Below are 230686 nucleotides of genomic sequence, written 5' to 3'. Positions count from 1 at the left end.
AGTTGCACCGGCCCATACCTCTGCTTTTTGCAAGATATAAGCTGCAGTTCCAGTCGGAGCAGGGGATCCATCACCAGTAGGGATTTTGTTATAAATGGTATCTGGTGTGAAAGGCGATGTGCTGGCGGATGCCAAGGCTGGAGGTTGCGTGATCGTCACACCCATTACATTAGGCATTGGTGAGCTGGGTGTTGGCACTTGTGCATCTGCCGCTTTAGCAGGGGCGCTTACAGCCACAGCCAGCGATGGAATATCCGTAGCTGCTTCGCTCTTGCCTTTAGGCTTTGCTGACTTCTGGCCAGTTAGCGGATCCGGCAAGAAATTGGGTGGTACCAGAATAAATTTAGGCGCTGTATCTTTATCGGCAACATAGAGATATTGATTTACGCCTACGGCTTCAACTGAGACGTCATTCTTCACTACGATCTTGCCTTCAAATACACCGGCATATAAACCATCTTTAACTGGAGTTTTATCTGGGTTAAAGCAATTGCCTTCACAAACATTGATATTAAATCCAGTACCCCGAATACCAACCGTGGCTACCACCGCATTGATCTTCAGGTTGTCTTTATTCTCGCGACCAATCGCCCCAGTTACTGCCCTCACCCCGCCTTTTACTAGGCTGAGCTCTGCTTTTTCGGAACCATCTGTCTTGCCATTAAAGCTATATTGATTGATCTTAAATTCGGATTGAGCACGCAATGCAATCACTGCACCATCGCTCATGCGCAACTGGGCATTACTCGCAATGCCCGTAATCACTGCATCACCTGCCTGCAGGCTAGCGCCTTTAGCAAGCGGGATCGTCTGGCCACCACGCGTTACCTTCACTTCACCAATCGCCAATAACACCTTGCCAGCCTCTGCTGGCGCCTGTGCTTGGACATAAGCAGCTGACATAGCTGCAATGGCTATGGCTAAAAAGAATTTAACTAGGGATAGCAAAGAATTGGGGAGCATCCTTACCCTTTTGCTGATAAATGAAGTATTCATTTAGTTCGAGTTCCAATCGTAGCGTAGTTTGATAGCGCCTGTCCACTGCTCGTAACCATATAAATTCAGATTCGACAAATTGTTGTAATACGTAATTTCCATACGAGCAGACAACTCTTTGGTTAATTTGTATTGCAATACCGCATTTCCAGAATACAAGTTATCTACGCGATTAGTTTGATAGAGCAGATCATTCGAATCGTATTTACTTTTGGCATAGCCTGCACCAATCGTGACGCCGAGCTTTTCTGCTGGCAAAAAGCTCAATTGCAAAGCAGCGCCAGCAATACGCCTGCCTAAGTCAGGGCGGTTGCTAGTATCAATTTGGTGGGCCATATTGGCAGATAGATCAAGGACTGGCTGCCACTTCCGGTCCGGAAAGGCAGTGCGATAACCGACAGTTCCCACATTTAAATTGGAGTTATAGGCATTAAATTGACTTGGGTATTGCAAAACAGTACTACCCCCAGCAATCATGACTGAGTCTGTAGCACTGAGTTGACGAATATATTCTCCGCCTCCACCATAGGTATTTGGCACTGGTACTTGATCTACCTGCGCAAAGCTACCAAAACCAGCAATCTTATAAGTATTAAGGCCATCCGTGACTTTGACGCCCGTGGTTGCATTTGTAACATTAAGATCATAGCCATTGACTTGAGAGTAACGCTGGGCACTGGTGTTGGCATTAGCAAAGACACTGACATCCCCAGTTATTGGTACAGCGATATTAGCCCCGACCATGTCGTAGCCAAAAGCAGACTTGAGTGGTTGTGATGTTGAACCTAAAGTAACCGGACCAATATAGGGAAGAACAATATTACTAACAGCCGTAGCCGCATTCACATTATTGTTATAGCCCATTCCTAATTCAACATAAACGCCATAAGTGGTTTTGAATGCACCTTCTTTTGACTTAATATCATCCAAATACACATTAATTGTGGAGATGACACCAGTAGGAGGTTGGCTTTTCTTCACCGCTAAAAACTCATCTTTAGCACGTTGATAATCGCCCTGCGCATAATACGCGCGCGCGAGCTCTAGCCGAACTAAATCATTATTCGGATCGTTCAAGAGCACGCGCTCTAATGCCAATACACCCTCAGTTGGATGACCTACTTCGACGGCAGCTACCCCATAGAAGTAATCGAACAAAGGGTCCCCCATGAGCTCGGGATGCTTACTTCCTAAAACATAGGCTTCGCCTGCCTTCTTTTGTTCAATCAAGACTTTCATTTCATCGGCAACGTCAGCATTACTGGTAGCGCTGATCACTACCAAGGTCAGAATAGAAGCATAAATCGATGGCTTGGTTAAGGGTTTAGCCAGAGCGTAAAGATACTGAACCCGCGGCATCTCCATGGTCTTGCGTACCGTCTCTTGCCACTGATTGCACTGTTGCTCAACAAAGCGCTGAGATTGTTGCCAAACTTGCTTCATGCCTTGTTCATGCATTTGCCAGTCGATAGCGTCATGCCAAAACTCTAGTAAGCCAATATAGGCCTCACGTAAGTACAAAATACTGTGCTCGGTATTGGTAATAATGCCCTGCATGATGGCCAAACAAAGAGCCTGTAGGGCTAAATCCATTGCCCGTGGATTCAATTCCAATTGCGGGTTGGCCAGGCTTGCTAATACTGCTTCCAGTTTTTGCTGCGGTAAATATCGGTACCTGAATCTGAAATAGCGCCTTTTCAGCTGGCGCCTCACGGAGCGTGATAAGGGTAATGCCAGTGTAGATCCCTTTAAAACGGCTTGCGTTAAGCTTTCGCCACCCTGCACCAATTGCTCAAGAATAAAAAACGCGCCTTGGTTTAAGCGGGAATCGATCTCTGCTGCAAAGACATGGGTAAGCTGCTGAGGCCTAACATGTTGAAGAGATGACAGCGGCTTTTTAAACATAACTCAATTCAAAAATGGATCTCTGAGTACTTGCTTGTAGCAATGAATAAAAGCAGGATGTTTTTGATCAAATTCTGCACAACGTGACGCTACTCGGAGAGTGCGACGATGTAACTCCTCTTTATCCATGTGATATGGACCTGTCATCTTTTCATAAAAAGCAGCTCTCATATCTAAGTACTTTGCTTCGAAACCACTGAGTCCATAAAAAATGATTTCTTCGTTACTGAGGCGGTATACCCCTTTGTATTGATGCGATTGCATTGCCTGGAATAACTCTGGAGGCATACCCATTTGAGAAAAGTACACAGGAACTGCTTTTTCAAAACGCTCAAGTAATTCTTTTGCCTGTGGGTTCGATTTAATATCGATCTCTTCTAAGATCTTAGCGTTCTCATCGCTTTTAGTAATCCGTCCACGATGAATTCCTACGGTATACGCAGGCGCGCCTCTCACAACGCCACTCGCTAATACCAATATGCAGGCACTAGCACACTGCCCAGTGACAAAAACATGAGCCTTATTCGCACGCAGAATCTCACCAATCTTCATGGCGGCAATGCCATCGCCTCCGGGAGAATCCAACAGCACAATGAGTCCGGCTGGAATAGGGTCTCCAGTTACATTAGCTATAGAGCTCTGTATGGACGCCAATACTTTTTTAGAAATCTGCCCTTTAATCGCCATCACCACTACATGGCCCTCTTGTATTGGCTGGGTTGGTGCTCGACTTTCTTGCACACCTTGTGCCGAGCCGTGCGCCAAATTGAGATTGAAGATCAGTGCAAACAATCCAGCCGCAGCAAACAAGGATCTCATTAAGTAGCCTCGGCACCAGCGATGGGAATACTTAAATGTTTAATAGCCTCCGCAGTACTCAGGTCTCTGAATTCAAATCCACCACCTTGACTTGCTGCGATCAACCCTGAACTAGTGAGCTCTTGAATACAGGCCTGCGCCTTGTGATGTGGCTCATTCATTTGCGTGAGAATAGATAGAAGCGAGGTCTCGGGCTCATTGGCAGCGCGCAGCATTAACTCTCTTGAAATGGGGCTGAGATTATCGAGCATCGCTCTAAAGTCAACTCGAATGCCTTCGGGTAAGGCATCAATCCTTGGCATCTGCAGGTTAAAGACTCTGGAGAATGGCGCGGAGTTTGGCTTGGGGCCCAAGAGTCTCACAGCAATTTGTGCAGAACCATGGTCTTGAAGATTGGCAGCCACTATCAGAATCTGACGAGAGGCTAAGCGGTCAATACCTGCTTCACCAATCACTGCTTTAAATGCTTCTAATGCCTTAAGTCCATAGACCAAAATCGCTAAGGGTCCTGATTTAGCAATTTCACAAACCAGTCCGGCAATGCGCTCACCTTGTGATGGGTATATCTTTTCTGAGCGTGAGATAAAATCACCAAATTGCAATTCTATTTGGGCGGCAAAACTCGCTAAAGCCCGATCTCTGCGATAAGAACCCGGGGTTCTGAGTCTTAAGATTTGGTAATTTTTTCCAGCAACGTAATTGCCTATCGCATCGGTTAATAGAGTAGCGGCGGCTGGAGGCCAAGACTCTACAGCCAGCCATTGGGCCAGCCCACCCTCTATCCCCTCAAAAGCATTGTTTAAGAATGGAAAACCGCCCCAACGCAAACTGGCATCCGGCAATAATGAAGAGCTTGGGCCCACAATGGCAATAGTCCCCACATCTTTGACAATGACCTCTTTATTGCCTTCCTTGGACTTAATTTCTAGCCAGGCACTACTCATAGGCGCAATCTGCTTCGTCAATACATCCGAGAGTGGCATCTTCAACGCTTTGGCGTGTCGAGCCAATATCGATGCCTTACGAAAGGACTCTGCCCCAAACAGCTCAGTCGCTTTTTCAGCGACTACTTCGGTATTCGAAGCAAGACCTATGCCTATGAGGGGGGTTGTGGAATCTTTAGTATTGCCATCGTGATTCTTTTGATAGTGGCTAGCCCAAGTTTGTAAATATTGGGCAAGATAGACGGCACGATCAGCATCGTCTAAGTGGGCTCGTGGGTGTCCAAACCACACCACAGAGCCACCGCCCGGCAAATAGCTTACTTGTCCATCTAATGCCTCTACTAAGCGCTCGATTATATTTCTGAGTGCCTTTAAGAAATGATCCCGCATAGAAATCGCACTAGGATTTAACTCATTTAAGTCAGCAATTGAAACGGCCACTGAAGAAACTAAGCGCCAAGAATAGGCTTCAGCTGCTTTAGCACCTACTTTTGCAATACCCTTTGCGATCTTCGTCTTGGATTCGGTATCAATACTATCCGCCGCACTGGATTTCATAATCTGCGCAGCAGCAATCACCGCCTTAGCGCGACTATTGACGCTCAGCTTCTTGAAAAGGACAAAGAGGTGTTGCTTTACAGTGCCAGCCTCAATCTTTAAGTCATCCGCGATCTCTTTATTACTCTTGCCCTCAATCAATAGATCAAGCAATTGTCTTTGCCGAACAGACAATGACAATTCCTGGGTAGAGTCGCGTTTAATCGTGTGCATGATAGAAATAAAAGGAGTCGTTATCCGCTGAACTGGCTTAACGCTCTCTCATGCCTTGTTTGAACGCAACATAGATTGGACGCAATAAGTAACGCAATACCGATTGGCGATCAGTCATGATGTCTGCTTGTACAGTCATGCCTGGATCAATGCGCTTATCCTTATCGTCACCTACATAGGCCTGCGGCACACTCACAATAACCTTAAAGTAAGGCTGTTGTTTCTCATCGAGGGTGCTAAATGAAGACACCATCGAGACCTTGCCTTCAATCGTGCCGTAGCGCATGAAATCAAAAGTACCTACTTTCAGGCGGGCTGGCTGACCAATTTTGATAAAGCCAATATCCGTGGGTGAAGCACGTACTTCAGCGTGCATCTTGCCATCTAAGGGAATGACGTTCATGAGGGTTGCGCCGGGAGGAATCACACCGCCCACGGTACGAAATTTAAGATCTTGGACAACCCCATCGACCGGAGAAATAATATCTACTCGAGTAAGACGATCTTGCAATTTAGTCAACTGCTCTTCGGTTTGCGCTAACTCATTCGCAGATGTATTGAGCTCATCCATATTGGTACGACGATAGCGGAGCATTTCTGCTTGAGCACCACTTAAGTTGCGCTGTGCATCCAAAGCCTGTACCCGGGTATTGAGTTTTTCCTTGGCTAAGTCTCCCCGAATCGCACTTACTTCCGAGAAGATTTTGATCTCATTTTGTAATTGGGTGATCTGATCTTTCTGTGTCTTGAGAGTAAATTCTTGCTCGGCAACTAACTGCTTGTACTCTTCTGGCACCTTAGAAAAGTCTGCTGGTCTATCGCCTAATAAAGCACGGAGGCGCTCTACTCGGGCATACAGACCCCAGTACTTTGCAGCCAAGGTTTGGTATTCAGCACCTGCTTCAGTGGAGTTCAGGCGCATCAGGACTTGACCTTCTTGGACAGATTGCCCATCGACCACATCGATCGTAGCAATCCGACCGCCATCGACGTGCTGAATCACTTTCACTGCCTGAATTGGCATGATCTGACCAGGTGCTGTAGCAACAACGTCTAGGGTCGCAAACATCGCCCACAGGAAAAAGATGCCAAGCGCATAGCAAACCAACTTCACCGTGGTTTTCATATAAGCCGGTGGCGCAGCTTCTTCAAGCAGAATGGCTTTGGCAACGTAGTTGTCAGTACGATCCCCCAAAATGAGCCTAGGCTGATCCTGAGGTTGATCCTTTGGCTGATCATCAGATGGCAAGGTAGGAAGTGTGCTCATAGAAAGTACTCTTATCGATTAAGTGTGAGATGGTTACGCTGCTGTAGGTTGTTTTAATAAAACATCGGGAGGACCTGCGGCGCGCAGATAACCCTTGTCCATGACTAATAAGGTATCAGCCAAACGAATATGACTAGGACGATGACTAATAAAGAGTACGGTAGCTTTGCCTTTGAGAGCTCTTAAGGCTTCCATAAATTTCTGGTCGCCAGAATCATCCAGTCCTGCGCCGGGCTCATCAAATAACATGATTGGGGCACGAGTGAGGTAGGCGCGAGCCAGAGACAGTTTTTGCCTTAAGCTAGAAGGCAATTCATTGGTGTTATCGCCAACGCGGTATTCAATTCCTTTGGGTAGAGCCATGATTTGCTCTAAAGCCCCTGCCATATCCAAAGCTTGATAAACCTCATCGTCACTTGCATCAGGTCTGGCTAAGCGTAAGTTCTGTGCAATCGTCGCACGGAATAGCTGCGTATCTTGAGGTGCGTAACCAATAGAACGCCGTAATTCCATCGGATCTAACTGACGCAAATCTACATTATCTACAAGAATTGAACCTGCTTGTGGCTGATACATCCCGAGAATCAATTTGAGCAAGGTCGATTTACCACCGCCATTTGGACCGCTGATTGCAATCAACTCTCCTGGCGCAACACGGAACTCCACACCAATTAAGGCCGGGTCGACATTCATGGAGTAACGGAAAGAGACTCGGGCAAATTCAATAGCGCCCTCAAGGCCACGAGATACTAATGAAGTTCCTGTCTCTAAACGTTCTCCTTCAATCTTCATTAAGCTATCAATTTGACGCGTTGCACTTCTCACCCGCTCAATCCGCGTCATATTCGTAAAGATCGTTTGAATCGGGCTTAGGACACGCCACATCAAGAGCATGGATGCAATTAGTGCTCCCGCAGAAACCGTTTGCATAATGACTGCTGGAACTGTGGCAGTGACAATCATTAAGGCTGAAATCATCATCACAAAATAAGAGATAGATACTAATAATGAAGAAACTTGTTCAGCCTTATACGAAGCCATCGTCGCATTCGCAGAAATGTCTCTAAAGCGCTCTAACCAAAGTTGCTGGGCACCGCATTCACGAATAATGCGCATCTTAGCCACCATCTCGACAATGAACTCATTGCGCTTGGTGACCGTTCTACTAACCGCTGCCACACGATCATGGGTAACACCCGAGAAGATCCAATACAACAGTGCATAGACAACGACCATGATGGCAAAAATTACTAATGAAATTGGGTTCATGATCGATAAGGCAACCAAGAGCACCAAGGTTGCTGGCGATTCCAGAATAGTCGAGGCTAATGGGCCAGTGAATAGATCTCGAATGGCCTCAAAACTTTGCAAGCGAGAAGTTTGCGAACCCACTGACGCACGCTCGGTATAAACCGGAGACATTTTAAGTACTTGCTGCAAAATCGTTGCGCCAAACAAATACTCAATACGTCCGGACATATAAGCCAAAATGCGTGCACGGTGACGCATAAAGTAATAACCCGCACCCAAGGCAATGGAGGCCCCAATAGCGAGATAGACTAAGGTATCTTTAGCGCCAGAAGGAATGACGGTGCTATACACAACCGACAGAAATAAAGGTCCTGACATCATCACCAAACCCGACACTAAGGCAGACAAAGTGGCTTGTCCAATCAAAGGACTAAAGCGCAGCAATACACGTGCAACCCAAGAACGGGTATCGTTCACATTCGTTTCTGCTAATTCGTAGAAATAGGCGCGCCCAGAGATATTCAAATTGGTCTCAAAGCGGGCTTCCCCTGTTGCAGAATCACCAATGCGCATTTGTTTACCTAAGCGCCCCATGGCAATAAAAGCGGCACCTTCATTAGGCACAAAGAGGCAAGGCAGTGAACGAGGCTCCAGCATCCCGAGCGTGCATTGCACTTCATTTGTTCTATAACCCATTTGCGACATGGCATTATGAAAGCTCGTCAAATCTAAGCTATCGGTGTAATACGGTAAAGACTCCGCTACTTCACGTGCAGTACCACGTGCATTCATGAGTTTGAGCAAGAGGGATAAACAACCCGATAAATCGGTTTGGACTTTAAAGTTATTGGCAACCGTTTCTTGAGTATGATTCCAGCGGTTGGTATCAATCACGCCACCCTTAAATGGGGAATCAAAATATTCTCCATTGGGGATTGCACGATAGTTTGCAGCTGCAGAGCCGGTAAGACTGGGTTCCGATGATTTAGCAGGAGAGGCCGAACTGACCTCACGAATCGAACTTACCTTATTGGGATCTACTTCATGTAAGCGCCCATCTTGCAAGAAGAGTGTGCGATTGGCTAGGCGCAAAAAAGAAGGGCGTTGCGATACCAGCACTACCGTCACTTTGCCGCGAATCGCTTCCATGAACTTCAGGAAGGTGGCATCGCCATCCGAGTCCATGACTGAAGTGGCATCATCGAACAAAATAATATTAGGCTGGTTCGATAAAGCCCGCACGATCGCGATTCGCTGACGATAGCCTGGAGGCATAGCATCTGCTGCACTATCCCCTACCGGGGAATCCCAACCTCGTGGCATCTTCGCTACAAAGTCGCCCAAACCCAGCATCTTGGCAGTCATTAAAGCGCGATCGACACGACTGGGTTCAAACACGCTCACGTTATCTAATAAGGAGCCCTCAAACATCAAGGCCTTTTGCGGTAAGTAAGCTACTTGCTCGCTTAATTGTTCCAGGGGAATCTCAGTAATATCAATACCATCAATCTTTATTTGGCCTACGGTCGGATGTAAGACACCCGCCATCAATTGCAGCAAGGTACTACGGCCTGAACCAGAGTCACCTTTGATTGCCAAAAATTCACCTGGCTCAACAGTTAATGACAAGTCATCAAATAAGTCTGTTTTACTTCCCGGAAAGCGGTAGTGCACATTCTCAAAAACCAATTGGGCTGATTGCATAGGACGCTCAGCCAATTGAATAGCACCCTCTTCCACTGCTGGCTTAGCAGGCAAGCCAGCCTGAAGTAATGTCAAAGCCAAGTTATCACGCAAAATTTCATCTTGTTGATACTTGGCCCACATCCCACCTAAGCGCTGCAATGGGGCAAGTGCACGCATACCCAGCAAAATACAGGCCGCCAGTTCACCATTAGTTAGGTGATGACCAATAACTAGCCATGCACCTAAGGCTACGATGAGCATATTCATTAGTGGGGAGAAAATGTTACCAATACCTGCAGACATATCTAAGGCATAAGTCACGCGAGACATCAGGCGTGCACAACCCTCTTGTAAGCGCTCATAACGGCGCAACATCAATGACTCCATGGTCATTGACTTGAGGGTGTGTACGTTGCTCAACGTTTCATTTAAGAAATTGGCTCGACGTAAGTCACCTTGCTTTTGTTCCTTGATCAGGATTGGGTCATCGTGACCATTCTTCCAAGTAATAAAAATGAAAATCGCATAGCCTGCTATTAAAAGCAATCCAACCCATGGGCTCAGAATGAAGACGATTAATACATAGAGTAAGGTGAAGGGCAGATCCATCAGCTGCTGAAATGTTTGACCTGAGTAGTGATATCTCAAAGTGGAGACTGACTTGTAGTCATCCATCACAGTACCAGTACCCTTGCGCTCAAAGTCATGTAAGGGCTCTGCCAAAGCGCGCTCAGTAACAGCTAACATTGCTTTATGTTCAAAGCGTGCTGAAATCCATGCAGTAGCGAATGAACGCACTGCACGTAAGACCGATTCCATTGCGACTGCAATACCAACTGCTCCTGCAATCAAAGCTAATGTGTCTAATGACTGTTGCGGCAAGATGCGGTCATAAAGCTGCAACATTAATAAGGGGAATGCCAATGCCAGTATGTTAATGACAATACTCGAGGCAATGATGGTAGATTTTTCTCCAGAAAAAGGAGAAAGCTCCCCAACTGCACGCTGTTCTTGGGTTGGATTACGAAACTGCACCACACGCTCACGTAACTTATCCAAGTCTGCTCTGAATGCCTGCCACTCAGCCGAGCTTCTTTCTTGAAGCTTGCGCTTTCGTTCCAGAAAAATCGGATACCAATAGGACGGCTTGAGTTTTTTTGTCCACTCGATTGCGATTTGTTGAACATCATTCCAAGATTGAATCGGGCGACCTTGTAAATGGGTGCCCGAACCCCTAATCTTCATCCAAACAAGATCAAAGTCATATCGCAACTGTTTGTACAGTGCAATGCCGACGGTTTGTAGCATCACTACAAGCCAGCCCAGCGCCGCGAGCAAGCGCCCCCACCCTGCTCGTAGCAGTTCGCCGAGGCGTTTGATAAATTGATTAAATGAGTTCATACCTTAGTTCACCTTGAAGGGACAATTCCTATGGTTTTTGTTCTGTGTTGATGACATTAAATGGCTGCTCTGGAGACTGCAAAGGCTTCTGATTCAGCGAGGTACCACCGGTGTTTTCATACATTGGCTGTCCAGCGTTATTTACCCCGACAGCCGGCTTTTTAGCAAAATCAGAGTCGGCCGCTTTGGCAGCATTAGTCCAGCGCTCATCCGCTGCAGGTAACTTACCACCGCCTATACAGGGATCGTTATCCAATTTTGTGCCGCCGCCGATCGCCTTAAATAAACCTACCGATGCCGCTAATTGATCATTACGCGCACCAATAGCAGAGTCTTCTGCCGATAAAACCGTCCGCTGAATTTCATATAACTGCACATAGTCCATGCCGCCTCGCTCCACCACTTTGGCGCTCATCGTAGCCAATAGTTGAGCACGATTGCGCGACTCATTTAAGGACTCGTATTGTTTGGCTGTTAAATTCACGCCAGCTAAGCCATCCTCAACGTCACGCAGCGATGCCAGCACTGCATTAGCATAGGCCTCAAGTAATTCCACATTTTTTGCACTTGCCACCTGAATCTCTGCGCGACGACGGCCACCATCAAAAACGTTTTGTACTAAATTTGCAGAGATGTTGTAGAACAAACTTTGTGGCATGGTGAGTGTTGACAGCAAAAAGCTGCCGTACCCACCAGCACCGGTAAGTACAAAGGAAGGTAATAAATTGGCTCGTGCAGAATAGAGATCTGCCTTAGATGCCTCAAGGGCTGCTTCAGCCCGACGAATATCTGGTCTACGACATAGCAAGTCAGAGGGTAATCCAGGCTCAATCAGGGGGACCTTAATATCCTTCAGTGACTTTGCCTTAATCTTTAAGGTCGATGGCGTTCTACCTACTAACGCTGCAAGGCGATTAAAGGCACGCTCACGCTGTAAACGCAAGTTGGTCACTAAGGCATCGGTATTGGTTTGAAGAATTAATTGCTGTGATAAATCAATGATGGTTGCATCGCCCCGTTCTACTCTGCGGGACAAGCCCTTACCCACAGTACGAATGGCGTCCAAGTTACGCTCACCTACGCCAATGCGCTCATCCAAAGACACCACTTGAAAATACACAGTGGCGGTATCACCCACTAAAGTTAACGCTACTGCTTGACGACTATATTCACTAGCCAGCGCTTGAGAAAATGCAGCTTGGGTATTGAAGGCCAACTTACCCCAAAGATCGACCTCATAGTTGGCAAGCAAACCCGCTTGCCAAACCGGCTGGCTATTCCACTGCGAGGTGTTGGCTGCGTAGCCAGGCCCTAGTCCTGGTGCTTGATTCTTGTAAGCGCCTGTTGCATCAATAGTCGGCGACTCTCTTGATTTCACCACATCTGCTTGGGCACGGGTTTGTGCAACCCTAGCAATTGCAACTCGTAAGTCGTAATTATTGGTTAGGGCTGTATCAACCAGACTATTTAGCTCTTCGCTTTCAAAGTCTTGCCACCACAATTCTTTCGGACGCGGTAATTGCGCTTCAACTGTGGGAGTCTTGTAAGTGCTTGGCAGCCAACGCACATACTCAGGCCCATTTGGTGCATCACCTTCATTCACAATGGGAGTGGAACATCCCGAAACAAGCAAAGAAAGACAGACTAAATAAATAGGCAGACTTTTCTTTTTAAAGGAATTATTGTGGCTGATAAAAATATTATTCAAAGTAACAACTTAAGTTATATATATTAGTTACTTATTAAAGCAAACTATAACTTTTCTCCTATAGTAGAAATAAATCTATCTATATAGTATTTTTATACTATTTGATTTGCTGATTCAAATTTAAATAGAGTATTTAACTTTTGATGATAATAGTTTCATTCACACCAAGGTTCTCGCTATGACACAAGACACTATTAGCAAAGCTTTAATGCAACAACTTCTGAAGATTGGAACGTCACTCAGTAGTGAAAAGGACATTGATCAGCTGTTAGAAAATATCCTACAGGCTGCCATAGAAATCACCCACGCTGATGGTGGCACCCTCTATAGGCTGACTGAAGACGAGCATTTGAAATTCGAGATCATGCACACCAAAAGCAAGGGTGTGCATATTGGCGGCAAAAGCGGTAAGCCCATCATGATTCCACCAATGTCACTATATCAAGACAATGGGGAACAGGAACTGAGTAGGGTTGTCTGCTTTGCAGTACACAAAGACCAAACTGTCAATATTCCAGATGCCTATAACGCTGAAGGCTTTGATTTCAGTGGTACTCATAAATTTGATGCCGCCAACAATTATCGCTCGGTCTCTTTCTTAACAGTACCGATGAAAAATCATCAGTCTGAAATTATTGGTGTCCTCCAATTACTCAATGCCTCTGATCCAGTCACAGGTGAGATCATCCCCTTCTCTAAGGATAGTCAAGAAATTGTTGAAGCTTTGAGCTCACAAGCAGCTGTCGCGCTAACTAATCGGATGTTGATTTTGCATCTCGAGGAATTGTTTGAGTCCTTCATTGGCCTAATTAACCATGCGATTGATGATAAGTCGCCCTATACCGGTGGCCATTGCAATCGAGTGCCCGATTTGACCATGATGCTGGCTGATGCCGTCAATCGTTGCAATGCTGGTCCTCTCAAAGAATTCACCCTGAACGATGGTGATCGTCAAGAACTGAAAATCGCTGGACTACTGCATGATTGCGGCAAGATTACGACTCCGGTTCACGTCGTGGATAAATCCACCAAACTCGAGAAGATCTTTGATCGTATCAATGTAGTTGAAATTCGGACTGAAGTAGTACTGCGAGATATCCAACTCGCGCTGGCAAAGAATTCGATCACGCAAGCAGAGGCTGACGAACAACGTCAACAATTGCTTGATGACTACAATTTCTTAAGCCACTGCAATATTGGTGGTGAGTTCATGAAAGATCCTGACGTACAAAGAGTTCATGACATTGCTGCACACTATATTTGGCAGGATGCCTCAGGACAAGAGCATCCTTTCCTCAGTGAAGAAGAAATTACTAACCTCACAATTCGTGCGGGTACTTTGAATAATGAAGACCGCCAAATTATTAATCACCATATTGATTTGACTATCAGCATGCTGGAAAAATTACCGTGGCCTAAGCATTTACGTAATGTCACTGAATATGCCGGCGGCCATCATGAAAAAATGGATGGTAAGGGCTACCCTAAAGGGCTTACCCGCGAGCAAATGTCTGTACCTGCACGCTGCATGGGCATTGCCGATATCTTTGAAGCCTTAACTGCGAAAGATCGTCCCTATAAAAAGGCGAAGACCTTAAGCGAGTCTTTAGAGATTCTGGGCAAGATGAAGTTAGGTCAACACGTAGACCCAGATCTATTTGATATCTTTATCTGGGAAAAGGTCTACGAAGAGTACGCTGTGAAGTTCTTAGATGAGAGTCAGATTGATGTGGTGGATGTCAACAAGATTCCAGGTTACAACCCACCGCCAGCTGACTATCGACAAACCCGCGCCTAGACTAATGAGCCATCCGTTGTCTGTTTTCTTCTATTGATTGCGCAATGGTCTTGAGAGTCTGCTTTCGAATCGCTTGATTTTGTGCTACCTCAGAAAATGTGCCTGCCACTTCTGAGATGCGCTCAATCACCTGAGTTGCCCATCTGGCTTTTAATCCATTACGGGTAGCCAGCTCCAATAGGTGGCGCTTACCCGGAAACCGCCCCTCTCCCAAAATATCCATCTGATGCTCGCCACGAGGACCCTTGTTATAAGTAAGGTCATAACAGGGGGCTAACTCCCAATGCATTTGCTCGTTCATCCTAAAAGAAAAGTTTTTAGCATGATCATCCCGATTATTAAAGATCACATTAAAAACGCAGCGCTCAAAGGCTTTCTCAACCTCACGCTCGCTGCGCGTGATAAAAGCAGTTGCACGTAAAAAAGTTTCATAACCTACACTGGGTACTCTGAAATCAATATTTAATAGTCCAGCCAATGTATGAATTGGTACACGCTGACCATTTGCTCGATCAAATCTCTCTATTCCAAAACTCGCTAATGAAGGGCCTAAATCAAAGTAGTGCGTCTTTGGCATATCCAACTGGCATGCTCTAGCCATAGCGGCATAAACATCCTCAATTGCACAAACTTCTTTGTGCTCATTTTGCGCTTGAAATTTAATCAGCCATGGAGTGCCCAGGCTAGTATCTAAGGTACTAACTTGGCCCGAGGCAATATCGTATTGAACCAGTGCTTTTGGTCTTGCACCATGAGGCGACCCACCAATCATGATCAACTCTTTTAAGCCCTCGCTATCTTGAGTATGGATTTCTTGATGCACTTCATTTGCGAGCATCAATAAACTCATCTCTACTGGTTGTGCAGGATCCCCAACTGGTGGACGAAAACTGAAGGCGCCCATTGTGCGGTCGCCCATCATCCCCAGACGATCTAGAGGAGAAATTTGCTCTCGATTCATGCCGGTTTGAGCAACTAAACGATCCATTAAAAGCATTCCCCAGCCATCTGGAAGTACATCGGCAATCAAACCAGGAAGGCGATGTTGGTAATTGGGAAAATCGCCATAAGCTTCTGGTCGCAGCTTTAGACTCCGGGGTGAAAATTCAATCCCACGCCTTAAAGCTTCCAGAGAGTATTCAAATAAAAGCTGTGTGCCATTATCTGCAAGCGTACCCAGTACCCAAGATTGTCCCCAAGCTCCACAAATCACTTCTATTTTTTTCACTGTGAGTTCACTTTGTTTGGCGTGGAACTGGACTTCCGTGGGGCACGCATGCGTTGCGCTTTTTGCATACGCTCCATCATGGCAATGGATACAGGCTTAGATTCAAACAAAGTTTGCATCTCTGCTACCAGATCCAATGCAAGCAATACCCGTATAAAGTTTTCCAGGGTTGATTGCCCCTTGGTCTCAATGAACTTAATAGTGCTGCTACTAATACCAGCACGCACCGCCAGCTCTTCCTGGGAGATATCTTTTAATAAACGCTGATAGCGTAGGCGACGCCCCAATTCAAGGCGAACTTCCTGCTCTGTAGCAAAGCCAAAATCGAGCATGAGCCCCTCCAATGGGAAAGCATAAATCCATATTGTAAACGCTGAGGGGCTATTTGTCTATTTAATAGTTGATATTTAATACATTAAGTAGAAAATATCTTATTAATAAATCAAATTTAATCTATTACTAATACAGACGGGTATTACTGACTCGCTTAATCTCGGCAACCGCTAATTGAGCGATATCTCTTAACTTCTCATGCTTCTCTTTGGCCAAATCCAGTAGCGACTCAACTTGAGCATAGGAAGTGGCCACAAAACGATCGCCATTCGCTTCGCTCTTTCTCAGTACCCCAAACTCTAGTCTGCTGCGCTCATCAGCACTCAGCTTACTTATCAAGTCTTTGGTAGCCCAGATACTGCCGTGTCTTGCAAAGTCACTCAAGCGTGAAGCCTGATTAATCGTATTACCTAATACAGCAAATTCAATATGGTTAGCAGACTGGAAGCTACCTAACCACTCCTGCCCCTCATGCAAGCCGATATTCAGTTGCAATTCGGTAAACCAATTTTTCTTCAATTGCCATTCGGCACTGATCTTGCGTATCGCCTGACGTAACTCATCTGCACAGGCAACCGCATTAAAGAGATAGTTGCTTTCTGCCTGCGGAAAGAAGTAGTACACCACCCCATCACCCACATGCTTGCCATGTGTACCAGTATATTTGCGCAGAATTGGGCCCATGGTTGCCCACATCTGATTGATTAAAGCAAAATATTCATCTGGTGGGAGTTCTGAACAAATTCGTACCGAGTTTTGCAAGTCTGCTACTAGCACGGCTAAAGGGGTCATCACTGGCAAACGCTTACTCAGCAAGGATTGAATCACTTGATCACGACGCGTTAAGAAGTTAATTAAATCATCGCCACGCTCTTCCCCTGGGGCATGCACAACCAAGATGCCTTCGCGGAAATACACTGCATACACCCGATAAGAAACAATGTGTCCGCGCTGATCTCTTTGGAAGAATTCCACTTCATTGACCGCCTGCTCTTGGCCTTCTTCTGCAAATGTAATTTCATCGAGCAGTGCTAACAAGTCTGGGTCGCTCTGCTTAACCAACTTCGCTAAGGCATCATAAGTAATCCGTGAACTGGCTAACTGTAGTAACAAGCTTACCAAGGATTTTTGGTCGTCTATATTCAGACGGACTTCAGGTCTTGTAAGTAGGTTTAATAAATTTCGATCTGCGCTCTTCGTAGGTGGCGCTACAAAGCCAAAGACTTCCTTGCGTGCTGGCTCATTAAGCCAAGTCAACTCAAAGTTGTAATTGAGCATATACGCTGGCTGCGTCAAAGTATCTAAAGATAAAGAGAGGCTCCCCAGCGCATCCTGAATGCGACTATTTGTCGCACTACTTGTCGTACTACTCATGCTGGCTGATCTTCCAATCGGGCGCATCGCAGGACGAGCGCTGACTGCCTCTTTAGCAGTTTCAAGTTGCAATTCTTGCACTTCAAGCAAAGCATCGGTCTGAGCTAATCGCTCTGCTACTTGGGCCATGGATAAACCTTGACCCTTCAAAATTTGTACGGCCTGAACTCTTTCTAAAGCATCATCCGGGAAGAAACCCAAAACACGAGCGCCGCCCTCGTCTGCACTTGCAGACAAAGACTGCACCACCGGCTTGGGCAATATTCCAAGCTGGATGTAGTTGTTAAGGGTGGCGCGCGATATACCGGTTTGGTCTATCAGCGCCTTACTAGAAATCATTTATCTATCTGTCCAATAAAAAAGTAGTGGCCGGGAGGACATTTATACAGTTATTAGAGTGATTTAGACAGCATTTATCTGTATAAAAGTAGATTAATACTAGACAGTTAGTTGTCTAAATCCAACGATTTGTCTGTTTTATAACTTAGATATGTCTAATTAGACGACTACAGGAGGATATTTTTAAATTCCTGAGGGCTTAAGGGTTTGCTGTACAAATAGCCTTGTGCAAGTGTACAACCCATTTCTTGTAATAAGCGGGCTTGCTCTTGGGTCTCTACCCCTTCAGCAATCGACTCGAGACCAAGTCCTTTGGCCATTGAAATCATGGCAGCCACCAAAGAGGCATCCATGCTATTCGGCGCTAAAGATTTGACAAAGTGGGAGTCAATTTTTAAGTAGTCGAAATTGAAGTTTTTCAAGGATGCCAAAGAGGAGTAGCCCGTACCAAAATCGTCAACGCTAAATTTGCAGCCTGCTTCTTGTAACATCGCAATTTTTCTTAAGACCCGCTGAGTCTGAATGAGCATCATTCGCTCGGTAATCTCCAACACAATTCTCTGGGGAGAGACACCACTTTCCGTAATCCACTGAATCCATTCACTGCTGTTATGGTTGCTCGAATTAAACTGCGCAGCTGAAACGTTGATTGCAATTGACAAATTTTTGTTGTCACCCATGGTCTTCAAAAATACCAAGACTTCTTGCAATACCCAATCGCCAATTTCAACAATCAATCCGGATTCTTCGGCAATATCAATAAAGGATGCGGGTGCTACAACCTCACCCGTATCCCGGTGCCATCTCAATAAAGCCTCAGCATGATCGATCACACCGGTATTTAAATTGATAATGGGCTGATATTCCAAGCGAAATTGTTTCTTCGCCATGGCATCACGTAATTCAGAAATAATGCCCGCACGATAATTTGCCTTAAGCTGCAATGCAGTAGTGAAATATTGAAAACCATTTCTCCCATTGGCTTTGGCTGCATACATAGCCTGATCAGCACTCAGTAATAAAGCCTTACCATCGTTACCATCGTTGGGGTAAATTGACACCCCAAAGCTCGCGGTTGCATACACCATCTGGTCTTGAATGGGAATTGGTTCTATTAAATGTTTTAGGATCTGGCGAATGATGGGGTCTGCTTGCTCAGGCTTGTCTAACTGACCTAAGAGGATCACAAACTCATCACCACCAATTCGAGCGACAGTATCGGTATCTCTAACCTCAGATCTAAGACGTTGTGCCACAATTTTTAAAAGTTCGTCTCCAAAATCATGGCCACGACTATCGTTAATATCCTTAAAGTTATCAAGATCTATATAAATTACAGCTAGGCTACTTTGGGATCGGGCAGCCTGTTTAATTGACTGCTCAAGCCGGTCCAACATGAGGCGTCTATTTGGTAGGCCTGTCAAAGGATCAAAATTGGCTTGTTGGTTAATCAGTTCGCGCGCTTTGCGTTGGTCCGTCACCTCAGAAATCAGAGCGACCCGCTGCAGAGGGCTGCCCTCATGATCAAAGGTGGAGTAGATAGAGATAAAGCGCAGGGCCTCTTCGCCATCCTTCATTCTGATCCATGCCTGCCCTTCCCACCGTCCAACAGCCTCTAGGGAAGTAAAAATATCAGAGTAAGAACGGGCACCATGACGCTTGACGAGTAAATCTGAAAAGCCATGGCCTACTAAATCAGTGTCCTGAAAACCTGAAAATGCTTTGAAAGTATCGTTCGCCATGAGGATGCGATTGTCGGCATCGCTAATGACTACGGCATCGCCCATTGCGCGATACACTGCCGAAGTGACCTCAAGCAAATCATCTGAACGTCGTTGCTCTGTGACATCAACACCGTATATCACCATCCGATCAGAGGTTGAGAAACAGCCCCAGGAAATCAAGCGTACTGAACCATCCTTGCATGAGGTTCTGGTCTCCAAAGGAATAAATGGCACTCCCTGTTCTTGGGTCTCTTTTACCCTTTTGCTCCACTCCGCTTCGACTTCTGCGCGATAACCCACATCGGGATAGCCTAAGGACCACCAAGCGCTTGGTTGGGTAAAGTCACCTGTGACATATCCTAAAATTTTGGTGAACTGGGGATTGAGATAATCTATGACCTCAGTCTTCAGGTTGTAGGTGACCATCAAAATAGGCGTATTGCCGACAATCTCCCGAAAGCGCTCCTCAGACTGCAGAATCACTTTGGTGGCTTCCCATAAGCTTTGATTCTTGCGATGAAAACTTTCTACGACGATGCCACACAGCAATCCAGCCAATCCCATAAATCCTAAATAGACCCAAATTAACATGGGGCCAGGATGCGATATCAACTGGCGATCAAAGAATGCATCGCCATAATAGGCACCAAACATGGCCTGCACAATCAGCATCAAGAAATACAGCATCGATCCACGAGGACCAAAGCAATAGGCAAAGTAAGTCATGATGAGGATGGCGATATACCCACGACCGGTCAGGTCAACAAACTCCTTAAACCACCCCAAAAATACTGCTTGACCAATCAGAAATGCCAGGCCAAAAGACAAGATAAAAGAAATGTATTTGCGTCGGCCCCAAGATTGATCCCAGGACTGACACAAAATCAACATAATTGGCGTCACAAAAGCGAGCCCAAAAAAGTCGCCAGTAAACCACTTTGCATAAACCATCAATAGGTTCTCTGATGTCAGTAAGCCAGCCCAGATGAGGAATTGGATATTGAGTGTGGTAGCCAAGACGGCGCCTACTACGCTGGCTCCAAGCAAGCGACCATAGTCGCTAAGTGATTGCAGATGAAGATTAAATTTGCTTTGAAGAGTAAGACGAGCGAGCAAAAAGTATGTCGCGAAGCAACCTAAAAGACTGCCAAATGCGAGTTGCATACCCATGAATAAATCATGGCCACCTCCCATCTCGCCTAATGTCGCACCCACAAATAAAAACGGCCAGTATTGCACTCCAAGAACAAGCAACATTCCCAAAGCAATGCCTGCAGGAATCCAAATAACGCTCTCACCGACAACGCCAGAAAAATATTTCAGAATGAAAACGGAAATCAATGCATGCGCTATAGCCGCCGCTATAGCAAAGGCGACACCCTTCTTCGTAAATTGGGAAGAAGAAAAAGGAAGGAAGGAAAGCGTCAAAGCATTAACTAAAGTTATATTGAATTAGAAAGGCTGGTGTGAATGTCTCACCCCGAACTATAGCTAACTTTTACTAGTTTCTCTCTTGAAAAGAGGGGCTGAGGAGCTGTAGTGGCGTGTAATTCGGATAATTAGTAGATATATACTAACAAAATACGGTTTATTTATCGCTTACACAACGAAAGCCGATATAAACCACCCCAATCTCAGCGAGCTTCGATTCCACATCAGACTCTTGCTGTCTATCTGGACCGTACCACCAAGAAGCGCCCCGAGTGATGTAGCCACCATTTTTTTCAGTAGCCGTCCACTCCCAAACATTGCCACCCATGTCATACAGTCCATTCACACCCGGCTTTGTGCTACCCGCGATGACATGGCCAGTTCCGCGGTTGAGTGCACCTGCTGGGGCGAGTCCTTTGTAATCACCACAGCCACTTAAACAATGGGAAGGGCTTGGATTGCTACCACCTGGAAATGGATAGCGCTGTCCTTTTATATATCCCGCAGGTGGATTGGCTCTTTGCTCCAAGAATGCAGCACTGATCCATTCTCCTTCGGTGGGTAAGCGTTTGCCGTAATAACGACAAATGGATTCAGCCTCTTTTTGGTTCAGGTGCACCGCCGGTTCAGCATCATTTGCTGGGACGCCATACGGTGTTTTCCAAGTCCAGCCTGCCTTCTTTACAAAGCCGGCTTGATAAGAAAGACCGCCCCCATTTTTCTCGGCCTGACTAGTGAAGCCTGTTGCATTAGCGAAACCTTTGACATCAGCAATCGTCATCTCAGTTTGGTCCCAAGCCAAATTCCCTATTTGCACAGTAGCGATCGAAGAGCTTGGCGCAGCTTGACTCGCAGAAGGCTTCAGCATGAAATACAAGGCCACAGCGCTGAGCAATAGGCCAAACAGAATCGCAGTGATGTCAAACTTTTTCATGGTGACTACTGTAATAGAAAAGGCTCCAATCAAGAGCCTTTTAATAATAAATAGTGGGGCGAACGACGGGGCTCGAACCCGCGACAACCAGAATCACAATCTGGGACTCTACCAACTGAGCTACGTCCGCCGTTGATGAGATGACATTATAGCTTTTAGCTCAAAAACCTGTCAAAAATAGCGTTGCTAGCTTTTACCTTAGGCACTTTCTAACTCAAAAGCCGCCCAGTCACCTAAGGTGAGACTGGCATCTAAGAAAAAATCCGCAATCGCTGCTGTGCTCTGTACCTTGCCTAGGGCATGGTGATCAGAGAGCCGCTGGCGCCAATATCTTGATCCGGCCCTACCGTGGGCTAGGCCTAGGATATGTCTAGTGAAGGCACCAATGTAAAACGGTTTTTGTTTGGCTTGGCATTCATCAAACCACGCTTGCACTTGTTTTACTAAGCCAATTTGAATGCGGTGCCATTCGGTCTCGCTAAAGAGATAGCCTGCGGCTTCACCATTGCTATTCACCAGATCATCCCAACCCAGCAACATCGCAGGAAAATGGTACGCCGCCCTACCCACCATAAAACCATCGAAGTCATCCCAGTTGCCTGCGATCTGTTCATTGGTTTCTAGGCCTCCATTGAGCAAGACTTTAAGATGAGGGAATTGTTTTTGGGCATCTAACCTCAGCTTGGCAGCCACCTCATACCGCAATGGGGGTTTGCTGCGATTCTCTTTGGGGGATAAGCCTTTGAGTACTGCATTGCGTGCATGAATCGTGACCTGGCTGGCACCGGCATCTGCCACCGCCAATATGAAATCCAGTGCAAATTGATAATCTTTTTCTGAGCTAGACGCATCCATTGAATCCAATCCCAGTCTATGTTTAACCGAGATCGGAATATCTACCGCACTTCTCATCGCTTTAACGCAATCTGCCACCAAATGGGGTTCGGCCATCAAGCAGGCACCAAAAGCACCCCGTTGTACTCTTTCTGATGGACAGCCGCAATTGAGGTCAATCTCATCGTAGCCCCACTGCTGCGCTAACTCTGCTGACTGAGCTAAGTCTTGAGGCTCTGAACCGCCTAATTGCAGTACTACTGGATGTTGGTCTTGCGAATAATCTAAATGGCGTGGAAGGTCACCATGCATCAAGGCACCGGTTGTGACCATCTCGGTATAAAGGACCGCCTCTTTTGTCAAGGTGCGATGAAAAGAGCGGCAATGGCGATCCGTCCACTCCATCATGGGTGCAACAGCCAATCTTTTATTCTCTTTATTTTTCACGGACACTTTGAGTCATTCGTTTGATAGCAATGATTTTAGTGTCTTTCGGCTAAAAGCAAGATAAAGCTGTGGCAGATGCCATCCAATTCATAAAAGTCAGTTACTAAATAAGCGCAGCCAGAATCATATATTGAGCGCAACTATCAATGCACAAATACCCCAAAACAAGGGATATTCACACCCACGATTTGTCCACAACCAAGTCTTATTGACTTTGTAATCAACAAGGGCAGCAACAAACATGAAAGCGGCAGTAAAGCCTGCTGCATAGGGCGCAAAAATACCAACGACTAAGGAAATACCAATAACGATTTCAAAAGCAGTTGTAAAGTAAACGAATAACTTAGCTTGTGGGAAACCAGCAGATTCAAAAAAACCTACTGAAGCAGCGGGATTACGTATTTTTGCAGCCGCATTCGGCAACATGAATAAGCCACAAATTATTCTCAGTACTACATAGCCATTGCTCAGATCAAAGTCAAACATCATCAGCCTTATGAAACCTTAGTCACTGGTCGGCATATCCCAAATAAACCAATCACTTCTCCATCCTTGTTGCGGATTGGGGTTTTTTGAGTCTCTACAAAAACTCTTCTTCCATCAGGATACTGAATCCATTCCTGATTTCGAGTTTCTTGTTTCAGTGCCAACATTTTTAAATCATTGTTATGGTAAATCTCGGCACTTTCTTTAGGGAAGATATCTAAATCGGATTTGCCAATCATTTGACTGACTGGTTTTCCAATCAACTCCGCCCATGCCAAGTTACCTCCCTGATATAGCCCATTTAAATCTTTATAAAAAATCACTTCAGGCATCAGATCGATAACATCACTCAATTGAATATTCATCTTATCTCCATGATCTAAGAGTACGTCTCAGCTTTGTTGATTATTAATTACCCTAGTAAGCATATCAGACCCCCTACCCCCCGATCAGTTCCGTTGACCCCTCTGGCTGCTCTGGAGCTAGAAGCAATCACTCACCCCAGCTAGGCTAGGGTTCGCAAGTGCTTTACGACCCATTAGTGGTGTTAGCAGACAAGAAAAAACCCGCTCGAAGGCGGGTCCGCGTTTAAAAGTAAAAAACTTTTAAGGCTTTGGATTCATGCGATAAAGCAATACTAAGTCATTGCGATGATATGGTTCAGCTAAATCATCGGCAACATCAGCCAAGAATGCTGCAAAATCTTGAGTGTCTTCTAGGGATGCAGCATGAGCAGCATTTTCCCAAATACCAAAACCTTCAATCGTATTTTGCGCTTGGTTGCCAACAATAATGACGTCATGAAGATCAGCATTATGAGCCAAAACTTCTGAAGCAAATTGATGATAACGATCACATACCTTTTGATAACTTCCAGGATTCGTTTTTAACCAACTATGTCCAACATGTGCCATATAAATTCTTTCATCGTAAAAGCTATTACCTAATTGCAATTAGCTGTGTTGATACTACCTAAAATTGATATCAATTAAATGACAAAACTGACTCAATCAGCAACCTAGGGCAAACTTGATTGGCATGTCCTTTCGGGGCTGTGACATATCTTACCCTAAGGCTTCCACTCAAACCGCGGGGAGAATGGCTACAAAGCAAAACCCATTGAATACAGTGGATTTTTGCTCAATCTACAAATAAAGCATCATGAAGATTAAGTTAGTATAAATATACTAGTTATTAGGCGATTCCTAGCGCTTGTTTACTCAAGAACGAGCGCGCTTCATTCGTCAATGGATCGATGAAATGGATTTCCTTTGCTAGCAACTGCAATCGTTTTGAGAAGTCCAGATCATATTCTTGATAAGGCGTGAGAACAGGGTAGATCTGATCATTCTGAATCGGAATATGGAGGGCATTGAGGTGGCAGCGCAGTTGATGCTTTTTGCCGCTCCCAGGAGTTAAGCGATATTTAGCCCAAGGTTGATGTATTTCTAGCAACTCTATAAAGGTATCCGTATTCGGTTCGCCCTGCACTTCCTCCATCTGTAAAAAGTGCTCAGACTCTTCAATCCTACTTTGATAGGTCATGGGCAGTCTCTGCATAAGCGCCTCTGAATAGGGTGCAATTGCTTCGTATACCTTTTTAACAGCCCGATCTCTAAATAAATTTTGATACAGCGCTCTTTCATCTGGCTTGACAGAAAAGAGAACTAAGCCAGCGGTATCTCGATCGATGCGATGAATCGGACTAAGCGTTTGTATACCGGTTTTTTTCTTGAGGCGATTCAATAAGGTTTGATGTAAATACAGGCCGCTGGGTGTTACTGGTAAAAAGTGGGGTTTATCTGCTACTACCAGATGCTCATCCTGAAATAAGATCACTTCCTCAAAAGGGATCTCCGGCTCTCTAGCTAGGCGCCTGAAATACATTAAGTGAATATTGGGTCGATAGGCCTCTAAGGCCTGGACTGAGTGACCTTCCTCTGTCAACACTAAGCCTGCATCAAATCGCTCTACCCACTCATTTTTTTCAATATGGGGGAATGCCTTAATAAAGAAATCCAGCAGATTGGGATACGTCGCATCTGCAGGTAAATAGACACGCGAAGAAGAGACTCCCTCGGAATTGACTTTCATTGCTCACTTCTATTGATGGTTGTTTTAACGCTTTATTCCTTTGTTTCTTTATCCCTTTAACTTCGCCTGCAACTCGCGAGCCAACTCCAAAGTCCCTTCGTATCCAGAGCGCATATGTGCTGGCAGGTCTGGATCACCAACCATGGTGCCTAAGGTTTCAACAATGCTGTAAATCAACCCTTTGGCAGCACCAGCAGCGATGGTGCTGTTCTCTACAGCCTCATCAATATGATTGACGGCGTCTAAGAAATAATCATGTCCAGGTAAACCGTCTGAATCCAATGGTTCTTGAGTCATTTACATCCCTTCATCTAATTACTGAGAATATTAATCTATTCTGAGATCGTTACTATTGATGAGTAGCTTACCATCATGAGCAATACCTTTAATCAGTTTCTTTTCTGCAGCAGATAAAAGCATCAGCTGGTGATGAGAGAAGTGCTCTAAAGCATCACCAAATACCGCATCTGGATCGATATCTTCAAGCGCCTCGTAACTAAAGTGACACTCGACATTCTTCCCATCGACTGTAGCTAGATAAGCTACGCCACCATCTATAGCCAGACTCGCTGGCCCTATGAACATAATATTCATAACATTTGATCCGCTTTGTAGAAAAACTTGCGTGCATACGCTAAGATTTCTTTATCGCTTGGATGATCAACAGTTTCTACACCAACAATCTTCTCGGCTACCTTCGGATCATGATGATGAGCATGCTTAATCAGCTCTAATTTGGCGGATCCTGGACCAATCACCAGAATCTCTTTTGACAGCACTACAGCTTGCATAACGGAATGTAGATATTTTGAATCCAATTCTAATTTACCGCTTCCAACTGCCCCACCCTTGTGGTGTAAATGGGCATGGCTTGACTTAGTCTTAATTACTTCAGCCTCACTTGCCTCCTCACTCAAAAACAGGACGTGGGCTTCTTGATGGTCGATCCAGATGACTGCATGATTTAATGACATTGCTATCCTAGCGTGATGATGGTGAATCTTTCACCATACTCTTAAATAGTGATAGAAGCATGAAGCCACTTGATTTAAGTCAAATTAAAGCGCTCTATCAAACTTTAAAAGTGGTGATTGGCAAATAAAGAAATTGAGCATCAAATATAGAGAAACATAACCGCCCGAAGGCGGTTATGTTATTGAACTTCTGATGCCATTGAACTACTTTAGGCAATCTTGCGTTTAGTCTGCGTAGATACCAGCAGCTTTAATAATGGGTGACCACAAATCAATCTGTGCTTTGAGGTGTTTCTTCAGGCCTTCAGGGGTGGCATTCGCTTGTGATGGAATCTCAACACCTAATTCAGCCATGTGTTGCTTGTAGATTGGATCTTGAATAGCGCCTTGCAATGCTTTGGCTAACTTGTCCATCTCTCCTTTTGGTGTGCCCTTCGGTGCATACACACCATGCCATACCTTGACTTCAAAGTTCTTCAAGCCCTGCTCGTTCAAAGTAGGAATCTTGTCAAATGCTTTAATGCGTTGCATGGTGGTTGTGCCATAAGGCTTAACCGCATTGGTAGCTAACTGCCCAGAAAGATTCGTTGTCTGATCACACATCAACTGCACTTGACCGCCAATCAAATCCGTCAAAGCAGGCGCCGTTCCTTTGTAAGGCACGGTGGTTAAATCCAGCTGAATTCGGCTCATAAAGAGTAGGCCGCATAAGTGACTAGCAGAACCGATACCCGCATTTGCATAAGCAATCTTCCCAGCATTTGCCTTCATATAGGGCAGCAATTCTGGATAGTTTTTAGGAGGCAGGTCTTTATTACCAACCAGAATCATCGGCACGTCAGCCACTTGGCCAACGTATTCATAATCAGTCATCGGGTCAAAGCCCAAGTTCTTATACAAGGCAGGAGCAGTAGACATGCCAATATGGTGGATCAGCAAGGTATAGCCATCGTTCTTAGAATTAATCACGCGTTTTGCTGCAATCGTGCCACCGGCACCAGGACTGTTATCTACAATCACTTGGCCTTTGAGTTGCTTGCCCATCGCGAGTGCGAGTTCACGGGCTACTTTATCGGTTGGGCCACCAGCGGAAAATGGAACCACTAAGGTGATTGGACGATCACCAGGAAAATCAGCGGCATGTGCAGCAGAAATACTGACACTAAATACACACAGTGAGATAGCAGCAAAACTGGAAATACGGGAAATTAAAAGAGGCGTTTTCACGGGATTTCTAACCTTTCGCGGTTTTACGTTCAAACTAGTAGTTTATAACTAAACACCCCCGAAATAACGCTCTTTAATCCCTAAGGCGACGCTTACCAGCCCAATCATGATCGGAACCTCAACCAAAGGCCCTATCACTGCTGCAAAAGCAGCCCCCGAATTAATACCAAAGACTGCAATCGCGACGGCAATGGCTAACTCAAAGTTGTTACTGGAGGCCGTGAACGATAAGGTGCAGCAGCGTTTGTAATCAATACCCATCTTGGCTGTGAGCGCAAAGGTCAAGATAAACATCACGCCAAAGTAAATCAACAAGGGAATGGAGATCGTTAAAACATCGCCTGGGAGCTCAAGGATTAACTTCCCTTTGAGGCTAAACATCACAACGATGGTAAATAACAATGCTATTAAAGTGATTTTGCCAATCTTTGGCACAAAGTGTTCGTGATACCACTCTTTAGAAACAAACTTAAGCATCACAAATCGGGTTAGCAAGCCTGCGATGCAAGGTATACCGAGATAGATAAAGACGGTCTTTGCAATCTCACCAATTGTGATACTGACGTTTGTTCCAGAAAGCCCAAATAGTGGCGGCAATACTGTCAAGAATATATAGGCATAGAGGCTAAAGAATAAGACCTGAAAAATGGCATTAAATGCCACTAAGCCTGCGGCATATTCTGTTGAGCCCTTAGCAATATCGTTCCATACAATCACCATGGCAATACACGGCGCAATCCCAATTAATATGAGCCCCGCCATATATTCTGGTTGATTAGGTACAAAAGTAATTGCGAGAAAGAACATAAAGATGGGCGCAATAATCCAATTCATCAGAAAAGCAATGGCAAAGATCTTCTTGTCTCTAAATACCTGTGGTAAATCTTCATACCTCACCTTCGCAAATGGGGGATACATCATCAAGATCAAGCCAATAGCAATCGGGTAGTTAGTGCTACCTACCTGAAAGGAGTTGATGAGACCCTCTACCCCTGGAAAGAAATAGCCCAAGCTAATACCTAGCGCCATAGCTGCGAAGATCCAGACTGTGAGATAACGGTCTAGAAAGGAAAGTTTTTTGGTAAGTGAACTCATACTGTGGTGTGGATTTCCCGCAAACTGATTGAATTTAGTTTATCTAAAGGTAAAGAAGCTAAGATATCAATGCGCTCTTTTAAGCCGTTCAAGACGCTGACAAAAGCCGTTTTCTTTTCTAGATCGGTACCTTGCACTTGTGACGGATCAGGAAACCCCCAATGGGCTGTTACTGGCTGGCCTGGCCAAAATGGGCATTGCTCCCCGGCCGCGTTATCACAAACCGTAATAATGAAATCCATCTTCGGGGCATCTGGCTCAGCAAATACATCCCAACTTTTAGATCTGAGTAAGTGCGTATCAACACCCAATTCTTTTGCAATTTCCATTGTATAGGGATTGATGCTTGTGCCAGGCGTTGAGCCTGCAGAGAAGCCCTTCAGCTTACCGCTTGGATGGGTTGATGCTAGGGCTTCACCAATAATCGAGCGCGCCGAATTATGGGTGCACAAAAATAGAATGTTGTAGGTTTTCATATGGCTTTCACTTTCTTTATTACTTTAACGGGCATGCAAGTATTGCCACCACAACAGTTGTCCAATAAAAACTCACTTAAATCTTGAACGAGCTTGGCATTGGGGCGATAGATCAGATTACGACTTTGTCTTTCCACCAAGAGCAAATCAGCCAGCACCAACTCTTTGAGGTGAAAACTGAGCGTGGCATTGGGAATGCCTAATTTCTCAATAATTTGGCTGGGCGTAAGGCCCTCATTTCCCCGCTGAACAATTAAACGGAAAATATTCAGTCGGGATTCTTGACCCAGCGCCAAGAAGGCCTGTATTGCATGAGTGTTTTTCATATTTCCAATTATATAGAAATATATATGACTAATTGATGACAATAAAAAAGCCACCCGCAGGTGGCTTTTAAGGCTGCTTTCATTGTTTACTCGCGTGATGCCTTCTTACGATCGTGCTCCTTGAGGTAGCGCTTACGAACACGCACACTCTTTGGTGTTACTTCAACCAATTCATCATCGCTAATAAATTCTACGGCGTATTCCAAGGTCAAATCAATTGGGGTTACCAAGCGCACTGCTTCATCAGTACCAGAAGAGCGCACGTTCGTTAATTGCTTACCCTTAATTGGGTTAACAACTAAATCGTTATCCCGACTATGAATACCAATCACCATACCTTCATAAACAGGGTCACCATGTTTTACGAACATGCGACCACGGTCTTGCAATTTCCAAATCGCGTAAGCAACCGCTTCGCCATCATCTTGACTGATCAATACACCGTTATGGCGCTCACCCAAAATACCATCTTTAGCAGGTGCATAAGAATCAAAGGTATGACTCATTAACCCGTTACCGCGGGTCATGGTCATAAAGTCCCCTTGGAAGCCGATCAAGCCACGCGCAGGAATACGGTATTCAAGACGGGTACGACCTTTGCCGTCACTCACCATGTCTTGCAACTCACCCTTACGCTTACCCAAGTCTTCCATCACGGCGCCTTGGGTAGCATCTTCCACGTCAACGGTTAAATTCTCATACGGCTCCATCTTCACACCATCTTCTTCATGGAACACTACGCGCGGACGAGAAACTGCCATCTCATAACCTTCGCGACGCATGGTTTCAACCAAGATCGTCAAATGCAACTCACCACGACCAGATACTTCAAACACCGTATCGTCATCGGTTTCTTTTACGCGCAAGGCCATATTGGACTTCAATTCGCGGTCTAAGCGCTCACGAATTTGACGGCTAGTTACAAACTTACCTTCACGCCCTGCAAACGGACTGGTGTTTACCATAAAGTTCATGGTCAAGGTTGGCTCATCAATTTTGAGCATTGGCAACGCATCCGGTTTATCAACCGCACAAACGGTTGTACCAATCGCCAACTCTTCAATACCATTAATCAAGGCAATATCACCCGCAATCGCTTCTTCAACGATTTCACGCTCGAGACCCTTGAACTTCAATACCTGATTTACACGGCCTTTGAATGGCACACCATCTGGACCATTTAAACAAATCACTTCCATGCCCGATTTAACGCGGCCACGGTTGATACGACCAATACCAATCTTGCCGACATAACTGTTGTAGTCAATGGAGGAAATTTGGAACTGTAAAGGACCATCTGGATCATCATCACGGACAGGAACATGTTCTAAAACAGCGTCAAACAAAGGACGCATGTCACCCTCACGAATATCTTCACTCATACCTGCATAGCCGTTTAAGCCTGATGCATAAATGATTGGGAAGTCGAGCTGCTCTTCGGTAGCGCCAAGTTTGTCAAACAACTCAAAGGTAGCGTTAATCACGTAATCACAACGTGCACCTGGACGATCCACTTTGTTGATTACTACGATCGGCTTCAGACCCAGTGCCAAGGCTTTCTTGGTAACGAAACGGGTTTGGGGCATTGGGCCTTCAACTGCATCAACCAAGAGCAAAACACCATCAACCATCGAGAGAACGCGCTCTACTTCACCACCGAAGTCCGCATGTCCTGGGGTATCCACAATGTTGATGTGAGTACCGTCGTATTCCACTGCACAGTTCTTAGACAAAATAGTAATGCCACGCTCTTTTTCCAAATCGTTTGAGTCCATGACGCGTTCGGTCATTTTTTCATTGGAACGGAAGGTGCCTGATTGGCGCAAGAGTTGGTCAACCAAAGTAGTTTTACCGTGGTCAACGTGGGCGATGATGGCGATATTACGAAGTGCGCGTTTAGTCATGTGAAGCTTCTAAAGTGAATAGTAGGATGGGATTGAGGTTAATAAATAAATAAGTCAAATTCATTAATGGGCCTGAGAAATCAAACGCTTGGGATGCAATACCCCCGAGCGCCAATCAGCAGTACCAATAAAATTATGGGGCGCAGCCGTAGCGCGATAAATACGCACCAATGCTTCGATCGAGGGTAGATTGAGTGGAACCCGTTGCCCCATCTCTAAGCGCTTAGCTTGTTGTTCATCCACGGTTAAATGCGGCAAGGTTTGTAACAAGGCATCTACTGGCAATATATAGCTAGCGCTATTTTGTGTGCCACTCTGAATAGACTCAATCGTAAATGACTGTTCTAAAGTGAGGTGCCCTACTTCGGTACGACGTAAGCCCACTAAATGGGCGCCACAAGCCAATGCATTACCAAGGTCTTCTGCCAGCACCCGAATATAGGTGCCTTTGCTGCAACTCACTTCTAAAGTCGCTTCAGGCCACTGAATATTAGTCCAGCGAATGTGATGAATCGTAATATCCCGCGGCGTACGCTCTAATTCAATACCAGCGCGTGCATATTCGTATAAAGGCTTGCCATCCCGCTTGAGCGCTGAATACATCGGCGGCACTTGTGCAATCAGCCCAGTAAATTGAGAGAGCAATGCATCTAATGCGTTTCGGATGTCAGCTTCATTGCCAAAGCTAGGCAAAGGCAACTCTTCGATAACCTGACCCTCAGCATCGCCAGTATCCGTGCGTGATCCAAATTTCACACGCGCGATATAAGTCTTATCGGCCTCTAGCAAGTCTTGTGAATACTTCGTCGCTTCGCCCAAGCAAATCGGCAAAAGACCAGTAGCCATAGGATCTAAAGTACCGGTGTGACCTGCTTTTTCGGCATTAAGGGCGCGCTTAACTGCAGTTACTGCACCCTGAGAACTCATTCCCATAGGCTTATCCAGTAACACTACACCGTCGATCCGAATAGCCATGAGTTAACTATTCTCGTCTTTATGATCGCTCTCTACAGCTTGATCGATCAATCGAGACATCTCTATGCCATGCTCAACAGAGCTGTCATAGTGAAAATGCAAAGTAGGGACAGTATGAATATGTAAGCGCTTAAACAACAAGGAGTGAAGATACCCTGCTTTTTCCTGCAAGGCTTTTAAGGCATGCTCTGGCTCAGCGCCTAAAACCGTAAAAAATACTTTGGCATGCGCCAAGTCTGGCGTTAACTCAATACTTTGAAGCGTAATCAAGCCTAAGCTAGGACTACGCAACTCACGCGGAATCAGCTCGGCCAAGTCTCGCTGAATTTGATCGGCGAGACGCTGGTTACGATGAGGACTGGTTTTATGCATCTTGTGCAGTCTTAGAGTGAGCGAGCAACTTCCGTTACTTCGAACACCTCAAGCTGATCACCTTCTTGAATGTCGTTGTAGCCTTTTAATGACAAGCCACACTCCACACCAGCACGCACTTCTTTAGCATCATCTTTAAAGCGCTTGAGTGAATCCAACTCACCAGACCAGATAACCACATTGTCACGCAAGAGACGAACACTGGAAACACGCTTGACAATACCATCAACTACCAAGCAACCCGCAATGGCGCCCACTTTAGATACCAAGAAGACTTGACGGATTTCAACCATACCGGTGATTTCTTCTTTCTTATCCGGAGTCAACATGCCACTGAGAGCTAATTTCACTTCGTCTACTGCGTCATAAATAATGTTGTGATAACGAATATCGACACCATTGTTCTCGGCTAACTTGCGTGCAGCAGCATCAGCACGGGAGTTAAAGCCGATGATCACTGCTTTAGAAGCGACGGCCAAGTTCACGTCGGTCTCAGTAATACCGCCCACCGCTGCGTGAACAATTTGTACTTTGACTTCTGGAGTAGAGAGCTTCATTAAGGACTGCGCCAAGGCTTCTTGCGATCCTTGTACATCTGCCTTGATGATCAAAGGCAATAACTTTGCCTCTATTGCGCCCTCTTCCATATTTTCCATCATGGTCTCGAGCTTGAATGCCTGCTGCTTAGCCAACTTCACATCGCGGAACTTGCCTTGACGGAAGAGTGCGATCTCACGTGCTTTACGCTCATCCGGAACTACTTGGACTGATTCACCTGCAGCAGGAACTTCTGATAGACCTTGAATCTCTACTGGAATAGATGGGCCAGCCTCATTACAGGGCTTGCCATTCTCATCTATCATCGCGCGCACACGTCCAAATGTAGAGCCTGCCAAGAGCATATCGCCGCGCTTGAGAGTTCCAGACTGAACCAAAACGGTTGCTACTGGACCCTTACCTTTATCGAGACGCGCTTCAATGACCAAGCCTTGTGCCGGAGCATCTCTTGGAGCTTTGAGTTCCAAAATTTCAGCTTGCAAGAGCACATTCTCTAACAACGCATCAATACCTTCACCCGTTTTGGCAGATACTGAAATAAATGGCACATCGCCACCGTATTCTTCTGGTACTACCTGCTCTGCCACTAACTCGGTCTTCACACGATCCGAATTCGCTTCCGGCTTATCAATCTTGTTAATTGCAACTACCATCGGCACGCCACCAGCAACAGCATGGTGAATCGCTTCTTTGGTTTGTGGCATCACGCCATCATCTGCAGCAACAACCAAGATCACGATATCCGTTGCTTTAGCACCGCGCGCTCGCATTGCCGTAAAAGCTTCGTGACCTGGGGTATCTAAGAAAGTTATCATGCCGCGTGGTGTTTCTACGTGGTACGCACCAATGTGCTGGGTAATACCACCCGCTTCACCGGTTGCTACCTTCGCTGCACGTATCTTGTCGAGCAAAGAAGTTTTACCGTGGTCAACGTGACCCATCACCGTTACTACTGGTGGACGTGGTAATAACTCGGCATCATGTCCAGCGGTACCGATATCGAAATCTGGATCATCCAATTTAGCCGCATGGGCTTTATGACCCATTTCTTCAACGATGATCATCGCCGTATCTTGATCGAGCACTTGATTGATGGTAACCATCTGACCCATACCCATCAATAACTTAATCACTTCCGCACTCTTCACTGCCATTGCATGCGCTAACTCAGCAACAGTGATTGTTTCAGGAACTTGCACATCATGAATCACTGGTTCCGTTGGAACTTGGAAATTGGTATCAACGTTGGCTTCAGCAATTTGGCGTTGCTTTTTACGACCGCCGCCTGAGCGCCAGCCACCAACACCACCGGATGAATCACCACGAGTCTTCAGACCACCTGGTTTCTTGGCACCTTCTTCTTGCCAAGTAGAGGAGGTTTCAGAAGACTTAATCGTTTTACCGCCGACTTTTGCTACAGCCTTCTTCTTATCGTCGGCACCTTCTGCTTTAGCAGGTTTGTGCAAAGTACCTTTTTTCGCTTCTTCTGCAGCAATTTCACTTGGCGCCTTAAGAATGCGAGCAGGGGCACTCATCATGTCGCGAATTGCCAAAGCTTCAGCTTCAGCAGCAGCACGACGAACCCGAATTTCTGCTAATTCTTTTTCTTTACCAGCGGCTAGTTCTTTTGCAGCTTTATCACTTTGCACCTTCTTTTCAACAGCGGCTGCAGCAGTAGCTTTGTCTACCGATTGAACTTCATCAGTAGGTTGTACTAACTCTTTTTGGCGAGCCTCTTGAGCTGCCTGCATTTCTGCTTCTTGACGAGCTAATAATTCGGCTTGACGAACTGCTTCAGCTGCGCGCTTCTCTAACTCTTCATCAGAAAGAATGGATTTAGTTAACGCTGCAGGGGCAGCCACATTTACTGGGGCCTCTTCAACTACAGGAGCTTTATCCCCCGCTTTTACTAGTACACGCTTTTTACGAACCTCAACTTGAACGGTACGCGTACGACCAGCAGAATCTGCCTGACGAATCTCCGAATTCTCGCGCTTGATTAAAGTAATTTTTTTACGAGCGCCAGTATCGGCATTGCCGTGTGCTTTTTGCAAATGCTCGAGCAGCACAGTTTTATCCTTCTCCGTAATACTCTCGTCTTCAGAACTTTTATCGATCCCAGCTGCCTTCAATTGCTCCAAGAGGTCAGCCGCGGTTCTTTTCAGTTCCTTAGCAAGTACTTTTACTGTTGTTGTTGCCATGCACTACTTCCTCTCATGAAGTAAACCAATGTTCGCGCGCTTTCATGATGAGCGTTTTCGCAGTTTCTTCGTCAATTTGTGTCGCCTCAACCAGCTCATCAACAGCTAGTTCAGCAAGGTCGTCACGGGTGTGAACTTGATTATCAGCAAGCTTAGCAATCAATTCCGTTGTCATTCCCTCTAAGGAACGCAAGTCTTGAGACACTTCACCAACACGCTCTTCTTTTGCTAACTCCATCGTCAGCAATGAATCACGCGCACGGGTGCGGAGCTCATTCACGGTATCTTCATCAAATGAATCGATTTCTAACATTTCTGAAAGTGGCACGTAAGCTACTTCCTCTAATGTATTGAAACCTTCTTCAATCAAAATATCTGCCACTTCTAGGTCAACGTCTAATTTGTCCATAAACAACTGACGTACAGAAGAAGCTTCTTTTTCGATCTTCTCAGCAGACTCTTCAGGGGTCATGATGTTGATCTGCCAACCAGTCAAATCGCTCGCTAAACGGACGTTTTGTCCGCTACGACCAATGGCGATTGCTAAATTTTCGTCATCAACCACTACGTCCATCGCATGACGCTCTTCGTCAACTACGATTGAGGAGACTTGTGCTGGGGCCAAAGCGCCAATCACAAACTGCGCTGGGTCTTCAGACCACAACACGATATCTACAGCTTCGCCAGCTACTTCGTTACGAACTGCGGTCACGCGTGTACCACGCACACCGACACAGGTACCGATTGGATCGATACGCTTGTCATAAGTGACGACTGCAATCTTGGCACGCACACCAGGGTCACGAGCTGCGCCTTTAATCTCTAACAGGCCCTGCTCCATCTCTGGAACTTCGTTCTCGAACAACTTGATTAAGAAATCAGGACAAGTTCGGGAGAGTTCGATTTGTGGGCCACGGGCTTCACGATCTACTTTAAGGATGTAAGCACGGACACGGTCACCAGAACGTAAATTCTCTTTTGGAATCATTTGATCACGACGGAGCAATGCTTCGACGCGACCAGATTCAATAATCAAACCATTTTTGTCAGCACGTTTAACGGTACCCGTCATGACTTTTTCGCCACGATCTAGGTAGTCGTTCAAAATTTGCTCACGCTCAGCATCACGAATGCGCTGCAAGATCACTTGCTTGGCCGCTTGTGCGCCGATACGTCCGAATGCTAAGGATTCGATTTGTTCTTCAATATAGTCGCCCACTTCCATATCAGCAAGCTGCTCTTGGGCTTCAAATTGCAGAATCTCTTTATCTGGCTCTTGCAGGCCGGCTTCATTTGGAACCACCAACCAGCGACGGAAGGTTTCATATTCACCAGATTCACGGTCAATCGCAACGCGAATATCCACATCCTCTGATGCATAGCGTTTCTTAGTGGCCGATGCCAGCGCCATTTCTAGCGCCTCGAACACAATAGCTTGATCAACGTTCTTTTCACGCGCTAAGGCGTCTGCCAACATGAGAACTTCTCGACTCATGACTTTCTTCCTTTGAAATCAATAACAGGGACCAACCGGGTTTTATCAACCTCGGCTAAAGAAAACTCCAATTGAGAGGGCTGACCATCAGCACCCTCGAATACCAAACCAAATTTCGCATCAGGTGAGTTCAACTCACCAGTCAGCAAACCTTGCAACACACCACGAAAATTCTTACGACTGCCTACGGCAACACGCAACTTCAAATCTACTTCCATTCCAGCAAAGCGCTCATAATCCTGCGCACTCTTCACAGGGCGATCTAAGCCTGGTGAAGAAATCTCTAAGCGCTCGTAAGGAATGTTCTCAACTGGCAAGGCATAACTCAGTTGATGACTCACCTTTTCGCAATCGAGGACAGAAATCAAACGCTCATAATCCGGGTTTTCAATCGTGACGCGCAGCAACCCTCCGGCTTCACGTTCGACATCGACCAACGTGTAACCTAAGTTTTCCAGCTCTGCAGAAATGACCTGCTGATCCTTCACGACTCCCCTTCATACCAAAATTGGCAAAAAAAAATGGGCTTCAAAGCCCATATTCTCGAAATTCAGAACAGGCCGACTTACGTTGATCGCAACATCAGTCGGTAAACACTAAAAACAGTAACAGTTTGCTGTCAGTGCAAAATTATAGCTGATTTCTAGGGAAAACTGTTAGAAATCAGATGCTTTCGCCCGGATTACGGGGCTTTCTGGGGCCCTTATTAAAGGGTTTTCGTCCTTTTGGTGCGCCCCGTTTAGGGCCATTTCCGGGACTTTGAGGGTCTCCAGTCACAAAAGCAGACTGGCCATGATGCACTTTTTTAGCTTTATTGCGGCCTTGGCCATTTCCTCCCTGCCCGCCTTGACCTCCAGCTTGACCGGGTCTACCACCCTGAGTACGGCCACGGAAAGGGCCGCGCCCTTCAGCTGCACCGCCACCACCAGGTTTTCCACCACGGCCTTGATGGGTGAGGCCGTTATGGCCACTTGCCAGTGTCAATGCGTCACGTGAGCCCCAATAAGATACCGAAGTTTGCATCGGATCTGGCTGGAAATCAGCGCTTGCAGGGTTGCGATCGCGATGATTGGGATGAGCGTTAGGGTTGCGACCCTTGTCTTGCGGTTGTGGCATTTTTAAGCCTGCAGACTTCATCAAGTTATAGATTCCGCCAGCCTCAATCTCCTCCCATTTACCCCGTCTCAAGCGTGGAGGTAATAAGAAAATGCCATAACGAGTTCGGATTAAGCGAGATACCGTATGACCAACCGCTTCAAACATACGACGTACTTCGCGATTACGCCCCTCACTTAATGCAACGTGGTACCAACGGTTGGCACCCTCACCACCACCCATCGCGAGGCGTAAGAATTTAGCTTGGCCATCATCGAGCGTAATACCGCTCTTCAACTGAGTAGTATTTTCTTGGCTCAACTCACCCAAAATGCGGACAGCGTATTCACGCTCAACACCATAGCGCGGATGCATTAAGCGATTCGCTAATTCACCTGAGGTAGTAAATAACAACAAGCCTTCAGTATTAAAGTCCAAACGACCGACTGCAATCCAGCGACCTTGTCTTGGTTTTGGCAAACGATCAAATACAGTTGGACGACCTTCTGGATCAGACTGACTAACGATTTCGCCAGCAGGCTTGTGATACATGATGACGCGTGGCGGCTTCGTCTGAATCTTACGATGAACTGGCTTGCCATTGATACGCACTTGATCTGTTGGTCCAATGCGTTGACCAATATGCGCCGGCAGGCCATTGACTGATACGCGTCCCTGAATAATCAAGTCTTCCATATCGCGGCGTGAACCCATACCAACATCTGCTAATACTTTATGAAGCTTAACGGTATCTTCATCATCCGCCTCATCATCCAAACCATCGAGGTCAGACCAAACTTCATCACGCATGCTGAGTGGCAGATCGTCTACGTTTGCAAATTGCAAACTACTCATTTCTTCTTCGGTTGGTGCATCAAAATCTTCATCCTCGCTGGAGCGTTGGGCGCGTTGCGCACGATGCTCTGCACCAGTCTGGTGGGAGACTTCCTGTTCATTGAAGCCATCTGGATTCTTGACTTCCTCAATTTCAGGCGCATCTAATGCGGCATCAAATTCACCTGAAACGACTGAAGCAAACAAAGCTTCACTCTCAGCTGGATTGGGCGCTAGCTTAGCGGATTGATTGTTTCCACCTTCGCGAGGGGCATTGCTATCTCCGCCTTCTCTGCGAGGCCGATCCTTGTTGAAAGGACGCTTCTTATTAAATGGATGCTTTCCGGTGCCTTGGCGACGGGGACGACGTTCGCCCTGCTCTCCCCCGTCGCGAACTTCTGCTTTAGCACCATCTCCAATGGATGCTGCTGCGTCAGTGCTTGGTGGGTTTGCCGATGGATTAACTACCGGGGATGAATCGTTTTCGTTGGAGCTTGTCATTAATGATTATTGTGTTTCGTCTGATTTTCTTCAGACTCGGGGGTAACTTCATCAGGAGTTTCGTTATCAGACTCTTCAGTCATCACAATTTCAACTATCTCTTCTGTCTCTTCTGTCTCTTCTATTTCTACTACTTCTTCGATCTCAACCAGTATGGATTCGTCACTATCAATCACAACCGTTTCAACCCTTGCCTCTGCATCAAATTCCATTACCGCTTGACCTAATTGCTCTGCCGCAGCCATTGGTGCAGCATCTTCTAAGATTGGCAAGCTTTGTAGGTTTGTCAAACTCAAGTCATCTAAAAATTGCTTAGTGGTTGCATACAAGCCTGGGCGTCCAATAGTCTCTTTATGCCCAATGACTTCTACCCAGCCACGGTCTTCTAATTGCTTCATGACATTACTGCTGACAGCAACACCGCGGATTTCTTCGATCTCACCCCGAGTCACTGGCTGACGGTAGGCAATGATTGCCAGGGTCTCTAACACTGCACGGGAATACTTTGGCGGCTTTTCAGGAGTTAAACGATCAAGATACTCACGCATCGCTAAACGGCTTTGGAAACGCCAACCAGTAGCAATGTGCACGAGCTCCATTCCCTTGTCATCCCACATACGCTGCAGCTCTATCAGAGTTTCGTCGATGTCCGCAGTGGTGATGTCCTCAATAAATAAACGAGACAGATCAGCAACGGAGAGTGGTTCCTGTGCGCACAGGAGGGCTGTTTCAATAACGCGCTTGTTGTGATCGTCCATAAAAGTCGGGCTATCAGGAAGGTTCCTGATGAGGCTTTAAAAAATGTATTTCAGTAATGGGTTTGGGGTGTTTTTTAGCTACTACGAACAATCCATCTCATCAACACTAGTTAGGGGGTATGTTCGTACCGCAACGAAGTCCTTTTCGTTCACCGTGAAGCCATTATAAGGTAGGCTCAATACAATAGCCACATGCACAATATTTCATCAAAACCTGCTTTTCACTTCAATGAAGAGCCAAACTCACCTGAGCGCCGTCGTTTATTGGGGTTTGGCATCGCTATGGGAGCCCTTTTGGGCACTACTGGCCTGAGCTCATGTAGTCTGATGAGCAATAAAAAACCGGTTGTTGGTCTTGTACTCGGGGCTGGGGCGGCGCGGGGATTTGCCCATGTGGGTGTCATCAAAGCATTGGAAGCTCAAGGAATTCGACCTGATATTGTCGTTGGCAGCAGTGCTGGCAGCGTCATTGCCGCCTTACTGGCCTCGGGCGCTACTGGTAACGACTTAAATCGCCTTGCCCTCACCTTAGATGAAGCCACTATTGCTGATTGGGGCCTCCCCTTCGCAGGACGATTTGGCGGTTTAATTAAAGGCGATGCTTTGCAAAATATGGTTAATCGTGAAGTACAAAATAAAACGATTGAGCAAATGCGCATTCCCTTAGGTATTGTTGCTACCGAACTCCAGTCCGGAAAAGGTGTGTTGTTCAGGACTGGTAATACTGGCTTAGCAGTACGTGCGTCTTGTAGTGTGCCCGGTGTTTTTCAGCCAGCGGTCATTAGCGGTAAAGAATATGTCGATGGTGGTCTCGTTGCGCCGGTGCCCGTAAGCTACGCAAGACAAATGGGGGCGACCTTAGTCATTGCAGTCAACATCTCTTCCGAGCCAGTCCAGCAGGACGCCAGTGGCACCTTCGGTATATTGCAACAAACCATCTCGATTATGCAAAGAAGCATCAATCAGTACGAGTTAAAAAGTGCTGATATCGTGATTCAACCGCATCTGCTGCAAATGAGTGGCAGTGATTTCAAATCCAGAAATGCCGCAATCCTGGCCGGTGAAGTAGCAACTCAAGAACAAATGGCTTTGATCAAGGAAAAGTTGAGGGGCTAACTAGCTCAAGGGCTTGCGCCCAATAGCCTTAAAGGTTGCGAGACTTGCGCTTCAGATTCTTCACTTCATTGAGAAGCTCTTGACGCTCAGCATCATTGAGGTTGTCACTGCCATCTAAACGACGAGCGCCGTCAAAACGTTTATCCCAATACAAACTTCCGAGATCATCTACGCGAACAGTAGTTCCCTTCGAGGGTGAGTGGATGAATTTATTGTCACCCACATAGATACCTACGTGCGAAAAAGTTAAACGCATGGTATTGAAAAATACCAGATCACCTGGTTGCAACTCTTCGCGGTTAATCGGTTTACCAACACGACTCATCTGTGTTGCCTTGCGTGGCAATAAAAACCCCAGTTTGTCCTTGAATACATATCCAACAAAGCTACTGCCGTCTAAACCAGATTGAGGTAACTCAGCATCCCAGCGATAACGTACGCCGATGACTTCCATCGCTCGGTTAATCATCTCTTCTGACTTTCCAGAAACAGAATCCACCAAACGATCAGAAACGCGAGCAATGTAAGCTCGGCCAGCTTGGAACATGCTCTCTTTAGGAACTGCGTCGGTGGTGGCGTCATTCGGCGCATCGACTGCATAAGTCGAGAATGAAACGAGCAAGCCCAAGGCAATACCCAGGACTTTGGGAAGTAGCGTTTTTTTCAGTGACATCGAATTAGTTTAACAAAAAACCCTTGGTTAACCAAAACTTCACCATAGTCTTAACTCTCTGTTTATAAACATGATTTTGCATCAAACTGGGGCTAATGCACCAAATTAATCCATTTAAAAGGGGTACCCCCCTGATTAAGTCAGTTCAGCTGCGGCAAAAAGCGCCTTGGTATAAGTCTGGCGCGGATGCCGAATGAGGGTTTCGGTATCCCCAAACTCCACCACTTTGCCGTCCTTTAACACCATCACTTCGTGGGACATCGCCCGAATCACCGCTAAATCATGACTAATAATGAGGTAAGCGAGGTTGTATTTCTTTTGCAGCTCAGACAATAAGGCGAGCACTTGTTTTTGAATCGAGACATCCAAGGCTGAAGTGGGCTCATCTAAAACCAAGATTTGGGGGCGCAAGATCAGTGCTCTGGCAATGGCAATCCGCTGGCGTTGTCCACCAGAAAACTCATGGGGATAGCGCGTCAAGGCAGAACGGTCTAAACCGACCTCTTTAAGCATATCGACCACTCGCGTCTCTCGTTCTGCAGCTGAGAGTTTTGGGAAATGGATATCCAACCCCTCAGACACAATTTGCATCACATTCATCCGCGGTGATAAAGAGCCGAATGGATCTTGGAAAATGACTTGTAAGCTCGAGCGCATGGCGCGACGCTCTACTGGCTTTAATTTTTGCCAATCACTGCCGAGTACATCGACATCCCCAGTCACTTCTGCAGAGGAATCGCCCAGCAAACCTAAGACTGCCATACCGAGTGTGGTCTTGCCTGAGCCTGACTCACCAATCACACCAATCGTCTGACCTTGTTTTAATGCAAAATTCACTTTCTTCAAGACTTTATGAGATGGTGCTTTTTTAAACCAAGAGCCAGACTCAGAACTTGGATAAGCAACAGAGAGGTCTATGGTGTTCAACAGGACTGGGGCTAAAGGCATTACCGGGGCTAGTTCACGTACTGGCTCGCTATTAACTAATGCTTTGGTATAGGGATCCGTTGGGTGAGTAAAGACCTGTTTGGTTGAACCTGACTCCATAAGATTGCCTTGATTTAACACTGCTACTCGTTGTGCAAAGTGTTTTACCAAATTGAGATCGTGGGTAATCAAGAGAATCCCCATACCACCTTGATCTTTAGATTCTTCTTGAAGTTCTTTTAGTAAATCCAAAATCTGCAAACGCAAGCTCACATCTAAAGCAGTGGTTGGCTCATCGGCAATTAAGAGTCGCGGCTTACAAGCCAGTGCCATGGCAATCATGGCACGCTGTCGCTGACCGCCAGAGAGTTGGTGGGGATAAGAATGGAAACGGCGCTCAGGTTCTGGGATGCCAGTCTTTTTGAGTAAATCTATCGCCGCATCCGTACAGTCTGACTTAGAAATCAGTGGCTGGTAAATCTGCACCGCCTCAATAATTTGGTTACCGACAGTAAACAGTGGATTGAGTGCTGTCATTGGCTCCTGAAACACCATGGCGATTTCTCGACCACGAATTGCACGAATATCTTGAATCGGCAAGGCGAGTAAATCTACAGCGGCCTCCCCGTCTTTTTGATTCCAGAGAATTTTTCCAGATACTTTGGCACCCTCTGGTTCTAATCGCAAGGGCGCTAGTGCAGTTAGGGTCTTACCAGAACCAGATTCACCTACGAGAGCCACCCGCTCACCAATGCCGACCTCTAAGTCCAGATTCTTTACGGCAAATTTCTCACGTCGGCCAGAGCCAAAGGAGATCGATAGGTTCTCGTACCGTAGCAAACTCATGAGCGCCCTCCGCTCATCACACCAGACTTACGCGAATCGAAGGCATCACGCAAGGCTTCACCCATGAAGGTTAACAAGAGCAAGGTGGCTACTAAAACGACAAAGGTTGATAGTGAAATCCACCAAGCATCTAAATTGCTCTTGCCCTGCGAAAGCAATTCTCCCAAGCTTGGGGTTCCTGGTGGCACGCCAAGCCCCAGGAAATCTAAACTGGTTAAAGAAAGAATGGCGGCACTCATCCGAAATGGCAAGAAGGTAATGACCGGAGTCAAACTATTGGGCAAGATGTGGCGCCACATAATTTGGACATTCGTCAACCCTAATGCGCGCGCCGCTCGCACATATTCTAGGGCGCGATTGCGGAAAAATTCTGCGCGTACATAATCCGATAGACCCATCCAACCAAAGGCGGCCAGAAGAATAATCAACAGGGAAACACTGGGGTTAAAAATCGAGGCAAAGATAATCAAGAGATAGAGCTCTGGCATTGCAGACCATATCTCAATTAGGCGCTGTGAGATGAGATCAAACTTACCGCCAAAAAATCCCATCAAGGATCCCGTGAGAATGCCCACGCTAACCCCTACGATCGTCAGAGCGAGGCCAAATAAAATGGATAGGCGAAATCCATAAATCAAGCGGGCTAGTACATCGCGTCCCCGATCATCAGTACCCAACCAGTTTTCCCAAGATGGTGGTGCTGGGTTCGGAACCTGAGAGAAGTAATTGAGCGTTTCAAAGCTGTAGTGAATTGGTGGGTAGATTGCCCAATTGCCATTAGTCGTAATATTTTGACGAATATCTGGATCCAAGAAATCTGTTGGGGTTGAAAAGTCTCCACCAAATACCGTCTCTGGCTGATTCTTTGCAATCGGAAAATAGAAATGCCCTTCATAGCGCACGACCAAGGGCTTGTCATTGGCGATGAGCTCTGCACACATCGATAAGCCAAAGAGGATAGAGAATATCCACAGACTAGCGTAACCAGTACGGCTGTTTTTAAAGCGTAGCCATCGATTCATGAACCGCCTCCAGCGCCAAACTGAATGCGAGGATCAACATAAACGTAGCAAAGATCAGAAATCAACTTGGTAAATAAACCAATCAAGGTGAATAAATACAAGGTACCAAATACCACTGGGTAATCCCGACGCATCACCGACTCATAGGAGAGTAAGCCGAGACCATCCAAAGAGAACAAGGTCTCGATCAAGAGTGAGCCAGTAAAGAACGCACCGATAAAGGCTGCCGGAAAGCCCGTCACCAGAGGAAGCAGCGCGTTACGAAAGACATGCTTCCACAACACTTGTTGCTCTGTCAGGCCCTTGGCTCTAGCAGTGAGAACGTATTGCTTCCGTATCTCTTCTAAAAACGAATTCTTAGTCAGCATCGTCACAACAGCAAAGCTACCTAAAACAGAAGCAGTGATCGGCAGAACCAAATGCCATAAATAATCCATCACCTTACCAATTAGGCTCAGTTCACTCCAGTTATCTGAAGTCAGCCCTCGCAAGGGAAATATCTGCAAGAAACTGCCGCCACCGAAAAGTACTAGTAGCAGCACGCCCAGCACAAATCCAGGAATCGCATAGCCCACCAAAATCATACTGCTGGTAACGGCGTCAAAGCGTGAGCCATCCCGCACTGCCTTGGCAATGCCTAGGGGAATGGAAACTAGATACGTTATGAAGAAGGTCCATAAGCCAATACTGATAGAAACCGGTAGTTTTGAAACTACCAAGCCCCAAACACTTTCATGTTGGTAATAACTCTGACCTAAATCAAATCGGGCAAAGCGCCCTAACATCATGAAATACCGTTCTACTGGTGGCTTATCAAATCCATACAGGGCCTTCACCTCTTCTAAACGTTGTGCGTCAACACCTTGACGTCCGCGATAGGTCGCACCCGCACCGGAAGACTCTGAGCCACCCGTTGCAGCACTTCCTTTGCCTTTCAATTCGAGGACCATTTGTTCTACCGGTCCGCCAGGAACAAACTGCACCACGGCAAAGGTCAAGGTCAATACACCCAATAATGTGGGGATCATCAAGAGCAATCGTTTCAAGATATAGATGCGCATTTGACCTTGCATTATTTAGACTCTTCTTTCCACCAATTTTGCATGATCCACGGCTCTGCTGAGTAGTACAAGGGGGGCTCTGGATAGCGCATCTCTTTACGGTAGGCCACGCGATGGGTTGGGTTATACCACTGCGGAATCACAAAATAACTATTCCATAAGACGCGATCTAATGCTCTCGTAGCTGCGCGCAGCTCATCCCGATTTTGCGCTTTCGTAATCTCCCCTACTAAGGCATCTACTACGGGTGACTGGACGCCAATCACGTTATCTGACCCTTTTTCTTTGGCAGCCTGACTACCAAAACGATCCCACAGCTCATTACCAGGATTTTGGGAATCCGGAAAACGAATCGTTGTCATATCAAAATCGTATTCATCCATGCGCTTTTGATGAAGGGCAAAATCACTCGTGCGGATATCGACCTGAACTCCAAGTTTCTCTAGGTTGCGCATGTAAGCTGAAATCACCCTCAAAAAGAATCCGCCATCCTCGACGATTTCAAAACGAAATGGCTCACCCTTTTCATTGCGCAAAGCCCCGTCACGATATTGCCAACCCGCATGCATGAGGAGTTCACGGGCTTTCTTTAAATTCTGCCGCAAGCTAGCAGGCGGCTTCGTAGATGGTGCGGGAGGCATTGGTTCAAATACGGCATCGGGTACCCATTGAGGATATTTTGCTTTTAATGGCCTCAATAGTTTTAACTCTGCTTCAGTCGGTTTTCTGGGGCCGTCAAAGTTTGCACTCAAATCGCTATTGGTAAAATAGCTATTGATACGGCTGTACTGATCGTAAAAAATTTGGCGGTTAAGCCATTCAAAATCTAAGGCGTAACCTAAGGCTTGACGTACCCGAACATCTTTAAAGATAGGTCGACGCAAATTCATGGCAAAGCCTTGCATACCTGCACCATTGTGATTGAGAAATGCTTTCTTTAAGAGCGTGCCATTGTCAAACTTCGACCCAACATAGCCCTTGGCCCAGATCTTGGCGCGGTATTCTACGAGGGCATCAAACTCCCCTGCCTTAAAGGCCTCTAACCTAACTGCATCATCGCTATAGAGTTTGTAAAGTACGCGATCAAAGTTATAAAAACCTACTCGGACATTCAGGGGCTTACTGAGTTGGTCCGCCCAATATTGTGGGTTTCTCCGATACACAATCGATTTGCCGGCTTTAAACGATTCAATTAAATAAGGGCCACTACCAACGGGCATTTCAAATGCAATCTTTTCAAAAGGAACAATTGAACCATCCGCCTTCTTACCCCAGTTGCGAGAAAAAATGGGAAGTGTTCCTGCCAAAATGGGAAGTTCCGCATTGTTATTCTTAAAATTAAATCGTACCGAGCGCTCAGAAAGTACAACCGCCTCTGTAATATCTGCAAAAGTAGTTTTATAACGCGGGTGCGCTTTGCCACTCATTAACACATCAAAGCTGTGCTTGACGTCTGCGGCTAATACTGGAGTGCCGTCGGAAAACTTGGCTTCTGGGCGAATCCGAAAGGTGACTGACTGATGATCTGGCGCTACTGCAATGTCTTCAGCAAGTAAACCATAAATACTCGACACCTCATCTGCACTTCCCTCGGCTAAAGATTCGAACATCAATTCAATCCCCGGGGCAGTGACACCGCGCAAAGTGAAGGGGTTGAACTTATCAAAACTAGTTCTTTGACCCGGATTTGGCAAAGTAAGGGTGCCACCCCGAGGCGCATTGGGGTTGACGTAATCAAAATGGGCAAATCCATCGGCATATTTCGGCTTGCCATACTGAGAAATTCCCTGTGCCGCCTGAGCCGAGTTGGCCGCCATCCCTACTAGCAAGGCTAGAAGTATGAATTGGGCTGTTCGGCGAATGGGGTTTAGGGTAGGCATATATGCAACAATTGTAGATAGCTAATCATATTTGAAGCAAAGGACACAACATGGGCTTTCTCTCCGGCAAAAAATTCCTCATTACCGGCCTCCTCTCAAACCGCTCGATTGCCTATGGCATCGCCAAGGCCTGCCGCCGTGAGGGTGCTGAACTGGCCTTTACCTACGTGGGTGATCGTTTTAAGGAGCGTGCCGTTGATTTCGCAAAAGAATTCAATACGGAGCTCATTTTTGACTGCGATGTGAGTAGCGATGAGCAAATTGAGGCCTTATTTACAGATCTGGCAAAAACTTGGCCCCAGTTCGATGGTTTTGTCCACGCTATCGGGTTTGCCCCACGTGAAGCGATCGCGGGAGATTTCTTGGACGGTTTAAGTCGTGAAGCCTACCGTATTGCGCATGATATTTCTGCCTACAGTTTTCCTGCAATGGGTAAAGCAGCATTACCCATGTTACGCCCGAATGCCGCATTGTTAACACTCACCTACCTGGGTTCGATGCGGACTGTTCCGCACTACAACACCATGGGTCTTGCAAAAGCTTCATTGGAGGCTTCAGTACGCTATCTGGCCAATTCACTGGGTCCAAAAGGGATCCGTGTAAATGCGATCTCGGCTGGCCCAATTAAAACTTTAGCAGCCTCTGGCATTAAAGACTTTGGCAAAATCCTTGGGGCTGTAGAATCCGCAGCACCGATGCGCCGTAATGTGACGATTGATGATGTGGGTAATGCTGCCTCGTTTTTACTCTCTGATCTAGCGAATGGCATCACCGCTGAAATCATTTACGTTGATAACGGCTTTAGCCAAGTTGCCGGCGGAATGGGCGAGTAAGTTGAACGAAGGGCAAAGTCAATCAAACCCTATTCCCCTAAAAGAAGCATTAAAGTTCTGGGCAAAATTAGGACTCATTAGTTTTGGTGGTCCTGCTGGTCAAATCGCTGTTCTGCATCAAGAGCTGGTCGAAAAGCGTCGCTGGATTTCTGAGCGGCGTTTTTTACATGCCTTAAATTACTGCATGCTCTTGCCGGGACCAGAAGCCCAGCAACTCGTCACCTATATAGGCTGGTTAATGCACCGCAGTTGGGGCGGTATTCTTGCCGGCACTCTGTTTGTGTTGCCTTCGCTATTGATCTTAATTGCCTTATCTTGGGTATATCTCACTTTTGGTCAAGTCCCCTGGATTGCTGCAATCTTCTTCGGCATTAAGCCAGCAGTAGTCGCTATTGTTTTACATGCGGCTGTCCGCATTGGTAAACGCACCATTCACAACCCAGCACTCAAGTGGATTGCATTGGGTTCTTTCTTAGCCATCTTCATACTCAATTTAGCCTTCCCCATCATTGTGCTGATTGCTGCAGCACTTGGTTTTTGGGGAGGCAAGCGCTATCCAGAATATTTTCAGCAAAGTACTGGACACGGTAAGGATAAAGAAAGGCATTACGGCAATGCCATCATTGATGACGACACACCTACTCCAGCGCATGCGCAATTCAGTATGCAAAAAACGATGCTGCACAGCGCTGTCGCACTATTTTGCTGGCTACTGCCTATTGGAATTCTCATTGCCCTCTTCGGCTGGCAGACGCTCTACCCTCAAATAGCCTGGTTCTTTACCAAGGCTGCTCTACTTACTTTCGGCGGTGCGTACGCGGTACTGCCCTATGTCTATCAAGGGGCAGTGGAACACTTTCATTGGCTCAGTGCCAACCAAATGATTGATGGTTTAGCTCTTGGAGAAACCACACCTGGACCACTCATCATGGTGGTCGCTTTTGTTGGCTACCTTGCAGGACACATTCAACATCTGATTGGTAGTAGCAATCCATTTTGGTTTGGCGTGCTTGGCGCTTGTGTAGCAACGTGGTTTACTTTTCTACCCTCGTTCTTTTTTATCTTGGTCGGCGGGCCACTGATTGAGTCCACTCATGGCAAGCTGGGTTTTACCGCACCCCTCACAGCCATTACTGCAGCAGTAGTTGGTGTCATTGCCAACCTAGGTCTCTTTTTTGCGTATCACGTCTTTTTGCCCAGAGGCCTTGGGGGGTCCATTTCTTGGATCTCGATCCTGATTTGTATCTTGGCAGGATTAGCTCTATTCAAGTTCCAAAAAGGCGTTATGACGGTATTAGGAGGGTGCGCCCTAGCGGGGCTTCTCACTTACTTGGCCACAGTTTTAATAGGCTGAGCTTTTTCCTAAGATTGGCATAATGGGTCCTATGCGCATCGAACCACAAACTATTACCCACTTACAAGAATGGCTTGGTAAAACCGAGTCTTTCCAAGATAGCGTTACTGCTGCTCCAGTACGCGCCCTGTCGGCAACGCTAGATCGAGCCGATCCAGCACCAGTAACGGGTACTTTTTTACCCGAGCTCTGGCATTGGCTTTATTTTCTTCCCTATGCCCGTGAATCCGAGATTGGTCCAGATGGTCACCCTCAGCGTGGCGGTTTTCTGCCTCCTGTGCCGCTACCAAGACGCATGTGGGCAGGTAGTCGCGTGCAGTGGCTCGCGCCACTCTCGATTGGGGATGAAGTGGAGCGTGTTTCTAAAATTGAATCTGTTACCCATAAAGCAGGACGCACGGGTGATTTAATTTTTGTCGTAGTCAAGCATGAGATTTCCAATCAACATGGCCTCGCTATTGTTGAAGAGCATGACATTGTCTATCGTGATGCCCCAGGACCAGATGACAAACCCGTTACCCCCACGCCTGCGCCCACTGATGCGAAGTGGAGTAAAACGATTACACCAGATGAGGTCTTGCTATTTCGCTATTCAGCTCTTACGTTTAATGGCCATCGCATTCATTACGACCGCAAATACGTTACTGAAGTCGAAGGCTATCCCGGCTTAATTGTTCATGGGCCTTTGATCGCTACCCTCTTGGTGGATTTAGTGCGTCAAAGCATTCCGGGGTGCAAGCTCAAAAACTTTGAGTTCCGCGCCATACGCCCCACCTTTGATATCAACATTTTTAAAGTATCTGCTAAACCAGATTTAGATACAGACCCCAGTGGCAAAACGATTTCCATTTGGGCACAAGACCATGAAGGCTGGCTGACCATGCAAGCCACTGCAGTACTCGCTTAAAAAGAGAATTGAACTATGACGACTGAACACTTATCTCGTGAACTGGCTAGCTTTGCCGCCAAACTACAAATGAGCGATATCCCCAGTGATGTCATCAATCGCGCCGAAGATTTATTGGTCGATTGGTTTGGCTCAGCAGTGGCCGGCAAAGGCTCTCGTCCCGTTGAAACGATTACCCAATTTGCGCAGAATATGGGTGGCTTCGATAGCGCTCATCCTGGTTCCTCTGAAATCCTCATCTCGCGCAATAGCTCAAGTCCTTTTTTAGCAGCAATGGCTAATGCAGCTGCTTCTCATGTGGCAGAACAAGATGATGTTCACAATGGCTCCGTCTTTCATCCGGCTACGGTGGTCTTCCCACCGGCGCTCGCTTGTGCTCAAGCCATTGGTGCCTCTGGTGAAGATTTTCTGGTTGCGTCAGTGGCGGGTTATGAAGTAGGTATCCGCGTTGGAGAATTTTTAGGTCGTTCCCATTACAAGGTGTTTCATACGACTGGTACGGCAGGAACGCTTGCAGCTGCAGCGGCTGTTGGACGACTTCTTAAACTCAATCCCGAACAAATGCTGCATGCTTTTGGTTCGGCTGGAACCCAATCTGCTGGCCTTTGGGAATTCCTTCGCGATGCTGCAGACTCTAAGCAACTCCATACTGCTCACGCAGCAGCCACCGGTCTCATGTCAGCCTATATTGCGCAAGCCGGCTTTACTGGCGCCGAACATATTTTAGAAGGCAAGCAAGGCTTAGCTGCAGGGATGACTAGCGATGCAGATCCCAGTAAATTAGTTGATCGCTTAGGAAGTCGCTGGGCTTTAGCCGAGACCAGCTTTAAATACCATGCCTCATGCCGCCATACTCACCCTGCTGCAGATGCACTATTGCAAGTGATGCTGGCAAACACACTGAAGCCGAGTGACATCGCTAAAGTGGAAACGCTGGTTCATCAAGGTGCGATTGATGTTTTGGGTCCCGTGACAGATCCCGCAACCGTTCATCAATCGAAGTTCTCCATGGGTACCGTACTTGCCCTTGTTGCCCACTATCAATTTGCTGGCCTACAAGAATTCGATCAGCATTTTCATGATGAGGCGATTTGTTTATTCCGCGATCGTGTCACGATGACTTTGGATCCTGAAGTCGATGCTGCGTATCCACAACGCTGGATCGGTAAAGTGAAAGTGCATTTAAATCATGGGCAAATTCTGGAAGGTCGCGTGGATGAACCCAAAGGTGATCCTGGAAACACTTTAAGTCGTGCTGAGATTACGGATAAAGCACTGCGCTTAGCTGCTTTTAGTGGGGGCGCAAGTCCAGCCGAAATGACCAAGGCCATTGATTTCTTGTGGAATATCCGTAAACAGGCCAAGATAGGTCCTCTACTTCCCAGCAATGAGTTCAATAGCCATTTATGAATCCATTAGAGATACCCTTAGGTTTTTGCAGTAACTTTTTGTTTGTTCCAGGCACACGTCCTGAGCGTTTTATCAAAGCCCTCGATAGTGGTGCCGCAGGGGTAATCATCGATCTCGAGGATGCCGTTCCAGAGGAAGATAAAAAATCTGCTCGCGATGCAATTAGAACTGCTTGGCCCACTTTTAATGCTGAGCAAAAGAAACGTTTGGTGATTCGTACTAATGCACCTGGCACGCCGTTTTACTCAGCTGATTTAATCCTCGCACAAGAACTCGATGTGGGTTGCCTCCTGATTCCGAAGAGCGAATCCCAAGATCAAATCAATGGTGCCGCTTTAATTCTGCCGAACACCGCCATCATTCCGATGATTGAAACCGCCATTGGTCTCGATCGTCTGCGCGAAATTGCCAACTCGAATCAAGTCATTCGACTGGCTTTAGGTAACCTAGATTTGCAAGCCGATCTTGGTATGGTTTGCGATCTACAAGAAACCCAGTTACATACTGCGCGTTATCAAATCGTCTTAGCCTCGCGTGTGGCGCAGATTGCCCCTCCTATTGATGGGGTTACGCCCTCCACTGATGATGCTCAACGTATTAGCGATGATGCGGAGCGCGCAAAACGTTTAGGCTTTGGAGGCAAGTTATGCATTCATCCTAAGCAAGTGCTGATTGTGCAAAATGCTTTTATGCCCACGGAAGAAGAAGTGGCATGGGCTCAGCGGGTAATTGAGGCAGATCAAGCATCAAAAGGGGCTGCCATTAAGCTAGATGGCCGCATGATTGACCGCCCCGTCGTACTACTTGCCCAAAGAACCATTGCACTTGCTGGTAAACACTAGGTCACTCCACACCAAAAAAGTGATAGAAGTGGCAAAATTAGTTCATAAAAGAACCAGATGGAGATCAACATGAAGATTCAGAAACTACTATTCTCAGGAATCGTGGCAGCGCTCACTGCTGGCGCGTTTTTTAGTGCTAACGCCTTTGCGCAAGCTGACTGGCCGACTAAAAACATCACATTGATCGTTCCTTTTGCTGCTGGTGGACCAACTGATACTGTTGCTCGCTTGATTGCGGTACCAATGGGGCAGGCTTTGGGTCAAACAGTGGTGGTTGAAAACGTGAATGGCGCAGGGGGCACCATCGCCAGCACTAAAGTAGCTCGTGCAGCGCCTGATGGTTACACTATTTATTTGCATCACATGGGTATGGCTACTGCGAATGCACTGTATGACAAGCTCCCTTATGACCCTATGACAAGCTTTGATTACATCGGTCAAGTTGCTGATGTCCCCATGGTGCTCTTAGGTAAAAAAGATTTACCAGCAAACAACTTTAAAGAATTAGAGGCCTATATCAAGGCCAATGGTTCTAAAGTCACTATGGCGAATGCGGGTCCAGGAGCAGTGTCACAACTTTGCGGATTATTGTTTCAGAGCCGCATGGGTGTGAAGCTAACCAATGTTCCTTACAAAGGTACTGGCCCTGCCCTTACCGACCTATTGGGTGGTCAAGTAGATCTGCTTTGCGATCAAACTACACAAACCATTCCTTACATCAAAGATGGTCGCGTTAAGGCTTATGGCACAACCACTTTGAAGCGTTTGCCCGCTATTCCGAATGTGCCAACCCTAAACGAACAAGGTCTCAAAGGCTTTGAAGTCAAAGTGTGGCATGGCATGTATACACCAAAAGGTGTTCCAAAACCTATCTTGGATAAGTTGAATGCTGCCTTGAAAAAAGCTCTTAATACACCGGATGTTAAAAAACGCTTGGAAGATGCCAACATTGATATTGTTTCACCAGAGAAGATGACCCCTGCTGGTCTTAAGTCACACCTCGAAGCAGAAATCAACGTTTGGGGTCCCGTCATTCGCAAGGCAAATATTCCGGACTAAGATTAGTCGCCATAAAGAAAAAGCCAGCAATTGCTGGCTTTTCTCATGGGACTCGCTAAATTACTTGCAAGGGTAGACCTGCGTAAAGAAACGTATAAGTGTTTTGGATGCGCGCTCTCGGTTATATTGCGGATTTACTTGATTCCATCTCAAAAAATCCTCCAAAACCATGACTCGGGAACCAGCCTGCTGTGGGAAACAAACCGCTTGCTTTGCGTTATTTGGGCGATTGACTAGGTATGCCTGATAGACGCCCTCACCAAACCCAAAGCAAAAGTTTTGCGCGTCTATGTCATTGGTGTTTTTGCATAACTCCACCATGGCAGCCGTAGAAGCATCATTCGCCGGAATTACCGTTTGGGCTGCTACATACTGAGTGCCAAACAATAGAGTCAGCAAGGCTAAAAATAGCAATCTGGTTTTTAACTTATTCATAATTTCAGTCCTTCAATAACGATCAACGTCTAAATCCGCCCATATGGCCACCACCAAAGCCGCCACGATTACCGCCTCCGCCAAATGGATCATTGCGGGCATCAGAGCGCGCCTGATCTCTCATAGCGTTTTCTTGGGCAGCTTCACGATAAGCATTGGGATTGGATCTATCCTGTTGATAATCATTACGCCCCTCTTGGTTTAAGCGATCTGCTTGCGCACGCTCTTGTGATGAAGCGTTTTTGTCAAAAGCATTGTTGGCACGCTGCGCATCTGATCTCGCTGCTTGCTTATCTTGTGGCGTGGCATTATTTTTCCAATCATTGAGTAAGCGCTGTTGATTCTGAATACTGCTTGGCCCAATCAAACCTCGAGTCGATCGACCGGATGGGCTGACATTGTTATTCACATTAATTGTGCCAGTTGACCAGGCTGGCGTCGCCCAAAATGCATCCCCTACTGCTAGTCCAACACCGAAAGCCATCGCACCCCATGCAGGGTTGTAGACAGGATATGGGGGATAGTCAGGATAAGGCCATGCCCCATAAACCATCGTGGGGTTATAAGTTGGTACATACACAATTTGAGTATTGGCTGGCAAGATCAAAATATTTCCACTGGCATCAGTGGTCACAGTCATTTGCTGGTTAGTTTTCAGGGCGCCAGACTGCATAGCACGCTTTCTCAAAGACTGTACTGCCTGCATTGTTTGGGTAGGCTGTAGTTTGTAAGCATTGCCCAAATTCTGCACCCACTGCAACTGATTACCCATCATATTAAAAGCCTGTGGAAATGACATTAGTGACTTTATGCTGTCATTCCATGACTGGGTCTTTAAAGCGCTTTGTAATGCATCACCTTGCAGGCTTGAGTTACTAGTACGCCAGTTATAAGCCTCGGCGACCTCTAATGGATATGTGGAAGCCAACAGCATCAGAGAAAGCAATGAATCTGGGTATAAAGCAATCGGAGAAACTAATGACTCTAGCTGCGCATTCGATAAAGTCTGTGGCGTACTTGAATAAGCTGGATTCTGTGAATAGGGATCCGCATTACTAGAGCAACCTCCAAAGCTAATAAGGCCTAATGAGATAACAATAGCTGACAGTGGGCGTAATAAGGATTGTTGGGGGATCATTCTCATACAAACTCCAAAGTATTGAACTAATGATGCTTACGTTGATCTTACAAACAATTTATCCTGGTCTAAATAAATACCCAGAACGCGCCTTCGCTTTGCGTCTTTTATTCAGCGTGCCAAAGAAAGCAAACAACATCCATATGGCTAAGAATGGGTCGAGTAGATAATCCCAAAGATTGGCAGACTCATGCCAATGGGCAGCCCAGGCGATGATTGCAATCGCAATGATCCAAACACCCGTGGCCCAGTTAGCCAAGCCACACACTAAAGCAAAGAGCAGGACCGCGATCAAGAATGCGATAGAGCCGTAACCCCAAGCATAGGGATCTACCATGCCAAGACCCAGAGCAAAGGGATAAAAGCCTAAAGCAATCATGGCAATGGCAAGCTTAAATATGCTTGGCGTCGTCTTACTTGAGGGGAGTAAAGAACTCCAGAGCAAGAGCGTCAAGACAATACTCAGATCACCGGTCACGCCACGCACATAGGCAGCAAGCGGTAGCTCCATACCTAAACCCAGGGGCCAAAAAAAGAGATTTCCTAGTAATAGGATGAGGCATATTTTTGCGATAACAGGAAATTCTTGTTGAGAGAACTTTTGCAAGATCAATACCAGTACTACTGCAGAAGTAATTGAGAGCTCTATTAAGGCAATGGTTTGCATCAGGCTATTCATTGCTGTACCTCCTTTGTAACGGGGTCTGTTTCAACTGTTTGCAGTTGATTATTTGCCCGCTTTAACCACGCCCCCGAGAAGTAACGATGGCGAATCTTTTTGCGATCCCATGTGTAGACTAAATGAGCATCACTGCCATCCGCACTCATAAGGTAGGGATAAGAAAACTCTTTACGATTCGAATCTGGCAAAGCTTCATCATCTTCCAAGACCTCTACGACTTGCCATTGATTTGATTTGGTGTCGCTCATTAATAAAGTCAAACGATAACGCCCTGTTTCAATATTGTTCAGCACCAAAATACGCACACCATTATTTAACTGTAAGCCAGCAACCGCAGAATTCGGGTTAGCGATCGGTAAGTCTGGCGCTAGCTGCCAAGACTGTCCTGCATTTTGCGTTTGACTCACTGGCACTTGCTTTGCCTGACCAGAACTTCTGGTTTGTCGAAAGAATGCAATTCCTTCCTGCGGAGTATTGACAAACACCAGGGGTTGAATAGCGCTTCGACCTGAACTCATCCGTCGCTTATCAATCACTTGACCAGCATCGATTCTTAAGAACTCACCAAAGCGTCCTATCCACTCGTGATAGGCAGGCAGACCTAGACGTCCATCACTCAATTGCACTGCGGGGGATTTAACTAAAGTGCTGAGATTAATCAAAGGTGAGGTGATGAGTCGCTGTGGCTTATTCCAAGTTAAGCCCTCGTCATCCGACATGATGCTGGAGATCGAGCTACCAGCCCATCCGCCAATTGAAACGGTGACAAAGAATAATTGCAGACGACCATCTGCCATTCTGCTAGGGACGGGATTACCGAGTTTGGCGATATAGCGCGATAAACCCGTTTCAGCACTCACGCGATCAATTACTACCGTAGGTGCGCTCCAACTAGAAGCCTGAGGATCAAAGACGGCACTGTAAATAGAGACGTCTGCAGCCCCTTCCCGACTGCCAGCAAACCAGAAGGCGCGAACTGCGCCATCCTTTAAGGCAATCAAGGATGCGGCATGGACTGAGGCAGCGCCGGTATCTGGCAACCAAGTCGCTATGGGGTTAGGGATACTGGGTTTACTCGGAACGTTGGCAATCTTAGACTTGCTTAAGGGCTGCGGTTCCATTTCTTCTGCAACTGGTGCAGGATCGCTGATTGCAATAGGTGCAAAAGGTGCCCAAGCGGGACGACTATCGAGATGCAAAAAGCCAATCACTGCAGCGAGTAATAAAAAACAGAGGGCAATGACACGGCTCATCTACAAACATCCTTCACATTCAACATTTCTGGGTTAGATACGGGAGTGGCAATCAGATACTCATGCACGAACAAATATCTTCCGATTTGACCTCTGAGCATTTCTTGTATTTCTTCATCTGAGTGTCGGGCCCTCATTTCTAGTCTCTGCCCCACTATTTGACAAGAGTCACACAAGGCAGGAGTTGAGCCCAGCGGCGTGTGCACTGCCACTAAAGAATAGGTACTAGTGAGACCTGAAACATTACCAGCGTCTTTAGCTAAATAGCCATGAAGTTTTGCCCCTGGTAACAACAAGCGATACTCTTCGTCCTTTGCCCGATAGTCACAGGGTATCCATACATCCTTACCCTGCATCTGAGCAATAGTTGCCTCTGAATAGCGCCCTAGTTGACCCTCTAGCGGAGCAAGACTACTCGTTAATGCGCAATAGCTCAGAAAGCATGCTGCTAGGGCCAAAGTCTTGGTGTGATTTCGCCGGATTAAGCCCACTAAGACAATCGCCAAGCTAGCTGCCATCCCAATCCAATGCCAGTAAGAATAGGCCCATGAAGCTTTCTCACCCATAAAGCCAGAGAGTTGTAAGTTCGCGGCAATCCAGAGTAATACGGCAAGCACGAAGAACTGTAAAAGCAAAGCGACCCGAAAACCCCATAAAGGCAAGCGGTCCCAATGCAAGGCAATCAATGCCGCAAACGCTGGCATCACTGGCAATAAATATCGGCCAGAGCGTTGACTAGGAAAACTAAACACCATGAAGAATGCCGCAACCAGTAATAAGAGCAGGGATTCTTCTATATTAAGGAAGCGACGCTCACGCCAGCACTGAATTAAAGTGGACAGCAAGACAAAAGTGAATAAGCCAGCATTAGCTAATGTCGTGATGAGCAGCAGCCCAATACTATCGCCACCCCGAATTGCATCCAATAAGTAATTTGAATTTCGTGCCGTAAATTTTCCTGCGTTTTCGCCCAGAACAAATTCCCTCCATACCGCTTCTGGGTAAGGATCTAAGGCAAACCATAAGGCAAATACTCCAATCGCGAGAACGGCAACTAGCAATACCTTATAGAGATCATGCACTAGTGCTTTGGGAATACTCCACTCCCGCCAACGCCAGTAATACAGACCTAGTGCAAATGAGGCAGGGACAATATACGCAAAAGATTTAGCAAATAAAGCCAGACCAAAACAAATCCCGGCAAATACGGGAAACAAGAATTTAGACTCAAAGGCACACTTGCCCCAATAGAGGATCGCAAGGAATGGGAGGCTAAGCCAGAAAACTTCTGGCGGGTCTGTTAAAAATGGCCGGCCATAACGGTAAGTTGCGAAGAAAGAAAGCCACACTAGTCCTGCCAAAAGACCAGTTTGTGCTTTTCCGCTAAATCGGCGCACTGCTAAAAATAAGAAAAATGCTGTGAGGCCGGTATACAAAATGCTGGGCCAACGTAAATTGATCAGAGACCATTCGCTTGCCCAATGCGTACTAGCAAGACCCTGCCAAAAAATGAGGGGTGGCTTGGTGTTTTTAATCCCGTCCATTTCAGACTGAAGTGGCAGCCAATTTCCTGCTTCAGCCGTCATGCGAACAATATGCATATAGGGATACTCATCCCCATTTTTTGGTGCAAAGCGACTATCTAAGCCATAGAGATAGGTAAATACACCTAAAAGTAGGATTAAGAGTGCTGAACGGTAAGAAAATGAGCTTCGCATAGCTCTATTTTATAGGGCTTGCAAGATAGTCGAAGAAAACTGTACTCATACCCATTTGAGAATGAGCTTATGAAAAATGAATCTGAGGCAAATCTCCGCTTTAGGGAACTTCTTGATTAAGATACTCATAAGATAAACACGTAAAGATTACCCAGATTCAATCTGAATGGAGATAGACCACATGCGAGCAAAGTTTCTAAAACCCGCAATCTTAGTATCGATTTACCTTGGCTTAGGTCATGGAGGTAGCATCGCTCTTGCGCAAAATGCCGATGCTAGCAATTTATATAAACGGGGCTTAGCAGCCACTTGTGCTAACTGTCACGGCACGGATGGTAAAGGAGTACTTGACGGCGGAATGCCTTTGATCAATAACCTCACTAGCGAGCAAATGCTGACCCAACTAAAAGCATATAAATCAGGTGCCCGCGAAGGCACTATCATGCCGCAATTAGCCAAAGGCTATTCTGACGAGCAACTTGAAACCATCGCCAATCAACTTGGCAAGAAATAATAAGGAAGCCCATCATGGATCGTCGACATTTTATTGGTCAAAGCGCAGCAGCGCTTGGTTTACTCGCTGGCTTTTCTGGACAGGCGCGTGCTAATTTACAAAAAGCAGAAATCCTCGTGATTGGTGGTGGGTATGGCGGTGCTACAGCCGCTAAATATCTCCGCCTATTCTCAAACAACACTGCAAAGGTAACGCTCATTGAACCAAATGCTTCTTTTGTATCTTGCCCACTCTCTAATTTAGTAGTGGGTGGATCTCGCACGCTTGCTGAGCTCACAACTCCTTATGACAACCTCAGCAAACGTCATGGCATCAAAATGATCCAGGATAGCGTTACCAGCATCGATGCAGACAAAAAAACGGTCAAGCTAGCATCCGGAAAAACACTGCGCTATGACAAGGCCATTGTTTCTCCTGGCGTTACCTTGATGATGAATAGCATTGAAGGGTTAGCGCAAGCAAATCAAGCTGGTGTTACTTTGCAAGCCTGGAAGGCGGGAGCCGAGACGGTTGCCCTTCATAAGCAATTAGCCGCCATGCGCGATGGCGGTACGTTTGCCATTAGTATCCCCGAAGCGCCTTACCGCTGCCCTCCCGGTCCTTATGAGCGCGCTTGCCAAGTGGCTAATTACTTGAAACAGAACAAACCGAAATCTAAGGTATTAATTTTGGATGCCAACCAAGACGTCACTTCAAAAGGAGCTTTGTTCAAAAAAGTATGGGCTGAGCAATATCCCGGCATCATTGAGTATTTGCCAAAATATAATGTCACTGCGGTTGACGCCAAAACCAAGACGATTAAATTTGAGGTACAAGACGACATCAAAGCAGATGTATTGAATCTGTTGCCTGCGATGAGTGCCGGTGAAATTGCCTTCAAAACAGGACTAGCCAATTCCAATGGTCGCTGGGTCAATGTAAATTACTTGAACTTTGAATCCACTGCGCAAAAAGATATTCATGTATTGGGTGATTCAATCCAGGTTGCTCCCGCGATGCCAAAGTCCGGTCACATGGCTAATCAACACGCTAAAGTAGCAGCGGCAGCAATCGTTGCTGAACTGAGTGCTTGGGAAGTCAACCCCGCTCCAGTACTAACAAATACTTGCTATAGCTTTGTCAATGATCGTGAAGTGGTTCACGTTGCCAGCGTGCACCAATACAACGCTGCCGAAAAGACCTTCAAGACCGTTCCGGGCTCTGGTGGGGTCTCTCCGGCACCCTCCACTCTAGAAGGCGTTTATGCCTGGGGCTGGGCCCACAATATCTGGGCCGATAGTTTGGGTTGACATAGATCAACCCTTGCGAAAAAAAGGGGTCCACGGGCCTCTTTTTTTGTTTATCTAAGTCCAAATGAGAAATATACTGAGCGAAATAGATTATAAAAATGGAGATTTCATGAATATGACCCCGAATTCACCAAAAGACGCGTCTAAGATAGAGGCCATTGTTGAAAAGTGGACAGTTCCCATTGGCAACCTCTTTGTTTCCCTCTTCCATCGCATTGCTTTATTTGGAATTGGTGCTGCAACAGTATGGTCTGCTGTAGTTGCTTTCATGGGAATGGTTAATAAAGGCTCAGCTTCGATTGAGGATTTGCTTTTACTCTTCATCTATTTAGAAATTGGTGCCATGGTTGGTATTTATTTCAAGACCAATCACATGCCTGTTCGCTTTCTGATTTATGTAGCTATTACCGCAGTTACCCGCCTCATCATTGATTTAGTCAATACTAAACATGAAGCAGATATGGCTATTCTATTAATGGGCTTAACTATCTTAATTTTGGCGCTCGCTAATGCAGTAGTGCGCTATGCCTCTCATAAATTTCCTAGTAGGTCTGGCGATAACGAATAGATACCCCTTAGCGCATCATCGATGTTCTATGAATGCAATACAACGTAAGACCTAGAAAGCCCCATGATCCAAATTAGAAAATCCCAAGATAGAGGTTATGCCGACCACGGTTGGCTAAAAAGCTTTCACTCCTTTTCCTTTGCTGGTTACCAAGACCCTCAGTTTATGGGCTGGGGGAACTTAAGAGTAATTAATGAAGATCAAGTAGCCGCTGGAAGGGGTTTTGGCGAGCATGGTCATCGAAACATGGAAATCATTAGCTATGTTCTCTCTGGTGAATTGGCGCATCAGGATAGCATGGGCAATGTCAAAGGGATACCACCAGGTGATGTGCAACGGATGAGCGCAGGAACGGGTGTTACCCATAGTGAATTTAATCACGCCAAAGACCAAACAACCCACTTGTTACAAATTTGGATTGAGCCAAACGTCCTTGAAATTCCACCCAGCTATGAACAGAAAACTATTCCCTTGATCGAGAAGCAAGGCAAGTTACGTTTAATAGCGTCTCCAGATGGTGCAGATGGTTCTGTAAAAATATCTGCTGATGCTAGAGTTTATGCTGGCCTCTTTGATCATTCTCAAACAGCGCAAGTACAGATCGACCCCAAGCGGAAAGCCTATGTTCATCTCATTCGTGGATCGCTTGATGTTAATGGGCAAAGTCTTAATAGCGGTGATGCCTTACTCATAGAGAATGAATCTCAGCTCAACTTCAGTCGTGCTACTGATGCTGAAGTGCTGTTTTTTGACTTGAGTCATTCCTAATTACCTATTGTTAATTGACGATAATTGCATTTCAAGATAGCCATTCAGTAGGATTAAAACAAGCTCATGAAATTTAAGGATTACTATGAAACGCTCGGTGTAGCCCGCTCTGCTACTGAGTCAGAAATTAAGGCGGCCTACCGCAAGTTGGCCCGCAAGTATCATCCAGACGTCAACAAAGAAGCTGGTGCCGAAGACCAATTCAAACAACTCGGTGAAGCCTATGCGGTCTTAAAAGACACGGAGAAACGCGCAGCTTACGATCGCTTTGGTGCCAACTGGAAAAATGGTCAAGACTTCACACCTCCCCCAAATTGGAATGAAGGTTTTGAATATTCTGATAGTAGCTTTGGTGGTGGCAACCCTGGATATGGTGGCGGCTTCGAAGGAGATCAGAGCGAATTCTTTGAATCCCTTTTTGGTCGAGGCAGACAGCGTCAAGGGGGGCGTGGTGGGCAGCAAGGTCAAGGGATGAACTTTAAAGGTCAAGATCATCATGCCAAAATTTTGATTGATCTTGCGGATGCCTATAACGGTGCTAAACGTACCATCGCTTTACATATGCCAACACTTGACGAGGGCGGTCACGTTAGCACACAAGAACGTAAATTAGATGTCAGTATTCCGAAAGGAATAAAAGCGGGACAAAATCTTCGTCTCTCAGGCCAAGGTAGTCCTGGCGTAGGTAAAGGACCTGCAGGTGATCTCTATTTAGAAATTGATTTTCATCCAAACCCGATTTATCGCGTTGATGGCAAGGATGTCTTCATTGATATTCCATTGGCACCGTGGGAGGCTGCTTTAGGTACTACTGTGAATGTCCCCACTCCAGCAGGATCGACATTAGAACTGAAGATTCCTGCGGGTACAGTTGCAGGCCGTAAGATGCGCCTCAAGGGTAAAGGTATTCCGAGTGCAGAGCCTGGTGACTTATATGTAGTACCAACCATTGCATTACCCCCCGCAGCAACTGACTCAGAAAAAGAGGCCTATCAACATTTTGAGAAGGCTTTTGATTTCAACCCTAGATCTCACTTGAAGGGATGATGATATGACCCAAACGAATATCACTTGGATTGAAGGTAGCGTTGTAGAAAATGAAGTACACATGACTATTGTGGAGCTCTCACATGCCTCACGCACGCCACAAGAACTAATCATGTCTTGGGTGACCGAGGGTGTACTCAGCCCTACTGGCGCATCACCTGAAGATTGGCGCTTTGGTGGTGACTCTCTCAGAAGAGCCAAAACTGCTGCTCATCTCACGCACGACCTAGAACTCAACGTTTCTGGCGTCGCCTTAGCACTGGATCTCTTAGAGGAAATTACGCAGCTACGTGCCCTTTTAAAGCGCCAGAATTTAGCCTAAGTGAGCTTGAGCTATGACTCGGAGCGGCTTAAGAGCTGCTCCCAGCGTTGTAAGCTGTGATCTAACTGCCCAGTAATCTCAGTTAAACGTGCCTGCATACTAGCAGCCAACTCAGGTTCATTTTTATAGAGCTCTGGGTTACTCATGGCAATCCCAATCTTCGCCTGTTCCGTCTCTAGTTCCTCGATTTGCAAAGGCAAAGTCTCTAGCTCTTGACGCTCTTTACCATTGAGCTTTTGCACGCTACTCTTGCTTGCAGGCTTAGTCTCAACCTTGGCTTCCATCTTGGGTACTACCTTAGCTTCCACCTTGAGCTCGGATTTATTTAGAGTCTTCGTAGCCGAGTTGCTCGCACGAATTTTGTCAGAGCGCGCTTTTTGAATCTTCCAATCCTCATAGCCGCCTTCATACTCACGCCAGAATCCATCACCCTCATGGGCAATGATGCTAGTAACCACGTTATCCAAGAAATAACGATCATGACTGACCAAGAAGACAGTCCCTTTATAGTCTTGCAGTAATTGCTCAAGTAAATCTAGGGTATCAATATCCAAATCATTCGTTGGCTCATCCAATACCAATACATTGGCAGGTCTCGCAAATAAGCGCGCTAGTAGCAAACGGTTACGCTCACCACCAGACAAGGTACTTACCGGAGAATTAGTGCGCTCTGGGGCGAATAAGAAATCACTTAAATAGCTCTTGACGTGCTTTTTATTACCGTTAATTTCAATCCACTCACTACCAGGACTAATGTAATCTTCAAGAGAAGCATTGAGATCTAAGCCTTCACGCATTTGATCAAAATACGCAACCTCAATACGGGTACCCATCGTTGCCGTTCCGGAGTCAGGAGCAATGGTGCCAAGAATCAGTTTGAGTAAGGTTGTTTTACCAGCTCCATTCGGTCCAAGCAGGCCGACCTTATCGCCACGCAAAATCGTTGCGGTGAAATCAGCAACAATGGGTCTATCGTAAGATTTACTGACATTCTGTAGATCGGCAACAATCTTGCCGCTGCGATCTCCTGCAGAAACCGCTAACTTGACTTGACCCATCGCATCCCTGCGCTCAGCTCGACTATTACGCAATGTTTCTAGGCGTGCAATACGCGCCACGCTGCGAGTACGGCGCGCTTCAACCCCTTTACGAATCCATACCTCTTCTTGAGCCAATAATTTATCAGCCCTCGCGTTGGCTAATGATTCGGAGTTCAGTTCTTGCTCTTTTAACACTTCGTATTGTGTGAAGTTACCGGGATAACTGCGCAGGATTCCACGATCTAACTCGACGATTTGCGTACATACATTATCCAAAAAGGCGCGATCATGCGTCACCAGAATGACTGATCCTTGATATTCCTTAAGGAGCTCCTCTAACCAAGCGATGGAATCTAAGTCCAAGTGGTTGGTTGGCTCGTCTAGCAATAAAACATCCGGCATCTCCACTAAAGCACGGGCAAGTGCTACGCGCTTCTTGGTTCCGCCAGAGAGAGTGCTGATTTTGAGATCTGCTTCTAAATGCAGGCGGTCTAATGTCTCGTAAACCCGCTGCTCCCAGTTCCAACCACTGAGGGCCTCTAACTGCGATTGCACTTCATCCAAACGATGGTGTGAGGCATCATCCCACTCACCCACACTAAGAGCCTCGTATTCTTCACGCAAAGCCTTAGCCTGTGCTACACCCTTAGAGACCGCTTCAAAAATAGTTTCCTCAGCATCAAAAATAGGTTCTTGAGGAACATAGGCAATGCGCAAGCCCTGTTGATACTGCAGAAGTCCGTCATCCATTTTTTCGATGCCGGCCAATATCTTCAATAAAGAAGATTTGCCGGTGCCATTGCGGCCAATTAAGCCAACACGCTCACCCGATTCCAGTGAAAAAGCCGTGTTTGCGAGGAGGTCAACGTGGCCGAAAGCCAGTTTTGCATCAGTAAGTACGATTAAAGCCATGGCGACATTATCACCACTTCCGAAAAAGACGAGCTATTTTAGGTCTCAGCCAAAAAAATAAGACCCCTAAGGGGCCCTATCTCAAGCACTAAGAACTGAATTCTTAGAACTTATAAGTCACACCCACTGCTGGCATCCATGGGTTCAGGGTTAACGTACCTAAATTGGTACCACCGGCAACCGTCTTAACCTCAGTACTCATAGTTGCGTATTTCAAATCAAGGTTCATACCCCAGTTTTTATCAAACATGTAGTCCATACCAATTTGTCCAACTACACCAAGACTAGATTGATTAACCGTTACAGAATTTCCAAGTGCAGGGAAGTTTTGACGATTGCCGAAAATAGTGTAGTTCACACCGAGACCTACGTAAGGTTTAAACGCACCTAAATCTGTAAAGTGGTACTGCGCTAATAAGGATGGTGGTAACGCAGTAATTTTACCGACGTTAGTATTGCCAGATCCAGCGGTAATATTTACTTGTTGTGGATAGGTTAATACCAACTCTGCAGCGATATTTTTAGTAAAGAAATAAGAAACATCAAATTCAGGAATCCATTGATTCTGTGCCTTGATGTTTAGAGACTGGACTGATCCATTTCCGCCAGATTGCCCATTCTGAAATAACAAATCTACCGCACGCACACGAACCATCCATGGATTCTCTGCTGCGGCTTGGGCCTGTGCGGCGATTGGTGCTAGGGATGCTACTGCAGCCATTGCTGCAACGAGAGTTTTAATACGCATGATGATTTCCTCTTGATGATCAATTTGATGAGTTCATTTTCGAATTGATGAGGAGCGGGCAATTTGATACAAATCAAATTGAATGCGCTTGTAATTTGTATTTTTGCTTAAAAGCAACAGTGTTTAGTTGCTTACTTGATGTAGATCAAAAGGACTCAGATTAACCCTCATTCCGATCCTGCAATCTACCTACAAAACCTTAGAATACGTTCCTTTAGCCTGCGACTCTCTCAGATGTCTATCGAAGGTCATTGCTACCCGTCTAGCCAGCAGTCTGCCCTTGATTGGTACTTGCATATTGACCCCCTGCCATTCCAACAAGCCGGCATCCTCGAGATCTTTGAGTTCCTCTAGCTCCACTTTGAAATAGCTAGAAAAATCAATGTGATGCGCATTTGCAAATAATTCGGTATTGAGGGCAAATTGGCACATCAACTCACCAATTAATTCACGGCGCAATAAATCATCGGGATTTAATTGCAAACCTCTGAGCACTGGTAAATGCCCCTGATCTAGAGCTTCGTAATACTCATCTAGGGTACGAATATTTTGCGAGTAACAATCATCTACCTTGCCGATGGAGGAGATTCCAAAAGCCAAGAGATCGCATTCTGCTTGAGTTGAGTAGCCTTGGAAATTGCGATGTAGCTTTCCTTCTTTTTGTGCAATGGCCAACTCATCATCCGGTTTTGCAAAATGATCCATACCAATGAAGACATAATCCGCCTCACCTAAACGAGTAATAGTATTGGAGAGAATATCTAACTTATCAGCTCCAACCGGGAGATCTGCTTCTAAGATGCGTCGCTGCGGCTTAAAGATATGAGGTAAGTGAGCATAGTTGTACACAGAAAGACGATCAGGATTCATGGTTAAAACGGCATCAACCGTTTCTTTGAAAGTCTCAGGAGTTTGCTTCGGTAAACCATAAATCAAATCGACGCTTCTCGACTTAAAGCCATATTTTCTTGACCAGTCCATCACAGCCTGAGTCTCTTCAATTGTCTGCACTCGATGAACTGCCTCTTGTACGGCAAGATTGAAGTCTTGAACACCAAGACTAATCCGGTTAAAGCCCAATTCTGCCAAGAGCGCAATATCTTTCTCGGTCACGCGCCGCGGATCAATCTCGATAGAGTATTCACCTCCAGGCAATAACTCAAAATGTTCTCGTGTGAAATGCATCAACTCAATCATTTCTTCATGAGACAGAAAGGTTGGAGTTCCACCACCCCAGTGCAACTGAGTGATTGGAATCTTTTTCTGCGCCCCCATAGCTGAGGTGACCATTGCCATTTCTTTCGCTAGGTACTTGATGTACTTTGCACTGCGGCCGTGGTCTTTTGTAATGATCTTGTTACATCCGCAGTAATAACAAATATTAGGGCAAAACGGTAGATGAAAATAGAGGGATAGGGGCTCGTTTGCTTTGGCAACCCGTTTTAATGCACCGAGGTAGTCAGCTTCTGAAAACGCTGCATCAAAACGGTCAGCGCTTGGATAAGAGGTATATCTGGGTCCATTGATATCGAACTTTTTCAATAATTCAGGATGAAATAAAACTTCTTTTTCGTCTGTTGGACTAGGAGTTACCACAGAGTTCATAAAGGGTTCGTCAATTGTTATCAAGGCTGTGAAGAGAGGTAATCTAATGCAAGTGCTTCGGCTACTTTAATCCCATCAACGCCAGCCGACAAAATTCCACCAGCATAGCCAGCACCTTCACCAGCAGGATAAAGGCCTTTAATGTTCAAACTCTGAAAGTTAGCCCCTCTCGTAATGCGCAAAGGTGAGGAGGTTCTGGTTTCTACTCCGGTTAAAACAGCATCCTTCATTGAAAACCCTTCGATTTGCTTTTCAAAGGCAGGTAAGGCCTCACGTATGGCTTCTATTGCATAAGCGGGCAAACACTCCGCCAAATCCGTTAAGTGCACCCCTGGCTTGTACGAAGGTTGCACACTGCCGAACTCGGTTGAAGGCTTTCCTTCTAAAAAATCACCTACTAACTGCCCAGGGGCTTCATAAGTGCCGCCACCAAGCTCAAAGGCTTTGGATTCAATCGCGCGCTGAAATTCGATACCCGCTAGCGGACCGCCTGGATAATCCTCTGGAGTAATGCCCACGACAATACCTGCATTTGCATTACGTTCATTACGAGAATACTGACTCATGCCATTAGTGACAAGGCGCTTGGGTTCTGATGCAGCAGCTACCACCGTACCACCAGGGCACATGCAAAAACTATAAACAGAGCGCCCATTCTTGGCGTGGTGAACCAATTTGTAATCCGCGGCTCCAATCAGTTCATTTCCTGCGTGCGGACCAAGACGCGCTTTATCAATGAGTGACTGAGGATGTTCAATACGAAATCCTACCGAGAAAGGCTTAGCCTCCATGAATACGCCAGCAGCATGCAAATCCTCAAAGGTATCCCGCGCACTATGGCCCAGAGCAAGAATGACATGGCTTGCAGGTAAGTCATCGTGGCCTTCAATCTTGACACCAGCAATTTGCTCCTCCTGAATATCAAAGCCAATGACTTTTTGATTAAAGCGAATTTCACCACCGAGATCAATAATCTCTTGCCGCATCTTCTCCACCACGCCAACTAAACGGAAGGTTCCAATATGAGGCTTAGCAACATAAACAATTTCCTCGGGGGCACCCGCTTTTACAAATTCATGAATGACTTTGCGACCGTAAAACTTAGGATCTTTAATTTGGCTATATAACTTACCATCTGAAAATGTCCCTGCCCCACCCTCACCAAATTGCACATTCGATTCCGGATTCAGAATATTTTTACGCCATAAGCCCCACGTATCTTGGGTACGTTCGCGAACTTTTTTACCACGCTCAAGGACGATGGGTTTAAAGCCCATTTGCGCCAAAACGAGCGCTGCAAATATTCCACAAGGACCAAACCCGATCACCACAGGGCGCAATGCCTTACCAGCCTCAATCGACTCAGGTGCTTTGGCTACAAAATGGTAGCTCGTATCTGGCGATAGTCTGATATGGATATCGCCGTCAAATTGCTTTAGCAGACTCTCTTCATTTTTAGCAGACAGATCTACTGTGTAGATAAATGACAATACTACGTTTTTTCTGGCATCGTAACTGCGCTTGAAGATCTCAAACTGGATTAAGTCTTGAGGAGGTATCTTCAGACGCTTCAAAATCGCTGCTTCCAAAGCTTCTGGAGCATGGTCGATAGGTAAACGCAGTTCGGTGATACGGATCATGGGACTCTACGATACACAGTAATTTGAAGCCTCCTCATCTCTTCTGGGGAGCTTCTAAGCTTAAATAATACTGCTTAGGGCTGGCTAGTCATCATCCGAGGGCTATAAAGGCGATAATGCGGCATGGCTCTACGCGCAACTATCCACAAAGCCGACCTTCACGTCGCAGACTCTGACCGCCACTACTACGGCAGCCACTCCCTCACTATTGCTAAGCACCCTTCGGAAACAGAAGAGCGGATGATGATCCGAATCATTGCTTTTGCCCTACAAGCCAACGAAGATTTGGTCTTCACTAAAGGCTTGAGTGATACTGATGAACCGGATCTTTGGATCAAGGACCTCACTGATGCGATCAAGTTATGGATTGAAATCGGCCAACCCGACGAGCGTCGTATTCTTAAAGCCTGCGGTAGATCAGATCAGGTGATTGTGTATTGCTATGGTGGCCATACAAGCAAAATTTGGTGGGATGGGATTGCCAATAAACTAACGCGTGCGCGTAACCTGCAGGTGATTGCAATTCCAGCAGATCAAGCAGCAGAACTCAATAAACTAGTTGAACGCAGTATGGTGCTCCATGTCAACGTCCAAGATGGTGAAGCTTACGTCTCCTCTGAACAAGGGCAAGTGACGATTACACCTGAAGTATGGCGTAGCAATCAAGCGTAATTCCTTGGTAAAAAATGAAAGTCTTTGTTTTTGATACTAATGTCTTGCTAGATCTATTTGTGTTTAACGATTTCAGAGCAATTCATTTAAAAGCAGCACTACTTAGCCGCCAAATTGATGCCCTAGCAAGCCCAAAAACACTCGAGGAATTTACTGACGTGATTTCCCGCCCCCTGTTTTCTTTAGAGACGGACGCTCAAGAAACAATTCTTGCAGAGTGGCGCTTACTTGCCAGAGTATTAGAAGATCAAAACCTCTTATCTGCCCCCTGGCAATGTCACGATGCTGATGATCAAGTCTTCCTGGATCTAGCCTTTACCGCAAAGCCCTGCACCCTCATTAGTAAAGACAATGCCCTATTAAAGCTTGCCAATAAGGCGGCCAAAGAAGGAATACGGATTACCGTTGACTACACAGTCTAAGAATTACGCAAGGTATTGCCCGCAGTAAATCTGTAAGGAATCGGGGATATATCTAGAATGGAGTTCGGGATGGGATTTACCATCACAAGACCATACTGAGAAAGTGCATCGTTGACATGACTAAAAATAAAATGGCGGATCCTGATGATGGCCTATTTAAACCAGGCAGCAAACTGAAACACATCAAGACGGGTGGTTTTTATAAAGTGCTGTTGCTAGCCAATATTGAAGCTACGCTCGAACCTGCCTATGTTTACGAATCCATGCAGTCAAATGACTTTTGGATTAGACCAAAAGCGGAAATGGAAGATGGGCGCTTTGAACTCATTGCACCCTGAAGGAGATGGCAATATGACCGATGACCGAATTACTAATCTCGAAATCAAGTTGAGCTTTACCGAGGACCTGATCGAAACACTCAATGAGACCGTCTATAAGCAACAGCAACAAATTGAGTTTCTGTACCGGGAGCTAAAGGACATTAAAGAGCAAGCCAGTAGTGCAGGCACTGGTAGTGGGAGCCTCAAAGATGATATTCCGCCCCATTACTAAACCACTGCTAAGATTGTGCTGTAAGTGCCGTTTTCTACAACCTCAATAGAAAGACAACTATGGGTAACTTAACGCTATTTCTGGTCCAGTGGGGCTTAACTTCTTTATCTCTTTGGGTAGCTAGCTATATTTTTAGTGGCTTACGCTTTGCAGATGGTAGCTCACTGATTATTGCTGCTCTCGTCCTAGGCTTTGCTAACGCCATTGTTAAGCCGCTGTTGGTGCTCTTTACGCTACCACTCACGGTCCTCACCATGGGTCTATTTTTGCTAGTAGTCAATGCCTTAGTGCTAATGCTGGTATCTGCAGTAGTGAGCGGATTTACAATCTCTAGCTTCTGGACTGCACTTTTTGCCAGTATCTTTATTTCTTTATTCAGCCTCTTTATCAGCGGCTTGGTTTTCTAATACAACTTCTGGATTAATTCGATCCAGGATAAATACTCGTCCAAGAGTGCAGTGCTGCAGTACAGGACTGCCTCTTGGATGCGGGTGATTTTGCATTTTCAGCAGCAATACTGATGCCACCAGTTAAAAAGCCTAGTCCAATAGAGACTGCGCTGTTCACAACGCCCTCTTTACTTACTCCGACTTGAGGGTTTTGTAGAGTCCCTACCAACTGCACTAAGCCGCCTAAATCAATGCCTGTTGTAATGCCTGATTTTTCTTGGGGATCGATCTTGATATTAATCACTTCCGTATTGAGATTCACATTGCCCGATAGGGCAACATCCAATCGATCGGTTTCTACACCAACGGAGTTCTTTAAGGGAATCATGCCATTAGTAAGCGGTAAATAAGCAACTGCACATTCCAGAATTGTATTGTTAGTCTTTTTGCGCATGGGATTGACGGCATCTAAAACCGTGATTACAAAATCTCCGCCTTTATTGAGCAATTTAGAATCGAGAGTGGCATTGTTAATAGAGATCTGCAGCGCCCCGTTTGAAGAGGCGGCCATCTGATGCAAACTTTTACCTCTACCTGATAGGTTAAATGCAAGCTGTGTATTGCCGCCACTCACTTTTGCATTGGAGTTTGTGCTGGCAATTATTTGCTCTAGCGTAAATCCCTTAGCCATGCCCTTCATACTAAGAAGTGGGCTGGCGCTATTGAATTGAGAAATCACACCCTGAGCTTGAGCCTGACCTTTGCCAAGATCAAAGCTCATGCTATTCAGCTCAAGGATATCGCCTTTAAACAGCAGGCTCGCCTGCAGATTTTTAAATGGGGCTTGATCTGGAACGTTTAACTCGGCAATATTAATCGTTACTTTGCCGCTAGCCTCAGGGATCAAGTCAAATGGTAGTGGCTGGTCGCTAAAGAAATACTTCGCTTCGGACTTTTTGGGGGTAACTGGCTTCTTCGCATTGGTAGAGGCGGAGGCAGCGGCAGCCGCCGCCAATGGAATTAAATCAAATGATTTAGAACTCATTTTAAGATCAAATTGCGGTAACTGCTTTGGGTTTTTATCAATCTGCCCAGTGATGTCCAACGCTTTTCCGTTTAAGGAGAGATTGAAGTCGAGTTTCATATTGACCGGAGATTGATCCCAGTCGATGAGGGCCTGACGTAATGCGCTGGTCTTACCCCTCAAGCCCAATTTATAGTTTTCATATTGAAGATCCAATAAGACAGTTGTTTTGCTGCCGCCACCTTCTAATGAAAATTGAGGCACTGTAATCAATTGCACAGCATTACCCACGCCTTGATAGCTAATCCGTGCATCAGACATATGAATGGAGGTAATCGCCACAAAATTACTTTCACCGGATGAAGTGTCTGTAGTTGCAGTGTTTGGAGTTTTTGCAGTAGCAGCAGTTGAAGTAAGTGCATTTGTACTACCGCTATTTTTTGCATTGACTGAATCTGCTGGGCCACTCGGAACAATGCTTGGTGGACTTAAATCCCAGTTATCTTGCCCCGCTTTATTGGACTGCAAATGAAGTACTAGACCATTGGCACTAATGCTGCTAATTTCAACACGCTTTGCAAAGAGCGGTAATAACTTTATATCGAGCTCAACTTGTTTTAAGCTAAGCATCTGGGAATCGCTTGCCCATTGCGCATTACTTAAACTCACTTGCTCAGCCTTTAAACCAATCGAGGGGAAGAAAGTGAGGCTTACGGGACCGGAAATCGTCAAATCCCGTCCCGTAGCATCTTTTACCGTAGAGCTCAAAAATTTTGTTAGTGCCCCCGTATTGATCGATGACACGGCATACCAAGAAATCAAGCCCCCTATACCCAATATAGAGATAAGAACCATGAAGAAGATTTTCAGGGGTTTGCTCATGATGTATTCATTCTATATCGGAGCAAAGTATGCGGTGGGGTCTAGACTAAAATAGGCGGTATGAGTACAGATAGCCTACCGAAATGCCCTGCTTGTCAGGAAGACATGACCTACCCTGATGCAGATAACTTTGTCTGTGCGCAATGTGGTCATGAATGGCCAATGGCTTTAGCAGCCGAGGAAATAGAAGTGGGCCTCATCGTGAAAGATGCCAACGGCAATCTATTGGCTGATGGTGACACAGTAACCCTGATTAAGGATCTGAAAGTGAAGGGCTCTTCCACTACATTAAAAGTGGGCAGCAAGATTAAAGGGATTCGCTTGGTCGCAGGCGACCATGAGGTGGACTGCAAAACAGAAGCAGGCAATATGTTACTGAAAGCCTGCTTCCTGAAGAAAGCCTAAAGATACCGACTTAATTGCTCGCCTTTTTCAATACGGCATAAATCTGGTCCTTTAATAGCAATTTTTCCTTTTTTAAGGTTTCAATTTCCTCCGGAGTACCGGGTTCAGTAAAAGCCTCCATTCTTTGAATTTTCTGGTCCAAATGATTGTGTTTATCGAATAAATGAGAAAAGTGACGATCTGAAGTTTTCAGCTTAGTAATTAATTCACGATATTCAGGGAACATAGATTCTCTTCAAGTTAGGGTTGTATAAAACTGCTTTTTTAGTTTATCAATGCCCCCGCTTTAGGACAATGGATTTAGTAATTATTTATATTTAAGCCCTGCCCTGATAATTAGCAGGAGAAACCCCATACAAGCTTGGTTATTTACTTACAGAAACTGAAGTAATATCAATGGTGTATTAAACACAATAAAACCGAAAAGAAGGGTAATGAACCATGGCTACAAAGAAGTCTCCAGCAAAAAAGAAAGTAGCTACTAAGGTGGTAAAAAAAGCCCCTGCAAAGAAAGCTGCTAAGAAAGTTACCCCTAAGAAAGTGGTAGTTAAAAAAACAGCCAAAAAGGTAGTGAAAAAAACGGCTCCCAAGAAGGCGCCGGCAAAGAAAAAAGTGCCAAAAAAAGTGGTAGCTAAAAAGCTGGCTCCCAAAAAACCTGCTGCAAAGAAAGCCGCTAAGAAAGTAGCATCTAAAAAGGCTTCCTCTAAGTCCCCTAAGGTGGATCAATATGGTCTAGAACAAGATGACGAATTTCATGGTCTGTACTTTGCTAAATCAACCAACAAAGGTTTAGTTGAAGTCAAGCCGTGCACCTTCTCATTAATGTATTGGTGGAAAGGCTTGCTTGGCTACCCCGACATGATCGAGATCTCCAAAGGCAGTAATACTGCAATGCTACAGTTTGAATCGACTTTTGGTGGCGGTGACTCTGGCGAAACTGAGCTAACCGAGAAAGATGTTCTGGATATTGATCACATCATTGAAGTAGACGAGGAAGAAATGTTGATCTCTCTCTACTCCTATGTACCAATCCCTGTTCCAGATAAATTAATTGGTGCCTTGGGCTTAGCCATACTCAATATCAACCCAGAAACCCGTTATGGCAGCTTAGAACTTTGCTCCACTGAAAACGAAGAAGGCAAAACTGAGCATTTCTTACGTTATCGTGCAGCCACCTACTTACGCGGCATTAAGCTAGGTAAAGTTGAAGCGATTGAAAGCATGGTTACCAATGGTTCTGAGTTTTTTGGTCTTGCTTTAGATGCAATGTGCGTCAATAAGTCGATTAAGAAATGGTTGCTTAGCTAATAGCAGTCTTATCTACACGAATAGATATAAGTCAAAGGAAAACGGTCATTGACCGTTTTCCGACTTTCCAAAATCCTGACAGTTTGCTTACCTGATTTATTGCACTCTGCAAGAGCAGCAGCCTGCGCTTCATCTTCTTTTGCATTCTTAGGCGCATGTACCCCGATAGTTCCATCTGATTGCAGATAAACCCCAAAATCACTTTGGGGGGTACTACAGGCTATTAAAGTCAATGCTAGCAGTTGAAAACTACAGCGGCTCAGTTTCATAAATAGATAATTTAGCTTCATTGAGAAATCTTAGCCTGCATTACTGTGCAGAGCTACCACCTGGTCGATAACGATCCATCACCGTATCCAGCGAGTCATTGCTTATATCTGGATTGCTTTTTTGTAGGCAGCTTAACAAATATTGCTTATTAGCTTGTTTTTGATTTGGGTTTGGTAGCGAACCCTGTGGAGCAGGATTGACATTATTAAAACAGGTTCTAAATTGGTCTGGAGTGACCCCTAAGTCTCGACTAATCTGATCAACTGGTCTTCTGCCGTCGTCTCTCATTGGCATAATCTGAGTGGGAGAATTCATTCTAGGTGGCGGCAGAGGCATACCCTGAAATCCAGGCCTTGGACCCATCGGTGGAGGCCCCATCTGCGCATAGGATTGGCCTGTTATTAGCCATATGAATATAGAAAAAAGGGATAAGCGAAAACACATACATCACATCTTACCCGAGTCGCTCTCAACACTACCAAGCATCAACTACATCAAAACCGAAACCTTTACAGTAAAAAAATATTCAGCCCCCTTGCGTACCTAAAGTATGTAGCATTAGCGCTAAGCATAATCGCCACAAATCGTATTTAAGACTTTCTAGCGATAGCTTCAAACTGCTGCCGTTCTGCAATAAAAGCATTCACCACAATGGGATCAAAAGAAGTACCGCTATTGCTAATAATCTCTGTACAGGCCTCTTCAATAGTCCATGCTTTCTTATATGGGCGCTCGCTAACTAGAGCATCAAATACATCTGCGATCGCCATAATCCGACCTTCAAGCGGAATATTCTCACCTGCTAAATTTCTAGGGTATCCAGTTCCATCCCATTTTTCATGATGGGCCCCCGCTACTTTTATAGCCACCGATATTAAGTCGGTTTCTGCATTATCAGACTGAGCGGTAGACAAAATACTTTCTCCAATTAACGGGTGTCCTTGTATGATCTCCCGTTCCTCGTCTGTCAAGCGCCCTGCTTTTTTTAGTATCTGGTCCGGTATACCCACCTTACCTAAATCATGCAAAGGTGCTACCTTCACCAATCGCTTGATATGGTCTTCAGTAAGAAAATCCAAATGATGCCCCGAAGACCTAATGCGATCAGCCAGTAGCTTCACATATTTCTGAGTACGAATAATATGGGTACCTGTTTCATTATCTCTAGCTTTCGCTAAAGAATTCAGGGCGGACAGCATTTGGTTTTCTTTAGCAGTAATTTGTTCCCTTGCCTGCTCTAAATCCTGAAGATACTTTGTCATTGGTTTGATAACAAGCCATTTAACGATAGGGATCGTTATTAGCATCAGCAGTGCCATATCTAGAAAAACAGTTAAAAGATTTGGTAATTCCCCAAAAGATGGCAGCACAAACATAATTAAGGCTTCACCAATACCAATAGTGGCAATTAAAACAACATTAAGTCTTCTAATTGGATTGTATTTTTTGATATGAACCTTAGACCTTTAGCTTGGCGGAGAGGGAGGGATTCGAACCCTCGGTACCTTTGATAGTACGCCTGATTTCGAGTCAGGTACATTCGACCACTCTGCCACCTCTCCGAACCGAAAAATCATTATAGCCAGCGATAGCAAAAGCCTTATACCCGTTATTGACTAAGGCATTGACAGACTAAAAGAGATAAGTTACCTTAATATAGATATACTGATATGTATATCTATGAAAGGATTTACTCATGAATATCCAAATTTCAAAATGGGGAAATAGCCTAGCGCTACGCATTCCTGCTGCATTCATCAAAGAAATCAAGCTTAAAGATGGGGATAAGGTTGAGGCAACCCTATCGAAGGATGGATCATTAATTATTAGGCCACAAAAATTGGACCGTAAGGCAATTGCAGCGGAACTCAGAGCATTCAGGGCCACATTGAAGATGGGCAAATCCGTTATGGATGAAGTTCGTTCAGAGGCGCGCTACTAATGATTTATGTTGATACTAGTATTTTTGTGGCTTTGTGCACAAACGAACCAAAGAGCGATGCAGCTGACAAATGGCATGAAAACAGTTCCGCAAGAATGATTTCTTCAACCTGGACATTTACCGAATTTTCCAGCGCACTGAGCCTTAAAGTCAGAACGAATCAAATAACGGAGAAGCAAAGTCGCGAAGCCTGGAAAAAATTTGACGACCTCTGTCAAAACGATATTGAACTGATGCCCATTGAAAGTAAAACATATTATTCCGCTGGAATTTTGGTTGTAGATAGCAAGTCAAACCTCAGGGCTGGTGACGCACTTCATTTAGCTTCCGCGAAGCAACTAAAAGCTAAATCTTTGGCAACGCTAGATAAAGTTTTAGGAAAAAATGCTGATAGAGTAAAAATGAGAGCTGTTTTAATTTAATTCGGCTTAAGCACTTCTAGGCCGCCTAAATAGGCTTGCAATGCTTTTGGAATAGCAATACTGCCATCAACTTGTTGCTTGTTCTCGATTAATGCAACTAATGCCCTGCCTACTGCTAAGCCAGAACCATTCAAGGTATGCAGCAACTCTGGTTTGCCTTGCCCCACTTTAAATCTGGCTTGCATCCGTCTTGCTTGGAAGTCACCCATACTGGAGCAAGAGCTTATCTCGCGATACGCACTTTGTGATGGTATCCAAACTTCTAAGTCATAAGTCTTAGTGCTGCCGAATCCCATATCACCAGTACACAGCAATACTTTTCTGTAGGGTAGCTCGAGCAATTCCAAAATCCTTTCTGCATGGCCTGTTAATTCTTCAAGGGCTTGCATAGAGTCTTCTGGTTTAGTGATTTGTACTAACTCGACTTTGTCAAACTGATGCTGCCGAATCATGCCTCGTACATCACGGCCATAGCTACCTGCTTCAGAACGGAAGCATGGGGTATGCGCTACGAATTTCAATGGCAGAGTATCTGCATTGACAATCTCATCACGAACTAAATTGGTTACCGGAACTTCTGCAGTTGGTATGAGATAGAAATTTTCTATTTTGGATTCACCATCGCCGTCCTCGCCACCCATTTGACGGGGCACCTTAAAAAGGTCTGCTTCAAATTTGGGCAATTGGCCAGTACCACGCATGGATGCTGCGTTCACCATATAGGGCGTATAGACTTCTTGGTAACCGTGCTGTGTGGTGTGGGTATCGAGCATGAACTGCGCTAAGGCGCGATGTAATCTTGCTATCGATCCTTTAAGCACTACAAAACGTGAGCCACTAATCTTGGCGGCTGTCTCAAAATCTAGACCTAATGGACCACCAAGGTCAACGTGATCGTTGATCTCAAAATCAAAAATGGGCGCTTCACCCCAGCGCTTAACTTCTTGATTCTCGGTCTCATCTTTACCAGTTGGTACAGACTCATCAGGAAGATTGGGGATTCCCATTAAGAAATCCGATATCTCCGCTTGCAGAATCGTCAATCTTGCTGAGCCAGATTCCATATCCACATTAATCTGACTTGCCTCAGCCATTTCGGTAGAAGCATCTTCGCCCTTTCCCTTTTTCATACCAATGGCTTTTGCCAATTGATTGCGCTTGGCTTGTAATTCTTCGGTACGGGTTTGTAAAGATTTGCGCTCGGACTCCAGGGCGTTAAATTTCTCAACATCGAGTTCAAATTTACGAGTAGCTAAGCGCGCTTGAACTGAAGCGATATCTTTACGGAGTAATTGCGGATCAATCATATCTTGCTCTGGGTTGCTCTAGTTTTAGATTTAGACTCTAGTTTAAGCGTAAGACTTCAGCGCCGGCAGGTGGCGTAAAAGTAAAGCGATTTAGCGGGAGGTTGACGTTTAATTGAATCCTATCTAGCGTTACAAGAACCACGCTGCCTAGCCCATCAATTAACTCCAAAGCTTTAGGTAAACCGTTAACCATACCAATAGAAATCTTGGTATAGGGCAGGTCATTACTATTCTGAGTATTGGGGTTCTTCTTCGGGGATAAGGCGACCCACTTCATCCCTAAGCGCTCTTCACCTTCAACTAAATCGAAACTTTGATCCAAGGAAGCCTCGCCAAATAATATTGCTGCTGGGGATGCAGATAAAGCCTGACCCGCTGGACGAAAAGTGGCTTGATTCAAATCCTTATCCCACAAAATGAGTTGCTTGCCATCCGTAATCAGTTTTTGTTCATAAGGTTTTTGGGTATCCCAGATAAAGCGTCCAGGACGCTGGAACACAAAGCGACCTTGAGTCTGGCGCACAACCTTGAGACCTTTTTCTGAGGATTCATTGGCTCTCGGTGCGCGCAACTGTTGTTGTACAAAATCACCCTCAGCAGTCTTGGAGTTACGCACAAATTGGCGCAATTGCTCTACACCGCTTTCAGCATCAGCAGCAAAGGCACTGATAGAAAAAGTTGTGGAAGTCAAAATTGCAAATGGGATTAGCAATGAAATTACCAATGCGGATAAAAATCTTTGCAAAATACAGCCTTACTCTGAGGAGCGATGCAGAATCTCGCGATTACCACCGTTACCCATTTTGGATACCAGCCCCGCTTTTTCCATATCTTCGAGCAAGCGGGCAGCGCGGTTATAGCCAATCCGCAAATGACGTTGCACCAACGAGATCGAAGGACGCTTGTTTTCAAGAACAATCGCAACCGCTTGGTCATACAGTGGGTCTGCTTCACCACCACTCTCGCCGGTTAATGCATCGCCATTGGATTCATCCACACCTTCGAGGACGCCATCAATGTAATTGGCCTCACCCTTTTCTTTGAGCCATTCAACAACACGATGGACTTCATCATCAGATACAAAGGCGCCATGAACGCGCACTGGCAAACCGGTGCCTGGTGCCATGTAAAGCATGTCGCCCATACCGAGTAGTGCTTCCGCGCCTTGCTGATCCAAAATTGTCCGGCTGTCGATCTTGCTGCTCACTTGGAATGAGATACGGGTTGGCACATTCGCCTTAATTAAACCCGTAATCACGTCGACGCTGGGACGTTGGGTTGCCAACACCAAGTGAATACCAGCGGCACGGGCTTTTTGTGCAATTCGCGCAATGAGTTCTTCGATCTTCTTACCAGACACCATCATCAAGTCAGCCAACTCATCGATCACGATCACGATGACAGGCGCCTTATAGATTGGCTCAGGGTCTTCGGGAGTCAAGCTAAATGGATTGGTGAGCTTCTCACCCTTTTCTTCTGCTTCCAGAATCTTCTTATTAAAGCCAGCCAAGTTCCGCACACCAAACTTACTCATGAGCTTGTAGCGGCGCTCCATCTCATTCACTGCCCAGTTCAGCGCGTTATATGCTTGTTTCATATCTGTCACAACTGGGCAAAGCAAATGGGGGATCTTGTCGTACATCGCCATCTCCAGCATCTTCGGATCAATCATGATGAGTCTTACCTCATCAGGTTTAGCCTTAAAGAGCAGAGAGAGAATCATGGCATTAATACCGACTGACTTACCAGCACCAGTAGTACCTGCTACCAAGCAGTGTGGCATCTTTGCTAAGTCAGCAACCATCGGACTACCGGCAATATCTTTACCTAAAGCCAGCGTTAATAATGAATGGTTATCGTTGTAGACTTGGGAAGTCAAAATCTCAGACAGATAGACAGATTGGCGCGTTGGGTTTGGCAATTCCAAAGCCATACAGGTCTTACCCGGAATGGTTTCTACTACACGCATGCTGACTACGCCTAGAGCACGCGCTAGGTCACGAGAAAGATTCACAATCTGACTGCCCTTTACGCCTACTGCGGGATCAATCTCGTAACGGGTAACAACTGGGCCAGGGTAAGCCGCGATTACCGTTACCTGAACATTAAATTCTGCGAGCTTACGTTCAATTAAACGGGATGTGAATTCCAATACATCGGCAGAAATTGTTTCTTTTACTTCTGGTACAGGATCCAGCAATGCCAATGGTGGCAATTCTGAATCGGGGATATCCACAAACAAGGGTTGTTGTTTCTCGCGCTCGACACGGGCACTCTTTGGAATCTCTGCTGGCGCCCGCACAATTTGGACGGGAGCAGCAACTTCCACGCGTCCGCGGAACTCTTCCACAAATTCTTCACGCTCTTCAGCAGCAGCCTCGCCTAGCCGCCGATCTGCCTCACTATCGCGACGTTCACGAATGCGATGAAAGGTCACTTCTAAAAAACGCCCTACTTTTTCAGCGACATCTAACCAAGAAAAATGGAGAAACAAAGACAAACCAGCACAGAGGCCAAATAGAAGAATGAGCGTTGCACCAGTAAAACCCAAGGACATTTGTAAGGGATCGCCAATCAACTCGCCCAAAATGCCACCAGGAGGCCTAGGAAGCTCCCAGGACATGGAATGCATCCGAATGGACTCAAGACCCATACTGCAGATTAAAGTCAGCCCAAAGCCCAACCAGCGCACCAATAAAGAATCTGGCTTAGCGTCAGGGTCTGGGGGAAGCGGAATACTCCAAAGTTCACGCCAACCATTAAGCACACGCCGCCCAAAGAGAACCACCCACCAAAAGGCGGAAATTCCGAAGATATAGAGCATTAAATCGGCTAAATAAGCCCCAAAACGACCGCCTAGGTTCCTGGGGGCCTCAAAACTAGCATGGGACCAAGCGGGATCGGCTTTGGAATAGCTAAGCAAAATAGCAAATAAACCGAGGCATAAACCCAAGGAGATAAACCAGCGGGCCTCCATTAGCAGGCGGGGCATCCGGCCCTGACTACCGTTTTCAGGGGGCCTGGTCATTGGGGACTTCGGATATACAGTTCGCGCCATGTTCTGCTGATTGTAAACAAGCAAATCTATAATTTGGATATGAATACAAATACCCCAAAACACTCCAAAGTTCTTATCCTCGGTTCTGGCCCTGCTGGCTATACAGCTGCAGTCTATGCTGCTAGAGCCAATTTAAAGCCTACCCTCATTACCGGATTGGCTCAAGGGGGTCAGTTAATGACCACCACAGACGTCGAAAACTGGCCTGCTGATGCCGATGGAGTCCAAGGACCCGAGCTCATGGAGCGCTTTTTAAAGCATGCGGAGCGCTTCAATACCGAGATCATTTTTGACCATATTCATACTGCAGCCCTTACTGAGAAACCGATTCGTCTCGTTGGCGACTCTGGAACTTATACCTGCGATGCGCTGATTATTTCTACTGGGGCTTCTGCTCAATACATTGGCTTACCGAGTGAAGAAGCTTTTATGGGTCGCGGTGTTTCTGGTTGCGCCACTTGCGATGGTTTCTTCTACCGTAATCAAGATGTCTGCGTAGTTGGTGGTGGTAACACTGCAGTGGAAGAAGCGCTCTACCTCACCGGTATTGCAAAAAAGGTAACCGTCATACACCGGCGCGATAAATTCCGTGCTGAACCAATCTTGAATGATCGTCTCATGGCTAAAGTTGCCGAAGGTAAAGTAGAACTCAAACTCAACGCCACACTTGACGAAGTCCTTGGCGATGAAAAAGGTGTAACTGGTGCGCGCATTAAGAAACAAGATGGCAGCACAGAAGACATTGCTGTCACAGGCGTATTCATTGCGATTGGACACAAACCCAACACTGAACTCTTTGTTGGCCAGCTCGATATGCACAATGGTTACATTAAGACCCACTCAGGCCTCGAGGGTAATGCCACTGCTACTAACATCCCTGGTGTGTTTGCCTCTGGGGATGTGCAAGACCACATCTACCGCCAAGCGATTACTAGCGCTGGTACAGGCTGTATGGCTGCTTTAGATGCACAGCGTTATTTAGAAACTTTGGATTAAGCTTTCAAAGATTTGCTAATAAAAACGCCTAGCATTGCTAGGCGTTTTTATTTAATGCGCTCTTCGCTCTTATGTGCTCAGAGCTAGTAAGGCCACTTCTGGAGCGCGGTCAAGTATTTTTAGCAACGCTTTTGCTGCGCCCGTGGGACTACGCTTCCCTTGCTCCCAATTTCGAATAGTTTCCAAGGAAACTTCAATATGATTGGAGAATTCCTGTTGAGATAAACCAATGCGCTCACGCACACGCTTTGCATACTTTGCAGCATCGTGCATAGCATCAGCATCATCTTCTTTTTGGTGCAACTTAATCAGACGCTCAGTAGTTGCATCAAGCAACTTCTTGTTAACAAAACCCTTCGGAAAGCTTTTAGGATTATTTAGATCAACACTTACGCGAACTATTTTTTTCATAACGTTTGACCTCCCTACTATTAGCCCTTCTTGCCGAAATAATTCTGATAGCCCTATGCCTTGATGTAAAAACAACTACAAAGACCTTTTCATCTATAACGCCTAACGCACGAAAACGCTCTTCACCGTAATCCCTGCGCTGATCACGCTCTATAAGTAGCGCGGGATCTGTAAAAATTGTTATCACATATGCAAAATCAAAATTTCGAGAAATCTGGCATGAGTTACTTTTAGCCCAATCCCATTCAAAATCCATTAATCTAATGGTAGTTCAATGAACTACCCCTGTCAAGTGCCCCTTAATGCTAAAACGCCCAGCATTGCTAGGCGTTTTAGTTTGTTACTTTCATTACTTTTTCTTAACGACTGATTACCGGCAGCAACGGCACGATTAGTAAAGCTACGATGTTGATGATCTTGATGAGTGGGTTTACTGCAGGACCGGCAGTATCTTTGTAGGGATCGCCCACCGTATCGCCAGTCACTGCTGCTTTATGCGCATCAGAACCTTTACCGCCGAAGTTACCCTCTTCGATATATTTCTTGGCATTGTCCCAAGCACCGCCACCAGTACACATGGAGATCGCTACAAATAAGCCCGTCACAATCGTGCCCATTAGCAAACCGCCCAATGCGGCTGGTCCCAATACAAGACCAACTACGATCGGCGCCACCACTGGCAATAGCGAAGGCACAATCATCTCTTTAATTGCAGCAGAAGTGAGCATATCTACTGCCTTGCCGTATTCAGGCTTCGCAGTGCCCTCCATGATTCCAGGGATATCGCGGAACTGACGACGGACCTCTTCTACTACAGCACCAGCACAACGACCAACCGCTTCCATTGCCATCGCACCAAACAAGTAAGGAATCATGCCACCAATAAAGAGGCCAATGATCACCATATGGTTGGACAAGTCGAAGGAGACTTGTTGGCCAATACCCTCTAAGGCATGGGTGTAGTCAGCAAAAAGTACGAGTGAGGCTAAACCAGCAGACCCAATGGCGTAACCCTTGGTAACTGCTTTGGTAGTGTTACCAACAGCGTCCAATGGATCAGTGATATCGCGAACTGCTTGTGGCAAACCTGCCATCTCTGCAATACCACCCGCATTATCAGTAATAGGACCGTAAGCATCTAGAGCAACCACAATACCGGCCATGGACAACATGGCGGTTGCTGCAATCGCAATCCCGTACAAACCGGCTAACCAATAGGCTGCATAAATTGCCGCACAGACAAAGAGCACAGGGTATGCAGTGGACTTCATGGAGATACCTAAGCCAGCAATAATATTAGTGCCATGACCTTTAGTAGAGGCTTCAGCAATATGTTGTACTGGCTTGAACTGGGTACCGGTGTAGTACTCAGTGATCCACACTAAGCCTGCAGTCAGCAAAAGGCCAACTATTGTCGAGCCAAACAAGCGCCACTGACTACCTGGAATACCGAGCGCATCATCGGGCATGATGAAGTTGGTTACAAAGTAGAAGGCAATTAAAGATAAGCCACCAGCAATGATCAAGCCCTTATACAAAGCAGGCATGACATTTTTCATCCCCGGTGTTGCTTTAACAAATGAGCAACCAACAATGGATGCAATGATAGAGACACCGCCCAAGACCAATGGGTAAACAATCGCAGCTACTGGTGCACTTGAAATAATTAATGATCCCAGCACCATGGTGGCGATGAGCGTTACTGCATAAGTTTCAAATAAGTCAGCCGCCATACCTGCGCAATCACCGACGTTATCACCAACGTTATCGGCAATCACTGCCGGATTGCGTGGATCATCTTCCGGAATTCCGGCCTCTACTTTGCCGACTAAGTCTGCACCCACGTCAGCACCCTTAGTAAAGATACCGCCTCCAAGCCGCGCAAAGATAGAAATTAATGAAGAGCCGAAAGCCAAACCAATTAAGGGATGCAATACAGCAGAGAGATCTTGTCCTGAGCCAATCGAGACAAGGAACATAAAGAACAGACCAACACCCAAGAGACCAAGACCAACGACCAACATGCCAGTAATCGCGCCACCCTTAAATGCAACATTTAAGGCTTCATTCATCCCCTTGGTAGCTGCTTCTGCTGTCCGAACGTTGGCGCGGACCGATACATTCATACCGATGAAGCCGCATGCCCCAGACAGAACCGCACCAACTACAAAACCAATAGCAGTCGCGAAGTCTAAGAAGAGTGCCATCAGGATGGTCAGAACGACCCCGACCACAGCGATGGTTTTGTATTGACGCGATAAATAGGCGGCAGCGCCGAGTTGAATTGCCTCAGCAATCTCTTGCATCTTGGCATTGCCAGTACCTTGCTTCAAAATCCAGCTGCGCATCACAAAACCGTAAACTACGGCTAGGACACCGCATGCCAAGGCAAAATACAAGCCTAAAGTGACATTACTCATGCTTGAACTCCCTAAAGTTGATCTCTATTGTTTCTATATCTGGCGCTTAGGTAGACCTGGTTTCTGAAAGCCTTAAACTAGGGTCTTTAAGCTGTAACAGTATGTAACAGAATCACCCCTGCTTCCCTTCACTAGAATCAGGGTATTTACTAATCACTATTCGGAGTATTTATGAGTCTCGACAACGTCAAGCCAGGAAAAAAGATCCCTGAGAGCTTCAACGTCATTATTGAAATCCCAATGAATGCTGATCCTATCAAGTATGAAGTGGATAAAGAAAGTGGCGCAATTTTCGTCGACCGTTTCATGGGTACTGCAATGCACTATCCCTGCAACTATGGCTATATTAATAAAACCATCGCTGGTGATGGTGACCCGGTTGATGTTCTTGTAATCACTCCATTTCCACTCATCCCGGGCGTTGTAGTGAGCTGTCGCGCTATTGGTCTACTCAAAATGGAAGATGAGGCTGGACAAGACGCTAAATTATTAGCAGTTCCAGAAGACAAAATTTTGCCGATCTACACCCATTGGCAAAAACCAGAAGACATCAATCCATTACGTTTAAACCAAATCCAACACTTTTTTGAACACTACAAAGATCTCGAGCCAGGCAAGTGGGTAAAAGTGAGTGGTTGGGGTGGTGTTGCGGATGCACATCAAGAAATTTTGGAAGGCATTGAGCGCTACAACAAAGCAGCTAAATAATTCATTATTGAAATATGGAACAGAAAAGGCTTTGTGAATCAAAGTGAGTGCGCAAAAAATTGCCCTAGCCCAAATAAACCCCTTACTGGGTGATCTGGCTGGTAACGCGCAACTGATTCATAAAGCCGCTCTAGAGGCCTTTAAACAAGGTGCCAAACTACTTGTTACCCCTGAGCTTTCGCTCACTGGATATCCTCCTGAAGATCTCTTGCTGCGCCCTGCTTTTATTGAAGCAACCCAACTGCAGCTTGATCTCTTGATGAAAGAGCTAGCTCAATACTCGGGTCTTACTGTGGTGGTGGGGCACCCCAAAAAGACTCCTGATGGTCTGCAAAACTTTGCCTCTGTTTTGCAAAACGGCAAAGTGCTCGCAGGTTATGCCAAACAAGAATTACCCAATCATGAAGTATTTGATGAAGTACGCTACTTCGTCCCCGGCAACCAAGCCTGTGTTTTTGAATGCGAAGGGATTCGCTACGGCGTAATCCTCTGCGAAGATGCATGGCATATTGGTCCAGCAAAACAAGCACGGGCTGCTGGCGCCCAAGTAATACTGGTACCCAATGCTTCTCCCTATCATCTGAAAAAAGAAGCGCTGCGTATAGAGGTACTGCGTGAACATATCGCGCTAACCAATATGCCCCTGGTCTATGTCAATGCCGTTGGCGGTCAAGATGAATTGGTATTTGATGGTGGATCCTTTGCTCTCAATGCTAATGGCGAAGTCGTCATGGCCATGCCTCAATTTGTCACTGACTTAGGTTTCGTGGAAATAAACTCCTCAGGCCAATTAGAAACAGGAACTATCACCCCGCCCCAAAGCGTTGAGGCCCAAGCCTATCAAGCACTGGTTCTGGGCGTGCGCGACTACGTGAACAAGAATGGTTTCCCAGGTGTGATTATTGGACTTTCAGGCGGCGTGGATTCAGCCTTGGTTCTGGCACTTGCGGTAGATGCCTTGGGTGCCGATAAAGTCCGAACCGTCATGATGGCCTCGCGCTACACAGCGGACATCTCTTGGATTGATGCCCGTGAAATGGCTCAAAATTTAGGCGTTCAATACGATGAAATTCCAATCAGCGGTCCGGTAGATGCTTTAGAAGAATCTTTGGCAGAGCAATTTCAGGGCCTAAAAGCCGATGCTACTGAGGAGAATATTCAGGCTCGGGTCCGCGGCACCCTACTCATGGCTTTATCAAACAAAACGGGTCGCCTAGTTTTAACCACTGGCAATAAGAGTGAGATGGCCGTGGGCTACTGCACGCTCTATGGTGATATGGCTGGCGGATTTGCAGTGATTAAAGATATCGCCAAGACCTTGGTTTATCGCTTATGCGCTTATCGCAATAGCATTAGCCCTGTTATTCCAGAACGAATTCTTACCCGCGCCCCATCAGCGGAGTTACGCCCCGATCAAACCGACCAAGATAGCCTGCCTTCCTATGAAGTATTGGATGGAATTGTCGAGCGCTATATGGAACAGAACCAATCCATCGCAGAAATCATTACCGCTGGTTTTGATCCTGAGAGCGTGGAAAAGGTCACTCGCCTCATCAAACTCAATGAATACAAGCGCCGCCAAGCCCCTCCTGGGGTACGGGTAACTACTCGCGCCTTTGGTCGTGATTGGCGCTACCCAATTACTTCGCAATTTAGAGCCTAAAATAGCCGTTTTAGACCCAATTTATAGACAGGATCCAGTTCTAGGTATGATTACTGGGTTAGGGAGATCAAATGAAATTAATTACATCAATCATTAAGCCGTTCAAGCTCGACGAAGTCCGTGAAGCATTAGCTGAAGTGGGTGTCACTGGCTTAACCGTTACTGAAGTAAAAGGGTTTGGTCGCCAAAAAGGACATACCGAACTGTATCGTGGCGCAGAGTATGTGGTGGACTTTTTGCCTAAAGTAAAAGTCGAAGCGGTGGTGCCAGGTGACCGCGTTGAAGCTGCTATTGAAGCAATTACTAAAGCAGCGCATACAGGAAAAATTGGTGACGGCAAGATTTTTGTTACTGCAGTAGAGCAAGTCATACGTATTCGTACTGGCGAAACCGACGAATCCGCTGTTTGATATAACTCTGGTGGGCTAAGAGGCTCTTAAGCCAATAAGCTTGCTGATCTTACTGAGTATCGGTTGCAGGCGCAGGCTGACCAAGCTCAGCCGCTTCTAAAATAATGGTCCTGCCACTGGTATTGCTCGGGCGCACCTTAGCTCCCTGATAGTACAAGTCCACCTGATTCAAGCCTGCAGTTAAGACCTTAAATGGCGGCTTTCCGTAAATACTGGCACCCATTCCGGGCTCTAGAGTTTTATTTTGGGTTTTACCAGTCGCATCGACTACGCAAACTGTTTGAGAAGTCTTCGCCTGAACATAAACCATATCACCTGTCTTTTTAGGGGCTTCGGACTTATAACTCACAACTGATGCATCGGCACTGGGGCATTCAGAAGGGCTTATCTGAGGGGTGCTTGCAGCCGTTGACGGCGTCGCCACTGCAAATGCTGCAGCCCCCGCTACTGGTGCGCCAGGCTTATTGTCTTGCGCTACATCTGGAGTAATCGGCGTATTTGGTGACACCGGTTCGGCAACCACTTCTTCTACCAACACGACTTCTTTTTTAACGGGCTCTGGGAAAAATAAAGGGCGCAAATTAATCAAGGCGAATACACCTGCTGCTGCAATACTCAGCAACAAAAATAGTTTCTTTCTTGAACTATCTGAAGTCTTCTCTTTGTTAAACCCCTTTTCAACTACAAACTCTTGGGGGTTGAGTATCTTTGCTTGCTGAGGCTGCGAATCTGGCTTGATTATCTCGGCCACTTTTTCTACCACTGGTTCAGCTTGTATTTCTGCGGCATCTTTCTGGGTGGGGAAAAGCCCACCAAAATCAAATGCTTCTTCTTCTGGTAATTTTAATAAGCCAGCAACTTTTTTCGCAGCGGTAACTCGAATTTGAGCACTATAAAAAGAGGCACTCCCGCCATTTTCGATCTGCTCTATTTGACGCACTGAAAGACAAGCCATGCCCGCCAATTCTTTTACACTTAAACCAAGACTTTCTCTAGCCTTAGTAAAAGCTTCTTTACGAATCTCCGGTAATTTGTCGCTAGTTGGCATTGCGATTCTCTTGTCTCATCACTTGTTGCGTATCTTAGCAACTTTATATGTCTGAAATGTAAATGCTTTATTAATTTGTAGTATCTAAATACCACCAAATACATTAATCCAACAGCTTGCTACTTAGCGGGCGCTTCTCCGACTCCGACTCCAAAAATTTCTTCACCAAAGTTTTAAATGAGTCCGTGCATTTAATCGATTTCTCTAAAAATACAGCGGCAGTTAAATAATCCTCAACGAGGTAGCCGAATTCGCCAACTTTAGTCATTGAATTCAAAGGTAAAGTAATCGAGGTCTGACTGTAACTCAGTTAGTTGTTCTAAGCTATCTGCTTTAGAGCGAATATTCATGCCTTAAGCCAATAAATGGATTCACTTTTCTGTTGCACCGCAGCATATTGAGAACTTACTCAGGGCATGGTGAGAATCTAAGACCCTTTTTACGTATCACGGCACAATAGAGCCTTTCGAAATAAACCTTTTCTGGAGTAATAAGCATGAAACGCCTAAATGAACGCTCGCGCATGGTCACAGAAGGAGTCGCTCGCGCCCCCAATCGTTCGATGTATTACGCAATGGGTTATCAAGAAAAGGATTTTTCTAAACCAATGGTGGGGGTTGCCAACGGCCACTCCACAATAACCCCTTGCAATAGCGGCTTACAAAAATTAGCCGATGCTGCCGTGGTTGCTCTTGAAGAAGCTGGTGCAAAAGCACAGTTATTCGGAACACCTACTGTTTCTGATGGTATTGGTATGGGTACCGAAGGGATGAAGTATTCCCTCGTATCACGCGAAGTCATTGCTGACAGCATTGAAGTTTGTGTCAACGGCCTTTGGCAAGACGGCGTCTTAGTCATTGGAGGCTGCGATAAAAATATGCCCGGTGGCATGATGGCTTTAGCTCGCACGAATGTTCCCGGCATTTATGTCTATGGCGGCACAATCAAACCAGGTCACTACAAGGGTAAAGAACTGAATATTGTTTCGGCATTTGAAGCAGTTGGTGAATTTACTTCCGGCAGATTAAGTGCAGAGGATTTAAAAGGGGTTGAAGAAAACGCCTGCCCAGGTAGCGGTTCTTGCGGTGGTATGTATACCGCTAACACCATGAGCTCATCCTTCGAGGCACTAGGCATGAGCCTGCCCTATTCTTCTACGATGGCTAATGAAGATGAGGAGAAAGTAGTAAGCGCTGCTGAATCTGCTCGTGTACTAGTAGAAGCTATTAAAAATAATTTGCGTCCCCGTGACATCATTACCAAAAAATCCATCGAGAATGCAGTCAGTGTGATCATGGCAGTTGGTGGCTCTACCAATGCGGTATTACACTTCCTAGCCATTACCAGCGCAGCAGAAATCGATTGGACCATCGATGATTTTGAGCGTATTCGTAAGCAGGTTCCTGTGATCGTGGATATGAAACCATCCGGTACGTATTTAGCAACCGATTTACATCTAGCCGGTGGTATTCCGCAAGTCATGAAAATCTTGCTAGATGGCGGATTACTCCATGGTGATTGCATGACAATTACTGGCAAGACTATTGCTGAAGTATTAAAAGATATTCCTGCTGTGCCACGCGCCGATCAAAAGGTCATTCGCACTTTAGACAATCCTTTGTACAAGCAGGGTCACTTAGCCATCCTAAAAGGCAATATTTCTCCAGAAGGTTGCGTAGCCAAGATTACCGGCCTAAAGAACCCTTCTATGACTGGTCCTGCTCGTGTCTTCGATTCTGAAGATGATGCAATGGCAGCAATCATGGCCCAAAAAATCAAAGATGGTGACGTTGTTGTGATTCGCTACGAGGGCCCCAAAGGCGGCCCTGGTATGCGTGAGATGCTTGCCCCTACTTCAGCTCTCGTTGGCCAAGGCCTAGGAGAAACTGTAGGCCTCATCACCGATGGTCGCTTCTCTGGTGGTACTTGGGGCATGGTAGTGGGTCACGTTGCCCCTGAAGCCTATGTTGGTGGTGTCATTGCGCTCATCCATGAAGGTGACTCAGTCACCATCGATGCTCACCAACTTCTGATTCAGCTCAATGTCGATGAAGCGGAGATCGCTAAGCGCCGTGCAGCTTGGGTGCAACCAAAGCCCCGCTATACCCGTGGCTTGCTTGCTAAGTACGCTAGCCTTGCCAGTAGCGCAAGTAAAGGTGCGGTAACCGATCTCAATTTGGACCTATAAAGTCAGAGGCCTCAATAGCAAAAGCCCCTAAGTAAAACTAGGGGCTTTTTTTCTTCCTACTCTGTTTCTACTGCGTTTACACTGCCTGCATTAATGCTTCATTACACCTGGACTACCCATTGCATTGACTGGCATTTTCACTTCAACTTCACCAGCCTTCGCAAACTTCAACTTTACGGGCACTGTCTCACCACTTGCTAATGGCGCTTTGATATTCATAAACATGAGGTGCATGCCACCAGGCTTTAATTCAACCATTCCCCCTGCCGGCACTGGAATATCCTTCACTTGACGCATCTTCATCACATTACCTTCCATTGACATTTCATGCAGCTGCACTTCACCAGCAATAGGAGAGCTAGCGGAGACCAATAGATCAGTAGCACCTTTATTGTCGATTTTCATAAAACCACCGGCAACCTGCTGGCCAGGAACGGTCGCACGAGTATAAGCATCCTCAATCTTGATAGCGCCCACTTTTGCCACTTGTGCTTGAGCTGTAAGGCTCAAACCCAGCACTGCAGACATCAACATTGATCCCAATATATTGTGTTTCATACTTCCCCCTTTAATTAATCTTATAGCCCAAGATGGCTCTCAAGCTCTTTTTCAAAGTAATCGTTAGCGCCATGATCTTGAATCCTAGGAACCTTTCACCATCCAAGCTTGCAGCTCTTGGAAATTTGTCAGCCCTGTTTTTCGAGTTGCTTTACCGTTTTTATCGATCAAAATCGTAGTAGGTGTTTCTCCATGCCATTTGCGGTCAATCTCATAGCGCAAGCGCTCATCAAATGGTGCTACAACATAATAGTTATTGGCATTTTGCAGATTTGCCTTAGTAAGCATTGTTTGCATGCTCTCAGTAGAGACATCATCTACCTGAATAAACACCAGCTTTGCATTGGGATGACTTTTTAGAAAACTGCCCCATTGGGGAAATTCTTTAATACAAGATGGGCAAGTGACTCCCCAAAAGTGAACAGCCAAAGGCGCACCATTTGCAGCCTTAACTAAGTTAGACCAATCCCCATTTTGATAAGGCTTCAATGTGGGCTTTTCGGCAAAAGCCAAATTAAGCATTCCAATTACCAGCATGAATGCAAGTACGATTTTTTTCATTGCCGCTGTCCAATCTGAATTAACTGATATCCATCTTGGCGCGTTAGCCAGGATAAAAATACAGTATTGCCTTGATTGACGAGTAAAGGATGGTCACTATAAGAGCTGGTTTGAGAGGCCCACTGTGGATCTGACCAGGTTTTTCCATCGTCCTCTGAATGCTTGATATAAACCATGGAGCGGGATCCATCAAATTCTTTCCAGGTCATCCAAACTTGCTGACCTAAGGCCAAGAGATAGGGTCTTGAAACATTAGCACTTTCTGCACCAATTCTGGAGGGCTTGGAATAACTTAAACCTTGATTGCTAGAGTTGGCATAGAAGACTCCAGAGCGCTTACTGCCTTGGGTGTACCAAGCCACATGAAATTTACCCGTACCAGATACTGCGATGGATGGGCCATGATGCGGACAAGCGTCTGTCTTCCAATTATCGTCAGCCACTCTTCGTATAGCTTGAGCCCCTTTAGTACTAATGACTTGACTTGCTTGATCTCTAATACCTCCAGAAAATATCGCACGGTATGCAATCACTGGCTGGGCTTGGGGATCTAAACTTCCGCCAATGCGACAACATTCACAACTATTCTCATTGGCAAACTGCTCAGCTTGAAAAGTCTTCCCACCATCATTCGAAAATGCATATGCAATCGATCCGCCTAAACGCTTTGTCCCACCCTGCTTTGAAGCGGCCACTAAACGCTTATCAATCCAAGAGATAAAAATAGAGTCGTCAGGTCTGATTAAAATGGATGGAAAGCGTTGACTGGAGGCATCTTGAACTAAGGATACGGGAGCAGTAAAAGTATTCCCGCCATCCATTGACCTAGCGGTATTAATTTGCGCATTCCAATGAGAGTCCTTAAAAAAGGCATAAGCCAAAAAGACCTTTCCTTGTTTATCAGAAACAATTTGTGGGCGTGCATCACTACCTACATCTAAGGATTGTCCATGTTCTGCAATTTTTACTGGAATTGAGAACGTTTTTCCTAGATCGGAAGATTGCGCTACAGACACAACTCCATTTGCTGTCCAGGCCAATAATAATTGGCCATCAGCTCCAAAAAATGGGCTTGCAGCATTGGCACAATCGAGTCCAGAACCATGGCAAACACTACTCGTTTTTGCCGGAGTAATATTCATCGTCTGAGAGGCATGATCCATCTGCGCTTGAGTGCGTCCGGCGGCGCCGAGCACACTCAGAAAGAGTGCAGTAAGTAATAGTGGGCGACTAAAAGAGGTGAAGAGTTTAGACATCATTAGAAGATGATACGTGCACCAACGTTAATTGACTGAGGCTGACCAATGGTATAGCTTGAACTGCTACTTCCTGTTCCAAAAGTGATGTACTGCCGGTTGAATAAATTCACTGCAGAAGCAAAAACAGTGGCATTTTTAGTCGCCTCGTAATTGGCACGTAAGCCAACAACGGCATAAGACGCGACTGGCAAAGTATTGTTGTTATCTAACCATGAACTTCCGACATATCGAACGGTCGCAGTCAAGCTTGCTTGTGGCACTGGGTAATAGCTTAAGCCGCCGCCCAGAATGTTTTGGGGCACCCCAGCAACCTGTTTACCAACAGGATCAGTAGTAGCGGTCCAGGTTAACTTGGTACTAGTAAATGCATAATTTGCATCGGTGGCCCAATGCGAATTAATATCATGATGGAACTGAAACTCTATTCCCTGGCTTAATAAGCTTTGGTTATTCGTGTAGTAACTCGAGTTAGAAGTGCACCCAGATGGAGTTCCAACTGTAGCGCAAAGACTATTAGCCAATGCCTGCTGGCTTGGCCCAATCTTATAACTCACAATCGCATTTTGAACATAGTTATTAAAGGCAGTGAGTTGAGCAAATCCGCCCTTCCAGCGATAATCCGTTCCCACCTCATAGCCTGTCATGGTTTCGGGTGTGAGATTGGGATTGGCAAATGAGTAGCCTGTGCCTGATCCATAACTTCTGAGGGTGTTATTCATACCCGGCGCATGAAAGGCTTGATAAGCAGCAGATCGTAAATCCCAATCTTGACTCATTTTATAGAGTAAGCCTAAAGTTGGGCTAAACAAGGTCTTACTTTGGTTTGGGACGTTTTGATAGCTCGGCGTACCACTGCTGCCGGCATTATAGGAAGTTGGGGTTTGGCTGATCCACTGATCAACGCGGGCTGATAAAGTGGTCTCAAGCGGGATCGAATTTCCTTTGGACTTTACCTCAGCCAGCAAACCATAAAAGGACTGTTGACCCTGACCATAGTTCACTGCGGTAACGCCTCCGCCGGTATTCAGATTATTAGTTTGATTTGAGCCTGAAATATTGCGTGCATCAACAGCCATAATATATTGATCAATTAAGCCAGTGACTTCCTTAGTGTATTGAGCAGAGGCGCCAACTGTACTATAGGGATCATGATAGTTCGCATTAATATAGGGGTAGTTTTTTGGATTCGCTGTAGCGGAAGTGGTTGATCCATTTTGCTTGTTAAAGCCAGTCTTCTCGTAAAAGAAATTGACGTCTACTTTGGCTTTGTCATCGAGTCGCGTAGTAACTCCACCCGCTACATCTGTCTCTTGCATGATATTGCTTGCAAAGGCATACCCAGAGGATAAATCGGACATTGTGTGATAGCCAACTCGGAAGAATCCATTTGTGTCTGGGCTCGTTTTGAAGTAGCCCTGGAGCCTCATATTAGAATTATGTGAGCTAGAGTTACCTTGACCATTTTTAATATTCGCAGGAGACCCAGGGGAGATCGTAGCAATATTTTGATACCCATCGGTAGCAAAATAATCAGCTGAAAATCTCAAATGTAAAGCTTCAGAAGCTAGCAAATCTTTTGAGGCTGCTACATTGCTGGTGCCATAGGATCCAGTAGTCACTGATGCCTCCTGCTGACTATTGCTTGGCGTCTTAGTCTTAATATTGATGACACCACCCATGCCGTAGTTACCCCACAGACTAGAGACGCCACCACGAATAAATTCGACAGAATCAATGGACGACATTGGTACGAGATTCCACTGCACTGTGCCATAAAAAGCATCATTTGCCGGCAGGCCATCAATTAATACGAGCGTTCTCGCATTACCAAGGCCACGTACGTTAATGCTTTGGCCGGTGGGATCTTTTTGATAATATGGCGTGTCATTCAAAATGACGCCGGGAACATTTTTTAAAACTTGATCAATCGTTTGCTCAGGTGAAACCTCTAATACCTCTTTAGTCAAAATAGTAGTGTTGAGAGGCACCTCATCTAAGGGTGTACCTGAACGAGTTGCGCTAACGGTCACACTTTTTAACTTCTGATCATAATCAGGTGGTGGTGCAATTTGGGCCTGCGCACTTGCCCCTATTAGGATAACTCCAAATAGCAGGCTGATACACGCGCTGATTTTGTTCTGCTGCAACAACATGGACTTCTCCACACAATATGACGGTAACTTTTCATTTGTTACCAGCTACATAGCTAGGCTATGCCCTAAGAATTCTTAGGCTTGTGAAGGAGGCGCTGCTGAGGGAGGCGTCACCCAAACCGTAAGGGGTTTAGGTGATTGATAAAAGAGTTTTGGCAGCAACGCAAAAGTGTTTGGCGCTGCAAAGGTGAGATTGGTATTAAACACTGGAGTAATGCTGTTTTGCGCTACGCAATATGGGCAAGGCTGCGCCTGATCAGCGAGCTCTTGATCATCTACTTGAACATGAATTTGGATCTTGGCATCACTTGTGGAGCAAATCTCCATTGCAAAACCTTCACCATGCTTAGCCAGCGATACCGCTTGAGAAACTGCTGGAGCCAGCGCACTCATAGCGATTGCTAAAGCAGCAAGCCAGTGAACGAGTTTACGGTGACGGAAATTCATGGATATGATTTTATCGGACTTTCTGCTTCGCTATGCAAAAAGGGGCTTGCGCCCCTTTTTAACTAGATCAGACTGGCTTTTAACCAGCTAAGCTTTATGCAGCAGCTGCCTTTTTCTTACCAATCAACTTACCAATTAATGGCCAGAACAGGAGCAACAAAGCAATTGTGGTGATACCAGCCACTAGATAGTTGGAGAAGAACACGTCTAGGCTACCTTGTGAAATCAGCATCGACTGGCGGAAAGAGTCCTCTGCGCGGTCACCCAACACCAAAGCCAAGACCATCGGCGCCATGGGGTAGTCCAGCTTCTTAAAGATATAACCCAATACACCAAAGCCGAGCATGAGCCAGACGTCAAATGTCGCGTTGTGCACGGTATAGGCACCCACTGCACAAATCACGATAATGACTGGCGCAATGATCGAGAACGGAATTCTCAAGATAGAGGCAAACAATGGCACGCAAGTTAACACGACAAACAAGCCCGCCAAGTTACCTAAATACATACTAGCGATCAAGCCCCAAACGAAGTCTGGCTTCTCAACGAAAAGCAATGGACCTGGTTGTAAACCCCAGATCAATAAACCACCGAGCAATACTGCCGCTGTGGGTGACCCAGGAATTCCGAGGGAAAGCATTGGCAATAAGGCAGCTGTACCGGCAGCATGGGCAGCGGTTTCTGGAGCAATAATGCCCTCCATCTCGCCCTTACCGAAGTTTTCACCATTCTTAGAGACGCGCTTGGCGACGCCATAGGCCATGAATGAAGCCGGTGTTGCACCACCAGGAGTGATGCCCATCCAGCAACCAATCAAGCAGCTACGCAATGAAGTAGCCCAATACCTGGGTAGTCTCGCCCAAGTCTCTAAAACTACCTGACGGCGAATCTTTGCAGCTGCTCCGTGGAATGCCAGACCCTCTTCCATTGAGAGCAGAATCTCACCAATACCAAACAAACCAATCACCGCGATCAAGAAATCAAAACCGCGCATCAACTCATGGTTACCAAAAGTTAAACGCAGTTGACCTGTCACCGTATCCATACCGACCGTAGCCAGAGCAAAGCCTAGCATCATGGCTGAAATCGTTTTGAATGGCGACCCCTTATTCATCCCCACGAAACTACAGAAGGTGAGTAAGTACACTGAGAAGAACTCAGGTGGACCAAATTGCAATGCAAATTTAGCAACCAGAGGAGCCAAGAAGGTAATCATCACGATGGCGAAGAAGGCGCCTACGAATGAAGACGTGAAAGCCGTCGTTAAAGCTTCTCCGGCTTTACCATTGCGAGCCATCGGGTAACCATCAAAGGTTGTAGCAACCGACCAGGGCTCACCTGGAATATTAAAGAGAATCGATGTAATCGCTCCGCCAAATAATGCACCCCAGTAAATACAGGAGAGCATGATGATGGCTGAAGTGGGAGGCATTGTGAAAGTCAATGGCAACAGAATCGCAATTCCGTTTGCACCACCAAGACCAGGCAATACGCCAATGATCACACCAAGTGTTACACCAACCAACATCAACAATAAGTTAAAGGGTGTCATTGCAACGGCAAAACCGCTGAATAGGGCGCTAATTTCTTCCAACTGGTACTCCTTTTTTTTAATCTTTTTTAATTGTGTTTTTTAGTTCACGCCAATAAATTCGAGCGGGTTAATCCATGAGCCATGTGGCAACGGAACCTGAAACCAAAATTCAAACATGAGATACAGAGCAACGCTTACCCCAATCGCCACCGCAATTGCTTTCCATGCGGGGTATTTGCCCAGCCAAATCATGAAGATGGCGATATAAAAAACGGAAGAAACGTAAATACCAATAAATTGCACGCCGAGAACAAAAACAATAGCTGGCAATAAGACGGCCATTACTTGTTTGAAAGATTCTCTATTGACAAAAGATTCTGTTTTCTTTTTCTTATCAACGATTGCGGCTTGATATAGGGTTACTGCACTCGAGAGCATGATGATCAAGCTAATGTAGAAAGGAAAATACCCTGCTTCTGGGCCATCACTGCCCCAGCTAGCCCCTAACTTAATACTCCCAATCATTACCGTGAGGCCTACCCCAAGGAACATGATTGAAGTAATGATATCCATTGCTCTTATGCTAATTACTGAGTCTTCGTTTGAATTATTTGTATGTTCAGACATGTGTTTTGTTCATTAATAAAGTTAATTAATTCACCTACTAAAAAATAGGACCCCCTATTGGAGGCCCCATCTCGTTTCTGGCTAATTACTTAGCCAAGAATCCTGCTTCCGCCATCAACTGCTTATGCAGTGCTTCATTCAAAGTCAACCAGTTTCTAAACTCCTTACCAGTCATAAATGTCTGATTGAATGCGCCATCAGCCATAAACTTTTTCCACTCTGGAGTAGCGCGAACTTTTTTGAACAATTCAACATAGAAATCAACTTGTTCTTGTGTCACACCTGGGGCCATGAAAATACCGCGCAACATCACGTAGTCAGTTGAAACACCAGCTTCTTTACAAGTCGGAACGTCATACCAAGATTGGGTATCAGTAATTTTTTCTTTGTAAGGCATACGGGTGTCATCAAATACGCACAATGCGCGTAATTTGTTAGCACGCCACTGAGCCACCGCTTCAATCGGATTATTCACCGACGAATCAACGTGATTACCTACGAGCTGAACAGCAACATCACCACCCCCTTTAAATGGGATATAGGTGAACTTCGCGCCAGTGGCTTTTTCTAAGGCCACTGTAATGATTTGGTCCTCTTGCTTAGAGCCTGTACCACCCATCTTGAACTTGCCTGGTCCCGCTGCTTTTGCAGCATCGATATATTCCTTGGCAGTCTTGTAAGGCTTTTCTGCGTTATCCCACAAAACAAATTGGTCTAGCGCCAACATGGCTACTGGAGTGATGTCTTGCCAATTGAATGGAACACCTGTAGCTAAGGGAGTAGTGAACAAATTAGACAGCGTAATGATGATCTTATTTGGATCGCCCTTCGCATCTTTCATTGCCAAGAAGCCTTCAGCACCAGCACCGGCACCTTTATTTACTGGAATGATGGCCTGCTTCATTAAATTGTTTTTAGTGACGATTCCTTGGATCATGCGTGCCATTTGGTCCGCGCCGCCACCAGGGCCAGCAGGAATAATGAACTCAACCGGTTTAGATGGCTCCCAAGCAGCAAATGCAGGTGAAACGCCAGCAACACCGAGAGCTAATGCGGTAGAAATCAATGCTCCTTTTAACTTCATCTTCATAATCAAAGGTCTCCAAATAGGGTTTGCCAATTTAACTTTGGCTTATTGAATGTGTGTGATTTTTAAACAAGATGGACTACTAGAACTTGACTGCCATCAATAATTTCAAAATCGATTCACTAGTGTCTCTACAACCTAGTAGAAACCCCGATAAATCAAGCCAAAGACAGTAGTTAGTGTACTTACATCTGAAGATAAAAACTCTATTTAATGCACAAAAAACGCGCACCGTAAAAATAGCTATTTATCTTCGGAAAAGCAACAAATATAGCTTGACTTTCTAGGTGTTTACCCTAGCTTGTGGTGCCGCTTGCCGGAATCGAACTGGCGACCTTTTCATTACGAATGAACTGCTCTACCAACTGAGCTAAAGCGGCAACTCAAAAAATCATTCTAGCGGAAACGATCCAGAAGCTTCTTGCTCACCTTATCCAATTGGGTTGAGTCTTTAATTAAGAACTGCAGGCCATTGGAATCAGCAATTAATAAAGTATTGCCAGCGATCCTTCGGATATCTTCTTCACCTTTGAGACGAATGCGCGTTGGACCGCGATCTGTCTCGATATCCCAAATACTGGGGGTAGCAAATGTAGATACCTTAGTTATTTTTTCAATCACTGGCATAAATTCCCGCGCAGCCAGTTCTTCTTCAATCAAAACCAGCTCAGCCTCAGCAATTTTTACTACGTCTGGATACCAGTAAAGTTCTTTGCCCGATTGATCCATGATGCCTATGCCCACAGCAGGGGCGGTAATTGGAAATGCCCGCACAGGATGCACGCCGCTATGACGTTTGCCTGTTGCATCGATGAAGACTAGACGGCCTAGGGCGTCGCGCGCTAGTTGCTGGGTTTGACTCATACCCCTCCCCCAACTTCTTTGGCAATGACTTCTAGTTTTTCTTCCTGCTTTTCTGCTTGCTGCTCTTCGAGGCTCTCACCAATAGCACCGCCCTCAACTAATTCTGCAGCGTGACGCAACTGGGTCTGATACAGCGTGTAATAAGCACCTTGAGCCTCCATGAGTTGCTCATGTGAACCAATCTCCACAATCTCACCTTTATCCAAAACCACGAGCCGATCGGCCTTTCGAAGGGTTGATAACCGGTGTGCAATCGCAATCGTAGTGCGTCCTTTGACCAAGTTATCCAATGCGCGCTGAATTTCTTTTTCAGTAGTGGTATCCACTGAAGAGGTGGCTTCATCCAAAATTAAGATGCTGGGATTAATTAGGAGTGCGCGAGCTATAGAGATGCGCTGACGCTCACCGCCAGATAAGGATTGACCACGCTCACCCACTATGGAGTCATACCCCAGCGGCAGGCGGAGAATAAATTCATGGGCATGGGCTGCGCGCGCTGCCTCAATGATTTCTTCACGGGTGGCATCAGGCTTGCCGTAAGCAATATTCTCTGCAATCGTGCCAAAGAATAAAAATGGTTCTTGCAACACTAAGCCAATACACTTACGGTAATCCGCAATGCCGATACTGCGAATATCGCGCCCATCCAAAGAAATAGCACCAGAGCTCACATCATAGAAACGGCAAATCAGGTTCACCAAGGTACTCTTACCAGAGCCGCTATGTCCTACCAAGCCAATCATTTCGCCTGGGGCGATATCCAAATCAATCCCTTTAGTTACTGCCCGATTTCCATAGCGGAAACCCACACCACGCAAAGAGATGCGGCCCTTTACCTGAGCTAATGGGGCTGGATTAATTGGCTCTGGAACGCTGGATACGTGATCCAAGATATCAAAAATACGCTTGGCACCAGCAGCTGCTTTTTGCGTATGAGACACGATACGACTCATTGAATCTAAACGAATATAGAAGCGACCAATGTAGGCAAGGAAGGCAATCAATACACCAACAGTGACCTTTTGATGGGCGACCTGCCAGATACCAAAACCCCAAACAACTAATAAACCTGTTTCAGTTAGCAAGGTAACGGTAGGAGAAAATAATCCCCATACCCGATTTACGCGATCATTGATTTGTAAATTATGCTTATTCGAATCGACAAAACGTTTGAGCTCACGATCTTCTTGGGCAAACGCTTTCACCACGCGAATACCAGGAATAGTGTCTGCCAAGATATTCGTAACCTCAGACCAGATACGATCAATCTTCTCAAAGCCAAAACGCAAGCGATCACGCACAACATGAATCATCCACACGATAAATGGCAACGGTGCCAGGGTGACTATAGCCAGCAAGGGATCGATGGATACCAAAATTGCTGCGGTCATGGTGATCATCAATACATCAGTCACAAAATCTAGGGCATACAGCGACAGAAAGACGCAGATACGATCCGTCTCTGCACCAATGCGAGCAATTAAGTCTCCGGTTCTCTTGCCACCAAAATATTCCAGAGAAAGTTTGAGTAGATGCTCAAACGTCGTGTTGCGTAAATCAGCGCCAATACGCTCACTCACCAAAGCCAGTAGGTAGGTTTTCCACCAACCTAAAGCCCATGCAACGATGGCTGCACCAAATAGCGCCAGCAGATACATGCTCGCTAAATGAAAATCAATTGGGTTGCCTTTCTCGTATGGGATCAAGACATGGTCCATCAATGGCATAGTGAGATAGGGCGGAATGAGTGTTGCGCCAGTGGACAACAGAGTCAATACAAAACCTAAAGCCAGTTGCTTTTTGTAAGGCTTGGCAAAACGCCACAGCTTAAATAAAGTCCAAGTAGAAGGCGGGGCATCCTCCTCGGGATCGCAAGTAGGGCAAACATCAGAGTTAGCTGGTTTTGGACTTAAGCAGACTGGACATACTTGTTTGTCGTACTCACTAAGCTCTCCTTGGCTTTGCTCTTGGCCGCCGGTGAGTTGCTTAAAACTCAACTGCAAACGGAGAACTTGAGGATTGACCGCCAAAGTGAAATGCCAAGTTCTGAGCAAAGACTCTGAGGTCTCCAGCTTTAAGCGCCCTACTCCAGCATGATCACTATGTGCTAGACGCTCACCTTGGCTGAGTGTCCAAGACTGAAATTGCTGCCCATCCGTCCAAAAAAGACCCTCTTCGGTAAGCAAAAGCAAACTTTTTCTAAAACGCAGGTCATCGCCCAAATCTAGCTCAACCCAGGCTAGCAGAGCATCTAAGCTGCGAACGGGGGAATGTTTAGCCTCCAAAATAGCCAGCCAATCACTTGGCACGGTGGGGGCGAAAGGTAGGATTTCAGGCTTCATTAATCTTAAAAGTATAGTGGAGCTAGATTTTTAAGATTTATAGCTCCTGTCAACTTTCGGGGTCTGAGAGCCGTTAAATTGTTTAACTAAGCCTTTTTATGTATTTTTGCTAATTTTGTGAGTTTTAAATAACAACTAGAAACAGAGAGACTGTCTGACGCCTCATCGCCAAACCCTGGCACTGATCCTCGCAATACCGCACACATGCCCCAATTACTAGATAAATCCATCGAGATTCTGAGCGTTAAGCATCTCCGTGGTCCCAATATGTGGACTTATCATCCCGTTATTGAGGTTTGGCTTGATATCGGCGATTTAGAGGACTATCCCTCAAACTTGATTCCTGGTTTTTATGAGCGCCTCGTCAAAGCCCTACCCAGCCTCATTGAGCACCGTTGTAGTTATGGAGAAACCGGCGGTTTCTTAAAACGTGTGGAAGAAGGTACCTGGCCAGCCCACATTCTGGAACACCTCACCCTTGAACTGCAAAACCTAGCTGGTATCCCTGGTGGTTTTGGCAAGGCCAGAGATGGCGATCGTCGGAGTGTCTACAAAGTGATGGTAAGCGCCATCAATGAAGAGGTAACTCTGACTGCACTTAAATATGCACGTGATCTCTATTTAGCTTTAGCGCAAGACAACAAAGATTGCGTTGTTGAAGTTCAAAACATGATTGAAAGTCTGCGCGATCTTGGTGATGATCTTCTGCTTGGGCCAAGCACTGCATGTATCGTCAATGCCGCTGAAGAGCGTGGCATCCCCTCGATTCGTTTATCCGAAGGTAACCTCGTTCAACTAGGTTATGGTGCCAAACAACGCCGCATCTGGACTGCGGAGACTGATCAGACTAGCGCGATTGCTGAAACTATTTCGAGAGATAAAGACCTAACCAAGAGTTTGTTACGTAGTGCTGGCGTTCCTACCCCTGAAGGGAGGACAGTTACTAGTCCAAATGACGCCTGGGAAGCAGCTCAAGATATTGGCTTGCCAGTCGTTGTCAAACCGATTGATGGCAACCATGGGCGCGGCGTCTTTATCAATCTCTATACCCAAGCAGAAATTGAAGCTGCCTATGCAGTGGCAATTAACGAAGGTAGTGAAGTCTTAGTTGAGCGCCATATTATTGGTGATGAGCATCGCTTACTCGTGGTTGGTAACAAAGTCGTTGCCGCTGCGAAAGGTGAAACGGTTTGGGTTACTGGTGATAGCAAGCATACTGTTTATGAATTGATTCAGATTCAAATTAATTCAGACCCGCGGCGTGGCACTGCCGAAGAACATCCCCTTAATCCTGTGCGCATTGATTCAGCAGTAGAGCTTGAGCTTGCGCGCCAAAAACTGACTGGTGAAAGCATTCCGCTACTGGATCAAAAAGTACTAATTCAAAGCAACGGTAATGTTGCTTTCGATGTTACCGATCTAGTGCATCCCGATGTAGCAAGCCAAGTAGCCTTAGCCGCCCGGGTGGTTGGTCTCGAAATTGCTGGCGTAGATTTAGTGGCACAAGATATTAGTCGGCCACTTGCAGAACAAAATGCTGCGATTGTCGAAGTGAATGCCGGCCCGGGACTTTTAATGCACTTAAAACCTGCTAGCGGCAAGCCACAACCTGTAGGCAAAGAGATTGCCAATCACCTCTTTCCACCTGGGACAGACTTCCGCATTCCGGTAGTAGGTATTTGTGGAGAAAGTGGCAAAACGCCAGTCGCAGAAATGATTGCGCACTTCTTACGCCTGACTAATGTCTATGTGGGTCTGTCATGCAGCAAAGGTTTGTACTTTGGCAATCGCACAATCCCTAATACCAATACATCAAATTGGGAAAATGCCCGCCGCACTTTATTAAACCGTGCAGTCGAAGCAGTGGTTATTGAAAATAATCACCTCTCGATGCTGATTGAAGGCCTGGCTTATGATCGCTGCCAGGTCGGCGTGGTACTCAATGTAGATCCCAAGGCAAACTTCCCTCAATATGCCATCTATGACGAAGATCAAGTCTTTAGTATTGTGCGCACCCAAATTGATGTCGTACTCCCAAATGGTATTGGTGTTTTGAATGCAGACGATCCAATGTGTGTTCAGATGGCAGAGCTTTGTGATGGGCAAGTGATCTTCTTCAGTGAAGATCCTCATTCTGAGGTTGTCTCAACCCATTTACAAAATGGTGGGCGTGTAGTGTTAGTTGGTAAACAGCAAATTACCCTTAAGTCAGGCAAGCTAGATCAGAAATCAATTCCAGTCCCACGTCACTCAGAGTCTGACACTACTAGTCCGTGGAAAACGATGAACCTTGGTGCTGCAATTGCTGCCGCCTGGGCTTTAGGAATTCCGTTTAATGTGATTGAGGCTGGCGCAGAAACATTTGTCCCAGATCTGACCACGGCAACGGGGGCTTAATTGGAAATCACCCGTATTCGTATGTTGCGTGGCCCGAATTTATGGAGTCGCCATACTGCCCTAGAATCTATCGTCTCCTGCGATGAGTCAGAGCGCTCAATCGATTTAATTCCTCAATTTGAAACCAAGATTCGTGAACGCTTTCCGCAGTTGGGGAGTATGCGTCGTGGCGGGCATAATGAAGTTCTTTCCCTAGCACATGCTTTAGAGCACGCTGCTCTTGGCCTGCAAGCACAAGCAGGATGCCCAGTAACTTTTAGCCGCACCGTGCAAACGATTGATGCAGGCGTGTATCAAGTAGTGGTGGAATACACCGAGGAAGTGGTAGGCCGAATGGCATATGACTTCGGCTTTGCCCTCATTCAAGCCACACTAAATGACGTGCCATTTGATCTTGCTGCCGCCCTCTCAGAATTAGAGGCGCTTTATGAAGATGTGCGTCTTGGACCAAGCACTAGCTCGATTGTGGATGCTGCCTTACAACGTAATATCCCTTACCGCCGCATGACTGAAGGCAGTATGGTGCAATTTGGCTGGGGTAGTAAACAAAAACGCATTCAAGCTGCAGAAACTAGTAATACCAGCGCGATTGCCGAAGCGATTGCACAAGATAAAGAGCTCACCAAAAACTTATTAGCTGCTGTAGGCGTTTCGGTGCCGATCGGTGAAGTGGTCACCACAGCAGATGATGCCTGGCGTGCCGCCCAAAAAATGGGTGGCTCTATTGTTCTCAAGCCAAAAGATGGTAATCAAGGTAAAGGTGTGGTCGCTAATATCCAGACAGAAGAAGAGGTGCGCGCTGGCTTTGAAGTTTCTCAAGGCTTTGGACATGAAACTATTGTCGAGCGCTATCTACCGGGTGCGGACTATCGTTTACTAGTAGTAGGCAACCGCCTATCAGCTGCTGCACGTCGTGAGCCTGCTCAAATTGTTGGCGATGGTACGCATACTATTGCAGAACTCGTAGAAATAGAAAATAAAAATCCTCTGCGGGGTGACGGTCACGCTACCGCCTTAACTAAAATTCGTTTTGATGATATCGCTTTGGCTCATTTAGCGGGCTCTGGCCTCACACCCCAATATGTTCCTAAAATTGGTGAACGGATTTTGCTACGCAATAACGCCAATCTCAGTACAGGTGGAACTGCTACCGACGTCACGGATGATGTGCATCCCGATGTTGCCGCCAGTGCCGTTGCTGCTGCACAAATGATTGGACTGGACATTGCCGGTGTCGACATCTTATGTGAAGCCATCTATAAACCTCTTGAGCAACAAGGTGGTGGAATTGTTGAAGTCAATGCTGCGCCTGGCTTACGCATGCATCTCAAACCCTCTTATGGCAAGAGTCGTCCTGTTGGTGAAGATATCGTCAATATGATGTTCCCCCTCGGTGAAGATGGCCGTATTCCAGTAGTTGCCGTCACCGGCACTAATGGCAAAACGACAACGGTACGCTTGATTGCCCATTTATTAGATGAGACTGGTCTGCGAGTTGGCATGACCACCACTGATGGTGTTTATATCAACCATCGCTTAATTGATTCTGGTGATTGCAGTGGTCCTAAGAGCGCTCGTAACGTATTAATGCATCCCGATGTGGATGCTGCCGTTTTAGAAACTGCTCGAGGGGGTATGTTACGTGAAGGTCTTGGCTTTGATCGTTGCGAAGTTGCTGTCGTTACTAATATTGGTGAAGGGGATCACCTCGGCTTGAACTACATTACTAGCGTTGAAGATTTGGCAATTCTCAAGAGGGTGATCGTACAAAACGTAGCGCCTACTGGTGCTGCCGTTCTCAATGCGACCGATCCGATTGTAGTGAAAATGGGTGACAAATGCTCTGGTCGGGTAATTTTCTTTTCCCAGAGTCAACATCATCCAGTGATTGCCGCGCATCGTGCCAAAAATAAAAAAGTGATCTACTTTGATGGTGCTTATATTGTTGCCTCTAAAGGTTCACGTGTGATGTATCGCTTCCCTGTTAGTGAAATTCCACTGACACAAAATGGTGTACTTGGTTTCCAAATCGAAAATGCGATGGCTGCTATTGGTGCCGCGTGGGCGCTGGGTCTTGATGCGGAAAAGATTGCTCGCGGACTTCACAGCTTTGAAAGCACTGCCAATGCAACCCCAGGCCGCTTCAATCAGTTCCAGCACAATGGTGCCACCGTCATTGCTGACTATGGCCACAATCCCGATGCTATGCGTGCACTAGCAAGCGCTATCGAGGCCATGAAACCCAATAAGAGTCACGTGGTGATTAGTGGTGCAGGTGATCGTCGGGATGAAGATATTCGTGATCTGACTCGCATCTTAGGTAACTCTTTTGACAATATCATCTTGTACCAGGATGCTTGCCAACGGGGTCGCGAAGATGGTGAAGTATTAAAGTTATTGCAAGAAGGTCTGGTAGGCGCGACTAAGGTAAAACAAGTGAAAGAAATCCACGGTGAATTTTTGGCAATTGATACCGCCCTTAACGATATCGCTGCCGGTGACATCTGCCTCATCCTGATCGACCAAGTAGAAGAGTCGCTAGCCTATCTCAAGGAAAACGTTAGGCCTTAAGAATGGTACTGCTGTAGGCGATCGATTTCGTCTTTAGAGCCCAGCATGACTGAAACACGCTCATGCAGATCTGTTGGCTGCAAATCCATAATCACTTTTGTGCCGTTGATGGATGCGCCACCTGCCTGCTCTACCAAAAAGCTCATTGGATTAGCCTCATACATCAAACGTAATTTACCGGGTTTATGAGGTTCCCGTTGATCCCAAGGGTACATAAAGACGCCCCCGCGGGATAGCACGCGATGTACATCCGCAACCATCGAAGCAATCCAACGCATATTGAAGTCTTTATCGCGAGTTCCACTTGTACCCGCTAAACACTCCTCTACATAGCGGCGAACTGGCTCAGCCCAGTGACGCATATTGGACATATTGATCGCAAATTCTTTAGTGGAATGCGCAATGGTGACTGCATCATGAATTAATACAAATTCACCAGTAGCTTGATTTAAGGTAAACATCACCACACCATCGCCTAAAGTTAAAGCCATCGTAGTTTGAGGACCATAAACCACGTAACCTGCAGCAACCTGATGACGACCTGATAACAAGAAATCTGCAGTTTGCAAAGGTGCTTGAGGTGCTTGCTTTTTCAAGATAGAAAAAATGGTTCCAATCGAAACATTCACATCAATATTCGATGAGCCATCGAGTGGATCAAATAAAAGCAGGTAGTCGCCAGTACCCTGTACTGGGAGCGGTAATTCCATTTCCTCAGAAGCTAGGCCAGCAAGCGCTTTGCAGTCCTTCACACCAGCAATCAATTGATCGTTGGCAATGATGTCTAATTTTTGTTGCACTTCACCCTGGACATTGCCGCTGCCAGCAGAACCCAATAAACCAATTAATGCACCCTGGGCTACTTCATCGCTCAAAGCAGTACAAGTGTTCACGACTGCTAGCAATAGGTCTTGTAGACCCGAAGGGATAGCAGCGCCCTTCGGCTTTGCGTTTGCTAAATATTGCATGAAATTGGTATTCGCGCTTGAGGACAAAGGTATTTCTCCGATTATTGATGCCAACAACTTATTCTAAGTCTCTATTTTGCCCTGTTCCCTGTAGCAGCCTTAAAAAGGATCTCTTTTCTGCAGAAAATGACTTATTTTCCCAGTTCATGCCTATAAAATGATCTTTTTTGATGCTTATTATGATGCTATAATGCATCATTATTGATGAGGATAAGATATGAGAACCACTGTCACTATTGACGATGAGCTATATCAGAGGGGCTTAGATCTGGCTGATCCAGGAATGGATAAAACGGATCTTTTTCGTGAGGCAATGACTGTTTTTATTCGAGTTCAGGTAGCTAAGCGACTGGCCTCTTTGGGAGGTAAGTCACCCCAAATGAAAAGTATTCCACGGCGCAAACCAAAGAGTGGTCTGTAAGAATGGCCATGGTATTAGTGGATACATCTGTTTGGGTTGCTCACTTTAGAAAATCCAATAGCGCTTTTGAAACCCTCTTAGCGAATGACCAAATCCTTTGCCATCCACTCGTCTTGCTGGAATTGGCCTGTGGATCACCGCCCTCTCCAAGAACTAAAACATTGGGTTATCTCAGAAAATTGCAGCGAGCAACCGTTGCCACTCAAGATGAAACTCTAGAGTTCATTGAAAAACACCGACTCTATGAATCTGGCTGTGGGGCAATTGATGTATCCCTTCTGGCCTCCACCCTGCTGTCGGAAAATGCCCTGCTCTGGACATTAGATAAAGCTCTAGAAAATCTTGCGACTCAATTGGGTATTTCTTACGGCAATCAATTTCATTGAACGCCCAGATTTCGGAAATCTTCATTTCCCAGCGCCTTACTTACTACCTCACGTACATCTGAAGATAGGGTTGAGCAAGCAGCTACTCGCTCTAGGGCGTCCTTCATCTTATCTTGATACGGCTGGGCAAATAAACGCCAACGATCTAAGGCCCTAGCCAAACGTGCAGCTATTTGTGGGTTAACAGGATCTAAAGCAAGTACGCTGTCAGCCCAAAACTCATAACCACTGCCATCTGCTTGATGAAAACTCGCTGGATTATTTAAGCAGAAAGAATGAATCACACTGCGTACGCGATTCGGGTTATTCAGTTTAAATGCAGGATGCTCGCGTAAGCGCATCACCTCACTCAAGGTAGACCCAAGACCATCGACTGGTGGCCGGCTGGATTGCAATCCAAACCACTTATCAATGACCAGGGCATCTTTTGCAAAGTGGTTATAGAAATCAATCAGACATTGCTTCGCTTCTTTGGCACCATGAATTACCAATGCAGCGAGTGCTGCGTAGCGATCGGTCATATTGTCAGCAGTCTGAAATTGATTTGCCGCCAACGGAGCCCAGACAGTAGCGTTAGCGTCAAGCAACATACTAAGCGCTAAATTTTTTAGACCCCGCTTGCCTGCGCTGATGGCATCAGACTTAAATGGACCTGGAGTTTGCATTTGTTGATACAAGGCTGCCCATTCTAGTTGTAATTGCTTGGCCACCTCACGGCGGAAGGCACGACGTGCTGTAAAGATTTGTTGTGGGTCTACGCTAGCGCACTGCTCATACAGATAGGATTCCGCAGGAAGCGTTAGTGCAAGCTCTTTAAATGCAGGGTCCAAATCGGGATCCATTAAGAGCTCACGGTAAGCCTGAATGAGCTGCTCATCGGGTAAACGATTGTTCAAAATCATTTGCATCGCTAGTTTTTGACCAGCCTCCCAGCGATTAAACGGATCATCATCGCTTGAGAACAGGGTTAATAAGTCTGCTTCACTTTGTTCAAAATCTAAATTAATTGGGGCTGAGAAATTCCGATTGATCGAAAGTACCGGACGTTCATTGATTTCCTCAAAGGACCATGTTTGGCTAGCTTGCGTGAGCTCTAGTAATTGCTCTACTTGATCGTTGCTTTTGGTAATCAAGCGCATCTTCAGTGGAATATGGAAAGGCTTTTTTTCGGGCTGACTAGGGCTGGGTAAGCAAGTTTGGCTTAGGGTGATTAGATATTGTTTTTTGGCGGCATCGTAATGCTCTTGTACTTTTACTCGAGGAGTGCCTGCTTGGCTATACCAATGCTTAAACTGCGTGAGGTCTTTGCCATTGGCATCAGCCATCGCCATTAAGAAATCATCACAAGTTACGGCCTGTCCATCATGGCGCTTGAAATAGAGATCCATGCCCTTACGGAAACCGTCCTTGCCGAGCAAAGTCTGATACATCCGCACTACTTCAGAGCCCTTCTCATATACCGTTACGGTATAGAAGTTATTGATTTCTTGATACTCATCTGGACGAATCGGGTGGGCCATCGGACCCGCATCTTCCGGAAATTGCAGTTGACGCAGCAATCTCACATCTTCAATACGTTTTACCGCCCTCCCCGATTCACTACCCATTTGATCAGCAGAAAACTCTTGATCTCTAAATACAGTTAAACCTTCTTTGAGGGATAACTGAAACCAATCCTGGCAAGTTACCCGATTACCTGTCCAGTTATGAAAATACTCATGGGCAACGACGCTCTCAATATTGGCAAAGTCTGCATCCGTAGCAGTCTCCGCTTGCGCGAGTACGAACTTGGTATTGAAAATATTCAATCCCTTGTTCTCCATGGCACCCATATTGAAATCACCCACGGCCACAATCATGAAACGCTCCAAGTCCAACTCTAAGCCGAAACGCTTTTCATCCCAATGAATCGAGGCAATCAGTGAATCCATCGCATGGCGAGTCTTTTGCAGATCATGCGGCTCAACCCAAATCTGCAATAGCTTCCGAGCGCCACTACTGGTGGTAATTGTTTCTTCGATGCACTCCAACTTACCTGCTACCAAGGCAAATAAATAGGATGGCTTCGGAAACGGATCTTCCCAAGTAGCGCTGTGCCAACCGTTAGGCAGCTTTTCAGTATTTAATAAATTGCCATTCGATAACAGCACTGGGCACTCTGCCTCAAGCGCCCTTAGCGTGACGCGATAGCGTGCCATCACATCAGGGCGGTCTAGGAAGTAAGTAATCTTTCTAAAGCCTTCAGCCTCACACTGGGTAAAGAAATTGCCATTCGAAACATACAAACCCATCAGAGAAGTATTTTTCTCCGGCACACAAATACAAATGATCTCCAGGATAAATTGATCTTTGCCTGCATTTGGCAAAGAATGAATCGTCAGCAAATCTGGTGTTAATTCAAAATGGCGATGCGCTTCACCATTAATGCGCAAGCTCACAAACTCAAGCTCATGACCCACTAAGACGAGGGGCGCGCCGGCCTCAAAACTCTTACCAGGCAAGACTTCAATCCGACTCTTCACAATGGTGCGAGCAGGATTTAAAGCGATATCTAGCTCAACCTGATCAAAGGTATAAACAGGGGGGCGGTATTCGAGCCTACGAAAGCTCTGCGGCAGATCAGTTTTCATCTGGATAGTTTAAGTCGTGGTGTGCACTATTGCCAAAACAACTTAAGCCCAAAGCAGCGTAGCGATACCGATGGCGATAAACGTCACTGCAGCAACTGCGTGTACCCACTTAATCGGCATGCGCTTAGTAAATTTCTGGCCAATCCAAACTGCGGGTGCATTAGCCAACATCATCCCCAATGTGGTGCCTACTGTGACGGAAAAGACATCTTCGTAGCGAGCACCTAAGGCTATCGTGGCGATTTGGGTCTTATCACCCATCTCAGCTAAGAAAAACAGACCCACGGTCAGGAGAAAGACTTGCAAGGCACGATCCGCTACTTTTGAGCCAGCGGCATCATCAATATGATCAGGCACTAAAAGCCATAGACCGATCCCTAAAAAACTCAGGCCTAAAATCCAGCGCATCACATCGGGAGAGACTAAGGTGGTCAACCAATGCCCCACTAGGGCAGCACAGGCATGATTTGCAATGGTCGCTATCAAGATGCCCGTAATGATGGCCACAGCCTGTTTTGGGTAACGCGCAGCCAACATCATGGAAAGTAATTGGGTTTTGTCGCCCATTTCAGCTAAAGCGACGACGCCAGTGGAAAGAAGGAGTGCTGAAAAGTCCATAAATTCAGTAAGTTAGGTATTTTCTATCAAGATTGTTAATTAATACAATTTGGCTATTAAGCCCCAGAGACCTACACTAGCATCCATATCAGCAGCGATGCTTTATCAAGGCTATAGAGGACAGAAATGACAATGAATGAAGGTAGTTTAGAGGCTCCAACCAGACACCCCCTGGATTGGAAGAATCCTCAGTTCTATGACAAGGCTAATCTTGAAGCTGAAATGGAGCGTGTATTTGATCTTTGCCACGGCTGTCGTAGGTGCGTCAGTCTTTGCGGTTCATTTCCAGCCCTATTTGATTTAGTCGATGCCACTCCAGATTTAGAAATGGAGCAAGTTGATAAGGCGGATTATCAGCAAGTGGTGGATCAGTGCTATCTCTGTGATGTTTGCTACATGACTAAATGTCCTTATGTTCCACCACACCCTTGGAATATTGACTTCCCCCATTTAATGTTGCGTGCCAAAGCAGTCAACTTTAAAGATGACAAAACCACTTTCCGTGACAAGTTACTTTCTTCTACGGATAAATTAGGTTCTTTTGCTGGTATTCCCATCGTGACTCAAGCCGTGAATGCGGTTAACAAAACGGGTTTAGTGCGCCTCATGATGGAGGGTGCGCTTGGTGTGGATAAAGATGCTTGGATTCCAGAATACGCCCCAAAGACATTTCCACAGCTTGCGAAAAAATCCGATGCGTGGCCAGTAGTGGATGGCAAGAAGACTCCAGGCAAAGTAGCCATCTATGCCACTTGTTATATTAATTACAACGAACCCGGTATTGGTCAAGACCTCATAAAGATTCTGAAACACAATCAGATTCCTTATGAACTAGTAGATAAGGAAGCCTGTTGCGGCATGCCTAAGCTGGAACTAGGGGATTTAGAGTCTGTGGCCGAGAATAAAGATAAGAATATTCCTAAGCTAGCAAAGCTAGCCCGTGAAGGTTATGCCATTTTGACTCCCATCCCCTCTTGCACTTTGATGTTTAAGCAAGAACTGCCTTTGATGTTCCCAGATTGTGCTGATACCCAATTAGTAAAAGAGGCTATGTGGGACCCGTTTGAATATTTTGTTGCCAGAAATTCCGATGGCTTACTCAAAAAAGAATTTGCCAATGAATTGGGGCACGTAAGTTATCACATGGCTTGTCATTCACGCGTACAAAACGTGGGGCAAAAAACTGCAGAAACCCTTCGCCTCGTACCCGGCACTGAAGTGAATGTAGTGGAGCGTTGCTCTGGTCACTCCGGCACTTGGGGTGTCAAGAAAGAATTCCATGACATGGCAATGAAGATTGGTAAGCCAGTATTTAAGCGCATGGCAGAAGAAGAGCCTAACTACATTAGCTCGGATTGTCAGCTAGCAGGTCACCATATTGAGCAAGGCATGGAGGAGTTGGGTTTACCTAAATCCGAATTAGCTCACCCACTGACTCTGCTTGCCAAAGCATACGGCCTCTAATTAACTCAATCAGTAGAAAAACATTAAGGAATTATTGAAGCATGGGAACAATTACACGCGATAGCCTTTTAAGCCTTGAGGCATATCACAAAGAGCGTCCTGCTTTTCGGGAAAAAGCAATTCAGGAGCGTCGTTTACGCACGGTTCATCTTGGCGATCATCTCACGATGATTTTTGAGAATGAATTTTTGATGCGCTATCAAATACAAGAAATGTTACGGGTAGAGAAGACGTATGAAGAAGAAGGTATTCAGGATGAATTGAATGCCTACAACCCCTTAGTACCAGATGGCTCCAATTTCAAAGCTACGATGATGTTGGAGTACCCCAATGAAGCCGATCGCAAAGTAGCGCTCGCTAAATTGGTTGGCGTCGAACACCAGATTTTCATTGAAGTGGAAGGTCAAGCCAGAGTGTATGCCGTCGCTGACGAAGACTTAGAGCGCTCGACTGCTGAAAAGACTTCTGCAGTGCATTTTATGCGCTTCGATCTCACTGAGGATATGAAAAGGGCTTTAAAGGCAGGCGCCCAGATGATGGTGGGTTGTGATCACAAGGGATACCCCATGCATGTCCAAACCCTTGCACCTGAAACGCTTGCCTCATTGGTCTCTGACTTAAGTTAAATACCTAAGCTACTAATAGCTCTTCGGCTGAAACAAAATCCAGCCGTTGAGCTTGTGCTACTGGCTTTGAAGTCAACACTCCCTTATGAACACTTAGACCATTGCGTAAGTGATGGTCTATGGATAAAGCCTGCATGACACCACGATTTGCTAAAGCCTCCACAAATGGGTATGTGGCATTCGTGAGAGCAAAAGTGGAAGTTCTGGCCACTGCTCCAGGCATATTGGCGACGCAGTAATGTAAGACTCCGTCTACAAAAAACGTCGGGTCGGCATGGGTGGTGGGTTTGGAGGTTTCAAAGCAACCTCCTTGATCAATCGCAACGTCTACTACCACCGAGCCCTGCTTCATTTTCTTTACCATGGCATGCGTAACTAACTTCGGCGCCGCACCCCCAGGTAGAAGCACTGCGCCTATCACCACATCCGCTTCACACACTTCTTGCTCTATCAATAAATTATCGGAATAGAAAGTGCGGACCCGATTGCCGTAAAACAGATCAATCTGTCGTAAGCGCTCAATATCCCGATCAAAGATACAAACATCAGCCCCCATCCCAACCGCGATTTGTAAAGCGTTACGGCCTACCACTCCGCCACCCAGAATCACAATCTTGGCGGGTGATACCCCAGGCACACCAGCCATTAACACGCCCAAGCCACCATGGGTTTTTTCTAAATGGGAGGCCGCCGCCTGAATCGACATGCGACCAGCAACTTCACTCATCGGCGCCAGCAAAGGTAATGCCCCACTCATGGCAGTCACTGTTTCATAAGCGATGCAAGTTGCGCCAGAATCAATTAAGGCTTTAGTTTGCTTTGGATCTGGTGCGAGATGCAAATAAGTAAATAGAATTTGATCTTCACGCAACATGGCACATTCTTGCGCTTGAGGCTCTTTGACTTTGACAATCATCTCCGCCTTTTGAAATACTTCTGCAGCGCTATTAATTAAGGTAGCACCAGCAATTCGATAGGACTCATCCGTTAAACCAATCTGCTCACCGGCTCCACGTTGAACCAATACGGAATGCCCTTGTCTACAAAGGCCACTCACATTACCCGGGGTTAAGCCAACCCGAAACTCATTATTTTTGATTTCTTGCGGTACGCCAATAATCATTTCTATCTCCTGTTATTTAAATTCACGCTTCGTTTTAGTCTTGTGATGCAAGCCAACGAGGTAGAACATCGCTAGATACACCCCTAATAAACACGGACCTAAGATCAATGCCATCCGCGCATCCTCATGAAAGCCCATCAGCACAACAACTAAGAAAATGAATGCCAAAGCAAACCATGAGGAATACGGATACCAAGGAGTGCGATAAGCTAAGGCTGCTACTTGGGCTTTTGTTAAGGAACTGCGGAATTTGAGTTGGGTAATCAAGATGGCAATCCAGACTATTAAACCAACAAAAGTCACTGCCGCCATAATGTATTGAAAGGCTTTATCTGGAACAAAGTAGTTCAACACCACGCCCGTCATACAAACTGCAACCGTTGTCATCACAGCACGATGGGGAACTCCATACTTTGATAGTTTTGCAAACGGTGCCGGTGCATAGCCATTGTTGGATAGTGAGTACAAAATCCGACCGCCACTGAAGATACCCGCATTGCATGATGAAAGTGCGGCAGTAATCACGACGAAATTAATTAAACCTGCTGCCTCACGTAAACCAATACGCTCAAACATCACCACAAAGGGACTACCCTGCTGACCAACCTCATTCCAAGGGAAGATGGCCAGGATGACCAAGATCGCGCCCATATAGAAAATCAAGATGCGCCAGGCTAAGGAATCAATTGCCATCGGAATTGTTTTGCGTGGATTCTCAGCTTCTCCAGCAGAAAGTCCAATCATCTCTATACCCACATAAGCAAATAAAACCATTTGCAGTGAGAGCAGCATGCCGCTGATGCCATTTGGAAAGAAGCCACCGTGTTGCCATAGATTACTTAAGCCAATAGGCTGCCAATCATTGGTAAAGCCAAACAAAATCACCGCGCCACCAAGTGCGATCATAGCGACAATCGCTACCACCTTAATCAAGGCAAACCAGAACTCAAACTCGCCAAAGACTTTGACGGCGATGAGATTAATAAGACCCATCATCACAATCGAAGAAAGTGCCCAAATCCACTGAGGGGTTTCTGGGAACCAAATTCCCATATAAATACCGACAGCCGTCACTTCCGCAATTCCAACAACGATCCAGTAGGTCCAATAACCCCAGCCCACCATATACCCTGCTAGTGGACCTACATAGGTATTGGCATAAGCGGCAAACGATCCTGCCACAGGCTCATGAACTGCCATTTCTCCCAGAGTTCGCAGCACAATGAATGCCACAATGCCTGCCAATAAGTAACCTAAGAGAATCGATGGTCCCGCAATGTTGATTGCGCTTGCTGAACCTAGAAATAATCCAACACCAATCGTTGAACCTAGGGCCATCAAACGAATATGCCTTACTTTGAGATGCCGCTTTAAGCCGGTTTGTTCAGTCTGCAAAAGAGACCTCCTTTCGATTTGTCATTGGCTGATTTACCAACGAAGCAAAGTCTAGGGAGTGTGTGGCAGATGCACTAGAGCAAAAAAATGTCTAAAGTAACTAAATGACTAAAAAGTAAATGGGCAATGAATAAAACACCTTCAAAATCAAGGTCAATGACTCAGAAGAAATATTGCTGACTGCATGAGAATCAGTAATTTCCTACAGGGAATGCCCTTAAGGATTTAGGGCGATGAGATTCAAAATCTCTGCGGCCGCAGCAAGGCCACAGGCCGCAGTCACCATTACGGTAGATCCGTAACCAGAACAAGCGAGGCCCCCACTTGCTGCGCCAGCTCGAGGCTCATGCGAGTAGATGGCGCGTATCCCAATTTTTTTCTTGAGGTTTCTAGAGAAGCCATGATCTTGGCGCAAGCCTTGTCGCACCTTAGCAAGCAAGGCATCTTGCTCTGTACGTGACAGATCATCACAGCGCACCGAAGTGGGATCAGACTTGCCGCCCGCAGCGCCACACATGACTAAGGCACGATTATTGTTGATGGCCCAAACCGATAATGCAATTTTGGTTTGCACAGAATCTGTTGCGTCTAATACCAATGCATTTTCTGGAATAAGCCTATCTAAATTCTCTGGTTCCAAAAATTGATCATAGGGGGTTAACGTAATCTCTGGATTAATTTGCAAAACTCTCTGAGTCATCGCATCCACTTTGGCTTTGCCATATTGACCCTCTAAAGCATGCAACTGACGATTGGTATTGCTTTCGGCAATGTGGTCAAAATCTACTAGGACAAGATGTCCGATACCAGTCCGTGCTAAGGCCTCGGCAGCCCAAGATCCAACACCACCTAGTCCAGCTACCACCACCGTGGCATTGCGGAAGCGCTCACGAAGCTCTGGGCCATAAAGCTTTGCCACACCACCAAACCGACGGTCTTCCGTGCTGTCTTCCGCGCTGTCTTCTACCTTGTCTTCTGCCATAGCTTCTCTTTATACTGAATAAATGGATCCCATTGCTCAACTTCGCAAAAACTATACCTTCGGCCAGCTTTCTGAAACCGACGTTCCCGGTAACCCACTCCCGCTCTTTCAGCTTTGGTTTGACCAAGCGGTGAGAGCAGAGTGTCCTGAACCCAATTCCATGACTTTGGCTACTGCCGATAAGGCCGGTAATCCATCAGCTCGTATTGTCTTACTAAAAGGCGCTGATCAAAACGGTTTTACCTTTTTTACCAACTACGAAAGTCAAAAAGGTCGAGACTTAGCAGTTCGACCCGAAGCTGCCCTCCTGTTTCATTGGCATGAACTAGAGCGTCAAGTGCGCATCCAGGGTGTTGTCGAGCGTGTTAGCGCTACCGAAAGCGATGAATACTTCCACTCTCGCCCTCCGGCTTCACGCATTGGCGCATGGGCCTCCCCACAAAGTAGCGCCATCCCCAATCGCGAATTCCTTGAAGAAGCTGAAAAGCACTTTAAGGCGGAATTTGGTGATGCACCTCCACGTCCAGAACATTGGGGTGGATATCGCTTGCGCCCCACTGAAATCGAGTTCTGGCAAGGTCGCCCCTCTAGATTGCATGATCGCATTCACTACAAACTAAATGGCACTGATTGGCAAGTAAATCGCCTTGCTCCTTAGGAGTACTGCGGCGCTATCAGTGCTTTAAATTTCGCTCTGAATTTTGCGAGCTTAGGCGCAACGACTGCCATGCAATAACCTTGATTTGGGTGTTGCTGAAAATAATTCTGGTGATAGTCTTCTGCCGGAAAAATAGTTGGCGCAGTAACAATCTGCGTCACTACGGGACTAGAGTAAATTTGAGATTGCTCAAGCTCCGCCACTACCTCATGTGCAATATTGGCTTGCTCTTCACTATGTGTAAAGATTACTGAGCGATATTGAGTGCCGTGATCGTTACCTTGATAGTTCAGTGTGGTTGGATCATGAATCACAAAGAAGATCTCGAGTAAATCTCTAAATGAGACTATTTGCGGATCGAACAGCACATCCACTATTTCAGCATGCCCTGTCGCCCCAGTACAAACCGCCTCATAGGAGGGCTTAGGTTGGGCACCGCCAGCATAGCCAGAAACGACCGATTTCACACCACTAATTTGTTGATAAACGGCCTCAAGACACCAAAAACAACCACCGCCAAGGGTGGCACGCTCTAGCTGGGGCTGGTTTTTATCATCACTTTCATTCATGGCTTTATCCTAATACCTTATTCCAATGTCTGCTCACCATTAAAACACCATGAATCGCTTCACTATCCAACTTGATGAAATCCAGGCCGCCTTCGCTGCCGAACCCAGTCCGACTCTTGAAGTGAGATTGGAGCGTATCAGTCGAATTGAACAGATGATTGCGGCCAATGAAGATAAACTCTGCAAGGTTCTGATGGCTGACTTTGGTATTCGCCATCCTATTGAAACCCGTCTTGCCGAATTCCAACTGGTCTATCAGGCTTGCAAATATACCCGCAAGCATCTGAAAGAGTGGATGAAGCCTGTACAAATGGAAACGCCTTTTTTCTTAGGATCCTCTGAAGCCTGGATGCAGAATCAATCCCTGGGCGTGATCGGCATCATGAGCCCGTGGAATTATCCAATTCAATTAGCCCTTGTTCCAGCAATTAGTGCATTTGCTGCTGGTAATCGCGTTTGGTTAAAACCCTCTGAGCGCAGTTCGCGAACTTCAGGGTTTCTAGCCGGCCTAATTCAAGAGTATTTCCATCCGAGTGAATTTTGTGTCACTACCGGTGGTCCTGATGTAGCGGAACAGTTTGCTGCCCTGGCATTTAATCACCTCTTCTTTACGGGATCAGAAGCGATTGGCAAAAAAGTGATGCGCGCTGCTGCCGAGAACCTGACCCCAGTTACTTTAGAGCTTGGTGGCAAAACCCCAGCCATCATCGACCGCTCAGCCAAACTCTCAGATGTTGCTGCTTCAATCATCTACGGCAAATTAATCAATAGTGGGCAAACTTGTATCGCACCGGATTACATCCTGGTTGAACCCAGGAATCAAGCTGAATTGATTCACGAACTACAGGCCGCTGCTCAGGCTCAATTTAGCAACCCTGAAGAGCTCACTGGCCCAATTGACGATCAGCAGCTGCAATACTGGCAACATTTAGTCAGCGATGCGGTTGAACGTGGCGCAAAAGTAATTTCCTTGTTAAACAAGCCCTCAAATGGCACGAGAAGCTTTGACCCGGTATTACTAATAGATGTTCCTCTTCAAGCTCGCGTAATGCATGAAGAAATTTTTGGGCCCATTCTGCCGATTCTGTCCATAGCGGATACCGCTGCTGCAATTCATTACATCAATAGCAAACCCAATCCCCTCGCGCTGTATTGGTTTGGTAAAGATAAAAAAGCGATGCAGCAAGTTTTAACCGAAACCCGTTCTGGCGGCGTCACGATCAATGACACCTTATTGCATGCAGGAATTGAGTCATTGCCATTTGGCGGTGTTGGCGCTAGCGGTATGGGTAGCTATCGTGGCAAAGCGGGCTTTGATACCTTTAGCCACCAAAAACCGATCCTAGAAGTACGCGGTCTCTTAGGCAGTAATTTTCTTAAGGGGACTAAACCAGCTCGCCCACCCTATGGGAAAACAGCAGAGCGCTTAATCAAGCGTCTCAGATAAAGACTAAGCGTAGTGCAAACCCAATAAATAAGAACCCTGTCATCATCCAAAGGCTTGCCGCCCAGCGAGGGTGACGCTGAAAAAAACGTGAAACGAATTGCCCGATGCAAATCAAGCTGGCCAAGTAAGTCATGCTCATGCATTGCAGAACGATCGCCAAATACAAAAATGTATGGATGGGATGTTCAAAATCAGGCTGAATAAATTGTGAGAAGAATGCAATAAAGAAAAAGATAGCTTTAGGATTCGTCAGCGATAGCGCTAGAGCTGCATACAGAGGATGCAACGCCATTAGACGAATTTGCAATGGCTTGTCTTGTGGAATTGTGTCTTGCAAAGTCCAGCGCTGCATGCCGCTTCGTACCAAACCAAAGCCCATCCAAGCTAAATACAAGGCGCCGATTGTGCTGAGGATGCCAAAGAGTATGAAAGAGGATGCCAGTAAGGATGCGGCTCCTAAAGCCACAGCAATCATCAATACGGAATCGCCAATAAAAATTCCAAGCGCACCCCAGGCTCCTGAACGCCAACCCTTCTGAGTAGTCACTGTTAAAACATAAAGCGAGTTGGGACCTGGCAATAAGATTGTCAAGATGGTCCCTAGCAAGTAAGTAGGGAAATCAACAATGCCAGCGTTTGCCGGGTTGAATAGGTCTAAAGTAAAAAATGCCATCTCGACATCATAATTAATTCGGGAAAACCCTTGTCATCATGCATTCAAGCTGTCATAATGGGAGGCTTTTTAAAGCAATTTGATTCATCGCCCCCCAGCTATATTTCAGCGTACCGTTTAGAAGTCATAAACACCGAAGTTCATAAAACGCGCTGCCGCCTGTCTGATGGTCGATGCCTTTGACCATCGCACCCCATAAAAAACAATGGGTGCAACATACGGAGACATCCCTTTGAGGGGATGTGTAATAGCATGACTTTTTCTAAAGAAACCAATCTCGAGTCGAAAGACTCAAAGCACGCTGGAACTGAGTTCCAGTCTTTCGCCCTAGCGGCCTCACTTCTTAAAAACGTTGCTGAACTCGGTTATACCGAAGCTACTGCCGTGCAGGCTGAGGTTATTCCTGCAGCCTTAGCTGGTGGTGACTTATTAGTCAGCAGCCAAACCGGTAGCGGTAAAACTGCAGCCTTTTTATTGCCTTTAATTAATCAACTGATCGAAGCTAACCCGCATAGCTCACCTGTACCCGGTCGCGCACAACCTAAAGTGTTAGTGCTCTGCCCTACTCGTGAATTAGCTCAACAGGTTACCGCCGATGCCGTGAACTTGGTTCGTGGCATGAAAGGTATCCGTATTGCAACTGTGATGGGTGGCATGCCTTACGGCAAGCAAATCCAAGCTCTGAAAGGTGCATTGTTGGTTGTTGCCACACCAGGTCGCTTACTCGACTTATGTGACAGTAAAGCAATTCGCTTGGATGATGTAAAACAACTCGTTATCGACGAAGCCGATCGCATGCTCGACATGGGATTTGCTGATGATCTCGAGGCAATTGATAAACGTTGCTCAAGTCGCAATCAAACTTTAATGTTCTCTGCAACCTTTGCACCAAAGATTATGTCTTTAGCAAATGCGTTGACTACCGATGCTAAACGTATTGAACTTGCTCATGCAGGCGATAAACATGCCAACATCGAACAGAAGTTGCATTGGGCTGACAGCACATCACACAAGCACAAGTTACTTGAGCACATTTTGGCTGATGCCAATTTGGATCAAGCAGTGGTGTTTGCAAGCACTCAGGTTGAAAGCGAAAAAATTGCTGACACCTTGCGTGCCAATGGCTACGAAGCTACTGCACTCCATGGTGCAATGCCTCAAGCTGTGCGCATGCGTCGCCTAGAGTCTCTCCGCAAAGGTCACACCAAGATTTTGGTTGCGACTGACGTAGCAGCTCGCGGTATCGATGTGCCGCGCATTAGTCACGTTATTAACTTTGGCTTGCCAATGAAACCGGAAGACTATACGCATCGTATCGGTCGTACTGGTCGCGCTGGTCGCAATGGTGTCGCAATCACTTTGGTTGAACATCGTGATCGCGCCAAGATCCGCAATATCGAGCGTTTTACACAGCAAGATATCGTTGCCTCAGTCATCGCCGGCCTTGAGCCACAAGCCAAGCCTAGCTTTGGTGGTGGTGGTGGCGGTCGCTCTGGTAGCGGTGGTGGCAATCGTTCTGGTGGTGGTGGCAATCGCTCAGGTGGTGGCGGTGGTCGTTATGGCTCAGGCGCACGTTCTGAATCGCGTTTTGGCGGTGGCGGTACTGGTGGTGAAAGCCGCACAGGCAATCATTTCGAAGCGCGTTCAACGGATTCACGCTCAGCTGATTCACGTCCTGCACGCTCAGCTGATTCACGTCCTGTGCGTTCTGCTGACTCACGCCCAGCTCGTCCCGCGGGTGGTCCACGCTTTGCTAAACCAAAGACTGGCGGCCAACGTAAAAACTTTAGCGGTAGCTAAAAATGACCCACCGCAATCGTCTCCGTTCTGCATGGAATCGAGTCGGTTCCGGTGCAATTCATCGGGCGCCACGAAAGTGGCAGCCTTGGCTAAGCGATACGGGTTCTTTAACCCAAAAGATTGAGAACATAATTGGACAAAAGCTGGAAGTTCAGGTTTTGCGAGACTGCCCTCAATCGCTGAATAGCGATGAAAGTCGCTATTTTCATTTCAAGATTCGACGTTGCAGAGTACGTGAGGTACTCTTATGCGTTAACGATATTCCCTTGGTAATGGCTCACAGCGTCATTCCAACCCTGAGCTCTAGTGGCAGTAATCACAGTATCCTGCGCCTTGGTACAAAGCCTTTAGGAGCAGTGCTCTTTGCTAAAACCCGCAAGTACTCTAAGCCCAAGTCACCCCGGGATATTGCACGACTAGATAAAAGTAGCGTCTTATGGAAAAAGTGCTCTAAGCATTTTTCTGGATTGAGCTCACCGTTATGGGCACGCCGCACCCTCTATCGCTTAAAAGGTCATCCCATTCTAGTAAATGAAATTTTCTTGCCAGTCCTACTCAATTATTCAGTTAGTTGAGAGTTAAATAGTCAGCCAAGCTAAAGTTGCTTTGACTAAGGCTTCATCACCTGGCTCGGTTGTAAATACCTCACCAAAACCAATCATCTCAGCGGCATCTGCAATATTGTGATGCGGGCATAAGGCGCTTGCGCTTTGTAAATTCTGTGGAAATTGATCTTTTACTACTTGGCCTAGATAGCGCACAGCCTCAGAGGAGGTGAGAAGCCAAAGCGATTTTGAAAAATCCATTTCACGAATTGCTTGCCAAGCAGAATTATCAATATCCAGAGGGACACGAGTGTAGGTTGAAATCGCCTCTACTCTTGCCCCCGCTTTTTTTAAGGTATCCGCTAACCAATCGCGTCCACCTTCACCCTTGAAGATCACCACTTTTTTACTTGCCCAGTTCCAGCCCAAGGTTTGTAGCTCTTGCCATAAACCCTCTGAATCCCAACTCTCGTTGTTTCCTGGAATAAAGATGGGTGTGGGCTGAGCTTCTTGACCAATACCATGATTTTGGAGGGCAAACTTGCTACTCCCACCCATCACCCCAATGGGAATAATCTGCTTAGAAAAATCTTGCCAATCACGCTCTAGCAAACGCATAACGCATTCAATGGCATTCGGACTGACAAAAATAGCCAAGTCAGCATCTGCTAATGATGTGGCAATGTGGTCGGCGAGTTGTTCGTCTGCAGCAGGAACAATAGTAAGCAGAGGCAGAGACACAATCTCTGGGAAACTGCGCTTAGACAAACCGCTGTTCTCAATGACATGACTTAATACTTCAATCAGCTGACGAGCCTGTCCACTGGGTCTGGTAACGATAATGGTTTTGGCACTCATCGCGATTGAGAATGCTTTACTTACTTCGGAGTATTTGGAATCAAATCTGCCGCACCTTGTGCCAGCAAATCTGTGGCAACGGCTAACCCTAGAGACTCTGCATCCTCAATCGATTGCACTTTGGCATTGCCAAGGGCAAGGCAGAAGGTTTTGCCATCCGCGCTAGCAACAAACGAGCGTATTTGCATTTGGCCTGCCTGATCCTGATTCCATGTGGCATAGGCTGCTAAGGGCACTTCACAAGAGCCTCCCAATTGGCGCGAGATCATGCGTTCTGCCGATACCGCAAGCAAGGTTGGTAAATCCGTTAACGGCGCAAGCCACTGCTTAATATGGGGATGATTGCTTAAGGTCTCTATTCCTAAAGCACCTTGCCCTGCTGCTGGTGTGTAGGGGTCATAGGGAAGGTATGCGCGGATGCGGCTTTCTAAACCCAAACGCTTGAGTCCTGCGGCAGCCAAAATAATCGCTTGATACTCGCCACGATCCAATTTGCTCATGCGTGTATCTAAATTGCCGCGCAATGGCTCAATTTCTAGATGAGGGAACTTTGCTCGTAGTACAGCTTCACGTCGCAAGCTGGAGGTGCCCACGATGGCACCTTTTGGTAAGTCTTCAAGACTGGCGTAATCGTTCGAGACAAAAGCATCACGGGCATCTTCTCTGGCCATCACACAAGCAAGATCAAACCCTTCTGGCATCACCATGGGGACATCTTTTAAGGAATGAACGGCTAAATCAGCACGTCCGTCCTCTAGAGCGGCTTCTAATTCTTTTACAAAAAGGCCTTTACCCCCGACTTTGGACAGGGCCATATCCAAAATCTGGTCCCCGCGGGTGGTCATCCCCAAAATCTGGACAGCGCACTCTGGATAGAGCTTTTGGAGGCAATCCCGGACGTGCTCAGCCTGCCACATGGCCAAACGACTTTCACGGGAGGCAATGACTAGGCGCTTGGGGGCTGACGGAGGGGTAGGTATGGCTGCAGAATTCTGGGTTTGGGACATAACATTTAAAATAATCAAAGACCTACCCCAATATACTGTGTTTATGAGCTCATCCAAAAATTCCTTAGCCAACAAAGCCCAAGCTTGGTCGGCCCGTTTTACAGAACCCGTTGACGAACTCGTTCAACGCTATACCGCCTCTATCGGCTTTGATCAACGCTTTGCTATGGTTGATATCGCTGGTTCCCTAGCACACGCTGAAATGCTAGCTAGTCAAAAGATCATCAGCGCCCAGGATTTGGTGGATATTCAAAAAGGAATGGCCCAGATTAAAAGCGAAATTGAGGCCGGTGAATTTAACTGGCAATTAGCGCTCGAAGATGTTCATCTCAATATTGAAGCCCGCCTTACAGAACTAGTGGGTGATGCTGGCAAACGTTTGCATACTGGCCGCTCACGTAATGATCAAGTGGCGACTGATCTACGCCTTTGGTTGCGTGGCAGCGTAGATGAGATTGCGACTACCTTACAAACTGTTCGTACTGCGCTTTTGGATTTAGCAGAAAAGCATGCTGCAACAATCATGCCGGGTCATACGCATTTGCAAGTTGCGCAACCGATTACTTTCGGCCACCATCTCATGGCTTACTTCGAAATGTTTAGCCGTGATACAAGCCGCTTGGCTGATTTACGCACACGCTTTAATCGTTTGCCCTTAGGCGCAGCTGCTTTAGCAGGTACGAGCTACCCGATTGATCGCGAGCAAGTAGCCAAGATTTTGGGCTTTGATGGTATTTGCAACAATTCTCTAGATGCAGTGTCGGATCGCGACTTTGCCATTGAGTTCTGCGCCTTTGCATCGATTCTGATGATGCATGTCTCACGCTTATCTGAAGAGCTCGTACTATGGCTAAGCCCGCGTTTTGGGTTTATTGATTTACCAGATCGCTTCTGTACTGGTAGCTCCATCATGCCGCAAAAGAAAAATCCTGACGTTCCAGAATTGGCACGCGGTAAAACGGGTCGCGTTTATGGTGATTTGATTTCTTTATTGACGCTGATGAAGAGCCAGCCACTTGCTTACAACAAAGATAATCAAGAAGACAAAGAACCCTTATTTGATGCGGTAGATACTGTTCAAGATACACTGCGTATCTTTGCTGACATGATTCCGCATATTGAAGTGAAGGCTGACATCATGAAAGCAGCGGCTGAGGAAGGCTTTGCAACCGCAACCGATTTAGCTGACTACTTGGTTAAAAAAGGTTTAGCCTTCCGTGATGCCCATGAAGCTGTGGCTCACGCTGTTAAAGCCTGTGTTGGCAGAAACTGTATGCTGACTGACTTGAGTCTTGCAGAGCTGCGCTTTGCTTGTGGTTTAGATAATCGCCCTGAACTCATGAGTGATGATGTCTTTGCTCTGCTCACCGTGGATGGCTCAGTACAATCACGCCAACATGCGGGTGGCACAGCGCCTTCTCAAGTACTGGCAGCCATTCAACGGGGTCGAGCAGATCTCTAGAGGTGCTGATGGCATGTGCCCCTTGTATCCACTTCCAATGCCAAGATGCGGTATGGATTGATTAAAGCGTGATGTCGCGATCCTGTCTGACGCAGTCAACGTAATATTCGCTGCGGCCATCGACATCCCCCTTCACTAAACCATGTATATCCGTCTCGAATCCTGGAAACTTCTCATTAAAGTCCCTAGCAAAGTACAAATAGTCCACGATTCGTTTGTTAAAGCGCTCACCCGGAATTAATAGCGGAATACCTGGCGGGTAGGGTGTGACTAGCATCGCTGTAACACGACCATCTAATTGATCAAGAGGCACACGATCAACCTCTTTATGCGCCATTTTTGCCCAAGCCTCAGAAGGCATCATGGCAGGCTCCATATCCGAGGTATACATTTCTGTAGTCATACGGGCTACGTTACGACCCTTATAGAACTCATGAATCTGCTGGCAGATATCTTTTAAGCCAACGCGCTCATAGCGGGGATGCTTAGCCACAAACTCTGGCAAAACTTTCCACAGAGGTGCATTTTTATCAAAGTGATCTTTAAACTGTTGCAATTCAGTAACCAGGGTATTCCAGCGACCCTTAGTGATACCGATGGTGAACATGATGAAGAAGGAATACAGGCCACACTTCTCAACGATCACGCCATGCTCTGCAAGATATTTAGTCACGATGCTAGCGGGGATCCCCATTGACCCGAAGTTGCCTTCGATATCTAAGCCAGGAGTGACAACCGTTGCTTTAATCGGATCAAGCATATTGAAGCCTTTGGCGAGTTTGCCAAAGTCATGCCAGCTTGCATTAGGCTCCAGCACCCAATCAGAGCGCTCACCAATACCTTCTTCAGCAAGATGATCTGGTCCCCAAACCTTAAACCACCAGTCAGTGCCAAACTTATCATCTACCTCACGCATAGCGCGTCGGAAGTCCATGGCTTCAGCGATAGATTCTTCTACCAAGGTTGTGCCACCAGGGGATTCCATCATTGCTGCAGAAACGTCGCAGGAAGCAATAATGGCGTACTGTGGGCTAGTCGAGGTATGCATTAAGTAAGCTTCATTAAAGCAATCCCGATCAAGCTTATGCTCTTCTGCATCCTGAACTAATACCTGAGAAGCCTGGGATAGACCTGCCAATAGCTTATGAGTCGATTGGGTAGCAAACATCAAACTCTTCTTGGTGCGCTGACGATCAGATCCAATCGCATGCATATCTTTGTAGAAAGGATGGAATGCAGCATGCGGCAACCAAGCTTCATCGAAATGCAGTGAGTCAACCTTGCCATCAAGCATCTCTTTAATCATCTCAACGTTGTAAACAATCCCGTCATAGGTACTCTGGGTCAGCGTCATCACACGCGGTATCACATTCTTATTCTTAATGAAGGGGTTGGCATCAATCTTTTTCTTGATATTGGCCCACTCAAACTCTTCTTTAGGAATCGGTCCAATAATGCCGAGATGATTGCGGGTTGGCATTAAGAAAATTGGGATTGCGCCCATCATGGTGATGGAGTGAATCACCGACTTATGGCAGTTACGATCGACCAAAACGACATCTCCAGGCGCTACGGTGGAGTGCCACACAATCTTGTTGGATGTGGAGGTGCCATTGGTTACAAAGAATAAATGGTCGGCATGAAAGATGCGTGCAGCATTGCGCTCGCTCTGCAACACAGGCCCAGTATGGTCCAAGAGTTGGCCTAATTCTTCGACGGCATTACAGACGTCAGCACGTAACATATTCTCACCAAAGAATTGATGGAACATACGCCCCACTGGACTCTTCAAGAAAGCCACGCCACCAGAATGCCCTGGGCAATGCCAAGAATAAGAACCTTCAGAAGCGTAATTGGTTAATGCACGGAAGAACGGTGGTGCCAAAGAATCCAGATAGACTCTGGCTTCGCGAATAATGTGGCGCGCAACAAATTCTGGGGTGTCTTCATTCATATGAATGAAACCATGCAGTTCACGCAAGATATCGTTTGGCATATGACGTGAGGTACGCGTCTCGCCATATAAAAAGATCGGAATATCTTCATTGCGCTTACGCACTTCAGTAATGAAGGCGCGCAAGTTATTCAAAGCAGGTAAGTCATGGTCTTCGGAATCAGAAACAAACTCTTCATCATCAATTGAGACAATGAAAGTAGATGCACGAGAAGCTTGTTGAGCAAAAGAAGTTAGGTCCCCGTAGCTCGTAAGCCCGATAACTTCCATGCCCTCGGTTTCGATGGCCTCGGCGAGGTCGCGAATACCAGAACCCGAAATGTTCTCGGAACGAAAGTCTTCATCAATAATGATGATTGGGAAACGAAATTTCATAACAACTCCCCTGCTATTGGATCCGATGAAGTCGGAACCCACTTCTCAAAATGAGAAAGATCCATTATCCGACCGCCATCTGACGAAACCGTGACTATATCCACAAATGGACTAAATTGAAATTGATGCACTGCCGTGAATAACTTAGGCCTTAGGCAGGGTCACGCCCCGCTGACCTTGATACTTCCCACCACGATCTTTATAAGATGTGCCGCAGATCTCATCACTTTCGAAGAAGAGTACTTGCGCACATCCCTCACCTGCATAAATTTTGGCAGGTAATGGTGTGGTGTTGGAAAACTCTAAGGTCACATAACCTTCCCACTCAGGCTCGAATGGCGTTACGTTAACAATAATTCCGCAGCGAGCATAAGTGCTCTTACCGACGCATACCGTTAGTACACTACGGGGAATCTTGAAGTACTCAACGGTTCTTGCCAAGGCAAATGAATTTGGTGGAATGATGCAAACATCCCCGCTGAAGTCTACAAAGGATTGCTCATCGAAATTCTTGGGATCAACAATCGTGCTGTTGATGTTAGTAAAGATCTTAAATTCATTGGCGCAACGAATGTCATAGCCGTAGCTTGATGTGCCATAACTTACGATTTTGTTGCCGGCGGCGTCTTCACGAACTTGCCCAGGTTCAAATGGGCTGATCATGCCTTGCTCGCCCATGCGGCGGATCCAGTGGTCAGATTTAATAGTCATGGCCGAATTGTAAAACCTTCGCCAGCTCTAGCTATCATTTATCGGCCTCTGAGCCCTAAAAATTAGCTATTTTGGCTAAAAATCACTCGCTCAGGGGCGTTATAGATCTCAAAGTGTTTTCCAGAGCAACGGGAGAGGATGGTGAGATTGGTTTTACGAGCCAACTCCAAGCCCATTAAAGTGACTCCCGAGCGAGTTAAGAGAAATGGCACTCCCATTTGGGCGCCCTTGATTACCATCTCGGATGTAAGACGCCCCGTCGTAAAGAAAATCAGGTCCCTGCCGGACTTATCTGCCAGCCACATTAAGCCAGAAATAGAGTCGACTGCGTTATGCCGCCCAACATCCTCAATAAAGTGCACTAGCTCTACGCCCTTATCCCCCACTTTTTCGAACACAGCACAGGCATGTACTGAGCCAGATTTCTTGTAAATCGAATCATGAACCCGAATCGTGTCTATCAAAGCCACAATAGCCTCTTGAGAAAGATTAGGACCATCTGGTAAACGCGTTTCTGCCATCTCTTCCATCAATCCGCCGAACATGGTTCCCTGGCCGCAACCCGTGGTGACTACCCGCTTACTGGTTAAGGCATCAATGTCCACCGTGCTACGACGGGTCTTCACGGCCGCTGAATCGGTTTCCCAATCCACTTGAATGCTTTCAATATCGTCTGCTGATTCCACTAAGCGTTGGTTGCGTAAATACCCTAAAACCAAGGCCTCCGGTGCGCTCCCCAGAGTCATGAGGGTGACCAGCTCGCGCTTATCTAAATAGATAGTTAATGGGCGCTCTCCGGGGATCTGGGTCAGCTTTTTTCTGCCCGCTTCATCCATTACCTCCACCTCATGCACCAAAGGCACAGAGGCACTAGACATCTGAATACGGGGTTTTACAGCCATGTAATGCTTTCTAAAACGGGTTTTGTGAAGACTTCAAGGTGTTTTACTTTAACCGCAGACTAAAATTACTGCTTGGGCAATAGCAGAGCCAGCATAATCCTGTATTCACTCTAATTTAACCTTCTTATTTAAGTCCGCTCTACATGAGTAGCTCCCAACGTCGCCTTCTTGTCACTTCAGCCCTGCCGTATGCCAATGGACAGATCCATATCGGGCATTTGGTGGAATATGTGCAGACAGATATTTGGGTACGATTTCAGCGGATGCGCGGTCATGAGGTCCACTATGTTGGCGCGGATGATACTCATGGCACCCCAATCATGTTGCGTGCCGAAAAAGAGGGAATTACTCCCAAAGAGTTGATTGCGAATGTTTGGAAAGAGCACAAGCGCGACTTTGACAACTTCCTCATTTCTTTTGATCACTACTACACCACCGATAGCCCTGAGAATGAAAAGCTTGCACAAAGTATTTATCTCAAGCTGCGTGATGCCGGTCTCATTGAAAAGCGTGCCATCGAGCAAGCTTATGATCCTGTTAAAGAAATGTTTCTACCAGACCGCTTTATTAAAGGCGAGTGCCCTAAGTGCGGAGCTAAAGATCAATATGGTGACAACTGTGAAAAATGTGGTGCCACCTACTCCCCTACTGACCTCAAGAATCCGCTCTCGGTAGTCAGCGGCGCAACACCGATCAAAAAAGTATCGGATCACTATTTCTTTAAGTTATCAGATCCTCGTTGTGAGAATTTCTTGCGAGAGTGGACCCAAGTTAAAACGCCACTGCAGCCAGAAGCCCGCAACAAAATGAAAGAATGGGTTGGTCAGCCTGGGGAAAGTAAATTGGGTGACTGGGATATCTCTCGTGACGCCCCGTATTTCGGCTTTGAAATCCCTGATGCGCCAGGCAAGTACTTCTACGTCTGGCTTGACGCCCCGATTGGTTACTACGCCAGCTTCCTCAATTACTGTGAGGCTAAAGGTATTAACTTTGATGAGTGGGTCAAACCTGACACGACTACTGAGCAATACCATTTCATTGGCAAAGATATTTTATATTTCCACACCCTATTCTGGCCAGCAACACTTCAGTTTGCGGGCTATCGCACTCCCACCAACGTTTTTGCTCACGGCTTCTTAACGGTCGATGGCGAGAAGATGAGTAAATCCCGTGGTACTTTAATCTCCGCTAATAGCGTGATCGAATGCGGTTTTAATCCTGAGTGGTTCCGTTATTACTTTGCAACCAAACTCAATGACAGCATGGAAGATTTGGATTTAAATCTGCAAGATTTTGTGGCGCGAGTAAATAGTGACCTATTGGGTAAGTACATCAATATTGCAAGTCGTAGTGCTGGCTTCTTGGTGAAACGCTTTGGTGGCGTAGTTTCTGATGCAGCCATGAATCATGTACTGCTTCAAGAGATTGCTGCAGCGAGTGAAAAAATTGCAGAGCTGTATGAAGGGCGCGAATATGCAAAAGCATTACGAACCATCATGGAGCTCGCCGATAAGGTCAATGGCTTCGTTGATGAAAACAAACCTTGGGAAATCGCCAAAGATCCAGCACGAGAAGCAGACTTGCAAAGTGTCTGCTCCGTTACCTTAGAAGCTTTTCGGATGCTTAGCCTTTACCTCAAGCCAGTCATTCCCCAAGTCGCCGCTGGAGTAGAAGAATTTTTCTGCCTGCCACCGCTTTCCTGGGCTGATATCAACACCCCACTATCCAGTAAGAACCCAATTCAGACCTACAAGCACTTGATGACCCGTGTGGAAGCCCCTCAAATTGAGGCTTTGCTAGCTGCAAACTTATAAAAAAGCCCTTAAAAAGACCCTATAATGGCGTTTGTAGTCCCCAGATGACTTTTGGAAATAAGTACCATAAGTCATTGAATATATAGAGTATTTTAGGATATGCCATGGCAAGATATCAATCTGAATTCACCCAGTTCTTAAGTGAACTCAAATCTGAGAAACCCCATCTCGAGGCAGACCAACAAGCTGGTCGTGCTCTTTTATGGGACAAAGAACCCCTCACCGTTGAAGATCAACGTCGCGCTAAAGCTGCCAAGCTAAAGCAACGCGCCTACGTTTATTCGAATGACTAATTCAGGCAATACGTCTGGTGCTGAGCCAAATACTCAGCCAATATCCAATTTGTTAGATAGCACTCCATCGGTGACCGATGGGATGTCAGCTGCATTCGCCAAACTTTATGGCGAACCACTTTTTAAGCTTCCTACTGATCTCTATATTCCACCAGATGCATTAGAAGTTTTCTTAGAAGCATTCGAAGGCCCTTTGGATCTGTTGCTTTACTTAATCCGTAAGCAGAATTTCAATGTGCTTGATATTCCGATGGCGCAGGTTACTCAGCAATACCTCAGCTACATCGATCAAATTCGCCATACAAACTTAGAGCTTGCCGCAGAGTACTTATTAATGGCAGCCATGTTGATTGAAATTAAATCCCGCATGCTACTGCCAATGAAAAAGGCTGATAGCGAAGAAGAGGTGGATGATCCACGTGCAGAACTCGTGCGCCGCTTACTTGAATACGAGCGTATGAAGCTTGCAGCACAAGAGCTTGATCAAATTCCACAGCAAGGCCGTGACTTCCAGGTGGCGCATGGCCATGTGGATACTAGCGTTGCTATTGCTTGGCCTGACGTAAACGTAGATGACTTACAAATGGCTTGGCGTGATGTGATCCATCGCGCTAAGCTTACCCAACATCACACCATCACTCGTGAAGAACTATCCGTGCGTGACTTCATGACCCGTATCTTGCGTCGCCTACAAAGCACCCGCTTTGTAGAATTTGGGGAATTGTTTGAAGAGGCCATCAAATCCGGCAACGGCATCCCCGTCATTATTGTGAATTTCATTGCCTTGCTTGAGCTCTCGCGTGAAGCATTAATCGAAGTCACTCAAGCTGAGCCCTATGCACCGATATACGTTCGCCTTGCCTATACCCCTGTTGCATGAAAATTATTAGCGATATTCAAGAGCTACGAGATCATTTACGCGGACAAAACCGTGCTTCATTCGTACCAACCATGGGAAACTTGCATGAAGGCCATTTGTCCCTCATGCGACTTGCGCGTCAACATGGTGACCCGGTAGTTGCTAGCATCTTCGTGAACCGTCTGCAGTTTGGCCCCAATGAAGATTTTGATAGTTATCCCCGCACTATGCAGGCGGATATTGATAAGCTGGAAAAAGAAGGAGTCTATATTTTGTTCGCTCCAACCGAGCGCGATTTATATCCACAGCCACAAGAATACCGCGTAGACCCACCCCAGCAGCTGGGCGATATTCTCGAAGGTGAATTTCGTCCTGGCTTCTTTAAAGGGGTTTGTACGGTTGTTCTCAAGCTCTTCTCTTGCGTAGAGCCTAAGGTTGCTGTATTTGGTAAAAAAGATTACCAACAACTGATGATCATACGTCAAATGGCCAAACAATTTGCTTTGCCAGTCAATATTGTCCCTGCCGAAACTATTCGCGCTGATGATGGCTTAGCCCTCTCTTCTCGTAACGGTTACCTAACTGCTGAAGAACGTATAGAAGCGCCTGAACTACAAAGAGTACTTCAAGAGGTACGCGAGCGAGTTCTGCAATTGCAAGAACGCAATACCCATTCACTCTCAGAAATTGAAAAGAAGGCGGTAGCCACACTTGCAGGCCGTGGCTGGCAACCCGATTACATCGCCATTCGTCAGCAAAGTGACTTAGCACCCGCCTCTAATGAAAGCCTACAGTCTGGTGAGCCGCTGGTGATTCTCACAGCAGCTAAGCTGGGTAAAACGCGTTTGATTGATAACCTCGAGATTTAATTCTGGGGTAGGACTTGTCCCCCACTATCGTTTAGATATTTCCTAGCGCACTAAAGTAGATATTTGTGTTAATGAAAAAACCTGCCGAAGCAGGTTTCATACCCATCTATTCCAAACTAATTCACCATTGCAAATCTTCTTTATAGGTAGCATTGAGATGCTATACATTCTAATTTTGGAATCAGAAGAATCAATACTCTACCTTGTGAGCAATAACTAAACAGGATTAAAGTTTGCCAACGCTATAAGCTGCCAACCGGTGGGCGTTTTATCCCAAACACTTAAACGTGGAGAGGATTTAGTAGAAAGACGCTCGCCATTAATAGTCTCTTCAATAGAAATCCAACTTGTAACAACAAGATGATTATTTGCTTTGGTGACTTTAAAGTCATGCAGAGTGTATATACCTAGGTTAACGCCTTTTATAAGGGCTAATTCAGCAATATGATCTCGGGCTCCATCAGAGTGAACTGATTGAAAACTAGGGGAAATCATGGCTTCAACTGCCGACCAATTTTGGCCAACAATTTCGGTAATAAACTGGCGATAAAGATTTTCGCCTTCTAAATGAAGATCTATTTCTGGCATGACATTCCTTTATATAAAAAGAAACTAAGGCGGTAGTCTTAACAAATGGCTAAGACAGCTCAAAGTTCAAATAACCCTACCGTGCTTTAGTTTGCCATATTCTCATTTATAGGATTGACTAAATTTAACAAATTAGTCTACCTAAATGACTCATGATGGCTGTTGCCCTGCTTTTGATTGATGCTCATTAAAACTATATAAATAAACTGACAATCGGAATTGAAATCAGGCTCAAAATACAGGTAAAGATAACAATTTGGCTAGCGAGTTGAGCATTAGCACCATATCTTGCACAAAACACTACAGCTAATGGTGTTGCGGGCATGGCGGATAAAAATAATGTGGCTTGATGATGCTCATTTTGCTCATTTAGCAGACTAAAAATACCGTAAGTAATGAAGGGTTGCAATGCTAATTGAAAAAAGGCAGCCAAGATTAAGACTATCCAAATTCCTTTCATCTTAATTGGCTTTAATGAGAGGCCAATAATGACTGCTACTAAAAAAGTCATAGAGGTACTGATAATGTTGAGCCCCTCAAACAGTATCTTCACAATAAAAATATCAGATGGAATATCCAACCTACTCCATAAAATCCCCAAGATCAAAGCAATGGTAGGTGGATTCATGAAAATAGACTTTACTAAGTTAAATAAAGAATTTTTGTTTTCACTATCTCCAAAAGATTTAGCAACTACTGGGCCAACCACGTTCACTGGAAGCCCTATACCAAATTGACCGGTTACTAATCCCATCGCACTAATTGCAGCATTATTGTCAAAGACTACTTTTAAAAAGGCATTGCCAATCTGAGAGGAGCTACCAAAAGTACTTCCTAAGATAAAGGCCCCAGTGCTAGGCCTATCCAAGCGTAAAACCCATTTTGCCGTTGACCACGAAGCGACTCCTGTAATCAATTCAGATATCAGAATTACCGCCCCAAAAAATAAATAGGAATACTCCACTTTTAAATTTGCGACTTGACTAAAAATAAACACTGGCAAAACAAAAGAGGTAAGTAATTTTGAAAATATGGGGCTCTGCTCAGCCTCAATTACTTTCCAGTGCCGCAATAACAGTATTGTCAAAACTAAGCATAGAAAAATCGCTATAAAACCTGAGGCCCCATGAAATAAATTCATTTGAGATACCTGTAGATCATTTTATGGAGTTAAAACTAGGCATTGGATGTATTTTCATTTTCTGAAATTTAGGAATGACGCTATTGTTCGCAATCTAAAGCAAAAAACTCAATTTATGTCCAAAGTAATGAAAGCTTATATTGAGATTATTCTATATAACTATGAATTCGCTATTGGTATATCAGGACTAATAGCTAATTTAAGTCCTCTGGGGTTATTAAAGATTAATACGCCGTTAGCAACTGCTAAGATATGCTCGAAAAAAACCACCCGAAGGTGGTTTTGGTGGTTCTGAATGGCCCGGTGAGGAACAACTGGCCGAGGATATCTTATCTTCGCTCTAGAATGCCACTGCAAATGACTTGCTGAGAATGCAATTTATATTCCAGCTCGAGATTTACGCCCATCTAGACTAATTGAACCGGCCCCAGAAGAAGCAAGAATCAATAAGCCACCGGTTACTGCAATGTTCTTAATGAACAACAACTGAGCAATAAATGCGGCATCTACTGGAGCAGCCCAGAAAGCATGACCCGTAATGCTTGCAAAGACAGTAAAGATTGCCAAGCCAATTGCTACGAAACGCGTTTTATAACCGAGAATCAAAGCAAGGCCGCCAAGAACTTCGATGGCAATGACTACCCACACTAAAACGGCTACTAATGGCAATCCCAAGGAAGCAAAATACGCTGTTGTGCCCTCCACTCCCATTAACTTGTTCAGGCCTGCTGGCAAAAATAATGCCGCAATTGCAATACGGCCCAGTAGATTTAATATGCTTTCATAGTTTTTCATCTCTTGCCTCTTTGATTCAGTGATGAATTGATTACTTGCGCTTATTAACCGCATCCTTAAATGCCTTACCTGCACCAAACTTCACCGTTTTGGCAGCTGGGATCTTAAGCTCGGCACCAGTCTGTGGGTTACGACCGATACGAGCTGCACGTTTGCCAGATTTAAAAGTACCAAAGCCAATTAACTGAACATCATTACCCTTAGTAACGGCCTTGATGATGGTGTCTATTGCTGAGCTAAGAACACGGTCTGCAGATGCCTTAGAAATGTTTGCATCATTGGCAATCTTTTCTACTAATTCTGATTTATTCATTTTATTCTCCTAGGAACTTTTTTATTTAGACTACGTTGCCAATTTAGCAAAAATCAGCTTATTCATCATACCCATATTCAATAAAAAAACCACCTGAATTTAGTTTTGGTGCTTCTTCGTAGTCTGGGATGCTATTGAACCACTGGCACAAGGATTATCCAATGAGAGATGTTCACTCCTAACCCCTTATTACAGGGGACAAAAAGACCCACCAGCGTGCATGAATTCAAGTGGCTGGAGCTGAATTGCTAAAACTAAGTATTGGAAATAGCGAGTCTATAGTGAGAAGAACTGTCCTACTTGTAGGTTTAACTCTTTCGCCAGCTCAGCACCGCTCACCTTCCCCGCTGTGCCCTTCGCTTTGAGGACTTCAATCTGCCCACCGTGGCAGGTAATGAAGAATGAATCTAAGGTAATTTGCGTCACTTCGCCGGGCTTACCTTTAACGGCGCTAAAGGTGGCAGTGACATGCTTATGGCAATCGTAGATCTGCACCTTTTGCTCGCCAAACTTGGTCCATGCGCCAGGCGCAGGATTGCAAGCGCGAATCAGGTTATAGATTTGATTAATGTGAGTTGCCCAATGAATCTGTGCAGCGTTAGCATCAAACCAACCCTCATAGTTGGCTTTCGATTCGTCTTGAACGAGTTCTTGATGTTTTCCTGCCACTACTGAGTCAGCAGCCTCTAGCAGGGCTTTAACGCCAACTGGAAAAAGATAATCAAAGTAGACCTTACCTAGAGTGTCATCAGGACTAATCGCTACTTCTTTTTGCAATATCACTTCGCCCTCATCTAAACCATCCGATGGACGGAAGATTGTCAGGCCAGTTTTATCTTCACCCAATGCAATTGCCCAGTTAATCGCACTAGGACCACGATATTTCGGTAATAGGGAGGGATGGTATTGAATCGTACCGTGTTTCGGAATCTTGCAAAGTTCTTGAGGCACAAATTGCAGCACATAAGCCATGACACATATATCCGCTTGGCTATCGATCATGGCCTGGGCAGCCTCTGGACCCTTCAGGGAGGCAAACTGCAGAGGGCTTAAACCCCTCGCCAGCGCTGCCTCCTTAAGGACTTCAGGTTTAGTTGACTTAGGATTATCTGGTGGACAGAAGACTGCAACGACTTCATCGCCACGATCTAAAAAAGCTTCTAAAGTCGCTTTACCAAAGTCCGCACTTCCAATCAACGCTACCCGCATCTTAGATCACCTTATCGTGATGCAATTGATTCAACTCATCATTGGTATAGCCAAGTTCACTCAATATCTCATTGGTATGCTCACCAAGCAAAGGTGAACGAGTCACTGTAGTTGGGCTATCCGACATCTTGATAGGGTTACCAACAGTCAGGTACTTGCCACGAATCGGGTGATCAACTTCAACCACAGTTCCAGTAGCACGCAATGAAGGTTCTTCAGCGATTTCTTTCATGGATAGAATTGGGCCACAAGGCACGTCGTATTTATTTAATATATCCATGACTTCAAACTTACTCATCGTCATGGTCCACTTTTCAATCTCGCCAAAGATTTCCATTAAATGGGGCAAGCGAGCCATTGGGGAGGCAAAACGCACATCGGTAATCCAGTCTTCACGACCGATAACTTTACAAATGGCTTCCCATACGGGGGCTTGTACTACTACATAGATGTAGGAGTTAGGATCCTTCTCCCAGTTTTTGCACTTTAAAATCCAACCGGGCTGACCACCACCAGAAGCATTGCCGGCGCGCGGTACTGAGTCTCCAAACTCACCATTGGGATACTGTGGGTACTCTTTCATGATGCCATTGCGCTCTAGGCGCTGCTGGTCACGTAGCTTCACACGGCAGAGGTTGAGGACTGAATCTTGCATCGCTGCTAAGACCTTTTGACCACGGCCAGAATGCGTACGTTGATAGAGTGCTGTCACGATGCCGAGTGCTAAATGCAAACCGGTACCACTATCACCAATTTGCGCACCAGTTACCAGCGGAGGACCATCATCAAAACCTGTAGTGGATGCAGAACCCCCTGCGCATTGCGCGACATTTTCATACACCTTGCAATCCTCATAGGGTCCAGGACCAAATCCTTTGACTGAAGCCAGAATCATCATTGGGTTCAGTTCTTGAATCCGCTCCCAAGAAAAACCCATACGATCCAATGCGCCTGGTGCAAAGTTTTCTACCAACACGTCACACTCTTTAATCAAGCGTTCAAGGATTTCTTTACCCTTTTGCGTTTTTGTATTAACGGTGATGGAACGTTTGTTGTGATTGAGCATCGTGAAATACAAACTGTCTGCATCTGGGATGTCGCGCAATTGACCGCGGGTTGCATCACCCTCGCCCGATTTTTCTACTTTAATCACATCTGCACCAAACCAAGCGAGTAACTGAGTACAAGTCGGTCCAGATTGAACGTGCGTAAAGTCGAGGATTTTGACCCCTTCTAGAGCTTTTGCCATGATTTAAGTCCTAATAAAATAAAATATTGATTTGTAATAATTTTACCAGCGAGAAATCAGGGTAGATCAAATATGCCCAATTATTGGGCATAAATCCCTACTCAGCCTTTATTGGTCGTACTAAAGGCTATATGTGGCTAGGGCTGGGGACTTTCAAGATCAGAAAGGCGCTTTTTAAGGGCTCTTTCTTCGGCAAAACGCTCGGTCTCATCCCGTATGGTTGCCACAATCCCATTGACCTTCTGATTTTCATCAAACAGCATACCTACCGTAAAAGCGATTGAAAGCATGCTTCCGTTCTTATGGAGAGCTGGCACTTTTAATAATGATGTGCCATAACGCGTGATACCAGTTTCCATTGACTTACGGCAGCCCTCATTATGTCGATGGCGTTGGCGCTCGGGCACAATCAAATCTAAAGTATTTCCCAAGGCTTCTGCCTCGGAATACCCAAAGATACGAGTAGCCGCAGGATTCCACATTACAATTTTTTCATGAGCATCAACTACGATGATGGCATCTCCAACACACTCTACCAACTGATGTAAATCAACGCTTGTCTTCATAGGGTCTGTCTATAGAATAAAAAGGCGCCCACGAGGAGCGCCTTCCAATAAATACCGATTGTAATCGTTATTAAACTGCTTTTGCTGCGTGCAACTTAGTGATGTCATCAGCGCTATAGCCAAGATCAGCCAACACTTCATCAGTGTGCTCACCTAATACTGGAGATGGCTTCACTTCGATTTCTAAATCAGAGAACTTGATTGGGCTACCAATAGTCAAATACTTACCGCGTACTTTGTGATCCACTTCAACGATTGAGCCACTCTTACGTAGGTCAGGTGAAGCAGCCAATTCTTTCATGGAGAAAACTGGCGCGCACGGAATATCAAACTTGCGGAGAATGTCCACAGCTTCATATTTAGTCTTGTCTTTGAGCCAATCTTCAATGGTTGCGAAGATATCAAAAATCTTGTCTTGACGAGCTTCAGCAGTCATATAAGCAGGGTCAGTTGCCCATTCTGGTTTGCCGATGGCCTTAGTAATCGGCTCCCAAGCATGACCTTGAATAGTGAAGTAGATATATGCGTTTGGATCGGTTTCCCAGCCCTTACACTTCAATACCCAGCCTGGCTGACCGCCGCCGCCAGCGTTACCGCCGCGTGGAACGACGTCAGTGAATGAACCGTGTGGATACTGTGGATACTCTTCCAAATAGCCAATTTTGTCCAAACGTTGTTGATCGCGTAACTTCACACGGCACAAGTTCAATACAGCATCTTGCATTGAGCAAGACACTTTTTGACCACGGCCAGTTTTATCACGCTGCATCAAGGCAGTCAAAATACCAATCGCCAAGTGCATACCCGTATTAGAGTCGCCCAAAGCAGCGGCAGAAACTGTAGGAGGACCATCCCAGAAACCAGTAGTAGAAGCTGCGCCTCCAGCACACTGAGCGACGTTCTCATACACTTTCAAATCTTCGTATGAGTGGCCATCGCTAAAGCCTTTAACAGAAGCCAAAATCATTTTTGGGTTCAACTCTTGAATACGTGCCCAAGAAAAACCCATACGATCCAAAGCGCCAGGACCGAAGTTCTCAACCATGACATCAGAAGTCTTGATCATCTTTTCCAATACTTCCTTACCTTCTTGAGTCTTGGTGTCGAGTGTCAAAGAACGCTTATTACCGTTGAGCATAGTGAAGTACAGCGCATCTGCACCTGGAATATCGCGTAATTGGCTGCGGGTGACGTCGCCAGAACCTGGACGCTCTACTTTAATAACGTCAGCACCATACCAAGCCAAAAGCTGAGTACATGCAGGACCTGCTTGTACGTGGGTGAAGTCAATAATACGAATACCGTCTAATGGTTTAGTCATGTTTGTTTCTCCTTGAGTGTTTCTTGTTTGTTTCTTATTTGTTACTTAATTTAATCTAAAAATATTAACTATTTATTACTACAAAATCGGATTGTGAATCTTATTTCTTAGTAGCCGCTGAGGATGGGTTCAAATTCGTTAAACGCCCACTCTCAGTACCTGCAGTCTCATCAATAACGGCATTGATGAGGGCTGGTTTACCGGCAGCAATCGCTTCTGTTAACGCTGCCTCTAATTCTGCTGGGGTAGTTACGTAATAACCTACTCCACCAAACGCTTCCATCATCTTGTCGTAACGTGCGTCTTTAATGAATACGGTTGGAGCCATATCAGCGCCACCAGTAGGATTCACATCAGTGCCGCGATAAACGCCGTTGTTATTGAATACCACAGCCGTAATTGGTAAGTTGTAACGGCAAATGGTCTCTAACTCCATGCCGCTGAAGCCGAATGCACTATCACCCTCTACTGCAACCGTTGGCAATCCGCTAGTCACAGAAGCGCCAATGGCGTAACCCATACCGATACCCATGATTCCCCAAGTACCGGAGTCAAAGCGCTTACGCGGCTTGTACATATCTACAATCGCACGGCAAAAGTCGAGTGTGTTTGCACCCTCGTTTACCAAGTTCACATCGGGATTCTTTTTGATCACATCACGAATCGCACGTAATGCGCCATGGAAGTTCATTGGGCTTACATCTTTAGCCAATGTCTCTGCCATCTTGGCTAAGTTCTTATCTTTCTTTTCATTGATGGCATTAATCCACTCAGCGCTGGGTTTAGGAACAGCTGCAATGCCCTTTAAGAGCTCGCCAACACATGAGCCAATATCGCCAATCAATGGGGCATCAATTTGGACGTTGCTATCAACTTCATTTGCCTGAATATCGATCTGAATAAATTTCTTAGGATCTTTACCCCAAGTCTTACCCTTACCGTGTGCAAGCAACCAATTTAAACGCGCACCAACCAACATGACTGCATCGGCCTCAGCCAAAACAAATGAACGGGCTGCAGAAACAGATTGTGGATGGTTATCAGGTAACAAACCTTTTGCCATCGACATCGGCAAGTAAGGAATACCGGATTTCTCAATCAGGTCGCGAACCTCTTTATCTGCTTGTGCATAGGCAGCGCCTTTACCCAAGAGAATCAAGGGACGCTTAGCACCTTTCAACACATTCAATGCCCGCTCAACTGCATCAGCCGCTGGGATCTGACGTGGAACTGGATCGATCACTTTGAAGATGGATTTTTTGGCTTCTTCAACAGGCATGGTCTGTGCCAGCAACTGTGCTGGTAAATCCAAATACACACCACCTGGGCGGCCAGAAACAGCCGCACGAATTGCGCGAGCAAAACCGATGCCGATATCCTCAATATGATTAATGCGGTATGCAGCTTTGCAATACGGCTTGGCTGCATTGAGCTGATCCATCTCTTCGTAATCACCCTGCTGCAAGTCAACGATTTCACGCTCACTGGAGCCAGAAATCAAAATCATCGGGAAACAATTGACGGTTGCGTTGGCAAGCGCTGTTAAGCCGTTTAAGAAACCCGGCGCAGAAACAGTCATGCAAATACCAGGCTTTTGAGTCATATATCCAGCAATGGCTGCAGCATTACCTGCATGCTGCTCATGACGGAAACCAATAAAACGTAAACCCTCAGCTTGAGCCAAACGACAGAGGTCAGTAATTGGAATTCCAACCAGACCGAAAATCGTATTTAAGTCATTCGCCTTTAAAGCATCAATGACGAGATGAAAGCCGTCAGTTAATTGTGTGTTTTGGTTATCAGTTGTCATAGAAATTTTTATATGAATTACAAGAGCGCTTGTTGAGAACTTGCAATTTTAGCTTTCGCTAATGTCTCCAATTAAGTTATTAATCGCACAACGGGTTTCAATGCCCCGCTTAGGCAGAGGTGAATATTAGGCTTGGGGTGGGGGTTCATCATTGACTTCGGTCAATTTCCCCCTAAATCCTGTAATTACAGGGCGGTTAGCTTAGACAAAAAGCTCTTTATGCTTTGTTTTGAGGCGGCTCAAGGTCTCTGGGGAGAGATTGAGATAAGCGGCAAGCTCCTTTTTAGGCAGCAGCTCAAATAAAGCCTCGTATTTTCGGAGAAAGCGCTCTACTCGTCCTGGGGCATCAAGCATGTGCAAAGTGATGGTATGGGCCATGATCTCACTCATCAGACGCATCACCTCAAACTCAAAACTTTCCTTTAAGGGCTTGTGTAGCTCCAGGAATTCAGCCCATTTCTTCAGGGGCATGCGGGCTACCCGGGACTTGGTAACACAGGCGATGCTATAAGGTGCGGCGGTCTTCAGACGCCAGGCAGCATAGCTTGTTTCAATATCTTTTTCGATTGCAAACCGCAAAATCATCTCTTTTGCATCAGCACTAGAAACAATGCGCTTGAGGATGCCATCCAAGACAAAGTACTGCTCCATTTGATGGTCACCTTGGTGCAGCAAAATTTCGGACTTTTTGAGGTCTGAGATCTCTAAATGACGCTCTAAATCGGCCATCGTCTCTGAATCTAAGCTTTTTAGGACTGAGTTTTGGCTCAACTGAAGACGAATCAGGTTTTTTTCGGGGTGCTTATCTAATACAGTCATCTAATACGGCCATGAATCCTTCATCCTAGACCCCGTATTGTAGGCTTTATTAGTGCAGAAAGTAGGAATCTCCGATGACCTAAGTTAGAATTGGCAGGTAGTGGTGCTTTATTGCAGTGCAATAAAGTTAAACGGGAAACACTAAACGTGTGCTGCCCCCGCAACGGTAAGTAAATGCACTTTTATCAAGGTAAAAGTGTCAGGAATCTGACAAAGCCACTGTGCGCGTCAATCGCATGGGAAGGCCAGATTCTGAGATTTACTAGCCCGGATACCGGCCAAGACAGGTGGAATTTCGCGGACGGGGACCTTCGCGCGCCGATGACAGCGCCCTATCTATCGATCCGACGCCAAATTGACGCCTGAACTCCTGCACGGGAATTCTGTTCGACCCAGCTTACGGGGAAGTGAGCTAGGCATTCGACAACAGAAAGTTTTAAATGAAGCAGCAGTTCAACACGAAAAAGCTTGCCCTTATTTGCAGTGCAATTTTCGTTATCAGCAACCCATTTTTAGTGTTAGCGCAAAACTCCCCATCAACTGTCGTTGTAACTGGTTCGCGTTTTGAAGAGAACCTTAACGAGGTTCCTGCGAATGTCAAAGTCATTACACGAGATGAGATTGAGAACTCCAGCTCCAATACCATCCCTCAAGTCTTATCCCAAATTGGCGGTCTTCGTGTTACTGGATTAAATTCAAGCGCACTTAATTTAGATGCTTCCGTTGATATGGGTGGCTATGGACCAACCGGTAATAGCACAACAGTGGTGTTAGTTGATGGCATCAGGATTAATCCAATTGATTCTGGGAGTGTCGATTGGGAATCTATTCCCCTTGACTCCATTGAGCGTATAGAAATTCTTCAAGGTGGCGCAAGCGTGCAGTATGGTAATGGTGCTGTTGGTGGTGTTATTAATATCATCACAAATGGCGGCAAGAAAAGCTTTAACCAAGCCTCAACAACCTATGGTACTTGGGGGACATCAATCAATAATGCGATCTTCAGAAATACGGTGGATCAAACTACTTATCAAATAAGTGCCAATACCTCAAATACCAATGGATGGAGACCAAACACCGCGGCAAATGCTTATTCTGTTGACGCAAAAATTTCGCAAAATTTAGGAGGAAATGACCGTGTATATGTGGATGCCTACTACGGCTATACAAACTCACAAATAGCTAGCCCAGTAGTGGGCCTAGTCGGATCCGGTAATCCGCTATCAGTCCGCCCTCAGGATGCAGGCAATAACTTGACCACAAATAATTCTGGTTTCAGGCAGGGATTGACTAAGACCTTAAACGAATCTTATGTTTTTGAACTTGATACTTCTTACAACAATAAAACATCTTTCTATTACACTCCGCAGGCAGATTATTTCACTTCATTGGATCCAGGTAATTTCAACTACTATGGATACGCAGGAAGTGCAATGAATTCCAAACTACAAGGCTGGCAACTGGCCGCATCCCCAAGACTAAAAGCAAACTTTGATGGAATAGGTACCACAATAGTTGGATATGACTTTTCCAAAGCAAATCAAGCGGGTAGCGATGGCTACAGCCCGCTGTCACAAGGAATCATTAGCGCCAATCAGAATGATATTAATAACAATCCCTACGGATCGTATTACAACAACCTTAACCATAATTCTCAAAATGCAACTCAAATTAATAATTCTGTCTTTGCAATGCAAAAAATTCCTTTAGGGAAAATTTTTGAGGCAAGCGGAGGCTTTCGACGCCAGGTACAACAAGCCTCTACCACTAACACCTCCATTACTGCTGCCAATGGAGCAGTTAGTAATACTCAGCAGTACGCTGCTAACGCAGGAGACATTGCCTTAAACGCTAATTACTCACCCGGCCAGCGGATGTATGTGAAGTGGAACCAGTCCTTTCGGTTCCCAAACATCGATGAATATTGGGGGTTTGGCTATGACGCCAATGGAGTTGGTAAAACCGTATTTAATGGAATTTTGCAGCCTCAAACTACCCAAACGTATGAAATAGGTGGTAACTGGTCGATTTGGAATTCAAAAATTACTTCGTCGATTTTTAAATCCATGACTCAAAATGAGATTAGCTACAACCCAAGCACGGGCTACAACTACAACTCTATTTATCAGACTAATCGAGCTGGTATTTTATTTGACGTTGCCTCCAACATTACCCAATCTCTCAATATAGGAGTAGGCGGAAAATACCAGAAGTCATACTATGCAAATGGGCCATATGCTGGAAATGCTATCCCAATAGTTCCGGATACCCTACTAAATGCTAGGGCGAACTACATGATTACTAGCGGTTTGACTGTTGGTGGAGTTGTTAACTATGTCAGTAATCAACATTACGATACTGGGCCAAATAATTACAGTGCGGCACCCGTTATGCCAGGCTACGTAGTGGGAGATATTTTTACCTCTTATAAGTTCCAGGCAATGGAAGCCCGATTCATAGTAAAAAACGTAGGCAATGCGCAATACTCAACCTATGGGGGAGTAAGTTCATTTAACGGTGCTCACTTTTACTATCCCAGCGAACCTAGGTCAGTTTTTGTAACACTAAAATACACTCTCAACTAAATAATTCCTCATTCACAAGCCTGGTTTGGGTTTCTCTTTCAGGATCTAACCCATCGCCAATCCAGAGGATACAATGCCAATATGGACGAGCAAACCCCTCTTTCCCCTAGACAAGCTGATTCGGAATTGGATGCCCTTTGCGCGTCAATTAAACGCTTGTCTGAGAAAGTTCAAACCGTTAGAGAGGCAGTTAAAGATTTATCTCGTAATAGGGTTCAGCTCGAAGATAAAATTGAGGATGCACAAAAACGCATTCAACATATTTTGAGTCGCCTGCCAGAGCAGAGTGATGGACGTCAACTGAACTTACTCGGCGAAGTAGTTGCCCCACCAACCCCAGAGGATGGCAATGAGCCAACAACGCATTGAAGTAACCCTTGCTGGACAGAAGATCACTTTAGCCACGAGTGCTGAACATGAGCCATTACTTCGTGAAGCATGCGTATTGGTTGATGAGCAAATTCAACTGGCCATTGGTGGTGGTAATCGTAGCATTGAACGCGCCAGTATGATGGCCGCCCTCAAAATAGCTGGTGACCTCATTACGCTGCAAAAGAATCAAACACAACAAAGCCTCTCTTCCAATGTCAGCCCTGATGAAGTTGCGCGTCTTCAAACACAGATTCGTGAACTTGAAGATCAAGTGGATGCTTTGATGCAAACCCTTTCCCTGCCTGGTTCGCCAAGGCCAATAGTTCCTTGAACCGATGCGCAAGCATCCGGAACGATCTTTACCTTGTGGGCGTGAGCGTTTCGAGAGTTCACAGTGCCAACTTAGACTTGGTTACTCCCTGAACTTCTTAATGCACCCGAAGCAGAGTAGCCGTTCCACCTTGAACCTTAGGGTTCAGGATGACGGCCTAGCGGCTAAGGCGGGGAATTCATGTCACTAAGCGATATCTTGATGTTGATGTTGTGCGGGGGTATTGCAGGATTTTTAGCCGGCCTTCTTGGCATCGGCGGCGGCATGATTCTGGTGCCTTTTATGATTTTGGTTTTCAATCATCAAGGCTTTAGCCAAACGGTGATTGTGCACATGGCTATCGCCACAGGAATGGCAACTATTCTATTTACGACCACTTCTGCAATATGGGCTCATCACAAACATAGCTCGATTGACTGGAAGCTAGTTGCCTCACTCAGTCCTGGAATGGTTTTAGGTGGACTAGTTGGTGGCAGTGAACTCTTTGAGGCATTAAAAACCTCATGGCTCTCATTCTTTTTTGCCCTATTTATTGTTTACACCTCGATTCAGATGCTTCTGAATAAAAAACCCAAGGGCGGCAGAGACCTACCAGGCCCCATTGGCTTGTTTTCATTTGGTACATTCACTGGAGTCCTCGCCAGCTTGGTAGGCGCTGGGGGCGCATTCATTACCGTACCCTTCATGCTCTGGTGTAATGTCAAACCCCACGTAGCAATGGCCACTTCTTCAGGCTTAGGATTTCCAATAGCTGCTGCTGCAACGATTGGGTATATGTATGGCAGTTGGGGAAATCCCAATTTGCCAGCTGGCTCTTTAGGATTCGTCTATTTACCCGCAGTTGCATGCATAGTAGTCGTCAGTGTATTTACTGCACCATGGGGAGCTAAGATGGCTAGGAAGCTAGATGTTGCTCAACTCAAAAGAGTATTTGGCATCATGTTATTTCTCCTTGCAGCCTTCATGTTTAATGAAAGCCGCAAGGCATTCGGCTTCTAACTTACTTCGTGTATTGCTGACGCAAGATATTCTTTTGCACCTTACCCATCGCGTTGCGAGGTAAATCAGCAACAATCTCCACGCGCTTTGGAATCTTAAAGTTTGCAATTTGTGTTTTCAACGTTGCAATCATTGCTTCTGCATTGAGTTTTGCTCCAGCCTTAGGCACCACTACCGCCATCACCGACTCACCAAAGTCTGGATGCGGGATGCCTATCACCGCGCTCTCGTCAACGCCATCCATGTCATCAATGAAGCCTTCAATTTCTTTTGGGTATACGTTGTAGCCACCCGAAATAATTAAGTCCTTACTGCGGCCAACAATGCAAAGATACTCTTTAGGCGCTTTACCACCGTTAGCATCGCCACCCCAACGACCGACGTCACCCGTTTTGAACCAACCGTCTTTGGTAAATTCTTCGGCAGTCTTTTCGGGCATGCGCCAATAGCCTGGGAATATGTTTGGGCCTTTAACCTGAATGCTACCAATTTCATCAACACCACAGGGCTGATTATTTTCATCAACCACGCGCACTTTAACGCCGGGCAATGGCAGACCTACAGATCCACCAACACGCTTGCCGTTATAGGGATTAGAAACCAACATCACCGTCTCACTCATGCCATAACGTTCAAGTATTGGCTGACCAATGACTTCTTTAAAGGAATTAAATGTCTCTGTTAACAATGGTGCAGAACCAGAAATAAACAAGCGCATATTGCGAGCGACCTTCTTATTAAATCCCTTATCCGCCAGTAAGCGAACATAGAAAGTCGGAACACCCATCATCACAGTGGACTGTGGCATGTGATGAATCAATTGAGAAACATCTAAGCGTGGCAACCAAATCATCTTACTACCATTGATCAAAGCGCCATGAGCTGCTACAAATAATCCATGTACATGGAAGATCGGTAAAGCATGTAAAAGCACATCGCCTTTTTTCCAGCCCCAGAACTGTTGCAACACTTGCGCATTGCTACCTAAGTTTTTGTGGGTGAGCATCGCCCCCTTACTGCGGCCAGTAGTGCCAGAGGTGTACAGAATAGCCGCAAGGTCATCATCTTTAGCTGGCACAGTCTTGAACTGATCGCTGAGGCCCCCTGCTCTTTCAAGCAAAGTGCCTTTACGATCTTCGTCTAAGGTAAAGACATGTTTAGTACCAGCCTTAAATGCAACCTGAGATACCCAGGAGAAGTTCTTACTACTGCAAACCACAAGGGCTGGCTCTGCATTCTCAACAAAATACTGAATCTCAGCGGCTTGATATGCGGTATTGAGGGGTAAATACACATAGCCAGCACGAATCGTGGCCAGATACAAAAAAAGTGCTTCGGGAGATTTTTCAACCTGTACTGCAACCCTTGCGCCTGCTGGAAGCTGGAGACTCTTGAGCAGGTTAGCCATCTTCGCAGTGGCACGCTCAAGGTCATTCCATGAATAATACAAACCATCATGTGTTTCTAATGCACAAGCTTTTTTATCTTTTGGAAAACCTTTTTCCAATAGCGAATATAAATTCATGAGACCCTCAAATCCAAACAGTCATGTTTACAGCGTTTATTAATAGTTAATGCATTAATCTAACTTAGCACCCGAAGCCTTAGCAACTGCTGCCCAACGTTTGATATCTGCATTCACAAACTTTCCAAAGGCATCGCCAGTCAAATTAGGTGTATCAGATCCATTATTCGTCCAAATAGTTTTCAACTCTGGTGTATTGATTGCTTTTTGCACTTCAGTAATCATCTTGTCGATGATCGGTTGAGGGGTGCCCTTAGGGGCAAATAAACCATACCAAGTAGAAACTTCATAACCCACTAAACCCGCCTCTGCAGCAGTAGGTACATTCGGAAATCCGGGTGCACGTTTTTGTGATGCCACAGCTAAAGCCACGATAGTCCCGTTCTTAATTTGAGCAGCAGATGAGCCCAACCCATCAAACTCCACATCAACCTGTCCAGCAATTAGATCTTGCATTGCTGGGCCAGCACCACGATATGGAATATGGGTAATAAAGGTTTTAGTCAACATCTTGAACTGTTCACCAGCCAGGTGATGCGATGAGCCATTACCCGCGCTAGCGTAATTAAATTTACCTGGGTTCTTTTTCAAGAGGGCAATAAATTCTTTCAAGTCTTTGACTTGAACATTCTTAGGGTTCACCACAATGACTTGAGGAGGATTAGCAACCATCGCTACAGGAACGAAGCTTTTCTCAATGTCGTAATCTAAGTTTGGATACATTGCTGGGGCAATTGCATGGTGCGCAGCGCCCATAAAGAATGTGTATCCATCTGGAGCTGCTTTAGCAGCAATTGAAGCTCCTAGGGTACCGCCAGCACCACCACGGTTATCAATAATAATTTGTTTACCTAGCTGCTTGGTTAATTGCGCAGCTAAAGGCCTTGCAAATGCATCGGTTCCACCGCCTGCAGGAAATGGCACGATAAAGGTAATAGGCTTATTGGGCCATTCTTGTGCCATGACCGCCAAAGGTGCGGCGCAAATTAAAAACAAGACCTTCTTCATCAAACCTGTAAATCGAGATTGCTTCTGCATTTTTTGTCTCCTCCACGTGCCATTTTTTGGCTTTGTTATGTACTACCTCAATACTCTAATGATTGATTCCTATACCTCTAGTCTAAGGCGCCATCAATTTTCCAACTGCTTTTGAATACACAATCTCGCCATTAGCAAAGCGTTCATGATTTTCTTCCACATTCCCTAGATCATAGAGATAATTCACCATCAGACAAGCGGATTGACGTAAACCCTTACGAGATAGGTCTGATGCCCAATTGATTTGATGCAACTTGGCACCATTTCCCAGGTGAAACTTGGCAACCGGATTCCCATTACGACCCGCGGATCCCATGCCCAAGTAAATACTTGCTAGCGTCAGTAAGGCGGTTTTTTCTTTTTCACTCGCATTATCCGGATGCCAACCAGAGCTCAAACGCTCAGGCCAGGAACGCGTAGTGAGTCCGATAGCTTCTAAGGCATGCTCTCGAGCCAAGCGTAACGCAGGCTTCAGCTGCACCCCTACAGTTTCACCACCAAGATCTGCGCCTGCAGCAATCCAATCGATAAAACCAGGAATCGGTGAAAGAGTTACAAAAGTCTTTAAGCTCGGAAACTCTGCATGCAACTGTTCGGCAACCCGCTTGATCAAGAAGTTTCCCATAGAGACTCCACGCAATCCGGGTTCACAGTTACTAATAGAATAAAAAGCGGCCACTTTATATTGAGAGGTCAGATGCACTGTCTCTGCTTTTTTATCTACCAGCGGAGTAATGACCGCAGGAATCTCCGGTAATAGCGCTACCTCAACAAAGATTAAGGGTTCATTCGGTAATTGTGGGTGGAAAAAAGCAAAGCACCTCCGATCAGGCTGCAAGCGGCGGCGCAGGTCATCCCAGCCATCGATCGCGTGAACGGCCTCATGCTGAATCAACTTCTCTAATACCTCTGCGGGAGACTTCCAATCAACCCGGTGCATCTTTAAAAACCCTGGGTTAAACCATGAAGACAGAAGATGACGCAGATCAAAGTCCACCGCAATTAACTCAGGCTGCTTTTCTAGTATTTGCAAAAGATCACGCCGCATAGATACCAATGCGGCAGTTCCATTAGTCGCCCGATTTAAACGACGAAATAATTCTTGTCTAGGTGGCTCGGTAACGCGTTGCAACTTAATATAGTTTCGGGCATTACCTTCAGCAGCAAAATTTTGTGCAGCCGTCATCACTGCAGCGGGATCAGGATTTAACTTCTCGAATAAAAATGTGAAGAACTTTCCATGCTGATCCTTGGAGAGCTTGCGATAATTGTTAATCACGTCCTCAGCCATGCTCACAGCATTGGATTCCCCGCGCTCAGAAATAAGGCGGTTTACCGCCCCAGTAACGCGGGAAAAATATCGGGCTTTGGCTAACTTTTCAAGCATGTGGTTCTCTTAAGAATGGCTATCGGCAAAATGGCGTTAGTTCAATGTAGCGCCAGCGCCCCTCTAAAATCAATTAATTAAAACTGGAATCATTAACCTAAAGTTAATAGATATTAGACGAATATAGTCTAGATTAGCTATTTTTGCGATGCAGCATACGAGCAAGGTTTTTATTAGCACACCCTTAATAAATAAAGAGAAAACAATTCCTGACTCTGAAGAAGGAAGGATTTCTACCCTAATAAGGGTGACTTCCTCGCTCAGCAGCGGTCTTATATCGCTTTTGTTTTCGAGAATGTCATCAGGTAAATTCCTAGCAAAATCATCGGGACACATAACCACTGCCCCATCGATAAGCCAAGTCCCAATAAGCCTAGGAAAGCATCAGGCTCGCGGGCATATTCTGTTAAGAAGCGGCAAACTCCATAACCAAGTAAGAAGAGGCCGGATACTCGGCCTAAGTGACGTGGCTTGCTGGAGTAAATCCATAAGATGATGCCAAGCAAAATACCTTCGGCAAGCATTTGATAGATTTGAGATGGATGACGCGGGATACTATCCACCAAGGGAAATACTGTTGCCCATGGCAAATCAGTTGGTCTACCCCATAACTCCCCATTAATAAAATTTCCTAAGCGTCCAAAAGCCAAGCCAAAAGGAACTAAGGGGGCAACTAAATCACTGACTACCAAAAATGTAGTGTGCCGTTTTTTTGCAAACCAATAAAGCGCTAGCAGTACCCCTAGCAAGCCGCCATGAAAGGACATACCGCCTTCCCATATTTTAAAAATACTCAAGGGGTGTGACAAATAATAGTCGGGCATATAAAACAAGGTATAGCCAATGCGCCCTCCAAGAACGACACCTAAGACACCAGCAAAAAGTAAATCCTCAAGATCTTTAAAAGTCCAACCTAAGTTCTGATAGCGTGGCGTACGAATGCGGATACGTCCCAATAATAAGAACTGAGCAAAGGCCATGAGATACATCAAGCCGTACCAATGAATTGCAAATGACCCTATACGTATCGCAGCAGGATCAAACTGGGGATGTATCAACATTGCAATTAACTTTTAGATTGGTCGAAGTTAAAAAGCTCATGACCTAACTCTCGATACGCTTTATAGCGCTCACGCCCCGCTAAACGCTCTGCTTCATTCACAGTGACCACTTCAACAATTCTGGGGAAGCGCGCTACTAAACCCGGTACATCTTCTGGCATTCGCATACCTAGATGAATCATGACATCAGCATGTGGGACTTGGTTTAGGGCAGGAGAAGCAAAATCGTCTGTTAAAAGAATGGGGGTGTCTACTGCGGCCTCATCATCAATAAAGCAATGGGGCAAAAAATCAGTGCTGCTAAAAGTCCACAGCAATTCATCTAACTTTTTTAGATCAGCCTGCTCGCCCACCATGACGATATTACGAACTGGCTGACCTTCAGGAGTGGCACTCCAAATTTTACGCGTTAAACGACAAGCGTATTCCAGCTTGTCGTTTACGTTACTATGAAAATCGATGCGAGCCATCTAGCCTGGAGCTGCTTACTTTTGCTCAAGCAAGAAGTTTACTAGCAGCGGCACTGGACGACCGGTAGATCCTTTGGCGACACCACTCTTCCAAGCTGTACCAGCGATATCCAAGTGAGCCCACTTATATTTCTCAGTAAAGCGCGACAGGAAACAAGCGGCAGTCACACTGCCTGCTGGGCGCCCACCAATATTGGCAACATCAGCAAAGTTTGATTTCAGCTGCTCATGGTACGCAGCATCTAAAGGCAAGCGCCAGACAGTGTCTAAAGATGCTTTTCCAGCTTTACTTAAAGCATCTACTAAACCTTCATCTTCTGAAAACAAACCGCTATGCACATGACCCAAGGCAATCACACATGCACCTGTTAAGGTGGCAATATCAATTACTGCCTTCGGTTTGAAGCGCTCGACATACGTTAACGCATCACACAAAATCAAACGACCTTCCGCATCGGTATTCAGGATCTCAATCGTTTGTCCAGACATGCTCTTCACAATATCGCCCGGACGAGTTGCCTGACCAGAGGGCATGTTTTCACAAGTGGGAACCACACCAATGACATTTTTCTTTAATTTCATCAGCCCAATCGAATACATTGTTCCAATAACCGAGGCGGCGCCGCACATATCGTATTTCATCTCATCCATCGCCTCACCCGGTTTTAGTGAAATACCACCAGTATCGAAAGTGATGCCTTTACCCACTAAGACAATCGGTGCTTCGCCCACTTTTCCACCTAGATGGCGCATCACAATAAATTGGGGCGGCGTTTCCGAGCCATTGGCTACCGATAAAAAAGATCCCATGCCCAGGGCTTCTATTTGCTTGCGCCCAAGCACTTCGACCTTTAAGCCTACTTTTTTACTTAAACTTTGTGCAGTCTTTCCTAGATAAGTTGGATTACAAACGTTGGCAGGAAGATTGCCAAGATCTTTTGCGAGGTTCATCCCCTCAACGATGGCACTACCTTGCTCAACAGCCGCCTTCAGCTCCTTAGCGCAGGCGGTATTACCTGCAAAGACCAATTGCTTAAGGCTATCTGCTGTATCTTTTGCTTTAAATTTCATAGCTGGCTGACGCACACCAAATCGATATGCTTGATCACCTGCATACTGAATAGTGAGGCGCACTTCTTCGGCCATCAAGTCCACTTTGTGCGCAATTGCAAAACTAGGAACAAACCAAAGCGCACTTTCAATAGATCCGCCGCTTAATGCTTTCAAGCCTGCGCGCGCTACTTTAGAAAAGCTTGTCAGACTGCGTTCACTCGCAAGCTGTAAATCTCCCAAGCTCAGCAATAAAACGCGCTTTGCTTTCACTCCATTGGACGCCCAAGATTTTTCTGAACGCAATACGCAAACTGATGCTTGCTTAGAGTCTAGATCACCAATGGAATGTGCATGACTGACTGAGCCACCTAGTAGCTGATCCAACTCAGTCAGCAGGCCGGATTTAGTCTTAGCTACTTTAGCGCCGCCAAAGCTCTCGAAATCCGCCATGGAGTAAGCCAAAACCAAACAGTCAGAAGTCTGATTCAACAGGCTTTTGAGGCTCATTTTCTGGAGTTTTGCGCTTTGAAGGTCAGCTTGAGGGAAAATCTTGGTACTAAATTGAATTGTCATAATGTATTACGGTATTTTTAAAGCGATTCAAGGGAGTAAAAGGTTGTTTATCCATTATCCTCCGACATGAGATGCCCTCCCTTTATATGCAGCAATATAAGCCATTTACGCCTGACTAATAACCCTACTAATCTAAATAAATAGCTTCTTATGATTTTTAACCAAGCCCTGCGCCGAGAACTCAGTTTTACGACTGGCGGCGTCTTTTTGGTCTTGGTAACCATTATGGTGACCACCTTGGTCATTCGAATTTTGGGCTATGCAGCAAACGGCACCGTCAATCCGGAAGATGCGATCGTTTTAATTGCATTGGCCACATTGGGATATTTAGCGGTTTTACTAACCGTCTCCTTATTCGTGGCAACACTGATTGTGTTGGTGCGCTGGTACAAAGATTCTGAAATGATCGTTTGGTTTGCCAGTGGTCTAAGCGTGACCAATTTAATTCGTCCTATTTTGCAATTCGCAACGCCACTCATCATCGTCATTGCCCTATTGGCACTTTTTGTCTGGCCATGGGCTAACCGCGAGTCCACCCTCATAAGCCAACGCTTCCAACAACGCGATGACGTTTCTATGGTGAGCTCTGGCCAATTTAAAGAATCTGCCAGAGCTGAACGCGTCTTTTTCATTGAAGAATTAGATGTTGATAAAAGCGAAGTTAAAAATATCTTTGTGGCTGACTCCAAAAACGGTCGCCTGAGTGTTGCCGTTGCTTCAAGTGGCTATATTCAGAACTCTGAAGGCGGTGCAAAATCTATCGTTCTTCATAGTGGCCGCCGTTATGAAGGGCTACCCACCCAGCCTGATTTCAGAATCCTGGAATTTGCTGAATACACTACTAAGATCCATGGCAAAGATGTGTTAGCCCCGCCACCTCGAGATCGAGAAAAATCGATTACTGAATTGCTAGACAAATCCAAACCAGAGCTTATCAATGCTAATCTCGCAGAATTGCTATGGCGCATCGGTTTACCACTCATGGCCTTAGGACTGGTTCTGATCGCCATTCCCTTGGCCTACGTAAATCCAAGGCTGGGTAGTTACACTGCGATGTTTTACGCTGTGCTCATCTACTTAATCTATAGCAACCTACTAAACCTCACCCAAAACTTTGTCTCTAAGGGTAAGGTGAGTATGTTGACCGGCATCTGGCCGATTCATCTATTGGCACTCTTGATTGCCTTCGTCTTAATCCGCAATCGCATTAACCCTTCTGTAAGGTGGTGGCGACGTCAGTTGCCCGCCAGATTTGCAAGCAAATGAAATTGCTCTTTCCTTATATCTATGAGCGTTATTTAGCCAAACAAATTTATGCTGCATTTGGTTTTATTTTGTTTGCGCTGGTTGCCTTATTTTTGTTCTTTGATATTTTGAGTGAGTTGGGATCTGTCCAAGGTGGCTACACACTCACCTTAGCCTTATTACATGTTTTACTGAAAGCCCCAAGCCGTATCTCCGAAATTATTCCCATTGCCAGTCTGATTGGGAGTATTTATGTTTTTGCCATGTTAGCGAGTCAATCGGAGTTTACGATCTTGCGCATTGCAGGATTAGATGTAAAACGGGGCCTGCTCACACTAGGAAAAATCTCTATACCGCTAGTTGCGCTGACCCTCATCATGAGCGAATGGGTCGGCCCCTACACAGAGGCGAAGTCCGATCAAATTCGTATGAAAGCAATGGGCGCCGCATATACATCCCAATTTAAAACTGGTGTATGGGTTAAAGATCGTCTGCGAGATGACGATGGCAGTGGCCCTATCCGCCCTGGTGTTCGCTATGTGAACGTTGGCAAGGTAGATAAAGATAATGAGATTAGCAATATTCGAATGTATGAATTCGACGACGTTTATCGCCTACTCTCCATCAGAAGTGCTGCGTCTGGGCAGTTTGATGAATCTGGTACCTGGGTTCTCAATGACGTCATAGAGACTCGCTTTAGAGAAACCAAGCAAAGCGATCCACTGAACCCCGTTTTTTCTGCAAAGACCACCACATCCCCCATGCTGACCCTAGAGTCAGAAGTCACTCCACAAATTCTGAGTGTGCTACTGGTGAGTCCAGAGAAAATGTCTATCGTGAGCCTGGGTCGTTTCATTTCCCATCTTCGTGACAACAAGCAAGATGCACAGCGTCACTCCATCGCTTTTTGGAAAAAAGTAGTTTATCCATTTACGATTTTTGTGATGCTTGCTTTAGCACTCCCTTTTGCCTTTCTAAAAGTGCGCGCGGGAAGTGTCGGTATTAAGGTATTTGGTGGGATTATGTTGGGTATGAGCTTCCAGCTCTTTAACTCCTTATTCTCAAACATTGGGCTGCTTGGCTCTTGGCCAGCCTTTGTGACAGCCCTTACGCCGCCACTCCTCTACTTCCTGCTAGCGCTGATCGGCTTACGCTGGGTTTCTAAAGCTTAATACCTAAAATTCATTTAGAATTTGATTCCTATATCTCTGTAGATATATAGATAGGAATCCATATGAATCTTCATCAATTCCGCTTTGTGCGTGAAGCCGTAAGGCAAAACTTTAATCTGACCTCTGCTGCGAAGGCCTTATTCACTTCTCAGCCAGGCGTATCTAAAGCGATTATTGAGCTTGAAGATGAATTGGGTGTTGAAATCTTCCGCCGTCATGGCAAGCGTATTCGCTCACTCACTGAGCCGGGTAAACGCATCCTTCTTTCCATTGAACGCATTCTGGATGAAGTCGAAACACTGAAACGCGTTGGTAAAGATTTTGCCAGCCAAGATCAAGGTAACTTTGTTATAGCGACAACACATACCCAAGCGCGTTATGCGCTTCCAAAAGTACTTACTGAATTCACAAAGCGCTTTCCGAAGGTGCGCGTCAGCATTCAACAAGGCAATCCCGGACAAATTGCAGAGTTACTTACTCATGATCGGGCAGATATCGCCATTGCCACTGAAGGCATTGCTAATACCCCTGGAGTACTGGCGCTACCTGGCTATCAGTGGCAGCACGTGGTGATGGTTCCCTTGAGTCATCCACTTCTCAATCAAGCCAGCGTGACTTTAGAGGAAATTGCCAAGTACCCCATCATTACTTATGACAGAGCATTTGCTGGGCGCAGCAAAATTGATGCCGCATTTGCACAGCGCAACTTAAGTCCAGACATTATTCTGGAAGCAATTGATGCCGATGTGATTAAAACCTATGTAGAAACAGGCATGGGTATCGGCATCGTTGCAGGCCATGCCTATGACCCCGACAGAGACCGTAATCTCAAAGTGATTCAAGCGGGTCATCTGTTTGGCAATAATGTTACCCATCTTGGGGTGAAACAAGGTGCTTACCTACGCTCCTTTGTATACACCTTCATTGAACTCTTCTCACCAACGCTAACCAAGAAGATTGTTGAGCAGGCAATGTCCAACGAATCGGATTCTTACGAAATTTAAGTCAGTAAAAATACTCAGGGACTGAAGTGTCTTTTGAGTGGTGCCTCGGGGCGGACTCGAACCGCCACGCCTTGCGGCACCGGATTTTGAGTCCGGCACGTCTACCAATTCCATCACCGAGGCAGGTGTTTGCAGTGGAAATTCTGCTTACATTGATATTTTCTTACTGCTAAGACATGAGAGTGTAACAAAAAAAGCTTAGTAACTTCCTACCTTGGGGCTAGAAGCCCTTAAAATGAGGTCTTCTAGCCAAATTATTAAAAGGACTTACCCGTATGGCCGGCCACTCGAAATGGGCCAATATTCAGCACCGCAAAGGTCGTCAAGACGAAAAACGCGGCAAGATTTGGACCAAACTGATTAAAGAAATTACTGTTGCTGCCAAATTAGGTGGTGGAGATATTGCTACGAATCCCCGCTTGCGCTTAGCTATCGACAAAGCTAAAGACTCTAATATGCCCAATGACAACGTGCAACGCGCTATTCAGCGAGGCACTGGCTCGCTTGAAGGTGTGAACTATGAAGAGATCCGTTATGAAGGCTATGGCATGAATGGTGCCGCCATTATTGTGGACTGCCTCACTGATAACCGTACGCGTACCGTAGCAGAAGTTCGTCATGCTTTTAATAAGAATGGCGGCAATATGGGAGCTGAAGGTTCTGTTGCTTTCCTGTTCAAGCATTGTGGCCAAATGCTTTTTGCACCTGGCACAAGCGAAGATCAACTCATGGAAGTTGCATTAGATTCAGGCGCTGAAGATGTCATCACCCATGATGATGGCTCATTTGAGGTATTGACTCCCGTGCCAGATTTCACCAAAGTACAAGATGCTATTAGCAAAGCAGGAATGAAGGCGGAATTAGCTACTGTAGCAATGCGCCCTGAAACAGAAATTACACTCGAAGGTGATCAAGCAGAAAGCATGCAGAAACTTTTAGATGCTCTTGAAAACCTTGATGACGTTCAAGAAGTATTTACCAACGCAGCTCTTTAAACCCTGATTACTTCTTCTACTATGAAAATTCTTCTGATTGGATCTGGCGGTCGTGAGCATGCATTAGCCTGGAAGCTTGCTCAATCACCACAAGTGCAAACTGTCTTTGTCGCGCCTGGTAATGGCGGCACAGCTACTGCCAAGCAAGTTACTGCCGGAATTGAGAATCTGCCGATTACTGACTTACAAGATCTAGCGGATTTCGCTAAACGGGAGAAGATTCATCTGACCATTGTTGGTCCCGAAGCGCCATTAGCGGCTGGCATTGTGGATGTATTTCGTAATCATGGCCTGCGTATTTTTGGCCCAACGCAACTGGCTGCGCAACTAGAGTCCTCAAAAGACTTTTCCAAAGCATTTATGAAACGTCATGGTATTCCGACTGCGGACTACCAAACTTTCTCCAATGCTTTAGAGGCTCACGCCTATATTGATGACAAAGGCGCACCTATCGTGATTAAAGCCGATGGCCTTGCTGCAGGTAAAGGTGTTGTGGTTGCCATGACTCTAGAGGAAGCCCATGCTGCCGTTGACATGATGTTGGCAGATAACAAATTCGGTAATGCTGGTGCACGCGTGGTCATTGAAGAATTCCTGACCGGTGAAGAAGCCAGTTTTATTGTGCTGGTTGATGGAAAAAATGTTCTTGCCTTGGCAACCAGCCAAGACCACAAACGTTTGCTCGATGCAGATCAAGGTCCGAATACTGGCGGCATGGGCGCCTACTCCCCTGCCCCAGTAGTTACTCCAGAAATCCATGCCAGGGCATTACGTGAAGTCATCATGCCTACAGTCAGAGGAATGGAAGCTGATGGTATTCCTTACACAGGTTTCTTATATGCCGGTCTGATGATTTCACCAGATGGCAAGATTAAAACCTTGGAATTTAATTGCCGCATGGGCGACCCAGAAACTCAACCCATCATGGCACGCTTACGCAGTGATCTTGTGAATGCCCTTGATCACGCAGTAGATGGAAAACTGAACGAGGTAGAGCTTAGCTGGGACCGTCGTACCGCCTTAGGCGTCGTACTGGCTGCTCACAATTATCCCGATACCCCTCGCAATGGTGATGTGATTACTGGCATTCCGGCTGATACTGAAGATCAAATCACTTTCCACGCAGGTACTCAATTACAAGATGGCAAAGTAATAACCTCTGGCGGTCGTGTCATGTGTGTTGTTGGTCTTGCGGATACGGTTCGTGGCGCCCAACAAAAGGCTTACGAGTCAATTAGCAAAATTCAATTTGATGGCATGCAATATCGCAAAGATATCGGCTACCGTGCCATTAAATAAATTCCACTTAATAAAATAAAGTTATCCCTTGTCCATACAACCTACTCAAATCGCCCAAATTGATATAGCGGTCCTAAAGGATTATTTCTTAGGGCTGCAAGACCGCATCACTACCGCTATGAGTGCGCTTGATGGTAAAGCCTTTGTGGTTGATGAGTGGAGCAAACCGGAAGATAGCAAACTTAAAGGCTACGGTCGTACTTGCATACTCGATGGCGGGAATATTCTAGAAAAAGGTGGGGTAGGTTTTTCACATGTGCGTGGCGATCAGATGCCACCTTCAGCATCCCATCATCGTCCTGAAGTTGCAGGACGTAGTTTTGAGGCTATTGGTGTTTCCTTGGTATTCCATCCGAATAATCCCAAAGTTCCCACTACCCATATGAACGTGCGCTGCTTTATTGCACAAGCACCAGATAAAGAACCAGTCTGGTGGTTTGGTGGTGGCTTTGACCTCACTCCATATTACGGTGTAGATGAAGACTGTACCCATTTTCATCAAACTGCTAAAGATGCCTTAGATCCGTTTGGTGAGGAACTCTACCCCCGCTTTAAAAAATGGTGTGATGAGTATTTCTACCTCAAGCATCGTGAAGAGCCTCGCGGGATTGGTGGCGTATTCTTTGACGACTTTAATGAGCTGGGATTTGAGAAAAGCTTTGCTATGACTCGTGCTGTCGGTGACGCCTTTATTAATGCTTATCTGCCAATCGTGCAACGTCGCTATCAAGATGCTTTCACATCTGAAGAAAAATCATTCCAAGAATATCGTCGGGGCCGTTATGTTGAATACAACCTCATCTTTGATCGCGGCACTATTTTTGGCTTACATTCTGGTGGACGTACTGAATCGATCTTGATGTCTATGCCGCCAGTAGTGCAGTGGTGGTACAACTGGCAGCCTAAGCCAGGTACCCCTGAGGCTAAGTTATACGACCACTATCTCAAACCTCGTGATTGGTTAGCTTGAGCGCTCTAAAGAAAATTGGCATTTTAGGGGGGACCTTTGATCCACCCCATATCGGTCACTTAAGACTGGCGAGTCATTTTGCCAAAATATTGCACTTAGATGAACTACTTCTTATTCCTAGTGGCGAGCCATGGCAAAAAGGTTCCGCTATTACCCCAGCAGAAATTCGCTTTCAACTCACTGAGGCAGCGGGAATTGATTTAGCAAGGGCGCTTCTGTATCTTCAGATCCCCACCCAAGTGAGCATTGATCGTATCGAGATTGAACGCTCGGGGCCAAGCTATAGTATCGATACCGCCAAGACACTTAGAGAGCGTTTCGGTCCTCAAGCGAGTTTAATTTGGTTAACGGGTGCAGACTCCCTCATGCATCTTCCAAGTTGGAATTCTTGGCGCGATTTATTTCAATACATGAACTTTGCAGTGGCGAGTCGACCAAATTATGACTTGAACTCCGAGATGAGCCCTGAAATCAACGAATTACTAGCATCACATCAAATTCAAGAGCCACTTGCTCTTGAAAATACCCCGGCTGGCCTCATCTATATTGATGAGGGTTTGTCCGTCGACCTTTCCTCAACTGAGCTACGCATTCGCTTAAAAACATCCTCCCGGAGTGAAATTGCCTCCGAGCAAATTCCCTCACATACCCTACAAATCATTACTAATCTGGGCTTGTATCAGTAATCAAGCTAAGATCACCCTAAATACTAGAAAAGATTATCGAGAAACCATGGACTTACGTAAATTACAACGCGTCATCATTGATGCCCTGGAAGATGTTAAAGCGCAAGATATTCGTGTCTATGACACCACGAAACTCAGTGAACTATTTGATCGCGTGATCATTGCCACTGGATCAAGCAATCGTCAAACGCGCTCTCTTGCAATGTCTGTCAAAGAAGATGTCAACGCTAAAGGCGGTGAAGTCATTTCGATTGAAGGATTAGAAACCGGCGAATGGGTGTTGGTAGATTGCGGTGATGTCGTGGTTCACATCCTGCAACCCATGCTGCGCTCTTATTACCAATTAGAGGGCATGTGGGGTGCTAAGCCCGTACGCGTGAAATTGGCGGGTAGCAAAGGTCTCGTAAAAGCCAGCGATTCCGAAGACGACGAGTAAATTCTTCTCGCCATTTATTTCAAGCGATTACCAATGCGCTTAACGATTGTTTCCGTTGGACATAAAATGCCAGATTGGGTTGCTACAGCAACCCAGGATTATGTCAAGCGCATGCCTGCAGACTGCAGTATTGAAATCAAAGAAATCAAACCCGATCTCACTCCAGCCAAAGAAGCCATTAAGATAGCGGCGTCCATTCCTAAGGGGTCAAGTGTGATTGCATTGGATGAACGCGGCAAAGATCAAACTACTCAAAACCTCGCAACGCAACTGGCCTCTTGGCGCCAAGAAGGTGTTGATATTACTTTTTTAATTGGTGGCGCGGATGGCTTAGACCTCAGTCTTAAGGCGAATGCACAAGCCCTATGGCGCTTGTCTAGTCTGACCCTACCCCATGCAATGGCTAGGGTTCTACTGGTCGAACAACTCTATCGGGCCTGGACGATTCTCCAGGGACACCCCTACCATCGTGAGTAATATTGTGAATTCTTTTATTTATCTCGCCTCGCAAAGTCCTCGCCGTCAAGAAATCCTCATGCAAATGGGGGTGTCCTTTGAAATGCTGGCGCCATTACCTGATGAAGATAGTGAAAGTATCGAAATTCCGCTTCCTCAGGAAAAGGCGCGCACTTATGTTGAGCGCGTCACCCTAGCCAAGAGTGCTGCCGCTTTAAAACGTTGGCAACAGGGTCAATTACCATGGGCTCCCATCTTATGCGCAGACACTACCGTCAGCTTACCCAAGCAGATTGATGGTGAAATTTTAGGTAAACCTACCGATGCACTGGATGCTGCTCGAATTTTGACTATGCTGAGCGGCAAAGTCCATGAAGTACTCACTGCAGTTGCTATAACTATTACCCCAACAGAAAAACCACTTTGCCTTCTACAGATTTCAACAGTGCAATTTACTGACTTAAGTCAAGAGCAGATTGACGCCTATATCGCCAGCAGGGAGCCCTTTGGTAAAGCAGGAGCCTATGGCATTCAAGGTCTGGGCGGCGTCTTTATTCCCTCGATTACTGGAAGCTATAGCGGTATCATGGGCTTACCCATTTACGAAACAGCTCAACTTCTTGATCGCGCCCAAGTTACCCGTATATGAATGAAGAAATCCTCATCAATATCACCCCTCAAGAAACTAGGGTTGCCTTAATTCAGCAAGGCGCAGTTCAAGAACTGCAAATTGAGCGCACTCGGCAACGGGGCATCGTAGGCAATATTTATCTAGCCAAAGTCGTGCGTGTTTTACCTGGGATGCAATCTGCCTTTATTGAAATTGGCCTTGAGCGCACTGCCTTTATGCATGTTGCCGACATTGTCCAAAATAATCCTCAAGCTCAAATTGAAAAATTGCTGTTTGAGGGACAAACACTGCTAGTCCAAGTATTAAAAGATCCTCTCGGAACCAAGGGTGCTCGCTTAACAGCTCAACTGAGTATTGCTGGACGTAATTTGGTTTACCTACCTCCAGCAGGCAGCGACGCAGCAACTGAAAAATATATTGGCGTCTCCCAAAGAATTGATCAACCAGAAGAACGTGAAGCTATCAAGGCTCGTCTTGCCAGCCTCATGGCCGTAGATGAAAAAGGCGGAATCATTGTTCGCACTAGCGCCCAGGAAGCAAGCGATACCGAATTGCAACACGATATGCGCTATCTGCGAACTACCTGGGAAAATATCCGTGAAGCTACGAAGCAAAAAGCAGCACCAAGCCTGCTCTATCAAGATCTCAGTCTTGCCGAGCGAGTATTGCGTGATCTTGCTGGTGAAGAAACCACCCAAATACGAGTGGATTCTGCAGAGAATTTTGAAAAACTCAAGGCCTTCACCAATCTGTATATGCCCAATCTCCTCGGCAAACTCACCCTACACCGAGGTGAACGTGCCCTTTTTGACCTATTTGAGGTTGATGCAGAAATTAACAAAGCATTAGGTCGTCGCGTGGACTTAAAGTCGGGTGGTTATCTCATGATTGACCAGACCGAATCCATGACAACGATTGATGTCAATACGGGTAGTTATGTTGGTGCACGTAATTTAGATGACACCGTCTTTAAAACTAATTTAGAAGCAGCTCAAGCGATTGCTCGTCAACTCCGTTTACGGAATCTGGGCGGCATCATCATTATTGACTTCATTGACATGCTTAGTAAGGATCATCAAGAAGCGGTTTTACATGAATTAAAGCGCAACCTGGAACGAGATCACGCCCGTACTTCGTTGAGTGAGTTTTCTGCCTTAGGTTTGATAGAAATGACCCGTAAGCGGACGCGCGAATCCCTAGCCCACATCACTTGCGAACCCTGTGCAACCTGTATGGGTAAAGGCGAGATCAAAACTGCTCAAACCATTTGTTACGAAATCTTGCGTGAAATCGTGCGCGAACATCGTCAATTTAATCCTCGTGAGTTCAGAATCGTGGCAGCGCCAGATGTGATCGATTTATTTCTAGAGGAAGAGAATCAATTCTTAGCCCAGCTGGGGGATTTCATTGGTAAGCCAATTACCCTTCAAGCGGAAGGCAGTTTTCGCCAAGAGCAATACGACATCGTTCTTAGTTAATGAATATATTCCTAGTCGTTTGAGAACTGAATGCGATGTAGATTCGCATAAAGACCGTCTTGCTGAATTAAATCCTCATGAGAGCCATTTTCAACGATCTGGCCATGCTCCAGAACCACAATGCGATCCGCATGTTCAATAGTTGATAGTCGATGTGCAATCACCAAAGTGGTCCTGCCAGCCATCAGCTTGTCTAAAGCATCCTGAACCTGACGCTCTGATTCAGAATCCAAAGCTGAAGTAGCCTCATCCAATATCAGAATTGGGGCATTTTTATAAATTGCCCGCGCGATTGCCAAGCGCTGGCGCTGGCCACCAGATAGGCGATTGCCGTTATCGCCAATCATCGAGTCAATGCCTTCTGGTAACTCCTGAATCAAGGCGCTCAGATTAGCGGCTTCGAGCGCTTCCATCACGCGTCCGCGGTCAATTCCTTCTTGACCTAATGCGCCATAAGCCACGTTCGCTGCTATGGTGTCGTTAAATAGAATGACATCCTGACTTACAAAAGCAATTTGCCTTCTGACATCCGCCAACACGATATCTTCCAGTGGAATGTCGTCTAAGAAAATATGACCGCTAGTCGGTTTATAGAAGCGTGGCAATAAATTGACCAAGCTAGATTTACCACCGCCTGACGGCCCTACAAATGCGACTACCTCGCCAGGACGAATCAGCAGATTAATGCTACTTAATGCATCTTTACGACCTGCCTCTTGCTCGTAAGAGAATCCAACATCCTCAAAATGAATTCCGCCTTTTGCTCTATCTAATGACTTCATGTTGAGCTTACGATCTTCATCTTCCTCAAAAGGTTGATCCATTAAGCCAAAGATCATTTCAGCAGCCGTCAAGCCACGCTGTAGAGGTTGATTAATATCTGCCAAGTGTTTCAAGGGTGAAATTACCAACATCATGGCGGTAACAAAGGCTGCAAACCCGCCGACAGTAGTGCCTTCAGTGGCAGACTGCATCAGAGCAATCACCAATACAACGGACAAGGCCATGGATGCGACGAGCTGAGTGATTGGTTGATTCAAGCCGCCTGCCACAGCGGATTTCAGGGCAAACTGTCTTAAGCGCTCTGCCTTTTCCATAAAGCGGCGAGTCTCATACTGCTCAGCGCCATGTACTTTTACTATTTTGTAACCAGCAGCTGCCTCTTCAACGATATAAGCCAATTCACTAGTTAAATTTTGCTGTTCACGATTGAGTGATCTGAGGCGTCGATTAATCCTACTCATGATGAAGGCAATGACGGGGAAAATCACCAAAACTACTAAGGTGAGTTGCCAATTCAAATAAATGAGGTAACCCATTAAACCAATGACTGTTAATGAATCGCGCACTAGACTGATGAGCATGCCACCCATAATGGAGAGCACATTGTTCACCTCAAACACTACTGCGTTGATCAATTGAGAGGCAGAATTTTTTTGAAAGAAGGTAGTGCTTGCATGGAGCAAAGTTTGAAACATCTGCTCACGTAATTTCAGAAGAACAGAATTAATAACGCGGGTCAACAGATAGTTTGATAAGAACTGGGCCATGCTGCGCACTAAAGCCAAGCCAACCAAGAAAACGGGTATCTGCCAAAGTTTGTTATCTAGTTCGCCAGTAAAGCCTCGATCCAGCAAAGGCTTCATCAGGGCAGGTATTGAGGTCTCAGCTCCAGCGACAAAGGCCATGGCGACCAAAGAGCCAATAATCAAGCCCATATGGGGCTTGAGGTAGGAAATAATGCGATTTAAGGCAGTACGGTCTTGAGCATTCATATAATGAATTATGCCCACCTTATCAGTCATACTCATCACCCGTAATGAAGAGGCCAATTTGGACGATTGTCTAGCCTCCCTAGAGGGTATAGCCCAACAGATTGTGGTGGTGGATACAGCCAGCTCCGACCGCACCCTAGAAATCGCAAAAAACTATGGGGCAACCCTAGCTCAGCCCTCAGATTGGCCTGGTTTTGGCCCCCAAAAGAACCGTGCCTTGGACCTTGCCACGGGTGACTGGGTACTCTCTTTAGATGCTGACGAAAGACTCACGCCTGCCCTCAGATCGGAAATCGCGACAGCGGTAAACCATAGTGCCCACGTGGACTGTTTTGCCATTCCCCGCCTGTCTTGGTATTGCGGCAGATTTATTCGCCATTCTGGTTGGAGTCCGGATTATGTGGATCGGCTCTTTAAGCGGGGAACAGCCCGCTTTTCAGATGACTTAGTCCATGAGCGACTCATTCCCAATGGTCAAGTCGCCAAGCTTAAGAACCCCATGTTGCACTACAGTTTTATGAACTATTCCCAAGTTTTACAAAAACTCGATCGCTACTCCACTGCTTCTGCAGAGCAGGCTTTTGCTAAAGGCAAGACTAGCAATCCCTTGAAAGCAATTCTGCATGGTTTCTGGGCCTTTATTCGCACTTACATTATTCGCGCTGGATTTTTAGACGGCGCGCAAGGTTTTGCTCTAGCAATTTCTAATGGGCAAGGGACCTACTACCGCTACCTCAAGTTATGGCAATTAAATCAGGATGCCAGTAAATGATTTCGATTTTGTTGGCTACTTATAACTGGCCGCAAGCACTCAAGTTGTGCCTAGAATCATTGGCCACACAAACGGATTGTGATTTTGAAATCATCATTGCCGATGATGGCTCTACCGAGAGTACCAAGCAAGTCATTGATCAAATTAAGTCAACTTTCTCAATAGCGGTTACCCATCTTTGGCAGGATGATCATGGTTTTCGTAAAAGCAAAATTCTAAATCAAGCCATTACTGCAGCGCACGGTGACTACTTGGTATTTTTGGACGGTGATTGCATCGTGCAACCCGACTTTATAGCCCGTCATCGCGCATTAGCCCAAAAGGGATATCTAGTTACTGGCAGTCGCGTACTGCTGAATGAAAAGTTCACTCGGCAATTATTAACTTGGCCAACATGGGACTTCGAGCGCTTTTGCTCACATCTCATTAGCGAGCGTCTCAGTGGTGGAATCAATAAATGCCTCCCTTTTAAGATCAAGCTGGGCGATGGATCATGGCGGGCATACAAAAAGTTTGTATGGCGTCGGATTAAAGGCTGCAATATGGCTTGTTGGAAAGCAGATGCAGAAGCCATTAATGGCTTTGATGAGACCCTCACTGGCTGGGGGCATGAGGATGCCGATTTTGTATTCCGCTTACAGCGTCATCACATTACTCGTAAATCGGGATCATGGGCTACTGAAGTACTCCATCTCTTTCACAAAATAAACGATCAAAGTAATGCTGCTGAGAATGCACGTCGTGTGCGTGAAAAGATAATGGCAAAGGCAATGTAAATGAGCGTACCCAATATAGGCTCTTTCTCTAAACTTAAACCCAAAAAAGTGTTATTTATAGCCACTAGGCAAATTGGGGATGTACTGGTTACGACTCCGCTCATCAGCAAAGCAAGAACACTATGGCCCGATGCAGAATTTCATTTTCTAGGCTATCGCGGCAAGCTCGATATGCTACATGGCAATCCGGATATTACAAAAATCATTGAAACCTCTGATCGCCCTGGTTTTGGTGAATACCTTTCCCTCTTTAAGCGTCTATTCCAACGTTATGACTTGGCTATCATCACTCAACCTAGCGATCGCGCTTATATATATGGCTTAGTGGCTGCCTTCAGTCGGGTGGGTGTCTTAGGTGGGCACCCTCAAGGTATGGATGTTAAAGATATATCCAAACGCAGTAAGGCAGAAAAACAAAATACCTGGAAAAAATGGATCTGTATGCATACGGTGGATGTCGATTACTTTAATCAACACGTCATTGCAGAGAAACTCCGCTTACTGGAAGTATTTTTCAGAAATCCCCGTGAAATCTTCGACGGGCCAATCACTGTAACTCCACCCGCTGGTGAACCATTACCCCCGAGCATTGCTAGCGAGATTAAACAAGCTTATGTTGTCGTACATCCTGGTCCGCTGACTGCCTATAAGCGTTGGCCTTTAGGGCATTGGAAAACCCTAATTACTTGGCTCGTAGAACGGGGTTACCAAGTGATCTTAAGTGCCTCACCTGCTAAACAAGATGTCCAACTCAACCATGACATCTTCTCTTTATTGGATGATGAAACCCGTGCTAAGGCAATCAATGCAGCTGGTACGCTCACCATTCCGCAGGCAGGATCTTTGCTAAGGGGCGCCGCTCTCTACATCGGTGTTGATACCTCCATCACCCACTTAGCCGCTGCCTGCAATACTCCTACCATCACCCTATTTGGGGCGACTCCACCAACAAACTTTGGGCCATGGCCTAATGGCTTCAGTGGTGCGCAACCGTATCAACTGCGCGCCCGCACACAGACCGTCGGTAATGTCACTATCCTGCAAGGACCCGGTGAATGCGTTCCTTGCCGCAAAGCAGGCTGCCTGGATCGTGCTGATAGTTATAGTGAGTGCTTAGACTTATTGGAGCCTAATCAAGTCATTACCGCAATTGAGCAAACGCTACAACAATAACTTAGTGGTACTGAACTTGAACCGGGTCTTTTTGCTTTGAGGCCAGCAGTTGGTTCAAGCTGTGCAGACAAGCATCATCCGGATAAATTCTGAGCTCTTCAGGAAACTGCATCAAACATGCTCCACCACTAGTAGTCACAGCAGCTGTCAACATCAATCCCTTCACGCCCTCATTGGATCCTGCCAGAGCAGGAGATGCAGCACCTAATTTAGGATCGCGAACACGATTAGCCATGAGATAAGGCCCAATCTGACTACGCAGCATGTTCAAATCAATTGCAGCATCAATACAAACATGGATATTTCGCGCAAAACGCATCCGTGCGCCAGTAATATCCATCACAGCCTCAGATACCACCCTCATCCCACCAGAGAACTTATCAGGCGTCACATTGACCTTAGCAACTAAGAGCTCATCTTCTTTCAGCCATGAACGATTGGGTTCATACACTTCGCTATACAGAGTTACCTCGATTGCAGCGCTACCATCATCGATAGTAGCAATCATCATACGACCGCGTTGCCCAGTCAGCATACGTGCTGAAGTAATAATGCCAGCGATCAATTGATCCTTGCCTTCAGCAACCTTCGCTAAGGACTGGCGAATAAAATGCGTCGTCTCATCGCGATAGGCATCAAATAGATGGCCTGTTAAGCAAAGACCGAGCGAGGTCTTCTCTTCTTGCAGGCGTTTTTTCTCAGACCAAACCGGTTCACGCACTAACTCCGGTAAATGGCGATTCTCCTCACCAGCAATATCAAATAAACTGACCTGATGAATCGAGGCCTCAGCTTGTTCTGCAGCCTCGATTGCCCTTGCTAAAGACGCAAGTAAAGTAGAGCGAATGTCATACAAGTTACCACCCGGTGCGACTGAGTCACGATACAGACTGTCAAATGCACCGGCACGCATCAAGGCTTCAATCGCACGACGATTTACTTGCCGGCGGTCTACGCGTGCGCAGAAGTCAAACAAGTCCTTAAATGGCCCACCCGTTTCACGGGCTTTGACAATCGCTTCAATCGCTGCCTCACCTGTTCCCCTAACTGCTCCCAATCCATAACGGATGTGACTGATTGGTACATCAGGGGCAGCGTCTGGTGCACGTAGCGGTGTGAACTCATGTACTCCAGTATTGATATCGGGGGAGAAGACCCGTATTTGATTAGCCAAGCAATCGTCATACAAAATCTTCACCTTATCGGTGTCATCCATTGCAAGCGATAAGTTAGCTGCCATAAATTCGGCAGGGTAGTAGGCTTTGAGCCAAGCCGTTTGATAGGCTAAGAGTGCATAGGCAGCAGCATGCGATTTATTAAATCCATATCCAGCAAAACGCTCCATTAAGTCATAGATCTCGTTTGCTTTAGCCTCAGTAATACCGCCCGCTTTTGCACCTTCACTAAAGATCTTGCGATGCTGTGCCATTTCTTCTGGTTTTTTCTTACCCATTGCTCGGCGCAACATATCAGCACCACCTAGAGAGTAGCCACCAATCATCTGGGCCATCTGCATCACCTGCTCCTGGTAAACCATGATGCCGTAGGTCTCACGAAGAACCGGCTCAATTCGCGGATCTGGATATTCTACTTTTTGACGACCATGTTTCCGTTCAATAAAGTCTGGGATCAAATCCATAGGGCCTGGGCGATATAAAGCCACGAGCGCAATGATGTCCTCAAAACGGTCAGGCTTAGCCTCACGCAGCATGCCTTGCATGCCGCGGCTTTCTAGCTGAAACACGGCAACGGTGTTTGCTTTCTTTAAAACGTCAAATGCTTTTTCATCATCGAGCGATATATCGCTGATGCTCCAATCCTTACGCTCAGCATGTAAGGTTTTAATCCAGCGTTCTGCTGCAGCCAAAATGGTAAGTGTGGTCAAACCCAAGAAGTCGAACTTGACTAAGCCGATTGCCTCTACATCATCCTTATCAAATTGACTGATAACAGAGCTGCTATCTTGATCTTTTGATTCTTGGGTGTAGAGTGGACAAAAGTCGGTGAGGCGCCCCGGGGCAATCAAGACACCACCCGCATGCATGCCCACATTACGCGTCATACCCTCTAATTGTTGTGCGAGAGAGAGAAGTTGACGCACCTCATCCTCATTCTTTTCACGCTCGGCTAATTGCTTCTCTTCCTTTTTAGCCATTTCAATAGTCATATATTGACCAGGCTTATTCGGAACTAACTTAGCAATACCGTCGACGAAGTTATAACCCTGCTCTAATACGCGCCCCACATCCCGAATCGCAGCTCTTGCAGCCATCGTGCCAAAGGTAGCGATCTGACTGACGGCATCTTTGCCGTACTTGTCTTTTACGTACTGAATCACCCGGTCGCGGCCGTGCTGACAAAAGTCGATGTCGAAGTCAGGCATGGATACCCGCTCTGGATTTAAAAAGCGCTCAAAGAGCAAGTTGTAGCGCAGCGGATCTAGATCCGTGATTCCTAATGAGTAGGCTACCAAGGAGCCTGCACCCGATCCACGACCTGGGCCTACTGGCACGCCATTATTTTTAGCCCAATTAATAAAGTCTGACACAATCAAGAAGTAGCCAGGGAAACCCATTTGTGAGATCGTCTTCACCTCAAATACTAAGCGCTCGTGATAACGCGGCATTTCTTTGGCACGTTCTTCTGCGTTCGGAAAGTTCCGCTCCATGTGGCGCTCTAAACCAATTTCGGACAGGGCTAAAAGATATTCATCTAAGGTAATACCTGGTGGCGTCGGAAAATCGGGTAAACGTGGCTGACCGAGAACCAAAGATAAGTTACAACGCTTGGCAATCTCCACCGAGTTGGCTAAAGCAGCGGGCAAATCTGTGAAGCGCTGTTCCATTTCTGCTTGGCTTAAGAAGTACTGCTCGTCATTGAATTTCTTTGCGCGACGCGGATTGCCCAGTAGCTCCCCTTCAGCAATACATACTCTGGCCTCATGTGCTATGAAATCACTCTTTTTCATGAACTGTACTGGGTGGGTTGCCACTACCGGCAGATCCAATTCGCTAGCTAAGTGACAAGCCAGTTGGAGTTGCTTCTCATCTTGCGGATTGCCACCCCGTTGCACTTCAATATAAAAGGACTTGGGGAATAACTGCTCATAACGTCTTGCAGCAATCTTGGCTTGATCCTCTTGCCCCGCCAATAAAGCAGTACCAAGCTCACCCATGCGCGCACCTGACAGTGCAATCAAACCATAAGTGAGAGTTCTTTTATCTTTCTTGTCTTCCGCTTTTGCAGCAGGCTCACTAAACCATGTGGAGTCTATCTCGGCACGACCGCGTGTTTGATTATCCAAAGAAGCGCGACTGAGTAACTCGCAAAGATTGAGATAACCAGAATGGTTCTGTACCAGCAGCAATAAGCGATGCGGTTGGTCTGGGTCTAGGGGATTAGTCACCCAAACATCAGCACCAGCAATGGGTTTGATACCACCAGCTCGGGCAGCAGTATAAAAACGCACTAAACCGAATAAGTTGCTTAAATCGGTCAGAGCCAAGGCACCCATATCATCTTTAGCAGCCGCAGCTACCGCATCATCAATGCGAACAACTCCATCCGTAATTGAAAACTCGGAATGAAGGCGAAGATGTATAAAACGGGGTAAAGCCATGAGATGATTTTAGCTGTGTCCCTATCCCAAAACCTTCCTTCCCCAGCCGACGGCTACCGTGGGCGATTTGCCCCTTCGCCTACGGGCCCAATGCATGCGGGATCGCTAGTTGCCGCCCTCGGAAGCTGGTTAGATGCCCGTAAAAATGGGGGTCAATGGCTACTCAGGATGGAGGATTTAGACACCCCCAGATGCATTCCGGGGGCTGACCAACTCATTCAAGCTCAACTGCTTGCCTGCGGCCTTCATTGGGATGGTGAGGTCACCTATCAATCCAAACGCCAAGATCTCTACCAAAGGGCTCTGGAACGCCTAAATACGCTCAAATTAATATATCCCTGCAGTTGCTCCAGGCAGACGATTGCCAATACCCTAGCAAAGCGAGGAATAGAAACCCCCCGCAATCAAGAGATGGTCTATCCAGGGACATGCCTACCAGATCAATTGAGGATGAACCCGCTTGAATTTTCAGAAACACCCAAAACTGCATGGCGCATAGCACTGCCCCCAAATTGCCATATTGGGTATACAGATTTAGCGCTGGGGCAGCAAAGTCAAGACCTCAATACGGAAGTGGGTGACTTTGTATTGCGTAGAAGTGACAGTCTATTTACCTATCAACTCGCAGTGGTTGTAGATGATACCGAACAAAGTATTACTCACATTGTGCGAGGGGAAGATTTACTCAGTAACACTGCACGCCAAATCCATCTACAACAGGTGTTGGGATATTGCACGCCGCACTACCGGCATCTACCACTCGTGCTTGATGAGCATGGAGAAAAACTCAGTAAACAAACGTTGGCAACGCAAATTCATACTCAAGATAAGAAACATGCCCTTACTGAATTACGTAAAGCTGCAAATCATTTGGGATTGAAGGACCTACCGGATAGCGAGAACATCACCATTGCAGAGTGGCTACTATCTGCCACTCGTGCTTGGTAAGCTTTAGTTCTTAAATTCTTAAATTTTTTCGTTCTTTATTTCTTTTTAAAGCCGCCCAGCAAAGCACCAACAGTGGGCTTGGCAGCCACAATGCCGACTTTTTTCTCTTCCGGCTTTGCGGTGTCTGCGGATGATAGAGCTGTAGCACTAGGTTCATAGGGCTTATAGAAAAAGGGATTAGCCATTTTTGCTGGCGCATTACTCTGTGTACTACTGCTAGATGACGATCTGCTGGATGAAGAACTGCTTGAAGGTGCTCTACTTTGCGAAGGAACTCCTTCAGGCAAAGGCAGAACATCTAATTTGCGCTTCATGAGTCTTTCGATATCGTCGAGTAAGCGCTTTTCACTTGCATCCACTAAAGCAATCGCATCACCTGTGCTACCAGCGCGACCCGTACGGCCGATTCGGTGAATAAAGTCTTCCGCACTATAAGGCAACTCGTGGTTGATAACGCAGGGCATGTCTGGAATATCTAAACCACGCGCTGCGACATCGGTTGCCACCAAAGCTTCAATTGCACCGGATTTAAATGCATCTAAAGTTAAGGTCCGCTCGCCTTGGCTCTTATCTCCATGAATCGCGCCCGCCTTAATACCATCCCGCTCAAGGGCACGAGATAACCTGGCACAGCCCAAACGGCTATTGGTAAAGATAATGCATTGGCGCGATAAACCCTGACGGGTACGCTCTTCTAACACTTTGACAATGGCACGCTGCTTATCAGCAGAGGACACCATATGCACTACCTGCTTAACAGTATCTGCTGCGGCGTTTTGACGTGCCACCTCAACCGTCACGGGTGTGCGCAAATAACTTTGCGCCAGTTTCTTAATCTCTGGAGAGAAGGTTGCAGAGAACAATAAGGTTTGTCTTTGTGAGGGTATTAAATTGATGATGCGCTGCAGGTCTGGCAAGAAACCCATGTCAAGCATGCGATCTGCTTCATCTAGAACCAGAATTTCTACTTGAGATAAATTGGCCACTTTGGAACCAATGTGATCTAACAGGCGCCCTGGAGTAGCTATCAAAATCTCCACGCCGTTGCGCAAAGTGGCAACTTGCTCTTTCATATCTACGCCACCATACACAACCGCAGCGCGTAAATCAGTATGTTTCGAATAGTTCGCCGCATTTTCAGAAACTTGTACCGCCAACTCTCGAGTAGGCGTGAGGACCAAGGCCCGAATGGGGTGGCGCGCAGGTGAAGCACTATTGCTTGCATGACGCAAAATCTGTTGAATGATAGGCAATACAAATGCTGCAGTCTTACCGGTGCCAGTCTGTGCGGCGCCCATGAGATCTCTGCCGGCTAATACATGCGGAATAGCTTGCGCTTGAATCGGCGTAGGGATGGTATAGCCCTGCTCGGATACCGCCTTCTGAATCTTCGGATCTAAACCAAAATCAGCAAAAGTGATCGTTGCCGGGGAAGTAGCGCTAGTAACATTTGGAGCACTAGGAGTATTAGGGGCGACTGTGTTGTCAGCCCCTGTAGTAGAAATTATTTCAGTATCAGTATTAGTCAAGGTAACTTACAGAATGGCTTTGATGCCGGCCTTCGCAGTTTCAGCATCCTCCGCCGATTTAACGCCGGAAACGCCGACTGCGCCGATGGTAAGTCCATTTACCACGATATTGACGCCACCTTCTAACATGCCCGAAACATGCGGGGCAGATAAGAAAGCATGGCGACCGTCATTAATAATTTCTTCGTAAATACGTGTTTCGCGCATACCCATTGCAGCCGTACGTGCCTTCTCTTCTGCAATATAGGCCGATAAGGGCGCACAACCATCACGACGAATTAAACCCAACAAATGACCGCCGTCATCACATACAGCAATGGTCACTGCGAAATTATTTTCAGTAGCATGCTTGTTGGCTGCATCCAAAATCTTTTGAACATCAACCTGAGTTAAATACGGTTTAGTAGCGAACATGTTTTTTCTTTCCGTTTCGAATGGGGTGTATCTAGTTAATGCAATTCTATAAGTACCTGAATTATAAGGGGTGTAGCCTGGATAACCCTAGGGATCCCTACTCCACCCCACCCTGAATGCCGTTTTCTGATTACTTCAAGAACTCTTGGGCTGCAACAACACCGCTTTCTTTGGGTTTGTAGCCCATTGCTCCCAGACTCATTTCAGTCCCACTGAGCGCTGCCATCAAGCTCAACTCATTGCATTCACCCAAATGGCCGATACGGAAGATCTTACCTTTGAGCTTACCAAGTCCAGTTCCCAGTGAGAGGTTGAACTTCTGTAAAGCATGTTTGCGCAAGACATCCGCATCCATTCCATCTGGAACTACTGCAGCAGTTAAGACTGGAGAATACGCAGTGGCATCTTGGCACTGATTCTCAAGACCCCAGGCTGTTACTGCGCGACGACACGCTTCCGCCAAACGTTGGTGACGAGCAAAAATCGTATCCAATCCTTCAGCCATCATCATGTCTATTGCTTCGTGCAAACCATACATTAAATTGGTACTGGGTGTAGTTGGCCAGTAACCCGTTTTATTCGCTTCCAGAATTTCATCCCAAGCTAAATACGCTTTAGGAATCTTGCTGTGCTTGCTAGCTTCAATTGCTTTTGGTGAGAGTGCATTAAAGCCAATCCCCGGTGGCAACATCAAGCCTTTTTGCGATCCTGAAACCGTGACATCAACACCCCACTCATCATGGCGATAGTCTGCTGAACCCAAGCCAGACACACTGTCCACCAAAAGTAGCGCTGGATGCTTTGCTGCATCCATTGCCTTACGAACGGCAGCGATATCAGAGGTCATACCAGTCGAGGTTTCGTTATGCACTACGCACACTGCTTTAATTTCGTGTTGGGTATCCTTACGCAAGCGCTCTTCAATGACTGAAGCGTCAACACCCCAACGCCAAGTATCTTTACCAGCCTTACCAATCACCTCAGCCTGTAAACCAATTTTGTCTGCAAGCGCCCACCATAAGTTCGCAAATTGACCAGTCTCGTAAAAAAGCACTTTGTCACCAGGATTGAGCACGTTGACTAAGGCGCCTTCCCATGAACCCGTGCCCGAGGCGGAATAAATGATGACCGGATGCTTGGTCTTAAAAATCTTTTGAATGCCATCTAAGACCTTCAAGCCAAACTCACCAAACTCAGGACCACGGTGGTCAATAGTTTGATAACTAATAGCACGCAAAATGCGAGAAGGAACCGGACTTGGGCCGGGAATATGTAAGAAATGGCGTCCAGATAGGTGGTTATCAAGTTTTAGCATCTGTAGTCTCACTGGTTTTAGGTTGGATAATCCCCTTAGTGTATGACAATTTTTGGCAATTATCTGTTTTGCATACAAATTATTTTTTATAAGTATCAAAATATAGGCTTTATTTAGTTATTAAAGGCTATATTTATGCTTTATGATTGCTTATTGACATTTTTGTATACAAATTTAGAGACAAAGGGGTTGCAGCATGACGGTAATTGAACAGCCCAATTCACAAAATTTGCATGAAGCTATTTTCCAAAAGCTCAGACTGCTTTTGGTGGAAGGGAAGATTGCACCCGGAAGCAAGCTGAATGAACGCGAGCTTGCAGAAAGCCTCCATGTTTCTCGTACCCCAATTCGGGAGGCGATACGTCGACTAGCTGCAGATGGCTTGGTTGAATTAATTACGAACCGTGGTGCGATTGCAGTTCAACTCAGTCCGGAGGATGTCATTCATACATTTGATGTCATTGCCGATCTGGAAGGATTCTCAGGGGAATTGGCAGCAAACAATATTAGTGATACTGCCCTCTCTGAATTAGAGGCCCTGCAGTACGAAATGATGGCGTCTTATGCGCGTCGGGATTTATCCAGCTATTACAAACTTAATCTACGCATTCATCATCTGATTAATCAAGCAGCAAATAATCCTGTACTAACCCAACTCTTTTCCCAAGTGAATGCCCGCATTGAAGCTTTACGCTTCAGATCGAATCAAGATGGCGTGAAATGGGAAAAAGCTGTTGAAGAACATCAAGAGATGCTTGATGCTCTGAGAGCACGAGATAGCATACGCATGCGCAAGATCATGATTCAGCATGTCAGAAATAAACGTGATGTGGTGGTGCAACTACTCAAAGCTGAGAACGCAGCCACAAAAGCGGAGACAGTCAAATGAATAAACCCCTTGATCTCAAAGAACTGATGATTGATCAGGCGGAATTAGCCAAACGCCTGCGTCAAGAAACCTCTGGCAAAGTGATGACTGACAGCGCTAGTCGTGGGCGTTACGCGACGGATGCCTCTATCTATCAAGCTATGCCAGTCGCCGTCTTTGTACCTAAGACGGCACAAGATATTGCTAGCGCCCTACAAATTGCAGCAGAACTCGGGGTGCCCGTATTACCTCGTGGTGGTGGTACCAGTCAGTGCGGTCAAACCACTGGCGCAGCATTAGTGATCGATAACACTAAATACTTTCGTAATATCCTTGATCTCAACTTAGATCAAGGCACTGTAGAAGTAGAGCCGGGTATGGTGCTAGATCACCTCAATGGCTTACTCAAACAACATGGTCTTTGGTTCCCAGTAGATGTTTCTACCGCAGGACAAGCAACAATTGGTGGCATGGCCGGCAATAACTCTTGCGGTAGCCGTTCGATTGCTTACGGCAATATGGTGCATAACGTCTTGAGAATGGATGCTTGGCTTGCTGATGGCAGAGTTGCCCAATTTGGTAACTACGCAAATAGCTCTGGAGTTGCTAAGGAGCTTGGTGATTTTGTTAAAGACTTGGCCACTACTCTTCAACCAGAGATTGAGGCGCATTTTCCGAAAGTATTGAGAAGAGTTGCGGGTTACAACCTCGATATCTTCCACCCCCAAAGCGAATTGCCTTACACGCAAGATGGTGGCGTCAATCTAGCGCATCTCCTCGTAGGGAGCGAAGGCACCCTCGCCTACTTTAAATCCCTCACACTCAAATTAGCGCCCTTGCCTCAACACAAAGTACTTGGCGTCGTGAACTTTGCTAGTTTTTATAAAGCCATGGATAGCGCCCAACATATTGTGAAGCTAGGTCCTACTGCAGTTGAGTTAGTTGATCGCACCATGATTGATTTGGCACGCAGTAATCCAAGCTTTAAGAAAACTATTGAAACAGCCTTAATCGATCACACTGCATCAACTCCAGAAGCGATTCTCTTAGTTGAGTTTTCTGGTGAGGTGCATGCGCCACTACTCGATAAACTCAAGGCGCTTCAAGAACTCATGAGTGACTTGGGTTTACCTGACTCAGTCGTACTGATGTCTGACGCTTCCCCACAAAAGAATTTGTGGGAAGTGCGTAAGGCAGGCTTGAACATCATGATGAGCCTTAAGGGTGATGGTAAACCAGTGAGTTTTATTGAAGACTGCGCGGTTCCCTTGGAGAGTTTGGCTGACTACACCCAAGCATTAACGGAGGTATTTTCTAAGTATGGTTCACGCGGAACTTGGTATGCCCATGCCTCCGTAGGTACATTACATGTCCGCCCTATTCTGGATATGCGAAGAGATGGGGCACAGAAGATGCGTGCCGTGGCAGAAGAAGCTTCTGCATTGGTACGTAAGTATAAAGGGGCTTATAGCGGCGAACATGGCGATGGCCTTTGTCGTGGCGAGTGGATCTCTTGGCAATTTGGACCCAAGATCACTGAAGCCCTCGCAGAAATCAAATACGCTTTTGATCCGCAGGGGCTGTTTAATCCGGGCAAGATTGTCAACCCTCCCAAGATGGATGACTCCAGCAACTTTCGGTTTCCACCAAATTACAAAGTCATTCCATTGCAGCCAGCCTTAGATTGGTCGGCCTGGAATGTCCAGAATAACCCTGTTACCGAAGAAACCACTACTCCAGGTACTGGTGGTGACCCAGCAATGGGCTTAGCAAAAGCCGTAGACATGTGTAATAACAATGGCCACTGCCGCAAGTTTGATGCTGAAGTCATGTGCCCAAGCTACCGCGTCACTCGGGATGAGAAACACCTCACGAGAGGTCGAGCCAATACCTTGCGCTTGGCGCTTTCGAACCAACTAAATCTCAAGAGTGATTCAACAGCAAACTCTTCACCACTAGCTAGCGATGCGATTAAAGAAGTGATGGAGCTTTGCGTCAGCTGTAAAGCCTGCCGTCGTGAGTGCCCTACCGGCGTAGACATGGCTAAGATGAAGATTGAGTTCTTGTCAGCATACAAAAAGCGGGTTGGGCACTCCTTAAGAGATCTGGCAGTAGCCTACTTACCAAAATATGCTGCCATCATTAGTAATGCTCCCTTCTTGCCAGCCTTACTCAATTTGCGTAATCACATTACACCCATTGCCAAGTTACAAGAATGGCTCATGGGCATCTCTGCACAGAGAAGTTTACCAATCTGGAGAAGTAACACTTTCTGGAATCAGAAAGTAGCGCAAAGCCATCAGTTCACACCAGAGCAGTTAGCACAGGATACTGATGGTAAGGGAGTTGTTTTGTTGGCCGATACCTTTAATGCTTATTTTGAAGATGAAAATCTGATTGCCGCCCTGAAAGTTCTCAAAGCTGCGGGCTATCGCGTCCATATTCCGCAGAAGAGTGGAAGCAAAGTTGGAAAGTCTGTAGAAAAAGCAGCGACCACCTGCTCAAAAGAGTTTTGCTGTGGCAGAACCTATCTTGCTGCTGGCATGGTGGATAAGGCTAAAGAAACTCTTGGTGAATTAGTCGATCACCTCGCACCCTATGCACAACAGAATATTCCCATCATTGGTTTAGAGCCTTCATGTCTCTTTACTTTGAAGGATGAAGCTTTAGTGATGGGCTTTGATGAGCGCGCAATCACGGTTTCTCTGCAAGCACAACTATTGGAAGAGTTTTTAGCGAGTGAAGTCAAGGCTGGAACACTCACACTCAAGCTCAAAGATGCGAGCAAGCCAGTACTCTTTCATGGGCACTGCCATCAAAAGTCTTTTGCTGCGGTTACTCCTGCAATGGAATTACTCAAACTCATTCCCAAAGCAGAACCAAAGTTAATTGAATCTTCTTGCTGCGGTATGGCCGGTAGTTTTGGGTATGAAGCGGAACATATTGAAGTCTCCATGCAAATGGCTGAACTGAGTCTTTTACCCAGTATTCGTAAATCACCCAATAGTTGGGTAGTGGCTGATGGAACGAGTTGTCGCCATCAGATTGCTGATGGCACCCAAAGAGAGGCGGTACATATCGCCAGAATTCTGGCGGCGCATCTTTAGAGGCGGAAGACTAGAATATTTTTATGTAATACCTTAACGTATTACGCCGTAGCCTACTATCAACAAAGTCCCAGTCAACAAAGCGGGAACTAGGCGTTTGGTGGGTTTGGATACCATCACGCCAATAGCTAAGGCGCAAACCAGAATGCGTATCCATAAAGGTACTGTTGACATTAAGCCTAGTGGCATGACGATCAGTCGCACTGTTAAGGCCGCAACCATTGCATAGGTCACTGCTGCTAACCAACGAAAGATTTCGCTATCTTGGTTAATGCTCTTCGATAGAAAGACACCAATAGCGCGGCAAAAGTAGGTGCCTAGGCAAGCGCCAACCAAGGCAATCCATAAACCCAAGCCCGAGAGTGCATTGGTCATAGTATCCATTGCATTCATCAACCGATCACCCCGGCTTTTTTGCGCAAGAACTTGCGATCAATAAAGTAAGCCAGTGTCCCTGCAACAAGCCCTGCTGTGAGCAAGCTAGTATCACGATCCATGATGAAGAAAATCGGACCGAAAATACAGCCTAAGAAGATTGCAATACGATTAATCCAAGGTTTTACCTCAGTAAAGGTGAGCAAGAAGAACAAAGGATTAATAAAGACGAGACCTAAAGTCACTGGCGCAGGCACCATACCCGCTAAGAAATAACCTAAGATTGTTCCGGGTACGGAGATCAACCAGCAGAGTAAACCTAAGCCCACGAAATAACTTAAGCGATGCTTAGTCTCAATTGCATGAAACTCGCGCATCGAGATTGCCCAAGCGGTCATCGCTAATAAATGTACTGAAGCATACAAACTGCGATTGCGGTCTTTATTGTGAAACTGCGGAAAGAGTGTCACCGTCATAGTGATGAAACGGGTGGAGGTCAAGGTTACTGCCAAAGCGATGGCTAAAACAGATGAACCCGTAATCGCCATCTCTAGTAAGACGACTTGTCCTGGCAAGGCAAACATAAAGAAAGAGGTGAAGGTAGTGAACCAAACATCAAAGCCATTGGTCTTTCCCATCGCACCAAAGCCTACCATACCCGCAAACAGAACCATAGCGGGAGCACCAGCAGCATCCCGGATGCCCGACCAAAATGCGTCGCTAGGACTCTGAAAGCGTTGAGTTACTGACTCCTCTAACGTTATCTCGCTGGGGTCAATATAAGGTTGCTCATTGGATGACATGCATCAATTGTAAGCGTTTAGAGCCCACTCAATGTGCTCCGCCACCAATGCATCAGCGTCAGCCAGACCTTCAGTCAATACCCTGTGAATTTCTTCCTTGACTGCAATGCTAAGGCTAGCACTAGCAAGGGCGTTGCCCATGGCTACCGCTAAATTTCGGCGCCAGCGACTATATCCAATGCGACGAATCGCGCTCCCCTCATGGCGCTGCTCGAACTCTGCTTCTGTCCAAGACCATAGATGTAAAAGACTTGCTTGCCCTAGGCCATGGCGCTGCGCAAAGTCGGGTAGTTGCGTACGCTGAGCAAATTTATTCCAAGGACAGATTAATTGACAATCGTCACAGCCATACACTCGATTACCCATCGCGCTTCTAAACTCCACCGGAATCGCTTCTGGGTTCTCAATGGTCAGATAAGAAATGCAACGCCGAGCATCTAATTGATACGGCGCAGTGATTGCCTTCGTTGGGCAGATATCAATACAGGATTGACAGCTGCCACAATGCTCAGCCTCCTCGTAATCAAGCGGTAATGGTACGTCTACCAAAATCTCACCCAAGAAAAAAGTCGAGCCCGATTCTCGATTGAGCAAGAGTGTATGTTTACCGCGCCAACCCAGCCCTGCTTTACGAGCTAGCTCAACCTCCATTAAGGGAGCAGAGTCAGTAAAGACGCGATACCCAAAAGCACCAATTTTTGCTTCAATCGCTTTGGCAAATTCTTGCAAACGATTACGTAGCACCTTGTGATAATCACGCCCGCGAGCATACAGAGAGATCACTGCTTGAGAGGGATTTTCTAGGCGCTGCCATTCAGCATCGAAATCACTCTCGGGAGAAAGATAGTTCATCGAGACGCAAATCACTCTGACCGTTCCTGGGACTAATAACTGGGGGTTGGAACGTAACTCCGCATGGCGCTGCATATATTCCATATGGCCGTGACGCCCTTCGGCAAGCCATGCTTGCAAGCGTTCACTAGCGGGACCTAAATGGGTATCCGTAATCCGTAAATCATCAAAACCCAATAAGACAGCCTGCTTCCCAAGCCAAGCGCGCAGCTCTGGCTGATCGAGGGGGGTGGTGTCAGTAGGTTGAGGTATAGATAAAGACATAGGCAATACAGAATGTAGCGCAATAATTGAATAAACTAGGACAATGACCGGAAATCAGACGCCTCAGGCATCTCCAAACATATCGTTTAAGCAACATTGTAGGCAGGAAGCAGAAACGGCATCCTTAGCTAAGCGCCTTGCCGCCAGTATTGCGCAATTCCTGGGACAAAACCCAGAGGCTCACTTCAATATTGCTCTCCAGGGCGATCTGGGGGCTGGCAAAACAACCTTTGCTAGAGATTTAATCCAAACTCTAGGTTACGAAGGAAAAGTAAAAAGCCCTACCTACACCTTATGCGAGCCTTATCTATTACAAAGTACTCAACACGCCTACACAGCCCATCACTTTGATCTTTACCGCATGCGCGATCCCCTAGAGTGGCAAGAAGCCGGTTTTGCAGAACTCTTTGATGTACCTGGATTTTGTGTAATAGAGTGGCCAGAAAAGGCTGAGGGCACCCTTCCTGCATTTGATATTGAGATTCAGCTTACTCCAGGCGCAGAAGAAAATGAACGCACTATTGCAATCAATGCTTTGTCTGAGCAAGGCAAAAAAATAGTAGTAGCGCTTCAAGTAAATACATGACTAGCAAGAAAGTGAATCTCTCTAGAAGAACGCATCTCAAGACTTCAGTGAAGCTCTTTAGTTTTGCCCTATTGCTCAGCGAGGTGGATATTGCTTGGGGTGCCAAAATATTAGGGGTACGGATTTGGCCCTCCGAAGACTACACCCGCATCACCTTAGAGTCTGATACGCCACTACCCATCACTCAGCAGATTCTCACCAATCCAGATCGCTTGGTCGTTGATGTACAAGGCTTAGAACTTAATCCCACACTAAAAGATTTAGTGGCTAAGGTAAAACCAAATGATCCCTATGTATCGCAAATCCGGGTTGGCCAATTTCAGCCAGGGATTGTGCGTTTGGTATTTGATTTAAAAGAACCCATCAAGCCACAACTCTTTACGCTAGAGCCCGTTGGCGAATACAACTTTCGTATGGTATTCGACCTGTATCCCACTACCCCACCCGATCCACTGATGGAGTTAGTGAAGAGTAGTGCAAAAAAAGAAAGTGCTCTGGCAAAGTCCAATGAAGAGGTCGACTTAATTGCGCAGTTCGCAACCAAAAAAGAAAAGGATGCACCCAAAACTCCAGTAGCACAAGCCATCCCAGAGATCAAAGATACTCCGGCACCCGCTAAATACAAACGCTTGATTACGATTGCCATTGATCCTGGACATGGAGGTGAAGACCCAGGCGCTATTGGTGCACTAGGCTCTAAAGAGAAGAATGTCGTGCTCTCGATTGCTAAGCGACTCAAAGAAAAGATTGAGGGCGAAGCCTATATGCGTCCCTACCTTACCAGAGATGGTGATTACTTCGTGCCCTTACATGTCAGAGTACAAAAAGCAAGGCGTGTTGAAGCAGATCTATTTATTTCTATTCATGCGGATGCCTTTATTGAGCCAAGAGCGAAAGGTGCTTCTGTATTTGCCCTCTCACAAATGGGTGCTAGTAGTTCGATGGCGCGGTGGATGGCTAATAAAGAAAATGCTTCAGATCTGATTGGTGGCATTAATATCAAGACGCAAGATCGACAAGTAGCTAACCTACTCCTAGACATGTCAACTACTGCCCAAATTAAAGACTCCATGCAGGTAGCTAACTCTGTTCTAAAGCAAATTGGTGAGTTTGCGGCTCTGCATAAAGGCAAAGTAGAGCAAGCCAGCTTTGCTGTTCTGAAGGCTCCAGACATCCCTTCGATCTTGGTAGAGACTGCTTTTATTAGTAACCCTCAGGAAGAGGCTAGATTGAATGATGATGGCTATCAAGACCGAATTGCGGAAGCCATTTTGAGAGGAATTAAGGAGTATTTTTCCAAAAATCCTCCTGTTGCAAGAAGAGTAAGCTCATAAGCTACTTGTAAGTACAAGGGCTTACGGGCAAACGGCCCAGACCTCAGGAATAGCCATAAACTTCTTGCTATAATCTTTGTTTTACCGGGTCGGTAGCTCAGTCGGTAGAGCAGCGGACTTTTAATCCGTTGGTCGCGAGTTCGAATCTCGCCCGACCCACCAGCAATACTAAGCCTCGCTTTTGCGGGGCTTTTTTATTGACTGCATCATCTTTCTAAATAGCTCTTTAAACCCTGTTTTAGGGCTATTTTTTGACTAGGAAATCAGCCCTAAATCCACTAAAATAGATTTATGCCAACTAAGTTTGCCACCCAATCTCAAGCCCGCCAATACAACGTTTCTAATGCTGTGGCTTCCGCTCGGATTGAAGGCATTGTTCCAACCAAGCAGTTAGAGCAAAACCTCACTGATTACGTTTCCGGCAAAAAAAGTATTGCGCAAATATTGGAAGAAACCAAACAACGTTATGTCACGCTACGACGCGGATGACACTTACTGCTACCCAGGTACAGACGTACTTCGAAACAAAGCAGAAATAACTAACGCTGAAGATTTAGACGCTTATGAAGGTGAGCTATCTACTTTGCGCTCGATTGAAATTCTAGAGAACCCCATTGCAGGTCAATTTGATCTTGCTCATCTTCAGCGCATTCATTTGGCCCTCTTTCAGGATGTATATGACTGGGCCGGAAAGATTCGCACAGTAGATATTAGCCGTGGCAATAGTCGTTTTGCTAATGTGCGCTTTATCGAATCTGCGGCAAACGACATCTTTAACAAACTGGCTCGTGAAAACTGGCTCAGAGGGTTGGATGCTGACACCCTGTCAAAAAGACTGGCTCACTACCTATCAGAGATCAACGCCCTACACCCTTTTCGAGAGGGGAATGGTCGCGTACAACGCATATTCATCTCCCAACTTAGTCAATCAGCTGGCTATCAACTCGACTACTCCGACCTGGAGCAGGAGCAAATTTATCGAGCAATGGAACTAGCCTTTAATGGCGATGAACTCATTCTTGCCAATCTGATTCTGGAACGTTTGCAGAGCAGCGACTAGGTTTAAGCAATTTACCGACCCGTCTGGGCCAATTGGATCTTTTTAATCCATTGGTCGCGAGTTCGAATCTCGCCCGACCCACCAAAAATAAAGCCCCTAAATGAAAATTCGGGGGCTTTTTCTTTTCCTCGGTAAATCCAAAGCCTATCTACCATCCAATTCAACCCTGAAAAAAATCAATGAATGCTGTCGAATTGATATCTTTCAAGGCCTAATTTAATCCCATGCAGTTTGCGTAATACGTAACGGTGGCAGGCCAGTCTGAAAATACTCCCCTCACACCAACTTGCTTAGCTAGCACATCTAAAACCTCATAAATTTGCCCATCTGAGCGAATAGCCGATTTAATGGATTGGTGATACCAACCACCACCTTGATTCATGGGTCCATCACGCTCTAGAGACCATGTAATGATATTCAAGCTCGCATCTTTTGCCGCTTTAGCATAAGCAGATGGAATAATTGCGCCAGCGCTATCAGTTGTTAACAAAACCCAGATCGGAGGAGCGATATACCGCACCCCTTTGGCATAGAGCTCTTGCATAGTGGGACTCAACATTTCAGGCTCAGCAGCATTAAACCCCTTCTGCTCGTATCTACCATCCAAATAAATGGCCTGCTTACCAAACTCTGGTTCATTCTGGATCCAGTAAATCACATCATTCAAATTAAATGACTGCGGAAAAACCTCCTTAGGAGATACGCCAGCATTCTTATAGTCATTAATCAGGGATTGTGCATATTGCTCTTGGGTGAAGCCTAAATAAGGCATCGACACAACTGCTGCTTTTAATTCAGGAGTAAATTTACCGCTAAATTGTTTAAATAAGGCGATCGATTCCTGATGCGTTAATAAAGTGCCACCAGCCTGGGAATACAGTTCAGTTCTCCATGAAGGTGTACCTGCCATATATGACGGGATATCCTTCGCATTTTTATTAAACCCATCCATCTTGCCACGTAGGGTTTTAAATTCCTCTAGAGTGATATCGCTTGTACGGCACTCTGCTACTGCAGACGCTGTAGCATTTGCTGGAGTAAAGGGTATGGTGCACTTCTCTTGCAAGTTAGTTAGCAAAATATTGGTTGTTTCCTGTAAATCATTCTGCGCGTGACGGCAAACCAACTGCTTATCTTTAGTAAAAGTAACATCACACTCAAAAATACCAGCCCCCATTAAAGCGGCTGCTTTATTGGACTGCACTGTATGCTCGGGAAACTCTAATGGAGCGCCACGATGGGCTATTGAAAATGAAGATTGATGAGGAGTAATGCCGATACAACTTTTTAACTTACTTTTTAAGGGTCCCTCCTTCATAACATCGATTAGATAATATGGCCTTACCCCAAACTGAATGCTTTGCGCAAATGCGGGCATGCTGGCTAAAAGCAAGAGCACTAAAACGAATGGGCCTAGCTCTATAGATGATCGCATTTTGCTCGTACTCAGTGCAATTTAGGGTGCAACCCATTTCTTCTTTAAAACCCGTCTGACCATAGGATCAAATGTCGATAAAGGTTCGCTTTTGTAATTGGGATCGAAAGAGATTTCATCATATTTGGCGCAGAACTCTACTGTTTGCTCATATGCAGGGTCAGACTTGTACTGATCACGTGCATTCGGATCTAGACCTAACTTATCGCCATAAAAATAGGTCTGAAATAAACCATGCTGGATCAACATCCAATAATTATTCCTGGATATGAATGGATGCAAGATCGATGCAATCACCTCCCCATGGTTAAATGGTCCTAAAGGCTCAGCAATATCATGAAATAGAGTCACGACAAGATATTCTTCATCTTTTCCGTCGCGCAATGCCCTAGTAGCAGCCTGAAGACAATGCTCTTTGCGAGTAATGTTGTAGGCCGTATCTTTAGAAAGATTTTCTAGAAGGGCGAAGAGTTGATCAGGTAAATTTGCTAATGTGTGCTCGTGAACCTTTTTCATTACCTCAAAATCGGTAACAGTTCCTTCGTCCATGCTAGTGAAATGCATCTTTTCCATACAAGCCTTTCAAATAAATGATTTGATGGTTAAATAACTTACTAAAACAATGCTCAATATTAAGCCCCTAATGAGATTACCTTATTGAGATTACTTTAGTGAATCGATCTTCCATAATTCTAGGATTCTGTTTAACTCATCTGGTTGAATAGCATTGGGACCAGAGAATGGAGTGTTGTGGCACACTATAAGAAAATAAATCAAGCCTAGCGAGATTGCCAGCAATGAGATCATCAGTATATGATCTCGCCGTTTAGGCATCGCATATAAAGAATGATACAAAATAAAGATAAATGCACCCAAGCACAAAGTCAGAGTCATCGAATAATCTAAAGCTGCTTTTGAGGTAGTGATTCGTTCTATACGGAGCTTATAGTATTCAGATATCAACCTCAGCTCCTCCTGCTGGGCAATTAACTCGGCGTTATTCGCAGGATTATGACGCAGCATCAATAACTGGAATTGATGAAAATCAGCGAAGTATTGATCGTTAAATTGGCTTTTAGCCATCAGCGGCCATTCTTTTGTAATGACTTTCTCAACATAACTTGTTATTAGTTGAGTGCCTTGATCTCTGAGTGCGGGCTGAAAAGCATCTAAGGATCTATAGATGGTAGTCAGATTTGTAGCCTCCTGCATCACTATTGAATTGAGGCGGTTGTAGTTCTGCCAGGTCGATACAGTAATAAATGCTAAGGTCAGTCCAAAAACAGTTCCTATAGCAAATGAAAAAATCGTCGCGTGACTAGTGTCTTCAATAGTTAAAAATGAAAGGTATTTTTGAACTAGGAAAAATATAATCAGCGCGCCAGCAAGAAATGTTGCCAGAACTAGTAGGAGAGTGAATGGAATAGTGAACATGGGCTTTAAGAAATATAGCAGATATACGTAAAGCTGAGAAGGCATAATGCTTTTGCAGCCTTGAAGAGACACCGTCATAGCGATGTCATTCAATAATAAGATCATTTTCTAATTAAAGTAGTTGCCATAAAAAACCAGGGCCCCATATGACCGAACCGACCGAAGTCAGAAACATTATTCCACCAGTATTTGAGCAGGCAAATCTGGGTGAGAAAATTCTATGCTATCGCCCCATGAAGCACGGCATGCCAAACCTAAGTATTGAGCAAAAAAATAGCAAAGTGATTGCACATAATTATGGTCATGGTGGCGGTGGCTGGACCCTTGGACCAGGATCTACCAAGTATGTCAATTCATTATTAATTGATTCACCACTTGCAAAAGAGTTATCCGATCAATCTACTCCCATTGCCATTATTGGAGCCGGCTTAGTCGGACTATTTACTGCCTATGATTTAGTTAAACGAGGCTATAGCAATATCACTATCTATGCTGAAAAAATAGACTGCTTAGCCTCTCACTATGCTGGCGGCTTATTGGCACCTGTCTCGATGGATAACGATCACGCTATGCAGCCCATCATTGATCAAATTGGGATTGATGCTTATCGCTTTTATGATGGTGTAGCCAGAAACAAAAATGATGACTTCAAGCAAGGGGCTCGCTTAGTTCCTAGCTACTTCAATAGTCGAGAAGATTCTGGGCTGGAGGCCTATGTTGGTAAGGTTATGAATCCAGCCAAAGAAGTGATTTTGGATTTTGGTAATGGTACCAGCCGCATGATGGTGGTATATGACGATGGTATCTTTATGAATACGGCCTTACTCATGGCTGAATTACATGAATTCATCAACGCGCATCACATCAAAATTATCCTCGGGAAAATTACCTCATTTGATCAGCTAGAACAACAGTTTATTTTTAACTGTAGCGGGCTTGGTGCTGTTGAATTAGCCAATGACACCACCCTTGTTCCCGTTCAGGGCCATCTGATCATGCTTAAAAATCAAGTTCCCGAAAATATGAACTACATGATTTTGGTTTACTTTGGTGAAGGTAAAACAGAAGCACATCAAAAAGTAAAACGGTCTTTTTATATTTTCCCTAAGCATTTACCGGATTCTGCACCACAGGATATTGGGGTCATTGGGGGCACCTTTATTGAAGGCGGTAGCCCCGATAAGCCCAACCTGAACGAATACGATTCAATGATTGATGAAGCAAATGCATTTTTTGGCCTTAAATAAACTAGCAAAAAGGCTGAATCCACTCTAATTACCTTACTCAATCACTCCAGGTCGGGTATTTATCCATCACCGAAAGAAATAATGCTGATTCAATCTGTTTATCTAACCATTTTTTAGTCAATGGAAATGGCAATGTATTAAATGTTTCGGGTTGAACCATCGCAAACTGCCTAATGAAGGGAAAAATAGCGACATCTACCCAAGTCATTTTGCTGCCCAATAAATACTGACTATCCTGTAAGGAAGTCTCCATGGGGATGAGCATCAAGTCATTTACGGCGCTCAAAACTTTTTCTGACTGAAGATCTAGGTATCTGTTTGGATATTTGTATTGGTCCAATAAGATCTTAAATGGACCATCATTTTTTTCTATCCATGTCTGTGCGATGGAGTGATCTACCAGACCCCAACCATCTGGATCAGACTTTCCTAATGCCCACTGCATAATTTCCAGACTTTGTTCTAAGACGATTCCATCGACGCACAACACGGGTACAGTCCCCTTGGGTGAAGCTAACAACATCGATTGGGGCTTATTTCTTAAGTCTATCTCCCGATGTTCAAGCTCAATACCCGCGTATTTCAAAGCCATGCGCGCCCTCATAGCATAGGGGCATCTCCGGTATGAATACAAAATGGGTTTCATTATTTAGATTCTCAATAGCTATATCGTCTAAACGTATTTTAAGCCGTGAAATGTAGTTTGGATAAGGCTCGGAGAATACGAGCGCAACTGACCTCTTCGAACGCAAACCAATTACATAGAATATCTTCTGAGGATTTTTCTATCTCTACAACGTTTAGTTGGTATAAAAGGTCGATATGAAGATGGGCGCCCTCATGTTTTTTTGGGTTCTCGCGTATTTCATGAATATCAATATCAATCGGATCGAGGTTAGTGGAGTCTAAAGTACAAACAAGACCCGTCTCCTCATATACTTCCCTAATGGCTGCATGAACTGGTGATTCTCCCTCGTCAATATGGCCGCCTGGTTGAAGCCAACACCTGATGTGGGGATGCCAAATTAACAATACTTTCCCATTATTTATCACCAGCCCGCTAGCGGTAATATGCCCCAACATATTTGATCTTTGATAGGGATTATCCGACTCCATAATCCGGCTTACTCTATCGCCGAAAATTAAGGTAAGGTCATCGATATTTTTATATCGCGCAGGATCAATAATTGAGTTAAAGAAATTATGGGGGTTTTGCATTGAAAATACTCTCAAACAAAAAATGATAATGAGAGGATCTTTATTTTCCCACCTGATTCTATAGTAAGAAATTACTTACAACAGACCTAATAGGAGAGTAAATCCAATTACTTGAGTAAGTCCAGCATGGCCGCTTCATCAATCACTGGAACACCCAATTCTTCTGCCTTGGTGAGCTTGCTGCCGGCATCCGCCCCTGCAACGACATAATCGGTTTTCTTAGAAACAGAACCTGCTACTTTAGCTCCTGCTTTTTCCAATAGATCTTTTGCCTCATCACGCGTCAAGGTTGGGAAGCTGCCAGTAAGAACGAAGGTTTTACCAGCTACTGCTGCGCTAATACTCTTTTCCTCTACTGCAAGCTGCATTCCCGCAAGTAACTGCTCAATGACTTCGCGGTTATGGGCTTCTTCCATAAAGCTAGTAATTGAATCCGCTACAACTGGGCCGACATCTTTGACTGTCAATAGCTCATCTAGGTTCGCGTCCATCAATGCATGCATGGATTGATAGTGATTTGCCAGATCCTTTGCAGTAGTCTCGCCCACATGACGTATACCGAGGGCAAAGATAAATCGAGCAAGCGTGGTATTCCGTGATGCATTAATCGCCTGAATCAAGTTATCCGCAGACTTATCGCCCATACGCTCTAAGTTGGCTAGTGCAGCAAAACCAAGGCGGTAGAGGTCTGCAGGAGTTCTAACCAGATTTTGATCCACCAATTGATCGACAATCTTTTCACCAAGACCCTCAATATCGAGTGCTCTTCGATGGGCAAAGTGAATGAGCGCTTGCTTACGCTGGGCCCCACAAAATAAACCCCCACTACAACGCGCTACTGCTTCATCTGCAAGGCGCTCAATATGCGAATCGCACACAGGACAGCGAATCGGCATGACAAATTCTGTTGCGCCTTGTGGACGACGATCTTTAATTACAGAAACCACTTCAGGAATTACGTCACCAGCTCGTCGTACTGAAACAGTATCCCCAATACGGACATCCTTACGTTTTACTTCATCTTCATTGTGCAAGGTGGCATTGGTCACTGTTACGCCACCTACCTCAACTGGAGCCAGTCTAGCTACAGGAGTAATGGCGCCTGTTCTGCCTACCTGAACATCAATACCCAAAACAGTCGTTAGCGCTTCTTGTGCAGGATATTTATGAGCCAATGCAAATCTGGGGGCGCGAGATACAAAACCTAATTTAGCTTGCTCAGCAAAGGAATTGACCTTGTAGACCACACCATCAATATCGTATGGCAAGGAGTCCCGCTTAGCGCCAATCTCATTATAAAAAGCCAGGATCTCTTTGACAGAGTGAAGCACCCTGCGCTCAGAACAGACTGGCAAACCCAGCTCTACATAGGTATTAAGCAGTTCTTCATGGGTCTTTGGCAACCAAGATTGAGGCTCTAGTGCACCAAGCCCATAGGCAAAAAAGGAGAGTGGTCGCTTCGCTGTAATTTTAGAATCTAATTGACGTAGACTGCCGGCGGCGGCATTACGGGGATTAGCAAACTCTTTTTCTCCAAGGGTGGCTGCTTGCTGATTCATCTTCTGGAAGTCTTTGAGATACATAAACACCTCCCCACGCACTTCCAACACTTGCGGAATATTCTTTCCAGTCAACTTTAGAGGGATTGCGCGAATAGTTTTGATGTTGGCTGTCACATCCTCGCCACTCGCCCCATCACCTCTGGTTGCCGCAGTGACCAAAGAGCCGTTTTCATAACGAAGCGAGATTGCCAAGCCATCAAATTTCAGTTCACCTGCATAAGCTACATGATCGGCATGCAATCCCTCACGACAACGGCGATCGAATGCTACGAGTTCTGCTTCTTCAAAGGCATTATTCAGGGAGAGCATCGGTACTTCATGGGTAACCGAATCAAATTCTTTTAATGCAGTGCCTCCAACCCTTTGCGATAAGGATTCTGAGGTAATCCATTCAGGATGCGTGCCCTCAATATCCAATAACTCGCGATACAGGCGATCGTATTCAATATCGGGTAACAAGGGGTTATCAAGCACGTAGTAGGCATGCTCCAAGCGAGCTAACTCTGCCTGTAAGAATGCGTAACGATCCGCTAATGTTGTCGGACTAGGAGACGACAAAATAATTTCCTAGCTAAATAGTCTGCTAGCTGTAGAAGATCCAGCAGGAACGCCAGACTTCTCAAGGTTGGCATAGAGAACATCAAGATGCTGCCGAATACTAATTACGGCAGCTCCACTCAAATTAATGCCATTATCATCAACCAAGCGCCCATGTGCTGCTTGAGCAATCTCAACACCTTCATCCAGCATTCTTTCAAAAGCACGTTCCTCCTGAGCTAGTAAAGGAACTTCAAGTAATAAGGTAAATTGCTTCACTGGCTTATTGGGATCTAGGTCAGCGGTATTAAAGATGAGTGTGCCATTGTTATAAAACTCATATTGCCGGCCATTGCTTGCCAACTTGAAACTGCGCTGACGCATCAGGGCATCAAAATTACCCCAGGGACATGGCTCATCAAATAGAACATTAATGCTTAACTGAATATCGCTATCGGCTGCCATGACATCTAACTCTTTAGCGCTCTCCAACATGGTATTGACGCTTGGCATATCAATTTGAGAGCCCAAGGTTTCAGCTAATGCTTGGGCACGCGAACAAAAGTCAGACAACTCCAGGACGCCTATAGGTCCCCGCCGACTAGCCAATTGAATCGCTAATTGCAACTCTGTGTAGTCCGAATCAGACCTTAACTCTTCCCAATCTTCAGCCGCATCAATATCCGCATTTAAACCTTCGCACATCCATCTAGCAGTTGATTGCACCTGAGAAGCTGTCCAATCATTCATTTCTTCGAGGATTTCTGCTCCAGAGATACTTTGATCAAAGCGTAGTGCAATCACGCAATCAATCCGGGGATCAATCACAAACTTCTCTGATGGTGAATATGTTACTGGGATGTCCCCAAAACTCGGCTCAGCGCGTTCGGAGATATCGGGATCAGTAAGGCCTTGAGCAAAACTGGGTTCACGCCCAAAGCGGTCATCAGCAAATTGCCCTTGCGCTCTTGCTTTACGACGCGCACGAGCGTATTTGAAATTCAGAACAGCAACTAATATCAAAATGAGTAACCCAATTACAGCCAAAGCGAACTGCAAATCAGACAAGCCCAACATCGTCATGATTTGTTCTACGTACACTTAAGCGGCCTCCACCATCGAAACAGCTGAAGTAATATCCACCGCAACAATACGGGATACTCCCTGCTCCTGCATAGTGACGCCAATGAGCTGATGGGCAATTTCCATGGTGATCTTGTTATGAGAGATAAATACGAACTGTGTCTTATCTGACATTTTGGCAACCATCTTGGAATAGCGCAAGGTATTAGCATCATCCAATGGTGCGTCAACCTCATCGAGCAAGCAAAACGGTGCTGGATTGAGAAGGAAGAGTGAGAACACCAAAGCAATCGCAGTGAGGGCTTTCTCACCGCCTGAGAGGAGGTAGATAGAGGTATTTTTCTTGCCTGGGGGCTGAGCCATTACCTGCACGCCCGCATCCAAAATCTCTTCGCCCGTCATTACTAGCTCAGCATGACCGCCGCCAAAAAGTTCTGGGAATAGTTTTCCAAAATGGATATTGACTTGATCAAAAGTGCCCTGCAGTAAATCACGTGTTTCTGTATCAATCTTCGCAATCGCATCAGTCAATGTCTGCATCGCTTCGTTCAAGTCGGCAGATTGCGCATCCAAGAACTGTTTGCGCTCACGTGAACTTGATAACTCATCAAGCGCAGCCATATTGACTGGGCCTAAAGATTGAATCTCGGTATTCAAGCTATTGACTTCACTTTGCAATGCGCCAACCTTCAGATCAGTACTGAAATTCGCCTCTAGGGAAATCAAGTCCGCTTCGGCATCAGTCAACAATGTCGCAAATTGCTCATAATTCAAACGGGCAGCCTGTTCACGCAACTGTAAGTCAACCACTTTGTCGCGCAGGGGTTGCAAACTACGCTCAAGTTGCATACGCGCCTCATCGGCCTCGCGCAACTGATGTAATAAAGCGTCCTGTTCGGTACGCGCATTTGCTAAGGAAGCCTCACGAGCACTACGCGCGAGTAATAAGCCCTGCAATTTATCTTGTGCTTCTTCGTCACTTAAAGTCTCTAACTCCTGAGTAGCGGAATCATGCTTATCCTGAATCTCCATAATCTGAGTACGTGCGGTACTCTGATCGCGCTGTAAATCTGCAATACGCTGCTGTAATGAACGAGTCGCAAATGCAGCTTCTTGGGCAGCCATCTCGGCAGTACGAAGAGAGTCACGTAAACGATCGCGCGCCTGAGCGGCAATCTCTAACTTCTCTTGAGAAACTTGCAATGCTTCTTGCAGACCTTGCTTAGTCTCTTCAGACTGCAAGAGTTCTGCAGCGGACTGCTCTTGATTTAAGTTAGCTTGCTCCATTTGCTGGCGCAGCTCACTTAGCTCACTCTGAATCTGTGCGGCACGTTGACTATATTGCTCTTCAGCTTGGGTCAACTGCATTCTTTCAACTTCAAAACCATGCGACTCTTGTACTGCATGCTCCGCATTTTGGCGCGCTTGCTCTGCCGCTTGATGCGCTGCTTGGTAGTTAGCTACGCACTGGTCTAGCTCACTCTTCAACTCGCTTTGCATGAGTTGTTGTGCGCGTAGTTGCTTCTCCAGACTTTCCATTTCTTGAGCGCGAGCCAACATCCCTGCTTGCTCTGAGTCGGCCGCATACAACTGCACACCCACACGGCTCACTAAATGACCATGTTGAGTTACAAAAGCACCACCAGCTGGTAATTTTTCCCGACGATGCAATGCATCCTCAAGACTGCTAGCAATATAGATATTGTCTAACCACTCTTGTAAAACTGAAGTTAATCTGGGGGCGCCCGCACTTTGAACCCGACTTAACAATGGGGTGAAGTCTGCTGGTGCTGATGTATGCGCCGGGGTAATGTCCTCAGTTAGTAAGATAGCTAAACGGCTTGGAGGGGCATCATTAGCTAAGGCTAAGGTTTCTTGAACGCTCTTTGCACTTACTGCTGCCAAGCGCTCACGTAATACTGACTCTAAAGCCGCTTCCCAGCCACTCTCCACCTTCAGTTCCTGCCAAAGACGCTTACTTTCTTTCAGGCCTTTACTCTCCAACCATGGGCCAATCTTGCCTTGTGCTTGAACGCTTGCTTGTAAAGCGGTTAGAGCTGTTAACTTCGCTTCAGTCTGAGCAAGGTCTTGGTTTGCGGCTTGAATCTTTTGTTGTGCAGCATTTCGAGCCTCATCAGCAGCCGGAACACGCTGTTGCGTCTCAGTAGCACGCTGTTTCACCTCATCAACCTTACGCTGAGCCATCACTTGACGATCAATCGCCGTTTTTAATGCTTCTGCATCTGGCCTACGCATTCCATCTAACTCACTCGTCAAACGCGTCTCACGACCCTTTAACTCATCTGATTGTGCAGACATTGCCCGAATGCGTTCGCCTAAACTGGCTAAACGCTGCTCGATAGTGGCTAGACTCTCGCGAGCCAGGTTGAGTTCACGGGCTGAGGCTTGATATACCTCTTCGCGACTTGGCATTTGCTCTTGTAAACCACTTAAATCTGCTAGTAGGGTTTGCTCTTTTTCAGCCGCTAATGAAAGCTCATGCTCAGTTGTGCGTTGTGCTTGTGCTGCATCTGTTTCTTGAACAGTCCAACGCTGTAACTGCGCTTGTAAATCCTGTGTTTGTTGTTGTAAACGCTGGCGCGCTTCTTGAACATAATGAATCTGTGACTCCACTTGACTCACATCAGAGTTGGTTTGATATAAATCACCCTGCGCCTGAGAAACCTTATCCTGTAAGGCGTACTGTTGAGTACGCATGGTCTCTAGCTCGGCTTCAGCATGCCGTAATTTGGCGGTTTGCTCTTCTAAACTCACCTGGGTATCACGGATACCATTCGCATGGCGCTCCTGCTCTTTGCCGGCTTCAGTTTGACGCACAAACCAGAGCAACTGTTGCTGCGATTTCATTTGCGTAGAGAGTTCTGCATGACGCTCTGCTACGGTTGCTTGTTTTTCTAAACGGGTTAACTGTTGATCAAGCTCACGCAAGATATCTTCCACGCGAGTTAAGTTTTCAACAGTATCTTCTAAGCGTGAAGCAGTTTCTTTGCGACGCTCTTTGTATTTGGAAACACCGGCAGCTTCTTCCAAAAATACACGGAGTTCTTCTGGCTTCGCCTCCAAGATGCGATTGATCGTGCCCTGCCCAATAATGGCGTAACCTCTTGGACCCATACCGGTGCCCAAGAAAATATCTTGAATATCTTTACGACGCACTACTTGGTTATTGACGTAATAGCTCGAGTTACCGTCACGCGTCAAAACCCGTTTCACACCCAATTCAGTAAAAGCACTCCATTGGCCTTGTGCGCGTCCATCTGCATTATCAAAAATGAGTTCTACACTGGCACGACCAGAAGGCTTGCGTAAGCCTGAGCCATTAAAAATGACGTCTTGCATGGATTCGCCACGCAACTCGCTAGCGCGGGATTCACCTAAAACCCAACGAACGGCATCAATGATGTTTGACTTTCCGCAACCGTTAGGGCCCACAACACCAATTAATTGGCCAGGCAGTTCAAAATGGGTTGGGTCTACGAAAGACTTAAAGCCGGAAAGTTTGATAGATTTCAGTTGCACGGCGTACTTTGCAGGGAAAAAAGAGGTTCAAATAAAGGGATAAAAAATTAAAGCGGGAGTGGGAAGATGATAGCAAGCTTGGGGGGCTTGGACGCGTTTTTGTCCCATCTATATAATGATTAATCTACCTTCAGGGACAAAATCCCTTAACAATCTGATAGTTAACTAAAAAGCATGAGCCAATCACCACAAAACATCATTGAACAAGCCTGGGAAAACCGCGCAAACCTCTCTCCAGATAGCGCTCCGGGAGATGTCCGTAATGCGGTAAATGCCGTCTTGGAAGGCCTGAACGCAGGCACTATTCGCGTGGCTGAACGCCGCAGTGTTGGTCAGTGGGAGGTAAATCAATGGGTCAAGAAGGCGGTTCTGCTTTCTTTCCGCTTGGAAGATAACATTCCCATGAGCGCTGGTGGATACACCCAGTTCTACGATAAGGTTCCCAGTAAGTTCCAAGACTACACCGCAGCTGACTTTGCCGCCGGTGGTTTTCGGGTTGTTCCCCCTGCCATAGCTCGCCGCGGTTCATTCATTGGCAAAAATGTCGTTTTAATGCCTTCTTACGTCAATATTGGTGCTTATGTAGGCGAAGGCACGATGGTAGACACTTGGGCAACAGTGGGTTCTTGCGCTCAAATCGGCAAAAACGTGCATCTTTCTGGGGGCGTAGGTATTGGCGGTGTTTTGGAGCCGATTCAAGCTGGACCCGTCATCATTGAAGATAACTGCTTTATTGGAGCCCGCTCCGAAGTAGTTGAGGGTGTGGTGATTGAAGAGAATGCAGTTCTCTCTATGGGCGTCTATATTGGCCAAAGCACCAAGATTTACGACCGCGAAACCGGTGAGGTTCATTACGGCCGGGTACCAGCAGGTTCCGTTGTGGTTCCTGGCTCGCTTCCTTCTGCTTGCGGCAAATATAGTTTGTATGCTGCAATCATTGTGAAGAAAGTGGATGCCCAAACTAGAGCCAAAACTGCTATTAACGAATTGCTGCGCGACTAAATAAAGAATATCTAATCTATGAGCGCTACGCTTGAGCTTACCGAAGCTCTCATTGCCTGCAATTCAGTAACGCCAGCCGATGGTGGCTGCCAAGACTTAATTGCGAAACGACTGCAAGCGATTGGCTTTGAGACTGAGAGCGTAGTCAGTGGTCCTGAAAATTTTCAGGTAAGTAACTTATGGGCTATCAAAAAAGGGAAGGCTGGCGATCAAGGCAAAGTATTCATGTTTGCTGGACATACCGATGTGGTACCGACAGGTCCACTAGAAAAATGGGCTAGCAATCCTTTTACGCCAACCATCCGCGATGGCATGCTCTATGGTCGTGGCGCGGCGGATATGAAAACCTCTCTGGCAGGTTTTGTAGTGGCAACAGAAGAATTTGTCGCTCAACACCCAGATCACCAAGGCTCAATTGCCTTCCTCATTACTAGTGATGAAGAAGGTCCCGCCAAAGATGGCACCGTCATCATGTGTGAGCGCTTACTAAAACAGGGTCAACGTTTGGACTACTGCGTGATTGGTGAACCAACCTCCGTCAATCGACTTGGCGATATGATTAAAAATGGTCGTCGCGGATCCCTGTCTGGGAAGTTGAAGGTTAAGGGTATCCAAGCGCATATTGCTTACCCTCATTTAGGCGAAAATCCGATTCACCTGACTGCACCAGCGATTTCTGCTTTAGTGGCGACCGAGTGGGACAAAGGGAATGAATATTTTCAGCCTACTAGTTTTCAAATATCCAATATTCATTCTGGAACTGGGGCAAACAACATCATTCCCGGTGAATTAACTATTGAATTTAACTTTCGCTTCTCCACTGAGAGTAAGCCAGAACAACTTCGTGAGCGACTTGAAAAAATTCTCAAAGATATTGGACTCGATTTTGAAATTGATTGGCACTTAGGTGGCAGTCCGTTTATTACTGGTGACGCTGAGTTAGCAGCTGCAATGCGAAAAGCCATCAAAGCAGAAACCCAAATTGAAACTGAACTATCTACTACTGGTGGAACCAGTGATGGTCGATTTATCGCTAAGATTTGTAAAGAGGTTGTGGAGTTTGGCCCCTTGAATGCAACGAGTCACAAGATTAATGAATGCGTCATCATCGATAACGTAGAGCCCCTCAAAAATATTTATCGCAAAACACTTGAGCATCTAATCGCTTAAGTGCTGCAATATCCATTTCAATAACTACACTCCATCATGGACCCTGAGCCTCAGCCATCTCTCACAGTAAATCAGATCATTGATCAAATTGCACAAAAACTAGAGACTGCAATATTGCACTATGGCCATGGCGCCGTTGATGCGCATAGCGAAGCCTTGTGGATCGTTAGCAAACAATTGGGTCTCAGCCCCACAGAAGCTTTAGATCACTTAGAGGCATCTTTGACGAGTGAACAACTCATCGCAGCCCTTGCTATTGCAGATGAACGAATTTCCACACGTAAGCCGCTGGCATATCTCCTGGGTGAAGCTTGGTTAATGGGGCTCCCTTTTTTCTGTAGCGAGCAAAGTATTGTTCCCCGCTCATGGATAGCAGAGTTGATTGTCGATGGCACACTGGAACCTTGGTTGCCTGCAGATGGTAAAGCGCTTGACCTATGCACGGGTAACGGCTCATTAGCCATCTTATTAGCCCTATCTTGCCCGGATATTCATGTGAGTGCTTGCGATATTAGTATGCCCGCCCTATCGGTAGCGGCACGTAATGTAGACCGTCATGGGCTGAATTCACAAGTAGAGTTATTTAGCGGTGATTTATGGGATGCATTACCCGAGCCCAATGAAGAGAATCTATTTGATCTGATTATTTGCAATCCACCCTATGTAAATGCAAATTCAATGAATGCACTACCCCCTGAATACCATGCTGAGCCAGCTTTAGCTTTAGCTGGTGGTGCTGATGGTATGGATGTCATTCGCCGCATTATTGCTTTAGCCCCCGAATACCTATCGGAGCGAGGCGCCATTCTGATTGAGATTGGCAATGAGTATGAGAACTTCAAAAGAGTCTTCCCACAAATTCCAGCAATCTGGATGGAAGTGTCTGCAGGCGAAGAACAGGTATTACTCATTCAGGCAGAAGATCTGCATTAAATACCTTGCGCAGTAATTAAGCCAATTCTGCTGCTGCCGTAATTGCTTGGTCTATGCGCTCTACTGGAATGAGCTTGAGTCCCGGGATTTTTGTCTTAGGCATATTGGCTTTTGGAATGATAGCTACAGTAAAGCCTAATTTTGCGGCCTCTTTTAAGCGCTCTTGGCCTCGCGGACAAGGACGAATCTCCCCAGCCAAGCCAACCTCACCAAATACAATCAGCTCTTTGGGTAATGCACGATTACGAATCGAGGATTGGATCGCTAGCAGAACTGCTAAGTCGGCAGCGGGCTCAGAGATTTTGACGCCCCCTACCGCATTTAAGAAGACATCTTGATCAAAGCAAGCGATTCCAGCATGACGATGCAAGACTGCTAAGAGCATTGCTAAACGCGCCTGCTCAAGTCCAACTGCCAGGCGGCGAGGGTTTGGTACATGCGCAGTATCTACTAGTGCCTGTATTTCTACTAAAAGCGGTCTGCTTCCCTCTTGTGTCACTAATACACAAGCACCTGGGACCATCTGCTCATGTTGCGACAAGAAAATGGCTGAAGGATTGGTTACGCCCCGCAGGCCCTTTTCAGTCATTGCAAAGACACCGAGCTCATTGACTGCGCCAAAGCGATTCTTAATCGAGCGCACTAGGCGAAATGAAGAATGGGTATCGCCTTCAAAATACAAGACGGTGTCTACGATATGTTCTAAAACTCGAGGGCCAGCTAAATGACCATCTTTTGTGACGTGTCCAACCATCAATACACAGATACCGCTAGATTTAGCTGCTCTAGTAAGTTGAGCGGCACACTCTCGTACTTGCGCTACAGAACCTGGTGCAGAACTCAGCACTTCTGAATACAAGGTCTGAATCGAGTCCACCACCAAGACTTGAGGCTTCACGGTATCCATAATCGAAATGAGTTTCTCTAGCTGGATCTCTGCCAAGACTTCCAGTTGGGGTGCATCAAGTGCAATACGTTTTGCACGTAAGGCGATTTGTGCAGCAGATTCTTCTCCACTGCTGTAAAGCACGTCCATACCAGCAGCACTCATCTCAGCACAAGCTTGCAGTAGTAAGGTGGATTTACCAATACCCGGATCGCCGCCCAAAAGTACTACCCCACCGGGCACCAAGCCACCTCCTAATACACGATCAAACTCCTCTACACCGGTACTAAATCTGGGCAAGTCCTCAGCAGTAATGGCAGAAAGCTTTTGCCTTGGTAATGATTGAGCCAGCCCCTGAAATCGAGAATTGGAACTCACTTCAGGCAAGCCTTCTTCCAAGGTATTCCATGCCTGACAAGATGGACACTGTCCCTGCCACTTAGCAGAAGTTCCGCCACAAGACTGGCAGATATAAACGGTTTTGACTTTAGCCAAGTGTGTACCTAGTAATTAAATGAGCAATTAAAAAATAATGGGTAGAAATTAATCCAGCTGAGTACCGGCTTTATTTTCTTGAGCACGCTTAGGTGCATCTTTACGGCGCTGCTCTAAATCCGCAGCCCTTTGAGCTGCATCTTTTTGCTTCTCAGTAAACTCACGTTGGTTATCAGCGCGTTCGGCCGCTTTCTCTGGTGAGGCACGCTCAGCAGCACGTTTCTGATCATCTTGATCTTTTAAACTCTTACGCAATTTACGCTGCACTTCATGTAAAGCAATCTCTTGCTGGGTAATAGGGTCAATCTCTTTGCGATATTGGGCTCTCGCATTACTGATGCAATAGTTAACCCAATAATTCTGGTAGCACTCTGATGACGCTTTGCCCCAGCGATATTTTGCCCAGTCGCGTTGCGTCTCCAGCTCCTGTTCAATCTTATCCAACTGCTCAAGCTCAGCCTCTTCAGCAGGCGTTGCTAAAACTAAACCACTCAAAGAGCAAACTAGCAAAAAAAATCCAAGGAATAGTTTTGAGCGCAAGATCAATCTTCTCAAATTTCCACCTTTGCGCCCAATTCAACCAAGCGGTTCGCAGGAATTTTGAAGAAGTCAGATTGTCGTCCAGCATTTTGGTACATCCAGCAAAATAATTTCTCGCGCCAGATTGCCATTCCAGGTATTTCAGTAGAAACAATCGTATCTCTTGATAAGAAGAATGAGGTATCCATAAGCTCAAATTTGAGATCAGATGATTTTTCAATCAGTCCAATAATTTGTCCCATATCTGGAGTTTCATTAAATCCATACACCGCACGAGCTACATAGATGCCATTACCCAGATCGCGCAAAGTAATCCGCTCACTATCTTTAACATAGGGTACATCCCAAATGCTGACTTTTAAGAAAAGGACTCTTTCATGCAATACATGATTGTGTTTGAGGTTATGCAAGAAAGAAACAGGTACGTAGTCAACGTGCGCCGTTAGAAAGATAGCAGTGCCATCAACACGGTGCGGCGGATGCTGCATCAAGACATCTATAAAACCCTTCAAGGCAATACCATTATTCGTCGCGTTATGACGCAAGATCCTGCGCCCTTGATACCAGGTCATCAAGAATACAAAGCAAACAGCACCCAAAAGTAGAGGAAACCAACCGCCCTCCATGATCTTGAGTAGATTTGCAGTTAAGAAAGCAAGATCCACAATTAAAAAAGCGCTAATAACTAAAGTCACTAGTAAGGTATTCCAGCGCCATACGACGCGCATCACAATTGCTGCGAGGAATGTTGTCACGATCATGGTGGTTGTTACGGCAATGCCGTATGCAGCTGCTAAATTCTCCGATTTCTTAAATGCCAGTACTACAGCAATAACGAGCACCAATAAGACCCAATTGACTAAAGGCATATAGATTTGCCCGATCTCTCTATCAGACGTATGACGTACTTTCATGCGGGGTACAAAACCAAGCAAGATAGCCTGACTTGTCATTGAGAAAGCCCCTGAAATAACAGCCTGGGATGCAATTACCGTAGCAAGTGTTGCCAAGATCACTAATGGAAATACAAGCCCTTCAGGAACCATTAAGAAAAATGGATTGCTAATGGTTTCTGGATTGCCTAAAAACATGGCGCCTTGGCCAAAGTAATTCAGGAGCAAGCAAGGCATGACTATAAAGAACCAACCCATCCGAATAGGCTTCAGTCCAAAGTGCCCCATATCAGCATATAAAGCCTCGGCTCCAGTCAGAACCAAAAATACCGCTCCGAGCACAATGAAGCCTTGCAATGAATGCTCAATCAAGAAGCGAATCGCAAATAATGGATTAATGGCGGCAAAAATCGCGGGGTTCTGGATAACTTGGTGAAGTCCCATCAATCCAATCGTAATAAACCAGATCATCATGATCGGACCGAAAAGTTTACCCACAACATCAGTACCTGTTTTTTGAATCACAAACAGCACCACCAAAATAAAAATGGTGATGGGCATGACATACCGCGTGAGATCACTTGAAATCACCTCAAGACCCTCTACTGCAGAGAGAACTGAGATTGCGGGAGTAATGATTGCGTCTCCATAAAACATGCATGCCCCAAATACACCGGCCATGATGATAAGAAGAGAGCGCTTAGATCCAGACGGTGCAGTTCTTAAGGCCAAGGCCATGAGAGCCAAAATTCCACCCTCGCCATGATTATTTGCGCGCATCACAAACAAAACATATTTCAAAGAAACTACAACTGCGAAAGCCCAGAACACCATGGAGATCACGCCATACACTGCATCTGTAGAAAATGGAATGCCATGCTCAGGACTAAAACATTCTTTCAATGCGTATAAAGGGCTGGTACCAATATCGCCAAACACTACGCCGATTGCAGCAAACATTAAGGAAATTGAAGCGCCTTTTTTGTGGGGATGATCTTCTCGTGAGATCTCCACCGGCCTTAACAAAGATGATTCCGAAAATTCAGGATTGCTAACTGACATTCTTAAACCTTAGCGTGTTGTTGCGTGGCAATATATTACTCCTTATAAGGGCACATCAAATTCAGAATTTCCTCCAAAAAACCGCTTATTTATGCGTCATTTACAGGAATACCTCGACAGAGACCCCCAAAAAATGGTAGAATTTCAGCTTCAGACGCGGGGTGGAGCAGTCTGGCAGCTCGTCGGGCTCATAACCCGAAGGTCGTAGGTTCAAATCCTGCCCCCGCAACCAGTAATTCAGTACTAAGCCCTTAATCTTTAAGGGCTTTTTGCTTTTTTAGCTTCGTTGGACGACTAATATAAATCTGTTTTAAAGTTCTCAGATAACATCAGTCGAAGAATTTTTGAAAACACCTCAGCCTGAGCGTCATAAAAATTATTGGGAATTTGCTCTAGATCTCTTAGGATATCCTCAGGGACTTTTGATTCAAAGAACATCAACTTTCTAAAGGCATCCCAAGCTATATTATTTAGCCTATCAGAATCCAACTGCAACTGCGTTTTGGATGATAGCGGAGATAGTCTTGTGATAAATGGGAAAATAAAACCTGAATCAAGCTGGTCTTGGAGTATCAGACTCTTTAGCACTAAGTCATAAGGTAAATCTAAGGAACTATAGGTATCTAGGATATTCAAAAGCTTCTGCTTGGAGCCGTTATTCAGTATGTAAGCCGTCGCACCACAGAAATCGATGCGCTTTGTCTCCAGCACCTCAAGTAACCCATCCCTCAGCATAGATCTACGTAGCTTAAATAGCTGCAACATTGAATTAACGTCAGATACGCATAAATCAGTATATAAAATATCTATTTTCTGCTGGATGGCAGGTAGATAATTTTTTAAAACATTAATCGTCTCCATGCCAAGCAATGCGTCGTCTTCTAATATCAACGCGTTTCCTGGGTACTCTAAAGCCTCTTGGATAGCTTTCTTGTGGCTTAGAAAGCAGCCCTTCTCACCACTCCTAATCTTTCCCGGAATTTTATTTTTCTCAACATAGTCTTTGTTGTATGCACTTATCCGATGGCATTGAATATCTGACGATGAAAACTGATTTAGACATTCCTCTAATACAATCCGCCTTTCATTAGCTTCGTCTAAATTGATGTAAAATATATTTAACATTTAAGCATTCATTTATTGCTGAAATCTCTAATGATTTGAGCTTGGATTAAATTCAAAATTAGTTCAATACCTTATAGCCCCTGCCACTCAAACATCTTTTAACCACAGCCTCTTGCGCTTGATTTCCGCTAAATGCACCACCTGCTCCACCAATCACAGCACCAGCCCCTGCAGTTTGAACAATTCCCGTTTTATTACCACCAGTAACAAGGCCAAGCAAGCCCCCAACTACTGCGCCAGCACCGGCACCTTTCGCTGCGGTTTCACCCATACCAGATTGATCCTTTGCATAGGCTTGGCATTCTTTTAAATCATTCTCGTAGGCAGACTGATTTACGCCTTTCATATCCACAAGTGGGCGCACATCAGCACCTGCACATCCCAGCAAGCTCACTAAGGTAATGCAAGACACTGTAAATAACTTAGACATAGGAGCTCTTTTAAATTCATTCGCAACACTATAAACAATGTATCCCTATTGAATCAGGATGCTAATGCCAAATTCGGTGTCACTCTTTTCTAACAAATCGATACTTTGGCTAAGGCTCTTCTGGTATTTTTTTCCTAGAACACTAAAGAATACCTAGCGCAGATAGTCCCGAGCCTGACATTCAAGCTCATCACTTTTCATCCATTATCCAAACGCCATCCCACTGACCATCAACTAAGGTTGGTGGAGATTGGCGGAGCAGCTCACAGCGCTCAAGATACATCTGAGAAACTGCATCTTTTGGATTAAGCTCTAGGCATTTCTCAAACTGGGCTTGAGCACCATCCCAATTCATTTCACGATATTTTAATAAACCATCTTTAAATAGACTGAGCACTTCCATCAGGTGGGGGAAAGAATCTTGGGTATGGTAGTCAAGCACTTCATACACCGCTATGGGCACTGTCTTCCCTTTGACTACCACCAAATCAATCTCACGCATTCGATAGGTACCTTTTAATCTCGCTTTCGTGAACTCGCTAATTAAAATTTTGGCACTGTATTGCTTGCAGGCAGACTCAAGGCGCGCTGCTAAATTAACCCCATCCCCAATCATCGTAAAGTCCATGCGCTTCTTAGAGCCAATATTTCCGGACACAATGTTGTCAGAATTTAAACCGATGCCAATATGTACCGGTAACTTACCCTCAGATTCACGTGTTGCATTCCAGCTTTCCAACGACTGAATCATCGCCAAAGCCGCTCTTAGTCCACGATCTTCGTTATCCCCCAGCGATTGGGGTATGCCAAAGCCCGCCATGATGGCATCCCCAATAAATTTATCAAGGATCCCGCCCTCTTGTGAAATGCAGTCAACCATAATCTCAAAATACTCATTTAAAAGATGGACTGTGCCCTGAGGTCCCAATTGCTCTGTCAGCGTTGTAAAGCCTCGAATATCACTGAACAAAACCGTCGCATGAATATTTTGCCCTTCAAAAATATCGGATTTATTTGCGAGTAGTTGATCTGCAATCGATGGATCAATATAGCGGGACATGGTTGATTTCATCCGCTTCTCAGAAGAGATATCCTCAATCATGATCATATAGCCCATTGATTTACCTTCAATACTTAACAATGGCATGATCGTGATATTGGCAGATAAATTCTCCTCGCCTATTAGCAAATTACCGTCGATGGTGACATCACTTTGCTTACTCTCCAAAACACGGGCAATTTTTTCAACCATCCAACTATTTGTGTCGGCAAATATTTGATCGGCCGTTTTACCTAACAACCCAGCCTCTTCCTGATTAAAAATCTTCTCACCTGTTTTATTACAGGTTTTGAGTTTGCCCTCTTCATCAAACGTCAATACAGCATTGGTCATCGAAAGCAAAATACCTTCGTTGTAATTTTTCATATTTTGCACATCTGCAAATAAGCTAGCATTTTCGAGAGAAATGGCTATTTGAGCAGTAAAGGTCTTTAAACGCGATTCATCTTCTGTCGTAAAACTCCCATTTTTCTTATTGAGAACTTGGGTAACCCCAATCACTTCACCCGCTTTATTGTTAATCGGTACGCAGAGAATAGAGCGGGTAAAAAACCCCGATTTTCGATCAAAAGTGGGATTAAAACGAAGATCTGCATAAGCATGAGGAATGTTGACTGTCTTGCCGCTAGTAAAAACGGTGCCAGCAATTCCCATATGGTTTGGCAAACGAATTTGCATGGCGCCCAAGCCCTGACCCACCTGAGACCATAGCTGATTTGTTTTTTTATCATTCAAAAATAAGGTTGATCTCTCAGCGCCTAACATGCGCGTCGCCTCAGCCATCACTTTTTGCAACAAAGATTCTATATTGATATCTGAAGTCATTTCTGAAATCACTTCGAGGAACTCAATTTCATGCTTGCGTAATTTCTCTACCCTTTTCAGCTCAATCATTCCACTGAGAAATTGCGATGCCTGAGTGGTAATTAATTCCAGTAGTGTTAAATCTTTTTTGGTGAATCGACCCTTTTGCTTATTCAGGGCTTGTAAAACACCAATAATCTCACCACGTACCGTTTTTACTGGAACGGCAATAATATTTTTTGTTTGATATCCTGTTTGCTCGTCAATCCGTTGATTAAAACGCGCATCAGCATAGGGATTGTCAACAATAATCGCTTGACCACTCTGAAATACAGCCCCAGATATCCCTGAATCATTCATGATGCGAATTTCTTGAGCAAGATTACCTTGAGCAAATTTAGTGTAGAGCTCCTTAGTGACAGGATCATTTAAAAATAATGATGCGCGATCTGCCTGAACGGCCTTGGAGGATTCTTCAACCAGGTATCGCAGGGCCTCATCAAGATCATCAAAAGCAGCCAGATCTTCAGAAATAGCAATTAAAAGGCGCAACATACCTTCATCACGAATACTAGATAAGCGTGACTTTTTCACTTGCAATGGTGGATTGGCTTTACTCATGTTTTTTGGCCTCTAGCTGATTCCTTAAAGCAACAATCGTCTGGCGAGACTGCTCGAGTTGATCTTTGAGAAACTGCGTCTCCTGTTGGATTTGAGAATCTCGAGCCTGACTTTCTTCTTCCAAACGAGTCCTCATCCGATCAACAGTACTTTCCAGTTGTTTAGTATGGTCCTGTGAAGCTTGGCGTAATTCTTGCAATAGCCTTTCTCCCTCTAATTCCTTAGACTCTAGCGCATCTCTGAGCGCATTAATTGTCTCTTTTAAAGAGTGGATCTCTCGTTCTACTTCATGGGAGTCAAGCTGGGACATGGGTACTTTTCCATTGTGAAAAGATAGTGCTCATATAGTAAATCATTACGATGAATTAGTAATTCCACCATATTTATTAGCTAAGATAGCCCCGCTCCTTACCTAATCTGGGAAGCGATGCCACAGTCTTTTGCCGCTGTACCTCCAGAAGACTGGATCCACTACTTTCCCACCCTGCGTATGAAAAGTCCATATTTGTGCACCCGTTTGAGGCGTTTGATAAAACGGAATTCCTAAGCCCTCATAACGCGCCGTTACTGTGGGATGGGGATGCCCATAACGATTACGATAGCCATTTTGTGCAAATGCTTGATCTGGTTTGAGTTTGTTAAGCAGTTCTATAGATGACGATGTCTTGCTCCCATGATGGGGCGCCATGAAGATCAACTCTTTATTCTGCAGTGCGCTTAGATTTTCCTGAGTCAGCCTAGAAGAAATATCTGCCTCACCTTGCTTTTCTACATCGCCCGTCAACCAGAACGAGGTAGTCTGAGTTCTGACCTCTAAGACGCAACTCATCTCATTGGGTTTGCCGTCTTGAATTGGGGTAAAAAGTGTTTCTGCATGTGGATGCCATATATAAAACTCCACCTCATCCCAAACCCAGTACTGGCCATAGCGACAGGGAATACTAGGTATTTTTCTGGAGCTTAAATTCGTTAGTAAGGGATTGGTACTAGGAAGGGAGCCGATCATCGACTCAAAACGGATCTCTTTCAGTAAAGTCGCTGCACCACCAATATGGTCGCTATCGCTATGACTAATTACCATTCGATCAACTTGATCAATCCCCCTGCCTCTCAAAAATGGTAGGATGATTCGTTGACCGGCATTATCCTTCTTTCCTTGTGTAGGTCCTGTGTCATACAGTAATTTCTTATGCGTAGTTTCAATCAATACAGCAGTGCCTTGGCCAATATCTAGAACGCTAGCCCTGAAGCTCCCTGGAGTAATACTAGTTTCAAAGGGGTTGATCAATAAGGCGCTTGTTAAAGCCAAGCCCAGCAGTCTGGATTTCCAGGAATCGATAATAGAGCCCGGTCGAATCGCTATCACGACTCCGATCACTGCGATGGCAAGTGCCCACCAATGGGGCTGATGAGATAGTGCAACAGACCATGGCCAATCGGCCATCCCACTGAGTGCAGCTGCTAAATACTCTATCGAGACATGGGCGATCAGTAAGCAGTATTTACCAATAAACTCGGGTAAGAGTGCCCCGCTAATAGCTAACGGTGTTACAACGTAACTCACTAATGGAATGGCAAACGCATTAGCAAGCGGAGACACAATTGAGACCTGATAAAACCAATACAGCGTGAGTGGTAGTAGTGCAATCGTGACGACGGCCTGAACACGGCAGGCTTCAAGTAGGGCTTGTTTAATTCTGTCTGTCCAGCGCATCTCCAGCTCTATACCAGTAGGTATACCTAAGAGACCACCAGAATCCTTCATCGCATACAAAATGGCTGCGACTGCGCCAAATGATAGCCAGAATCCAGGGGTATAAGCGGCCATGGGATCAATGAGTAAAACAAAAGCTAAAGCCCACCACCAGATATCAAACGAGCGGGGATTTCTGCCAGACCATAAAGCAAACGCGACCACCCCCACCATATACATCGTTCTTTGTGCAGGTATTTGAAAGCCCGCTAACCACGCGTAGATAAATGCCGTCAGAAAACCAGCTACGGCAGCTACTTTACTTACCGGAATAATGAGAGGGAGAGTTTTACGACGCCATAGAAAACTTGCCACCCCAGCACCAAGACCAGCCAGCATGGTTACATGTAAACCGGAAATGGAGATTAGGTGCCCAATGCCAGTAATGTTAAATACGCGCCAATCTGCTTGATCAATCGCATTTTGATCTCCCATCACTAATGCAGCGATCACACCACCATAACGCGCATCTACTGGCAGTAAGCGTTTTATTTTGTTGCGCAACTTCCAGCGCTGATACTCCATCGCTAAGGCAAATTCAGTAAGGCCAATATCTTTCTCTATTAATAATTCGCCAGATCTGACCGAGCCACTAGCGCCAAAAGCTTGATGAAAAGACCAGCGCTCAAAATCAAAGGTATGGGGATTTAGTGAGCCATAAGGCCTCTTGAGTTTGACTTTGAACTTCCAGCGCTGCCCTGGAATCACTGCGGGGATATCTTGAGGATTTCTCCAGGGAGGCTGCCAGCTCAAATAAATCTGTTGTGGAAAATGACCTATTAACTCCCCATGAGAAATAGCATCATCAACCTCAAATGCAAACTTAGCACCGGATGTGTTGCCCTGAGGTAAAGCGACTACTCGACCCTCAATCATTAAATCGATACCCTCTAGATCTGAGGCAAGCATATGATTCAGGCGATTTTCGGCATAACGCGCATTCCAAGCAAAACCTAGAATAAACACCAGGATGACTAAAGCCACCCTTCCATAAACTTTGGATTGGCGATTCAGTAGCCAGAGCACCATGCAAAAAATACTGCTCATTAGACAGCTCTGCACCCAATAGAGGGGCACTTGCGGCAGAAATAGAAGAAGCGAACCCCCGGCGATGAACGCCGTAATAGCCAAACGCAAAGGCTTAAGGAGCTAAATTGGGGATAAAAAGATCAGCACACAGCGCTGACCAACGAGGCAATACCTGCATGGCATTGCGCCATGTTGTTGATGCAAATTCCACTTCGCTTACTCCACGAATGGCTGCAAGCTCTTTAGCTATACGCGGTAAAAATGCAGACTGATTAAAGGCGAGTCCTTCTACTCTTAACCAAGCTGGTGGAATATCAGGCGCATCGGTTTCAGTAACAATTGATTCAAGAGGTAACTCTTGAAGAAGCCGGCGAATTTGCAATGCTCGCTCATACGTGGCCGCGCCACCAAAACCTAACTTAAAGCCCAGCTCAATAAATTGTTCGGCCTGCTGAAAGCTCCCATTAAATGCATGCGCTATGCCACTAGGCACCTTGCGACGACGTAAGGCTTTGAGAATGGCATCTTGTGACCGACGCACATGAAGGATCACTGGCAACTGATACTGTTGCGCCAAATCCAATTGCGCATGAAAGAAATATTCCTGTTTGTGGGGATCTAGACCCTCAACAAAATAATCCAAGCCAATCTCGCCTACACCAACAAACCGAGGATCAGAAAGCGCTTGACGGATTTCTTGCTCAAGAAAGCTAATGTCACTCTCTTGTGCTTGATTGGTATACAAGGGATGAATCCCGAGGGTATAGACCAAACCTGGAATCTGCTGGCCATATTGATTAGCAAGCTCACGAACCTGTTTGCAATCTCCTGCCTTCACAGCAGGCAACAAAATAGCCTGGACATTGTTATCTAGAGCGGCCTGTATGACTGCAGGCAAATCGTCTGCAAATTCAGGGGCGTCCAGATGGCAATGGGTATCTATCCACATTGGCAACTTTAGCTTCTCACTCATTGAGAAAACGTCTTTAATACTCCGCGCTCTAAATGCAAAATTCGGTCACACCGTTTTGCGCGAATGGGGTCATGGGTCACGATCACAAAAGCAGTGCCCTGCTCGCGAGCAATATCTAACATCAAGTCAAACACACCATCGGCAGTTTCCGTATCCAGATTTCCTGTTGGCTCATCAGCCAATACACAAGCAGGATTCCCAACTAAGGCTCTTGCGACTGCAACCCGTTGCCGTTCACCACCAGACAACTCACCTGGAGTGTGTAACTCGCGGGCAGCTAGCCCAACAGCTTTCAGCATCTTACTGGCACGCTCCATCGACTCATCATTACCTAGACCACGAATACGTAACGGTAATGCAACATTTTCAACGGCACTAAATTCATCTAAGAGATGATGAAATTGATAAATGAAACCAAGACTATGATTGCGTAGTTGATCTAATTTTTTCACTGCCAATTGATTAAGATTTGAGCCCACTAATACGATTGAGCCAGCACTAGGAGTGTCTAAGCCGCCCAGAAGGTGCAATAAAGTGCTTTTGCCCGAGCCTGATGCCCCAACAATAGCCACCTTCTCAGAAGGCACCACCTCTAAGTCAATATCCTTGAGAATTTCAACAGCAGTCGGCCCCTGACCGTAAGTCTTTGCCAGTCCTCGCGCCATTATTACTGAGTTATTCATAGCGTAAGGCCTCCGCAGGCTGCACCTTAGCGGCACGACGACTTGGGTAGAGGGTAGCTAGAACAGAAAGACCAAATGCCATCAGTCCCACTGTGACCACGTCGCTCAATCTGACATCAGAAGGTAGCTCACTAATAAAGTAAACCTCACGCGGCAAGAAGCGAACGCGGAAGATCGCTTCAATAGCTGGAACAATAACATCGATATTAAGCGCAATGAGTAAACCTAAACCCACCCCTGATAGAGAGCCGAGTATGCCAATCGCTAGACCCTGAATCAAAAAGATGCGTTGAATTAATCCTGGACTTGCACCCATCGTTCTTAAAATAGCAATGTCTGCTTGCTTCTCATTCACAGTCATCACTAAAGTCGAAACCAGATTAAATGCAGCCACAGCAATAATTAAAGTCAGAATGATGAACATCATTTTCTTTTCGGTTTGAACAGCAGCAAACCAGTTGCGATTCGAGCGTGACCAGTCAGTCACCCAAAGTGCTTGTGGAACAATGCCAGCCAATTCATTAGCAATCTCTGGCGCACGCTGCATATCATCTACTTTGATGCGCAATCCAGAAGGGTCATGTAAGCGTAATAAGGCAGCGGCGTCCTTCCAATGCATGATGGCTAAGGAGCTGTCGTATTCATAATGGCCGCTATCCACAATACCAACTACTTGAAGCGTACGCATTCGGGGCATTGCACCAGCTGGTGTTAAATCGCTCTCTGGAACAATCAGATTAATACGATCACCAACATGTGCCCCAACCATGGCAGCCAGTTGTGCGCCCAAAGCGACACCAAACCCGCCCGGTTTCAGATCGTCAATATTGCCCGCAACGAATTGTTTTGGTAAATCGGAAACCTTACCCTCATCAGCTGGAGAGATACCCCGTATAGCAACACCACGCATGATATTTTCACGACTGAGCAAGCCCTGTGAGCTGACCATTGGTGCAACACCAACTACATGCGGTTGTGCGGCTACTTTAAGGGCAAGAGGCTCCCAATTTGCCAATCCTTCTGGTGTAGTAATTTCCACGTGGGATAGAACAGACAGCATGCGATCGCGCACTTCTTTCTGAAAACCGTTCATGACTGATAGAACAACAATCAAAGAAGCCACACCCAAAGCGATACCCGCGGTAGAGATTCCGGAAATAAAGGAGAGGAAGCCGTCGCGCTTACCCACCGTCTTGCGACGCTTAGATCGGGTATAGCGTAGGCCAATTTCTAGCTCAATAGGAAGTCTCAACATAGCCACAGTTTAGACAATTGCAAGGACAAACTGATGGAATACCTAAATGCCACCTAAAATCAGGGGAATGACCGCAAATTTCAATTCTCCACAAGGCGCCCAAAAGCGCTTCACCCTCATGCTTGCAGGGGAGGATGCCTATGACGCCGATGAAGAGCAGGCCATTGGAGACCGCCCTCTGAAAGGACTGCCTCACGAACGTTTTTTGTTGGGAGATCTGCTGCCCTTAGCACCAGTCCTGCTTTTGGGACAAACGTCTCAAGTAGTAAACCCCTCAGAAGTCATCGCTTGCCTTCAACCAGTTCATCTTCATGCCACCCGAGACCATTTAATTCTGATGGGGCAAAATCAGATCGATCTGACAGAAGCTGAATCAACTGAACTTCTTAAAGCAGCACTACCCTTTATCGAAGAGGACTTTCAGTCAAACATCCTTTATCAAGATTCTCGCTATTGGTTTATCCCTGCAGGCCCGTTCGCCAGTTTAGATAGTTACAGCGTGGATCAGGCGCATGGTAGAAATATTGAGTGGTGGATGCCACGAGATAGCAATGTAGAAGGAATTGCAAAACAGTGGCGTAAATTACAAAACGAGATTCAAATGCTTTGGCATATTGATCCCGTAAATCAAGCGCGCGAACAAGTGGGTATGCCTAGCATCAACTCCGTGTGGATTAGCGGCATTGGCAAACTGCATGATGTAAAGGCACCAGGGATATTGCAACAAGTACACAGTCTTTATGGCTCACACCCCATCCTCGCAGGATTGGCAAAGCTACTTAAGCTCTCCTACGAAACAGAATTTCATATACAGATGGCGCCTGGGTCTTTTGCTTGGCTAGATCAACCCGAACGCATTTGGCCAGAACTGAGCCAAGCACTTCTGAACAAAGAGCTAGATGAAGTTCTTCTCATCGACTTTCCTAAAGGGAAAGTGCGTGAACGAGTTCTGACCAGAAAGGACCTTTACAAAAAGTCTTGGGCCTTCTGGAAAAAATCAGACCCACGTACTTGGAAAGAAATCATTCTTTAATGGGATTATTTTCACAGCGCCCCTTCTCTGAGCGGACTGCTACCTGGTTGCATCAAAGTGGTCTTCATCCGTTGTTAGCGAGACTGTATGCTGCACGTGGTCTTGAGTCCCCCGAAGAACTCTCACTGGATTTGAAACAATTACTATCGCCAGTAGAGCTCAAGAATTGCATCAGTACAGCATCTTTACTAGCCGATATTCTTGAACAAAAAGAACCTATGCTCATCGTTGCAGACTATGACTGCGATGGTGCGACCGCTTGTGCTGTTGGCCTGCGTGGGCTGCGAATGCTAGGGGGTCCTGATACCCCTATTCAGTTTCTAGTACCAAATCGCTTCACCATGGGTTACGGCCTCACGCCAGAAGTAGTCGAGCTTGCTGCCCAACAAATACCCAAACCCAAATACTTGATCACTGTGGATAACGGCATTGCTAGTGAAGCAGGGGTGGATCGTGCCCGTGAACTCGGTATGGAAGTCATTGTGACTGATCACCACTTACCCGGCGATCGACTGCCGAACGCTACTGCCATCGTCAATCCCAACCAACCGGGTTGCAACTTCCCCAGTAAAGCGCTTGCTGGAGTTGGTGTCATGTTCTATTTATTAGTGGCTTTACGTGCAGAACTGCGTAAGCGCGGTAAATTTACCAATGAGAATCAACCGAAGATTGAGAACTTATTAGATTTAGTAGCATTAGGTACCGTGGCTGATGTAGCGCAACTGGATCGCAATAATCGGATACTTGTTTCGAATGGTCTAAAGCGTATTCGGGCTGGTGTAACTCAAGCAGGAATTCAGGCCCTGTTTCAGGCAGCCGTCCGTGACCCACGCAAAGCAAATACTTTCGATCTGGGGTTTGCGATTGGCCCGCGATTAAATGCTGCTGGACGCTTAGCCGATATGACTTTGGGTATTCGGTTATTGCTAACTGATAAGACTGATGAGGCAATCACACTGGCACATGAACTCGATCGCATTAATCGCGAACGCCGTGTCATTGAGACTGGCATGCAAGAAGCAGCTCTTGCTCATCTAGCAGAAGATCAATTGGCCGGGACCATGGCGCAAAGAACCAGCATCTGTCTTTGGAATCCTGAGTGGCATCAAGGGGTTGTTGGAATCGTAGCCTCACGACTGAAAGAGCGCTTTAATCGCCCCACCATTGTTTTTGCTCCTGCCGATGGCAGTACCGGTGAAGAACTGCGTGGATCTGGCCGATCATTGACCGGCTTTCATCTCAGGGATGCGCTCGATTTAGTTTCTAAGCGAGAGCCTGGACTCATATTAAAGTTTGGCGGCCATGCTATGGCTGCAGGCTTAACTATCCGCAAACAGGATTTTGACAAGTTTGATGCCTGTTTTCAGGAAGTGGCAAGCGGCTTATTAAGCGATGAATTATTGGAGCGACGCCATACCCATGATGGCGCTCTTGAGGCAGCGGAGTTTACTCCAGAGATTGGCGACCTCCTCGCTGAGGAAATCTGGGGTCAAGGCTTTCCGCAACCCATCTTTTATGGCGAGTTTGAGATTACCCAACAAAGTCTCATGAAAGAAAAACATTTACGTCTTCTGGTTCGCCCCCTAGGCTCAGCCGAGGGACAATCTACGAGCAAACCACTCACTGCCGTTTGGTTTAACCGCACCCAAACTCTGCCGCCTAAAGCCAAGCTCGCCTACCGCCTAGTCACCGATCGCTATCAGGGTCAAGCCCGCGTCCAGCTCATGATAGAGGCCCATGATGAAAGTACTGGATCCTAAAGGGCGGGAGCAATAACCCCCTTATAATTAGGGGATGGAAGCTGAACAATTAAATACGATTTCAAATACTCTGTCTGACCTGCTCACCCGTGAGCAAGCTCTTCGGGGGTATCTTTGACTTCGAAGTAAAGTCACGACGCCTTACTGAAGTTAACTCTATTCTGGAAGATCCCACTATTTGGGATGATCAAAAGAAAGCGCAAGCCCTGGGCAAAGAAAAGAAATTGCTCGACGGCGTTGTTGCCACCCTGACCGATTTAAATACCAACATCACTGGCGCCATCGAACTCTTTGATATGGCAAAAGAGGAAAGTGATTTCGATACGATTGCCGCTATCGAATCTGATGTAGAAGGCTATAGTAAGATTGTGGGCGATTTAGAATTCCGCCGCATGTTTCATAATGAGATGGATCCGTGTAGTTGCTTTATTGATATCCAAGCAGGCGCTGGCGGCACTGAAGCGTGTGACTGGGCCAGCATGCTCTATCGTCAATACCTAAAGTATTGCGAACGCAAAGGCTACAAAACAGAAATCCTTGAAGAGTCTGATGGCGACGTTGCTGGGATTAAGAGCGCCACGATCAAAGTCGATGGCGAATACGCTTACGGACACCTCCGCTCAGAAACTGGTGTGCATCGTTTGGTTCGTAAGTCCCCATTTGATTCATCTAATGGTCGCCATACCTCCTTTGCTAGCATCTATGTCTATCCAGAAATTGATGACTCGATTGAGATCGACGTGAATCCCGCAGATATTCGTACTGATACCTATCGCGCCTCTGGTGCGGGTGGTCAGCATATTAATAAAACCGACTCTGCGGTGCGTCTAACCCACTTACCTACAGGTATTGTGGTGCAGTGTCAAAACGATCGCAGTCAACACCGTAACCGTGCCGAAGCAATGACGATGTTGAAGTCCCGTCTCTACGAACATGAAATGCAAAAGCGTCGTATAGAACAAGATAAGTTAGAGGCTAGTAAAACTGATGTAGGCTGGGGTCATCAGATTCGCTCCTATGTCTTAGACCAAAGCCGTATTAAAGATTTACGTACCAATGTCGAGATCTCCAATACCCAAAAAGTATTAGATGGTGATCTAGATGCCTTTATTGAAGCCAGCCTGAAGCAAGGCGTTTAATTACCCACAAATATGAACGATAAAACCAACTCAGGCAATACGCCAGCACCAGCTACTGAAGCAGTGGATGAGAACCACATCATCGCGGAGCGCCGTGAAAAACTGGCCAAGCTGCGCGAAGGTGGCATTGCCTTTCCAAATGATTTTGTCCCCACCCACTTAGCAGCAGATCTGCATACTCACTACGATAGCCTCAGCAAAGAAGAACTTGCGGCTAAGAAAGTTCATGTGAAAGTTGCTGGTCGCATGGTTCTGAAACGGGTCATGGGTAAAGCCAGCTTTGCAACCATTCAGGATCGTAGCGGTCAAATTCAGTTCTATATCAGCGATGAACTCAGTGGTGCTGAAACCCATGGCGCTTTTAAGCACTGGGATATGGGGGACTTCATTTCAGCCGAAGGCAATCTCTTTAAGACCAATAAAGGCGAGTTATCAGTTGAATGTAGCAACTTGCGTTTACTCAGTAAGTCCCTACGCCCATTGCCAGATAAGTTCCATGGACTATCAGATCAGGAGACCAAATATCGTCAGCGCTATGTCGATTTGATCGTGAATCCAGAAAGTCGCAATACTTTTAAAACACGTAGCAATGCGATTGCGTCGCTACGTCGCCATATGCTCGATGCTGACTTTATGGAAGTCGAAACACCCATGCTCCACCCGATTCCTGGTGGCGCTACAGCTAAGCCCTTCATCACCCATCACAATGCTTTGGACATGCAAATGTTCTTGCGGATTGCGCCAGAACTGTATCTCAAGCGTTTAGTAGTAGGTGGCTTTGAACGGGTCTTTGAGATCAACCGCAACTTCCGTAACGAAGGCGTCAGCCCGCGTCACAATCCTGAATTTACGATGATGGAGTTCTATGCAGCCTATACGGATTACCGTTGGCTGATGGATTTTACGGAAGGCTTGATCCGTGCCGCTGCAATGGATGCTCAAGGTACTGCCGTATTGACACACCAAGGTCGTGAGCTCGATCTGAGTAAGCCATTCCAACGCCTCACTATTACTGCAGCGATTCTGAAATACTGCAGTCAATCAGGTAAGAGCTATGAAGCAGTCCAACTGGATGACATTGATTTCATTCGTACTGAATTGAAAAAGGGTGGTGAGAATCCAGATTCCCCAAGCCTCAAGAACGCAGGTATTGGTGCTCTTCAGTTAGCTTTGTTTGAATTGGTTGCTGAAGAGCACCTGTGGGAGCCAACCTACATCATTGATTACCCTATTGAAGTCAGCCCACTCGCTAGAGAATCTGATACCCGCCCAGGGATTACTGAGCGCTTTGAATTATTTATTACTGGACGTGAAATTGCTAATGGCTTCTCCGAGTTAAATGATGCTGAAGATCAGGCTAACCGCTTCCGCAAGCAAGTAGAACAAAAAGAAGCGGGCGATGAAGAGGCAATGTACTTTGACCACGACTTCATTCGCGCTCTTGAGTACGGCATGCCTCCGACTGGTGGTTGCGGGATTGGTATTGACCGCTTGGTGATGCTCCTCGCAGACGTACCAAACATTCGTGATGTGATTCTGTTCCCTCACCTGCGTCGTGAAGAAGAGTAATTCAGAATCAAAAGCATCTTCAAATTAATGCGAAGATGCAAAAAGCAGAAGAAAAGCACCCTAGGGTGCTTTTTTATTGGACTGACTCATTAGGCAAACCCATTGGGCAAACTCAACTAACATCACTTTTGCTTTTTGAAGAAAGTGACTGCCAAGATCAGAAAGAGTACTGCAAACCAGAATAAAGACCACTCGGGAACTTGTAATCCCAAAATAGCTGGTAACTTTGCTGAGCAAAGTCCATCTGCTTTAAATAACCAAGGTAATCCCTGCGCCAACTGAAACTGATTAATCCAAGTCTCGAGTGGGTCGATACCACATGAGGTTTCTGGATGAGATAGCAGCCAAACCTGCCTTGCCGCTACAAATAAGCCGTATGCTGCAAACAAGGTAGCAAGGCCATGAAATAGTTTTCTCAATGGAGTAAAGCCAACCGCCAAAAAGCAGAAAATCGCAATTCCGAGATAACCTACTCTTTGCAAAATACACAAGGGGCAAGGCAAGAAACTTACTCCTTGGTACCCCACCTGCTGAAGAATGACAGCAAAAATAACTAAGCCAAGACTGAATAAGGAAAGGTATAAATAGCGGGTTGAGCTCATTTAGACATCATAGCGCCCCAGCACATGGCAATAAAGGTTTGGTCTTATTACCAAAAATTTGATGTATATCACTACTTAGTCCTATTTATAGAGCATTTGCCAAGAAATTAGCCTTCAGGAATGGGATAATCAACGATTCTTAAAAACGAAATCTGTTATTTACAAGCATTTATGGCCGCATATCACACCGAAACTGTTCTCACCGTTCACCACTGGAACGACACGCTTTTTAGCTTCACCACCACTCGTAATAAGGGCCTGCGCTTTCGTAGTGGTCACTTCTTAATGATTGGCCTTGAGGTGGAAGGCAAACCCTTGGTGAGAGCCTACAGTGTTGCCAGCCCAAATTATGAAGAACATCTCGAGTTCTTAAGCATTAAGGTTCAAGATGGTCCACTAACATCGCGTTTGCAGAAAATTCAAGTGGGCGATCCCATTTTAGTAAGTGAGAAGTCTGTTGGTACTTTAGTCATCGATGACTTAAATCCAGGAAAGCATCTTTACCTGTTTAGCACTGGCACTGGCTTGGCGCCATTTATGAGCATCATTCGCGACCCAGACACTTATGAGAAATTTGAAAAAGTCGTATTAATTCATGGTGTACGTTTGGTTAGCGAACTCGCTTATGGCGATTACATCAAGAATGAACTCACTCAAGATGAATACATCGGGGAAATCATTCGTGAAAAACTCATCTATTACCCAACGGTGACACGCGAAGCATTCAAGCACACTGGTCGTCTCACAACTGCCATCGAGTCTGGTCAACTCTTTAAAGATATTGGCTTGCCGCCACTGGATCCAGCAGTAGATAGAGCCATGATCTGCGGTAGCCCCTCTATGCTGAAAGAGACCGCCGAGATGCTGGACACCAAGGGCTTTAAGGTTTCTCCAAGCCTTGGTCAATTAGGCGATTACGTCTTCGAACGCGCTTTCGTTGAAAAGTAATTAGACCGCATTAGACTATTTCTTTATACCTAAAAGTAATTTAGATATCGCTATATATTCCTTGTAGATATATAAACCCCTTGGTACATTCTCCTTAACGAGAAATTTACCAAGGAAATTTGATGTCCCCCGTTCGCGAGCATTACAACCCCGTCATTACCCAGCTATTACGCGAACATGATCGTCTGTCTCACGACAAGATCGCAGAGCGCAAAACCTTTCAACGTCAAATCCTTTTCCTAATGAACGCCATCAAACTGGAAGAGTTTGAGCAGTCATTTAATTAAGTCTACTGAAAACACACAATGCTGCAATTCTTTCTAGATTCATCTCAATTCATTATCTCTGGCGCACTTGTTGGACTCTTGGTCGGCATGACCGGTGTTGGTGGTGGTTCGTTAATGACTCCTCTGCTTACCATTATTTTTGGCGTGGCACCAACGACTGCCGTAGGTACGGACTTAGCGTTTGCTGCCATCACCAAAGGCTTTGGTACTGCAGCGCATCGACTTCACGGTAATGTGCGTTGGGAAGTTGTCAAACTGCTCTGCATCGGCAGCCTCACTACAGCTGTTGGCTCTATTCTTGTCCTAAAGCACATAGGTCCTGTCTCAAAAGACTTTAACCATCTCATTAGTTTTTCAATTGGGATTTCCGTATTGCTCACAGCGGCATCGCTTTTATTTAGAGCAAAGATTTTGAAGTGGGTCCAAGCTAATCCAAGTTATCTCCCAAAAGGCAACTCCCTGAAGTTTGCAACTATCTTTGTTGGGGCGGTAATCGGCATTCTAGTTACTGTTTCCTCGATTGGCGCAGGCGCCATTGGTGCAACCTTAATCCTACTGCTGTATCCACACCTGAAAGCTGCGGAAGTAGCTGGCACTGATATTGCCTATGCCGTTCCCCTGACCGCACTGGCGGGCCTAGGCCACTGGTGGCTGGGGAACGTTCACTTTGACTTGCTGTTTGGATTATTAATTGGCTCTGTACCAGCGATTTGGTTGGGCGCAAGATTGTCTAGTACCCTTTCAGAAAAGGCCACTAGAACCACGCTTGCGGGAACTTTATTTCTGGTTGGCATTAAATTAGTTTCGTCATGATTCAGCCTGAATTGTGGTCTATCCCGCTAAGCACCCTCACGCCCGATGGGCTTGCTGATAAATCTGCAGTCCTGAAACAGCGCTTGATCGATATCTCCAATCGCTTCTCTGATGTGCGCTTTGCAACTAGCTTGGCTGCAGAGGACATGGTGATCACAGATGCCATTGCGAAGTCCAAAACCAAGATCAAGCTCTTTACCCTTGCAACGGGTCGCCTGCATCAAGAGACGGTTGATATGGTGAAGACCACTGAAAATCACTATGGCGTGTCCATTGCAAAGATCTACCCGCAAGATTCTGATGTACAAACTTTTGTAGATCAGTACGGCATGAATGGTTTTTATGATGGCGAAGAGCCTAAAAAGGCCTGCTGTGGTGCCCGCAAGATCAAGCCACTCAATGCAGCATTACTGGGTGCTGATGCCTGGCTTACTGGTCAACGTCGTGAGCAATCGACTACGCGTACCGAACTCAATTTTGAAGAATTAGATGATGCCAGAGGTATTGCTAAATTCAATCCCCTGTTTGATTGGACTGAAGCCGACATTTGGACTTACATCAAACAAGAAAACGTGCCAATTCATCCGCTACACCTGAAAGGTTATCCCAGCATAGGCTGCGAACCCTGCACCCGTCAGGTTAAGAAGGGTGAGGATGTTCGTGCTGGTCGCTGGTGGTGGCTGCAAAGCGATAGCAAAGAATGTGGTTTGCACGTGAATCAATAATCCATTCATCAGTACAAACTAGTAGAAACTGGAAGCGAATTACAGAATGCATGAACAAAAATTGCTGGATGACCATTTAGATTGGCTCGAAGCCGAATCAATCTACATCATTCGTGAAGTCGTTGCGCAATGCGCTAATCCTGCCATGCTGTTTTCTGGCGGTAAAGACTCTATTGTGATGTTCCACTTAGCACGCAAGGCATTTCAGTTTGGCGATCGCACTGTCAAATTACCTTTCCCGATCTTGCATATTGATACCGGCCATAACTATCCTGAAGTGATTGCCTATCGTGATGCAGTAGTTGAAAACACTGGGGTGAAGCTGATCATCGGCCACGTAGAAGACTCGATCAAAAAAGGGACTGTGCGTTTGCGCAAAGAAACTGATTCTCGCAACGCTGCGCAAGCCGTTACTTTGCTAGAGACTATTGCTGAATATGAATTCGATGCCCTGATGGGTGGCGCACGCCGTGATGAAGAGAAGGCCAGAGCCAAAGAGCGCATTTTTTCCTTCCGTGATGAGTTTGGCCAGTGGGACCCCAAGGCGCAACGCCCTGAACTTTGGAATCTCTATAACGCCCGCATCGCTAAAGGCGAGAACATGCGTGTGTTCCCCATTTCCAACTGGACAGAGCTCGATATCTGGCAATACATTGCTCGCGAGAAATTAGAGTTGCCTAGCATTTACTACACCCACCAACGTGAAGTAGTGAAGAAAAATACCCTCCTGGTTCCTGTCACCAATGTAACGCCTAAGGCGCCAGGCGATCTCAGCGAAATCCTCAGTGTGCGCTTTCGTACTGTCGGCGATATTAGCTGCACCTGCCCGGTACTTAGTACTGCCGCTACCCCAATGGAGATCATTGCTGAAACCGCCATTACTGAAATCACCGAACGCGGCGCAACCCGCATGGACGATCAAACCAATGAGGCCTCTATGGAGCGCCGCAAGAAAGAAGGTTACTTCTAATGTCATCCCCCCATCAAAATGTCGTTCGCTTCATCACTGCAGGTAGTGTTGATGATGGCAAGAGCACCTTGATTGGTCGCTTGTTATATGACACCAAATCGATTTTGGTTGATCAATTAGAGTCTTTATCCAAAACCAAACATGCGCGCGTTACTTCTTCTGATGCTGGGGTTGACTTAGCCCTACTGACGGATGGACTCGAAGCTGAGCGTGAACAAGGGATCACCATTGATGTGGCCTATCGATATTTCTCAACCCCTAAACGCAAGTTCATTGTTGCAGATGCCCCTGGACATGAGCAATACACCCGCAACTTAGTGACTGGCGCCTCCCAATCGGATGTAGCGGTAATCTTGGTGGATGCTACGCGCGTAGATCTAAAAACATCCCCCGCTACTTTATTGGCACAAACTAAGCGTCATGCTGCAATGGTTCATTTACTGGGGCTGCGCCACGTCGTGTTTGCTGTGAACAAAATGGATTTGTTTCACTTTGATGAACCGATCTTCAACACCATTACCCAATCCATTGAAGACTTGACTCAAAAAATAGGTCTTCCAAAGCCGACCTTAATCCCCATTTCTGCCTTATTGGGTGCCAACGTAGTAAGCGCAAGCAAAGAGACTCCTTGGTATACCGGTCCAACGCTATTAGAGTGGCTAGAAAGCCTTGACACTAGCCCGCAGTCTGAAAAATTATCCTTACGTCTTCCGGTGCAATACGTTGCCCGCCAAGATGGTAGTGCCTCTGATGACTTCCGTGGCTACCTCGGTCAGATCGAATCTGGCAGCATTCGTAAGGGACAAAAAATCAAAGTATTACCGAGTAATGCTGAGGCAACTGTAGCGGAAATCTATCTGGGAAATCACTTTAAAGCAGGGAGTAATAATGCCGTTGAATCAGCGCATACGGGTGATGCTGTAGCCATCCGCCTCACTGAAGACCTCGATATTTCTCGTGGCTCTCTATTTATTGGTGCTGATGATAGTCGCACGCCAACACTAAGTAAACACATCTCTGCAGATCTGTGCTGGTTAGATAGTGAACCACTTTCTTTTAGTCATAAATATGCTTTACGTCATACCAGTAATACCGTGAGCGCAAAAGTCAAAGTGATTCAAAGAGTATTAGATGTGGAAACGCTTTCACACACAAGCGATACGCATGCACTTACCAGCAATGCCATTGGACGTGTTGACTTTGTTCTACAAAAGCCTATTGCCGCCGATTTATTTTCTCAATCCCAACACACCGGCGCATTTATCTTGATTGACGAAGCGACTAATCATACGGTTGCAGCGGGAATGATTAGAGAGGCGATTGCCTAATTCAAGACTGGTAAAGACTGAAATCCAATGGGTTTAGCCCCATTGTGACTTTGTGCATTACGAGAAATAGCCGGGGTATCTAAAATAATTAAGAGGCCTTCAGATAATCGGTAAGCCCCCAGAATCGCCTCTTGGCTCTGGCCAAATAAATGGGCTGGCGGTAAGACCAACTCACTAGGATTGAACGTATTAATATCCCCAATCGAATCCACCATAAGGGCGATATGATTTCCTTGAACGTTCAAGATAATGCAAAATGATTCTGATTTTGCATCCAGAATATCTAAGTAAGCCCCAACATCAATTGCAGGCATAAGTAAGCCGCGTAAATTCAAAATACCGCGGATCATTTTTGGGCTACCTGGAACCTTGGTGCACTTTAAGTTTCGATTGACTTCAATCAACTCATCTGCAGGTACGCCAAGCAAATAAGAGCCGACACCAAAGGTAAGAAAAGGACGTTCCATGATTAATGCGGTAAATACACGTCAATGACTTGAGGGTACTCGCCAGATTCTTCCTGAATGTTATGCATGATGAGCACCTCTTCTAAGTCTAAAACATTGATAACTTGATCTTTGTAAACAATAGATCCACTCAAACCTTTTTGCGGCGTTGCCAACTCATGTAACTTGGCTGGAGCCTCAATAATATCAGTCACTTGTTTGACTATAAGGCCGTATAAACCGTTTCGGTAGCGACAAATCAACACCGGCACTCGCGCTGTGCCCTGATCTCCTCCTTTAGCGCCCCCACTAACGTAATTATTCAGGCGGACTAAATTCATTAACTGATCATTGAAGTAAACCACCTCCCGATTTCCATTTTTCTGTATTTGAGCAGCGTCTAATTTAACAATGTGATCGATAGCATCCAAGGGAAGCGCAATCCTATGAAGCCCCGGAATCTCAAATAACAGAATGGAAACCATTTCCTCAACAACGGGGATATATTTTTCATCCTGCCTAATTGGGTTCAAATCGAGGCGCTCCACCAAACCAGATTGCCGCGCAATACCATCGACATCGAGAATCAGAGCCACATCACCATTACCCATAATGGTTGCTCCCGCAAACTTGGATAGATCTCTTAATAATTCGCCCAAAGGTTTGATAACCA

Annotated in this window: 206 protein-coding genes, 6 tRNA genes, 1 other RNA gene, 3 pseudogenes and 1 riboswitch (1 of these 217 cut by a window edge); of the genes and pseudogenes, 85 read left to right on the top strand and 131 right to left on the bottom strand. The window is 45.9% G+C overall.

Annotation, left to right across the window (positions count from 1 at the left end; genetic code table 11):
• The 7 genes in view from ICN45_RS10215 to ICN45_RS10185 are tightly spaced (at most 37 nt apart) and all read right to left on the bottom strand, a layout consistent with a single transcriptional unit that may run on beyond the window.
• Window positions 1–963, bottom strand: partial view of a FecR family protein gene (locus ICN45_RS10215; RefSeq protein ID WP_216175547.1) — the 5' portion only. The gene continues 729 nt to the left of window position 1, outside the view; 963 of the gene's 1692 nt are visible here — the first part of the coding sequence; the start codon lies at window positions 961–963; its stop codon lies off the left edge, out of view.
• A gap of 33 nt (window positions 964–996) precedes the next feature.
• A complete protein-coding gene (locus ICN45_RS10210; protein WP_216175546.1) occupies window positions 997–2901 on the bottom strand; it encodes a tetratricopeptide repeat protein in 1905 nt (634 codons plus the stop codon).
• 3 nt (window positions 2902–2904) lie between these two features.
• Window positions 2905–3720: an ATP-dependent Clp protease proteolytic subunit gene (locus tag ICN45_RS10205; protein WP_216175545.1), complete on the bottom strand. Its 816-nt coding sequence runs from the start codon at window positions 3718–3720 to the stop codon at window positions 2905–2907.
• On the bottom strand, window positions 3720–5435 hold the full coding sequence (locus tag ICN45_RS10200) for a helix-turn-helix domain-containing protein (protein ID WP_216175544.1): 1716 nt from the start codon (window positions 5433–5435) through the stop codon (window positions 3720–3722). Before ICN45_RS10200 ends, ICN45_RS10205 begins: the two co-directional genes overlap by 1 nt.
• Window positions 5436–5472: 37 nt before the next feature.
• A complete protein-coding gene (locus ICN45_RS10195) occupies window positions 5473–6702 on the bottom strand; it encodes a beta-barrel domain-containing protein (RefSeq protein WP_216175543.1) in 1230 nt (409 codons plus the stop codon).
• 33 nt (window positions 6703–6735) lie between these two features.
• Window positions 6736–11040 carry a peptidase domain-containing ABC transporter gene (locus ICN45_RS10190; RefSeq protein ID WP_216175542.1) on the bottom strand — a complete coding sequence of 1435 codons (4305 nt, stop codon included), beginning with the start codon at window positions 11038–11040 and terminating at the stop codon, window positions 6736–6738.
• 28 nt (window positions 11041–11068) lie between these two features.
• On the bottom strand, window positions 11069–12748 hold the full coding sequence (locus tag ICN45_RS10185; RefSeq protein ID WP_216175541.1) for an efflux transporter outer membrane subunit: 1680 nt from the start codon (window positions 12746–12748) through the stop codon (window positions 11069–11071).
• Window positions 12749–12926: 178 nt separating this feature from the next.
• Here ICN45_RS10185 and ICN45_RS10180 point away from each other — a divergent pair, with 178 nt between their 5' ends.
• Window positions 12927–14546: an HD domain-containing phosphohydrolase gene (locus ICN45_RS10180; protein WP_216175540.1), complete on the top strand. Its 1620-nt coding sequence runs from the start codon at window positions 12927–12929 to the stop codon at window positions 14544–14546.
• 1 nt (window position 14547) lies between these two features.
• Here ICN45_RS10180 and ICN45_RS10175 read toward each other — a convergent pair whose 3' ends face one another.
• From ICN45_RS10175 to scpB, 26 genes are all read right to left on the bottom strand, one after another.
• The gene (locus ICN45_RS10175) at window positions 14548–15774 is read right to left on the bottom strand and encodes a type II toxin-antitoxin system HipA family toxin (protein ID WP_216175539.1); all 1227 of its coding nucleotides are present in this window, start codon (window positions 15772–15774) and stop codon (window positions 14548–14550) included.
• Window positions 15771–16106 (bottom strand): helix-turn-helix domain-containing protein, encoded by a 336-nt coding sequence (locus ICN45_RS10170; RefSeq protein ID WP_216175538.1) that lies wholly within the window; start codon window positions 16104–16106, stop codon window positions 15771–15773. The genes ICN45_RS10175 and ICN45_RS10170 overlap by 4 nt, the downstream gene beginning before the upstream one ends.
• Before the next feature lie 127 nt (window positions 16107–16233).
• Window positions 16234–17820 carry an adenylate/guanylate cyclase domain-containing protein gene (locus ICN45_RS10165; RefSeq protein WP_216175537.1) on the bottom strand — a complete coding sequence of 529 codons (1587 nt, stop codon included), beginning with the start codon at window positions 17818–17820 and terminating at the stop codon, window positions 16234–16236.
• 167 nt (window positions 17821–17987) lie between these two features.
• Window positions 17988–20972: a bifunctional diguanylate cyclase/phosphodiesterase gene (locus ICN45_RS10160; protein ID WP_216175536.1), complete on the bottom strand. Its 2985-nt coding sequence runs from the start codon at window positions 20970–20972 to the stop codon at window positions 17988–17990.
• Between the two features lie 160 nt (window positions 20973–21132).
• The gene (locus ICN45_RS10155; RefSeq protein WP_216175535.1) at window positions 21133–21909 is read right to left on the bottom strand and encodes a formylglycine-generating enzyme family protein; all 777 of its coding nucleotides are present in this window, start codon (window positions 21907–21909) and stop codon (window positions 21133–21135) included.
• A 54-nt stretch (window positions 21910–21963) separates the two neighbouring features.
• Window positions 21964–22039: transfer RNA gene (locus tag ICN45_RS10150), tRNA-His, on the bottom strand.
• Window positions 22040–22107: 68 nt separating this feature from the next.
• Window positions 22108–23190, bottom strand: a complete 1083-nt coding sequence (gene dusA, locus ICN45_RS10145) for a tRNA dihydrouridine(20/20a) synthase DusA (RefSeq protein ID WP_369411473.1) — start codon at window positions 23188–23190, stop codon at window positions 22108–22110.
• Between the two features lie 123 nt (window positions 23191–23313).
• On the bottom strand, window positions 23314–23679 hold the full coding sequence (locus tag ICN45_RS10140) for a DoxX family protein (protein ID WP_216175533.1): 366 nt from the start codon (window positions 23677–23679) through the stop codon (window positions 23314–23316).
• 5 nt (window positions 23680–23684) lie between these two features.
• Complete coding sequence (locus ICN45_RS10135) at window positions 23685–24041, bottom strand: PAS domain-containing protein (RefSeq protein WP_216175532.1); 357 nt, start codon at window positions 24039–24041, stop codon at window positions 23685–23687.
• 240 nt (window positions 24042–24281) lie between these two features.
• Entirely contained in the window at window positions 24282–24590 is a 309-nt protein-coding gene (locus tag ICN45_RS10130) for a hypothetical protein (RefSeq protein ID WP_216175531.1), read from the bottom strand.
• 280 nt (window positions 24591–24870) lie between these two features.
• A complete protein-coding gene (locus ICN45_RS10125) occupies window positions 24871–25770 on the bottom strand; it encodes a pseudouridine synthase (protein ID WP_216175530.1) in 900 nt (299 codons plus the stop codon).
• A gap of 48 nt (window positions 25771–25818) precedes the next feature.
• The gene (locus tag ICN45_RS10120) at window positions 25819–26067 is read right to left on the bottom strand and encodes a hypothetical protein (protein WP_216175529.1); all 249 of its coding nucleotides are present in this window, start codon (window positions 26065–26067) and stop codon (window positions 25819–25821) included.
• A 30-nt stretch (window positions 26068–26097) separates the two neighbouring features.
• Entirely contained in the window at window positions 26098–26364 is a 267-nt protein-coding gene (locus ICN45_RS10115; RefSeq protein ID WP_216175528.1) for a DUF1488 family protein, read from the bottom strand.
• The gene (locus tag ICN45_RS10110; RefSeq protein ID WP_216175527.1) at window positions 26361–26744 is read right to left on the bottom strand and encodes a translational machinery protein; all 384 of its coding nucleotides are present in this window, start codon (window positions 26742–26744) and stop codon (window positions 26361–26363) included. Before ICN45_RS10110 ends, ICN45_RS10115 begins: the two co-directional genes overlap by 4 nt.
• A gap of 225 nt (window positions 26745–26969) precedes the next feature.
• Entirely contained in the window at window positions 26970–27953 is a 984-nt protein-coding gene (locus ICN45_RS10105) for a tripartite tricarboxylate transporter substrate-binding protein (protein ID WP_216175701.1), read from the bottom strand.
• Between the two features lie 66 nt (window positions 27954–28019).
• Window positions 28020–29066: an ACR3 family arsenite efflux transporter gene (gene arsB, locus ICN45_RS10100; protein ID WP_216175526.1), complete on the bottom strand. Its 1047-nt coding sequence runs from the start codon at window positions 29064–29066 to the stop codon at window positions 28020–28022.
• On the bottom strand, window positions 29063–29542 hold the full coding sequence (locus ICN45_RS10095; protein WP_216175525.1) for an arsenate reductase ArsC: 480 nt from the start codon (window positions 29540–29542) through the stop codon (window positions 29063–29065). Before ICN45_RS10095 ends, arsB begins: the two co-directional genes overlap by 4 nt.
• Window positions 29539–29868 (bottom strand): ArsR/SmtB family transcription factor, encoded by a 330-nt coding sequence (locus tag ICN45_RS10090; protein WP_216175524.1) that lies wholly within the window; start codon window positions 29866–29868, stop codon window positions 29539–29541. The genes ICN45_RS10095 and ICN45_RS10090 overlap by 4 nt, the downstream gene beginning before the upstream one ends.
• Before the next feature lie 86 nt (window positions 29869–29954).
• The gene (gene typA / locus ICN45_RS10085; RefSeq protein WP_216175523.1) at window positions 29955–31772 is read right to left on the bottom strand and encodes a translational GTPase TypA; all 1818 of its coding nucleotides are present in this window, start codon (window positions 31770–31772) and stop codon (window positions 29955–29957) included.
• Between the two features lie 63 nt (window positions 31773–31835).
• Window positions 31836–32747 carry a tRNA pseudouridine(55) synthase TruB gene (truB, locus tag ICN45_RS10080; RefSeq protein ID WP_216175522.1) on the bottom strand — a complete coding sequence of 304 codons (912 nt, stop codon included), beginning with the start codon at window positions 32745–32747 and terminating at the stop codon, window positions 31836–31838.
• A 3-nt stretch (window positions 32748–32750) separates the two neighbouring features.
• Entirely contained in the window at window positions 32751–33119 is a 369-nt protein-coding gene (rbfA, locus tag ICN45_RS10075; protein ID WP_216175521.1) for a 30S ribosome-binding factor RbfA, read from the bottom strand.
• 11 nt (window positions 33120–33130) lie between these two features.
• Window positions 33131–35878 carry a translation initiation factor IF-2 gene (gene infB / locus ICN45_RS10070; RefSeq protein WP_216175520.1) on the bottom strand — a complete coding sequence of 916 codons (2748 nt, stop codon included), beginning with the start codon at window positions 35876–35878 and terminating at the stop codon, window positions 33131–33133.
• 13 nt (window positions 35879–35891) lie between these two features.
• Window positions 35892–37373, bottom strand: coding sequence for a transcription termination factor NusA (gene nusA, locus ICN45_RS10065; protein ID WP_216175519.1), 1482 nt, complete (start codon window positions 37371–37373; stop codon window positions 35892–35894).
• Window positions 37370–37861 (bottom strand): ribosome maturation factor RimP, encoded by a 492-nt coding sequence (gene rimP, locus ICN45_RS10060; protein ID WP_216175518.1) that lies wholly within the window; start codon window positions 37859–37861, stop codon window positions 37370–37372. The genes nusA and rimP overlap by 4 nt, the downstream gene beginning before the upstream one ends.
• Window positions 37862–38036: 175 nt before the next feature.
• On the bottom strand, window positions 38037–39803 hold the full coding sequence (locus tag ICN45_RS10055; RefSeq protein WP_216175517.1) for a pseudouridine synthase: 1767 nt from the start codon (window positions 39801–39803) through the stop codon (window positions 38037–38039).
• A complete protein-coding gene (scpB, locus tag ICN45_RS10050) occupies window positions 39803–40561 on the bottom strand; it encodes an SMC-Scp complex subunit ScpB (RefSeq protein ID WP_216175516.1) in 759 nt (252 codons plus the stop codon). Before scpB ends, ICN45_RS10055 begins: the two co-directional genes overlap by 1 nt.
• A gap of 192 nt (window positions 40562–40753) precedes the next feature.
• Between scpB and ICN45_RS10045 the strand changes: the two genes are divergently transcribed.
• A complete protein-coding gene (locus ICN45_RS10045) occupies window positions 40754–41677 on the top strand; it encodes a patatin-like phospholipase family protein (protein ID WP_216175515.1) in 924 nt (307 codons plus the stop codon).
• A 28-nt stretch (window positions 41678–41705) separates the two neighbouring features.
• Here ICN45_RS10045 and ICN45_RS10040 read toward each other — a convergent pair whose 3' ends face one another.
• The 5 genes from ICN45_RS10040 to ICN45_RS10020 form a co-directional block, all read right to left on the bottom strand.
• Window positions 41706–42350 carry a C40 family peptidase gene (locus ICN45_RS10040; RefSeq protein ID WP_216175514.1) on the bottom strand — a complete coding sequence of 215 codons (645 nt, stop codon included), beginning with the start codon at window positions 42348–42350 and terminating at the stop codon, window positions 41706–41708.
• Between the two features lie 135 nt (window positions 42351–42485).
• Entirely contained in the window at window positions 42486–44123 is a 1638-nt protein-coding gene (locus ICN45_RS10035) for an ABC transporter ATP-binding protein (protein WP_216175513.1), read from the bottom strand.
• On the bottom strand, window positions 44120–45145 hold the full coding sequence (locus ICN45_RS10030; RefSeq protein ID WP_216175512.1) for an ABC transporter permease: 1026 nt from the start codon (window positions 45143–45145) through the stop codon (window positions 44120–44122). Before ICN45_RS10030 ends, ICN45_RS10035 begins: the two co-directional genes overlap by 4 nt.
• Window positions 45142–46206, bottom strand: a complete 1065-nt coding sequence (locus tag ICN45_RS10025; protein ID WP_216175700.1) for a microcin C ABC transporter permease YejB — start codon at window positions 46204–46206, stop codon at window positions 45142–45144. Before ICN45_RS10025 ends, ICN45_RS10030 begins: the two co-directional genes overlap by 4 nt.
• An 11-nt stretch (window positions 46207–46217) precedes the next feature.
• The gene (locus tag ICN45_RS10020) at window positions 46218–48086 is read right to left on the bottom strand and encodes an extracellular solute-binding protein (protein ID WP_216175511.1); all 1869 of its coding nucleotides are present in this window, start codon (window positions 48084–48086) and stop codon (window positions 46218–46220) included.
• Between the two features lie 50 nt (window positions 48087–48136).
• Between ICN45_RS10020 and fabI the strand changes: the two genes are divergently transcribed.
• The 6 genes from fabI (at window position 48137) to ICN45_RS09990 (ending at window position 54491) form a co-directional block, all read left to right on the top strand.
• Window positions 48137–48919 carry an enoyl-ACP reductase FabI gene (gene fabI, locus ICN45_RS10015; protein WP_216175510.1) on the top strand — a complete coding sequence of 261 codons (783 nt, stop codon included), beginning with the start codon at window positions 48137–48139 and terminating at the stop codon, window positions 48917–48919.
• Window positions 48849–50273: a chromate efflux transporter gene (gene chrA / locus ICN45_RS10010; protein ID WP_216175509.1), complete on the top strand. Its 1425-nt coding sequence runs from the start codon at window positions 48849–48851 to the stop codon at window positions 50271–50273. Before fabI ends, chrA begins: the two co-directional genes overlap by 71 nt.
• A gap of 22 nt (window positions 50274–50295) precedes the next feature.
• On the top strand, window positions 50296–51180 hold the full coding sequence (locus tag ICN45_RS10005) for an HTD2 family dehydratase (protein ID WP_216175508.1): 885 nt from the start codon (window positions 50296–50298) through the stop codon (window positions 51178–51180).
• 15 nt (window positions 51181–51195) lie between these two features.
• Window positions 51196–52590 (top strand): MmgE/PrpD family protein, encoded by a 1395-nt coding sequence (locus ICN45_RS10000; RefSeq protein ID WP_216175507.1) that lies wholly within the window; start codon window positions 51196–51198, stop codon window positions 52588–52590.
• Window positions 52587–53432, top strand: coding sequence for an HpcH/HpaI aldolase/citrate lyase family protein (locus tag ICN45_RS09995; RefSeq protein ID WP_216175506.1), 846 nt, complete (start codon window positions 52587–52589; stop codon window positions 53430–53432). The genes ICN45_RS10000 and ICN45_RS09995 overlap by 4 nt, the downstream gene beginning before the upstream one ends.
• A 69-nt stretch (window positions 53433–53501) precedes the next feature.
• The gene (locus tag ICN45_RS09990) at window positions 53502–54491 is read left to right on the top strand and encodes a tripartite tricarboxylate transporter substrate-binding protein (protein ID WP_216175505.1); all 990 of its coding nucleotides are present in this window, start codon (window positions 53502–53504) and stop codon (window positions 54489–54491) included.
• A 60-nt stretch (window positions 54492–54551) separates the two neighbouring features.
• Here the strand turns inward: ICN45_RS09990 and ICN45_RS09985 are convergent, their stop codons facing one another.
• Genes ICN45_RS09985 through ICN45_RS09965 form a run of 5 tightly spaced genes read right to left on the bottom strand, consistent with a single transcriptional unit; the run spans window position 54552 to window position 59717 of the window.
• Window positions 54552–54926, bottom strand: coding sequence for a Rap1a/Tai family immunity protein (locus tag ICN45_RS09985; protein ID WP_216175504.1), 375 nt, complete (start codon window positions 54924–54926; stop codon window positions 54552–54554).
• Window positions 54927–54948: 22 nt separating this feature from the next.
• Window positions 54949–56070 (bottom strand): DUF3300 domain-containing protein, encoded by a 1122-nt coding sequence (locus ICN45_RS09980; RefSeq protein WP_216175503.1) that lies wholly within the window; start codon window positions 56068–56070, stop codon window positions 54949–54951.
• A gap of 52 nt (window positions 56071–56122) precedes the next feature.
• Window positions 56123–56743, bottom strand: a complete 621-nt coding sequence (locus tag ICN45_RS09975; protein WP_216175502.1) for a hypothetical protein — start codon at window positions 56741–56743, stop codon at window positions 56123–56125.
• Window positions 56740–57999 carry a sialidase family protein gene (locus ICN45_RS09970; protein WP_216175501.1) on the bottom strand — a complete coding sequence of 420 codons (1260 nt, stop codon included), beginning with the start codon at window positions 57997–57999 and terminating at the stop codon, window positions 56740–56742. The genes ICN45_RS09975 and ICN45_RS09970 overlap by 4 nt, the downstream gene beginning before the upstream one ends.
• A complete protein-coding gene (locus ICN45_RS09965) occupies window positions 57996–59717 on the bottom strand; it encodes an ArnT family glycosyltransferase (RefSeq protein ID WP_216175500.1) in 1722 nt (573 codons plus the stop codon). Before ICN45_RS09965 ends, ICN45_RS09970 begins: the two co-directional genes overlap by 4 nt.
• A gap of 181 nt (window positions 59718–59898) precedes the next feature.
• Here ICN45_RS09965 and ICN45_RS09960 point away from each other — a divergent pair, with 181 nt between their 5' ends.
• The 6 genes from ICN45_RS09960 to ICN45_RS09935 all read left to right on the top strand — a co-directional run bounded on the left by ICN45_RS09960 (window position 59899) and on the right by ICN45_RS09935 (window position 64225).
• Entirely contained in the window at window positions 59899–60231 is a 333-nt protein-coding gene (locus ICN45_RS09960; RefSeq protein ID WP_216175499.1) for a c-type cytochrome, read from the top strand.
• Between the two features lie 14 nt (window positions 60232–60245).
• Complete coding sequence (locus tag ICN45_RS09955) at window positions 60246–61520, top strand: NAD(P)/FAD-dependent oxidoreductase (protein WP_216175498.1); 1275 nt, start codon at window positions 60246–60248, stop codon at window positions 61518–61520.
• 109 nt (window positions 61521–61629) lie between these two features.
• On the top strand, window positions 61630–62088 hold the full coding sequence (locus tag ICN45_RS09950) for a phosphate-starvation-inducible protein PsiE (RefSeq protein WP_216175497.1): 459 nt from the start codon (window positions 61630–61632) through the stop codon (window positions 62086–62088).
• 63 nt (window positions 62089–62151) lie between these two features.
• Entirely contained in the window at window positions 62152–62856 is a 705-nt protein-coding gene (locus ICN45_RS09945; protein ID WP_216175496.1) for a pirin family protein, read from the top strand.
• 66 nt (window positions 62857–62922) lie between these two features.
• Window positions 62923–63903, top strand: a complete 981-nt coding sequence (locus ICN45_RS09940; protein WP_216175495.1) for a DnaJ C-terminal domain-containing protein — start codon at window positions 62923–62925, stop codon at window positions 63901–63903.
• A gap of 4 nt (window positions 63904–63907) precedes the next feature.
• Window positions 63908–64225 (top strand): chaperone modulator CbpM, encoded by a 318-nt coding sequence (locus tag ICN45_RS09935; RefSeq protein WP_216175494.1) that lies wholly within the window; start codon window positions 63908–63910, stop codon window positions 64223–64225.
• An 11-nt stretch (window positions 64226–64236) separates the two neighbouring features.
• On the opposite strand, the gene abc-f is transcribed toward ICN45_RS09935, so the two are convergent.
• From abc-f to ICN45_RS09915, 4 genes are all read right to left on the bottom strand, one after another.
• Window positions 64237–66177 (bottom strand): ribosomal protection-like ABC-F family protein, encoded by a 1941-nt coding sequence (gene abc-f / locus ICN45_RS09930; protein WP_216175493.1) that lies wholly within the window; start codon window positions 66175–66177, stop codon window positions 64237–64239.
• 103 nt (window positions 66178–66280) lie between these two features.
• A complete protein-coding gene (locus tag ICN45_RS09925) occupies window positions 66281–66925 on the bottom strand; it encodes an OmpW/AlkL family protein (RefSeq protein WP_216175492.1) in 645 nt (214 codons plus the stop codon).
• A gap of 189 nt (window positions 66926–67114) precedes the next feature.
• On the bottom strand, window positions 67115–68530 hold the full coding sequence (gene hemN, locus ICN45_RS09920) for an oxygen-independent coproporphyrinogen III oxidase (RefSeq protein ID WP_216175491.1): 1416 nt from the start codon (window positions 68528–68530) through the stop codon (window positions 67115–67117).
• 20 nt (window positions 68531–68550) lie between these two features.
• Complete coding sequence (locus tag ICN45_RS09915) at window positions 68551–70170, bottom strand: NAD(P)/FAD-dependent oxidoreductase (protein ID WP_216175490.1); 1620 nt, start codon at window positions 70168–70170, stop codon at window positions 68551–68553.
• Window positions 70171–70293: 123 nt separating this feature from the next.
• Here ICN45_RS09915 and ICN45_RS09910 point away from each other — a divergent pair, with 123 nt between their 5' ends.
• The 5 genes from ICN45_RS09910 (at window position 70294) to ICN45_RS09890 (ending at window position 72223) form a co-directional block, all read left to right on the top strand.
• Complete coding sequence (locus tag ICN45_RS09910; RefSeq protein ID WP_216175489.1) at window positions 70294–70842, top strand: YaeQ family protein; 549 nt, start codon at window positions 70294–70296, stop codon at window positions 70840–70842.
• A gap of 14 nt (window positions 70843–70856) precedes the next feature.
• On the top strand, window positions 70857–71264 hold the full coding sequence (locus tag ICN45_RS09905; RefSeq protein ID WP_216175488.1) for a putative toxin-antitoxin system toxin component, PIN family: 408 nt from the start codon (window positions 70857–70859) through the stop codon (window positions 71262–71264).
• Between the two features lie 116 nt (window positions 71265–71380).
• Window positions 71381–71602 (top strand): hypothetical protein, encoded by a 222-nt coding sequence (locus ICN45_RS09900; protein ID WP_216175487.1) that lies wholly within the window; start codon window positions 71381–71383, stop codon window positions 71600–71602.
• Window positions 71583–71816, top strand: a complete 234-nt coding sequence (locus ICN45_RS09895) for a SlyX family protein (protein ID WP_255531139.1) — start codon at window positions 71583–71585, stop codon at window positions 71814–71816. The genes ICN45_RS09900 and ICN45_RS09895 overlap by 20 nt, the downstream gene beginning before the upstream one ends.
• 59 nt (window positions 71817–71875) lie before the next feature.
• Complete coding sequence (locus tag ICN45_RS09890) at window positions 71876–72223, top strand: phage holin family protein (protein WP_216175486.1); 348 nt, start codon at window positions 71876–71878, stop codon at window positions 72221–72223.
• A gap of 13 nt (window positions 72224–72236) precedes the next feature.
• Here the strand turns inward: ICN45_RS09890 and ICN45_RS09885 are convergent, their stop codons facing one another.
• The gene (locus ICN45_RS09885; RefSeq protein ID WP_216175485.1) at window positions 72237–74111 is read right to left on the bottom strand and encodes an AsmA family protein; all 1875 of its coding nucleotides are present in this window, start codon (window positions 74109–74111) and stop codon (window positions 72237–72239) included.
• A 60-nt stretch (window positions 74112–74171) separates the two neighbouring features.
• Between ICN45_RS09885 and ICN45_RS09880 the strand changes: the two genes are divergently transcribed.
• Complete coding sequence (locus ICN45_RS09880; RefSeq protein ID WP_216175484.1) at window positions 74172–74516, top strand: zinc ribbon domain-containing protein YjdM; 345 nt, start codon at window positions 74172–74174, stop codon at window positions 74514–74516.
• Between the two features lie 10 nt (window positions 74517–74526).
• Here the strand turns inward: ICN45_RS09880 and ICN45_RS09875 are convergent, their stop codons facing one another.
• Window positions 74527–74742 carry an HP1242/YdcH family protein gene (locus ICN45_RS09875; protein ID WP_216175483.1) on the bottom strand — a complete coding sequence of 72 codons (216 nt, stop codon included), beginning with the start codon at window positions 74740–74742 and terminating at the stop codon, window positions 74527–74529.
• A 215-nt stretch (window positions 74743–74957) separates the two neighbouring features.
• Here ICN45_RS09875 and ICN45_RS09870 point away from each other — a divergent pair, with 215 nt between their 5' ends.
• The gene (locus tag ICN45_RS09870) at window positions 74958–75824 is read left to right on the top strand and encodes a hypothetical protein (RefSeq protein ID WP_216175482.1); all 867 of its coding nucleotides are present in this window, start codon (window positions 74958–74960) and stop codon (window positions 75822–75824) included.
• 8 nt (window positions 75825–75832) lie between these two features.
• Here ICN45_RS09870 and ICN45_RS09865 read toward each other — a convergent pair whose 3' ends face one another.
• The 4 genes from ICN45_RS09865 to ICN45_RS09850 form a co-directional block, all read right to left on the bottom strand.
• Complete coding sequence (locus ICN45_RS09865) at window positions 75833–76093, bottom strand: hypothetical protein (protein WP_216175481.1); 261 nt, start codon at window positions 76091–76093, stop codon at window positions 75833–75835.
• A gap of 40 nt (window positions 76094–76133) precedes the next feature.
• Window positions 76134–76388 (bottom strand): hypothetical protein, encoded by a 255-nt coding sequence (locus tag ICN45_RS09860; protein WP_216175480.1) that lies wholly within the window; start codon window positions 76386–76388, stop codon window positions 76134–76136.
• Window positions 76389–76684: 296 nt separating this feature from the next.
• On the bottom strand, window positions 76685–77470 hold the full coding sequence (locus ICN45_RS09855) for an HD-GYP domain-containing protein (protein ID WP_216175479.1): 786 nt from the start codon (window positions 77468–77470) through the stop codon (window positions 76685–76687).
• A gap of 96 nt (window positions 77471–77566) precedes the next feature.
• Window positions 77567–77656: transfer RNA gene (locus tag ICN45_RS09850), tRNA-Ser, on the bottom strand.
• 134 nt (window positions 77657–77790) lie between these two features.
• Between ICN45_RS09850 and ICN45_RS09845 the strand changes: the two genes are divergently transcribed.
• Window positions 77791–78036 (top strand): AbrB/MazE/SpoVT family DNA-binding domain-containing protein, encoded by a 246-nt coding sequence (locus ICN45_RS09845; RefSeq protein WP_216175478.1) that lies wholly within the window; start codon window positions 77791–77793, stop codon window positions 78034–78036.
• Window positions 78036–78458 (top strand): type II toxin-antitoxin system VapC family toxin, encoded by a 423-nt coding sequence (locus ICN45_RS09840; RefSeq protein WP_216175477.1) that lies wholly within the window; start codon window positions 78036–78038, stop codon window positions 78456–78458. Before ICN45_RS09845 ends, ICN45_RS09840 begins: the two co-directional genes overlap by 1 nt.
• Here the strand turns inward: ICN45_RS09840 and serS are convergent.
• The 3 genes from serS to ICN45_RS09825 are packed head-to-tail and all read right to left on the bottom strand — an operon-like array spanning window position 78455 to window position 82823.
• A complete protein-coding gene (gene serS, locus ICN45_RS09835) occupies window positions 78455–79765 on the bottom strand; it encodes a serine--tRNA ligase (RefSeq protein WP_216175476.1) in 1311 nt (436 codons plus the stop codon). The genes ICN45_RS09840 and serS overlap by 4 nt on opposite strands.
• Window positions 79766–79802: 37 nt before the next feature.
• The gene (lolA, locus tag ICN45_RS09830) at window positions 79803–80510 is read right to left on the bottom strand and encodes an outer membrane lipoprotein periplasmic chaperone LolA (protein WP_255531138.1); all 708 of its coding nucleotides are present in this window, start codon (window positions 80508–80510) and stop codon (window positions 79803–79805) included.
• 9 nt (window positions 80511–80519) lie between these two features.
• Window positions 80520–82823, bottom strand: coding sequence for a DNA translocase FtsK (locus ICN45_RS09825; protein WP_439650789.1), 2304 nt, complete (start codon window positions 82821–82823; stop codon window positions 80520–80522).
• A gap of 39 nt (window positions 82824–82862) precedes the next feature.
• Here ICN45_RS09825 and trxB point away from each other — a divergent pair, with 39 nt between their 5' ends.
• Window positions 82863–83819 (top strand): thioredoxin-disulfide reductase, encoded by a 957-nt coding sequence (gene trxB, locus ICN45_RS09820; protein ID WP_216175474.1) that lies wholly within the window; start codon window positions 82863–82865, stop codon window positions 83817–83819.
• Window positions 83820–83888: 69 nt separating this feature from the next.
• Here trxB and ICN45_RS10455 read toward each other — a convergent pair whose 3' ends face one another.
• From ICN45_RS10455 to ICN45_RS09805, 3 genes are all read right to left on the bottom strand, one after another.
• Complete coding sequence (locus tag ICN45_RS10455) at window positions 83889–84230, bottom strand: helix-turn-helix domain-containing protein (protein ID WP_255531137.1); 342 nt, start codon at window positions 84228–84230, stop codon at window positions 83889–83891.
• A complete protein-coding gene (locus ICN45_RS09810; RefSeq protein ID WP_216175473.1) occupies window positions 84202–84486 on the bottom strand; it encodes a BrnT family toxin in 285 nt (94 codons plus the stop codon). Before ICN45_RS09810 ends, ICN45_RS10455 begins: the two co-directional genes overlap by 29 nt.
• 103 nt (window positions 84487–84589) lie before the next feature.
• A complete protein-coding gene (locus ICN45_RS09805; RefSeq protein WP_216175472.1) occupies window positions 84590–86650 on the bottom strand; it encodes a sodium-translocating pyrophosphatase in 2061 nt (686 codons plus the stop codon).
• A 171-nt stretch (window positions 86651–86821) separates the two neighbouring features.
• Here ICN45_RS09805 and ppa point away from each other — a divergent pair, with 171 nt between their 5' ends.
• The 3 genes from ppa to ICN45_RS09790 all read left to right on the top strand — a co-directional run bounded on the left by ppa (window position 86822) and on the right by ICN45_RS09790 (window position 89431).
• Complete coding sequence (gene ppa, locus ICN45_RS09800; protein WP_216175471.1) at window positions 86822–87358, top strand: inorganic diphosphatase; 537 nt, start codon at window positions 86822–86824, stop codon at window positions 87356–87358.
• 43 nt (window positions 87359–87401) lie between these two features.
• Window positions 87402–89021: an NAD+ synthase gene (locus ICN45_RS09795; protein WP_216175470.1), complete on the top strand. Its 1620-nt coding sequence runs from the start codon at window positions 87402–87404 to the stop codon at window positions 89019–89021.
• A 71-nt stretch (window positions 89022–89092) separates the two neighbouring features.
• Window positions 89093–89431 (top strand): P-II family nitrogen regulator, encoded by a 339-nt coding sequence (locus ICN45_RS09790; protein WP_216175469.1) that lies wholly within the window; start codon window positions 89093–89095, stop codon window positions 89429–89431.
• Between the two features lie 49 nt (window positions 89432–89480).
• Here ICN45_RS09790 and ICN45_RS09785 read toward each other — a convergent pair whose 3' ends face one another.
• On the bottom strand, window positions 89481–90479 hold the full coding sequence (locus ICN45_RS09785; RefSeq protein WP_216175468.1) for a helix-turn-helix domain-containing protein: 999 nt from the start codon (window positions 90477–90479) through the stop codon (window positions 89481–89483).
• A 496-nt stretch (window positions 90480–90975) separates the two neighbouring features.
• On the opposite strand from ICN45_RS09785, the gene ilvD reads away from it, so the two are divergent.
• On the top strand, window positions 90976–92667 hold the full coding sequence (gene ilvD / locus ICN45_RS09780) for a dihydroxy-acid dehydratase (protein WP_216175467.1): 1692 nt from the start codon (window positions 90976–90978) through the stop codon (window positions 92665–92667).
• A 90-nt stretch (window positions 92668–92757) separates the two neighbouring features.
• On the opposite strand, the gene ICN45_RS09775 is transcribed toward ilvD, so the two are convergent.
• The 11 genes from ICN45_RS09775 to ICN45_RS09725 form a co-directional block, all read right to left on the bottom strand.
• Window positions 92758–93225, bottom strand: coding sequence for a copper chaperone PCu(A)C (locus ICN45_RS09775; protein ID WP_216175466.1), 468 nt, complete (start codon window positions 93223–93225; stop codon window positions 92758–92760).
• Between the two features lie 84 nt (window positions 93226–93309).
• Entirely contained in the window at window positions 93310–93786 is a 477-nt protein-coding gene (locus tag ICN45_RS09770; protein WP_216175465.1) for a TlpA family protein disulfide reductase, read from the bottom strand.
• The gene (locus ICN45_RS09765) at window positions 93783–95045 is read right to left on the bottom strand and encodes a sialidase family protein (protein ID WP_216175464.1); all 1263 of its coding nucleotides are present in this window, start codon (window positions 95043–95045) and stop codon (window positions 93783–93785) included. The genes ICN45_RS09770 and ICN45_RS09765 overlap by 4 nt, the downstream gene beginning before the upstream one ends.
• Window positions 95045–97198, bottom strand: coding sequence for a TonB-dependent receptor (locus ICN45_RS09760; RefSeq protein ID WP_216175463.1), 2154 nt, complete (start codon window positions 97196–97198; stop codon window positions 95045–95047). Before ICN45_RS09760 ends, ICN45_RS09765 begins: the two co-directional genes overlap by 1 nt.
• Window positions 97199–97273: 75 nt before the next feature.
• Window positions 97274–97645 carry a DUF2946 domain-containing protein gene (locus ICN45_RS09755; RefSeq protein WP_216175462.1) on the bottom strand — a complete coding sequence of 124 codons (372 nt, stop codon included), beginning with the start codon at window positions 97643–97645 and terminating at the stop codon, window positions 97274–97276.
• 94 nt (window positions 97646–97739) lie between these two features.
• Entirely contained in the window at window positions 97740–99239 is a 1500-nt protein-coding gene (locus tag ICN45_RS09750) for a tripartite tricarboxylate transporter permease (protein ID WP_216175461.1), read from the bottom strand.
• Window positions 99240–99278: 39 nt separating this feature from the next.
• Window positions 99279–99806, bottom strand: coding sequence for a tripartite tricarboxylate transporter TctB family protein (locus ICN45_RS09745; protein WP_216175460.1), 528 nt, complete (start codon window positions 99804–99806; stop codon window positions 99279–99281).
• 85 nt (window positions 99807–99891) lie between these two features.
• Window positions 99892–100890 carry a Bug family tripartite tricarboxylate transporter substrate binding protein gene (locus ICN45_RS09740; protein ID WP_216175696.1) on the bottom strand — a complete coding sequence of 333 codons (999 nt, stop codon included), beginning with the start codon at window positions 100888–100890 and terminating at the stop codon, window positions 99892–99894.
• A gap of 307 nt (window positions 100891–101197) precedes the next feature.
• A tRNA-Thr gene (locus ICN45_RS09735) sits at window positions 101198–101273 on the bottom strand.
• Window positions 101274–101289: 16 nt separating this feature from the next.
• A complete protein-coding gene (locus ICN45_RS09730; protein WP_216175459.1) occupies window positions 101290–101757 on the bottom strand; it encodes a cyanophycin metabolism-associated DUF1854 family protein in 468 nt (155 codons plus the stop codon).
• The gene (locus ICN45_RS09725; RefSeq protein ID WP_216175458.1) at window positions 101754–104099 is read right to left on the bottom strand and encodes a cyanophycin metabolism-associated ABC transporter; all 2346 of its coding nucleotides are present in this window, start codon (window positions 104097–104099) and stop codon (window positions 101754–101756) included. The genes ICN45_RS09730 and ICN45_RS09725 overlap by 4 nt, the downstream gene beginning before the upstream one ends.
• Before the next feature lie 204 nt (window positions 104100–104303).
• Here ICN45_RS09725 and ICN45_RS09720 point away from each other — a divergent pair, with 204 nt between their 5' ends.
• On the top strand, window positions 104304–106496 hold the full coding sequence (locus tag ICN45_RS09720) for a cyanophycin synthetase (protein WP_216175457.1): 2193 nt from the start codon (window positions 104304–104306) through the stop codon (window positions 106494–106496).
• On the top strand, window positions 106497–109067 hold the full coding sequence (gene cphA, locus ICN45_RS09715; RefSeq protein WP_216175456.1) for a cyanophycin synthetase: 2571 nt from the start codon (window positions 106497–106499) through the stop codon (window positions 109065–109067).
• On the opposite strand, the gene ICN45_RS09710 is transcribed toward cphA, so the two are convergent.
• Entirely contained in the window at window positions 109064–110035 is a 972-nt protein-coding gene (locus tag ICN45_RS09710) for a class 1 fructose-bisphosphatase (RefSeq protein ID WP_216175695.1), read from the bottom strand. The two genes, cphA and ICN45_RS09710, sit on opposite strands and share 4 nt — an antisense overlap.
• A 217-nt stretch (window positions 110036–110252) precedes the next feature.
• Here ICN45_RS09710 and ICN45_RS09705 point away from each other — a divergent pair, with 217 nt between their 5' ends.
• Both ICN45_RS09705 and ICN45_RS09700 read left to right on the top strand, forming a co-directional pair.
• On the top strand, window positions 110253–110456 hold the full coding sequence (locus ICN45_RS09705; RefSeq protein ID WP_216175455.1) for a type II toxin-antitoxin system VapB family antitoxin: 204 nt from the start codon (window positions 110253–110255) through the stop codon (window positions 110454–110456).
• A gap of 2 nt (window positions 110457–110458) precedes the next feature.
• Window positions 110459–110842: a type II toxin-antitoxin system VapC family toxin gene (locus ICN45_RS09700; protein WP_216175454.1), complete on the top strand. Its 384-nt coding sequence runs from the start codon at window positions 110459–110461 to the stop codon at window positions 110840–110842.
• Here the strand turns inward: ICN45_RS09700 and pepN are convergent.
• Both pepN and ICN45_RS09690 read right to left on the bottom strand, forming a co-directional pair.
• On the bottom strand, window positions 110836–113472 hold the full coding sequence (gene pepN / locus ICN45_RS09695; RefSeq protein ID WP_216175453.1) for an aminopeptidase N: 2637 nt from the start codon (window positions 113470–113472) through the stop codon (window positions 110836–110838). The genes ICN45_RS09700 and pepN overlap by 7 nt on opposite strands.
• A gap of 42 nt (window positions 113473–113514) precedes the next feature.
• Window positions 113515–114090: a TMEM165/GDT1 family protein gene (locus tag ICN45_RS09690; protein WP_216175452.1), complete on the bottom strand. Its 576-nt coding sequence runs from the start codon at window positions 114088–114090 to the stop codon at window positions 113515–113517.
• 126 nt (window positions 114091–114216) lie between these two features.
• Here ICN45_RS09690 and ICN45_RS09685 point away from each other — a divergent pair, with 126 nt between their 5' ends.
• Window positions 114217–115554, top strand: a complete 1338-nt coding sequence (locus ICN45_RS09685) for a heterodisulfide reductase-related iron-sulfur binding cluster (protein WP_216175451.1) — start codon at window positions 114217–114219, stop codon at window positions 115552–115554.
• A 41-nt stretch (window positions 115555–115595) separates the two neighbouring features.
• On the top strand, window positions 115596–116180 hold the full coding sequence (locus ICN45_RS09680) for a DUF3501 family protein (protein WP_216175450.1): 585 nt from the start codon (window positions 115596–115598) through the stop codon (window positions 116178–116180).
• A gap of 4 nt (window positions 116181–116184) precedes the next feature.
• Here ICN45_RS09680 and ald read toward each other — a convergent pair whose 3' ends face one another.
• From ald to ICN45_RS09665, 3 genes are all read right to left on the bottom strand, one after another.
• Window positions 116185–117303, bottom strand: coding sequence for an alanine dehydrogenase (ald, locus tag ICN45_RS09675; RefSeq protein WP_216175449.1), 1119 nt, complete (start codon window positions 117301–117303; stop codon window positions 116185–116187).
• Between the two features lie 12 nt (window positions 117304–117315).
• The gene (locus tag ICN45_RS09670; RefSeq protein WP_304610195.1) at window positions 117316–118641 is read right to left on the bottom strand and encodes an amino acid permease; all 1326 of its coding nucleotides are present in this window, start codon (window positions 118639–118641) and stop codon (window positions 117316–117318) included.
• 274 nt (window positions 118642–118915) lie between these two features.
• Complete coding sequence (locus ICN45_RS09665) at window positions 118916–119680, bottom strand: tRNA threonylcarbamoyladenosine dehydratase (RefSeq protein ID WP_216175447.1); 765 nt, start codon at window positions 119678–119680, stop codon at window positions 118916–118918.
• Between the two features lie 22 nt (window positions 119681–119702).
• Between ICN45_RS09665 and pdxH the strand changes: the two genes are divergently transcribed.
• Window positions 119703–120338 carry a pyridoxamine 5'-phosphate oxidase gene (gene pdxH, locus ICN45_RS09660; protein ID WP_216175446.1) on the top strand — a complete coding sequence of 212 codons (636 nt, stop codon included), beginning with the start codon at window positions 119703–119705 and terminating at the stop codon, window positions 120336–120338.
• Here the strand turns inward: pdxH and msrA are convergent.
• Entirely contained in the window at window positions 120335–120907 is a 573-nt protein-coding gene (msrA, locus tag ICN45_RS09655; protein WP_216175445.1) for a peptide-methionine (S)-S-oxide reductase MsrA, read from the bottom strand. The genes pdxH and msrA overlap by 4 nt on opposite strands.
• 49 nt (window positions 120908–120956) lie before the next feature.
• Between msrA and ICN45_RS09650 the strand changes: the two genes are divergently transcribed.
• Window positions 120957–122354 carry a coniferyl aldehyde dehydrogenase gene (locus ICN45_RS09650; RefSeq protein WP_216175444.1) on the top strand — a complete coding sequence of 466 codons (1398 nt, stop codon included), beginning with the start codon at window positions 120957–120959 and terminating at the stop codon, window positions 122352–122354.
• Here the strand turns inward: ICN45_RS09650 and leuE are convergent.
• Window positions 122347–123027 (bottom strand): leucine efflux protein LeuE, encoded by a 681-nt coding sequence (gene leuE / locus ICN45_RS09645; RefSeq protein WP_216175443.1) that lies wholly within the window; start codon window positions 123025–123027, stop codon window positions 122347–122349. The genes ICN45_RS09650 and leuE overlap by 8 nt on opposite strands.
• 252 nt (window positions 123028–123279) lie before the next feature.
• Here leuE and ICN45_RS09640 point away from each other — a divergent pair, with 252 nt between their 5' ends.
• Complete coding sequence (locus ICN45_RS09640; protein ID WP_216175442.1) at window positions 123280–124827, top strand: DEAD/DEAH box helicase; 1548 nt, start codon at window positions 123280–123282, stop codon at window positions 124825–124827.
• Between the two features lie 2 nt (window positions 124828–124829).
• Window positions 124830–125402 carry a chorismate--pyruvate lyase family protein gene (locus ICN45_RS09635; protein ID WP_216175441.1) on the top strand — a complete coding sequence of 191 codons (573 nt, stop codon included), beginning with the start codon at window positions 124830–124832 and terminating at the stop codon, window positions 125400–125402.
• Between the two features lie 3 nt (window positions 125403–125405).
• Here ICN45_RS09635 and ICN45_RS09630 read toward each other — a convergent pair whose 3' ends face one another.
• Together ICN45_RS09630 and hemC are read right to left on the bottom strand one after the other, a co-directional pair.
• Window positions 125406–126230 carry a uroporphyrinogen-III synthase gene (locus ICN45_RS09630; protein ID WP_216175440.1) on the bottom strand — a complete coding sequence of 275 codons (825 nt, stop codon included), beginning with the start codon at window positions 126228–126230 and terminating at the stop codon, window positions 125406–125408.
• 20 nt (window positions 126231–126250) lie between these two features.
• Window positions 126251–127237, bottom strand: coding sequence for a hydroxymethylbilane synthase (gene hemC / locus ICN45_RS09625; RefSeq protein ID WP_216175439.1), 987 nt, complete (start codon window positions 127235–127237; stop codon window positions 126251–126253).
• A gap of 43 nt (window positions 127238–127280) precedes the next feature.
• Between hemC and argH the strand changes: the two genes are divergently transcribed.
• The gene (gene argH / locus ICN45_RS09620) at window positions 127281–128699 is read left to right on the top strand and encodes an argininosuccinate lyase (RefSeq protein WP_216175438.1); all 1419 of its coding nucleotides are present in this window, start codon (window positions 127281–127283) and stop codon (window positions 128697–128699) included.
• 61 nt (window positions 128700–128760) lie between these two features.
• Here argH and ICN45_RS09615 read toward each other — a convergent pair whose 3' ends face one another.
• The 3 genes from ICN45_RS09615 to ICN45_RS09605 form a co-directional block, all read right to left on the bottom strand.
• Window positions 128761–131028 carry an arginine/lysine/ornithine decarboxylase gene (locus ICN45_RS09615; RefSeq protein WP_216175437.1) on the bottom strand — a complete coding sequence of 756 codons (2268 nt, stop codon included), beginning with the start codon at window positions 131026–131028 and terminating at the stop codon, window positions 128761–128763.
• A gap of 144 nt (window positions 131029–131172) precedes the next feature.
• Window positions 131173–131739, bottom strand: a complete 567-nt coding sequence (dcd, locus tag ICN45_RS09610) for a dCTP deaminase (protein ID WP_216175436.1) — start codon at window positions 131737–131739, stop codon at window positions 131173–131175.
• A gap of 62 nt (window positions 131740–131801) precedes the next feature.
• Window positions 131802–132641, bottom strand: a complete 840-nt coding sequence (locus tag ICN45_RS09605) for a formate dehydrogenase accessory sulfurtransferase FdhD (protein ID WP_216175435.1) — start codon at window positions 132639–132641, stop codon at window positions 131802–131804.
• Window positions 132642–132784: 143 nt separating this feature from the next.
• Here ICN45_RS09605 and metG point away from each other — a divergent pair.
• The 4 genes and pseudogenes from metG to panC all read left to right on the top strand — a co-directional run.
• A pseudogene (metG, locus tag ICN45_RS09600) lies at window positions 132785–134449 on the top strand (methionine--tRNA ligase); the annotation flags it as partial.
• A gap of 110 nt (window positions 134450–134559) precedes the next feature.
• Window positions 134560–134748 carry a DUF3460 family protein gene (locus ICN45_RS09595; protein WP_216175433.1) on the top strand — a complete coding sequence of 63 codons (189 nt, stop codon included), beginning with the start codon at window positions 134560–134562 and terminating at the stop codon, window positions 134746–134748.
• On the top strand, window positions 134741–135628 hold the full coding sequence (locus ICN45_RS09590) for a segregation and condensation protein A (protein ID WP_216175432.1): 888 nt from the start codon (window positions 134741–134743) through the stop codon (window positions 135626–135628). The genes ICN45_RS09595 and ICN45_RS09590 overlap by 8 nt, the downstream gene beginning before the upstream one ends.
• A complete protein-coding gene (gene panC / locus ICN45_RS09585) occupies window positions 135625–136476 on the top strand; it encodes a pantoate--beta-alanine ligase (protein ID WP_216175431.1) in 852 nt (283 codons plus the stop codon). The genes ICN45_RS09590 and panC overlap by 4 nt, the downstream gene beginning before the upstream one ends.
• A gap of 216 nt (window positions 136477–136692) precedes the next feature.
• On the opposite strand, the gene ICN45_RS09580 is transcribed toward panC, so the two are convergent.
• From ICN45_RS09580 to ICN45_RS09535, 10 genes are all read right to left on the bottom strand, one after another.
• Complete coding sequence (locus tag ICN45_RS09580; RefSeq protein WP_216175430.1) at window positions 136693–137064, bottom strand: nuclear transport factor 2 family protein; 372 nt, start codon at window positions 137062–137064, stop codon at window positions 136693–136695.
• A 193-nt stretch (window positions 137065–137257) separates the two neighbouring features.
• A complete protein-coding gene (locus tag ICN45_RS09575) occupies window positions 137258–138205 on the bottom strand; it encodes an AEC family transporter (protein ID WP_255531136.1) in 948 nt (315 codons plus the stop codon).
• 378 nt (window positions 138206–138583) lie between these two features.
• Entirely contained in the window at window positions 138584–139000 is a 417-nt protein-coding gene (locus ICN45_RS09570) for a DoxX family protein (protein ID WP_216175428.1), read from the bottom strand.
• A gap of 31 nt (window positions 139001–139031) precedes the next feature.
• Window positions 139032–139313, bottom strand: coding sequence for an HU family DNA-binding protein (locus ICN45_RS09565; RefSeq protein WP_216175427.1), 282 nt, complete (start codon window positions 139311–139313; stop codon window positions 139032–139034).
• A 276-nt stretch (window positions 139314–139589) separates the two neighbouring features.
• A complete protein-coding gene (locus ICN45_RS09560; RefSeq protein ID WP_216175426.1) occupies window positions 139590–140522 on the bottom strand; it encodes a methionyl-tRNA formyltransferase in 933 nt (310 codons plus the stop codon).
• Window position 140523: 1 nt separating this feature from the next.
• Window positions 140524–141771: a formyl-CoA transferase gene (frc, locus tag ICN45_RS09555; protein ID WP_216175425.1), complete on the bottom strand. Its 1248-nt coding sequence runs from the start codon at window positions 141769–141771 to the stop codon at window positions 140524–140526.
• Between the two features lie 137 nt (window positions 141772–141908).
• The gene (locus ICN45_RS09550) at window positions 141909–142337 is read right to left on the bottom strand and encodes a PAS domain-containing protein (protein ID WP_216175424.1); all 429 of its coding nucleotides are present in this window, start codon (window positions 142335–142337) and stop codon (window positions 141909–141911) included.
• 70 nt (window positions 142338–142407) lie between these two features.
• Window positions 142408–143658: a formyl-CoA transferase gene (gene frc / locus ICN45_RS09545; protein ID WP_216175423.1), complete on the bottom strand. Its 1251-nt coding sequence runs from the start codon at window positions 143656–143658 to the stop codon at window positions 142408–142410.
• A 100-nt stretch (window positions 143659–143758) separates the two neighbouring features.
• Window positions 143759–145468, bottom strand: a complete 1710-nt coding sequence (gene oxc / locus ICN45_RS09540) for an oxalyl-CoA decarboxylase (protein WP_216175422.1) — start codon at window positions 145466–145468, stop codon at window positions 143759–143761.
• A 201-nt stretch (window positions 145469–145669) separates the two neighbouring features.
• Window positions 145670–146287 (bottom strand): Crp/Fnr family transcriptional regulator, encoded by a 618-nt coding sequence (locus ICN45_RS09535; RefSeq protein WP_216175421.1) that lies wholly within the window; start codon window positions 146285–146287, stop codon window positions 145670–145672.
• An 84-nt stretch (window positions 146288–146371) separates the two neighbouring features.
• A riboswitch (cobalamin riboswitch) is annotated at window positions 146372–146584 on the top strand.
• 143 nt (window positions 146585–146727) lie between these two features.
• On the opposite strand from ICN45_RS09535, the gene ICN45_RS09530 reads away from it, so the two are divergent.
• From ICN45_RS09530 to ICN45_RS09510, 5 genes and pseudogenes are all read left to right on the top strand, one after another.
• Window positions 146728–148872 carry a TonB-dependent receptor gene (locus ICN45_RS09530; RefSeq protein ID WP_216175420.1) on the top strand — a complete coding sequence of 715 codons (2145 nt, stop codon included), beginning with the start codon at window positions 146728–146730 and terminating at the stop codon, window positions 148870–148872.
• Window positions 148873–148953: 81 nt separating this feature from the next.
• Window positions 148954–149241, top strand: a complete 288-nt coding sequence (locus tag ICN45_RS09525) for a hypothetical protein (protein ID WP_216175419.1) — start codon at window positions 148954–148956, stop codon at window positions 149239–149241.
• Window positions 149216–149452 (top strand): annotated as a pseudogene (locus ICN45_RS10530) (cell division protein ZapA); the annotation flags it as partial. The gene ICN45_RS09525 and the pseudogene ICN45_RS10530, both read left to right, overlap by 26 nt.
• Window positions 149453–149536: 84 nt before the next feature.
• A non-coding RNA gene (gene ssrS / locus ICN45_RS09515) (6S RNA) lies at window positions 149537–149755 on the top strand.
• On the top strand, window positions 149756–150574 hold the full coding sequence (locus ICN45_RS09510) for a sulfite exporter TauE/SafE family protein (RefSeq protein WP_216175418.1): 819 nt from the start codon (window positions 149756–149758) through the stop codon (window positions 150572–150574).
• Between the two features lies 1 nt (window position 150575).
• Here the strand turns inward: ICN45_RS09510 and ICN45_RS09505 are convergent, their stop codons facing one another.
• The 6 genes from ICN45_RS09505 to ICN45_RS09480 form a co-directional block, all read right to left on the bottom strand.
• On the bottom strand, window positions 150576–152099 hold the full coding sequence (locus ICN45_RS09505) for a malonate--CoA ligase (protein ID WP_216175417.1): 1524 nt from the start codon (window positions 152097–152099) through the stop codon (window positions 150576–150578).
• 54 nt (window positions 152100–152153) lie between these two features.
• Window positions 152154–153137, bottom strand: a complete 984-nt coding sequence (locus tag ICN45_RS09500) for a Bug family tripartite tricarboxylate transporter substrate binding protein (protein ID WP_216175416.1) — start codon at window positions 153135–153137, stop codon at window positions 152154–152156.
• Window positions 153138–153219: 82 nt separating this feature from the next.
• On the bottom strand, window positions 153220–154524 hold the full coding sequence (locus ICN45_RS09495; RefSeq protein ID WP_216175415.1) for a malonyl-CoA decarboxylase domain-containing protein: 1305 nt from the start codon (window positions 154522–154524) through the stop codon (window positions 153220–153222).
• A gap of 272 nt (window positions 154525–154796) precedes the next feature.
• On the bottom strand, window positions 154797–155585 hold the full coding sequence (gene lgt, locus ICN45_RS09490; protein ID WP_216175414.1) for a prolipoprotein diacylglyceryl transferase: 789 nt from the start codon (window positions 155583–155585) through the stop codon (window positions 154797–154799).
• Window positions 155586–155590: 5 nt separating this feature from the next.
• Window positions 155591–156055, bottom strand: coding sequence for a DNA polymerase III subunit chi (locus ICN45_RS09485; RefSeq protein ID WP_216175413.1), 465 nt, complete (start codon window positions 156053–156055; stop codon window positions 155591–155593).
• Window positions 156056–156070: 15 nt separating this feature from the next.
• Entirely contained in the window at window positions 156071–157681 is a 1611-nt protein-coding gene (locus ICN45_RS09480; protein WP_216175412.1) for a leucyl aminopeptidase, read from the bottom strand.
• 150 nt (window positions 157682–157831) lie between these two features.
• On the opposite strand from ICN45_RS09480, the gene lptF reads away from it, so the two are divergent.
• From lptF to ICN45_RS09465, 3 genes are all read left to right on the top strand, one after another.
• Complete coding sequence (lptF, locus tag ICN45_RS09475; protein WP_216175411.1) at window positions 157832–158947, top strand: LPS export ABC transporter permease LptF; 1116 nt, start codon at window positions 157832–157834, stop codon at window positions 158945–158947.
• Window positions 158944–160098: an LPS export ABC transporter permease LptG gene (gene lptG, locus ICN45_RS09470; RefSeq protein WP_216175410.1), complete on the top strand. Its 1155-nt coding sequence runs from the start codon at window positions 158944–158946 to the stop codon at window positions 160096–160098. The genes lptF and lptG overlap by 4 nt, the downstream gene beginning before the upstream one ends.
• A gap of 62 nt (window positions 160099–160160) precedes the next feature.
• Window positions 160161–161102, top strand: coding sequence for a CysB family HTH-type transcriptional regulator (locus ICN45_RS09465; RefSeq protein WP_216175409.1), 942 nt, complete (start codon window positions 160161–160163; stop codon window positions 161100–161102).
• 38 nt (window positions 161103–161140) lie between these two features.
• On the opposite strand, the gene ICN45_RS09460 is transcribed toward ICN45_RS09465, so the two are convergent.
• A tRNA-Leu gene (locus ICN45_RS09460) sits at window positions 161141–161225 on the bottom strand.
• A 152-nt stretch (window positions 161226–161377) separates the two neighbouring features.
• On the opposite strand from ICN45_RS09460, the gene ICN45_RS09455 reads away from it, so the two are divergent.
• The 8 genes and pseudogenes from ICN45_RS09455 (at window position 161378) to rng (ending at window position 168053) form a co-directional block, all read left to right on the top strand.
• The gene (locus tag ICN45_RS09455) at window positions 161378–162097 is read left to right on the top strand and encodes a YebC/PmpR family DNA-binding transcriptional regulator (RefSeq protein ID WP_216175408.1); all 720 of its coding nucleotides are present in this window, start codon (window positions 161378–161380) and stop codon (window positions 162095–162097) included.
• 21 nt (window positions 162098–162118) lie between these two features.
• Window positions 162119–163396 (top strand): phosphoribosylamine--glycine ligase, encoded by a 1278-nt coding sequence (purD, locus tag ICN45_RS09450; RefSeq protein ID WP_216175407.1) that lies wholly within the window; start codon window positions 162119–162121, stop codon window positions 163394–163396.
• 58 nt (window positions 163397–163454) lie between these two features.
• Window positions 163455–164366 carry an oxygen-dependent coproporphyrinogen oxidase gene (hemF, locus tag ICN45_RS09445; protein ID WP_216175694.1) on the top strand — a complete coding sequence of 304 codons (912 nt, stop codon included), beginning with the start codon at window positions 163455–163457 and terminating at the stop codon, window positions 164364–164366.
• The gene (locus ICN45_RS09440; RefSeq protein ID WP_216175406.1) at window positions 164363–165052 is read left to right on the top strand and encodes a nicotinate-nucleotide adenylyltransferase; all 690 of its coding nucleotides are present in this window, start codon (window positions 164363–164365) and stop codon (window positions 165050–165052) included. The genes hemF and ICN45_RS09440 overlap by 4 nt, the downstream gene beginning before the upstream one ends.
• A gap of 46 nt (window positions 165053–165098) precedes the next feature.
• Window positions 165099–165485: pseudogene (gene rsfS / locus ICN45_RS09435) on the top strand (ribosome silencing factor); the annotation flags it as partial.
• A gap of 36 nt (window positions 165486–165521) precedes the next feature.
• Window positions 165522–165965, top strand: coding sequence for a 23S rRNA (pseudouridine(1915)-N(3))-methyltransferase RlmH (rlmH, locus tag ICN45_RS09430; protein ID WP_216175404.1), 444 nt, complete (start codon window positions 165522–165524; stop codon window positions 165963–165965).
• Between the two features lie 4 nt (window positions 165966–165969).
• The gene (locus tag ICN45_RS09425; RefSeq protein WP_369411472.1) at window positions 165970–166593 is read left to right on the top strand and encodes a Maf family protein; all 624 of its coding nucleotides are present in this window, start codon (window positions 165970–165972) and stop codon (window positions 166591–166593) included.
• Window positions 166590–168053, top strand: coding sequence for a ribonuclease G (rng, locus tag ICN45_RS09420; RefSeq protein WP_216175402.1), 1464 nt, complete (start codon window positions 166590–166592; stop codon window positions 168051–168053). Before ICN45_RS09425 ends, rng begins: the two co-directional genes overlap by 4 nt.
• A gap of 11 nt (window positions 168054–168064) precedes the next feature.
• Here rng and msbA read toward each other — a convergent pair whose 3' ends face one another.
• A complete protein-coding gene (msbA, locus tag ICN45_RS09415) occupies window positions 168065–169828 on the bottom strand; it encodes a lipid A export permease/ATP-binding protein MsbA (protein ID WP_216175401.1) in 1764 nt (587 codons plus the stop codon).
• A 10-nt stretch (window positions 169829–169838) separates the two neighbouring features.
• Here msbA and ICN45_RS09410 point away from each other — a divergent pair, with 10 nt between their 5' ends.
• The 3 genes from ICN45_RS09410 to ICN45_RS09400 are packed head-to-tail and all read left to right on the top strand — an operon-like array spanning window position 169839 to window position 172549.
• Window positions 169839–170600 (top strand): glycosyltransferase family 2 protein, encoded by a 762-nt coding sequence (locus ICN45_RS09410; RefSeq protein ID WP_216175400.1) that lies wholly within the window; start codon window positions 169839–169841, stop codon window positions 170598–170600.
• A complete protein-coding gene (locus ICN45_RS09405) occupies window positions 170597–171376 on the top strand; it encodes a glycosyltransferase family 2 protein (protein WP_216175399.1) in 780 nt (259 codons plus the stop codon). The genes ICN45_RS09410 and ICN45_RS09405 overlap by 4 nt, the downstream gene beginning before the upstream one ends.
• Window positions 171377–172549: a glycosyltransferase family 9 protein gene (locus ICN45_RS09400; protein ID WP_216861725.1), complete on the top strand. Its 1173-nt coding sequence runs from the start codon at window positions 171377–171379 to the stop codon at window positions 172547–172549.
• Window position 172550: 1 nt separating this feature from the next.
• Here ICN45_RS09400 and dnaE read toward each other — a convergent pair whose 3' ends face one another.
• A complete protein-coding gene (gene dnaE / locus ICN45_RS09395) occupies window positions 172551–176168 on the bottom strand; it encodes a DNA polymerase III subunit alpha (protein ID WP_216175398.1) in 3618 nt (1205 codons plus the stop codon).
• A 3-nt stretch (window positions 176169–176171) separates the two neighbouring features.
• Here dnaE and gluQRS point away from each other — a divergent pair, with 3 nt between their 5' ends.
• Window positions 176172–177116, top strand: a complete 945-nt coding sequence (gluQRS, locus tag ICN45_RS09390) for a tRNA glutamyl-Q(34) synthetase GluQRS (RefSeq protein WP_216175397.1) — start codon at window positions 176172–176174, stop codon at window positions 177114–177116.
• Window positions 177117–177151: 35 nt separating this feature from the next.
• On the opposite strand, the gene ICN45_RS09385 is transcribed toward gluQRS, so the two are convergent.
• The 3 genes from ICN45_RS09385 to ICN45_RS09375 all read right to left on the bottom strand — a co-directional run bounded on the left by ICN45_RS09385 (window position 177152) and on the right by ICN45_RS09375 (window position 180374).
• Window positions 177152–178645, bottom strand: coding sequence for a DEAD/DEAH box helicase (locus tag ICN45_RS09385; RefSeq protein ID WP_216175396.1), 1494 nt, complete (start codon window positions 178643–178645; stop codon window positions 177152–177154).
• A gap of 6 nt (window positions 178646–178651) precedes the next feature.
• Window positions 178652–179059: a GlcG/HbpS family heme-binding protein gene (locus tag ICN45_RS09380; protein WP_216175395.1), complete on the bottom strand. Its 408-nt coding sequence runs from the start codon at window positions 179057–179059 to the stop codon at window positions 178652–178654.
• A 130-nt stretch (window positions 179060–179189) separates the two neighbouring features.
• Window positions 179190–180374 carry a pyridoxal-phosphate-dependent aminotransferase family protein gene (locus tag ICN45_RS09375; protein WP_216175394.1) on the bottom strand — a complete coding sequence of 395 codons (1185 nt, stop codon included), beginning with the start codon at window positions 180372–180374 and terminating at the stop codon, window positions 179190–179192.
• Window positions 180375–180570: 196 nt separating this feature from the next.
• On the opposite strand from ICN45_RS09375, the gene ICN45_RS09370 reads away from it, so the two are divergent.
• Together ICN45_RS09370 and ICN45_RS09365 are read left to right on the top strand one after the other, a co-directional pair.
• Complete coding sequence (locus ICN45_RS09370) at window positions 180571–181263, top strand: GntR family transcriptional regulator (RefSeq protein ID WP_216175393.1); 693 nt, start codon at window positions 180571–180573, stop codon at window positions 181261–181263.
• Window positions 181260–184349, top strand: a complete 3090-nt coding sequence (locus ICN45_RS09365; protein WP_216175392.1) for an FAD-binding and (Fe-S)-binding domain-containing protein — start codon at window positions 181260–181262, stop codon at window positions 184347–184349. The genes ICN45_RS09370 and ICN45_RS09365 overlap by 4 nt, the downstream gene beginning before the upstream one ends.
• Window positions 184350–184382: 33 nt before the next feature.
• Here ICN45_RS09365 and ICN45_RS09360 read toward each other — a convergent pair whose 3' ends face one another.
• From ICN45_RS09360 to queG, 3 genes are read right to left on the bottom strand one after another with little or no spacing between them, the layout of a single operon-like run.
• A complete protein-coding gene (locus ICN45_RS09360; protein WP_255531134.1) occupies window positions 184383–184733 on the bottom strand; it encodes an AzlD domain-containing protein in 351 nt (116 codons plus the stop codon).
• 8 nt (window positions 184734–184741) lie between these two features.
• Window positions 184742–185527 (bottom strand): AzlC family ABC transporter permease, encoded by a 786-nt coding sequence (locus tag ICN45_RS09355; protein WP_216175390.1) that lies wholly within the window; start codon window positions 185525–185527, stop codon window positions 184742–184744.
• A gap of 3 nt (window positions 185528–185530) precedes the next feature.
• Window positions 185531–186643, bottom strand: coding sequence for a tRNA epoxyqueuosine(34) reductase QueG (gene queG / locus ICN45_RS09350; RefSeq protein ID WP_216175389.1), 1113 nt, complete (start codon window positions 186641–186643; stop codon window positions 185531–185533).
• Window positions 186644–186686: 43 nt separating this feature from the next.
• Here queG and tsaE point away from each other — a divergent pair, with 43 nt between their 5' ends.
• The 5 genes from tsaE to ICN45_RS09325 all read left to right on the top strand — a co-directional run bounded on the left by tsaE (window position 186687) and on the right by ICN45_RS09325 (window position 189623).
• Entirely contained in the window at window positions 186687–187229 is a 543-nt protein-coding gene (tsaE, locus tag ICN45_RS09345) for a tRNA (adenosine(37)-N6)-threonylcarbamoyltransferase complex ATPase subunit type 1 TsaE (protein WP_216175388.1), read from the top strand.
• Window positions 187226–188563 carry an N-acetylmuramoyl-L-alanine amidase gene (locus ICN45_RS09340; RefSeq protein ID WP_216175387.1) on the top strand — a complete coding sequence of 446 codons (1338 nt, stop codon included), beginning with the start codon at window positions 187226–187228 and terminating at the stop codon, window positions 188561–188563. Before tsaE ends, ICN45_RS09340 begins: the two co-directional genes overlap by 4 nt.
• A gap of 86 nt (window positions 188564–188649) precedes the next feature.
• Window positions 188650–188725 (top strand) — tRNA-Lys (locus ICN45_RS09335).
• 129 nt (window positions 188726–188854) lie between these two features.
• Window positions 188855–189052, top strand: a complete 198-nt coding sequence (locus ICN45_RS09330) for an antitoxin VbhA family protein (RefSeq protein ID WP_216175386.1) — start codon at window positions 188855–188857, stop codon at window positions 189050–189052.
• Complete coding sequence (locus ICN45_RS09325) at window positions 189030–189623, top strand: Fic/DOC family protein (RefSeq protein ID WP_216175385.1); 594 nt, start codon at window positions 189030–189032, stop codon at window positions 189621–189623. The genes ICN45_RS09330 and ICN45_RS09325 overlap by 23 nt, the downstream gene beginning before the upstream one ends.
• Window positions 189624–189834: 211 nt before the next feature.
• Here ICN45_RS09325 and ICN45_RS09320 read toward each other — a convergent pair whose 3' ends face one another.
• The 3 genes from ICN45_RS09320 to ICN45_RS09310 all read right to left on the bottom strand — a co-directional run bounded on the left by ICN45_RS09320 (window position 189835) and on the right by ICN45_RS09310 (window position 192492).
• Window positions 189835–191058 (bottom strand): glycerophosphodiester phosphodiesterase family protein, encoded by a 1224-nt coding sequence (locus tag ICN45_RS09320; protein ID WP_216175384.1) that lies wholly within the window; start codon window positions 191056–191058, stop codon window positions 189835–189837.
• Window positions 191059–191079: 21 nt separating this feature from the next.
• Window positions 191080–191631 (bottom strand): hypothetical protein, encoded by a 552-nt coding sequence (locus ICN45_RS09315; protein WP_216175383.1) that lies wholly within the window; start codon window positions 191629–191631, stop codon window positions 191080–191082.
• Between the two features lie 90 nt (window positions 191632–191721).
• Window positions 191722–192492, bottom strand: a complete 771-nt coding sequence (locus tag ICN45_RS09310; protein WP_216175382.1) for a bestrophin-like domain — start codon at window positions 192490–192492, stop codon at window positions 191722–191724.
• Window positions 192493–192638: 146 nt separating this feature from the next.
• Between ICN45_RS09310 and ICN45_RS09305 the strand changes: the two genes are divergently transcribed.
• Complete coding sequence (locus tag ICN45_RS09305; RefSeq protein ID WP_216175381.1) at window positions 192639–193739, top strand: FAD-dependent oxidoreductase; 1101 nt, start codon at window positions 192639–192641, stop codon at window positions 193737–193739.
• 37 nt (window positions 193740–193776) lie between these two features.
• Here ICN45_RS09305 and ICN45_RS09300 read toward each other — a convergent pair whose 3' ends face one another.
• The 5 genes from ICN45_RS09300 to smc all read right to left on the bottom strand — a co-directional run bounded on the left by ICN45_RS09300 (window position 193777) and on the right by smc (window position 201679).
• Window positions 193777–194385 carry a glutathione S-transferase N-terminal domain-containing protein gene (locus ICN45_RS09300; RefSeq protein WP_216175380.1) on the bottom strand — a complete coding sequence of 203 codons (609 nt, stop codon included), beginning with the start codon at window positions 194383–194385 and terminating at the stop codon, window positions 193777–193779.
• 38 nt (window positions 194386–194423) lie between these two features.
• Complete coding sequence (locus tag ICN45_RS09295; protein WP_216175379.1) at window positions 194424–194957, bottom strand: NUDIX hydrolase; 534 nt, start codon at window positions 194955–194957, stop codon at window positions 194424–194426.
• Window positions 194958–195064: 107 nt separating this feature from the next.
• Window positions 195065–197077, bottom strand: a complete 2013-nt coding sequence (ligA, locus tag ICN45_RS09290) for an NAD-dependent DNA ligase LigA (protein ID WP_216175378.1) — start codon at window positions 197075–197077, stop codon at window positions 195065–195067.
• A gap of 9 nt (window positions 197078–197086) precedes the next feature.
• Window positions 197087–198157: a cell division protein ZipA C-terminal FtsZ-binding domain-containing protein gene (locus tag ICN45_RS09285; RefSeq protein WP_369411471.1), complete on the bottom strand. Its 1071-nt coding sequence runs from the start codon at window positions 198155–198157 to the stop codon at window positions 197087–197089.
• Complete coding sequence (gene smc / locus ICN45_RS09280; protein WP_216175377.1) at window positions 198158–201679, bottom strand: chromosome segregation protein SMC; 3522 nt, start codon at window positions 201677–201679, stop codon at window positions 198158–198160.
• A gap of 174 nt (window positions 201680–201853) precedes the next feature.
• Between smc and dapD the strand changes: the two genes are divergently transcribed.
• The 3 genes from dapD to prmB are packed head-to-tail and all read left to right on the top strand — an operon-like array spanning window position 201854 to window position 204784.
• On the top strand, window positions 201854–202681 hold the full coding sequence (gene dapD / locus ICN45_RS09275; protein ID WP_216175376.1) for a 2,3,4,5-tetrahydropyridine-2,6-dicarboxylate N-succinyltransferase: 828 nt from the start codon (window positions 201854–201856) through the stop codon (window positions 202679–202681).
• Between the two features lie 18 nt (window positions 202682–202699).
• Window positions 202700–203851 (top strand): succinyl-diaminopimelate desuccinylase, encoded by a 1152-nt coding sequence (dapE, locus tag ICN45_RS09270; RefSeq protein ID WP_216175375.1) that lies wholly within the window; start codon window positions 202700–202702, stop codon window positions 203849–203851.
• Between the two features lie 36 nt (window positions 203852–203887).
• Window positions 203888–204784, top strand: a complete 897-nt coding sequence (gene prmB, locus ICN45_RS09265) for a 50S ribosomal protein L3 N(5)-glutamine methyltransferase (RefSeq protein ID WP_216175374.1) — start codon at window positions 203888–203890, stop codon at window positions 204782–204784.
• 16 nt (window positions 204785–204800) lie between these two features.
• Here prmB and radA read toward each other — a convergent pair whose 3' ends face one another.
• Genes radA through ICN45_RS09250 form a run of 3 tightly spaced genes read right to left on the bottom strand, consistent with a single transcriptional unit; the run spans window position 204801 to window position 208558 of the window.
• Complete coding sequence (gene radA / locus ICN45_RS09260) at window positions 204801–206165, bottom strand: DNA repair protein RadA (RefSeq protein WP_216175373.1); 1365 nt, start codon at window positions 206163–206165, stop codon at window positions 204801–204803.
• A gap of 48 nt (window positions 206166–206213) precedes the next feature.
• Window positions 206214–206675, bottom strand: a complete 462-nt coding sequence (locus ICN45_RS09255; protein ID WP_255531133.1) for a hypothetical protein — start codon at window positions 206673–206675, stop codon at window positions 206214–206216.
• A gap of 41 nt (window positions 206676–206716) precedes the next feature.
• Window positions 206717–208558, bottom strand: a complete 1842-nt coding sequence (locus ICN45_RS09250) for a potassium transporter Kup (RefSeq protein ID WP_439650797.1) — start codon at window positions 208556–208558, stop codon at window positions 206717–206719.
• A gap of 257 nt (window positions 208559–208815) precedes the next feature.
• Between ICN45_RS09250 and ICN45_RS09245 the strand changes: the two genes are divergently transcribed.
• Window positions 208816–208892 (top strand) — tRNA-Met (locus tag ICN45_RS09245).
• Between the two features lie 62 nt (window positions 208893–208954).
• Here ICN45_RS09245 and ICN45_RS09240 read toward each other — a convergent pair.
• The 8 genes from ICN45_RS09240 to ICN45_RS09205 all read right to left on the bottom strand — a co-directional run bounded on the left by ICN45_RS09240 (window position 208955) and on the right by ICN45_RS09205 (window position 218393).
• Window positions 208955–209785: a glycosyltransferase family 25 protein gene (locus tag ICN45_RS09240; protein WP_216175370.1), complete on the bottom strand. Its 831-nt coding sequence runs from the start codon at window positions 209783–209785 to the stop codon at window positions 208955–208957.
• A 58-nt stretch (window positions 209786–209843) separates the two neighbouring features.
• Window positions 209844–210215, bottom strand: coding sequence for a glycine zipper family protein (locus ICN45_RS09235; protein WP_216175369.1), 372 nt, complete (start codon window positions 210213–210215; stop codon window positions 209844–209846).
• 190 nt (window positions 210216–210405) lie between these two features.
• On the bottom strand, window positions 210406–212700 hold the full coding sequence (locus tag ICN45_RS09230; RefSeq protein ID WP_216175368.1) for an adenylate/guanylate cyclase domain-containing protein: 2295 nt from the start codon (window positions 212698–212700) through the stop codon (window positions 210406–210408).
• A complete protein-coding gene (locus tag ICN45_RS09225) occupies window positions 212693–213010 on the bottom strand; it encodes a hypothetical protein (RefSeq protein WP_216175367.1) in 318 nt (105 codons plus the stop codon). The genes ICN45_RS09230 and ICN45_RS09225 overlap by 8 nt, the downstream gene beginning before the upstream one ends.
• 102 nt (window positions 213011–213112) lie before the next feature.
• Window positions 213113–215515, bottom strand: a complete 2403-nt coding sequence (locus ICN45_RS09220) for a DNA internalization-related competence protein ComEC/Rec2 (RefSeq protein ID WP_369411479.1) — start codon at window positions 215513–215515, stop codon at window positions 213113–213115.
• A gap of 79 nt (window positions 215516–215594) precedes the next feature.
• The gene (locus ICN45_RS09215) at window positions 215595–216431 is read right to left on the bottom strand and encodes a TatD family hydrolase (RefSeq protein ID WP_216175691.1); all 837 of its coding nucleotides are present in this window, start codon (window positions 216429–216431) and stop codon (window positions 215595–215597) included.
• 20 nt (window positions 216432–216451) lie between these two features.
• Entirely contained in the window at window positions 216452–217138 is a 687-nt protein-coding gene (locus tag ICN45_RS09210) for an ABC transporter ATP-binding protein (protein ID WP_216175365.1), read from the bottom strand.
• Window positions 217131–218393 (bottom strand): lipoprotein-releasing ABC transporter permease subunit, encoded by a 1263-nt coding sequence (locus ICN45_RS09205; protein ID WP_216175364.1) that lies wholly within the window; start codon window positions 218391–218393, stop codon window positions 217131–217133. The genes ICN45_RS09210 and ICN45_RS09205 overlap by 8 nt, the downstream gene beginning before the upstream one ends.
• A 67-nt stretch (window positions 218394–218460) precedes the next feature.
• On the opposite strand from ICN45_RS09205, the gene ICN45_RS09200 reads away from it, so the two are divergent.
• The 4 genes from ICN45_RS09200 (at window position 218461) to lysS (ending at window position 223894) form a co-directional block, all read left to right on the top strand.
• Window positions 218461–219426 (top strand): hypothetical protein, encoded by a 966-nt coding sequence (locus ICN45_RS09200; RefSeq protein ID WP_255531132.1) that lies wholly within the window; start codon window positions 218461–218463, stop codon window positions 219424–219426.
• Window positions 219426–221186 (top strand): single-stranded-DNA-specific exonuclease RecJ, encoded by a 1761-nt coding sequence (gene recJ, locus ICN45_RS09195; protein WP_216175362.1) that lies wholly within the window; start codon window positions 219426–219428, stop codon window positions 221184–221186. Before ICN45_RS09200 ends, recJ begins: the two co-directional genes overlap by 1 nt.
• Window positions 221187–221220: 34 nt before the next feature.
• Window positions 221221–222325 (top strand): peptide chain release factor 2 gene (gene prfB / locus ICN45_RS09190; RefSeq protein ID WP_216175361.1). Its coding sequence is split into 2 segments (ribosomal slippage): window positions 221221–221301 and window positions 221303–222325, totalling 1104 coding nucleotides; the frame shifts between segments, so codons are not numbered across the junction.
• 12 nt (window positions 222326–222337) lie between these two features.
• Window positions 222338–223894 carry a lysine--tRNA ligase gene (gene lysS / locus ICN45_RS09185; protein ID WP_216175360.1) on the top strand — a complete coding sequence of 519 codons (1557 nt, stop codon included), beginning with the start codon at window positions 222338–222340 and terminating at the stop codon, window positions 223892–223894.
• A gap of 122 nt (window positions 223895–224016) precedes the next feature.
• Here the strand turns inward: lysS and ICN45_RS09180 are convergent, their stop codons facing one another.
• On the bottom strand, window positions 224017–224496 hold the full coding sequence (locus ICN45_RS09180) for a disulfide bond formation protein B (RefSeq protein WP_216175359.1): 480 nt from the start codon (window positions 224494–224496) through the stop codon (window positions 224017–224019).
• Window positions 224497–224667: 171 nt separating this feature from the next.
• Between ICN45_RS09180 and ICN45_RS09175 the strand changes: the two genes are divergently transcribed.
• The 6 genes from ICN45_RS09175 to ICN45_RS09150 all read left to right on the top strand — a co-directional run bounded on the left by ICN45_RS09175 (window position 224668) and on the right by ICN45_RS09150 (window position 229567).
• Complete coding sequence (locus ICN45_RS09175; protein WP_216175358.1) at window positions 224668–225444, top strand: ferredoxin--NADP reductase; 777 nt, start codon at window positions 224668–224670, stop codon at window positions 225442–225444.
• 122 nt (window positions 225445–225566) lie between these two features.
• Entirely contained in the window at window positions 225567–225731 is a 165-nt protein-coding gene (locus ICN45_RS09170; RefSeq protein ID WP_216175357.1) for a hypothetical protein, read from the top strand.
• A gap of 18 nt (window positions 225732–225749) precedes the next feature.
• Window positions 225750–226544, top strand: coding sequence for a sulfite exporter TauE/SafE family protein (locus ICN45_RS09165; protein WP_216175356.1), 795 nt, complete (start codon window positions 225750–225752; stop codon window positions 226542–226544).
• Complete coding sequence (locus ICN45_RS09160) at window positions 226541–227269, top strand: phosphoadenylyl-sulfate reductase (protein ID WP_216175355.1); 729 nt, start codon at window positions 226541–226543, stop codon at window positions 227267–227269. The genes ICN45_RS09165 and ICN45_RS09160 overlap by 4 nt, the downstream gene beginning before the upstream one ends.
• A 46-nt stretch (window positions 227270–227315) precedes the next feature.
• On the top strand, window positions 227316–228239 hold the full coding sequence (gene cysD, locus ICN45_RS09155; protein ID WP_216175354.1) for a sulfate adenylyltransferase subunit CysD: 924 nt from the start codon (window positions 227316–227318) through the stop codon (window positions 228237–228239).
• Window positions 228239–229567, top strand: a complete 1329-nt coding sequence (locus ICN45_RS09150) for a sulfate adenylyltransferase subunit 1 (RefSeq protein WP_216175353.1) — start codon at window positions 228239–228241, stop codon at window positions 229565–229567. The genes cysD and ICN45_RS09150 overlap by 1 nt, the downstream gene beginning before the upstream one ends.
• On the opposite strand, the gene ICN45_RS09145 is transcribed toward ICN45_RS09150, so the two are convergent.
• Together ICN45_RS09145 and ICN45_RS09140 are read right to left on the bottom strand one after the other, a co-directional pair.
• Window positions 229564–230034: a chemotaxis protein CheW gene (locus ICN45_RS09145; protein ID WP_216175352.1), complete on the bottom strand. Its 471-nt coding sequence runs from the start codon at window positions 230032–230034 to the stop codon at window positions 229564–229566. The two genes, ICN45_RS09150 and ICN45_RS09145, sit on opposite strands and share 4 nt — an antisense overlap.
• Before the next feature lie 2 nt (window positions 230035–230036).
• On the bottom strand, window positions 230037–230686 hold a 650-nt coding region (locus ICN45_RS09140), incomplete at its 5' end, for a chemotaxis protein CheW (protein WP_216175351.1).

Origin of the sequence: Polynucleobacter alcilacus, assembly GCF_018881545.1 — a bacterium.
In the GTDB taxonomy this organism is placed as follows: Bacteria; Pseudomonadota; Gammaproteobacteria; order Burkholderiales; family Burkholderiaceae; genus Polynucleobacter; species Polynucleobacter alcilacus.
This window is presented reverse-complemented; position numbering and strand designations above follow the sequence as displayed.

Coding starts and splice junctions, on each gene's coding strand:
- ICN45_RS10210 (WP_216175546.1), bottom strand. CDS start 2,901: ATGTTTAAAAAGCCGCTGTCATCTCTTCAACATGTTAGGCCTCAGCAG.
- ICN45_RS10205 (WP_216175545.1), bottom strand. CDS start 3,720: ATGAGATCCTTGTTTGCTGCGGCTGGATTGTTTGCACTGATCTTCAAT.
- ICN45_RS10200 (WP_216175544.1), bottom strand. CDS start 5,435: ATGCACACGATTAAACGCGACTCTACCCAGGAATTGTCATTGTCTGTT.
- ICN45_RS10195 (WP_216175543.1), bottom strand. CDS start 6,702: ATGAGCACACTTCCTACCTTGCCATCTGATGATCAGCCAAAGGATCAA.
- ICN45_RS10190 (WP_216175542.1), bottom strand. CDS start 11,040: ATGAACTCATTTAATCAATTTATCAAACGCCTCGGCGAACTGCTACGA.
- ICN45_RS10180 (WP_216175540.1), top strand. CDS start 12,927: ATGACACAAGACACTATTAGCAAAGCTTTAATGCAACAACTTCTGAAG.
- ICN45_RS10170 (WP_216175538.1), bottom strand. CDS start 16,106: ATGCTCGATTTTGGCTTTGCTACAGAGCAGGAAGTTCGCCTTGAATTG.
- ICN45_RS10165 (WP_216175537.1), bottom strand. CDS start 17,820: ATGATTTCTAGTAAGGCGCTGATAGACCAAACCGGTATATCGCGCGCC.
- ICN45_RS10155 (WP_216175535.1), bottom strand. CDS start 21,909: ATGAAAAAGTTTGACATCACTGCGATTCTGTTTGGCCTATTGCTCAGC.
- ICN45_RS10140 (WP_216175533.1), bottom strand. CDS start 23,679: ATGATGTTTGACTTTGATCTGAGCAATGGCTATGTAGTACTGAGAATA.
- ICN45_RS10135 (WP_216175532.1), bottom strand. CDS start 24,041: ATGAATATTCAATTGAGTGATGTTATCGATCTGATGCCTGAAGTGATT.
- ICN45_RS10130 (WP_216175531.1), bottom strand. CDS start 24,590: ATGGCACATGTTGGACATAGTTGGTTAAAAACGAATCCTGGAAGTTAT.
- ICN45_RS10125 (WP_216175530.1), bottom strand. CDS start 25,770: ATGAAAGTCAATTCCGAGGGAGTCTCTTCTTCGCGTGTCTATTTACCT.
- ICN45_RS10120 (WP_216175529.1), bottom strand. CDS start 26,067: ATGACTCAAGAACCATTGGATTCAGACGGTTTACCTGGACATGATTAT.
- ICN45_RS10115 (WP_216175528.1), bottom strand. CDS start 26,364: ATGAATATTATGTTCATAGGGCCAGCGAGTCTGGCTATAGATGGTGGC.
- ICN45_RS10110 (WP_216175527.1), bottom strand. CDS start 26,744: ATGTCATTAAATCATGCAGTCATCTGGATCGACCATCAAGAAGCCCAC.
- arsB (WP_216175526.1), bottom strand. CDS start 29,066: ATGAGTTCACTTACCAAAAAACTTTCCTTTCTAGACCGTTATCTCACA.
- ICN45_RS10095 (WP_216175525.1), bottom strand. CDS start 29,542: ATGAAAACCTACAACATTCTATTTTTGTGCACCCATAATTCGGCGCGC.
- ICN45_RS10090 (WP_216175524.1), bottom strand. CDS start 29,868: ATGAAAAACACTCATGCAATACAGGCCTTCTTGGCGCTGGGTCAAGAA.
- typA (WP_216175523.1), bottom strand. CDS start 31,772: ATGACTAAACGCGCACTTCGTAATATCGCCATCATCGCCCACGTTGAC.
- truB (WP_216175522.1), bottom strand. CDS start 32,747: ATGGCTATTCGGATCGACGGTGTAGTGTTACTGGATAAGCCTATGGGA.
- rbfA (WP_216175521.1), bottom strand. CDS start 33,119: ATGCATAAAACCAGTCCTCATCGTAACCAGCGTCTCGCCGATCAAATT.
- infB (WP_216175520.1), bottom strand. CDS start 35,878: ATGGCAACAACAACAGTAAAAGTACTTGCTAAGGAACTGAAAAGAACC.
- nusA (WP_216175519.1), bottom strand. CDS start 37,373: ATGAGTCGAGAAGTTCTCATGTTGGCAGACGCCTTAGCGCGTGAAAAG.
- ICN45_RS10055 (WP_216175517.1), bottom strand. CDS start 39,803: ATGACAAGCTCCAACGAAAACGATTCATCCCCGGTAGTTAATCCATCG.
- scpB (WP_216175516.1), bottom strand. CDS start 40,561: ATGGACGATCACAACAAGCGCGTTATTGAAACAGCCCTCCTGTGCGCA.
- ICN45_RS10045 (WP_216175515.1), top strand. CDS start 40,754: ATGCACAATATTTCATCAAAACCTGCTTTTCACTTCAATGAAGAGCCA.
- ICN45_RS10040 (WP_216175514.1), bottom strand. CDS start 42,350: ATGTCACTGAAAAAAACGCTACTTCCCAAAGTCCTGGGTATTGCCTTG.
- ICN45_RS10035 (WP_216175513.1), bottom strand. CDS start 44,123: ATGAGTTTGCTACGGTACGAGAACCTATCGATCTCCTTTGGCTCTGGC.
- ICN45_RS10030 (WP_216175512.1), bottom strand. CDS start 45,145: ATGAATCGATGGCTACGCTTTAAAAACAGCCGTACTGGTTACGCTAGT.
- ICN45_RS10025 (WP_216175700.1), bottom strand. CDS start 46,206: ATGCGCATCTATATCTTGAAACGATTGCTCTTGATGATCCCCACATTA.
- ICN45_RS10020 (WP_216175511.1), bottom strand. CDS start 48,086: ATGCCTACCCTAAACCCCATTCGCCGAACAGCCCAATTCATACTTCTA.
- fabI (WP_216175510.1), top strand. CDS start 48,137: ATGGGCTTTCTCTCCGGCAAAAAATTCCTCATTACCGGCCTCCTCTCA.
- chrA (WP_216175509.1), top strand. CDS start 48,849: ATGGCATCACCGCTGAAATCATTTACGTTGATAACGGCTTTAGCCAAG.
- ICN45_RS10005 (WP_216175508.1), top strand. CDS start 50,296: ATGGGTCCTATGCGCATCGAACCACAAACTATTACCCACTTACAAGAA.
- ICN45_RS10000 (WP_216175507.1), top strand. CDS start 51,196: ATGACGACTGAACACTTATCTCGTGAACTGGCTAGCTTTGCCGCCAAA.
- ICN45_RS09995 (WP_216175506.1), top strand. CDS start 52,587: ATGAATCCATTAGAGATACCCTTAGGTTTTTGCAGTAACTTTTTGTTT.
- ICN45_RS09990 (WP_216175505.1), top strand. CDS start 53,502: ATGAAGATTCAGAAACTACTATTCTCAGGAATCGTGGCAGCGCTCACT.
- ICN45_RS09985 (WP_216175504.1), bottom strand. CDS start 54,926: ATGAATAAGTTAAAAACCAGATTGCTATTTTTAGCCTTGCTGACTCTA.
- ICN45_RS09980 (WP_216175503.1), bottom strand. CDS start 56,070: ATGAGAATGATCCCCCAACAATCCTTATTACGCCCACTGTCAGCTATT.
- ICN45_RS09975 (WP_216175502.1), bottom strand. CDS start 56,743: ATGAATAGCCTGATGCAAACCATTGCCTTAATAGAGCTCTCAATTACT.
- ICN45_RS09970 (WP_216175501.1), bottom strand. CDS start 57,999: ATGAGCCGTGTCATTGCCCTCTGTTTTTTATTACTCGCTGCAGTGATT.
- ICN45_RS09965 (WP_216175500.1), bottom strand. CDS start 59,717: ATGCGAAGCTCATTTTCTTACCGTTCAGCACTCTTAATCCTACTTTTA.
- ICN45_RS09960 (WP_216175499.1), top strand. CDS start 59,899: ATGCGAGCAAAGTTTCTAAAACCCGCAATCTTAGTATCGATTTACCTT.
- ICN45_RS09955 (WP_216175498.1), top strand. CDS start 60,246: ATGGATCGTCGACATTTTATTGGTCAAAGCGCAGCAGCGCTTGGTTTA.
- ICN45_RS09950 (WP_216175497.1), top strand. CDS start 61,630: ATGAATATGACCCCGAATTCACCAAAAGACGCGTCTAAGATAGAGGCC.
- ICN45_RS09945 (WP_216175496.1), top strand. CDS start 62,152: ATGATCCAAATTAGAAAATCCCAAGATAGAGGTTATGCCGACCACGGT.
- ICN45_RS09940 (WP_216175495.1), top strand. CDS start 62,923: ATGAAATTTAAGGATTACTATGAAACGCTCGGTGTAGCCCGCTCTGCT.
- ICN45_RS09935 (WP_216175494.1), top strand. CDS start 63,908: ATGACCCAAACGAATATCACTTGGATTGAAGGTAGCGTTGTAGAAAAT.
- abc-f (WP_216175493.1), bottom strand. CDS start 66,177: ATGGCTTTAATCGTACTTACTGATGCAAAACTGGCTTTCGGCCACGTT.
- ICN45_RS09925 (WP_216175492.1), bottom strand. CDS start 66,925: ATGCGTATTAAAACTCTCGTTGCAGCAATGGCTGCAGTAGCATCCCTA.
- hemN (WP_216175491.1), bottom strand. CDS start 68,530: ATGAACTCTGTGGTAACTCCTAGTCCAACAGACGAAAAAGAAGTTTTA.
- ICN45_RS09915 (WP_216175490.1), bottom strand. CDS start 70,170: ATGATCCGTATCACCGAACTGCGTTTACCTATCGACCATGCTCCAGAA.
- ICN45_RS09910 (WP_216175489.1), top strand. CDS start 70,294: ATGGCTCTACGCGCAACTATCCACAAAGCCGACCTTCACGTCGCAGAC.
- ICN45_RS09905 (WP_216175488.1), top strand. CDS start 70,857: ATGAAAGTCTTTGTTTTTGATACTAATGTCTTGCTAGATCTATTTGTG.
- ICN45_RS09900 (WP_216175487.1), top strand. CDS start 71,381: ATGACTAAAAATAAAATGGCGGATCCTGATGATGGCCTATTTAAACCA.
- ICN45_RS09890 (WP_216175486.1), top strand. CDS start 71,876: ATGGGTAACTTAACGCTATTTCTGGTCCAGTGGGGCTTAACTTCTTTA.
- ICN45_RS09885 (WP_216175485.1), bottom strand. CDS start 74,111: ATGAGCAAACCCCTGAAAATCTTCTTCATGGTTCTTATCTCTATATTG.
- ICN45_RS09880 (WP_216175484.1), top strand. CDS start 74,172: ATGAGTACAGATAGCCTACCGAAATGCCCTGCTTGTCAGGAAGACATG.
- ICN45_RS09875 (WP_216175483.1), bottom strand. CDS start 74,742: ATGTTCCCTGAATATCGTGAATTAATTACTAAGCTGAAAACTTCAGAT.
- ICN45_RS09870 (WP_216175482.1), top strand. CDS start 74,958: ATGGCTACAAAGAAGTCTCCAGCAAAAAAGAAAGTAGCTACTAAGGTG.
- ICN45_RS09865 (WP_216175481.1), bottom strand. CDS start 76,093: ATGAAACTGAGCCGCTGTAGTTTTCAACTGCTAGCATTGACTTTAATA.
- ICN45_RS09860 (WP_216175480.1), bottom strand. CDS start 76,388: ATGCCAATGAGAGACGACGGCAGAAGACCAGTTGATCAGATTAGTCGA.
- ICN45_RS09855 (WP_216175479.1), bottom strand. CDS start 77,470: ATGTTTGTGCTGCCATCTTTTGGGGAATTACCAAATCTTTTAACTGTT.
- ICN45_RS09845 (WP_216175478.1), top strand. CDS start 77,791: ATGAATATCCAAATTTCAAAATGGGGAAATAGCCTAGCGCTACGCATT.
- ICN45_RS09840 (WP_216175477.1), top strand. CDS start 78,036: ATGATTTATGTTGATACTAGTATTTTTGTGGCTTTGTGCACAAACGAA.
- serS (WP_216175476.1), bottom strand. CDS start 79,765: ATGATTGATCCGCAATTACTCCGTAAAGATATCGCTTCAGTTCAAGCG.
- ICN45_RS09825 (WP_439650789.1), bottom strand. CDS start 82,823: ATGGCGCGAACTGTATATCCGAAGTCCCCAATGACCAGGCCCCCTGAA.
- trxB (WP_216175474.1), top strand. CDS start 82,863: ATGAATACAAATACCCCAAAACACTCCAAAGTTCTTATCCTCGGTTCT.
- ICN45_RS10455 (WP_255531137.1), bottom strand. CDS start 84,230: ATGAAAAAAATAGTTCGCGTAAGTGTTGATCTAAATAATCCTAAAAGC.
- ICN45_RS09810 (WP_216175473.1), bottom strand. CDS start 84,486: ATGGATTTTGAATGGGATTGGGCTAAAAGTAACTCATGCCAGATTTCT.
- ICN45_RS09805 (WP_216175472.1), bottom strand. CDS start 86,650: ATGAGTAATGTCACTTTAGGCTTGTATTTTGCCTTGGCATGCGGTGTC.
- ppa (WP_216175471.1), top strand. CDS start 86,822: ATGAGTCTCGACAACGTCAAGCCAGGAAAAAAGATCCCTGAGAGCTTC.
- ICN45_RS09790 (WP_216175469.1), top strand. CDS start 89,093: ATGAAATTAATTACATCAATCATTAAGCCGTTCAAGCTCGACGAAGTC.
- ICN45_RS09785 (WP_216175468.1), bottom strand. CDS start 90,479: ATGCCAACTAGCGACAAATTACCGGAGATTCGTAAAGAAGCTTTTACT.
- ilvD (WP_216175467.1), top strand. CDS start 90,976: ATGAAACGCCTAAATGAACGCTCGCGCATGGTCACAGAAGGAGTCGCT.
- ICN45_RS09775 (WP_216175466.1), bottom strand. CDS start 93,225: ATGAAACACAATATATTGGGATCAATGTTGATGTCTGCAGTGCTGGGT.
- ICN45_RS09770 (WP_216175465.1), bottom strand. CDS start 93,786: ATGAAAAAAATCGTACTTGCATTCATGCTGGTAATTGGAATGCTTAAT.
- ICN45_RS09765 (WP_216175464.1), bottom strand. CDS start 95,045: ATGATGTCTAAACTCTTCACCTCTTTTAGTCGCCCACTATTACTTACT.
- ICN45_RS09760 (WP_216175463.1), bottom strand. CDS start 97,198: ATGTTGTTGCAGCAGAACAAAATCAGCGCGTGTATCAGCCTGCTATTT.
- ICN45_RS09755 (WP_216175462.1), bottom strand. CDS start 97,645: ATGAATTTCCGTCACCGTAAACTCGTTCACTGGCTTGCTGCTTTAGCA.
- ICN45_RS09745 (WP_216175460.1), bottom strand. CDS start 99,806: ATGTCTGAACATACAAATAATTCAAACGAAGACTCAGTAATTAGCATA.
- ICN45_RS09740 (WP_216175696.1), bottom strand. CDS start 100,890: ATGAAGTTAAAAGGAGCATTGATTTCTACCGCATTAGCTCTCGGTGTT.
- ICN45_RS09730 (WP_216175459.1), bottom strand. CDS start 101,757: ATGAGTCAAACCCAGCAACTAGCGCGCGACGCCCTAGGCCGTCTAGTC.
- ICN45_RS09725 (WP_216175458.1), bottom strand. CDS start 104,099: ATGAAGCCTGAAATCCTACCTTTCGCCCCCACCGTGCCAAGTGATTGG.
- ICN45_RS09720 (WP_216175457.1), top strand. CDS start 104,304: ATGCCCCAATTACTAGATAAATCCATCGAGATTCTGAGCGTTAAGCAT.
- ICN45_RS09710 (WP_216175695.1), bottom strand. CDS start 110,035: ATGCAATATTTAGCAAACGCAAAGCCGAAGGGCGCTGCTATCCCTTCG.
- ICN45_RS09705 (WP_216175455.1), top strand. CDS start 110,253: ATGAGAACCACTGTCACTATTGACGATGAGCTATATCAGAGGGGCTTA.
- ICN45_RS09700 (WP_216175454.1), top strand. CDS start 110,459: ATGGCCATGGTATTAGTGGATACATCTGTTTGGGTTGCTCACTTTAGA.
- pepN (WP_216175453.1), bottom strand. CDS start 113,472: ATGAAAACTGATCTGCCGCAGAGCTTTCGTAGGCTCGAATACCGCCCC.
- ICN45_RS09690 (WP_216175452.1), bottom strand. CDS start 114,090: ATGGACTTTTCAGCACTCCTTCTTTCCACTGGCGTCGTCGCTTTAGCT.
- ICN45_RS09685 (WP_216175451.1), top strand. CDS start 114,217: ATGACAATGAATGAAGGTAGTTTAGAGGCTCCAACCAGACACCCCCTG.
- ICN45_RS09680 (WP_216175450.1), top strand. CDS start 115,596: ATGGGAACAATTACACGCGATAGCCTTTTAAGCCTTGAGGCATATCAC.
- ald (WP_216175449.1), bottom strand. CDS start 117,303: ATGATTATTGGCGTACCGCAAGAAATCAAAAATAATGAGTTTCGGGTT.
- ICN45_RS09670 (WP_304610195.1), bottom strand. CDS start 118,641: ATGGCCCTAGGTTCAACGATTGGTGTTGGATTATTTCTAGGTTCAGCA.
- ICN45_RS09665 (WP_216175447.1), bottom strand. CDS start 119,680: ATGGCAGAAGACAAGGTAGAAGACAGCGCGGAAGACAGCACGGAAGAC.
- pdxH (WP_216175446.1), top strand. CDS start 119,703: ATGGATCCCATTGCTCAACTTCGCAAAAACTATACCTTCGGCCAGCTT.
- msrA (WP_216175445.1), bottom strand. CDS start 120,907: ATGAATGAAAGTGATGATAAAAACCAGCCCCAGCTAGAGCGTGCCACC.
- ICN45_RS09650 (WP_216175444.1), top strand. CDS start 120,957: ATGAATCGCTTCACTATCCAACTTGATGAAATCCAGGCCGCCTTCGCT.
- leuE (WP_216175443.1), bottom strand. CDS start 123,027: ATGGCATTTTTTACTTTAGACCTATTCAACCCGGCAAACGCTGGCATT.
- ICN45_RS09640 (WP_216175442.1), top strand. CDS start 123,280: ATGACTTTTTCTAAAGAAACCAATCTCGAGTCGAAAGACTCAAAGCAC.
- ICN45_RS09635 (WP_216175441.1), top strand. CDS start 124,830: ATGACCCACCGCAATCGTCTCCGTTCTGCATGGAATCGAGTCGGTTCC.
- ICN45_RS09630 (WP_216175440.1), bottom strand. CDS start 126,230: ATGAGTGCCAAAACCATTATCGTTACCAGACCCAGTGGACAGGCTCGT.
- hemC (WP_216175439.1), bottom strand. CDS start 127,237: ATGTCCCAAACCCAGAATTCTGCAGCCATACCTACCCCTCCGTCAGCC.
- argH (WP_216175438.1), top strand. CDS start 127,281: ATGAGCTCATCCAAAAATTCCTTAGCCAACAAAGCCCAAGCTTGGTCG.
- ICN45_RS09615 (WP_216175437.1), bottom strand. CDS start 131,028: ATGAAATTTCGTTTCCCAATCATCATTATTGATGAAGACTTTCGTTCC.
- dcd (WP_216175436.1), bottom strand. CDS start 131,739: ATGACTATTAAATCTGACCACTGGATCCGCCGCATGGGCGAGCAAGGC.
- ICN45_RS09605 (WP_216175435.1), bottom strand. CDS start 132,641: ATGGCTGTAAAACCCCGTATTCAGATGTCTAGTGCCTCTGTGCCTTTG.
- ICN45_RS09595 (WP_216175433.1), top strand. CDS start 134,560: ATGGCAAGATATCAATCTGAATTCACCCAGTTCTTAAGTGAACTCAAA.
- ICN45_RS09590 (WP_216175432.1), top strand. CDS start 134,741: ATGACTAATTCAGGCAATACGTCTGGTGCTGAGCCAAATACTCAGCCA.
- panC (WP_216175431.1), top strand. CDS start 135,625: ATGAAAATTATTAGCGATATTCAAGAGCTACGAGATCATTTACGCGGA.
- ICN45_RS09580 (WP_216175430.1), bottom strand. CDS start 137,064: ATGCCAGAAATAGATCTTCATTTAGAAGGCGAAAATCTTTATCGCCAG.
- ICN45_RS09575 (WP_255531136.1), bottom strand. CDS start 138,205: ATGAATTTATTTCATGGGGCCTCAGGTTTTATAGCGATTTTTCTATGC.
- ICN45_RS09570 (WP_216175428.1), bottom strand. CDS start 139,000: ATGAAAAACTATGAAAGCATATTAAATCTACTGGGCCGTATTGCAATT.
- ICN45_RS09565 (WP_216175427.1), bottom strand. CDS start 139,313: ATGAATAAATCAGAATTAGTAGAAAAGATTGCCAATGATGCAAACATT.
- ICN45_RS09560 (WP_216175426.1), bottom strand. CDS start 140,522: ATGCGGGTAGCGTTGATTGGAAGTGCGGACTTTGGTAAAGCGACTTTA.
- frc (WP_216175425.1), bottom strand. CDS start 141,771: ATGGCAAAAGCTCTAGAAGGGGTCAAAATCCTCGACTTTACGCACGTT.
- ICN45_RS09550 (WP_216175424.1), bottom strand. CDS start 142,337: ATGAAGACAAGCGTTGATTTACATCAGTTGGTAGAGTGTGTTGGAGAT.
- frc (WP_216175423.1), bottom strand. CDS start 143,658: ATGACTAAACCATTAGACGGTATTCGTATTATTGACTTCACCCACGTA.
- oxc (WP_216175422.1), bottom strand. CDS start 145,468: ATGACAACTGATAACCAAAACACACAATTAACTGACGGCTTTCATCTC.
- ICN45_RS09535 (WP_216175421.1), bottom strand. CDS start 146,287: ATGACTGTATTAGATAAGCACCCCGAAAAAAACCTGATTCGTCTTCAG.
- ICN45_RS09530 (WP_216175420.1), top strand. CDS start 146,728: ATGAAGCAGCAGTTCAACACGAAAAAGCTTGCCCTTATTTGCAGTGCA.
- ICN45_RS09525 (WP_216175419.1), top strand. CDS start 148,954: ATGGACGAGCAAACCCCTCTTTCCCCTAGACAAGCTGATTCGGAATTG.
- ICN45_RS09510 (WP_216175418.1), top strand. CDS start 149,756: ATGTCACTAAGCGATATCTTGATGTTGATGTTGTGCGGGGGTATTGCA.
- ICN45_RS09505 (WP_216175417.1), bottom strand. CDS start 152,099: ATGAATTTATATTCGCTATTGGAAAAAGGTTTTCCAAAAGATAAAAAA.
- ICN45_RS09500 (WP_216175416.1), bottom strand. CDS start 153,137: ATGCAGAAGCAATCTCGATTTACAGGTTTGATGAAGAAGGTCTTGTTT.
- ICN45_RS09495 (WP_216175415.1), bottom strand. CDS start 154,524: ATGCTTGAAAAGTTAGCCAAAGCCCGATATTTTTCCCGCGTTACTGGG.
- lgt (WP_216175414.1), bottom strand. CDS start 155,585: ATGTTGATACATCCCCAGTTTGATCCTGCTGCGATACGTATAGGGTCA.
- ICN45_RS09485 (WP_216175413.1), bottom strand. CDS start 156,055: ATGGCTCGCATCGATTTTCATAGTAACGTAAACGACAAGCTGGAATAC.
- ICN45_RS09480 (WP_216175412.1), bottom strand. CDS start 157,681: ATGACAATTCAATTTAGTACCAAGATTTTCCCTCAAGCTGACCTTCAA.
- lptF (WP_216175411.1), top strand. CDS start 157,832: ATGATTTTTAACCAAGCCCTGCGCCGAGAACTCAGTTTTACGACTGGC.
- lptG (WP_216175410.1), top strand. CDS start 158,944: ATGAAATTGCTCTTTCCTTATATCTATGAGCGTTATTTAGCCAAACAA.
- ICN45_RS09465 (WP_216175409.1), top strand. CDS start 160,161: ATGAATCTTCATCAATTCCGCTTTGTGCGTGAAGCCGTAAGGCAAAAC.
- ICN45_RS09455 (WP_216175408.1), top strand. CDS start 161,378: ATGGCCGGCCACTCGAAATGGGCCAATATTCAGCACCGCAAAGGTCGT.
- purD (WP_216175407.1), top strand. CDS start 162,119: ATGAAAATTCTTCTGATTGGATCTGGCGGTCGTGAGCATGCATTAGCC.
- rlmH (WP_216175404.1), top strand. CDS start 165,522: ATGCGCTTAACGATTGTTTCCGTTGGACATAAAATGCCAGATTGGGTT.
- rng (WP_216175402.1), top strand. CDS start 166,590: ATGAATGAAGAAATCCTCATCAATATCACCCCTCAAGAAACTAGGGTT.
- msbA (WP_216175401.1), bottom strand. CDS start 169,828: ATGAATGCTCAAGACCGTACTGCCTTAAATCGCATTATTTCCTACCTC.
- ICN45_RS09410 (WP_216175400.1), top strand. CDS start 169,839: ATGCCCACCTTATCAGTCATACTCATCACCCGTAATGAAGAGGCCAAT.
- ICN45_RS09405 (WP_216175399.1), top strand. CDS start 170,597: ATGATTTCGATTTTGTTGGCTACTTATAACTGGCCGCAAGCACTCAAG.
- ICN45_RS09400 (WP_216861725.1), top strand. CDS start 171,377: ATGAGCGTACCCAATATAGGCTCTTTCTCTAAACTTAAACCCAAAAAA.
- dnaE (WP_216175398.1), bottom strand. CDS start 176,168: ATGGCTTTACCCCGTTTTATACATCTTCGCCTTCATTCCGAGTTTTCA.
- gluQRS (WP_216175397.1), top strand. CDS start 176,172: ATGATTTTAGCTGTGTCCCTATCCCAAAACCTTCCTTCCCCAGCCGAC.
- ICN45_RS09380 (WP_216175395.1), bottom strand. CDS start 179,059: ATGTTCGCTACTAAACCGTATTTAACTCAGGTTGATGTTCAAAAGATT.
- ICN45_RS09375 (WP_216175394.1), bottom strand. CDS start 180,374: ATGCTAAAACTTGATAACCACCTATCTGGACGCCATTTCTTACATATT.
- ICN45_RS09370 (WP_216175393.1), top strand. CDS start 180,571: ATGACGGTAATTGAACAGCCCAATTCACAAAATTTGCATGAAGCTATT.
- ICN45_RS09365 (WP_216175392.1), top strand. CDS start 181,260: ATGAATAAACCCCTTGATCTCAAAGAACTGATGATTGATCAGGCGGAA.
- ICN45_RS09360 (WP_255531134.1), bottom strand. CDS start 184,733: ATGGATACTATGACCAATGCACTCTCGGGCTTGGGTTTATGGATTGCC.
- ICN45_RS09355 (WP_216175390.1), bottom strand. CDS start 185,527: ATGTCATCCAATGAGCAACCTTATATTGACCCCAGCGAGATAACGTTA.
- queG (WP_216175389.1), bottom strand. CDS start 186,643: ATGTCTTTATCTATACCTCAACCTACTGACACCACCCCCCTCGATCAG.
- tsaE (WP_216175388.1), top strand. CDS start 186,687: ATGACCGGAAATCAGACGCCTCAGGCATCTCCAAACATATCGTTTAAG.
- ICN45_RS09340 (WP_216175387.1), top strand. CDS start 187,226: ATGACTAGCAAGAAAGTGAATCTCTCTAGAAGAACGCATCTCAAGACT.
- ICN45_RS09330 (WP_216175386.1), top strand. CDS start 188,855: ATGCCAACTAAGTTTGCCACCCAATCTCAAGCCCGCCAATACAACGTT.
- ICN45_RS09325 (WP_216175385.1), top strand. CDS start 189,030: ATGTCACGCTACGACGCGGATGACACTTACTGCTACCCAGGTACAGAC.
- ICN45_RS09320 (WP_216175384.1), bottom strand. CDS start 191,058: ATGCGATCATCTATAGAGCTAGGCCCATTCGTTTTAGTGCTCTTGCTT.
- ICN45_RS09315 (WP_216175383.1), bottom strand. CDS start 191,631: ATGGAAAAGATGCATTTCACTAGCATGGACGAAGGAACTGTTACCGAT.
- ICN45_RS09310 (WP_216175382.1), bottom strand. CDS start 192,492: ATGTTCACTATTCCATTCACTCTCCTACTAGTTCTGGCAACATTTCTT.
- ICN45_RS09305 (WP_216175381.1), top strand. CDS start 192,639: ATGACCGAACCGACCGAAGTCAGAAACATTATTCCACCAGTATTTGAG.
- ICN45_RS09300 (WP_216175380.1), bottom strand. CDS start 194,385: ATGAAACCCATTTTGTATTCATACCGGAGATGCCCCTATGCTATGAGG.
- ICN45_RS09295 (WP_216175379.1), bottom strand. CDS start 194,957: ATGCAAAACCCCCATAATTTCTTTAACTCAATTATTGATCCTGCGCGA.
- dapD (WP_216175376.1), top strand. CDS start 201,854: ATGAGCCAATCACCACAAAACATCATTGAACAAGCCTGGGAAAACCGC.
- dapE (WP_216175375.1), top strand. CDS start 202,700: ATGAGCGCTACGCTTGAGCTTACCGAAGCTCTCATTGCCTGCAATTCA.
- prmB (WP_216175374.1), top strand. CDS start 203,888: ATGGACCCTGAGCCTCAGCCATCTCTCACAGTAAATCAGATCATTGAT.
- ICN45_RS09250 (WP_439650797.1), bottom strand. CDS start 208,558: ATGTTTGCTGCAATCGGCGTAGTGTTTGGCGATATTGGTACCAGCCCT.
- ICN45_RS09240 (WP_216175370.1), bottom strand. CDS start 209,785: ATGTTAAATATATTTTACATCAATTTAGACGAAGCTAATGAAAGGCGG.
- ICN45_RS09235 (WP_216175369.1), bottom strand. CDS start 210,215: ATGTCTAAGTTATTTACAGTGTCTTGCATTACCTTAGTGAGCTTGCTG.
- ICN45_RS09230 (WP_216175368.1), bottom strand. CDS start 212,700: ATGAGTAAAGCCAATCCACCATTGCAAGTGAAAAAGTCACGCTTATCT.
- ICN45_RS09225 (WP_216175367.1), bottom strand. CDS start 213,010: ATGTCCCAGCTTGACTCCCATGAAGTAGAACGAGAGATCCACTCTTTA.
- ICN45_RS09215 (WP_216175691.1), bottom strand. CDS start 216,431: ATGTGGATAGATACCCATTGCCATCTGGACGCCCCTGAATTTGCAGAC.
- ICN45_RS09210 (WP_216175365.1), bottom strand. CDS start 217,138: ATGAATAACTCAGTAATAATGGCGCGAGGACTGGCAAAGACTTACGGT.
- ICN45_RS09205 (WP_216175364.1), bottom strand. CDS start 218,393: ATGTTGAGACTTCCTATTGAGCTAGAAATTGGCCTACGCTATACCCGA.
- ICN45_RS09200 (WP_255531132.1), top strand. CDS start 218,461: ATGACCGCAAATTTCAATTCTCCACAAGGCGCCCAAAAGCGCTTCACC.
- recJ (WP_216175362.1), top strand. CDS start 219,426: ATGGGATTATTTTCACAGCGCCCCTTCTCTGAGCGGACTGCTACCTGG.
- lysS (WP_216175360.1), top strand. CDS start 222,338: ATGAACGATAAAACCAACTCAGGCAATACGCCAGCACCAGCTACTGAA.
- ICN45_RS09180 (WP_216175359.1), bottom strand. CDS start 224,496: ATGAGCTCAACCCGCTATTTATACCTTTCCTTATTCAGTCTTGGCTTA.
- ICN45_RS09175 (WP_216175358.1), top strand. CDS start 224,668: ATGGCCGCATATCACACCGAAACTGTTCTCACCGTTCACCACTGGAAC.
- ICN45_RS09170 (WP_216175357.1), top strand. CDS start 225,567: ATGTCCCCCGTTCGCGAGCATTACAACCCCGTCATTACCCAGCTATTA.
- ICN45_RS09165 (WP_216175356.1), top strand. CDS start 225,750: ATGCTGCAATTCTTTCTAGATTCATCTCAATTCATTATCTCTGGCGCA.
- ICN45_RS09160 (WP_216175355.1), top strand. CDS start 226,541: ATGATTCAGCCTGAATTGTGGTCTATCCCGCTAAGCACCCTCACGCCC.
- cysD (WP_216175354.1), top strand. CDS start 227,316: ATGCATGAACAAAAATTGCTGGATGACCATTTAGATTGGCTCGAAGCC.
- ICN45_RS09150 (WP_216175353.1), top strand. CDS start 228,239: ATGTCATCCCCCCATCAAAATGTCGTTCGCTTCATCACTGCAGGTAGT.
- ICN45_RS09145 (WP_216175352.1), bottom strand. CDS start 230,034: ATGGAACGTCCTTTTCTTACCTTTGGTGTCGGCTCTTATTTGCTTGGC.